The sequence below is a fragment of the Glutamicibacter halophytocola genome (assembly GCF_001302565.1).
GTDB classification, from domain to species: Bacteria; Actinomycetota; Actinomycetes; order Actinomycetales; family Micrococcaceae; genus Glutamicibacter; species Glutamicibacter halophytocola.
Genome location: NZ_CP012750.1, coordinates 2,348,350 through 2,579,035, shown reverse-complemented (window position 1 = coordinate 2,579,035; position 230,686 = coordinate 2,348,350). Strand labels below are relative to the sequence as shown.

Here is a 230,686-nt window from a genome sequence, read left to right as displayed (position 1 = left end):
GCGACGAAAGGAAGACTCGTGACCACAACAGTTGAAGCTGAGACGGAGGAAACAATGATTCAGCCGCCCTTCAGCAATCCGCCAACGCGGCCACAAGGAAAATCTCGCAAGGTTCGGGTCCATCGTTCCCTGCTGACAATAACTATCGGGCTAATCGTAGTCGTCCAGGTCTACCCATTGCTCTGGATGTTCTTGACTAGCTTCCGCACGGCAACTGATTTTGCTGGCGGCAACGCGTTCTCATGGCCTAGTGAGTTCACGTTGGAGAACTATTCACGAGCATTCGAGACTGGAAATCTTGGCCAGAATATCGTCAATAGTCTCATTGTCACCCTTGGGGCCAGTGCACTCATTGTCGTTGCAGGCATGATGGCAGCATTCGCCTTGGAAGTTCTAGGCTTCAGACTCAGTTCCTTGGTCAGGGCGCTGTTCATGTTAGGCATTATCGTGCCAGTACAGATTGCCTTGGTGCCTTTGTTCATTGACTATTCGAAGGTTGGACTGCTTGATACCCACATGTCGATGATTGTCCCGCTGGCTGCGTTCTCGCTGCCAATGTCGATTTATCTATTCTCGTCCTTCTACGGATTCATTCCAAGAGAGACCTATGAAGCAGCGTCTCTTGATGGGGCTGGTCCGTACCGAATTTTTACGCAGATCACTTTCCCGCTATCTTTGAATACCATCGTCACGGTGGTGCTGGTTAACAGTATTTTCATTTGGAATGATTTCATCTTCGCCAATACCTTTGTGCTCTCCGACGGGCTGAAAACTATTCCGCTAGGCTTGCAGAATTACATTGGCGCCATGGGCAATACCGACTGGACGGCCACCTTCGCTGCCGTCTGCGTCTCGGTGACCCCACTGCTCTTGGTATTCCTCGTACTGAACAAGGCAATGATCCAAGGCCTGGAGAGCGGAGCAACTAAGGGATGAGCAGAGACAGGCAAACAAAACAAGCGGCTCCAGTCACGATGCGCGACATCGCAAAGGAAGCCGGGGTTTCCGTGGCTACCGTCTCCCACGTGGTTAACAACAAAGCCGGAGCGCGCATTGGCGAGGAAACTCGGCAACGCGTTCATGATGCGATTGACCATCTTGGATATCGCACCAATGCGTTGGCGAAGACACTCTCAGTTGGATCATCACGATTTATCGGCCTTGTTGCAGACGCCATCGCCACGACGCCCTTCGCAGGCCAAATTATTCACGGTGCTCAAGACGAAGCATGGAAACATGGATACGTTCTGTTGGTTGCCAATACCGAAGGCAATCAAGCCGCCGAAAATGATGCGATTGCCATGATGTTGGAGCATCAAGTTAAAGGTATTTTGTACTCCACCTGGTATCACCGAGAAATAGACGTTCCAGAATCCCTGCATCAAACAGATACAGTCTTGGTCGACTGCTTCTCAACTGGTAGCGGATTACCGGCGGTGGTGCCCGATGAAGAACAAGGCGGAAATACGGCAACTGCGGAACTGATTGCCGCTGGTCATCAACGCATCGCTTTCATCAACACGACAACACCTTCACCTGCGTTGACCGGACGTTTAGCCGGTTACCGCTCGGCACTCGAAGCGGCAGGCATTGACTATGACGAGTCGCTGGTGATCCCTGCAATTCCTGAGCAGGAAGGTGGATATGAGGCGACGGCATCGATCATTGACTCCGGCGCGACTGCAGTGTTCTGCCACAATGACCGTGTTGCTATGGGTCTCTACGACGGGCTGAGAGATCGAGGCCTAGATATTCCAAAGGACATTGCTGTTGTTGGGTTTGATAATCAAGAAGTGATTGCCGCCCACTTGCGACCACCGCTGACCACGGTTGCCCTGCCTCACTACGAACTAGGTGCGGCAGGAATTCGCGTTCTTTTAGGCCTAGACCCTGAACAGGATGACGAAATGTATTTGATTGATTGCCCGGCCATCCGACGCCAGTCAGTTTGAGCAGACAATAGTCATTTAGAGATTATCGGAAGCCAACCAGCCACAACTCACAGACCGGCGTAATTGCCGGACTTATCAAATTTTCCCTTCCCGGTTTCGAAGTGAAGCGTAGGCCGGAATAAGTGAGGAACGCGCAATGACGCACGAAATTTCACGACGTAGTATGTTTCAAATCGTAGGGGTCGGAGCACTCGGACTCTATGCCGCCAGCGCACTACCAACGGCAGCAAAAGCACAGATCTCCCAGCGGGCTTTTTACCACATGACGCCGCCAACTGGTTGGTTATGCGACCCGCAGCGCCCGGTGCACCTCAACGGTAAATACCACCTGTACTACCTGCATTCAGAGGTGAATAACGGACCTGGTGACTGGGACCACGCGACAACCACCGATGGCGTTTCTTATACTCATCACGGAGTGGCCATTGGACAGCAACCAAACTTTCCAGTGTGGACCGGATCTGCTGTCATTGACGAGGCGAACACTGCTGGTTTCGGTGCGGGAACCATCGTCGCATTAGCCACTCAACCGACCGACGGCATCCGCAAGTACCAAGAGCAGTACCTGTATTGGTCAACTGACGGCGGGTATAGCTTCAACGGATTGCCGGAGCCCGTGATCGTCAACACCGATGGCCGCAGTGCCAGCACGCCCGCAGAAATTGAGAATGCAGAATGGTTTCGAGACCCGAAGATTCACTGGGACTCGGCGCGCAACGAATGGGTATGCGTCATTGGGCGGGCGCGCTACGCGGTCTTTTACACCTCAACGAATCTGCGTGACTGGCAGCTGAAGAGGAACTTCGATTATCCGAATCATAGCTTGGGCGGTATCGAATGCCCCGACCTATTCCAAATGACGGCGGATGACGGAACAAGGCACTGGGTGCTCGGCGCAAGTATGGATGCGTACAGCATTGGCCTTCCCATGACTTATGCCTATTGGACAGGCATTTGGGATGGAGAGCAGTTCATTACTGATGATCTTGAACCGCAATGGCTGGACTGGGGCTGGGATTGGTACGGGGCAGTTACGTGGCCTTCTGCCCAGAATCCTGAAACACGACGGCTTGCCATAGGCTGGATGAATAACTGGAAGTATGCGAATCGCGATGTGCCTACCGATGCCACCGATGGCTACAACGGACAAAACTCCATTGTGCGTGAACTGGAAATGGCGGTTCAAAGTGATGGCAGGTACGCACTGCTCAGTAGTCCGGTGAGCGCGTTGTCTGGTTACGCGACAACATCAGTTACGTTTGCGGATCAGAGTGTTGACGGGAGTTTCGTGCTGCCGTGGAACGGGCGCGCCTACGAACTTGAATTAGACATCAGGTGGGACTCAGCCACTAACGTCGGTGTTTCCGTTGGGCGTTCCGCCGACGGAAACCGTCACACAAATATCGGCAAATACGGAGACGAACTCTATGCGGATCGGGCACGATCCGACTTATCCGGTTACTCGCTGAGCCCATACACACGGGCTGCTGCCCCCATTGACGCTGGTGCTCGGTCGGTCCACTTGCGAATCTTCGTGGACACGCAAAGCGTGGAGGTGTTCGTCAACGCGGGGCATACCGTCATCTCTCAACAAGTGCACTTCGCTGAAGGGGACACCGGCATCTCGTTCTACTCTGATGGTGGCTCGGCGAACTTCTCTGGGATCACTGTCAGAGAATTTACTGACCATGTTTGATGCACTGTTGTCCGATGTTATTCGGCAGTTCGTTGCGATAGCCCGGCACGTGATCCGCAAAAACTCCAAAGGTTGCCTTTGGAATCTAGCAATTTCACCTCTCAACGCGGCGTTCGGAATTCTCGAACTCTTGGGGACTTCAGGAAGTCCAAGAACATTGAGCTGACGAAAATGCCGAAGCGTTTTCTTCGGCTGTCTGATAGACAGCGGTGATGAATTCATAGGATTCACGAAAGTGTGCCGCGAAACTATTAAGAGCCAGGCGCGACTCTGGACACCGTTGCGAATGAATGCTTCGAGATGGAATCAATACGAGCGGATAACCTCGCACGGTGTTCCGGAAGGATCAATGGGGCACTCGTGCACATAGATTCCGGAATTTCGAACGCGGCGTTGTGCGGGCCTACCAGGACCTGCATACACGAGCCATGCATCGGTTCTACCGCTTGCCGTTGCATAGGCCAGCATCTGATGGTGATCAGCGTTCGGATATTGCCCATTCGCAGGTGCAGCCTTGTATTTTGCATCAAAAATCAAGGTTGGTTCCTTGCCACAACGCCGACGGCTTCGAAATGAGCCCAGAAATCCATGAATGCGGATTGATGAAAATAGTCATCGTAAAATTGGCAGCCAACATAAACGAAGGCTTCGCAGAGGCGAAGCGACCTATCTTTGCAATCGCTCAAATAACTGTGGGGTGAGCTGTCGTCGAATTCGACAACAGCTCACCCCACTTGGCGTAATTCTCAATTATGCGTCAACCGCAGCTTTTGAGTGCCGCATGAATGGGTCACCATCTACCTGTTGATCGTCTTTCTTTAGGGCAAAGAATCCGTACACGCCAGCAAACAGAACCACGACCGAGATCGTGATGAAGGTCTGCTGGTATCCCATGCGGTCATGAAGGGCGCCGAGGGGAGTGGAGAGAATGACGTTGCCGATCTGTGCCGACACTTGGAACCCAACCATATACAGGGTTGCCGACAGAGCGGGGTTGAAGTGCAGGGTGAAGTAACGGAAAACGGGCAAGATGAACAGCGGAGTCTCGATGGCGTGCAACATCTTGATGGCCGAAACCCAGATTGGATCATCAACCAGGGCGCATCCGAGAATGCGGATGAACATGATTGAAACACCCAGGAGCAATGAAGTGCGAACGCCAACACGGCGCATGACGAGGGGCACGATGCCTAACATGGCGGCTTCCAGGAAGACCTGGACCGAGTTCAGAATGCCGTAGACCCGCTGGCCAATCTCCGGAGTTTCAAAGAGGCCGGTGTAGAAATCAGGGAACATCTGCTGATCAAAGACAGTGTAGAAAGTCCAGGACAGCATCACAAAGAGAATGATCAGCCAGAGGCTCGGCAACCGGAAGAGCCTGAGCATATCGCGAATCGTCGGAGTTGAAGCAGGAGACAAGATTCCCTCAACTGCAGTCTTCTTGATCACCGGTGGTTCACCAGTGCGGGAGAAGACCAGCAACAAGAGGTGGATCAAGCCCAGAGCGGAACCAATCCAGAAGTTCAGTGCCGGGTTGATGGTGAAAAGGAAGCCAGCGGCCAGCGCGACGACGGCGTAGCCGAAGGATCCCCACATGCGGGCCTGCCCGTATTCGAAGTTGAATCGACGGCTGAAGCGTTCGGTCAAGGCTTCAAATAGGCCAACACCTGCAAGGAATCCAATCGACAGCACGATGGCACCCAAAATAACGCCAGTCATGAAGTGCGATTGCAGCAGTGGCTGATAAACCCAAGTACAGAACGGACCCACCAGCGCGGTCACTGAAGCCAAAATGACTGCCAGATGCTTTCTAATGCCTAGACGGTCCTGAATGGCTCCGTAGGCAAACATCAAAACCAGTGTTGCCAGTGAATTCACCGAGTAGACGGTACCCACTTGGGCGCCGTTCAAAGCCAGTCCAGCTGATTCGCTCGTGAGCCAAATCTGGAAGAAGGACCACCAGATGCCCCACGATGCGAAGAATAAGAGCATCGAGAATGAGCTTTGGCGGTAAGTGGGATTTTTCAGAGTTGTTGTAAAGCCAGCCATCTTTGTCCTGGATTCTTTCGTGAAAGCTATGAAGCGAAGTTACTTGGAAATTGCGAGGGAGAAGTCTTGAATCCACGGGGGATTGGCTCCGGCTTGGGCCACGGTCAGTGCAGCTGAGGTTAACGCATGACGAAGTGCATCTTCAACCTCATCAGAGTCGGCAGCCACGTCGTTATGAAGTGCTTCAACTAATCCAGGGTTGTCCAGAACCCCAAAGAGCAGCCCGGACATGAACGCGTCGCCTGCACCGATGGTGTCAACCAGGGTGGTAGGTGAAGCAGCAACATCGAACCGCTGACCGGACGAAAGAGCCAAGCACCCGTCTCCGCCTTGAGTCATCACTGCCAAAGCTGGACCGAGATTAGCTACGTGCTCCAGAACTTCCCATGCGTCTAGATCTGGATAGAGCCACTGTCCATCGACGTCGCTGAGCTTCACGATATGGCTCAAGCTCATGAGCAATTCGATACGTTGTAGCGCTGAGTCTCGATCCACAACAAGATCAGGGCGCAGGTTTGGGTCGTAGCTTAGTAGCGCATCGTCCGTTGCATTTTTGAAAGCGTCAACAATGCGTTCGCCTGATGGTTCAATCCACGCCGCAATTGAACCGGTGTGAAGCAGATTCGCGCCTTCAGCAACTGGAACCGAAGGGATCTGCTGGTGGATATCAAAGCTGTAGTGCGCATTGGCATGCTCATCCATCTCCACCTGTGCCACGGACGTGGAGCGTTCAGTCACTGAGCCTGCGGCCACATGCACCCCAGCTTGCCCAAGGTGTTCAGCAATTAGATTGCCGTAGGCGTCTTGTCCGAATTCGGTATAGAACTGAACTTCGTGGCCCAGCCGAGCCAGTCCGACAGCGACATTCAGCGGAGAACCGCCTGGATGAGCTTTATCGCCAACAACGTCGACGAGGGATTCGCCTAATACGTTGATGCGGCTCATGCGTTGAGCTCCACTGACTTATCCGAGAGTGGCAGGACTTTGAAAGTCACACTCGCTCCGGTTGCTACGCGCAGCGTCGCATAGGCTGGTGCTTCTTCACCGGTCAGCTGATCCGTCAGGGAACGCAGGCCATTAGCCGCAAGGATTTCTACAGATCCGTGGTCCACCAAAACTTGCACAGTTAGTTCACCCGTATCTGCTGGCAACGGCATGCGCTGGTTGGAGGCGTAGAGCTCGTGATCCACTTTGCCTGTTTCGCGGCGGTGCTGAACAAATTCGGATTCAATGGTGAGTTCACTGATAAGTGTGTCATCAGCACGGAACAGGGAAAGGGCCGCTGATCCATTCGCGTCGCCGCCAACAGCCAACTCAAGCAGGGCAGGGGAGCCTAGCTCGATACGGCCTTCGCCAGCTGGAGTAACAGAAGCAGCAACTTCGCTTGCCGGCAGTCCAAGAATGCACTGGCGAATCTCAAGCTTTCCGTCAGAATTCTTTACGAGGTCGAGGCGACGGGCGGTGCTCATGGATCCGCGCCATCCATCGTGGGGGAGTTCCCGGGCGTAATCCCAGTTGCTCATCCAGGCAATTACAGTCTGCTGGTCTGCTGGCAGGCCGTGGAAGCTGACGCCGGCATAGAAGTCGCGGCCCCAATCCAGCCAGTTGCCTTGCTTCAAGGATTCGTATTCGAAGCTATCCCGGACTTGTTGATCATGATCAGGGGTGAAGGAGGTGCCATCGAATTCTCCAATGAAGTACTGGGTACCAGAGCCGCCGGCAACGCCTCCTGGGTTCAGTGAAACAATCAGTACCCACTTGAGCTGGTCGGTGCCGGCTACTGGCAGTTGGAAGAGGTCTGGGCATTCCCAGATTCCTGCGATGGCGGACTGAGGACCAAAGCTGGAGAGCTCGGTCCAGTCCTTGAGGTTCTCGGAACGATAGACCAGCACTCGACGTTCGATGGCTTCAACAGCAACCATGACCCAGTAGGAACCCTGCTCGGATTCGTAGCGGATGACCTTGGGATCACGGAAGTCCTTGGAACCACGGTCAAGCACTGGGTTCTGCTCGTACTTGGTAAAGGTTTCCCCGCCATCTAGCGAGTAGGCGATGGCCTGGGACTGGTTGGATTCGTCCTTGGCCGCTGCGGTGTAGATGGCAATAACCGGTGGAACTGTGCCGTCGCCGAAGCCGCTGGTGTTTTCGTGGTCCACCACGATGGACCCCGAGAAGATGTCAGCGACATCGCCATGCAGGATGGCGATGGGCAATTCTTCCCAGTTCACCAGATCGGTGCTCACCGCGTGGCCCCACGACATGTAGCCGTGGCCAACGCCATTGGGATTGTGCTGGAAGTACAGGTGGTACTGCTTTCCATCAAAGAACAATCCGTTGGGATCATTGATCCAGTTTTTCTTCGCAGTGAAGTGCAGTTGTGGTCGCTTCACTGCGACCAGCTGAGTTTTGGGCAACGATGTCATCCTTCAATAAGTGGTGCTAAATGCATTTAGCAAAAAACTCTAGCAGTGTGATCCAAGCCCTGCAATAGGCTAGGGTCGAATAATTGCATTTAGGTAATTCGCAAGAGGGAAACGTGGAATCGCACAAAGCAAAACGGGTCACACTAGCCGATGTGGCAGAAGCCTCGGGCATGTCCAAAGCGGCAGTCAGCATGATTCTGAATAACAAGCCGGGATCGCGGCTGTCAGCTGAGGCAACTGAACGAGTCCGCGGGGTGGCAAAGGAACTGGGTTACCGTCCAAATGCTGCGGCCCAATCATTGCGCAGTGGCAAGACGCGCACACTTGGCTTTATTTCCGACCAAGTGACGGTCACCCGCTTCGCTTCGGAAATGATCACTGGCATCCTGCGTGCGGCGGAAAGTCGAGAGCATACGGTGCTCATTGCTGAGACCTTTGGCAAACCTGAGCAAATGGCTGAAGCCATAAAGCAGATGGCACACCGAGATGTGGACGGGCTCATTCTTGGATTCATGGATTCCCGACAGCGAGATTTGAAGATTCCCCAGACTGGATTACCCACCGTTCTGGTCAACGGCATTGATGACAGCCCCTGCACCGCGGTTCTTCCCAATGAAAATGAATCCGGCGCTAAAGCGGTGCGGCATATCGTTGAATCCGGTGCTCGCAGCGTCGCAGTCATCGGCGAGCTGGGAAGCGCTGAAAAAGATCCCAGGACGTATCCCAGCATCACGCGCCGCTTTGACTCTCTGCGAAGGTCCTTGTCTGAAGCGAACCTGGAAGTTCTCGGTCACTGGGTGCTCGACGACTGGAACCCCACTGACGGGTACCAAGCCACTACGCAGATGCTTTCCGAGGGGTACAAGCCCGAAGCGATAATTTGTGCCAACGACCGTGTGGCCATGGGCGTCTTCCAAGCGCTCGCCGAAAAGGGCTTGACTCCGGGAGCGGATCTGTCGGTCCTCTCCTTCGATGATGAGATCATTGCCAGCTACTTGCGACCGCAGCTGAGCTCTATCCGGCTTCCCTATGAGGAAATGGGTGCCCTTGCTGTCGATTTGCTGCTGGAGGGAAGCCTGGAGCCTGGCGAGCACCAGATTGATATGCCGCTCATTGAACGCGACTCCATGAGGAATCATTGATCCACGCTTTGAAACAGATTCTCAGCTGGCCTGAACTACTGGATTCTTCAGTTCCCCGATGCCCTGGATCTTGCAAATGACGTCATCGCCGGCGGCAATTGGCCGGGACTTGGCAGGGAAACCGGTCAAGACGAGATCGCCCGGTTGCAGGGTCATGAATCCGCTGAGGTAGACCAGGATCTCTTCAACGCCCCACCCGAGATTCTGAGTGGTCGAGGTTGCAAGAGCTTCGCCATTGTGCACGATGCCGACTTCCAGATCGCTGTCATCCAAGCCGGCAACAATCCACGGGCCCACCGGAGTGAAGGTATCAGGGCTCTTGGCGCTGATCCACAGCTCATCAGCCCTTTGGGCGTCACGGTCCGTTACGTCATTGCCGATGGTTACACCGAGAACAGCTTCACGGGCATTTTCCAGCGTGAGGTTCTTGGCGGGCCGGCCAATGACGATTGCCAACTCTGCTTCCGGATCAACGCGCGCACCGCTATCATCCAACTTTATGGCGTCCAAGGGGCCCACGACCGAGCTGGCGGCCTTGTGGAAGGCTTGTGGCGGCACGGCGCGGCCTGGTGCCCCGGTGTTGTGCGCCATCCCGAAAATGTTCGTTGGGTTGCAGGGGGATAGGAGATCAAACTGCTCTTCGGCTACCAGGTCATCGATGTGCCAGCCTGGCCGTGCAGGGCTATTCTGATTCGATCGCGAGCCAGTAAACGGTGAAGCGATGACTTTCCACATGCGGCCTTCCGCAGAATCGAAATCGGCAGCGTCATTGCGGACGAAAAATTGTTCGGCGTTTGCTGCTGGTTCACTGTCTTTGGGGCGAACGCGCGCGATTCGGTAAACGGCTTCAGGCATATTCGAATCCTACCTACTGAAGCAGTGTGATCCTGTGGTTGGCGATGTTTTGTTTACAGGGAGGAGCGCTTTGCGGTTCATGGCAACGAACTTGCGATTCTTGTTCAACGCCGTCTTCCACTGATGGGCCATGAGCCAGCGCGATGTAAGTCGGGTCACAAGAATCGCGCTATCAAACATCAAACGTCTAATGTTTAGGTGTGAGTGTTAATTCAACTGGACCATCGAACCAGCCAGCAGATCAAGAAGCCCTGAAACCCGCATGGAGGGCGAATCTCCTCGCGGTCGTGGCCGTCATCCTTGTCGGCCTGAATCTGCGCATGGGAATTGCGTCGGCATCGCCGCTGTTCCACGACCTGCAGGAGCTGATGGGGTATGGGACCTTTGTTGCCTCGCTGCTGCCGACCATCCCGGTGTTGTGCTTTGCGGTGGCTGGGGCAGCGACCAGCACGGTGCTCCGGCGGACAGGCCTTGAGCTCGGAATCGCTCTTTCCTTGTTGATGCTTGCGGCCGGATTGGCGCTGCGCATGGCTGATTCAACGTGGGCCCTGCTGGGAGGAACGGTAGTAGGCATGTGCGGGCTGGCTGTTTGCAATGTCGCCATGCCCTCGTTCATCCGCCAATATCACGGGAACCGCGCGGCTTCGATGACAGCGGCCTACACGACAACCATGTCCATTGGCGCAACCCTGGCCTCATCGATCAGCGTCCCGCTGGCCGCCAAGGCAGGTTCGCCGACAACAGCTTTGGCCCTGTGGGCAATTCCGGCCTTCATGGCACTGCTGGTCTTCATACCGCTGGCATTCTCGAGCAAGCGGGCCACCGTCTCACCGGGTGCTCACGTCTCTCCCTGGGCCCTGCTGGCTACGCGCAAGGGCCTGCTCTTCACCACGGTGTTCGGCATCCAGTCCTTGCTGGTCTACACGGTGGTCAGCTGGTTGCCCCACATCCTGATATCGAGGGGGCTGGAACCGGTCGCCGCGGGCTTGATGCTGGGAATCGTTCAGGGCGTCAGCATTCTTGCCGTCCTGGCGGTGCTCTGGATGGCTTCGAAGCCGGGGCTGCAACGCGCCGCTTTCGTATTGACTGCCAGTTGCTCAGTGCTGGGCTTCACTGCCTTGCTGTTCTTGCCGGTGGAATTGTCGTTGTTGACCTCGCTTCTGATCGGCCTTGGATTCGGCGTGTTCCCGCTGGTCATGCTCATGCTCAGCCGCAGCGGGGGCAGCGCAGAAGAAACCACGGCGCTATCCACCGTGGCGCAATCCGTTGGCTACCTGATTGCCGCTATCGGCCCCTTTGCACTGGGGATCATGCAAGGCGCCCTGGGGTCATGGACGACCGGTTTGGTGATCATCCTGGCCTGCGCAGTGGTGCAGCTGCTGTTCTGCTACAAGCTCGGGGGCCTTCGACAGGATCATGAATCACGGCACCTCGTTGAGGTGGATGCGGCATCCGAGAAGGGGCAGGCATGAGTGCTACGCCGATGCGGCGGCCCCTGGCCGATGAAGTAGCCGCCAAGCTGCAAGACGGGGTAGCCCAGGGGCGCTGGCCGGTTGGCGAGCGCATTCCTTCCGAGCCCGAGCTGATGGCGGAGTTCGGCATTTCGCGCGGCACCCTGCGCGAAGCCATCAAGGCCTTGGCGCGCACCGGCATGTTCGAAGTCCGCCGGGGCGACGGGACCTACGTTCGGGCCACCAATGAGATCAGCGGCACCGCGCAGCGGATCTACCGCGAGCACTCGGACCGGGACGTGCTGCAGGTTCGTTTTGCCCTCGACACCCAATCGGCGAGGCTCGCCGCCCACGCAGCCGATGCGCACGTCGTCCAGCTTTTGCGCGCGCTCTTGGCGCAACGCGATGAAGCGTGGAAGGCTCGGGATTTCCAGGCCTGGTCGCAGGCCGATTGGCAGTTCCATCTGGAAGTGGCGCGCGCCTCCGGCGTCCCGCTGATGCATGAGATCTACGAGGGCTTCGGCGATGTTTTCCACGGTGCCAAGATGGTCCAGCGGCTTGCCGATGGGTTCGATGGCTGCCTGCGCGAGGGGCATGAAACGCTGGTCGACGCCATCGAAGCCCGAGACCCTGAAGCCGCGGCCAGAACAGTGATCGAGAATCTTGACTACTGCATGAGCTGGATGCCGTAGCGGCCAAGGCAGCCATTGCTGTTCCGGCGCTGGCTGGGCAATTTCCCAGCGGACGCTTTCCTTTGTGGATTCATTCAGGAAAATGCCCTGTGAGCTTGGCGACATTTTGCTTTCCCGCAGCGCTCGCCGGGCGGGTTGACGGTGCGGTGCGACCCCCGGAAATCAGCGTAATAAATAGCCTGGCAATGCAATTTTCCATCGCCAGCTAGCTCAAAATAAGAAGTTGACAATATTCAACCTTTTTTAGATGGTTGAGTAATGTCAACTTCTGCACCGCCTTTAGAAACCGAGGCAAAACCTGCAGCCGCCATGAAGCCGGCGCAGGTAATGCTTTCCATCTCAGGCCTGATGGCCGCGATGTTCACCGTATTGGTGTCATCGACGGTGATCGCCACGCCAATGCCATTGATCGTTGCCGACCTCCACGGCACGAATACCCAGTACACCTGGGTGCTGGTTGCGGCTTTCCTTTCCATGACCGTCACCACCCCAATCTGGGGCAAGCTCTCCGATATCTTCAACCGCAAGGCGATGCTGCAAATCGCCTTGGTCATCTTCGTGGCCGGTACCGTAGCGGCTGGCTTCTCCAGCCAGATCGGCGGCGATACCCATGAGGGCGCAATGTCATGGCTGATCGGCTGGCGCCTGGTCCAGTCGGTTGGCACCGGTGGCCTGATGGCCCTGGTCCAGGTTGTGATCGCAGACATCATTTCGCCTCGCGAGCGTGGCAAGTACATGGGCATCATGGGTGCCGTGATGGCTGTTGGCCAGATTGGCGGCCCGCTGCTGGGTGGCGTTATTGCCGATAACTGGGGCTGGGAATGGTGCTTCTTCGTCTGCGTGCCTTTCGCCGTTGGCGCATTGATCCTCATCCAGGCCACCTTGCGCATCAAGCACGTGAAGGGCACCACGAAGATCGACTTCCTCGGCTCGGCACTGATCATTGCGGGCATCAGCCTGCTGCTGATTTGGATCAGCCTCGGCGGCAAGACCCCGGACTCCGGCGGATTTGCCTGGGACTCCTCGCAGAGCATCACCATGGCCGCCGCTGCCGGCGTGCTGATCATTGCCACCGTGCTCTGGGAACTGCACGTCAAGGAACCCATCATCCCGATCCGCCTTTTTGCCCAGCGCACTTTTGCGCTGGCATCCATCGCATCGGTCGCCGTGGGCGTCACCATGTTCGGCACCTCGGTCTTCCTGAGCCAGTACCTGCAGCTCGCCCGCGGGTTCACGCCCACTCACGCAGGCCTGCAGACCCTGCCAATGGTTCTTGGCTCCATGTTCGGTGCCATCATCGTCGGCCAGCTGATTTCGCGCACCGGCCGCTGGAAGAAGTATGTTGTCGGTGGCGGCGTGGTGCTCAGCGTTGGCCTGTACCTGATGTCGCGAATCGACTACGACACCCCGCTGTGGTTCGTTGACCTGGGCATGTTCCTGCTCGGTTTGGGCTCCGGCGTACTGATGCAGAACCTGGTGCTGGTCACGCAGAACTCGCTGCCGCCACGCATGATTGGTGCCGGCTCCGGTGCCATCGCCTTCTTCCGCAGCCTTGGCGGCACCATTGGCGTCTCCGTTCTGGGTTCCGTCTTGGGCACCCAGGTGGCTGACAAGATGAAGGACGGCCTGGCCAAGGCCGTCGAGGAAATCAACAAGGCAGCCGGTGCTCCGCAGCTCCTGGTTGATAATCCTGATTGTGCCGACAGCCTCAAGTCATTGGGCAGCGGTACCGTGCCCGCTGTGAATGACCTGTGCGAACCAGTGCGCGCCGTCGTGGAAAGCTCCTACGGCCAGTCCATCGCCTTCCTGTTCTTGCTGGTAGTCCCACTGGCGATCGTCACCTTGATCTGTGCCATCTTCCTCCCGAACAAGCCGCTGTCCAAGAAGTCAGCTTCGGAGCAGATCGAAGAGGAGCTGGGCGGAGAACTTTCCGCACTGGAGCCGGCTGAACGTGGCGGCCGCGGCTATGAGGAGCTCGTTGCCACCGGGGCCATCACTCTTCCATCAGAGGATGAACTGAGCGAGGCCCGTCGCCAGGTGCGCCAGGCTCGCCGGATGGATGAGCGCGATCTTGCCGAGCAGGTCATGCGCACCCGCAGTGTCCAGCCGGGTACTGGTGCCAACACCGATGCTCGCCAGCCAGGCACTGAGCCGACCATCTCCCAGCCGCTGGAGGCAGCGGAGATTGACGCCCATCACGAGTCCGCTCGCGTTGAATTCATGGTAGAAGAGCTCCAAACCACGCTGGAAAAGGCCCGTGCCGCCCATGCCCAGATAGAAGAGCAGGTCGGCGACGTCGTCCAGGCGTTGAAATCCTATGACCAGCGATTGAATGTTCTGGGGGAGCGCGTGGATGACACCGAGCGCGTTCAGCGAGAACTGCAGCTGCAGGCCCGCGCCGAGCGCCGTGCTGTCAGCAGGATGCAGGGGCGCCACGCTGCTGGGGCCGGCAACACCGAACCAGAAGCTGCTGACGAGCCTGTCGCGCCATCACCTGCAGTCGAGGAAGCATCAGGCGGTGCGACAGAGCCAAATCGGAATGAGCAGTCGTGAACGACGCCAACGGTGCGGCGCTAGATGACATCGAAGCGGCATTCGCCAGGCTGGCTCCCGCGGTCAAGGAGCGCATGGCTCACAACGCCAGGAAGTTCCATCCGGAGCTGCGTGGCGCCGGGTTCTCGGTGTTGCGGGCAGTGCTGCTGTGCGCACTGCGCCGTCCCGGAGAGGACCTGACGGTTTCCGATTTGGTTGCTGGCTGCCACATGGATAAGTCGGTGGTCTCACGCCAGCTCAAGGACCTGAAACAATGGGGCCTGATTCAGCTGGAGCGTTCGCAGCAAGATGCGCGGGTGTATTTGGTCAGCCCGACCAAGTTCGCGCTCGATCGATTCAAGGAGATCAAGCGGTCCACGCGTTCCGAGTACTGGAACATCTTTGCAGCGTGGGATCCGCGAGATGTCTCGGAACTCGCATCGCTCCTCTTGCGTTTCTCTGAGCAAGTGGAAGAACGCTTCCGCGACTAGGCGTTGACATAGCAGTAGCAAAGCCCACGGGCGGTTTCCGATCACTGATCGGGAACCGCCCGTGGGCTTTACTTCCTTCGGTGATCAAAAAATTTGATCAATGTCGGTGGGGGCAGTTCGTGAAAATCAATCGTTGGTGCCATTGCCAGCTTTGAATTGTTTACCTGAGTGTCGGTGTGCCGGGCTACACTCTCGACATGACTGAACCATCTGAATATGAACTCGCAGCCTGGCACGACCTCGAAAAATTCAAGGGTAGACCTCTGTCTCAAATGCTGAGAAACGTCGGAGAACAAGCTTCGACAAGCGCTGAGAAACTGGGTGACCGAGCTACACAGTTCTTAGAAAAGCGACCTTCTGCTCAAGCTGCTCTGGTCAAGGGCCAGGAAATAGTCGGTCGGGGTGCCATTGCCCTTACCAGTGGTGCCCGCAAGACTGTTGAGGCCATCCCCGAGGGCCTTACGGATTGGAGCGCTTCGGCGATGGGTTCAATGCGACGAACAGTAGGCAGAATTTCGCGCGTGGGACTTTCACCGCAGAAAGTGGTCTCCAAGCATAAGAAGCGCGGACACGAGGTTGCTTCGTTGCGAGATCTTCGTCGGCTGGATCTTCAGCAAATCGACGCTGTTCGGGGCCAAGGCGCCAGTTGGGGTTACCCAATTGCGGCCGCTCTTTCAGGCATGGGTGCAGGCCTCGTCATTTCGGGTGGCGAATTGGCCATTCCAGTTACCGGCGGTGTCGCCGCAGCGCCGTCCGGCGCCGCTGTGGCGGGCGCCATGATTGGAGACGCTGCAGGGGTCTTGGCGTTATCTTCACGTGCAGTCGGACATGTTTCCCTGCTCTACGGTTATGATCCGGAAGATCCCGCTGAAAAGGTATTCATCATGTCGGTCGTTAATGCCGGCACGGCCATGTCAGCAGGCGCGAAGACCGCAGCGTTGGCTGATATTTCGCGTCTGACGCAAGCGCTTGTGCGCGGTAAAGCTTGGACGATTTTAGACAAGTCGATCGTCACGCAACTCTCAAAACAGTTTGCGAAGAGATTTACGATCCGTCTCACCAAACAAGGCCTCGGGAAAGTGGTTCCACTTGCCGGTATCGCCATTGGCGGAGCCTTCAACTGGAGCACTCTTGAATCAATTGTAGACACCGCAGACGTTGCTTATCGACGACGATTCCTGTCGGATAAATACCCGCAATTCTCTCAAGATATGGCCTCAGGGACTCCGATTGATGAGCAGCCAGAGTATGGCATTGACACCGACGAAGTCATCAGCGTACTTGAGGAGCTAGCAGATGTGGGCGGTCCGGACCTTGGTTCATCAAGGTCCCCGAAGTATGACCAGTAGTTCAACCGTTAAACCTCCAACTTTTAACTCCTGTGCGAACCTAGCGAGTAATTACTTTATTGAATTTATTCGAACACATTGTAGATTTGGTATTAAGCAGAGAATCAACCAGATAATTAAGAGCGATTTTGGCGAAATATACCGTTAACCAACTGCCAGTGAGCACATTGCTGTCTCAGGTGCAAAGCGAACAAATTGCAATACCAGAGCTTCAACGACCGTTCGTTTGGGATAGCGTAAAAGTCCGCGATCTCATGGATTCCCTCTACCGCGGTTACCCTGTCGGGTATCTCATCACATGGCAGTCCGTCGGTGCTCATCTGAAAGGAGGCCACGTCGCAGCCCATCAACAAATCTTGATAGATGGTCAGCAACGTGTAACAGCAATTCAAGCAGCCATTGCCGGCTTGTCAGTCATGACAAAAAAGTACAGCCGGAAGCGCATTACGATTGCATTCAATCCGATGACGGAAGAATTTGCCACTTTAACTCCAGTTATTCGCAGGGACACTCAGTGGATTTCTGATATCAGCGAGATCTTCAAGAGTGCAGCCTCGTTCAAGTTCGTTGGAAATTATCTTCAGCAGAACCCGGACGTGGATCAGGATGTTGCGGCTGAGAATATTGACCATTTGGTTGAGATTAAGAACGCTCAAATTGGAGTTATTGCCCTTAGCGACGATCTAGACGTTGAAACCGTCTCCGAAATTTTCATTCGGATCAATTCCAAAGGAGTTCCGCTTTCCAGTGCTGATTTTGCAATGAGCAAGATCGCTACATATGGCGACCGTGGTCGCAACCTTCGAAAATTAATTGATTACTTCTGTCATCTGTCCGTTGCACCTCACGCATATGAAGATATTGCTGAGAACGACACTGAGTTTGCTCAATCTGGATTCCTGTCGAGAATCAGTTGGCTCAAAGAAGACGCGGAAGAACTGTATGATCCGAGTTACAACGACATCGTCCGCGTAGCCGGTCTAGTTGGCTTCAATCGAGGTAAGGCATCGTCCATCGTTAGCGAACTTTCTGGACGGGATCCCGAAAGTCGTAAAGTTGATGAATCGCGCATTCCGGAAGCTTACGACAAACTCGAAGCTGCGCTGATTGAAATTACATCGAAGTACCAGTTTGAGAATTTCGTGATGCTGATTAAGTCGGCAGGTTTCATTTCCTCGAAACTCATTAATTCCAAGAACGCGCTCAACTTTGCATACGCCTTGTACTTGAAATTGCGTCAGGACAAGACGATGAGCGAAGGCGAGCGAAAGAGAATCACGCGCCGATGGTTCGTAATGTCTGCCCTGACCGGTCGTCACTCCGGTAGCTTTGAATCTACTTGGGAACAAGATATGCGTCGCATCACTCAGCATGGTGCAGCCGAGTATCTTGAACAGATTGAGAAGTCAGAGTTGAGCGAAGGCTTTTGGGCTGTAACTCTTCCTCAGAACTTGGAGACGACAAGTACAAACAGTCCTTATTTCCAAACGTACATCGCTTCACAGGTCGCTGGAGGAGCGAGAGGTTTTCTCTCCAAACACATCTCTGTAGCTACGATGCAAGAACACTCAGGAGATATCCACCATATTGTTCCAAAAAACTACTTGATCAATTCTGGCCTGAAAGATCGTTCAGAATACAACCAAGTAGCTAACTACGCGTTGACGGAAACTGCAATTAATATCGCGATAAACGATGCGTCGCCTTCTGCCTACCTGGCACGGATTCGAGAACAGATTGAAACGAAAGATTTGGGCCTAGGTGAGATTGCGGACGATTCGGACTTCAGGAAGAATTTGAGAGAAAACGCGTTGCCAGATCGTTTGGCAGAGGTAGACTCGTCTACTTATTTTGAATTCCTCAACGAACGCCGCGCGCTCATGGCCGCTGCGATCAAGGTATATTATGAGACTCTCTAATTGTGCATAGTTAGAACTGATCGGGCGCAACAAGGACGCCATGGCGCTTCAAATGATTAGGTGCCATGGTGTCTAAAAATTCTAAAATACGGATTGAATCTGTGATTAGACAGCCTTCATCCGCGCCACGTTATCGCGCACGACGGCATGGAAGTCCCCGCCAGACGAAGCGAAGACTTTGCGCTGGCGCTGGTACTCGGCGCCGGATTCAATCAGGGTGATGATGCCCTGCAGCTCCTTGGAGCAGCCCAGCTGCTCAGCAACCGGAGCGAGGCGCTTGACCTCGGCGCGCAGGTGATCGGTCACGAGCATTTCATCGCCCTGGGCGTTCAGGATGATGATGGCGTCCAAGCCATAGCGGGCCGCGCGCCACTTGTTCTCCACGCGGAACCACGCTGGCATGATCGGGATCTTGTAGCCGGCTTCAATCGACATCGACATGTCGTGGACCAGGCACTGGGTCAACGCGGTAATCGCGGCGATGTCTTCCAGCGAGCTCAAGCCATCACAGATGCGCATTTCAACGGTTCCAAAACGTGGCACAGGGCGAACGTCCCAGCGGATTTCCGAGACATCGTCAATCACGCCAGTATGCAGCATGTCTGCGATGTGTGATTCGTATTCAGACCATGAATTGAAGTGGAAAGGGATGCCGGCCGCAGGCAGCTGCTGGAACATCAGGGAACGCTGCGAAGCGTAACCAGTATCTTCGCCACCCCAGTACGGGCTGGAAGCGCTGAGCGCCTGGAAGTGCGGCTGGTAGTTGATCAGGCCATCGGTGATGGGCAGGGCCTTGTCGCGGCTGTCCAAGCCAACGTGAACGTGTACGCCATAGATCACCATCTGGCGCCCCCACCACTGGGTTCGGTCGATGAGCTTGGCATAGCGGTCCTTGTCGGTAACCGGCTGCAAGGTCGGCGCCGCAAAGGGGTGGGATCCAGCGGAGTAGAGGTCCACTCCATGATCACCGGCAACGTCATTGAGCATGCGCACGTTGGTGCGCAGTTCTTCGGTGGCACCGGCGACGGTGTTGTGCACTCCGGTGACTACCTCAACGGTATTCATCAGGAGTTCAGGCTTGACCGTTGGATGCTCATCCTCGTGGCCCAGCCCTGCATCTTCCTTAAGCTGATCAAGTACTTTTTCGGCTACCGAGCACAAGTCCGCATCTTCGCGATTGACCAAGGCGATTTCCCATTCAACACCGATGGTGGATTGGGCAGATTGGGCGAACTCGATTTTTTGCACGGCGCTCCTAGTGATGACGTCTCGGACGGATTGCTCCGGAGCCGGGAAACAGGACTGGAAATTCACCGAAAATCGATGTTCCTCCATACCTATTCTATGTAGTGCAACTCATCGGGCGGGATACCCAGCCGATGGGAGGTGCATCACCCTAGATTAGTGAGGCGAGACCTCGAATGCCACACGTTTCTCTCCGATGCGTGCCAGCATCAATGTTGCCCGGCTCTTTGCTCCCTTGGGTGCGCCGGCCAGGAGGATCTTGCGAAGTTCCTCTGGAGTTGCGTCAACGCCGCGCTTCTTGATGTCCAGGGTGCCAATTCCATTGGCCTTGACCCAGCTGCGAAGCTTCTTCACGTTGTAGTCGTGGACTGCCAGCACCTTGTAGCCCCGCGCGAAAGGCGTCGCGATTTGTTCCTCGTGGGTGAAGTAGGCAATGTGCTCATCGAGCAGATGGCCGCCGGTGCTTTCCAAGAGCTTGGAGATCAGGTGCGAGCGGATGACTGCACCGTCGGGTTCGTAGATGTGCGCTGCCAGCTCGCCCACTTCGGCTGCCGGATCATCCTTGGCAGCGACGTCGCTGGTGAGTTCATGCGCACCATCCTTGTCGATCACCAGCGCAGCGCGCGCAACATTTTCGCGCTTGAGCTTGCCGAACCACAGGCAGGCTTCGATGACCGACCCGTGGTCTGAAATCCACACGGACTCCGCATTAGCGGGAATGGCTTCATGTGGCAGGCCAGGGCCCAGCTTGACGCCGACGTCGAGACCAGAGTCCACGAGCTTCTCAACGAATGACAGGGGAGGGGAAAAGGCTTCTGGGTCAAAGAGCCGGCGGGTGCTGCCAGCAACATCGGTGCGCCGTGCTGGATCCAGCCAGACGCCGTCGATTCCGGCGAGGTCGGTTTCTTCGGCACCGCCGTGAATCACAGTGGCATTCTCAAAGGGCATCAGGTTCAAGGTGGTGGCTGCAGCCGTAGTTTCATCTTTCTCCACCGCGGTCACCTGCAATCCAGCGCTGGCCAGCGCGATGGAGTCGGTGCCGATTCCGCAACCGAGGTCTGCCACGTGAGTGGCCCCGGCCTTGGTGAAGCGCTGCGCGTGCAAGCCTGCAATGGTTAAGCGTGTTGCCTGTTCCAGGCCTGCCGGCGTAAAGATCAGGGAATCGGCGAAGGGCCCGAATTTCACTCGTGCTTTGAAGCGAAGCTCTGATTGAGCAATGACGGCGCGGACCACCTGGGGGTCGTGGCCTTCTTTGCGCAGTTTTTCGTTCAGCGTCCACGCGGCATCCTTGGAAGCAACCATGGATGGATCAATGGTGGAGAGCAATTGCCATCCGTCCGCGGAAAGCAGAGCGGCGAACTGATCGTTGAGCGTTGAGTCGTTAGAAGCCTGGGCCATAGTTCAAGCCTAGCGTTGATGCTTTGACTCTTCGTTCGCGGGACTCGTTGCGGCCGATTGGCTGTTGTGAGCTATGTGACATAACGGCGTCATATTCGGATTCTTTTGATCGTCTCGAAGTTCAGGCAGGGCGGTTCAAGACGAAGCATCGGCTCGTTCCGAGCGTGGATCCGGGTACGGAGATTATGAAGCGGACTTTTCCCTTGGGTAAGCGATGCTATTTCATGGAGCGTCATTTGTTTAGGAAGCGTAATCCTTTGTGGAAACCTTCAAGAGCTTCTGGCAGGTAGCGCTTTGGCTGATTTACAGTCTGCCGTTCAGTTTGGCGTGATGGACGGGTGTATCGCCGGCCCTGCTTGGCGAAGCTGAAATGCGCACGGAAAAACTGAAGTGACTCAGGTCGCATTCGCGCTCGCTTTGGTGTTCCATGGCACCTGTGAAGAAATCTATGCAGCGAACGACGATGGCGTCGAGCAATCAATCGCCCGTAGGCGCCAAGGCAATGAGCGACCCTGCGCCGCTGGCCCAGAATCAACTCAAGCGAGGCATGAGCAGCCGCCACCTGCAGATGATTGCCATCGGCGGGTCTATCGGTACCGGCTTGTTCGTCGCCTCGGGCGGAACCATCGCACAGTCCGGGCCGGGCGGCGCCTTGGTGGCCTATGCGGCAGTGGGCCTCATGGTCTATCTGCTGATGCAGTCGCTGGGGGAGATGACCGCCAAGATCCCCGTGGCTGGTTCATTCCAGACCTTCGCCACCCGCTTCGTCTCGCCGTCCTTCGGCTTCGCCATCGGCTGGAACTACTGGTTCAACTGGGCCATCACCGTTGCGGCCGAGCTCGTAGCGGCAGGCATCGTCATGAGCTTCTGGTTGCCCGATGTCCCCGGATGGGTCTGGGCTGGGCTCTTCCTGGCAGCATTGACTGCACTGAACGCGCTATCGGCCAAGGCCTTTGGCGAAGGCGAATTCTGGCTGGCATTGATCAAGGTAGTTACCGTGATCGCCTTCCTGGCTGCCGGCGTTCTGATGATCTTTGGCGTTCTTGGATCACAGGCTGATCCATTGGCCAACTGGAAGGAAGGCAAAGACGTTTTCCATGGCGGCTGGCTTTCGATCATCTCGGTCTTCATGATTGCCGGGTTCTCCTTCCAGGGCACGGAACTGGTGGGTGTGGCCGCCGGCGAAGCCAAGGATCCGCGGCGCGAAGTGCCCAAGGCCATCCGCCGGGTCTTCTGGCGCATCATGCTGTTCTACATTGGCGCCATCTTCATCATCGGCTGCCTGATCCCATTCGCTGATCCGAGCCTGCTGGCCAGCGGCGAAGCCGACGTTGCCTCCTCGCCATTTACCCTGGTCTTCGAGCGCGCCGGCATTGCCTTCGCGGCAGCTGCCATGAACGCTGTCATCCTCACTGCCATCCTCTCCGCCGGCAACTCGGGCCTCTACGCCTCAACCCGCATGCTCTACTCCATGGCCCATGATGGCAAAGCGCCAAAGGTCTTCGGGAAGACCAATTCCCGGGGTGTGCCGATCATGGCCATGCTGGCCACGGCCGCGGTGGGACTGTTCGGCTTCCTGACCGCATTGGTGGGCCAGGGCGCTGCCTACACCTGGCTGCTGAATGTTTCTGGCCTGTGCGGATTCATTGTCTGGGTGGGTATTGCCATCTCGCACTATCGCTTCCGCCGCGGCTATCTGGCCCAGGGGTACAGCGTCAAGGACCTGCCCTACCGTGCACCGTTCTTCCCGCTAGGTCCCATCGTGGCGTTCTTGATGCTCATTGCAGTGATTGTCGGCCAAAACTACCAGGCAGTCCTGGCCGGGCACGGGCTGGAAGTGCTTTCCTCCTACATCGGCTTGCCGCTGTTCCTGAGCCTGTGGCTGGGACATCGCATGATGACCAAGTCCAAGATGGTCAAGCTCTCCGATATGGACCTCACCGCTCCAGAGGACATTGAAGAGTCGGCCGCTGTGCGCTCTGCGCGAACCGGTGTGACGAACTAAGGGGCTTGATTAGCACTCACCTTGACCGAGTGCTAAATCTCGTCCTAAAGTCAGTGGTGGAAGTTCTGCATGCATTGTGCTTGCAGAACCACCGCCTGACTGGATACCACCAACTGGCACCGCGACGACGGTTGGTCCAATGCCATAGGGCGCACCCCTACCACCATTGGTTCATACACGAAAAGGAGAGACCATGTCTGTCTCCATCAAGCCGCTCGAAGACCGCATTGTCATCAAGCAGGTCGAAGCCGTAACTACCACCGCTTCGGGCCTTGTTATCCCAGACTCCGCCAAGGAAAAGCCACAAGAAGGCACCGTTGTTGCAGTAGGCCCAGGCCGCATCGACGACAAGGGCAACCGCGTTCCTGTAGACGTTGCTGAAGGCGACGTAGTCCTGTACTCGAAGTACGGCGGAACCGAGGTCAAGGTCGGCAACGAAGAGTACCTGGTGCTCTCGGCTCGCGACGTACTGGCAGTCGTCGTAAAGTAACGCCAACCTCTCTAAAGTTTCAGGAGAAAATGCATGGCTAAGCAGCTAGCATTCAACGAGGAAGCGCGACGCGCACTCGAAGCGGGAATCGATAAGCTCGCAAACACGGTGAAGGTCACCCTCGGCCCACGAGGCCGTAACGTGGTGCTTGCCAAGACCTGGGGCGCCCCGACCATCACCAACGATGGTGTCACGATTGCTCGTGATATCGATCTTGAAGATCCATACGAGAACCTTGGCGCGCAGCTGGCCAAGGAAGTAGCCACCAAGACCAATGACGTAGCAGGCGACGGCACCACCACCGCCACCGTGCTCGCCCAAGCCCTGGTCAAGGAAGGCCTGAAGAACGTCGCCGCCGGTGCAGCACCAGGCGATGTTCGCAAGGGCATCGAGCTGGCTACCGAGGTTGTTTCCGAGGCACTGGCAGCTAACGCTGTTGCCGTGGCCGACAAGGTTGCCAACGTTGCAGCGATCTCCGCCCAGTCGGATGAAATCGGCGAACTGCTGGCCGAGGCTTTCAAGACTGTTGGCACCGACGGTGTCATCACCATCGAGGAATCCTCCACCACCGCTACCGAATTGGTAGTGACCGAGGGCATGCAGTTCGACAAGGGCTACCTCTCGCCGCAGTTCATCACCGACCAGGAGCGCCAGGAAGTTGTCCTGGAAGACGCCCTGATCCTGATCAACCCTTCCAAGATCTCCACAGTGGCAGAATTCCTGCCACTGCTGGAAAAGGTTCTTGAAGCCAAGAAGCCACTGCTGATCATTGCCGAGGATGTTGAGGGCGAAGCCCTGTCCACCCTGGTGGTCAACAAGCTGCGTGGCCTGCTGAACGTGGTTGCCGTCAAGGCTCCAGGCTTCGGCGACCGCCGCAAGGCCATGATGCAGGATCTGGCCATCCTCACCGGTGCCCAGGTTGTCTCCCCGGAGCTGGGCTTGTCCCTGGACCAGGTAGGCACCGAAGTTCTTGGCTCGGCACGCCGCGTCACCATCACCAAGGATTCCACCACCATCGTTGATGGCTCGGGAACCGAGGAAGATGTTGCTGAACGCGTAGCCCAGCTGAAGGCTGAGCTGAACCGCACCGATTCGGAGTGGGACCGCGAGAAGCTCTCCGAGCGCCTGGCCAAGCTGGCTGGCGGCATCGGCGTGATCAAGGTGGGTGCTTCCACCGAGGTCGAGCTGAAGGAGCGCAAGCACCGTATCGAGGACGCAGTGTCCTCCACCCGTGCCGCTCTGGAAGAGGGCATCGTTGCCGGTGGCGGTACTGCACTGGTTGACGCGCTGACCTCGCTGGATTCCGACGCCCGCGTCACCGGCTTGGAAGGCGACGTCGCCGCAGGTGTGGCCATTGTGCGCCGCGCGCTGGTGCAGCCGCTGTTCTGGATCGCTACCAACGCCGGCTTCGACGGTGCAGTAGTTGTGTCCAAGGTGGCAGAGTCCCCAGCAAACGAGGGCTTCAACGCCAAGTCCGGTGTCTACGAGAACCTGCTGCATGCAGGTGTCATCGACCCGGTCAAGGTGACCCGTTCGGCGCTGCGCAACGCGGCATCGATTGCAGCCCTGGTGCTGACCACCGAAACCCTGGTTGCCGAAAAGGCTGCTGAGGAAGCGGAAGAAGCGCACAGCCACTAATCAGCTGTGACGGCTTTGAAGCCGCCGCCGGACCACGTTCACTCGTGGACCGGCGGCGGCTTTCTTTTTATCCCAATCCCGCTGGCAGGTGAGCCGTAGATGAATTCGCGGCCATTGGCACGTGACGAGTATCAACGCGCCAAAAAAGTTTGCACCGGTTCGCCACGGCAAGCCATTAATCCCGCGCACGTCATCGCCCTACAGTCTTTGCATTTAATGCCTTGAGGGGGACCAGGGGAGTGCACTTCTGCAGGTGGCCCACAGGGTCGATTGATAATATGGATGGTTGTCTGACGTGTCAAGATCCATGCTGCCGATGACGTGCCCGAGTTCCCGACGGAAGCCTAGCCTGTGACTCACATCCTCAATCAGCCCCGGAACAGTACCAAAAATGCCAGTTTCCGGGTCGACTTGCAGGGCCTTCGCGCCCTCGCAGTGCTGCTGGTGATGTGCTATCACATCTGGTTCTCCAAGGTTTCCGGTGGAGTGGACATCTTCCTGATGCTCTCCGCGTTCTTCCTCACCTCGTCCACCGCACGCAGGATATCCCGCGGTGAACGCCCGCAATTGATCACCGGCTGGCTGCACCGCTTCTCCCGGCTCATCCCGCAAGCTGCGGTAGTCATTGTCAGCGTGGTGGTTGCCGCCTGGATCATTTTGCCCAGCACTCGCTGGCTGGAACTCATTGACCAGTCCAGGGCTTCGCTGTTCTATCAACAGAATTGGTATCTGGCCAACCACCAGGTCGACTACTACGCCTTCAACACTTCCTCGGCCTCGCCACTGCAGCATTTCTGGTCGCTGTCGGTGCAGGGGCAGATCTTCATTCTCTGGCCGGTGGTCCTGGCATTCAGCGCTTTGATCTGGAAGCTGTTCTTCTCCCGCATCAACTTCGCGTGGGTAGCAGGAGCGTTCTTCAGCGCCATCTTCATTGGCTCGCTGGCCTTCTCCATCAACATCACTGCCAATAACCAGCAGGTCGCCTATTTCCACACCGGTGCCCGGCTGTGGGAATTCGCTCTGGGATCCCTGCTGGCCTTGGCCCTGCCATGGCTTTCAACTCTCCCGGAGAAGATCCGCCGCATCGCAGGCTGGGCCGGAATGATCACCATCGTGGCCAGCGGTGCCGTGCTGGATGTCCAAGGCCAATTCCCTGGCTTCATGGCACTGATTCCCACCATGGCCGCCGCGCTGATCATTGCGGCTCCGGCAACACGTGCCTGGGCCAACCCATCGGGTGTTCTGTCGCTGAAGCCCCTGGTGAAGCTCGGGGACCTGTCCTACGGGATGTACCTGTGGCATTGGCCGATGCTGGTCTTCTACCTTGAGGTCTCCGGCAACCAGAAGGCATCGTTCCTGGCGGGAACCCTGCTGATCGCCGCGTCCATCGCCGCCTCGTGGTGCACCACAAGGTTCGTCGAAAAGCCGGTCATCGCCTGGCAGAACAACCTCGCATTCCCGCAGTGGATGCCCAGCACCGGGCTTAAGGCCATCAGCCAAATCGCAGTCGTGGCCATCGGCCTGGGCATCGCCAGCCTGTCGGTCACCGCATGGGAAAACAACGTGGAGCACCGCCGGGCGCTGGCCGCGTCGCAGACCGCCACCGATAACCCGGGGGCGACTGCCCCTGAGGACTGGGACCCGGCACCGGCGGCCCTGACCCTGCCGCTGGCTACCGAGCTGGCCGACGAATGGCAGACCCCGGGCAACCCCTGTGCAGGGTCCAACAACCCCGATGATGAACGGATCATGTTCTGCGAGCAGGGCGGCCACTTCGATGGTTCCCCGGATCTGGTCATGCTCGGCGACTCGCATATGCAGCACTGGTCCGCGGCCGCGGCTGCCGCCATGGAGGAATCCGGCGGAAGCTGGATCCTGGTCTTCCACCCGGGCTGCCGCTACGGCTCCGACGCCGACCGCGATGAAGCCGAATGCGCCAACTTCCAGGACGCCGCCGAGGAGTACGTCGCTGATCTTGCGCCGAAGATGGTGCTCACTACCGCCAGCAAAACCGTAGCCGCCCCGGATGAGTACCTGCGCAGCCCTGGGGAGCAGGAAACCATCGTGGATCACTATGCCGAAGCCATCCAGCCTTTCCTGGATGCCGGCAGCCAGGTGATCGCGATGCGCGATACCCCGCGCTACGCCTACTCCATTCCCGAATGCGTGGATTCGAATCCAAGCCATCTTGAAGCCTGCGACGGCTCCGCCCACGAAGCATTGGCGCAGATAAACCCGGTCCAGGAATTCCTGGCCCAGCACGACTACGGCCAGCAAGTGGTGTCATTGGACATGACAGGCTTGCTCTGCCCCGAGGGGGTCTGCAAAGCTGTGATCGGCAATGTATCGACGTACTTGGATGATTCGCACCTGTCCAAGACGTTTGTGCTCAGTGCCAAGCGCCAGTTTGCCGAGGCCTTCAAGAAGGCTACCGGCTGGCAATAAGTCCTGTCGGAGACCTGGTGGGGCATGAGCTTGGACACAGTGCCCCGCAAGGGAATAACTGCAGCGCCAAAAGGGCTCTACCATTTAACCAACCTCCGTTCTCGCCCCGAAAGGTTCCTACGTGACTGAGTTCAACCCCTTTGCATTTGAAGGACTCACCTACGACGACGTATTGCTGTTGCCTGGCCCGACGGATGTGATCCCTTCGGAAGCTGACACCACCACCCGCTTCACCAAGCGCATCAACATCCAGGTGCCCATCAGCTCGGCGGCCATGGACACCGTCACCGAAGCTCCCATGGCTATTGCACTGGCACGCCAGGGCGGCATCGGCGTGATCCACCGCAACCTTTCGATCGAGGACCAGGCCAAGCAGGTCGACCAGGTCAAGCGCAGCGAGTCGGGCATGATCACCGACCCGGTTACCGTGCACCCAGGCGCCACCTTGGCCGAATGGGATGAGCTGTGCGCACAGTACCGCGTCTCCGGCCTGCCAGTAGTGGACGAGGACCGCAAGCTGCTGGGCATCATCACCAACCGCGATACCCGCTTTGTGGCTCGCGAGCAGTACATGACCACCAAGGTCTACGAAGTCATGACCGGCATGCCGCTGATCACCGCACAGGACGGCGTGGCCCCCGAGAAGGTCATCGAGCTGTTGTCCAAGAACCGCATAGAGAAGCTCCCGCTGATCGATGACGAGGGCAAGCTGACCGGCCTGATCACAGTCAAGGACTTCGACAAGGCCGAGCAGTACCCGCTGGCCACCAAGGACGAGGAAGGCCGCCTGCGCGTGGCTGCCGCTGTGGGCTTCTTCGGCGAAGGCTACGAGCGCGCCATGACCTTGATCGACGCTGGCGTCGACGCACTGGTCGTTGACACCGCCAACGGGCACTCCCAGGGCGTGCTGGAAATGATCGCCCGACTGAAGAAGGATCCTGCCGCTGCCCACGTTGACGTGATCGGCGGACAGGCTGCTACCTACGAGGGCGCCAAGGCGATCATCGACGCCGGCGCCGACGCCATCAAGGTCGGCGTGGGCCCAGGCTCCATCTGCACCACCCGCATCGTTGCCGGTGTGGGCGTTCCACAGGTCACCGCCATCTACGAAGCAGCCAAGGCCGCGATCCCAGCTGGCGTGCCAGTGATCGCTGACGGTGGCCTGCAGCACTCGGGCGACATCGGCAAGGCACTGGTTGCCGGCGCCGATTCGGTGATGCTCGGCTCCCTGCTGGCGGGTACTGCAGAGTCCCCAGGCGACCTGGTCTTCATGGGCGGCAAGCAGTTCAAGGCCTACCGCGGCATGGGTTCGCTGGGCGCCATGGAGACCCGTGGCAAGAACACCTCGTACTCCAAGGACCGCTACTTCCAGGCTGACGCGCCTACCAACGAGAAGCTGATCCCGGAAGGCATCGAAGGCCAGGTTCCTTACCGCGGCCCGCTCTCTGCAGTGACCCATCAGTTGGTGGGCGGCCTGCGCCAGACCATGTTCTATGTTGGCGGCCGCACCGTTCCTGAGCTGAAGGCGCGCGGCAAGTTTGTCCGCATCACCGCGGCCGGCCTGAAGGAATCGCACCCGCACGACATCATGATGACCGTTGAGGCTCCGAACTACCGTTCGCGCTAAACTCATCTGAAAATTTCCCGTCCGGAATGGCGCTCACGCGTTGTTCCGGGCGGGATTTTTCGTTTCAAGAATTTTCAGATGCCATTGTTGCTGCTGAATCAGCTGGGATTCGGCAGGCCAGAGTAACGGCTCCAGACCGGCTACATGGGCACTTCATCCGCCTGTCCGAGATCTCTCTGGAATCCACGGATGCAGGTCAGCGGGCCTGAGCAGCGCTAGCACTGGCAAGCAGGCGATACCGGCGGGTCCATCGCGGGCTGCACGGAGCGGAAAGCACCGATGGTGTTCGACTGATCAGCAATGACCAAAGCATGAACATGATCGTGCTGCGCGATCGTGTCATGTGCTGCAGGTCAGCTTCATCCTGCGGGAGTTCGTGCTCGACGTCCGACTCGCCAGCTGGCATATGTCCGAACTCTGATGGCTTGTGATCCCGACGTCAAGTCCAAGCCAGATGTCGCATTGGGTGTCCATGACGATCCCGCACCGATAATTCAATCTTTTGATCACAGGTTTGCCTGGCACCCGATGACGGCACACACGTCATGAGGAAACCTCGACAGTCTTGAGCCAAGACCTTTTCAGAAGACAACACGGGTCCCGGGATCCCGGCGACAACCTATTACGTGGTTGATGGCCAGACTCATGGCGGAAACAAATCACGCATGCATTGGGCGAGAATGCTGGAGAAGACATGGGTGCGCTACGAATTGAGCGAGTTTACTACCTATTTTCTGTTTTCTCCCCGTTCTTTCTTTTCAAAATATTTCTTCTTCGTGTTCTCACGCGCTTGCGATTTAATTCGATCTAGGTCGTCAGAAAAGTGATCTTTGGTCATGTTCTTAAACTCATCAAAAATTCTCTGCTCTTGTTCTGCAGACGGACCAGGAATCCAACTTTTTGTGAGAATTACTTCTGCCGCATTAAGAACTGCAACAGTTACAACGAGTAATATTGCGGCTGTTGTGTCTTTGGTGGTTCCGAAGCCTACAACAAAGGTAATTAGCAAAGCGGCTGAGAATGGCAGGAAAACGAATGCAAGCCCTCCTGGCTGTGTCCGATTTCGCTGTAAGACTATCGGTCGCTCAATGACAGCGCTCATGATTTCCGCGATGAAGTAGGAACAGAAGAAGGCAACCGCCAATTGCCCGAGTGCGACATCTAGGTTAAAAACCAGAGTGCATAACCAAGCGAGCACGAAGGCTAAAACGCCTTTCATGGCTCCTGTCATGAGATGGCCGCTGATTGATTGGCCAAGTGATGGGAACCTAGTCTTTTCAATTGCCATACTTCACCCTACCGTTTCGGATATTTGGCTAGAAGCAGGCCGCGACGACTGCATTGAGTACAAGAGCTGATTCACTGGATCAGTAGCTTCTGGTCCGCTTGCGCCCTGAACTGGCTCCATGGAGCGGCTGGCCAAAAGTCTGCGGCGCTTCAGGAGATCGCTTTGGCTTCTTTGGTTCATCCGATGATTTTCAAACGGGAATTCCATTCTGTGCCACCTATAGGACAACTTCGCGCCACGTCCTTTTTCGACGTGTGCGGCTCACCTGGCTCCGTGAAAGCCCAATCTGAAGATCCTGAAGCGAGGGCGAGCGTGACGTAGGAAGCCGTGGCAATAGTGCCTATTCGATTCGTTCCGGGGCCGTTTCAGGAATTTGAATGCTTCTTCTTGCGTCGGCGATCAATCACGAGCCCGATTCCGCAGAGCACGGCGAAGGCAGCTGTAGTTGTAAGCGAAGAAAAGAGCGACGGATTTTCAGATGAGACCTAGAAATAGGGACTAGCGAAAGCAATCGCGAGGGAGAACGCGAATCCTATTCCTAAGTACATTGTGCGGCCTTCCTATCATTACTCTCGGAATTTAGAAAATTGCATGTTTACATGGGTTTAGATGAGCAATTTAGCAGCTAAACTCGTGAAACCCACCGTAACAAGGTTTGTGGACGTGGCGCGTCATCCTTAAGGAGGAGGGGTGCTCCAGGGGCCAAGCGAGCTTGATTCTGCTCATGCTGATGCGGACCTGCTGTGCACAGGCACTCCGAAGTTTTCCTCGACGAAGCGCCCTGCCAAGGCTGTCCGTGCTCTGCGAACATGGCGCAGGCAACCCAAAATTGGCTCAGTTATGGGATCAGCTCGCTGCCCGCATGTATCTAGAAACAGCCGATGATGAGCGCAGCGCAATCTTCGAGCGAACGCCAGGGGCCACGACTAATTGACCACGGCTGCGTTTTTCGACTCAGAAATCAGATGTCTTTCGGGCCTTTTGCTTCAATCGAGTTCTAGAGGCGGCAAGCCAAATTGCAGTGCCGAGAGCAGCACCCAAAGAGTTGGCCACGACATCAGATAGCGTCGCGAACCGGTTAGGAAGAAAGAGTAGCTGTCCGAGCTCAAGGAGACTCGATGCAACAATCCCGACAATCTCTGCTATCCAGAATCGACGAAGACCCATTCCAAGAAAGATTCCCAGCGGAATGAAGAAGAGAATGTTCGCCGAAAATTCCACGAACCCGTAGTCCACAAAAGCGGGAACGCCGCGGGCATGTAGCCAGTTCAGCGTCCATGCTAGAGCCGGCCCAGCCGAAGAATCGACGGGGACTGGCCAAAACGCTATGCCAATCATCGCCAGCAAGTACAGCGATGGCAAAGCCCACATTCGGAGCATCGGGTAGTTGAACTGGGTTCTCAGTGGATTCCTCGGAGCCGATGGTGGGTTTGGGTGTCAGAGCGTTGTCCGCAACTAATCACTGAATAGATTCTAATTCTTCGAAGCCAGCAAAGCCGACGAACAATCCTTCGAATGATCAGTTGCCGACTTCTGGATGCAGCAACAAAGTCGTGCAAAATCGGCGCGGTAGAACAACGCGCTGTCACGAGGCGATCCGGGAACGAGAGTGGCGGCGATGTAGGCAACACCTGTAGGTCCGCTCAAAGAGCTAGGGTCCTGTGCACCTTCAGTGGATCAGTTTTCCGCAACAACGAGCGTTTTGCAGCAACGGGCCACCAGCGCAGGAGCGTGGTTGAGTCGCCTAGAGACCAGTGTCGATACGTCACTCCAGCGATTAAGCAATCGTAAGTAAACTGGTAATTTCTTGGAACGACGCATTTGCTATGTCGCTTACTCAGGGGATACTGTCCTGGCCCATCTAACGAGCCAGCTTAATGTTGCTTAAGGGTATTTCATGGCCTGTAATGGTGATCACAAGCATTTAGAAAAAGAGTTTCGAGTCACCAATGGAGGTGCGTGATGACCACCCAGTCGCAAAATTCAGTTCGGCCAACACGCGTCTCCGCAGCAGCAGTGGCCCGAACTGCTGGAGTTTCGGCGGCGACGGTTAGCTACATCATGAATGGACGGCCAGGGGCTTCGGTTGAAACCCGGCGGCACGTTCTCAAAATAGCCGGAGAAATGGGCTATCGTCCTCAGTCGGCGGGGGAGCACCACGACCCACTGCTGACCAGGGTCGTGGGGCTAGTTCTTCCCAATATCGTGAATCAGATGTACACGGTATGGGCCCAGCACATTATTAACGCAACAGCAGCTGCTGGTTTTGACGTGTTTGTAGCGACCACCGGTGATGATCCTGAAGCACTGGCTCAGGTAGCGGGGACACTCGCCGCCCGAAATGTTGACGGCGTCATCATCGCCGCGGCCATCAGGGAAGATTCGCGGTCCCTGCGTACCTTCCGCCAGAAGAAAATACCTTTCGTTTGCTTGTCGAGGCGTTCCGAGCATCTTCCCGGAGATTTCGTGGGAATTGACGATGACGGAGCGGCTGGAGAACTCATGAGCCATGTGCTGGATCATGGCTACACGGACGTAGCCACGATCATCGGTCCCAGGACGTCTACTGCCTCTCAACTGCGGGAGCTAGCTTTCGTCCGGGTGGCAGCGAGCCGTGGAATTCGAATCACTGGAGAGCGCCGAATCAGCACAAAATTGAGCTCCGAGGGCGGCCAAATCGCTGCCAAGCGGCTCTTCGAATCCGGCAATCCACCACGGGCGGTCGTCTGCGGTTCCGATGAAATCGCTATCGGCGTCATGGAGCATGCCTTGTCGTTGGGGCTCAAGATTCCGCAAGATGTCGCGGTGGCCGGATGTGACGGATTGATACGAAGCCGCTCGAAGCTTATCGGTCTCACCACCATCGTTCAGCCGGTCAAAGAAATGGCGGAACGATCATTCGAGCTTCTGTGGGAGCAAATCGTAGAACCGCGGAAGACCTACAAACACACCATCTGCAGCCACAGCCTACACATCGGAACTACCTGTGGGTGCCCTGACGACTAGCTGCCGCTGGCCGTCGAACTTTTCATATTCAACTTTTCATCGGCCTTCGGGCCGCTATTCGTCATGCTTTCACTCAGGAGGAACGTCTCATGCAGGCATCAAAAACCACCCCAGGCATGCGCTCACCCGCGGTTCTCAACAAGCTCATCTTCAGACGCATTATGCCGTTGCTCATCGCTGCGTACGTTATTGCGTTTATCGACCGGACCAACATTGGCATGGCAAAAGATCGAATGGAGATCGATCTAGGTATTTCTGCTACCGCGTACGGTATCGGGGCAGGCCTGTTCTTCCTGACTTACGCGCTGTCGGAAATCCCCTCGAACTTGATCATGCATCGGGTCGGCGCGCGCTTCTGGATCATGAGAATCATGATCACCTGGGGGTTGCTATCAGCTTGTATGGCCTTGGTGCAGGGCGAGTGGTCTTTCTACATCTTGCGGATGCTTCTGGGAATTGCCGAAGCTGGCCTGTTCCCCGGAGTCATTTACTTCATCACGCAATGGTTCATGGTGAAGGACCGTGCCCGTGCCAACGGATTCTTCCTCTTGGGAGTCGCACTAGCTAATGTCATTGGTGCTCCGCTGGGAGGGCTGTTGCTCACCATGGATGGCCTGGGCGGCCTGCACGGTTGGCAATGGATGTTCATTATCGAAGGAATTCCAGCGTGCTTCCTGGCGCTGGTGGTCTGGAAAATGCTGCCAAACAAGCCAACCGAAGCAAAATTTCTCACCCGCGCCGAGGCCGAAGACCTAGAAGCACGCATCACGGCTGAAGAATCAGCCGGAGCTGCCGCAGCTGGTAATTCCAAACTTCGCCATGTGCTCAAGGACAAGCAGATTCTCCTAGTAGTTGCGATTTATTTTACGCATCAAATCGCGGTTTATGCGTTGAGCTTCTTCCTGCCATCCATTATTGGAACCTATGGAGAGCTGACATCCGTTCAAATTGGATTGCTGACTTCGATCCCATGGCTGTTCTCGGCGATTGGCGCGTTGCTCATTCCACGACTGGCCACTAATGGATCGCGATCCCGAACCGTCGCCAGCGCTAGCATGGTTGGCATTGTGGCCGGATTCGTTTTAGGAGCCATTGGCGGACCAGTACTTGGGCTGATCGGTTTCTCCATTGCCGCCTTCAATTTCTTCGCACTACAACCAATTCTCTTCACCTACCCAGCGACTCGCCTTTCGGGTGCAGCACTGGCCGGCGGCATCGCATTCGTCAATACTGTCGGCCTCTTCGGTGGTTTCCTGGGTCCCTACGTCATGGGCCTTCTGGAAGAAATCACGGGCAACAAGATGTCTGGGCTCTGGTTCATTGTCATCATGTGCGCCATTGGTGCCGTACTCACGTTGAAGTTGCGTCGAGGCACCGAAGACCCGTCCAAAGCCAGCGTGTCTGGCCATTAAAGAAATCCAAGCAGGGAGTCTTAAGACCTTGAGCAATGCAAATATCAAACTCGACCTCGACGGACAGCGAGTGCTGGTCACGGCTGGCGCCGCAGGTATAGGCCTGGCTATAGCTACAGCATTCAAAGATCTTGGTGCGAAAGTTTTCGTCACCGACATCAATCCAGAAGCAGTTAGGGCTGCGCAAGACAGCGGATTTTCCGCTGCGGTCAGTGATGTCTCGGACGAAGAGCAGGTAAAGAATCTAGCCGAGCAGGTTGAGCAACAGCTTGGCGGGCTTGACGTCCTCGTCAACAATGCAGGGATCGCCGGGCCGACCGGTCCCATCGAAACCCTGGATGCCGAGGCTTGGAAAACCACATTTGATATCAACGTTCATGGACAGTTTTTCTGCATCAAATACTTGCTGAAATTCCTGAGGAAATCCGAATGTGCTTCAATCATCAATTTGTCTTCTGCAGCGGGGCGTCTTGGAATGGCGGGGCGAAGCCCCTACTCGGCATCGAAATGGGCTGTTGTCGGATTGACGAAGACCTTGGCCATCGAACTCGGCGGCGAAGGAATCCGTGTAAACGCTATTTGTCCCGGTGCAGTCAACGGACCGAGGATTCAGGCCGTCATCGAGGCTAAAGCAACGATGCTTCAGCGTCCAGTAGCCGAAGTTTCGGATCTTTATCATGCGCAATCGTCCTTGAATCAACTGGTTGAGGCCGAAGACATTGCGAACATGGCTGTGTTCTTGGCCAGTCAAATGGCCCAACGCATCAACGGCCAAGCCATGGCAGTAGACGGCAATACCGAGAAGCTTTACTAGAAAGAGCCATTGTGAAAAACAAACGCAAAGTCATCATCACCAGTGCTGTAACCGGCGCAATCCATACACCCTCGATGTCTAAGCACCTGCCAGTTACTCCAGATGAAATTGCTGAAGCCGCTATTGACGCAGCAAAGGCCGGAGCTGCAATAGTCCATATGCATGCACGCGATCCCAAAGACGGGCGTCCGTCCCAGGACCCGAGACACTTTGAACCAATCCTAGAGAAACTGAAAAACAGCACTGACGCGGTCATCAACATCACTACCGGTGGATCTCCACACATGAGCGTTGAAGAACGCATGATTCCGGTGGCGACTTTTGAGCCTGAACTTGCTTCACTCAATATGGGGTCGATGAACTTCGGACTCTTCCCGATGCTTGGTCGGTTCCAGGAATTCGCGCATGAATGGGAACGTGAAGCCCTAGAAAATTCACGCGATCTTGTCTTCAAGAACACTTTCGCCGACATTGAGAAGATCCTTGATATAGGCAATGCCAACGACACGCGGTTTGAATTCGAATGCTACGACATTTCCCACGTGAACAACCTGAACCACTTTCACCAGCGGGGCTTGGCACGCGGGCCGCTATTTGTTCAGTCAGTCTTTGGCCTGCTGGGAGGAATCGGCGCGCATCCGGAAGACCTCATGCACATGAGGAGAACTGCCGACCGGCTCTTGGGCGATAACTACGAATGGTCGATTCTCGGTGCTGGGAAAAACCAGATGCCGCTGGCAACTATTGGTGCGGCGATGGGGTCCCATGTACGCGTTGGACTAGAGGACTCCTTGTGGATCGGTCCTGGGCAGCTCGCCGCCTCCAACGCTGAGCAAGTTACTCGAATCCGCACAATTCTCGAAGCATTGAACTTTGAAGTTGCCAGCCCGGATGAAGCACGCGAGATGCTTTCCTTGAAGGGCAGGGACAAAGTAGGTTTCTAGGCGTGGATATATACGGAAAGGAAGATGTAATTCCGGGCGTATCACGGAATTACATCTTCCCTTGGCACGAAATCCCGCGTTATTCGTCGATTGCATCTGATCGACGTAGCAGTTTATAGCTGTGTTACTTGTCCTGTAACCGTCTAGGAGACCTTAGCAGTGGGGCCGGCTAGACGAATTATGTAGGTGCAGGGGAACCAGCACTACATTTTCTGCTACTTGGCATCCACAAGACGGTTCAGGCGTTCTGAGAAGATCATCCCCATGGCGGCGAGAAGCAGAACAAAGAGCGGGAAGAGCCACAGTCCCACCCCGGAAGACAAGACGCCGAATAGCGGAGGCATCAACGTCGAGCCGAGGTAGGCTGCGGCCATCTGAATGCCAATGATCGCGTGTGAGTTATGGCGCCCGAAATTCGCCGGAGTCGAGTGAATAATGGCGGGGTAAATCGGTGCTGATCCCAGGCCGGCGATAGCGAGCCCGGCCAGGGCAATGCCGTTGGTTTCCAGCGGCAGCAGGAGCATCAGGCCACCGATTCCCACCATCATGAAGCCGCCTCTAATCAGGTTGCGGTCGCCAATGCGATCAGCGAAGAATCCAGCGAGGAAGCGTCCGCCGGTGATGCCCAGCAAGAAGAATGAGGCGAAGGCGGCCGCTGTTGCAGGGTGCACGCCACGATCGCCGGCAAGGTACGTCGTAGCCCAGAGGATCGAGGTGTTTTCTAGCGCGCAGTACGCGAAGAACGCCGCGAGGACCAGCATGACGCCCGGAATTTTCAGGACTTGTGTTAGTGGAACGTGGGCTGCTTCGGTTGCAGGCGCTTTAATGTCTTCTGGATCGGCTTCGACCTCAGTGCGGCTGTGGCTCCGCGGGGTCATGGTATTCACTTTGCGCCAGAGAGGCAGTGTGAGGACCAGTGCCACCGTGAGGATGATTTGGATGACGGCAACAACGTTGTAGGCGCCAGGCCATCCCATCCCGGATGTCAGGGCATGGCTCATGATCAATGGGCTGATCGAGGCTCCCACGCCCCAGAAACTGTGCAGCCAATTCATATGCCGTGCCGCGTAATGCAGCGCTACGTAGTTGTTCAGGGCTGCGTCTACCGCTCCCGCGCCTAGGCCATACGGAATAGCCCAGAGGCAAAGCATCCAGAATGAGCCGGAGAACGAAAATCCGAACAATGCGGTTGCGGTCAGTCCAACGCTGACTGCCGTCACCGCACCTGCGCCGAATCTGCGGGTCAAACGTTCCGAAGCAAGGCTGGAAAAGATGGTTCCGATGGCAATGACCATGGTGAGGATACCGGCGAAAGACTGCGGCACGCCAAGATCTTGATGCATCACCGGCCACCCAGCGCCCACAAGCGAATCGGGGAGTCCGAGGCTGATGAAAGCGAGGTAGATGATGGTCAGGAGTATTGAATACATGGGCGTTGGTGTCTTTCGCCGTGCCGGGGGATGGAAGCATCGCCACTGCCTGGACGACTACTCAAATTATATGTACGAGTGTACCCAAATCTCGTGTATATTCACTCCCATGACTGAGAATTATTTTGAAGGAGACTCCCGCAGCAACCGCGAGCGCATGTTTGCAGGTGACCTGTACATCGCGGATGATCCCGAGAATGAACGTCTGCACCAGCGTGGCGTCCAGCTGGCTGAAGCCTATCGCCGCGCGGATGTCGCGGCGGATCCGCAAGCACGCGGGATCCTCGCAGAACTTGTTGGCACCTTGGGCGAAGGTGCCCATGTAAACTCCCCGATCTTTGTGGACTACGGCGAGAATCTGCACATCGGCGCCCGCACCTTCATCAACTACAACCTCACCGCATTGGATGTTGCGACCATAACCATTGGTGAAGACTGCCAAATTGGACCCAACGTCCAGCTTCTGACGCCCACCCACCCGATTGACCCGCAACCTCGCCGCGACAAGCTTGAAGCGGCCGCGCCGATTATCCTCGGGGACAATGTCTGGCTTGGAGGTGGTGTGATCGTGTGCCCGGGAGTGAGTATCGGGGAGAATTCGGTTATTGGTGCCGGCGCTGTTGTCACCAAGGACATTCCAGCTAACGCCGTTGCCGCGGGTAACCCAGCTCGGGTCATCAGGGCCATTGGATAATTAGATGTCCGCTCAACACTCCTCCACCGGTTCACGCCTGGGGCGCCGCAATGATCCTGAACGCCGCGAGAAGATCATGGATGCGTGTCTTGAAGTGATTGCGCACTCCGGTGTCACGGGCACCTCGCACCGAAAAGTCGCGGCCCAGGCAGGTGTGCCGCTCGGGGCGATGACCTACTACTTTGACGGCATGCACGACCTCCTGCACAGTGCCTTCAGCCGTTTCGCCACAAGCATCAGCAATGGATTTGAGCGCCAGATGGCCGAGGCAGCCGATAGGGAATCTGCCTGCCAAGCGGTGTTTGAACGGATATTGCAAGCCAGTAGCGGTCAAGGTGATGAACTGATCTTGTCGCATGAGCTATATACCCTCGCCACCCGTGATGCTTCCTTCCGTTCCATCACCACCTGGTGGATGGGGCGCAGCCAGCTAGCGCTAGGGGCCCATTTCGACCCGCAGACCGCCCGTCTGCTGGACGCCATGATCGAGGGGCTGACCATTCACAGGGCGCTGGACTCAGAAGCGCGCGACCCTGAAGAAGTCCGAAGCGCCATCGCTCGCATTACCAGACTTTAGAAGCCACTCCGCGATAGTTCCCTGCGCCCTGAACGGCAGGGAACCCCGAGGGGCGCAAAACGAGATGGTGGCGGAAAATCTACTGCTGAGGGGAGAATTCGTCGGCGCGGGGAACCTCCAACGGGCGCCCGGAACGCCCTGGAATTGATGGCGGATCACCGCCCTGGGAAGCATACGCCTTGGCCTGCTTGGATGATGGCGGGGAGAATAGCGAACGCATGGGCCGCCATCCTGAGCCAGACATTTCTCACCACGGATAGCGACCGGGGAACTGATTGACCACGCGTAGAATTATGGGCAGACAGCACCAATCGGCGCGGGATCCCGCGGACTGTGCGCGACCGCGAATAAAGGACTACATTTTGGGCCAGCCAGCCAACCTGAAGAAGCAAGCACGAGAACGCATGGCACGCACGGGGGAGAGCTACACCACCGCGCGCAAGAATATCCTCACCGGGAAACCGGAAAGCCCTAAAGCTGCTCGTGCTGCCCAGGCTCGTGACTACGCCAAAGAAGCCAGGGAAGGAAAAATCGGGGCCAAGCCCAAAGCTCCTAAACCCGCACCCGCGCCAGTTCCGCAAGATGAGCTGCCGGAATACCCGGCACCAGAAGATGTCATCCAATACGATGCCGCGCTCTGGCACCGCGTCCTGGTTCAAGCCGGCGTCACCAATCCGTTGACCAGCGCTCCACTGAGCCAGGCACTGCTGGCAGGGCTGGCAGGGGGTATCGGCTTCATGGTCTTCACCTTTGAATATGCAGAATCCACCACCGCGACCCTGGTCACCCGTGCCCACCCGGAGCCATATACCCAGAACCTGCTGGCCCGCTGCGGTGCCAAGATCAATGAACGCACCACCGGCTCCGCCCAGAAGGCTGCCGAATACATGGATGCAGCACTGGATGCCGGACGCGCTGTAGTGGTTCGCGTAGCCATCAACGCGCTGCCATGGATTGATGGCAACGAAGTTGATGAAGCAGAAACCATTGATCTGGTTGTCGTGGGGGACCACGAAGATGATCTGCTGGTCGATGATGGCTCGGGCCTACTGAATGTCATCAGCCCAGAGGACCTGGCATTCGCCCGGGCCAAGCGCAAGAAGGAAAAGCACTGGCAGGCATGGGTGCCTTCCACGCGCTCGCCGGAGGCCGAAACCCTGGCCGCCAATGCACTGGAAGCCATCGAGGAAACCACCTCGCGCCTTTTGGGAACCCGCGAGCTCTCCGGCATTCCGGAGCACTTCGCCAAGAACTTCGGCATCACCGGGATGCACAGCTTTGCATCCCGGCTGCGCGACACCACCACCAAAACCGGCTGGACTCGCATGTTTGCCGACCCTGAACGACTAGCCGGTGGCATGAACCAGCTCTCCGGGTTCCTCACGGACACGCGTTTTGGCGGCGAAGGCGCTTTGCGCGGACTCTACGCGGACTTCCTCGACGAAGCTTCGGGCCTGCCAGGATTGTCGGCACTGGGCGAGCACAGCGCAGACTACGTGCAGCTGGCCCAGCTCTGGGATGAATTCGCGGACCTCGTCGATCCAGAAATCGCGGTGGACGATCGCAGTGCAATGTTTGAGCGGATGGCCGAGGCCATGGACCGGATTGCCGAAGCCGAACACCAGGCAGCGTCGGCGCTGGCACGTACCGCTCAATCCTTGGATCCGAAAACTCGATAAGAACGAAACTATGAGTTTCTCAGCCCTGCCCTGCGGTGACCAGCTTTCACCGCAGGGCAGGGTATTTTCGTCTGTTCCGTTGACAGTTTTGTTGCTAAGCGGGGCTTTGGAAACGTCACGACAGAGTGCCGTAGCTCTATGAAAAGCGGGAATTCGGCCGAGACTTGGTAACCTAGTTAGGTGAGCAATGAGATTGAGATCGGCCGCGGCAAGCGGGCACAAAAGGCATATTCCCTGGACGACGTAGCGATCGTACCGAATCGCCGTACCCGTGATCCGAAGGACGTTTCGGTGTCCTGGCAGATTGACGCATTCCAATTCGACACCCCTATCCTGGGCGCACCGATGGACTCGGTGACCTCGCCGGCCACCGCCATTGCCCTGGGCAAGCTCGGCGGCTTGGGCGTGCTGAACCTCGAAGGCCTGTGGACTCGGTACGAGAACCCGGAAGCCGTGCTGGCTGAAATCGCCGGTTTGAAGTCCGAGGCGGCAACCCGCAACGACCCGAAGATTACCGCCAAGCTGCAGGAACTGTACTCGGCACCCATCCAGCCGGAACTGATCACCTCGCGCATCTCCGAGATCCGCGACTCCGGCGTTGTTGTTGCCGGATCGCTGACTCCACAGCGCACCCAAGAGCACTACAAGACCGTAGTTGCTGCCGGCGTAGACATCTTTGTCATCCGCGGCACCACCGTTTCGGCTGAGCATGTCTCGAAGACCACGGAACCACTGAACCTCAAGCAGTTCATTTATGAACTCGACGTCCCTGTCATCGTTGGCGGTGCCGCTGGCTACACCCCGGCAATGCACCTGATGCGCACCGGTGCTGCCGGTGTCCTGGTCGGCTTCGGTGGTGGCGCTTCGTCGACCACCCGTCGCACCCTGGGCATCCACGCGCCGATGGCTACCGCCATTGCTGACGTAGCTGCTGCACGCCGCGATTACATCGAAGAGTCCGGCGGACGCTATGTCCACGTCATCGCCGATGGCGGCATGGGCAACTCCGGGGACATCGTCAAGGCCATCGCCATGGGCGCCGACGCTGTCATGCTCGGCACCGCACTGGCTCGTGCCGAAGAAGCACCAGGCGCCGGCTACCACTGGGGCATGGAAGCGGTTCACGAGGCCAGCCCACGTGGCGACCGTGCCAAGGTTGGCACCGTCGGTTCCCTGGAAAAGGTCCTCTATGGCCCATCCCATGAAACCAACGGAACCTCCAACCTGGTGGGCGCACTGCGCCGTTCGATGGCCACTACCGGCTACTCGACCCTGAAGGAATTCCAGCGTGTAGACGTGGTGCTTTCCCCATACGAGTCTGACCGCTACTGATCTCCAGGATTCGAGCCCAGTTCACGAAAATGAACTGGGCTCGATTCGTTTAACGACGTCGTCCCTCGGGTCTGCGTGCGCAGCCTTGGGCGCTGGAACTCAACGAACAGCCTGCGTGGTTCGTTCCCAAGAACCAAAAATATGGTTGTTAGGCCAATCTCACGCCCTCATTATTTCGAGTTCTACACCAAATAGAAGTACGGTTAGAGGGTGTTTAAAACCGCTCTGAAGCCCAAGTGGATCGGCGCCCTCATTGCCGCGCTCGCCCTCGCCACCGGATTCGTCGCCCTCTCGGGTTGGCAGTTCGGCGCCTCCGAGAGCGAGCCCATTGTCAAGGTCGACAAGACCGAGAAGCCGGTAGAACTGATCAATCACCAAGAGATCGGCACCGAGCTTCTGGGCACCAAAGCGGATCAAATCGTCACCTTCACCGGTGAATTTGTTCCCGGAACCGACCAGCTCATCGACGAGCGAATCGAAAACGGCAAAAAAGGCGTCTGGGTCATCAGCGAATTCAAGGTTGATGGCGCGAAGCAGGATGCAGGCATAGCGGTAGTGCGCGGCTGGCAGCCAGAGGAAACCACGCCTTCGGCAGCTCCTCAGGGCGAACTGAAAATCACCGGTCGCCTGCTGCCGAGCGAAGGCCCGGAGAACGAGCACGACCTGCGCAGCAAGACCCTCCCATCGATCGCTTCAGCGCAGCTGGCGAATATGTGGGATTCGGTCCTCTATGACGGATTCATCTCAGCCCACGAGATCACCACCATCAAGGGCCAGAGCGTTCAACAGCCCGGCATCGACATGATCTACGTCGGGCCACAGCCGCAGGAAGCCCAGGTCAACTGGCTCAACGTCTTCTACGGAATCGAATGGGTGCTCTTCGCCGGCTTCGCAGTCTTCCTCTGGTACCGCATGGTCCGCGATGATTATCAGCGGGACCTCGATGAGATTGCCGAGCGGGCCGCCCAAGCCCGCGATGCAGGCACCGGACAGAGCCCGCCGGGCACCACGAACGACTAGCATCACGCATACCGACCTCTTTCATGACTCGGAAGGAACCACCAGCCATGTCCAGCACCACCCCCGCACCGAAGCCAAGGAAATTTGGCGGCACCCCAGCGCAGATTCGCAGCGCCGCAAAGTTCTACAAGGTCTTTGCCTACATCACCGGTGTGATGCTGTTGCTGCTGGTCGTGGAGATGATCTTCAAGTACTTCTGGTCCCTGGAACTCTTTGTCGGCGGCACCCTGGCAGACGGGGCAGCGAACTCCATCGGCCTGTACAACCGCGCCGAAGTAGTCGGGGGAGCGAACATCTCCCTGGGGATCCTGATTGCCCACGGCTGGCTGTATGTGGTGTACCTGTTCGCTGACTTCCGCCTCTGGTCGCTGATGCGCTGGCCATTTATGCGCTTCATTACGATCGCTCTCGGCGGCGTGATTCCATTCCTGTCCTTCTACACCGAGTCCAAGGTGCATGCAGAAGTGGACCGCGAATTGGCCGCCCACCCCAAGGCCGCCAAGCGCTACTAATAGGGCAAGAACCCATCAGCCAGCGGGCGAACCAGAACACCTGGTTTGCCCGCTGTTTGCGTGCATGGCAGGGCTTAGGGTCGGCGGCTTGGCGCTTGGTGACGCTGATGACAGTTCTCCGGCTGTTTCGCGGGCGGCGAACCGCGTAGACTGTAACGGTGACTACTGCTCCCCTCAATCCAGAACATAAGCCGGTTCTGGTCGTCGACTACGGGGCCCAATACGCGCAGCTTATCGCTCGCCGCGTACGCGAGGCCCGTGTGTACTCGGAGATCGTTCCGCACACCCTGTCCACCGAAGCCATCCTGGCCAAGAACCCTGCAGCGATCATCCTCTCCGGTGGTCCCTCCAGCGTCTACGCCGATGGCGCCCCTTCCGTCGGGGCCGACCTGTTTGAAGCCGGCGTGCCGGTCTTGGGCATTTGCTATGGCTTCCAGGCCATGGCCAACGCCCTGGGCGGCACCGTTGCGGAGACGGGCCTGCGCGAGTACGGCCGCACCGCAACCGCCTTTGACGGCGAAGCACGCTCCATCCTGGCCGGGGCCGCACAGGCTCCTACCGTGTGGATGAGCCACGGCGACTCCGTCTCCGTAGCTCCAGAGGGCTTCGAAGTATTGGCCACCACCGCTGGTGCTCCGGTCGCTGCTTTCGCCAATGAGGCAAAGCGCCTCTACGGCGTGCAGTGGCACCCGGAAGTCAAGCACTGCGAGTTCGGCCAGGACGTCCTGGAGAACTTCCTGTACAACGGTGCGGGCCTGGCCGGCGACTGGACCGCCGACAACATCGCCGAGGAGCAGATCGAGCGCATCCGCACCCAGGTGGGCACCGGCAAGGCCATCTGCGGCCTGTCCGGCGGCGTGGACTCCGCTGTTGCAGCTGCCCTGGTGCAGCGCGCCATCGGCGACCAGCTGACCTGTGTCTTCGTCAACCACGGCCTGCTGCGCGAAGGCGAAGCTGAGCAGGTTGAAAAGGACTTTGTCGCTTCCACCGGCGCCAAGCTGTACATTGCCGATGAGCGCGAGCGCTTCCTTTCTGCTCTGGACGGGGTTACCGACCCGGAGACCAAGCGCAAGATCATCGGCCGCGAATTCATCCGCGCCTTCGAAGCGGCAGAAGCGGCGATCATCGCCGAGGCCGCTTCCGAGGGCGAGCCGGTGAAGTTCCTGGTCCAGGGCACCCTGTACCCGGACATCGTCGAATCCGGCGGCGGCGAAGGCACCTCGAACATCAAGAGCCACCACAACGTGGGCGGCTTGCCCGAGGACCTGCAGTTCGAACTGGTCGAGCCGCTGCGCACCCTGTTCAAGGACGAGGTCCGCGCCGTGGGCCGCGAGCTCGGCCTGCCAGAGGAAATCGTCGGCCGCCAGCCATTCCCCGGCCCGGGCCTGGGCATCCGCATCATTGGCGCGGTCAACGAGGAGCGCCTGTCCATCCTGCGCAAGGCCGACGCGATCGCTCGCGCCGAGCTGACCGCAGCAGGACTGGATGAGGAAGTCTGGCAGATGCCGGTAGTGCTGCTCGCCGACGTGCGCTCGGTAGGCGTGCAGGGCGATCACCGCACCTACGGCCACCCGATCGTGCTGCGTCCGGTATCCTCCGAGGATGCCATGACCGCGGACTGGTCGCACCTGCCCTACGATCTGCTCTCGAAGATCTCCAACCGCATCACCAATGAGGTCGATGGGGTCAACCGAGTGGTGCTGGACGTGACTTCCAAGCCGCCAGGAACCATCGAGTGGGAGTAATCCCGCAATACTGCTAGTCCACGCAGCTTCGGCTGGTGGATCGGAAGCGGAACCGGCCTGCCGGTGAGCTGCACCTCAAACGGGTGCGCCCACCGGTTGCGGTTCCGCTTCCCGCAGTTAAAACGTGTTTCGCATCCCTGATCTGCCGGGCTTGTGCACTACGTTAGAAAGAGGCGCCTCTGCACCGCAGTGCGCCCGAAAGTGGTCGGTTCAGTGAAGGGAATGACTGTCGTGGCTAGTGGACAGAATGCTGCCGCCGAGCGGGTAGCAACCTGGGTGAAATCCCTGGGACAAAGCGCGGGTGCAGATACCACCTTGCGGTTTGCCCCGTCGACGTCCAACAGCATCGACATCACCCATGCCAATCCCTCCGGGCTGGCGCAATTTCTTGCCGGACGGCGCACCCGGCTCTCTACGCTGCTGCATGATGCCGAGCAGTACGCCACCGCGCGGCGCACCGCCCGCGCCCTGGCCTCGAAGATCAGCGAGCTCTGGGAAGAGCGCGGCATCGACGTCGGCTACCTGGCCGCCGGTGTCGCCAACTGGCGTGCCGTGCACGAGGGCAAGAGCGAACCGGTCTCCGCGCCGATCATGCTGGGCCGGATCACCCTGACCAAGCACGTTGATGCCGACGACTACGACCTGCAGCTTGTTGGCCGTGCCACCGTCTCCCCGGCATTCGTCCGCCAATTCGAGGCAGACCACAACGCCACGGTGGATGTCAGCGCCGTTGACTCCGCCGCCTACTCCATTGCCCGTTTTGATCCGGTGCGCGGCATGGACGCGCTGCGCCACCAGATGGCAGAAGTGCCCGGCGTGGTCGTGGGCCACCGGCTGCTGCTGTCCACCTTCTCCGAGCTGATGGACCCGGCAGACCCGGCCAAGCTCACCGGATCGCACCCGGTCATCGAGGCGCTGATCCGCCAGGACCTGAGCGAAAAGCAGGCCAAGGACTCCGCTGACTCCAAGGCCTCCGAAGCACTGGCCAACCTGGTGGCAGCCAAGCCGGGAAACACCGCGGCTGCCAAGCCTGAAACCGCCAAGCCGACCGGCGACGCGCCCGAAGCGGCAGATGCCAAGCCCGAGGAAGCCAAGTCCGCCGAAGAGGGAAGCTCGCGTCTTCGCCGGGTGCGCAACATCCTCAAGGACAGCACCCGCCCGCGCAAGCAATCCGATGCCGGCGCCGTGGAGGAACCTTCCACCCGCAAGGTCCACACCGGCAGCAGCACCCTGGTCAAGTCCTCGGATGAACGCGACCCGGAAGACGAGCTCTACCTGCTGGATGCCGATGAGTCGCAGTCGAAGATGCTCGACTACGTCGCCGCCGGGGAATCGGTAGCCATCAATGCGGCCGCCGGCACCGGTGCCACCCAGACCGCGCTGAACGCCGCCGCGCTCTTGGCCGCACAGGGCAAGCGCGTACTGGTGGTGGCCGAGCAGCGCTCAGCCGCCGAAGAATTCGTGAAGCTTTTCAACGAACAGCTGGATGCCTCGAGCCTGTTGCTGGAACCCAATGAGGATCCAGAACAGCTGCGCACCTTGCTCACCAAGGCCATCTTGCGCAACGAGAAGGCCAGCGAGCCGCAGCTCGGCTCGCTCTTCAAGCGCCTGCGCGAATCCCGCCACGCGCTGCACGAACACGTCAAGTCGCTGCACTCGGTCCGCAGCCGCTGGGGCTGCTCGCCGTACCAGGCCATGCAGGAGCTGGCGCGGCTCTCCGCGCTGGAACTGGCGCCATCAACCACCGTGCGCCTGAAGCGCTCGGTCCTCGACTCCATGGGGCAGCGCGGCCATGTTGCCGCGCAGCTCAAGCGCGCGGCACAGCTCGGCGCGTACTCCAAGGAGCACACCACCAGCCCATGGCACGGTGCGCCGCTGCGCAATGCCGAAGCCACCGAGCAGGCCCTGAACCTGGCCAGCGGCCTGGGCCGCGACCTGCCAATTCTCCACGAGCACATGGAGAAGATCGCCAAGCAGTCGCAGATCCGGCTGGAAGACAGCTACGACAAGTGGGGCGACCAGCTCCAGCTGCTTGTCGCCGTGCGCGGTTCGCTGGACAAGTTCGAATCGGACATCTTCGAGGGCGACATCGACGATCTGATCGCGGCCACCGCCACCAGCGCATGGCGCCGCGAGCACGGCGTGGAAATGGGCTCCATCGTCCGTTCCCGGCTGCGCAAGATCGCCAAGGAATACGTCCGCCCGGGCATGCACGTCGCCGACCTGCAGGCAGCCCTGCAGGCAGTATCGGTGCAGCGCGACGCCTGGCGCGCCATCGCCACCAGCCAGCGCAACCCGCAGGTTCCCGGCGGATTGCTGGATGTTGAAGCCGGCTACCATGACGCAGGAGCCCGGATCGACAAGCTGGCGGGCATGCTTCCAGCGGCCCTGGGCTCGCGCTTGCGAGAAATGCCGATCGCCGAGCTGCTCGATACCATCGCAGCGCTGGTTGACCGCCGCGAAGATCTGGGAGAACTGCCCGAGCGCACCCTGATCTCCGAGCAGCTGGCCGAAGCCGGACTGGGCGATCTGCTGGATGACTTCGCCGAGCGCGAGATCGATGCCGACGCGGTAGACAGCGAACTGGAACTTGCCTGGTGGCAGTCCGTCCTGGACGCCATGATTTCCGGGGATGATTTCCTGGCGATGAACGACGGCTCCAAGCTTGAGAAAATCGAAGCCGACTACCGCCTGGCCGACGGCGCGCATATCGCTGCCGGCCCGCAGCGCATCCGCTGGGCCCTGTCGCGCAACTGGAAGGCCGCCCTGGCCGACCACCGCGCCGGTTCGCGGGCCTTGCGCGAGATGCTCAAGTCCGGCAACCCGAGCATTGCCGGCCTCTTGCAGCTCGGCGCCCCGCTGGCCAACTCGCTGACGCCGGTGATCGTTTCGGCTCCGCTGCTGCTGGGCAGCGCGCTGCCAGAAGACGCGGAATTCGACGCGGTCATCCTCCTGGAAGCCAACTACCTTGCCCTGCGCGAGGTCCTTGATGCCTTGCGGCGCTCCAGCCAGGTCATCGCCATCGGCGATGAAATGCTTGGCGGGCCAAAGCGCTTTGAAGTCTCGGTTGACCCGACCGCCCGCGCGGTGGAACTCCAGCAGGAGCGTTCGGCGCTCAGCGCGCTGAACAAGGTCCTGGTTTCGGGTTCGCTGTCCACCGTGTACCGGGGGATTGACGAGGGACTGGTGGAGCAGCTGTCCACCACCTACTACGACTCCAGTATCTCGCGCTTGCCGATGGCCGTGAATATCAGCGGCAATTCGCCGCTGCTGCGCAGCGAGTACGTGCCTGACGCCACCGGTTCGCTGTCCAATAGCGAAGATGGCGTGCAGACCACCGCGGCCGAGGTGGCTCGCGTTGTCGACCTGGTCTTCGAGCACTTCAAGAACCAGGGCCGCGAATCCCTGGCCGTCATCGCCTCGAATCGCAGCCACGCGGCAGCCATTGCCGAAGCCATTCGGGTCCAGCTGCCAAATCACAAGTACGCCATGGACTACCTGCGTTCCAAGCAGGAACCATTCGTTGTCACCACCATGGACCGCCTGATCGGCCTGCGCCGTGATGCCGTGATCTTTGCCTGGGGCTATGGGCGCACTCCGCACGGCAAGACCTTGCACGAATTCGGCGCGCTCTCCCGCGAAGGCGGAGAACAGCTCTTTGTCGCTGCGATGACTCGTTCGCGAAGCCGCATGACCCTGGTCTCCAGCCTGTTGCCAGGAGATGTGGATCTGAACCGCGTCTACCGCGGCGCCCGCCAGTTCTTCGAGCTCTTCGGCCGCGTTGAGGCCGGGGACTCGGGAGTCAGCGCCATGCGCAACCCGCGCTTTGACCCGCTGGTCTCTGACTTGGCTCGCCGCCTGCGCGAACGCGGGGCCATCGTCTCGGAAGACTACCGCGGAGTACTCGACCTCTCAGCCCACGTCTTTGATGCCGCTGACACTGGAATCCGCCCGTTGGCGGTAGTGTATGACGGCACCGAGCACTATTCCGAGCTGACCGTTCGCGAGCGCAGCCGGCTGCGCCCGGAATTCTTCGAGAAGCATGGCTGGCGCTACGTCCCGCTGTGGACCATTGACGTGTTCACCGACCCGGGAGCCGTCACCGAACGCCTGGCCAGGGCCCTGGCGCTGAAATCATCGAGCAGCCCGGCACCCTCCGGGGATTCGCCTTCGCGCAGTGCTGTGGCAGCAGCCCGCCCGGTGTCAGCCCGCGAGGTGACCACCGAACCAGCGCCCAAGGAAAAGACCGGATTGCTCAAGACGGCGAAGTCCAAGTTGGAGACCAAGCAGGGTGCGGCCGGCGAGCCTTCTGGCGAGAAGCAGGCTGATGGCAAGGAAGCCAAGGCCGCGGAAACATCGGCTGCCGACGCGCAGGCGAACGCCACCCCAGCACCGGTTCCAGCCAGCCAGTCCGCTGAGCGGTCGGAGCCCAAGGAGTCATGACTTCTGAGCAAGAACCAACGCGCGGCCGCCGCAAGCGGCCGCGCGTTGTCGCACCACCACAGCATTTGGAACAGCGCGTTCAACTTACCGGAAGCTACACTCCGGTTCCGCACTCGGCCTCGGTTGACCGTGCCTTGGCGGACCCGCAATCCGCTGATGGCCCGGCCTCGGCTATTGCCCGAAACCAGGCGCAACGCAGCGCTGATCCATTGGCTGAATTTGTCGCCAAGGACCAGGACCCCCGGATGTGGGGCGAAGCGAAAGAAGATCTCGCCGAGGACATGAAGCGGGAAAAGCCGCCGCACTGGGGCTGAGCTCCCGGCTAGTTGACCAAGACGGCTGAGACCTTGCCCCGCGACACCGCGCCGGACAGGTCATCCGAGAGGCTGCTGGCCGCCGCGACCACGATAATCCCTTCACCGGTCGGGGCCGCGCCGTTGAGCATGCCGAACTCGGAATCAGCGGCACTGTGCGGCACCCACAGCACCGGCACCGATTGGGCAATAGTGCGCGAGGCGATCTCGCGGTCAAAACCGTCACCGGTGGTCAGGACGATGTCCACCAGCTGGCCGGGATGAAGCAGGGTCACCGTTGCGGGATCGCTCAAGCGCAACGGGACGGCTACTGTGCCTTCAGCGCTGCCGGCTAGGAGTTGCTCGCCCACCAACGCATACTTGCGAATTACCGTTCCTGCGCTGAGGCCCACCGCGATGCGCTGGCCAACCAGCTGTTCGGGGGAATGGAAAACTTCCTCATCCTGCGGGTCGAGCCGAACGGTCTGCAGCGATATATGGGTGGCGGAGATTTCGCTTCCTGCGGCAATATCGCTGGTCACTATGACCACTTCGCGCTGGGTCAATTGCCCCGAAGAAAAGACATTGAGCACACCAGCCAAGGCCAAGAGCGCAAAGGCCATGGCAAGGGGCTTCCGATAGCGCCGCAGCAGTTCGCTGCGCGTGCGGACAGGACGCAGTTTCGGCCGGGGAATCGTTGGGGGACGGGGCGCCGTGGAGGGCCTGGAGAAATAGTTCATCCTCCCATGCAAGCTGTGGACGTCCACCGCTTGGCTCGCCCGGTTGCGAAATGTGAGTAAGCGGGAACCCGGCGACACGCGCCCTAGATGATCTGGTGCACCTGTGCAGGGGTGAATACGAGGTCCACCGGCTGGTCATGCTCGGCGACAGGGAAGGTGCCGGCAGGGACGAATTCATTGTCGTAAACGATTGCCGCGACCCGCACCGGTGAATCCTCGATGAGCGGCAGGAAGCGGTCGTAGTAGCCGCCGCCCTGTCCCAGGCGAAGCCCTTGCTCATCGATGGCAAGCGCCGGGATGATCAGCGTATTGATGTCATCAAACAGCTGCGTTCCCAGCCGTGGCCCTACCGGTTCCATCACCGGGGCCAGGGTGCTGCGCTGGAATTCAATCCCCGGCACATAGGCAGCCCAGGACAAGGCGAACCCTGGTTCGCATACGGGCAGGAACACCTCAATGCCTTCATCGACCATGGCATCCAGGAGCTTCGCGGTATCAGGCTCGCCGGGGGAGGAAGTATAGGCGGCAACCTTGCGGACAATACCGGTGCTCTGCGCCAGATATCCGAGAACTGTTCCAGCCAGCTTTTCGCCAAGCTCGGCACGCGTCCGGGTATCCATTGAATCTCTGGCCGCTCGGATGGACGCGCGGACAGCATTCTTCTCGGTGTCGTGGTTGTTCGCAGGGTTCGCAGTCATGGCACCAGCTTACGCAAAATGCAACGAATTGCATCTGGCCGGCAATGCAATGCATTTAAGCCACCCGGGAGTATTAAGATGTGCTCATGTTCTTCTCTCGCCGTGCCTCGCAGCTGGTTCCCGAACTGGGTTCGGACCGTTTGCTGCTGCGCCAGTTGACCATGCGCGACGAGACCGAATGGATCAACTTGCGGTATGCCAATGCGCAATGGCTAAGCCCGTGGGATCCCACCAGCCCGATGGGGCCGCCGGAGTCTATGACTTATCGGCAGATGATCGCCGGCAAGGATGAGGCGGCGCGGGACGGCACCGGCTATTCATGGGCCATTGTCCTGCCACAGCTGCATCAGTCCAGGCCGCCATTGATCGGACAGGTATCGCTGTCCGCTGTCCAATACGGTGCCGCGCGCACTGCTTCCATCGGCTATTGGATTGATCGCAACCATGCAGGCTTCGGGCTGATGCCCGAAGCATGTGCGCTGGTGGTTGATCACTGTTTTGATGACCTGCAGTTGCATCGCCTTGAGATCAACATCCGCCCCGAGAATGCCCCGAGCCTGCGCGTAGTCGAGAAGCTGGGATTCCGGGACGAAGGGGTGCGCCGGGCGTACTTGCACATCGATGGCGCGTGGCGTGATCATCGGACCTTTGCCTTGAACCGTGAAGAGCTTTCCAGCACGATGCTCGAACGCATCTACGAACGCAAAGCTTGAATGCGAGTTTCTTCAGCCGATAGCCCTTGGAAACACGCAAAGTAGTGCTGAAAACTTATAGACACACCGACATATGTGCGTGTCACCGCAAGAAAGGTTGCATAGGGTTGATTTGAAAGAGCCGTACCCGGTTCTAAGGAAGTTGACCGACTCAATCGGTGATGGAGGACGCAGATGGCTGGCACGTCACAGAGCGCTTCGCAGGAAGTTGCTGCGACCAAACTCAAGATACGTGTGCGCTATGGCCGATTGTCCGTCGCGCTGGTGGGCGCGCTGGCAGTTATCGCCACCGTCCTCGGAGTCGTTTTGGCCCCCTTCACCGCACTGTCCTTCGGAACAGTAGGGATCTTCGCCCTGGTCGCAGTGCTCTCATTCGCCACCTTGCGCATGCTCGCGGTCCGGGACCGGAACCGCAAGCTGCTTGAGCATTTGGAAGCAACCCGCCAGAAGGCGATGCAGACTCCGGCCTTCGAAGACTCAGCCAACCAGGTCATCGCCCGCAAGCACGAAGGCGAAGAGGTCTTTGACGCTCGTCCGGGATCCTCCCGCCGCGCGCCAGCTATTACTGCGGAAGAACTTCGCGCCGAAGCGCTGCGTGTGGCCCACGGCCATGGCGGCGTGAAGCAGCCTGATACCTGGACGCCAACCCGCGTGCCGAAGCCAACCTATGTTGCGGCATCTGAACGCATCGCCAAGGTTGCCCAGGCTTCCAGCGAAACCGCTGCCCAACGCATGCCGAAAGCTCCGCTTCCAGCGGAAGAGCCGCTGCGCCCAAGCAAGCAGATCAGCCTGAAGGCCTCCGAAGACGCCAAGCGCCTGGCTTCGGAAGTTTCCGCTGAAGAGCGTGCCGCCGTGACCTCGGTAGCCGTCAAGCGTGAAGAGCACGCCAAGGAATCGGCTCCCAAGGAGCCCGAGGCGCCCGTGGCCGAAACTGTTCCTCCAGTTACCGGGACCTTGCCTGCGGCTGATCTTTCGGTTTCCAGCACCAAGCCGCGGCTGAACTTGGATGCAGTGATGCAGCGCCGCCGCGCATAAAGATTTCGCACCAGAGGCCGATGGCCCCCACCGAAAAATTCGGTGGGGGCCATCGCTTTGCCTGGGAGCTGAGTTCCTGGGGTGCCGGCTAGCTCATCATGTCGTCTGAGGGCAGTGGTCCACGGTTGCCGCGGTGGTGGGCAAAGACCAAAGTGGTTTCGGTGTGGCCCACCGATTCGTCGGTGGCCAGGTTGTCCAGCACCCAGTCGCGCAAGTGGTCGGTTGACCCGACAGCGATATGCAGAAGGTAGTCGGTTCCGCCCGAAACGTGGAACATCGAGAGCACCTCTGGAAGGCTGGGGATGCGCTCCACGAAGGTATCGATCTTTTCGCGGTCATGGGCGCGAAGCTTCACCGAGATCAGGGCCTGGACGGTGCGGCCCACAGTGCCGAGAGCAACCTCTGCATGGTAGCCGGTGAGGATGCCGCGCTCAACCAGTGAGCGGGTGCGCAGCAGGGCCGTGGAGGGGGCGATGCCTGCACGCTGGGCGAGCGTGGCATTGGAGATGCGCGCGTTGGCGACCAATTCGTCGATGATGATTCGATCTATTTCATCAAGATCGACGTTTGAAGAATGCTCTGAGTGCTGGGCCATAAGAATATTTCATCACATTCGCAAGCCTTCAGCGCGATATTTGGCCAATAAACCAGCTCATGCCCTGCGCGATAGGGAAAATAAACGGTGAACAAACCGATATATTGGGGTTATGACACGACGTTCAGAGCATACCGGTGAATTCTTCGATACCAGGCTTGCGGCCTACTGCTTGGTGGAACACGAAGGAAAGATACTGCTGACGCTCTGGGACATGCGCCATCGTGATCCAAAATTCACGCCTCGCTGGTCGCTTCCCGGCGGCGGCATCGACCTGGGCGAACCAATTGTCGAAGGCGCCAAACGCGAAGTGTATGAAGAGACCGGTTACGCGGTGGGGGAGCTTTCACTGCTGGATGTCACCACCGGTGTGATTCCCGGAGCAAAACGCTACTCGGGTGAAGGGCATCCGATGCAAACCGTGGCCGTGACCTACCGGGCGAAACTTACCGGCGGCGAATTGCGCCATGAGGTCAATGGATCTACCAGCCAGGCCGCGTGGTTCTCGCGCGAAGAAATCGGCCAGCTCAATTGCATCGAGCGGGTGGACAGCATTTTGCGACTGACCGCGCCTCGCGAGTAACCGTCGAATCAAAAAACTCTGCCATAGAATCAATAGGGATATGAACTTGCGAAAAACCTCCAGTCTTGGTGTCCTGTGCCTTGCCCTGTTGTTGCCACTGTCTGCTTGCACCAACAACGAACCGGCGGCTCCGGCTGAGTCGAACCAGGCCGCAGTTTTGAAGTTGGCACGTGGCGGGCAGCCGGTGCAGCAGGCATTAGCCGAGGTCTACAAGAATGCTTTGGCGGCCGAGGGATACGACGTAGAGATCAACAAGTCCACGGACAACCCCTATCAGCAAGTACTTGACGGGCAGGCGGACATCGCCGTGGATTACGCAGGAGCTGCGCTGGGCATGTCCAAGGACGCCGCCAGCATCACAGGCGAAGACGGTGTGCTCTCCGTTGATGACTTGAAGAATTTGCGCACCGAGATCAATGATTCGGATGGCAAGGTCGCCGCATTGGAGCTGAGCGCCGCTGATTCAGGCAAAGTCCTTGTGATGAGCTCGGCCGAGGCGCAAACCCACAGTGTTGATTCCCTGTCCTCGTTGGCTGGTGATTGCCAGAAGATCACGATCATTACCGATGATTCGGAGACGAAGAATCTGGAAGCGGCACTCAAAACCGAAGGTTGCGAGAAGCCCAAGGTTTCTGTGGTGGAGAGCGCTGATCTTGCGACTCAGCTGCGAGCTTCAGTGGACCGCGCCGTCGCCCTGAGCGCCGGCAACGCGATGATTTCCGATGAGGGCTTCATGATCATTTCCGATACCGCCAAGCTCTTTGACGCGCAGCCTTTCATGTTGCTGGCCAACGGCAACGTGGATGACAAGGCCCGCGGCGAGTTGAACAAAATCACCGGGGATCTGTCACAGCAGACCTTGGTGGATTTGAATCGAATGGTCACCGGGCCCGGGGCGATGAAGCCCGCGCAGGCGGCGACCCGCTGGGAATGGATTATCGACTAGCAGCGCATGGCACCGCTTAAGCAATTCGACCACCAAGGATTTCGGCCCCACCTGACGGTGGCCGAGTAATAAGGTGTGTTCTGCACACCTGACATGAGAAAGTGTAATCATGGCAGAATTCAAGCAATCGACGAAACTGCACAACGTCCTCTACGACATCCGCGGTCCGCTGCTGGAGCATGCGCAGCGCATGGAGTCCGAAGGGCACCGTATCCTGAAGCTGAACATCGGCAATCCCGCGCCGTTCGGCTTCGAGGCGCCCGACGCGGTGCTTGTCGACATGATTCGCAACCTGCCAAATGCCCAGGGCTACTCGGATTCCCGCGGCATCCTTTCTGCTCGTACCGCGGTCTCGCAGTACTATCAGACCCGTGGCATCCAGACCATTGGCGTGGACGACATCTACCTTGGCAACGGTGTTTCCGAGCTCATCACCCTGTCGCTGAATGCGCTATTGAACAACGGCGACGAGATCCTGATCCCCGCCCCTGACTACCCGCTGTGGACCGCATCGGTTTCGCTGGCCGGTGGCACCCCGGTGCACTACCTGAATACCGAGGAAGAGGGATGGCTTCCCGACCTGGAAGACATGGAAGCCAAGATCACCGATCGCACCAAGGGCATCGTGGTCATCAACCCGAACAACCCCACCGGTGCCGTCTATCCGAAGGAAACCCTTGAAGGGATTCTGGAACTGGCGCGCAAGCATGGTCTGATTGTCTACTCGGATGAGATCTACGAAAAGATCCTCTACGAAGACGCAGTGCACATCAACACCGCTTCGCTAGCCGATGACGTGCTGATCCTGACCTTCTCCGGATTGTCCAAGGCGTACCGCGTATGTGGTTTCCGCGCAGGCTGGATGGCCATCTCCGGCCCCAAGCACCAGGCCGCGGACTACATCGAGGGCATCAACCTGCTGACCAATATGCGCTTATGTGCCAACGTGCCAGCGCAGCATGCGATTCAGACGGCGTTGGGCGGATACCAGTCCATCAACGACTTGATCCTGCCCGGCGGACGCCTGCTGGAACAGCGCGATGCGGCCTATGACCTGCTCTCGGCCATCCCAGGAGTCTCGGTGCAGAAGGCCAAGGGCTCGCTGTACATGTTCCCGAAACTGGATCCAGAAGTGTATCCGATGCACGACGACGAGGTTTTCGCCTTGGAACTGCTCAAGGCGCAGAAAATCCTGATTACCCAGGGCACCGCCTTCAACTGGGTGCGTCCCGACCATTTCCGGCTGGTGACCCTGCCTAGCGTGCGGGACTTGACCGACGCTGTGGGACGGATCGGACAGTTCTTGGAGGACTGGCGCGCCCGCGCATAGAAGCAACGGAAAACACCATCGCACAACGGCCATTAATTGTGGTCGTGCGATGGTGTTTTCTTTTGTCCAAATTCATCTGTGGAACCCTTCCGAGCCAGTTGGCTGATCCAGAACTCTCGGCTTGCCGGGCGATCAATTCTTGAAAAGACTCACCGTTCCAATTCAATCTTCGAGACACCGCGGGCTAATGCCAGTACGCTGGCAAATATCCAGATTCACGGTAGTGAAGACCGAAGAAGGAGCCTGCCTTGAGCACATACCCCGCGAACCTGCTCGAAGCCCTGCGTGCCGAGCCGGGCCTGAAACTTTCACAAAGGGCAACCAAGGATCCCGGGTGGTGGCCCGACGATGCGCCACAGAACAAGAAGGCAGCGCAACAGCGCATGGAAGAGATCGCCCAGCCGCTCTCGGATCTCCAGGAACGGCTCTTCGCGGCATCGGTTCAGGGACAGGCCGCGCCTTCGGTGCTGCTGGTTCTCCAGGGCATGGATACCTCGGGCAAGGGCGGCATTGTGCGCCACGTGATGGGCATGCTGGATCCCCAAGGTGTGGAGCACCATGCGTTCAAGGCTCCCACGCCCGAGGAATCCGCCCATGATTTCTTGTGGCGCATCACCAAGCGCTTGCCAGGCAGGGGAATGGTTGGAGTCTTTGACCGCTCCCACTATGAGGACGTCTTGATCGCTCGTGTCAAGCAGCTGGCCAGCCCGGACATCCTTGATTCTCGCTATATGAAAATCGTGGACTTTGAGAAGCAATTGGCACAGCAGAACATCCACCCGATCAAGGTCATGCTGCATATCAGCAAGGAGGAGCAGTACGAGCGCCTGGCTGAACGCCTGGAACGCCCGGACAAGCATTGGAAGTACTCGCCCGGGGATATCGATGACCGCTTGCTGTGGGAGGACTACCAGCAGGCCTACGAGATCGCCATCAACCGGACCGATAATTCTGCAGCCCCATGGCAGGTAGTTCCTGCGGATCAGAAATGGCGGGCGCGGCTGTGCGTTGCGGAGCTGCTGTTGGACACGCTGCAGCAAATTACCGTGCCATGGCCAGCAGCCGACTTCGATGTGGCCGCTGAAAAAGCCCGGCTGGAAGCCACCAGGTAGCCTTCAGCCAATCAGGATTATTCCGAGTCTGCGCCGACCTGCTTGGCGCGGGCCTGCTCCAGGCGCTGCGAAACTCCATTGAGCCAATTTTCGCAGTGGGCGGCAAGGGCTTCGCCGCGTTCCCACAAAGCCAGTGAAGCCTCCAGGGCCACGCCGCCGGTCTCCAGCTGGTTGACCACGGTGAGCAGTTCTTCGCGGGCTTGCTCGTAGGAGAGCTTGGCAATATCTTCAGGGATTTGTGCAGTCATGATGGCTCCAGGGTAGTTCGCGTTGGTTCGAGTTAGCGTGCGGCGTCGCCGGCAGGCAGGGATTCGGTGGTTTGCGCCGCCAATTGGCCCGATGCCAGCCGAATGAAGATTTCGGTGTTGACCGGAGCGTTGGCGGCTTCACGCACAATGCTGCCGTCGGCCAACTGGGTGACCGAATAGCCGCGGTCCAAGGTCTGTTGCGGGGAGAGGGCGCGAACCTGCGATTTCAGATGGGTAATCTCGTCGCGGGCACGCTGCACCCGGTAGTGCAATAGGTCGCTGGAACGCTGCCGATAGCGGGCCAGGTCCTCGGCACGGCTGGTCACCATGACCTGCGGGTTGGCCAGCACCGGACGTTCACGGACGGCGGCCAGCAATTGGGCCTCGCGCTCCAGCAAATTGTTGATGGAACGCTCAAGGCGGTTGCGTGCCAACTGCAATCCGCTGAATTCCTCATTGAGATCCGGAACGATGCGCTTGGCCGCGTCCGTCGGGGTTGAGGCGCGCAAGTCCGCCACGTCGTCGAGGATCGGCCGATCAGCCTCGTGGCCAATGGCCGAGACCACCGGGGTCTGCGCGGCGAAGACCGCGCGGACCAGCTCCTCATTGGAAAACGGCAGAAGGTCTTCCAAAGCGCCGCCGCCGCGGGCAATGACGATCACATCAACCTCTGGATCAGCATCGAGTTCCTTGAGCGCCGCCATGACCTGGGTGGCAGCGTCCACACCCTGCACTGCGGTATTGATGACCCTGAACTGTGCCGAGGGCCAGCGCAGCGTGGCATTGCGCAGCACATCCTTTTCGGCATCCGAGTCGCGTCCGGTGATCAAGCCGATGCGTCCTGGAAGCACCGGGAGCGCCCGCTTGTGGCCCGGGTCGAAAAGGCCTTCGGCGCCCAGTGCTTGGCGTAGCCGCTCCAGGCGCACCAATAGCTCGCCCAGGCCGACCGGCCGCAGGTCGGTGGCGTTCAGCGAAAGGCGCCCGGTCTTGGCATAAAAGCTTGGCTTGACGCGGGCAACGACGCGGGAGCCAACCTGTGGCGTGGTCTCCAGCTTGCGCATGACCGAGGACCAGATGGTCACCGAAAACGAATTGTCTGCATCGACATCGCGCAGGGTCAGGTAGGCATGCCCGTTGCGCACATTGGCTTCCAGAAGCTGCCCTTCAACCCAGGCGAAGGGGGAGTTCTCAATATGGATTTTGAGCTTTTCCGAAAGGACTCGCAACGGCCAAGGATTATCCGCCGTGGTCTGCCCTGCCGTGCTTGGCAAGCTCGCTGCTGTTTGGGGCTCCATCCGGGCCGCTCCTTGGGAATCGAAACGTTGCACCAGCCTGCGCGTTGCTGCTGCACAAGTGAGACTACCGCATGAGGCCGACGGTTCAGCGGATTAGGGGCAGGGGTGAGGGCGCCAGCAAAGTGGAGCATTGGTGACAAAACGGGTGAATTTTGTGGTCGTTGCCCTGGTGGCCACGGGTCGCAAGGAGTATTTCCAACAATTTGGTCAAGCCTTGGCCTTGCTATTGCCCGGTGCCCATCGCACGCGGACACTGTTGAGCATTGGGGAACAACTTCATAAGGACGCAGTCAACATGCTTGGGGAAAATTTTCATGGCCTTGCCACTCGCTCGCTCGGAGCCCTCGCGCTCGCTGCTGGCCTCATCGCCGGTTCTATTCCGTTGGCTGCGGCGGCCACTCCGGCAAGCAGCGTAGCGCCCGTGGCGCGAGCGGCTAGCGTCACGGTGGCCAGCGAATTGTCCATCGACCTGCCTGCCCGGGTCCGAACCACGGCAAATCTGAACCTGCGCACCGGGCCGTCCACCGCCTATTCCGTGCTGCTGAGCGTTCCCAAAGGCACCTCCGTGCCGGTCCTGGGGCGGGCCTCCAGCGGCTGGTACAAGGTCAGCTATTCCGGGCGCACCGGGTATGTCAGCGACTACTACGTGGTCGCGGCCAATGTGCGAACTCTCGACAGCTTGAATCTGCGCACCGGCACCTCGACCAGCTACCGGATCCTGATCACCATCCCGAAAGGAACCACGGTTCCCGCCTACGCGCGGGCCTCCAATGGCTGGTACAAGGTGAGCTATGGCGGATATACCGGCTGGGTCAGCGGCACTTATGTGACCACCTATCCCAAGCCGCCGTCGGCTCCGCTGTATAGCGGCCCGAACCGGACCTCGCGAGTCGTGCTGACCTTTGATGACTGCCCGCGCACCCTGAACGAGTACAAGGCGGCCATCGACTATGCCGCCAGCGCCAATATCGGCCTGGTGCTCGCTCCCACGGGTGATTGCATTGCCTCCTACAAATCCCGCTACGGGGTGGACCTGCCCAGCCTGGCCCGGGCCAAGGGCCAATGGGTTATCAACCATTCGATCAGCCACCCCGATCTGCGCCCGCTCAGTTGCCAACAGGCCGGGGCTCAATTGAGCGGCACCGGCGTGCACACCAACTTCGGGCGCCCGCCCTACGGTGCCGTGGATGGATCGGTGCGCTGCGGCTACGACAGCCGCGGCATGGCCATGTGGATCTGGACGAGGGATACCGAGGACTGGGACGTGAAATCCAAGTCGATCACCATTTCCCGCGCTTCCGCAGCGGTTGCTGGCGACACCGTCTTGATGCACATGCAGTGGTACGGGTTCTCACCGGATTCGCTGCGCCAGATCAAAGCCAATTTGGCTAACCGCGGCATCGGGGTTTGCCGTGCCTACCGGGGATCGGATGGCGCTGGATCGATCGTGCGCACCAGCGTGAAGCTGCCCAGCTCGCTGCCTTGCTGAGCGGGCAGGGGGAGCGTGGAGGCAGAACTCACAGCCGGCAGATGGTGGCGCGCATCATATGAGCATGGGCTAACTTGCATGCAGTTCGTAGACTAGAGATATGGCTACTTCCACTTCCATCCCGGTATCGCTGCCAGTTCCACGGATCCCGCGCGTTCGCCGCACCCCGGCCGAGATCGCCGCTGCGTCCCCGCAGGTTTCCGAGCGCAAGGTCCTGCTTGCGGCCCCGCGCGGCTACTGCGCCGGCGTGGATCGCGCCGTGGTGGCTGTCGAGAAGGCCCTGGAGCACTACGGGCCTCCGGTGTACGTGCGCAAGCAGATCGTGCACAACCTCCATGTGGTTTCCGAATTGGAGTCCCGCGGAGCGATCTTCGTGGAGGAAAACGAGGAAGTTCCCGAGGGCGCCCTGGTGGTCTTCTCTGCCCACGGCGTCTCTCCAGCGGTGGTCCAGTCCGCCGCGGACCGCAACCTGCAGACCATCGACGCCACCTGCCCGCTGGTCACCAAGGTGCACCGCGAGGCCGTGCGCTTCGCCAAGAACGACTACGAGATCCTGCTGATCGGCCATGAAGGCCACGAGGAGGTCGAGGGCACCTACGGGGAAGCTCCGGAGGTCACCACCATCGTGAACAATCCGGAAGAAGCCGACACCGTGCAGGTGAAGGATCCGGACAAGCTGATCTGGCTTTCGCAGACCACCTTGAGCGTGGACGAGACCATGGAGATCGTGCGCCGGCTGCGCAAGCGCTTCCCGAATCTGCAGGATCCGCCCAGCGATGACATCTGCTACGCCACCACCAACCGCCAGGCCGCGATCAAGAACATCGCCCCGCAGGCCGACCTGGTGATCGTGGTCGGCTCGGCCAATTCCTCGAACTCGGTGCGCCTGGTCGAGGTGGCCCTGGATCACGGGGCCAAGGCCGCCTACCGCGTGGACTTCGCCAACGAAGTGGACGAGTCCTGGTTCGAGGGCGTTTCCACCGTGGGCGTGACCTCCGGAGCCTCGGTGCCCGAGGTGCTGGTGCGCGAGGTCGTCTCGCTGCTGGCCGACTACGGATTCACCGACGTGGCCGAGGTGACCACCGCCGAAGAGGACATCATCTTCTCGCTGCCCAAGGAAATCCGCGGCAAGCTCAAGGAAGCCGGCGACGAGGACCGCGCCCTGGGCGGCCGCGGCACCCGCCCGCAGTCCAACTAAAGAATTCCTGCGCCGCAGGCAATTGCGCGCTCATCACTAGCAAAAGGTAGAATTTTCTCCCGTGGCTCTTACTATCGGAATCGTCGGACTGCCCAACGTCGGCAAGTCCACCATGTTCAACGCGCTGACCCGTGCCCAGGTACTGGCAGCCAACTACCCGTTCGCAACCATTGAACCCAATGTGGGTGTCGTGCCGTTGCCAGATTCGCGCCTGAAGGTGCTCGCCGGGATCTTCGGTTCCGAGCGCATCCTGCCAGCCACCGTATCCTTCGTGGATATCGCTGGCATCGTCAAGGGCGCTTCCGAGGGCGAGGGCCTGGGCAACAAGTTCCTGGCCACCATCCGCGAAGCTGACGCGATCTGCCAGGTCACCCGCGCATTCGTCAATGACGACGTCATCCACGTGAACGGCAAGGTGGACCCGGCTTCGGATATCGAGACCATCGCTACCGAGCTGATCCTTGCCGACCTGCAGACCATCGAGAACCAGCTGCCACGCCTTGAGAAGGAATTGCGCAGCAAGAAGATCGAGAAGTCCTTCCTGGATGCAGTGCTCAACGCGCAGAAGGTGCTTGAAGAGGGCATCACCCTGTTCGCCGCTGGCAAGACCAAGGGCATCGATCTTGAAGAGCTCGCTCCAATGCAGCTGATGACCACCAAGCCATTCATCTACGTGTTCAACACCGATGAGGCCGGGCTGGCCGACACCGAGATGCAGGCCAAGCTCTCCGAGCTGGTGGCACCTGCCGAGGCGATTTTCCTGGACGCCCAGTTCGAATCCGAGCTGGCCGAGCTGGAAGAAGACGAAGCTGCCGAGATGATGGAAGATGCCGGCATCGAAGAGTCCGGCCTGGACAAGCTGGCTCGCGTTGGCTACGACACCTTGGGCCTGCAGTCCTACCTGACCGCTGGTCCAAAGGAAACCCGTGCGTGGACCATCCGCCGCGGCGCGACCGCTCCGGAAGCCGCCGGCGTGATCCACACCGACTTCCAGCGTGGCTTCATCAAGGCCGAGGTTGTGGCCTTTGATGATCTGGTGGAGCTGGGCTCCATCGCCAACGCCAAGTCCGCTGGCAAGGCCCGCATCGAAGGCAAGGACTACATCATGAAGGACGGCGACGTTGTGGAGTTCCGGCACGGAATAACCTCTGCGTCCCAAGGCAAGAAGTGATGCTGCATGGCTAACGAGCGCATCACGGAGGACCTCGTGGAGTCCCATCTCCGTGACCTTGGCTACTACGATGACCACGACGCTATCGTTGTAGAGAAGCAGCAGTCGGTGGTGCAGGAGATTCGCAAGGGTTTGTCCAAGGCGTCCAAGACGGGCAAGGGCAAAGCCGCCGGCTACCCCGAGTTCATCATCACCGCTCCTGGCACCCCGGACATGGTGGTGCTCGTCGAGTGCAAGGCCGACATCAAGCATCACGAGTCCGCAGATCGCGACCACCCGAGAGACTACGCGGTCGACGGAGTTCTCCACTACGCCCGGTACCTTTCGTCGTCGTACACCGTGATCTCGATCGCCGTCTCGGGCACCGCGCGGACGAATGCCTGGTCGTTCTTCGTTACCCCGAAGGGGTCCTCGCAAGAGCAGGATCTTGTCTCTCCCACCGGCGCGCCGGTCACCACCATGATCGGGCTGAATGACCTTATCGCGGCCGCGTCCTTTGACCCGCGTGTCCAGCGGCAGCGCGAGCACGACTTAATCGCGTTCTCGATGGAGATGCACGAGTTCATGCGCGACGAGGCCGAGCTCGAGGAGAAAGAGAAACCGCTCGCTGTCGCCGGCACGTTGATCGCGCTCAACGATGAGATCTTCGCCAAGACCTACGACTCCTACCCTGCGAGCGAGCTGCCCGAATTTTGGATCCAGTCGATCAAACGCGTGATCCGAGAGGCGAAGCTGCCGGTCGCGAAGCTCGAGAACATGACGCAGCCGTTCACCGGCATCCAGGTGCACCCGGAGCTGCGCAAGCCGACTAAGGGCTATCCGAAGGGCTTGTTGAACGAGATCGTCACGATGCTCGCGGACAAGGTCATGCCGTTCTTGACGATTTACCATGACTTCGATGTTGTGGGCGCGTTCTACGGCGAGTTCCTGAAGTACACGGGCGGCGATGGCAAAGGTCTCGGCATCGTCCTTACACCTCGCCACGTCACTGAGCTCTTCGGCCTCATAGCCAACGTAAGCAAGGACGACAAAGTCCTCGACATCTGTGCCGGCACCGGCGGGTTCCTGATCTCGGCGATGATGCAGATGATCAAGAGCGCGACGACGGAAGCCGACGTCGCCGACATCAAGCAGAACCGACTGATCGGCGTCGAACAGAACCCTAGCATGTATGCGCTTGGTGCGTCGAACATGATCTTGCGCGGCGACGGGAAGGCGAACCTCTACCAGGGCTCTTGCTTCGACACCGCGATCGCCAGAGGCGTGAAGGCGCACAATGCTAACGTGGGGATGGTCAACCCGCCCTATGCGAAGACGAAAGAAGATTTGCACGAGCTGCGCTTCGTCGAGCAAATGCTCGACAACCTCGAGAAGGGAGGCACCGGGATCGCGATCGTGCCGGTCTCCTGCGCCACCTCCCCGAGTGTCCACAAGGGTAATCTGTTGAAGAAGCACACGCTCGAAGCCGTTATGTCGATGCCGCCGGAACTGTTCTACCCAGTCGGCGTAATTACTTGCATCATGGTGTTCACCGCAGGTGTGCCGCATGCCAAGTCGGACAGAAAGACTTGGTTCGGATATTGGCGCGACGACACTTTCGTCAAGGTCAAGAACCTCGGCCGTGTCGACAGGAACAACACTTGGCTTGATGTTCGTGACAAGTGGATTGAGATGTATCGCAACCGCGAGGTCAAGCCTGGCCAGGCTGTTACGCAGCGAGTGGGAGCGAAGGATGAGTGGGTTGCAGAGGCCTACATGGAAACCGATTACTCTTCCTTGACCCGAGAGTCGTTCGAGGGCGCGCTGAAAGACTATGCGCTCTTTATCCTGAAAAGCTCAGACGTCATGGGAAGGCGGGACTGAGATGCAGCGGCTGGATGACCTCTTCGACCTCCGCTACGGTCAATCGCTTGAACTGAACGCACTGAAACAGGTCGCTCCACCCCGGGGCGTCAACTTCGTCTCAAGGGCAATGCGTAACAATGGTGTCACTGCCCGTGTGAGCACCACTGCGGACCCGGGGCCGACGGGCGCGATCACGGTCGCCCTAGGCGGCAACGGTGTTCTTTCGTCCTTCGTGCAGCCAGAGCCATTCGTCTGCGGTCGGGACGTGATGATCCTGACGCCCAAGGACCCGACGATGTCCCTTGCGGAGAAACTCTGGTGGTGCCGATGCATCTGGCAGAACAAGTATCGGTTCTCGTACGGTCGCCAGGCGAACAGAACCCTGGGATCGCTTATCGTTCCGAGCGAAGTGCCGAACTGGGTCCACGAAACTCCGATTCCGTCACTCGCCTGGGCCGACGTATCAAACTTTGGACTGGTGACCGGGATCTACCCTGGTTCCTATGACGACCTGGTACCTATTACGGCGCACTTCGATATCGAGTATGGCCACGCGCTGTCGTTGAGTCGACTCGTACAGGTCGAAGCGCCCAGGGGAGTCAACTTCGTGAGTCGCAAGACGAAAGATAACGGCATCGCCAGCCGCGTCCTCATACCTGAGGGAATAACTCCGGCTCCAGCGCAGACGCTCTCGGTAGCGCTGGGAGCAACTCCGCTCGCTACGTTCTTCCACAGCGAACCGTACCTCACCGGTTACCATGTCGCAGTGCTGCGTCCGAAGACGGAGATGTCTGTTGGGGAACTTCTTTGGTGGAAAATCGCCATTGAGGCTAATAAATACCGGTATTCCTACGGTCGCCAAGCGAATAGAACATTGTCCTCCCTCCTGGTGCCAGCGGCCCCGCCCGCGTTCGTGTCTGACATTTTGAAAGACCGAGATGGGGTTGCGGCCTCAGTCGCTTGACCTGATGAGCTACCTGCCGACTGCGTGGTCGTACTCGACCCTCAAGGAGATTGCCGCGGTTCTCGCGGACACTGCCGATGGACTCACTGGTCGCGAGATCGGTGATTTGCTGGTCCGCCTTCGGATGGAGGACCCGCTGCCCACCGCGACGAAGCGCGACAGACTAGCGGAGTCGTTCGTCGCTGCGCAGAATCGCTACCAGAGCGCCAAACGCGTCATCACGTTTATCGTCGCGGCGATGGAGCCGGTTCGCTATCGCGATCGGCCGGACCTCTTCACGCTCCGCCAGGATCGTCTCAATGAACGCTTGGCGTTCGTCGGGCTCCATGTGAACGACGACGGCAAGGTGGCGACCGGGGCTGTCGCACATACTCTTGACGAGGCGAGCAGGGTGGCGACTTCGATCCGTGATGAGTTGGATCGCCGTAGGTGCCATCCTGAAGTGCTCAAATACTGCTCGGTCGAGATCCTGAAGAAGGCGCATTTCCATGCCTGTCTCGAAGCCACCAAGAGCATCTTCGACAAGCTTCGGAGTCTTTCTGGCTTATCTGGAGACGGAGCGGGGCTTGTAGATGCTGTCCTCTCACTCGGCAAGTCCGGTGTTCCGCTGCTGGCTATCAACTCTCTGCAGACGCAAACCGAGCGAGATGAGCAAACAGGGCTTGCGAATCTCCTCAAGGGGTTGAATGGGCTCTACCGAAATCCAACTGCGCATGATCCCCGGTTGCGTCGGTCGATCGGCGAGGAGGAGGTCCTCGAGGTATTGACCATGGTGTCCATGGTCCATCGTCGTCTAGACAATGCGATGTCAAATCATGATTAGCGCACAGAACAGCGCGGAGTTCCGGCGTAGAGCAACCTCTGCATCTGGCAACACGAAGTAGCCGCTGCGGGTGCATGGTTAGTCCGTGGAACCGATCGCGCTGATCGCGCCGTTGATAAACGTGGCACCGAAGGTTGCGAATGTCTTGCGCCCTACCGCGCAGGTCGAGCTGCGGCACGAGAGGGCGGAATACCGGCAGGAGGAGCACCGCGTCGTTGACGGACATCGTCTGGTCATTGCGGTCGAGAGTCGGGACCGGGGGTTCACCATCAAAATCAGTCCATCTGGCCAACCGGGGAAAGCACCACGAACGCCTCCGCGTTCTTGTCACGACGACCGACGGCAAGAAGTCGTCCCGCATGGAACCGAACCACTGCGCCGAGTTCGTCATTGAAGAGGTAGTCATGGCGGGTGCCGGGGCGACCATGCCGTATCCGTGTCTCCGCGGCCCGTTTGTGGCAGAGGTTGAAATCGCCGACAGTAGTACCATCGTCAAGCAGTTCCATCTTCCAACCTAACGCACGCGCTAGTCAGGGTATAGCTGGCAGCTTGGCATACCCACGATATGAATCATCTCGAGTTAAGCTCGTGTACGTGACTTCTGAACCCCGCCGCGCAGCTCTGTACGCCCGCCAGTCCAAAGCCGACCCTGATGGCATCGACCGGCAGCTGCCGCGCATCAGGAAGCTGGCGAACGAGCGTGGCTGGGTCATCGTGGACGAGTACGTCGACGATGGCCTCTCCGCATCCAAGAGCCGCGGTCCGGGCTCGAACTGGGCGCGGATGCTCGCCGACGCCGATGCCGGCAAGATCGACACCGTCATCGGTGTTGACTTGGACCGCCTCCTGCGCAGTCTCCAGGACTTGCTCGTGCTCATTGAGCACAACCTCATGGCGGTGACGGTCAGTGGCGACATCGACCTGTCGACCGCCGATGGAGAGTTCCGCGCGACGATGCTGGCTGCCATTGCCCGCTTCGAAGTGCGGCGCAAGGCCGAGCGCCAGTCGCGGGCGCAGCTGCAGCGGGCCATGCAGGGCCGTGCTCCCAAGGGCGTGCGCCCACTGGGGTATGCCACCAACGGCGATCTGATCGAGGACGAGGCAGCAGCGGTCCATGAGATCTTCCGCCTGTTCGCCATCAGTGATGGGCCTTCTATCGCGTCGATCGCCAAGGGGCTGTCCGGCCTCGAAGCCGACTACATCCCGGCCTCGCTGCCGCACCTGCCCAAGCGCAACAGGACGCTGGCGATCGAGCGCAACGTGCGCAGGACAGCTAACGGCGAGGATCCGGCACCCGTGCCATCCGATGGCCCATGGGACTCTTCGACGGTGCTCGGCATCCTGCGCAATCCCCGCTACGCCGGCTACTCGGTATACACCGATCGCAATGCTCGCGCCGAGAACAAGCGCAGGACCTGGTACGCCCAGATCGTGCGCGACGAGGACGGGGATCCCATTGCAGGGCAGTGGACCCCCATCGTTGAGCCCGATGTGTGGTGGACGGTCCAAGAGCGCCTGAATGCGCCCGAGAGGGTCACCAACCGAACCGGCTCGACTGCTCGCAAGCACATCGGCTCGGGTCTCTTCCTCTGCGGCATCTGCGAGAAGCCGGTCAAGGCCCACAGCCAGCGCTACCGCTGCGAGGGCCACATCATGCGTTCAAGGGAGCAGATCGACCAGTTCGTTTTGGCTGTCGTCCGCGAGCGACTGGGTCGTCCTGACCTGGTCGACACGATCCCGAGCCTTGATGAACCTCGGCTCCAGGCGATCAGGGCTGAAATCGGCATCCATGAGGGTAGAATCAAGCGTGCCCAGAATGACTACGACAACGAGCTGATCGAGGGCCACGATCTCAAGCGCACCAGGGACAGAGAGCTCACCAAGATCGCTGCGCTGGAGAAGGAGCGCCGCAACTTGACGATCACCACGGATCTCGGGGGAGTACTGGATGCCAAGAGCCCAGTGAAGGCGTTCGACGATGCCGATCTGATGATCAAGCGCCGGGTCATCGACTTCTTCATGACGGTGAAGCTGCATCCGCATCCGCGGGGCAAGAAGACCTTCGATCCCACAACGGTGGAGATCACTCCCAGAGCAGTGCCGGGCACTGCTGCGGATCGCTGAGAATCAGGAGTCTCGGGGCACGGCAGTTGCCGCTGCACCCGTGGCTGACGTATTGCAGTGGTAACGCTCGACTATGGAGTCTTGTTAGCTATCGAGACGGAACTCAATCGGGCGGCTAAAGGCTATATAGGCGGAAGTTGAATCGGCTGGAGAATGTGATCGCTGATTCGAAAAAAATATGAGGGTCCATTCTGATAAGTGCTGTCATGGCAAAAGCGTGCGAGAAACCTTGAAGTGCAAATCGAATGTCGCTATAAAGCAATGCCTAATCAGAAGCAGTAATTCAATTGTTACGGACAACATACTCAATATGTCGAGAACTTCTTGGGTTTCTTGGCTCCCGACGCCTTTTAATTCTATTCTCAGGATTATTCAACGGGTTTCCCAGTTGATGGTTGGGCCATTCTTCTCTTGAATTGCTTGTCGGAGCGCTAATTGCGCCGTATGCCTCGCTTTGCCGCTCATGCCATTTCCTTGTCATTTTGCGCGCTCGGCAGGCTCCATTTTCCTTACAAACTTGCACTGGAGGTGCAACCATGAAGAAACTCTATGCCTTGTCGGGTCTCGCTATCTCAGGTCTGCTCGTGATCGGATCTGCCTTGCCCGCAACAGCAGCAACTGGCCCAGATGCTCTCAACCAGCTGTCCAAGCTGAATCCCGGTATCTCGACTTCCGAGTTGAAGTCCTCGCTCAGTGACTACGCCAAGAGCGAGAAAATAAGCTTGGATCAAGCGATCCAACGCGCTCTCTCGGAGAGCAAGGAGTCGGCAAAGGACGCAGCCAGCGCAGGCGGTACGGACGGACTGGCATCTGCCGCAAGCAAAGGCGGGGGAAGCAGCTCTGGTGTCTATCTGAAGAGCGCATCGCGCAAAGGCGACATCTTTGTGTCGCCGGCAGCCACAGGCTTTGTGCAGCATGGCCACACGGGCATCTACTACACGACCGGCACCATCGTAGAAGCCCCGGGTACGAAAAAGCGTAGCCGCTCCATCGGAGCGAGCAACTACAAGGTCGCCAGAGGAGCGGTGAAGCAATACATTAAGACGACTTCTACGCAGAGAGGCAAGGCTGCCAACCACGCCTACAACAAATTGCGCGGCAAGGACTACAACACGAATTTCGCATTCAACAAGTCCACCACTGGTTCCAAGATGAATTGCTCGCAATTGGTGTGGGCTGCATACAAGGCCGCAACGGGCATTGATCTAGATGGCAACGGCGGACCAGGTGTTTATCCGTACAACATCAAGGATTCCTCCAAAACCACCACTTACAAGACTCTTTAGCTTCCATTGACGTAGCTCGTTCAGGCCGACCCATTTAATTGGGCCGGCCTGAACTCAGTAGATCGGAAATATGAACATGCGACGTATGAAACATGCGCTTATTGCGCTGGGCGCACTTCCCGTGGTCCTCACAGCTTGCAGCGGCACGACACAGGCCGCTCTTTCGGTACCTGAGAGCATCGGAGACGCGGAGTATGCCCTGTACTTCAGTGCGCCCAGCACGGAGCTCGACCAGGAGAACCAATACGGGAAGGTCGTTCTAGTCGACGCTGATGGTTCATTGTCAGCAATCCCCACATTGGGGATGGATTACGGGGCAATGGCCTGGACTGAGAAAGCCTTGGTCTTCAGTGACATGAGAAACGATTACCTCCTTGATCAGAGCGGCCTCCAGAGCATTCCGAGCGAGAAGACTGATAGCCAGTACGCCATGCTGGCTACCGGCCCCGAGTCGGTGGTTGGCATCTACAACTTCGGGTTCTCTGATGAGGGCGGCTACGGCACTCAAATCGTGACAACCACCGGTGGTGAGAGCTCCCTGAACGAGGTCGAGGGCGGGTACTACGTCACTGCCAATTGCGGGGGAAAGATCTTCGGCGCTGGGCGCGCGACGGGTCGCTACTCGAAGACAGGGGATCCTGAGACCGAACCGGTCATGTTCAACCAGATCACAGGTACGCCAGACGGCAAGGAGAAACAAGTCGGTCTGAACGAGAAAGCCCGTGACAATGCGATCGTTCCGGACGCGCCGTGCGTGGACGGAAAGGTCTACTATATCTCCGACTCGGTCGGAGGCGGGCTCGAAGACCCCATGAAACCTGTCCTTTCGATCTGGGACACCGACACTGGCAAGTACACGGAAGTCCCCATGCGCGCTGACGTGCTTGGCAAGCCGTTGATGAGCCACGAAGACGCTGGATATCCGCAAATGACCGCCGAGTCCATCCGAGATGGCAAGCTGGAATGGTTCGGCGTGGGCAACTCGATCATGTCCACGGACCTCACAACTGGCGCTACTAAGAAGAAATTCGAGGTGGCCGGCTATACCGATGACTCCGTGAGGTCCAGGGCCATCTTCCACGGGGACGAGGTCGTTCAGTTGGTTGAGCCCTACGACGACGGGAAGTACGAGATTGTCCGTTATGACCGCCGGACCGGGCAGGAGCTGGGCCGCACGACAATCGACGACGACGTTGCGGACGTGCACGGGGGATTGTTCCTTAGGGGTTTCGCGCTAAAGCCGTAACCAGCTTCTCAGCGTAGGGATCGATGGAAGGTCGAGTGGGCGCGATCTGGCGCGCCCGCAGGCTTGAGGTTCAAGGTCTTGGGTCTGTGAATAGATTGGTTCCTGGACTCATGCGCTAGGTGGTTGCGAATCGAGACGTTGTATCCGTAGTGATGCGCCACACGCAAGTTTCCCGCTAGGAGGCCGCCTCTTTATTGCATTTTCATGAATTGCACAGTGGCGTAAAGGTTACTATTTAAGATATGTTTGGCTCGTACATCAACCGAAATGAAATTTGGGGTTATGAGCGAGCAGGACAATCTGTCGACTCCGCCGGAAGCGAATCCTTCGGCAAAGGACCAGTCGATTAGGCAGATGTCGGATGGCGCGAAGCAGATCGCGCACGGGGCGAAAGCGATGTTCGAGGGCCATGTGGCCCCTGCAACTCGGCGCACAGCTCGTACCGTCAAGCAGGCGCTCGCCGAGCAGAAGGACGGCCAGAAGCCAGGTGTCCAAGGATGGGTGAGCTGGGCACCCTTCGCGCTGCCAGTTACCGGGTTCCTCGGAATCTTCAGCCTGTTCTTGCCCATGGTCACCGGCTATGGACGGTCTCTGAACTTCTTCTCCCGAAGCGAGAGTCGAGGAGAAGGCATCTTCCTGATAGTGGCCTTCTTGCTGGTTATTGCCTCGTCGATCTACTTCCTGGCCAGCAAGACCAAGCGCTCCTGCATTCTCGCCGGAACAATCGGCGGCATAGGGGGTTTGATCGGATGCATCGATGGCTTCGGGAACATGGCGATCATCTCGGATGGATACGGATCCGTGGGTGCCGGCGCAGTCCTGTTGTCCATGTTGTCCACCGTCATCCTCGTTGCTTCGATCCTCGCTCTCTTGGGGTTGCGCAAATCGGCCACTGATTCGTCGCTGGCTGCGTAATCGACCACTGGCTCCCTATCGAAAGTGGGCAATCCACGCATGAAACTTGACCTTGGACGATCCACGAAGAAGAAGTCCGTTGGCTTCTCGGCGCTGGCCTTCGGAACACTGATGGTTCTGACTGGTTGCGGCGGTTCCGGCAGCGATGCCCAAGCCGAGGAACCCCAGACCCAGGTCTTCTACCAGATGAACATGCACGGCACCGGCGACGTCCCCGATCGCCAGCTCGTGATCGACGGAAGCTCTGTCGCGGTCTACAGCTTCAAATGTGATGGTGACACCGCGTCCCTCTACAAGGACGGCGGATGGCGCGGATCGCTGAGCGTCGATGGCAACCAGATCATCTGGACCGAGAGCGAGTCCGGCACCGACAACGTCGTCTTCGCGGCCGACGGCAGCTCCATCCAGCTCAAGAACCAGCCCTGGAAGGCCATGCCCGAGAACGAGGCCTTCGACGCGGCCTGCAGCTGACCGATGGGCCGGAAGGTCGCGCTCTCACGGACTGTCGAGACCGTGGATGGGGAGTGCCACGCCGGTTGATAGATAGCTCTGCCTGTCAGACCTCCTGCTGCTCTTTGGGGCGGCAGGAGGTCTTGCTTTTTAACTCAATCTTCCGAGCCGAGCCATCGGCTCCGGGATCCTCCTCGATCGACTGAAACCCTTCCTGGAGAGGACGGCATCATGCCTGAAGAGAACAAGCCCAGCGTCTGGATCGGCTGCCTGGCTTGCTACAACGAGGGTCGCCTAATAGGCGAGTGGTACGACTTGGACGAGGCAACGGCAGTTACGATTCAGGGCCTGCATGACGCAGTGCGCCGCCCCGTAGGCGACCACGAGGAACTATGGGTCTTTGACCAAGAGAACCTGCCCATCGAAGGCGAGTGCTCGCCCCTTGATGTGGTTCCGTGGGCCGAGGCGTACGAGCGCCTGGGCAACGATCTCTGGTCTGCGTTCTGCGCTTGGGAGCACTCCGGCGAGAACAGTTCCGAGGACGGAGGTCTCGAAGCATTCCAAGACCAGTACGCGGGGCGCTGGGACTCGTTCGACGACTACGCCAGGGAGCTGGTTGATGGCATCGCCTTGCTTGATGGAGTGAACGAAGAAGTACGCCGGTACTTCAACTGGCAGGCCTGGGCCCGCGACCTTGAGCAAGAGCACTCGACGGCCAGTGCGCCAGGCGGCGGGGTGTTCGTCTTCAGATCGGTGTGACCAGGCTGCGATCAGCGCTCAACGAGTCTCGTCTTCACGTGGATCGACTTCGGATGACGTGCGCAGACGACGGCCACCAGATCTGTCAGAGGCACGCCCAGCGCATGGGCGATCCCGTGGAGCGTGCTGATCTTTGCGGCGACGCGGCCGGCCTCGATTTGGATGATCGATTTCCGATGCACTCCAGCAGCTTCGGCGAGGCGGTCGATCGACATGCCCTGCTCCCGTCGGGCGCGTGCGATCTCGATGCCAAGGGCATGGATGTCGGGTACTGGGGCAGGCATGCTTCCACGTTCCCGCAGGCGCGTTCATTGCACAGTAACCTAAACGCGCCTAAGTTTGATAGGTTTGACTCATAGACCAACTAAACTTGGCTCGTTGCGCAGCACGACATGATCACAGGGGAAGCGAACGCATTCGATCAACGAGAGCGATCTCAGTGCTGCTGCAATAGCGAGCTTCCACGCGCCCTGCTCGGAAGAAAGCTGAGGTCCTTTTACGGATGAAGTACGAGTACAAGCAAGTGAAGTACCGGGCCGACAAGGGCAAGTTCGATGGCAACCTCAACCAGATGGCCGAGCAAGGCTGGAAGGTCGAGAGCATGGACCGCATGGACGACGTCTTTCTGGTCACGTACAGCAGGGTCACCGAGCAGAAGCTCGAACATGTCCATTGCGAGGTCAAAGATCTGCAGCGCATCCTTGCAAGGCGCACCCAAGACCGCCTGGTCGCATTCGCATCCGAATCCGGCTGGGCCAACCTCGTCTGGGAGGTGGGCCCGGGGCAGGACTCGCCAACTACCCGGAACACGCCTCCCAAGCTGAACGATCTCCGCTGGTGACAGGCCCGAGGGGTGAGCGATTCAGATCTGGGCCGCAAGCGGCAAGATTGATCCCTTCGAGGAGGACAGATGATCGGCGAGTTCTTCACCATCAACGCGACCAACATCGGCCACGCGGCCATGCGCGCGGCGAGCAGGCCGATCCCACAGGAGGACCCTGCGCAGATGAACCTGTCCTTGCGCAAGACGGATGCAGGTCGCGATGAGATCGTCATCGAGGTGAGCACGTGGCAGGGGTTCTCCCGGGACATCCGTATCAGCCAGGGCAAGATCTGGTCGATCCTCCAGATCAGCGACTCCGAGCGATGCCGCGCCGCGTGCCAGCACTACATCGACGACAGAGCGGAGCATGTGCGCCGAGCAGTGTTCGATGCCCAAGCATGCACGGAGCGCGTCGACGACTCGCACCTGGACGCGGGCAGCGCGTCGTACGGCATCGGCGGCGTAGCAGCTTCCGAGGAGCAGGCTCACGAGTTCGTCATGAGGCCGAGCACGTTCGTTGGCGGCCCCGCCACGTTCGAAAGCGTACTGGCCTACGTCCACGGCTTCGAGGCGGCGTTTGAGATGTCTCAAGGTCGGCAGCCCGTTCTGCACCAGTTCAGCGACCTGATCAAGGAACTCAAGCAGGAGCTGGGCCGTGAGCCCACCGACGACCAGACGGCAGAGGCCATCGGCGCACTGGAGCCGCTCCTGGCGAAACTGTTCACAGCACCAATGCCAACGAGGCTCTCCAAGGCAGTCAACACACCCAACCCGCACGCAACGGAAGAAGATTCAGCATGAGCACGGTAACTGGCGACGTCGTCCACCACCTTTACAACCGGACAGGGGATCTGCTGCCGTACTGCGGTGCGATCCCGGGGCCGGATCACCTCACCGGTGACTGGAATACAGGGCATGACCGCGATGAGCTGCTGCAGTGCCTGAACCTCGGACTGGTCATTTGCATGGCCTGCGCGTCACCGGAGGCACTGAGTGGGTTCACGCCGCTGATCCTCAGCGAGGATGGCTAACCAGCAGAAGTCCACCTGCCTTCGGGCAGGTGGACTTCTGCTTTTGCCAACTCAGTCCTCGCGATGGTCAAGAGGTCGCGTGGGGCCAAGGGATCAGGCGATTCGCAAGTATCTCCTTGGCGAGAGTTCTGCATGCCTTCGGTGTCACGCGACAACAAGGGTCTCAGGAGCTGTATTTCGAAGGTCCTGAGTCAGGATGGTGCGTTCGGGACTCAGCATTGGGCGGAACTTCAATTGGCTTCTCTTCTGGTTCATTGCCGAAACGGTCCAATGCTTTGAAGTAGTCGGTCGTCCAGTGATTCATAAACAAGCCCCGAGCGTCCTCTAGGTGCAACAAGGTGTGGATAGTAGGCCTGGCAAGGATCGAACGGTGCATGGGCTCCAGTGCGTCAACTGCAATTTGGCCGAGGTGCGCAAGCGTCTGGATCTGGCCAGTGGAATGCCCTAGCAGCATTGTGGCCATGCTGCTCAGCGTAGATTCGCCAGGATCCTTCGCCGTACCGAAGTGGACTCCGCCTTCAACGTGGGCGTAGTACCGGACGACGCTCCGGAACGTCAGATGTTTGCCTTGGGCGACGCCGACCACTGTTCTTCTCAGCTCCTCCAGATTCGTGATGGCGTGATCGCCAGGGTCGCCGATCAGCCGCGCATCCCCGAGGCCGAGGTAGCGCTCCAGTCCTTCGTCTGCGAACTTGTCCTCCAGTTCGGTCCAGGGACGGATGCGGAACTCTACAGGCACCTCCGGCCTAGCGACCCTCACTGTCTCTAGAAGCGGCGCGCCATCGAGCAGCAGTTTCCTCAGGAGCGGTGCGATTCCCAGCAACTCGTACCTTGTTCGAGACGACGGATCGTCAATGCGGCAGCGGAGGTCGTCGATCGTCTCGACGAAGAGCCACTCGGCGAGGATCATCTGCTCGCCTATGTCCCGCGCCATCAGCTGGCTTCCTGCTCATCCACGGCCAGAGCAGAATGCACTGTCCCGATTGAGATTCCGACAGCCGAAGCGATCTCCCTAATCGACTCGCCCCTCTCGCGCCGGGAGATGATGACCGCGCGCTTGTCGTCGTCGATCACCCGCGGGCGGCCGCCGACCCTGCCGCGCTTGCGCGCTGCTTCGAGCCCGTTCTTGGTCTTGCGCACGATGTCGCGGCGACGGTCCTCGGCGAGGGCCATGGCCATATCCAGGACGAAGCTCCGCTCGGTGTGCTCGCCCTTGGCGATGCCCTCGATGACCTTGACTGCGATTCCGCGTTCGAACAAGTCCGTGAGCACGACCAGCCCCTCGATCAGGTTTCGGCCGAGGCGATCAACTTCCTGGACGGCGAGCATGTCGCCCTCGCGCATGTAGTCGATCGTGGCGCACAAGCCTGGCCGGTTCTCGACCTTCAAGCTACCGCTTACTTTTTCCTCGAAGACCTTAACGCAGATCGGGTCCAGTGCGTCATGTTGCCGCGCGGTGTCCTGACCCTTCGTGCTGACTCGCACCAATCCCACCAGTGCCATGGCTTGCTCCGTTCATAAAACGTGTTCAATTGCCAATCCCCATGGTACCTGTTATTGAACGAGTTATTGAACGAATTGAGCCACGAAACAAGGTTTCCTCGGGCACTCTTCAGGTGTTCGTCTGATCGACCCTTTTTTGAACGCTTTGCGAGCTACACCAATCTGCAACTGTGAGACTGTTGGTTCGTTTGGCGATTAATTGCAGCATGTCGCCAGCCGTTGCAGGGTATTGCAGATTCTTGGTGGCCGGCACCTTGCGCCCGTATAAGAATTGCTGTGCTCCCTTGGCATGGACAGGAGCGAAATCATTGATAATGACTACTGTTCGGTATTGACTTTGATGACGCTACGGTCCAACGACGAGTACAATAGAACGCCAAAAAGCACGAAGATCGGCCAGAGTAACAAGGGGAGCCATATGCCAAAAGAACTACCCAAGACACCTCCAACTATGCTGCCGATCGGGACTAGTGCCATTGTTAGTGATCGACGAAGAGCAGCTATTCGACCAAGCAATGATTGGTCGACTGTAACGGCTGCGTAGATACTTGCAGAAACATTTGTCACTGTAAGAATTACGCCCCAAACTGCGGTGTGGACGATCAGCAGTCCAACTGCAGCGGAAGGCACCCAAAAGGCAATAAGGGGCATTGCAGCCGAGACAACCTGTCCCAAGCCTCCCCAGAGGTAGAGCTTTCTGACGGAAACACTCTTAGATATTTGGTCAGCAAGGAATGCTGCTGCGATTCCCGATAGCGCCCCGATGGATCCTAATATTCCAAAGAAACCGATTCCTAAGTCAAGAACCTGAATAACGAGTATGGCTTCAACCGCACCCCCGAGGGCCAACCCTGCGTTGCTAAAACAAGACAGCCACGTCATCCCCGCAAGCTGACGATCGTTCACTAAAACCGTCCAACCATCTTTGGCTTGAGTCCAAAACGACTGCTTGGCAGGTAACTCCGCATTTTTCAGTGAATCAGGTTCAGCTGAGCGATGCACTCGATGCGGTTTCCTGATGAACATCGCTCCGATCATTGCAACGATTGAGAACCCAATGACGGCAAGCAGTACTTTATTTGCTCCGATGGAAACTATGCCGAATGCGACCGCCACGGGCCCGGCAAGTGTGGCGACCCGATCCCAAGTTGCGATAGTTGCGATTGCTCGACCAATTTGGCTGTCATTCTGAGACAGCGACGGAACTGTCGACACCTGTGCCGTTTCAGTAGCAACGGTGGCGATTCCCATAAGCGTTGCAAAAACGAGCAATAGTGAGATTGACAGGTATCCACTAACGCTCATGAGCAATAAAGCAGACGTCAATAGAACCTTAGTGACCAATGCCGTTTTGAGAACGCGGACGCCGTCATAGCGGTCTACGAAGATCCCTATAGGAATACCTAGAATCATGAATGAGGCCGTTGTCAGCGCATTGAGCAAACCGATTTGCCAGGCACTAGCGGCCAGTACTGAGACGGCAATAATGTCAGTCCAAGGGTCGAAGGATTGGACGAAAAATGCGTCGGCGGCGTTCGAGAACTTCGCCAGTGTTAGTCGATTGTTCTTCTTGCTCATGAAAACTCAATTCTTGCGGATCGAGAGCCTAAGCCTTGGAGCAGCGAGAATTGATCGTACATAAGGCGAGCGTGATTTCTGTACTACGTCTAGCTCGGCGAAGTGCTCACTCGCCCAAAGGAGCGATCTAGCAAGGATGTTTAGTGCGATGTTCTTCCCTGGGCACGCGCCGGGACCGCTACCAAAAGTTAAAATCCGTGTGGGGGACTGATCAATCCAACGATCAGGCTGGAACTCTTGGCTCTCGCGCCCCCATTCTTCAAAATTTTTATGCGCGACGCTATGCCCCAGAATCACGTCATCTCCTTCAATTACTTGGATCCCGTCCAGATGATGTGATTGTTTTGCGGTACGCGTCAGCCTCCACGCTGTAGGGTACAGACGTTGCAGCTCCAGAACGAATGCTTTAGCTCTTTCTTCGCTGTCAATCCACTGTAGCCATTGAGGATGCAACGCAAGGTAGTAGAGGGAGAATTCGAATGCCACACCCGTAAACGCAACCAGGGACTGAACCAGTCGCAAAAGCAACTCGCTACTTTCAACTGGCGTCAAATCGAGCTGAACGTTTTTAACTACCGACACCAGATCGTGGTGAGGGCCCGAGCTGTCTGCGCGCAGTAGATTTCCCAAATTCACATCTAACTGTTCCCTTTGGAGGCCTTGCAAGCGCCTAAAGCCGCCTTGGACATCGTCGTGAATTGTCTTGCGCGCTATGTAATGTTCAATATATTGACCGTAATCAGCAGAGCGTTGAGGGTCCCATATCTTGTCTTTGTACAGGGCGTACATCATCCAAATACCGTCTGACTGCATCTTCAAAGTTCTTTTTGCTTCAAAGAACGAACTAAGAGAATCAGATACGAGATCGGTAGCAGGACTCATGATTCGAATGAATTGCCGAACGACATTAATGCGCTGCTCATGAGGTAGCGGGAAAAAATTCCTAGTTCGAAGAAAAGCTGACTCATCGACATAATTTTCTTGATCGTGCAATATTTGTCGAATCAACGCAGATTCAGTCACCAATATTGCTCCGGAATCTAGTCTGATCGGCGATGACAGCTTCTCGTACTTTTGATCCCAACCCGCCATGTGCTTCCATAGCGATTGCCGAGGGAAAGTTGCTCGCTCTCTAGACATAATGACACCACGATCCGCTAAAGGAAAGCGGGGAGATCTACCCGCCAAAAGGCATCGAGCTCTCCCCGCTCACCGGTCTTCTCTACCACGAGTACTGCTTCGAGTATGCGAGGCAAACAATGCGCTCCTCACCGAGGAGACGAGCCTTCATTTTACGAATCATCTGCACTTAATTCACCCCCTCATGTGTGATTGACAACACACTATGCGAGAAGCGCTAAGTGTTCAAGTACTTTTTCAAAAATAGCTTTACATTAAATCGGGAATGAAACCGCCTAGTGATTAAATCCGGAATCAAGCATTTGTGGTTGCCTATGGGCTGGACAATCTTCCCGGGGAAGTTGATGGCTAGACGCTTTCTGCGATCGCCTTTGTACTCGGATTGAAAGCGGCCAGAGCTCCCGAAGGGTCGGGCGGCCCAAGATGTGTCGCAAATATTCGTTCTGGACATACAGAGATCTAAGGAACCGCGTCACGCCATTTCAGTTGAAAATTCAATTGTGATTGACGTTAACCTCAACCGACAGTTCATCCACACGTTTGAGACCTTACCTGTCATTTGACCCTCTCGGTGCAATCGCCGGTAAGGGATCCAGCGCAATAGATGTAGCTACCCGTTGACTGCTCGAACCAAGGTTCTGATGCTCTCGACTGGCAATGCGATTTGCCCGCTCGGTTCCTCTTCGCATTTCGTTGAGGCAAGGGCGTATGTCGCTGCATTCTTGTTGCCTACACCCTGACCGCTGTCAACTAATGTCTGTAGGGTGTCGTGCCAGCTCGGCCAATCATTGTTGATGACTGTCTCAAGTGTGTCGTCAATGGCGTGTAGCTCAGGCGACAGTAATCCAGTGGGGTAATCGAGCTCGTCAAGGTTGAAGTAGCGTTGGAGAGCACGGTTATCTTTGACATGGTTGCGGACGGTGTGCTTTATAGTCTTCTCGTTCTCTCTGATCTTTTCAGGATTCTTCTCATGCTTTTTCTTCTCGGTCATCCTTGCTTCGCAGCCCGAGTCATTGTCGAAGACGACCATCGTGGGAATTTTTAATTCACTCAGGATTGCATGGGGGATGTACAGATGTCCTTTGCCTTGTGCAGCGGCGACAGCAATGCCGTCCGCGGAAAGGTGCTTGGACCGCGCAGCAATGCCCTCGAATACGGCCTTATCGTCATCGCCTTCTACCAGCATCACGGCATCGGCAAAGAGCGCTTCGGATAGGTGTTGATTGCAAACCATGTCCCACCGCGCGGTTACAACCTTCGGGTCGACGTAACCAGTCAATCTGGATGCAACTGCATCCAGCTTCGCATGCGAGATTGTGACTTCAGCGTGCTGATCTGAGGCAGCCGTGCTTCTCCGAACTCGCCGAATCTCATCGAAATATCGCGCGTCTACAAAATAGGGTGAGTGTGTTGCATAGGTAATTTGCAAACCGTTGGCGAGGTCACTCGCGAGTGTTCGTAGGACGCTGGAGAACGCACGAGCCTGGGTGGGATGCTGGAAGAGCTCGGGCTCTTCGATGGCTAAGCAAATGACACTCTCAGAATCTTGGCTAGCGCTTTTGCTGGCAAGCATTTTTAGACTGGAGATCAATAGGGCGCGTTGGAAGCCATGCCCTTGGCGGTCGACATCCGTTTGAGTCAGTTGATCCCTGACGGTGACTCGGATTTTCGACATTTGAGGTTTCAACTCGGGCTCTTCTGCCGCTAGTTGGATCTTGCGACCGGAGGTGAATGCTTCAATTTCACTGCTTAGGTCAGCGCCGAGCTTTTCAAGCTGTGCCGTGAGATGCGCTTTTGAGATGGCTTCGCGACGAGTTGCTACTTCTTCGGCGAGCTGGGCATACGCCTCGTCGGCAGCTGCCCGGTCAACCGTTTTTTCCAGAATGCGACTGATAATCGTGCCTCTGGCGTCTTGACTTTCTTCGTTCGCTCGAAGATCTGCTGTTACTAAAACGAAATCGAAAATTCCAGACAGAACGTTTTGTCCGTTGAATCCAAATAGGTGATTTCCACCTGATTCAGACTCCGCAAGGTGCTCAGGATGAGCGCGTTCCCAGTCATCCATAGAGGACTCGATTTTGGCGGCAGACGACCATTTAGGCAGATCTTGATCCGGATGAGCTTCGAGAACCTTTAACCAGGCTTCTTTCTTGGGGCCAGCTCCAACGGCATTTCGGACATCTTCGAATGGCGGGAAGGATAAAGCATTGCCTGTCATCTTGTCCTGGCCGTTCGACCAAGTGCGCCAAGCAGTGAATGTATCTGCGCCTGCTGGAGCGTACTTGTCACCCAGGGCCACACGGTCCGTGCCCGTCAATGTGTCAAAAGTTACGCGCACTCGTACTCGCTGTTGGTTGCTTCCCGACCATACATCCTTCTCGTCGATGACGCCACCGTTGAAAAACCAGTCCAATGCACGAAGAACTGAGCTTTTTCCGGCCCCATTGGGGCCGATGAATGTCGTAATCTGGCTAAAATCGATATCCGCTTTATTTAGGCATCGAAAATTCTCGATACCGACTGACTTAATACGCATAGTTACCGCCCTTGGTCTATTTTCCTGATTCGTTGGCAAGTCTTCCATGGACGAGCGACATTTAGGCTACTCAACGCGAAGCAAGACGGCGGGAGGCGTCTCGCTTTCTGCGTACCAACAGGCCGTTATTCCCCGCGGAAGGGTGGTCAGCATTGAGTCTCCGAATTTACCGCACATCTTGGTGAACTTGACTTCTAAGGCTTTCTAACCGGTAAAGTGCAGCCCTGTTCTCGTCACCTTCAAGTAACTCAAATGCCTCTCAATGACTGGAGTTGAAGCCACATCGGTCTAAGCCGTTAGGATGCGGATTTCTCGAGTTCCAGGAGTATCCTCAGCGTAACCGGCTGGTGCCACGCCGCCGCAGCATTAGGCAGTGAAATACTCCGACCCCATGAAGCCAGCTCTTCCCCCCTGCGCCGACTGATCCGATTGATACTGGACGGCTATGTAGTTTTGGATAACGAGCTGTCTCGCGTTCTCACAGATAGCGACCTTCAGGTACGCGCTGTATTTCTGAGTAGTGATTTCGTAATTCCCGGCAGTCAACATTGGACTCTATCGATTACAGCCTTCTAGCAACAACGTAATTTCCTGCTCGGCTTATTGAACCTGGCCCCGCACTGCGTGAGGTAGCCGCTGGAAGGTTGAATTGCCTTGAACTCCACCCGAGCCACGGGACCAGAAGTGTTTTCGATATTTCGTTACTCAAGTCGGCAATGCGAAACCCCGGTTACGCGCTTATGGAAGGGTCGGTCTGTGAACTCCTTACTGCAGGCTTTGCCGATGCAGGTATGAATCAGTAATTCATTAATGTGGCCACTTGTTTGGTGCCGGGGTGGCGACAGTTGTGCCGGGCATAGGAAATTGTCAGGCCCACAGAGAATCCCACTTGCCAAAAGTGCTAAGTGGGATTCTGACGCTGGAGGCTGGTCACCTTAAAAGGTCCTACATCGAAGGCTGCTGCAGCTCCGATGTGGCAGCCTGATCGTTCTGTGCCGCGCGTTCGGCGATGACGACCTTGGTGTACGCACTGCGGTCCTCGTCACCCAGGTCGTAGTCGCCTGCTGCCCGCTTCGACTTCAGCCACTGGCGTCGCAAGTTTGAACGACGCACCGAGGTATCAAGCCTCAAGAATTTTTTCGAAGACTCACTACGAGAGCCCAGCGCGGCCCGCAACTCGTTGCGCTGCGATAGCGCTTCGTGGCCTGCCCTGAACTCGGCGTCGTGCTCCTCGATCAGCGCCACGCGCAGCCACAACTGCTCGCTGACGGCCGGGTCCAGGTACTCGCCGAACTCGGTCATCCATGCCCTGCCCACGCCACTGGGCACCAGCGCCTCGTCGAGATGCTCCCCGCAGGCCAGGGCAGTCCAGGCGTGCTGTTCCTCGAAGTCGGCCATGGCATCCAGCGTGCGCTGCTTGCGCTCGTTGGTGCGCTTGATCAACCGCAGGTTGGACTCCCGCAAGGGTGTTGCCGGCTCGTCTGCCGGTGTTGGGGCCACGGGCTCCGCGGCGATCGGCTCGGCAATTGGCGCGGCCTCGACCTCAGGTGCCTGCGGCCCCTCGTCGGCAAGCTGTGCATCCACCTCGACCTCGTGCAGATCCACGACATCCTGTGACGGCTCATCAGTTGGCAGCACGACAGCTTCAGCTTCCTCGCGATCCTCGGGCTCCGCGGGCTTCGCCGCAGGAGTTGGGCGCTTCCGCTTCGGATGCAGCCGGTCAAGCCATGACAGGTCGGTCTCGACTTCAGCAGCCTTCACCTCGGCCAGCACTTCTTCGAAGTCGCGAGAGCTGGCATCCGCCTGCGCAGGAACCGCGCTTGGTCCCGGCTTGACAGTCGCCTCGGACGGCTCAGGGGCATGCACGGTCGCCGCCAGCTCTTCTGGCCGTTCTGAAGAGGTCTCAGGCCGCCCCAGGTCCTCCCACAGCACATCAAGGTACTTGGACTCCTCGAATGTTAGGCCATGGCGCTTGCGCATTGCGTCGCGATCAGCAATTCGGGTAATTGACCACAAGCCCACCAGGCGCTCGTTCTTCACGACGACCAGCTCTTCAACCTGCTGCGAGAGCTCAGGTTCCGGCAGTTGCTGGAAGCGCGCCGGAGGGTTGTCGAGGACCGCGCGTCGTGCCGTTTGCTGCCGTGAAGTCGCTTCGGCCCGCTGGGCATCGCGATTTGCCTGCTGCGCGGCATGGAGTGCGGCCTCCTGAGCGATGAGTGCCGACTGCGCTTCGTGCATGGCGCGGATCGCCGCGTCGCGCTCGGCAGCCCGCTTCCTCCAGCGGGCAACACGCTCGGCCTCGTGCCTTTCGAAGGCCAGGGCGGCAGCCGACTTCTTCTGGGCAGCGGCGTCGATGCCGTTGGTGTCAAGGGTCTGCAGGATCGCCTCTCGGCCGCCTTCGTCCAGATGCAGCCGCTTGGAGCCGGAGCGCACGGTACGGCTCTTTCCGTTCTCGTCGGTGTACTTGTACGACCAGACCTTCTTATTGCCGCGTTCGACGAGCTCCACAGCTCCGTCCTGCGACAGCTCCTGCCGGAACGACGCCTCGTCGGTGCTCCTGGATGCCGCGTCCTTGATACGGTCCTTGAGTGCCTGTAGCCAGGCATTGGTGCCCCGGGTGACGCGCACCAGTTCCCGGTTGTCGTAGGCATGTTTGCCGATCAAGCCGTTGAACTTCGTGCCATCCAGGCCGGCGCGGCCCTTCATCAGCTCGCCCAGCCGGCTGTTGTCGTAGCCGATGGAGGCCATGAACTCCTCGTCCGCCAGCACCTTGTTGGTGACTGACCGGATTCGGAAGACGTTCGACATTCGTGAGCTGAACGGCTTGCCCGCCACCACCTGCTCGGTGACCTTCCGGCCCTTGACCGTGTGGGTCATCTCGGCGTCTTCGTGGGCGATGTTGGAGACGATGCCGTGGGTATGCGCCAGTCCGGACTGGCCATCGATCTGCGTGCCAGCCATCAGCTGCCGGCCAGGGAACGCGCGGCGGTAGACCTCCAGCGAAACCTGGTGCAGCTGGTGCACCTGCTCCGGGTCCTCGGGATCAAATTCCTCGCGCGAGGCGCTCAGAACGAGTGCAAAGGCTTCGATCTTCAGTTTGGAGTTCGGGTCATATCGCGACCGCGTATCTGCAAAGTCGGCCTTGACAGTCGCTGCGGAGCAGCCGATGCCCGAGGCGTAGAGGCAGCGGCCGATGCTGTCGTCGCCTTTCGGGTTCTGGACGTAGTCGGCGATGCGGTCGGCGACTTCTGTGCTCTGGATTCCTGTGTACACCTGCCATCACCACGTCGGGCGTTCGAGCACGGTGCGCAGATCCATAGCGACAGCAGTGGCCTCGGATTTCATCGCTTCGAGGTTCCGGTCGATGCGCGTCAGCAGCTCGATGACCTCGGCGTCGCGCACGTCTTCGCCGGCCCACAGCTTCTTGAGCTGCGGCAGCACATTGTGTCCCAAGCGGTTCAGCGCAGTCGTCTGCCGGTCCAACGACTCCTGCGTTGCCCTCACCTCGCGGCGCACCTCATCGGGCACGTCGACCCGCACCTTGCGGGCACCAGCGCGTCCCTTGCCGATGAACTGGAGCACCGCAGCCACGACGAGGTCCGAGCGCTTCATCTCACGGCGTTCCGCCGCCTCGTCGATCAGCTTCAGGTGCTCTACCGCTACGCGGCCGCTGATCGGGTACGTAGAAGACCGCGTCGCCTTCGGCTCACCGGCAATGGGTGTACCAACCCCGGCTTCGCCGTGGCCCACGGTGTTCTCCGACAGCTCGGGACTGCCCTGCTGCTCCTTCGTCGCCATGGCAATTCCCTTTTCTGTCTCCGAACACCAGATTGCGCGATGTTTTCGATGCTCCGCACCTATAACTATTGTATCGCGCAATAACAGGCATGACGAGTAGTGATGGTGTATACAGTTTCGCTACGCTCAACCCCGGCTGCGCCGGCCTCCATCACTCTCGATCAGGCCTCACGTCTATTTCGCTCCGCTTCATAGGCTCCGGCCCGATACCCGGTCAAGAAGACCCTGCGCGTTGCTTCGGGCTTAACTGCCGCACCGCTGTTGCCAATGCCTCGCACGCCCCACGAAGCGGGAGCGGAGGGTCATTTGGCAACAGCTTGGCGGCAGTACCACGTCGTACCCAACGCTGGTGCCAGGCAAAGGGCACGGGATAGCCCGCGCTGCACCTGTCACTCGGGCATGAACGCGCTGGCGTATCTCTGCGGCATCGATGCTGCAATGCGAGCGGGCAAGCCTGCTATGCACCGCATCAAGTCGGCCGCATCCCCGGGCGGATGTCTCTGCCTGGCCCATTGGTGGGCTTCTGCCGGTCCGAGTCTGGCCATTCTGCTCCCGCTTGCGGGCTTCATTTGGCCTATTCGTGACCAGCGCTCAATTGCTGGCCCATTCAAGGACTGCGTCCGGGCTCATCTTGGCACCCAGCTGGCCGGAAACAGGCCAGCAATGGCCAACGGAATGTGGACTGGCCAAACGAGGTCTCTACGTGGTCAGCGGGAGACCATCAATGGGCTCAAATTGGCCAGAAGGAGGCCATGAATGCACCCGGACTCGGCATCAGGCATCGCCCGGTCATTTGAGGGCTCATGGCGGGCTGAAAGTGGCCAAATGCTGACCGCAGAGAGCCCTTCAGTGGTCCTGAAATGGCCAGCACTATTCGCTCTGGTCGAGGATGGCCAAGATTTGGCCCGAGCAAGACCTCGGATGGGTGCCTAATGGCCACAGAAAGGCCATGGTCTTTCCACTCAGGTCCCACCTGGTCACCGCTGGCCCATTGCTGGGCTTCTACCAGTCTGGGCCTGGCCGGGATCTGGCCACTTAGAGACCGGTTCTGGGCAGCAAAGAGCCCCGGCTGCAACAGCAACCGGGGCTCGGTCTTTCGGGGCGACGCCTTCGCGTCAGTAGCCCGAGGTCAGCGAGGTGGCTCCCGCCTCGTTGTCAGCTCCGACAGGTGCCATCTCGCGGGCCTCCTTCGCCTTGCGGCTGCGCTCCTCGCGCTCGGCCAGCAGCTCCTGGAACGCCTGCTGGTACAGCTGCCCGAACAGCTCGGCATGCTCGTCGCCCTTGAGCAGTTCCAGGACGCGATCGGTGATGCGCTTCTCCTCGGCGGCCTGCTTGCGCTTGAGCTTCGCCATCTTCTCGTTGTGGGCCTTCTTGGCCAGCTTCATCTCTTCTTCGATGCTGAGCTTGGTCATGGTGACCATCCTCTCCATAGTGATTTATCTGGTTGATGCGGTGTGGAGCTACAGTTCGTTCTCGCCCAGAGCGGGAGCGTCGGGGGAGGACTTGCCGGTGCCATCTGGAGCGGGAGCGGAAGATGGGCCGGCGGACTCGGGAGCGGGAGCGGACGAGTCGCTGGGCTCGGCCGGCTCGAAGTGCTCGTCCCAGGCCACGAGCGCGGCATCAAGACCGTTGCGGTGCTGCTCGATGGCCTCCTCGTGGAACGCGACCAGCAGTTGCGGGTCGCGGTTCTTGAGCCACTCGTACAGGCCGGCGCTGGCCAGTTCCGTCATCGCTACGCTCCCTTCTCGTTGTCAGTTGCAGTCAGCCCGTACGCCTGTCCCATGGCCTGGATGACCAGCGCGAAGGCGTTGGGGTCGATCCCGGTCATGACGTCGCCCAGGTCGACAGGACGGGAGGGCGAGACCAGGCTGGTCGCCACAGCCAGGACGCGACGCTCTCCTCCGCTGAGGTGGCCGCTCTCGTCGGCCGCGGTGTCGGGGTCGAACCAGAAGAGCCCAGGGGCTCCGCGACGGATCCACGGGCCGTCCATGAGGTGGCTGCCGTTGAAGCCGATCAGCAGCTCGACGGCGGCGCGCTCCAGCGACGTGTCGGCCCAGGCGCGCAGGCCGGCGATGCGGGGGTTGATGGTGGTCGCCATGATCAGTTCTCCTCTGGAGTAGTGGTGGTGGCTGGCAAGCTCGTTGCGTCGTACATGAAGGTCGCCATTTGGGCCCACTTTCGAAGAGCAGGCAGCCTGCCCGAAACCCATTCGGAGTTGGCCGAATCGCTGAACGGATCATCGGAGTCAATGAGCGTCACGCGATTTCCGTAGAGGTCAGGAGCGCACCGTCCGCAGAGCAATGCCTTGTCGGCGCAGCGCATGAGCCAGTCACCGGGGAAGCACTCGGAGCACTCAGTGGCAACGTCTGCCAGGGAGATTTCGCCGTCGCGCCAGATGGCGATCCAGATGGTGCCGTGTCCGTACCACCCGCCGGCGTCGTCGATCTCGACGCCGAGTCCCGGCTTGGCCCCCAGCCGGAGCAGTGCCGCACGATCGTCGTCGCCGAGCCCGTACGGCTGCGCGACAAGCGCAGCGAGCTGCCCATCGCGCTTCCGGGCAGTGGTGTGATCGATCCAGGCGGTGCTCAGCTCGATGCCACCCACGCGCAGATCGCTGAAGCCGTGGATCTTGGTCGTGTAGCAGTGGGGGTCAGAGCATCTCTGGCCAATCAGGCGGTGGAGGCACCGGTCCGTGGACCCATTTGCCAGCGTCAAGCTGTTCCCCGTGCCCAGGCGACCATCGACTGGCGAGCGGCGAGGTCGATGTCGGCTCCGTAGGGCCAGCCGCAGTTCAGCGACCAGCACTTCATCTCGGGAGGAACGCGCTTGACTCCGATCGAGGTTGCCTGACTGTCAAGCTCGGCGACCAATGCGCGGGTCTGTGCATCGGTGCACATTTCGCAGACGCTGGGCCGGCCATCGCCGAGAAGCAGCTGCCGGAACCTCACCCCTTGGATCTGGTGCGGGCAAATGGTCGTGGTCGTCATGATCAGTTCTCCTCTGGAGTAGTGGTGGTGACGTCAAGGGAAAACCCCAAGGCGTCGTATGGGTCAATCAGTCGGCGTTCGATGCCGACTTCGCCGGCCGCCTGGCCGCCCGGCTTTTCGTTGGCGTACGACGAGACGTAGCCCTCGATGGCCCTCGGCAGTCCGCCGGGGACCGCCGTGTAGATCCGCTGCAAGAAGCTGCGGATCTCCATCTCCGCCATCGCCGGAGCCGTATCGACCACGTCGCTGAGGTTGTGGCGATGGATCGAGATCGAGCAGCGATGCATCGCCGCCTGCACGGCGTCGCGGAAGCGCTCGTCGGATGTGGTCAAGCGCGAGTCGCGGAGCTCGGCTCCAACCCATAGGAGGATGAAGTCCAGCTGCCTGCGGCGGTCGGCGGCATCCAGCTCGTCGAGCAGGTCGCGGTTCATAGCCCACGAAGGGTCGTCGACCAGCCATTGGATCTGCGAGGGGTCTGCGTTCGATGCCATCCAGTGCTGATCGACGCGGAAGAACCTGATGTACGTCCTGGCCGCTTCTCGCCGAAGCGGAAGCATCTGGGCTACTGCGACAGCGTTGCGACGCCCGCCAATGGCAGCGGCAAGGCGCACCGTCTCGCGGTCAGTCAGTCGGCGCATTGCCCATCACCTCGTCCACGAGATCGCTGAGGTCAGGGCCGCTCACTCCGTGGGCAGCCGGCCGCGGAGCCGTAGTGCGCAAGAACCCTTTGACGGGCTTGTTGGGGCTGTACGAGGTCCAGCCCAGCAGCCCCCAGCGCGAGAGCAGCGGCTCGGCAGCGGACATGCGCTTCGAGACGCGATGCGTGCCCTGCTTCCAGCCGTCGTCGTCACGGACGATCGCTGCAAGCTGCCGCGAGAACTCAGTGAGCCCCATGGCGGTCCCCGACGGGCTGCTGTAGGCGAACCATGCCTTGAAGTGCTCGTAGAGGAACGACGTCGGAAGCAAGTCCCAGACGTAGTCATTGCAGTACTCGCCCCAGAACATGCGGACGGGATCGTTGCTCTGCTTGTACTCCTCCATCACGGCCTTGCACGCAGCCGGCTCGGGCAGCGTGTAGAAGTCCTCCATCGTCAGCACCTTGTGCAAGACGTACTCGGCGACCTCAGGCCGGGTCAGGTAGTCGTCCTTGATCGCGCTGTTCTCGCGGCCGGCGAAGGACTTGGTGAATGGGAAGAACAGCGGGCGGCGGTAGAAGCTGTCGGACTTGTCCTTGGCCTTGGGCCAGCCGTTCAGACACTGCACCATCAGGCCCCAGAAGGTGTAGTTGAACGGCTTCTCGTACTTCATCTCGATGCTGACTGGGTCATGAGTCACGCAGGACTTGAAGTCAGCAGACTCCTTGGCAAACGCGCCCACGTCGTTCTCGTCCGTGAGGACGGCCATCTTGCCCACGATCTTTCCGCGCTCGTTTTTGTCGCTGAAACGGTTGATCTGGATGGACGTCCACGACTGCGGGCCGACCAGGTGGCGCATGAGCACCAGCAGGGTGCCCTTGCCGTTGTTGCCCCGTTCGTCGAAGGGCATGATGCACCTCTTCCAGCCGACCAGAGGGCGGACCAGCGCGCCGATGACCTTCCAGGTCAGGTCGACCAGCTCTGGATCGTCGTGGAGCTCCTCGACCCACGACTCGACATCCCACGCACCGAAGGAGTCATGGATGACAGGGGACGAGGGGGCATCGACGTACCGGGTGCGCACCTTCGTGGTGAAGACGTAGCTCTCGTTGAACGGAAGCAGCTCCTTCGTCTTGTAGTTGAAGATGCCGTTCTGCACGGGAACCAGATCCCGGTCGATGGTCATCTGCCGCATCGGAGCCTTGGCGCGGATCAGTTCAACGATGTCGTCGGCACCCTTGCGTCCGATGTTCGGATCGAAGACGTGGACAAGCTGGCGCAGACGGCCCGGTTCGCCGATATGCAAGCCGGTGTTCGGCCCGTCGCTCTCGTAGACCGCGAGCATGTCCTTCCAGCGGTCTTCCTGGTCCGACTGGACGACAATGCGCACAGGGAAGCAGTGGAGGACGCATTCGGCCACAGCAGACGCAGGCAGGCTCGTCAGCAACCCGATCTTGTCGTTCCGGGCGCGGTCCTGGTTGGCGACATTGATCATGTCGTTGATGAAGCTCAGGAGCCTTGGCTCGACCCGGTAGACGTCGCTGGCGTTGGGGTACAGTCCGAAGAATCCGTTAGTCGCCTTGCGTACCAGGTCAACTCGCGAAGTGATCCGAGGCGATGCCGGCGCACCGCCGACGTCAGGTGCGCTGGACCCCGAGTCCCCGCGGCGAGGGCCCTGGGCGGGCCGCTCAGGCTGCACAGGTGCAGCCTCGGGTGAGGACTTGGAATGAGTATCATTATCAGGTACACTGGACATAGTTGTTCCTTTCGGAATCGCCTGCTAAACGAGCCGCTAACTCGTCAGGCGGAAGTTGAGTGGAGAAGCCCCGGTTCGCCGGGGCTTTTCTTTTTGTCTTTGGTCTGCGCGTCGTCGATCAGGGAGCAGGAGCCAGGAGGTGTCCGAGCTGCGACTTCTGCTCGGCGTTGAGCTTTGGGAAGTTGTCGACGATGCCCTTCACGTAGACGTCGAGCCGGTCTTCATCGGCAGCCTGAACAGGCTTGGCCAGCAAATGGAGATCGCCACGGCGGATCTCGAAGCGGTTGCCGACGCGTACCGCCGGCAAGGTGCCGTCATTGATGCGGGCGCAAATGGTCTGGCGGTGGCCGTAGCCCAGGTCGGAGACCTGGCGCACGGTCAGCAGGTCGTTGATGTCCAGCTCGGGAATGCCGAGGGCTGGTGCGGAGAGAGTGGACTGTGCCATGAGGGTCACCTCGCGAATGTGTCTGCGGAGCGCGCTGCTCTACGCGAGATCCCGACGGCGCAATTCACGTCGAGACCAAGGCCGCGGTGCATCCCAGCTCCGCAGCTGCACTTCTTTCGCGAGTACCGAGTTGCCACTCGTGCACAAGACGCCGGGGCATTTCAGCTCACCGGCACTGCAAGGTCCTGTCACCCGCTTCGCCGGCCAGCTATCAGCCGTGCGACGGGATGACCTTCGAGGTCATGGTTCAAGTCTACAGCTTTCGTGCGATCTATGCAACTTGCTGTTGTCAGAATGCGAACGGCGCACTAGACTCGACTCATCTACGAGAGGATCACGCATGCCAGCATCGATCAGCCAGGTCTTCGCGCAGCGCCTGCGTGAAGAACGTGCCCGCGCCGGCCTCACGCAGGCAGAGCTGGCGGCACGACTCAGCGACGCGCTGGGGGTTGCGGTCTACGCCAGCGCGATCACGCGCGCCGAGAAGGGGGAGCGCACCGTCAGGCTCGAGGAGGCTGTTGCGATGGCCCAAGTGCTGGGCGTCGAGCTGTCCTCCATGCTGGTCGGATCCTCGGAGCTGGAGCGCGTCCTGGCCGAGCATCGTACGGCGCTGATCGCTGCTCAGGCGCGGTTCGAGGAGGTGCGTGCCGAGATGACGCGGCTGTCGATCATCGTCGATCACCTGGAGGAGCAGCGGGCTGCAGGTCAGGAGCACCCGGAGATGCCTACCATCATGCGGTATTCGTCGCAGCACCCGGAGTGAGCTGCGGGCAGCTCGGCTCCGCTGAATGCGCCAAGCGGTCCCTTGCCCGGGCGGGCGTCAGGCATGAGGGTGGATGGGCCTCATTGGAAAATGTTACGGATCAGAGGGTGCCATCAGTAACACCCCTTTGCTCTGGTCAGAGCGGATATTTTGGAAGCGTTACGGATGTTACGGATACTTCGCAAGAGAGGGTTGTGTGCGCAGGCGCGTGTGCGCATGTGCACGAACTCCTAAATCATCCGTTACATCAGTAACAAGTACAATAAATCCCTATCTGACCTGTCTGTTTGGGCGTTACTGATGGTGTTACTGATGCTCAAATCATCCGTAACATCCGTAACGCTTTGCCTACACCTCAACCACTGGCTCGCGACGTCGGCGCGGCAACCCTTGCACCCACAGGCATCTCCCGCCTTGCGCTTACCCTCATCTCTGACCGCTCATCCCTGACGTGGTGCCCTGTCGGAAGATGACCGGGGCCGCCGGCCGCCAGGCCGGATCTCCATGCCGACATGTGATCCCGCGGGCTCGTCGCCATGGTGCGCAACAGGCATAGCTCGCGCCGGCAGTGCCGCCGGCACCGGCCAAGAGCGCCCTCGCCGTGTCTGGGCGTCATGGCAAGATCGAGCCATGGATGTCCTCGCGCTGGTGATTTCAGCCCTGTCGCTGCTGGTCGCCGGCGTCGGCACGTACCAAGCGAACAGACGCGCCAACGAGGCACTCGCAGCGTCGCGCAAAGCTGCAGAAGACGCACGCTGGTTCGCGGTGCAGGAAGCCGTGCAGCGCCTCATCGGATTCGACCCCACCGCAGAGCCGATAGGGGAGCGGCTGGCCAATCTGCGCATCACCTCGATCGCGCTCGTCGACCAGCTCGACGGCTGGGATGGCATCGACTCGTGGCTGGAGGCAGAGCGCACGCTGGGCGCGACCATCGGCCGACAGGTCATGGAGGCAGCCAGGCCCGGCGACACCGTCGAGCGGCGGGTGGCGAACCTCGACCCGCTGATGAGCTGGGCGCACGCGCTGAGCAGCAACCTGCGCCATCTTCGGTCAACCGGCCACGACGCGGCTGCCCTTGTCAAGCTCCAGGCCAACGCGGAAGAGTTGGTCAAGGACAACCATCAATGCCACGGCTGGGATCCGCCTCTGCGGAACAACGCCCGGATCCAGCCGCTGGAGTAGGCCTCTTCGCTTCGCCACTGAACGCGAGCAGCTTGGGGTCGTGGACCGATCGACATCCCGCCGCAGTCGCGACGAGCGTCCCTGCTAACTGGCACAATGGGGTCATGCCTAGAATCATTCTGAACGCTGGAAACGACTTGGTCCAGCGTCTCGCCGGCGAGAAAGATCCGGTGCGAGCGATCATCGAGCTGATCTGGAACAGCCTAGACGCTGACGCAAATAGGGTGTCGGTCACTCTCGAACGCAATGACGCCGATGGCATTGTCGGCCTCACCGTCTGGGATGACGGCCTTGGCATGAGCCCCGAACGCGTTGAGCAGGATTTCAAGTGGGTGGGCAACTCCTGGAAGGTCGGGGCACGCGTCACTGAGCGTGAGAAGCGACCTCTGCACGGCAGGCTTGGTCAGGGGCGTCTGCGCGCCTTCGCATTGGGAACTCGCATTACCTGGGAAACTGTTGGTCAGGATCCTACAGGCGCGTTCAAGAAGACCCGCGTGTCATCGACCATTGACCATCGTAACGACTTCTCCGGTCCCGATCCTGTCGATGCCCAAGGGCCGACCTATACGGAGTTCCGGGCTGAAGGTCGGGACTCGCTTGGCAGGCTCGAGGGCGAAGCTGCGAGGCCGCGCATCGGTGCCGCCCTTGCTCTGCATTTGCTGACTTTCCCGACGATCGAAGTCCGGTACGACGGAGTCAAGATTGACCCGGCCGCAAGCATCGAGCGCCAGGCGAAGCATGAGCTGAGGTGGTCTTACGACGGTGTCGAGCATCAAGCCGCGTTGAAGGTCGTCGAATGGCGACAAGTGAAAGGCCGGACGCTCTACCTCTGCGATGAGAAAGGCGTTCCCGTTGATGAGACTCCGATTAGGCGCTTCGCCGACTTCAACTTCGCCGCGTACGTCCTTTGGGAGGACATGACTGAGCACGCCAATGAGGTGCTGCTCGTCGATATGGAGCAGGAGACGTCCCTGCTCGGATCTCTGATGCAGGTCGTGGACTCCACGCTGGAGGACCATTTCGAGGCTCGCCGAGCTGAGCAGCGGCGAGAGCTCGTCGACCGCTGGAAAACGACCAAGGCTTACCCGTACGAGGGTGATCCGACCTCGGATGAAGAAGTGGTCGAACGAGCCACCTTCGACGTCATCGCTACAGCTGTGCGTCGGCACATCCCGAAGAAGCGCGACCAGGAGAAGCTGACGCTTGGACTGCTCAAGGACACGCTCCAGCGGAACCCGGACGGTGTGAAGACGCTCCTGGATCAGTACGTAGGGCTCACAGAAGGCGAGAGCGATGACCTCGATCGACTGCTAGAGCGCACCCCGCTTTCAAGGCTCATCCGGGCGACTACTGATGTGACCGACCGCCTGGACTTCCTGAGCGCTCTCCGGGAGATCGTGTTCAACCCCGAAGCCAAGGGGTTGGTCAAGGAGCGGGATCACCTGCACAAGATCCTCGAACGCGAGAGCTGGGTGTTCGGGGAGCAGTTCAACATGATGAGCTCGGAGATCGGTCTCACTCGAGCGCTCGAACAGCACCTCAGCATGCTTGGTCGCGAAGGGGAGCCCACTTCGAGGGTCACCAAGACCGACGGCAGTCAAGGCCGCCTGGACCTGATGTTCTCCTTGGCTGCGCCAGAGCACGAGACGAAGCGGCACTTGGTCGTGGAGCTGAAGGCCCCATCCGTGGTTGCGTCGTACAAGGAAGCCAATCAGATCAAGGGCTATGCTCGCGCGATCGTCGAGGATCCGCAGTTTGCCGGCACCCACACCGTCTGGGACTTCGTACTCGTCGTGAATGACTATAACAACGACGTGCGACGCGACATCAACCAGCGTGGCCGTGAGTCGGGGCTGCTCGACGAGTCTGAGCTCGACCCGAACTCCCCGCTGCGCTACAGGGTCTGGGTGCGTCGCTGGTCGGAGATTCTCGAGTCCGCGGACCAGCGTTTGCTCTACTACAAGCGCGGATTGCAGCACGATGCCTCCCTCATCGACGTTAAGCGATACCTGCGCGACCACCACGCAGACGTCCTGCCGGCGGGGCTGTTCTCCGAGGACGATCCGAGCTAGGTCGGATTCTCATCCGCGGGTCCTGACCTGTGGCAACGGATGCTCCTGGCCGAATCGGCACAGGTTGGTACGTGTGGCGACGCGGTGGAATGGAGGTTCGCGCGCTGAGAGTCTCGGCCGCGGCCATCGGCACGAGCGCGCTCACCTGATCGCAGACAGGCGGGTTTCGAGTCCAGACACGAGACCCGAGTCGCGCTCGCCGGAATCAGTTCCGCTGCGGTGCCAGTGCATCCCGGATCGCATCGAGCGCGGTTCGCAGTTCCAGGTCCGTGGGTGCGCCGTAGCCGAAGACGATGCCGCGACGCTCAGGTTCGGTCGGTCCGTAGTAGCAGGCGCTCAGTGGGGCGACCTCGACGCCTTCCCTCGCGAGCGCCTCGACTACGGACTCATCCGGTCCGCCGTTCTCCCAGGACAGCGTCGCATGCAGCCCGCCCTCGATGGCGTCCAGGCGGATGCGCGGGGCGAGGTCAGCGGTCGCCTCGATCACGAGTCCGCGGCGGTGGGCGTACTCCCGTGCGACGCGGACCAGGTGCCGTCGGAGGCCACCGGTGCGCAGGAACTCTGACAGTGCGATCTGCACGATGCCGGAGACGGGATGTCCAAGGACTTCGCGTGTCTCGAGGACACGAGCCCGGAGCTCGTCGTCGCGGACCAGGAGGTACCCGCAGCGCAGCCAGGGTGAGACAGTCTTGGAGAGGGTGCCGACGAGGACCACGCGCCCTTCGTCATTGAGCGAGGCGATCGCGGGTAGCGAAGGCGCGCCATGGCGGAACTCGCTGTCGTAGTCGTCCTCGACGACGACGGCCCCGGTGCACTTCGCCCACTTGAGCAGCGCCAGGCGAGACGGGACTGGCAGCCGGCCACCGAGCGGATACTGGTGGCTCGGAGTCACTAGCGCAGCCGCGAACGGCCCCGAGGCGTCCGCGAGGCGGTCGACGTCCATGCCGCCGTCCCGCACGGGGATCGGGACCGGGATGGCCCCGAGACGCGAGATCACCGCCCGCGAGGCGTGGTGCCCCGGGCTCTCCGTCGCGATGCGGATGCCGGTCGAGCGGTCACCTTGGAGAGCATGCACCAGCAGCCCGAGCCCGTCGCGTGCGCCCGCCGTCACCACGATGTCGTTCGCCGCGCACTGCACTCCGCGCGCTGCGCTGAGGTGATCCGCGATGGCCGCGCGGAACTCGGCTTCTCCGGCAGGAGGCGGCGGGAGGTCTGGCAGCTCCCGCCGTGCCGCCTCTCTCCATGCGACCTTCCATTCGTGGTTCCGATGCAAGGGAGCCGCGGGGCTCCCCGGTGACAGGTTGATGGTCCGTCGCGGCGGCTCCTGCGCACGCGTGAAGGTTTCGGCAGCGCCTCGCGCGGTGCTGGGCGAGGGGCTCGACGACGCAGCCGGAAGATCCGCCGCGACGAACGTGCCGGAGCCGGGGACGATAGTCACGTACCCTTCCCCGGCAAGCTCTTCGTAGGCTGCGACGACGGTGCCCCGCGAGACCCCCACCGCGGCCGCGAGGGAGCGCGTCGACGGCAGCGGCTCGGTCGCGCGGGCCTGGCCGGCCAGGATTACGGCGCGCAGTTGCTCGACCAGGTGCTCGCGCACGCCGTAGCCCGGCGCTCGCTCGGCGTCGAGCACAAGATCCATCGGAAAGGGATGACGCATGCTCCCATTTTACTGGTCCATCTCGATTCGCCTTTTCTGGCATTGGTGACGGTCCGGAAATGGCTGTAGCATCGATGTTGACGCGTCGCGGGCACCGGCTCGCCGCGTCGTCCATGCCTACTCCTGGAAGGTCTCCGCACTTGGCTCCCACCGCGCCCCTCATCATCCGCCCACTCGCCGCCGCCGACGAGGCCAGCTGGCGAGAGCTGTTCCGCGGCTACCGTGAGTTCTACCGGCTGCCGGAGTCCGAAGAAGTCGTCTCGCGCGTGTGGGGCTGGCTCATGGACCCGGGGCACGAGTGCAGGGCGCTGGTGGCCGAGGGCGAGGGCGGCATCGTGGCGATCGGCCATCACCGCCCCTTCTCGAGGCCCTCGACGGGCACCGTCGGAATCTGGCTCGACGACCTCTTCACCGACCCAGCGGCCCGCGGCCGGGGCGCTGCTCGTGCGATCCTCGCACGGCTCGCAGAGATCGCGGGGGCCGAAAGCCGGTCGATGGTTCGGTGGATCACCGCGGAGGACAACGCCCGGGCGCGCGCCCTCTACGACCAGGTCGCGACCCGCACGCACTGGGTGACCTACGACGCCGCCCCGGCCCACATCTGACCGATCCGAGGAGCACCACCATGACGACCCATGACGACCACGGACAGCCGATCGGCGACCCGGTCCCCGACTGGGCACCGGTACCCGTGCCTGAGGTGGCGACGTTGAACGGGCGGTACTGCACGCTCGAACGACTCGACCCGGCGCGGCACGCCGACGACCTCTACGCGGCCCACGCAACCGCGCCGGACGACCGCGACTGGACCTACCTTCCGGTCGGCCCGTTCGCGACCCGGGAGTCCTTCGAGGACTGGGCCGTTGAGGCATCACGGAGCGCTGACCCGCGCCACTATGCCGTGGTCGACAACGCCACCGGCGCGGCGCTCGGCACGCTCTCGCTCATGCGGCACGACCCCGAGAACGGGGTCATCGAGGTCGGGTACGTCGTGTTCTCGCGCGCGCTGCAGCGCACACCATCATCGACAGAGGCGCAGTATCTCCTGATGCGGCACGCCTTCGACGACCTCGGCTACCGGCGCTACGAGTGGAAGTGCCACAGCCTCAACGCCCCTTCCCGCAGGGCCGCCGAGCGCCTCGGGTTCACGTATGAGGGCACGTTCCGGCATGCGGCGGTCGTCAAGGGCCGCAACCGCGACACCGCGTGGTACGCGCTCATCGACGAGGACTGGCCGCGGGTGCGTGCAGCGTTCGAGGCCTGGCTCGACCCGGCGAACTTCACCGCGGAGGGGAAGCAGATCGAACCGCTCCGGACTCGATGAAGGCAAGACGCTTCTCTCTGCGGCGACGTCCGCGAGTGGCGGCACCCGAGAGGGTGATGGATTGCGTTCGTATCCGCAGGGGCCGACTCCCCGTATGGGCGGCGACCGAGCTCATGGACTGAGGAGCCTGACCTAGCTTTACGGCTTCTCGCCTCGGGAGGCTCAGGACGCCGTCCCCTGAGGGTGTGAGCTCAGAGCGCCGCAGTTGACGAGCTGGCTCAAGGCACTGAATCTCTTGCGCAACACTTGTGCTCACCACGGGCGGCTGTTCAATCGCGTCCACACGATCGCACCGAAGTTGCCCAGACTGCCCTACGTGTGGTGACGTGGTGATATTCCGGTACGAGTTTTAACCTCTGGCCCTAGCGTGCATTGGTTCTGCATTACTCGCGATCCTTCACTCGGAGCGCGATGAGCAGGTGGCGGGAATCTTGAACTATTACGGATCAAGAGGACGCGATGACTCGCCATCGGAAGGTAACATACGGCGCGGTATAGGGGATCTCCGAGGTGTCCCTTCCGATGTCGATGATCTCAACAACGGCGAGCCGACCGTGCTCATTCATCAGTATGACGCTTTGACCGACCCGCGGAGTAACTGAGCGCCCGGGCATGAGATGTCGCTCCATGTCGGCATCGTCGGGCATCTCGCCGCGAACGAGGCCAACGGCCTTCCCGTAATCCTTGAGGACGTATACAGAGTCATTGCTGTGCCCGCTTACAGTGAAGGCGAAGGCAGAGTCCCCTAAGCCCCAGTGGAAGGTTCTCTGTGGTGCATCGTCATATGCGAAGCGACGCTCGCCCACCAAGTCTGGGCTTCGCCACTGCGAGGGGTCTGTGCGCACGGCTTGTTGTTCCAAGCGCGTCGAGCGCTCCCGAAGAGTAGCGATCGGAGTCGCACTGTCGCGGTTGGTCGGGAGCCCGGCGATCCAACGCCAGAGGTCTTCGACCTGCTCGGCTCCGGGGAACTGCTGAAGGCTGTCGGATGAGTGGTTGAAGTCGAAGCCCTTCGGCATGGTATCGCCTAGCCACGAGGGCAACCTGCAACCGGGGTTGTTGACGAACAGGGTTGACATCCAGTTGGCCTCACGGTCGCCATGCACCTCCGAGATCCAGCGACTCTCCTTGCCGACGCCCGAATTTGGCATCGTGTCAGCCCTGTCGACGTAGTTCTGGTCGACAACGAGTAGAACGCGCTTGGAATCGTCTACGCGGCGCATGAAGCCGTTGAGGTCATTGCCATAATCGACATCGGCATCGATGAGCACGTCGAATCCGAGCGCCTTGAGCTGAGCTGCAAGCAGGCGTACCCACTTTCTGTGCTCGTCTGATGTCCAGGCATACGAGATGAACAGATCCGCGCCCACAGGACTCCCTTTGTTAGTTGCCGCGGGCCCCGTGCGTGTAGGCACGGGCCTCGTCTGAGTAGTTTACAACGTGCTTCTCGCTGGACCTCGAGAATACGTCTGAGATCAGTGACGTCGAGGAAGTCTCTGGTCACACTCGAAGAAGTGCGAATTCGCTCGTCGGTTGGCGCTTTACCCGGACAGCTGCACCATCAGCGCGTGGTCCTGGGCCGCTTCTAATCTAAGGTCGCTGTACAGCTGGAATTGTTGAGCCATCCATCTCACACGTCCGATGGACCTGTTTCGGTGGTCTCGTTCGAAAGATCCACTACGAGTCCGTCGGGTCCGTGCCAACGTACCTCTCCGGAGGTGTAGTTCACCTTGCCGATAAGGCGAGAGCTGAAGTGCCATTCGGTGAGGTCGGGCTCGTTGTATACCTCTTCGGGTTTGAATCCCCAGGCGCGTCGTTCATCTCGGCGTACATCCGGCGCGGAGAAATGCGGTAGCACCGGGTAATCCCCGCTTACGGAACACAGGGATCGCCGCACGTACTCGATATAGTTCAGTAGGTCGCTGGCGTCACGCTGCCGCCGGTCCTTTGAACGTTCAGGTTGCTCTGACTGATTGAAGCGGACTAGCCACGTCAGCGCATCCCATCGCGCGCGCAGTTCCGCTGGCAGTGCGTGTGAGTGGCTTGAACCCGCTTGCAATAGCGCCGAGGCACGACCGTTTCGTTCGCTATGGACGTCCGCTGTCGTCGGAATTCGCACGAAGGACGCCGAGAGGTCCCTGTCGTTTCGCTTGACCGTCGTAAAGTCCGCGAGTGCCGCAATCAACTGATCGGCTACGAAGGATCGTCGCAGATCCTCATCGGCGCTCTGCGCTTCCCGCCGCTCCGTCGCTGCCAGTTCTGTCTCGTGCTTCAAAACCTTGACGGTTTGCCGTGAGCCCACCCAAGCGGAGAGAGCCCCGCCAACGATCGCGCCTAAAAGGGCTGCCAGCATCTCAGTCATGCTGATGAGTATAGATTCCGGCACCGATAATGCCCAAGTGCAGTTGCTCTCCCGCTTCACGATCCGGCAGTCGTCGCCCGCTAGGTACCGGGCATCTCGACGGCATCCTCGACGCTGCCGCGAGAAGACTTGACGGGTTACCGATTCACCTGGGCCGTGCTCAGCAACCTCTTATCGATCTGGCGTTTATGCCGAGGACCGCTGTGACAGCCTCCAGACAGATACGTACGTTAACGAGATGAAGGAAATGATTGAGCGCATCGCTGACAACCCTTTCCGTGGTCGAGTCGTGGCAGTGGAGAGGTTTCTACGTGTGGGAACTCGGTGGAGTTCCGCTTCAACGTCTAATCCTGCATAGCTTTGGCGCCCTCGGTTTCTTTTGAAATCGGGGGCGTTCTTGCTTGTGGAGTTGAAACGTAATGCCTCGGGTCCGTTTTAGGGCGTGGCTCTAACTATTGCAGTTTAGACCATGTGGGGTCTATTCTATCTCCTTGTGGAACGTGGACATCGAGCTCATCGAGCTCATCGAGGTTTGGCTTGCTGAGCTTGATGTTGATTCCCGGGAGCAAGTGGTTGCCGCGATTGAACTGCTAGAGGATTCTGGGCCCCAGCTCGGACGACCCATTGTGGACACCGTAAAAGCATCTCGCCATAAGAATATAAAGGAACTTCGACCAGGTTCATCTGGCAAATCAGAATTGCGAATCTTGTTTGCGTTCGATCCGGAGCGGGCGGCAATCATGCTAATTGCGGGCGATAAAGCTGGTGACTGGCAAGGCTGGTACGAGAAAAACCTTCCACATGCCGATCGATTGTTCGATGAACATTTAGACAAGATAAGAGGAGAGTGAGTGCGTTGGCCAAGTCTCTTAAGGACTTTCTCGCTCAGAATCCAGTCGATCGGGACCGGGTCGAGAAGCACAAGCAGAGAATGCTTGCGGAGGTTCGTGCCTATCGCTTGCGCGAATTGCGTGAACAGGCTGGACTCACTCAAGCTGAGCTCGCTGAGCGCATTGGTGTGGGGCAGCGTCAAGTCTCGAAGATTGAGCATGGAGATCTTGAGAATGCAAAAATCGGCACAATCCGCAACTATTTGGAAGCTGTCGGAGGGGAGCTGTCCTTGGAATACCTGATGGGCGATCAGCGGATGCAGATAGCCTGATTCCAGCAGAGAATCCCAAACTGCCCTCTTGAAGGTCAAAACTGCTTTTAGCGTTTGTTGTACTCGCGACAATGGGTCTCGCGCCCAAGGGGACGTGAGCGAATGCGGGCCGTTAACCAAGCAATGGAATCTTTGCAGTAATGAACCAGCATCCGCATTAGTGATCGGTAGCGGACGGGTAACCGAGATGCAAACTTTGGACCAGAGGCGGCGGAGATCGTTGACTACCACTGACAAGATCGCACCGATCCATCCGGGGGAGGTCCTGATGGAGGACTTCATCGAAGGGTTCGGCATTACCCAGAATAAGCTCGCGGTGTCGATCGGTGTCCCGCCGCGAAGGATCAACGAAATCGTGCACGGCAAGCGGGGGATCACTGCGGACACCGCACTGCGTCTCGGACGCTTTTTCGGTGTGGAACCTCAGTTCTGGCTCAATCTGCAGACGCGTTATGAGCTGGAGATTGCCCAAGACCTTGCCGGCGACCGGATCGCTGAGATCAAGCCGCTGAAGGTCGCCTGATGTCGAATGCTGCTGAAACTGTACTCGTGATTATTGACATGCAGCAGGGCGTAGTCCCAGGATGCTTCGATGCGGATGGCGTTGCCAAACGTGTCGCTAAGCTCGTCGAACGGGCGAGATCGCGGTCCGTTCCGGTGATTTGGGTAATGCACGATCCAGTTGGTGAGGGCACGCCCGCATGGGATCTTGTCGCTCCACTTAAATGGATCGACGGCGAGGCAGTAGTGAGAAAGAACTATCGTGACGCGTTCGCGCAAACGCTTCTGAGGCAGACGCTCGACCGGCTAGAGGCGACACGTTTGATTATTGCGGGGCCCAATCGGACTACTGCATCAGAACGACGACTCAGCGTGCAGCCGTTGAAGGATACGACGTCACTCTTGTGGGCGACGCACACACGACAGGGGATGCCGAGTGGGATGGCGTAACTGTCACAGGGGCACAGATCGTGGCACACACGAACATGTACTACGCAGGTTTGCGATATCCGGGACAACGGTTCGACGTAGCGACTCATTCTGACGTCGTGCTCTGAGGTTGGCATGTGTGGCGACGGCGCGGAGTTCCGCTTCAACGTCTAAGACTTCTCAGCTTAAACTCCCTCGGTTTCTATTGAAGCCGGGGGCGTTTATACATGGTCATCGTCAGCAAGAATCCTTGACCCATGTACGACTTGAACAAGTTGAACTCTGATTTAGGACTTCCGCGGCCCTGACCCAATTCCGCAATCTGCAGAGGCACTGCATCGATGCGGTGGAACGAGAGCCAGTCGAGAATACTTCACGTGGTGCGAGTCGCCATGTGGCCCGGGTTCTACGTCCATGCCCTGCCGGCGAACTCGGGAATTGATTTTAGGCTGAGGTGAACTACCGGTTCACCATCAGGCGCCGAGCAGCAGTGTCCCTACGGGGCTGGTCTCCAACCAAGGGCGCGGTCAACGACAGGGTGAGCTCCTTATGAACCGTGCGGCACCTGAAATGGTAGTAACGGGCGGCGTTGACTTTGGCTATCTCGGATGCCGCGAGGAACTCGCCCTTTTCTATTAGGTTTGCGATCCGTAGGGCAACTGTTGCTCGTCCACGCCACGTCGCAGGTAAAAATTCATGGCCATGGGCAACGAACGCGATCCGTATCGGCTTACGAGGCAAGGAACGATCTGCCATCAGGAATCGAATACTCGCAGGAATATTCCAGCCCAGCTTGGAGAGTGAAGCCAATGGGTCCGCAACCTACTGCTGGCCTGATCAACCGTGGGCGACGGGAGGAAATTCCGGCTGGCCGGGTGTTCCACCAGCAAGTTCGGCAGCATCAATTACGGTGGTGCGCCGGTTCTCCCCACGCGCTAATGAGCGGCTGGGGAGTTCCTTGCGCAGCCGACGATGACACTATCCGGATTTCCAGCTCCGAAAGATCGAATTATTCGGGGATAGCGCGATCGAATTTAGGACTCGATACGTTCGAGCAGCCGAGTACGCTGATGGGTGTCCGTCGCTGCCCGCACAACGGCACCTGCTAGTGCATATGCCGCGTCGATGATTGCGGTGTCGGCTTGAGCGGTGGTTCCGTACAATGCGAACTCCTTTGAATGGTGGGAAGCCGTCTGAACGTCGTATCCAATCATCGGATGAATGGAAGGAACAGCCAACGAAACATTTCCCATGTCCGTTGAAGCAACGGGAGTGGAATCGAAAACGGCTTGTCTTCCGCGTTCTGAGAGTGCTGTTGCGTATGCCGAGGAAAGAAAAGAATCCTGGCGGAGTTCCGCGAAGGTGTTGCCGCGTTCTTGAATATGTAATTGGCACCCGCTGGCTATGGCGCCGGCCGTGAGGCAATTACGCACTTTTTGATTGATGACCGTCAGTTGATCGATATTGGGTGCGCGCATCTCAATCCTCAATGTGCTCTCGTCAGGAATGACGTTTACCGAGTGTCCTGCCTGCATCACAATCAGGGAGATGATCGATTTCATCGGCAGCTGTTGTCGTGCCAGTGCGATGGCATGTTGGGCAATATTGGCTGCATCCAAAGCGTTTGTTCCCAGTTCGGGCGCGGCAGCCGCGTGAGCCGCTTTCCCGCGATAGGTAATGTCCCAGGCGTTCAGTGCAAGGGAGGAGTTTCCAATCGTGTCTTGGCCGCTTGCATGAACCATCATGGCCAGATGCGATGTCGAGAAAAATCCGTCGTTGAGGAGGTCTATCTTGCCGCCGTGGCTTTCTTCAGCTGGGGTGCCAAGAACATGCACAGTGATATCGAGTTCGTCGCAGATGGTGCTCAGGGCGATGGCTGCCGCGACGCTGGCTGCAGCATTAACGTTATGTCCGCAGGCGTGGCCGATGTTAGGAAGTGCATCGTATTCAACGCATAGCGTCACGACTAGTTGGCCGGTTCCTTTGCGCATGCTGAATGCAGTGGGAGCCTCGGGCTGCGTCGCGTCCAGGTTGAAGCCGTAGCGGTCCAATAGGCGGATCGTTGACTGGCGGGCAAAGAATTCTTCGCCGCTCATTTCAGGATTCTCATGGATCTGATGACTTAGCGTGACGACGTCGCGATTGCTGTTCTTGAGCGCACCATCAATCAGCTTCATCAATATAGGAATTTCTGTGCTCTTCTTCATTTGCTGCACTGTTTCCTCAGGCCTGTCGAATGGGACGTGTGAATTGACGTTTAGGGAAGCGACTGCCTGCAACTGCGGCAACGACTGAGGCTACTGCGAGGGTGGCCCAAATGAGGTGAATACCCTGTTCGGTAATAGCGCCTTGTGCATCGACATTCATGCTGGACAGCATTTTGATGACGGCGGCACCGCAGGCGATGCCCACAGACAATGCCAGTTCATTAATTCCAGCAGCTGACGATGTTTCCTCTACGGGAACTCCCTCAACGCTGAGGGCACGTGTTGCACTTTGGTAAGATCCCAGGGCCAAATTGAAAATGCTGAAACCAATAAAGTACCCAATCAGCGTGTTCCCAGCGACCAGGAACACCACGAATCCGCCGGCCAGAAGAAGCCCAGATGAAACCAGCGCCACTCGTTCGGAAATCCGATTCATGATCGGCCCTGCGCTCAGTGAGGAGAACAAAGAGAACAGGGATGTCACCGCGAGAATGACGGCGATAATCATGGGCGAAAAATCAAAACCATAGCCCGTTGAAGACCGATCGGAATGCAGGACCAGCCCATTGGTGCCGAAGTAGCTAATCGAAGCAAACCCAAAGAAAAAAGTTGCAATGGATACGCTCCGAATAGACCGCAACTTGAGCATTCTCAGATCGGTAAAGCGTCGCACCTCGTCGCGAGGCCGTGAATCCATCAACGCCCATGCGGCTAATAACCCAGCCCCTAGAACTATGGAAACAAGAGTTCGCCAGGAGCCCCACCCCCAGTCGGGTGCCATGGAGAGGCCTGTCATGAACAGGATGATCCCAACAAGACAGCTAATCATGGGCAGCGCGGCGATCGGTTCTTTTGCCGGATTGGGAGTATCGGGCAAGAGCAACGCGCAGATGATTGCTGCTACGGCGAAGGGGATCCCGATCCAGAAGCCGCGCAATGGATCTACCGCTCCTAAGACGCCTGCCACCAAGCCTCCGATCCCGACCATGATCATGAGGGTGCCGATCAGGTAGCTGACGCCTCGACGCGTTTCATCCGGGCGCGTGAGTCGCAGAATGCCCATCATCAGCGGAATGAATCCCACGACGCATGTGATCAGAATGACGCCAGCAATGATTGCGATCAAACTTGGGACAAACGAAAGCAGCCCGACTCCTGCCGCAACGAGTACGGTGGATGCCAGCAGGACTCGCTTGTATCCGAACCTATCGCCCAGCCGTGAAATCAAGGGTGTCAGAACCGCGAAGCTCACGTTGGCGATAAGGAAAATTCCGTTGATCGTGGGGGCATCGATATCGAACACGGGACCCAACGCGGGAAGTATCGGGTTGAGAAAACCTTGTACAACTCCGCTGAGGGACTCGATTGTGATTAGTAGTGCCATTAGCCCGATAAAAGTGCCCTTAGGGGCAACTTTGGTGGTGAGCTGGACCGCTTTGCCCATTAACATTCCCAACCTTGAATTGAGGCAAAGCAACTTGTGTGCCTGCCATCACAAGTGTAAAAATGGGCCGTGAACGTTCGGTGAAATGTTCGCTTTCATCCAAAAAGGGTCGCTCCAATGCAAAAATCTTCCATCGGGTCAGAATTGGATCTTGCGATTTTGGGCTCCCTGGAAGTCCATCCGCGGGTCGAATTCAGCAAGCTTGCCCTTGTTCTAGGGGTATCCAGCTCCACGGTTGCACGGCGCTGGGAATTCCTGCAGTCGGAGGGTCTTGCCTGGACCACGGTCATCCCGGGTGCACGGTTTTTGGAAACTGGCTGGTCGGCATTCATGACTATTGAATGCGAACCAGAACGGGAAGAGGAACTCGCCGAAGCGCTCTGTGCTGAGCCCGCGTTTGGAACCGTGGCGCTCATTACTCATCATCGTCAATTCCACATTGACTGTTTTGCATCATCGCACAATGCGGGAATGGAAAAGCTCCAGACGACCTTGCGGAATCTGCCAGGGGTGCGAAGCCGGCACATTAGCCCTATTTCACGAATCTATCGCCAAGCGAACGAGTGGAGCAGCGGAACATTGGCCGTGGCAGAAAAACAACAAATCTCTGATTCGGAATCCGCGGACCTGCCTTACTTTCGACCGGACGAATTAGACTCTGAGATCGTCAAAATGTTATTCGTTGATGCCCGGCAGAGTTGGCAGCACCTAGCCCAAATGCTCTCAGTGTCAGCTCAGACAGTTCAACGACGCGTGCAAAAACTGATAGCCAGCGGGTTTATAGCGTTTCGATGCGATAGCGGCAGGCTGACTAGCGCTGGGTTGCAGGACTTCAACATAATTTGGTCTGTCCCGCCCGCTGATGTCGACCGCGTTGGGCAGATACTTGCAAATGACCCAGCGTGCAGAGTTAGCGCGAGAATGATTGCCTCCTCGAATCTCGCGGCCACTTTCTGGCTACGTGATTTCAAGGCTGCCCATGAACACGAGATGACCGTTCAGAAGCTAGCGCCACAAAGTTTTGTCCAAGAACGATTTGTCGCTTTGAAAACACTCAAGCGTGGTGGACAGATTCTCGATGATGCTGGGCGTCGCGTCGGATGTATAGCAATACCGTTGCTATGAATATGCAAAACCTCGCCGAATAGAGGGCAATAGCTGCGTCGCGTTTGCTCGCATTCCACCTCGCACCACGGAATTGCGCGGAGGCTATGCTTGGGCCATGAGCAATATCAATGGGCTGAGCCTTTGCTGCTTGTTGTGGGCACGCGACGGTGAAGCTGCGGGTCTTCAGGCGTATGAGGATCGAGTGCTGGCACTGATTCCGGAGCACGGGGGACAGGTGGTGCAACGCGTCCAGAGCATATCTGACGCGGCCGCACCTGGCGAGGTGCAGATCTTCCGCTTTCCTTCGCAGTCATCATTTGATTCCTATCTCTCGGATCCTCGCAGGCTTGCGCTGTCCGAAGAACGGGATCGTGTGGTGAGCAGGACCGAGCTCTTTCCCATTGATTTTCTCGCTTGACGGTAGCCATGGATCGCTGGCCGAGGTTTCCAGCTGGCCGAGGCCGGGTGCCATTTCTTCTTTGACCGAGGGCAGCGCAAGTGTTCCCGTCCTACACGGACCGATGAATTCAACTGCCCCGTTGATGCCGGGCATAAACAGCAGGATTTGAAGAGCTCTGAAAAGTCCAGGTGGCAATTGCGGTTTCCTGGGCGCTTGGTGGTAACCATCAGCGCTCGTGCAGCACAGTTTCGGCTATTGCCCTGCAGCAGCACCGGCCGCGTAGGCGGCCTGGGCGACGTGCTGGGTGGCATCATCAACGAGGGAGACCAGGCGCACTCCACGAGTCACCGGGGGATCCCAGCCATGGTCGATCACCTCGTCCAGGTCTTCTTCTGAGAGTGTTCCGGTGTACTCAATCAGAGCGTGCAGGCAGGCTTGAACGTAGTCCACTAGCAACTGCTGATCTGGAACCTGGATTTGATGGGCCTGATCCCTTGAATGGCCGTACCCAACAGAATCGCCGAGTTCACCCAAGCCGAATTGGCCGCGGTAGGATTCCCAGACTTCGTTTCCTCCGCTCAGGTGGGCGAGCTGAACGTCGATTTCCCTTCCTGCGTGCCACAGCAGCCAAGCGATTGAGTTGGGGTGCCCGGCTGGGTGGGCATTGAGCTGCTCGGCGGAAAGCGCCGGGAGGTCGCGGGCAGCCTCGACGGGGCGCTGGGCGAAATCGGCAAAGACATCCGTAATGTTCATAAGCCTATTCTGCACGCGTACTGGATCCTTGGCCATGAAAGTTGAACTCCGAAAGCCCGGAGACCATGGGGAGAGGTACGCTGAACCTGGCGACAGTGCTTCCTGAAACACGGAATGGACGAGGAAGGATGGCGATGGGCCCCGACGGATTATTCGCTTTGCGCACAGGCGTATTCAGGCTGCCCGACGGCCAACCGGCAACGCTCGAAACGCGTGTACTCGGAACGCTTTGCGTACGCTCGGGCAAACTGGCCCTCTGCGATCCGCTATATCTGCAGGACCCCGGCCTGCTCACCATCCCTCCGGGAGACTACAAGGTGGTAGCAACGATTGCGCGGGTTCCAGAAATCTATGATCTGGCGATGAGCAGGCCAGCCTACCTGAGCCTGATGCTGTCCGGTGATCCCACCGCCTCGATCCATCCCGCGGTTTTTGCCACCGACGGTTCAGAACGTGGCGTCCGCCCGGTCGAGGGCGTAGCGGTGATGCCTGGTCTTCAGGGAATACCTTCGTCGCAGATGTCCAGTGTTGCAATGGTGGACGCCGAAGCCATCGTTCGGGCCATGCCCGATGATCCTGGAACCTGGTTCGATTCGGTGATTTCACCGAGCGATGGCACCGGGTGGTTCGACCGCATGGATACGGAAATCGATGGTCCGCTCGGCTCGCTCTTCACTCGATTGCCCAAGGCAGCAGATGCAGAGAATATAGCAATTCTCATCGCCCGCCCCGGGAGGGTATTTCCGGTGCTGGAGACGAGGGATGCGCAGGATCGAATCACCGGAATCCATATTGATTTACTCGTCATTGGGGATCTGAGCGAAGCTCTGCAGGCTTTTGATGGCCAGGATGACTATGCACTGGAGTATGCAGAAGAAGCGGCACGGGACTTGCGGCACCAACAGAGTCAGCGGGCAGAGGGGCTAATCATGAGAATGCGGAAATTTTTCAAACGCTAGTACCTGCTGGAATTCGCGGACCTAAGCTGTCTGGACAAGCCAACTGGCATCACTCACTAACGAGCGGTTTGGAGCAAGAAGTGAAACTGCATCATGTACAAGTCTCTATGCCGCAGGGGCAAGAAGCAGAAGCCCGCCGATTCTATGCCCAAGCCCTGGGGCTTCATGAGGTGGATAAGCCTGAAGCCCTGGCAGGCCGCGGCGGCTGCTGGTTTCGGGCCTATGACGGCGACGTCATCGTCGCCGAAATCCATCTCGGTGTAGAGGAGCCATTCCTGCCCGCCCGCAAAGCCCATCCTGGACTCGTGTGCGATTCCTTGGCGGAGCTAGAGGCCACAGCACATCGGATCAAGTCAGGCGGCTTTGAGATCTCGTGGGCAGAGCGGGAATCTTTCGAAGGGTATATTCGATTTCATGCCCGCGACGGTTTCGGGAACCGCATCGAAATCATGGCTCCTTCGACATCGCCAAATTCGCCCGACAGCGAGGTGCATGACAACCAATGAATCGAGAATTACTTGGCTGATTACGACCCTCGAATTGTCGCGTTGTACGACGGAGAAAATCCTGACGGGCCAGACCATGACTACTACCGATCCCTCGCCGTTCAGCCTGGCGTGCAGCGCATTTTGGATCTCGGTTGCGGCACTGGAATTCTCACCGTCACCTTGGCGCAGGAAGGGTGTGAAGTCGTGGGCATGGATCCATCGCCGGCCATGCTTGACTATGCCCGCCAGCGATCTGGCGCCAGCGAAGTCCTATGGGTCGAGGGCGACTCAAGCGCCCTTGAGCATGGGCTGTTCGACTTGGCGGTCATGACGGGTAACGTGGTGCAGCACATTCCGGACCCGCAGTGGGAACGAACCTTGCAGGATTTGAGGCGCAGCCTGTCCTCCGGATCTGTCCTCGCCTTTGAGAGCCGAAACCCGGAACGACGAGCGTGGGAATCCTGGGCGCGCGAAGAGCCATCCACCAGAAGCACGCCATTTGGACCGGTGACTGAATGGTGCCAGGTTCAAGAACTCAGCGAAGGGAAGATACTCCTCGAATCATTCTCGAAATTCGCGACCACGGGAGCGACAGTGCATGAAGACCTGGTGCTAGCTTTCCGCACCGTCGCACAACTGGAAGTCCAGCTGCAGGCAGCTGGATTCAAGGTCGATGCAATCTGGGGTGACTGGAACCGGACACCATTTGACGGAAGCCAAACGGTCATGATTTTTGAAGCGAGGGCAGCATGAGCGTGTTCGGGCTCGTCGGACTTCAGGATGCGCGCGCTTTGCAACGGCTCATTGAATCCAACGCAGGCTATGCAGTGCGCATCCAGGGCCATGGCGTTGAGCCCGGAGCAGCGCAGGAAGCGCTCACGGCGCTGCCACCCAACGCTGTTGCCGCCCAGAAGCGTGGTTATGGATTGTGGGAAGGCAACCGATTGCTGGCCTTCGCAGATGTCATCATTGGCTGGCCCGAGCCGGGGACCGCGCATATCGGGTTGCTCATGGCCGACTCCGAGCGGGTTGGCGAGGGGCTTGGACGAAGTCTGCATGAAGCCATCGTCACGGAGTTGTGCAGAGCCGAAGGCCTGTGCTGCCTTCGGCTGGCCATTGTGGATACAAATGCGGACGTGGCTGAACCATTCTGGAAGAAGATGGGCTATCAGCCCACGAGCCAGGTGGCACCCCATCGACAGGGGACTGTGGAATCCGCCTCGCGGATCTGGCGCCGAAAGCTTGGCTGCGGCGCAGAGGCATCAGCCGGGCCTATCTAGAACAGCGGCCAGGGAACCGCGGGCATATCACCGCTCGGGCCGGGGAAGCGGGCATCCTGGCGAAGCAACAGGCACCGCTGCTGCAAAGCTTCGAGCTCCACATCGCTGAGCAGCTTGCCCAATTTCTCGCCCAGCGTTGAGCCCAATGCGGTATTGACCCGGTCAATGCCGGAGAGTTCTTCGTCGTCCAGCGGCTGGCCAATCCACCCCCAAAGCACCGTGCGAAGCTTGTGCTCATCATGGAAGCTCAGCCCATGGTCTACTCCATAACGGTGGCCGTCAGGCATCGCCAGCACGTGGTCGCCCTTGCGGTCCGCATTATTGGCCACGATGTCGAAGACCGCCATCCGGCGCAGGACAGCGGTGTCCTCATGTAGCAGGCTCACCTGGCGCCCGATGTCGTCTTGCCCGTGCAAGACCGTCTTCCAGCCTTTGGCGGGGAGATTGCCGGTGGCCACGAGATCCACCGCATGCTGCTCGGAGTCCACTTCTTGCCAAAGCTGCACCATGCCTTCGCCAAAGGGGCCATCGCGCAGCCAGGTCTTCGGAACAAGGTTCCAGCCCAGCGCCTCGGAGACGAGGTAGGCGGCAACTTCCCGGTTGGCCAGGGTGTGCTGCGGGAAATCCCAGAGCGGCTTTTCACCGGCAATGGGCTTGTAGACCACGCTCAACCCACCGATGGTGCCCAAAAAGGTGGCATTGGATGCCGTGGTGATACGGCCGGTGAGTTCGAGTTCACCGGCGAGCAGATCCGGCTGGGTCATGAAAGCTCAGAGTCCTGGCAAGTATGTCCCTCTGGATCAATTGGATAGCCGCACGACGAGCAGACCGGACGGCCTGCGGCAACAACTTCGTGGGTGCGCATGGCAAAGGCCCGCGCCGTGCCCACTGGCATGCGCACCTGCATGACGGCCTCGGGCTCGTCGTCGGGATGCGCTTCGTCAAGGGAAAATGCTTCCAGCACCACCTGGGCCACGGTGGCATCCCATCCCAGGTTCATAGACCCGACCCTGAAGGCTTCGTCGACCTCTTCCAGCGGATCGTTATCCACCAGCTCCACCGGAGTATGGGTCGGAACGCTGAAAGAATTCCCCGCAACGGTCGCGACCTGGTCGAGAATCTCATCGATCATTTCTGCGACGACAGCTGCCTGCTGCTTTTCCAGGGCAATGCTGGTCATGTCTGATCCGGTGCGCGCTTGCAGATAAAAGGTGCGGGAACCGGGCTCGCCGATGGTGCCAATGACTACTCGATCCGGCCAGTTGAATTCGTGGACTTCGCTCGCCATGTCTGCTTCCTTAGTTTCCTGCTCCGCCACCCACAGGGGCGTCAGCTGCTTGCAATCCCGGGGCCAGCCAAGACAGGTCCCCGCCGTCAGTATTAACCGAGTGCACACGAGGCGAACCCGAACCGTAGTGGACAATCGATGCAGATGCCGGGCCGACGTTGATGCGCTGGAACAGGTCCAAGTGCATGCCCAACGCATCAGCCAGTACCGACTTGATGATATCGCCATGGCTCACGGCAACCCACACCGCCCCAGTTCCATGTTCCGCCTCGAATCCGGCGTCAAGGCGCCGTATCTCGGCAACGGCCCGTGCTTGCATGCCCGCCATCGACTCGCCCTGCGGGAAAGTGACTGCAGAGGGGTTGGCCTGCACCTGGGACCACAAAGCCTGGGTGGAAAGCTCGGCCAGGGCGCTGCCTTGCCAGGTGCCATAATCGCACTCGGTGAGTTCTGGTGCAAGCAGCAGTCCTGGAGCGTTCCTTTGCGCTTGGATAATGTGCTGGGCTGTTTGCTGGCACCGTTCCAGCGGGCTTGAAACGATACCTGCCAAAGGCACATCGGCCAGCCGCAGCGCAGTTCTTGCGGCCTGCGTTTTGCCGGTTTCGTCGAGGCTTATTCCAGGGGCTCGTCCGGCCAGAACACCAGAGGCGTTGGCGGTAGTGCGGCCGTGCCGCACAAGAATTACTGTGGCCATGATCCCAGCCTAGCCATCTGGCAGAAGCCATGCGAGATTTTGCCGGTATTCCGCCCTGTTGCGAAAAAGCGCACCCCAAGTCGAAACCGCCTCGCAGCGGCCCAGGAGCACTGTCCTCCCGCGGGCGAATCAGCAAGAGCACGCAAGGACAGGTGGCAGAAACCGCGCTAGTATCAGATCTGGTTCACCAAGCTGCGCGACGTGGTGGGCAGTAGGCCACATCAGGGGAGCGGACATGGGCAATGGCCAGTGGATTGAAGTAGGCAATGGCGTATTCCAGCGGCGCTATGACCCGCTGGATGTTTCCATCGGACTGGTTTTGGGACCCACCGGAGCCGTGGTGATTGATACTCGCAATAATCCCGCGGAGGCATTGGCGATCATCGAGGATGTGGCCGAAGGCTTCTCCCTGCCCATCATGGCCGCCATCAATACCCACGCCCACTACGACCATAGTTTCGGCAACCAGGTCTTCAAGGCCGAAGGCATCCCCATCTATGGGCACCATTTGATTGCCCGGCACTATGCGAACTACGAGAAACCCCATCTGGACAAGGTCAAGAACCATCCCGGCACGGAGCCTGACAAGTCGTGGCAGGAGGTGGTTCTCACCCCGCCCACCGTCCCGGTCCAAGCGCCAACCACCATTTGCCCGGGAGGCCGGGAAATCGAGTTGTTGCCGCTGGCGCCGGGCCATACCGATACGGATCTTGCAGTGCGCATCCCGGATGCAGGGATCTGGTTCCTCGGCGACATCATTGAAGAATCAGGACCGCCGATGTTCGGATCCGGCGCGCATCCGCTGGGATGGCCACAGGTCCTCGAATCCCTGTTGGAGCGGATCGGCGAGTCCGATGCCATTATTCCTGGGCATGGCACGCCGGTGGATCGCGCTTTTGTTGTTCGGCAACAGCAGCAGCTTGAACTGCTCGCCGATGAATTGAGCGCCGCCCACGCGCAAGAGATCCCGGCCGGGAAGATCCGATTTTCTGCGGGCTTGCTGCAAATCTGGCCAGCTCAATTCCTGCGCGAAGCGGTCCAAGACGTATACGCCCAGCTGGGGGACTAGTACTCGTTCTTGATGACGAAGTAGGATCCGCGGACGGTGCCGGCCAGTTTGGACTTCTGGCGCGCGAACTTGAATTTGTCGGCGAGCTCCTCGGGAACCTCCATGCCATCAGACAGCTTGAACCCCACGGCACGCTTTTCCCCGTCGGCAAGTCCGTAGAGCACGTTGATGGACAGCCCCGACTCGTAGAAGACGTAGGCGCGCTTGGCTCCGTCGGCTTCAAAAACGCAGGCCTGCAAGGGGCGGGAAGCGATGTGGAGATCGCGTTCCTCGGCCAAGATGTTGTGGACCCATGCGATGACGCCGTCGGCATCCGAGGCGTCTTCAAGCACCAGGTCGTGATCGAATTTGTTTTTCAGATAGCGGGCCTCATTTGCCCGCAATCCGGCAAGGGCCTGGGCCACGGGGGAGGATTCGAACCCCTCGGTGGAGACATCCTTGAAATCAACCAGATATGCCACATTCAATCCTTTGCACTAGAACTTCGACGGTACAGCTCATCGTAGGCGACCAAGGCTGGCGGTTTCAGCCGAACGCGCTCATCCCGGTCAGATCGCGGCCCAAGATCAGCGCCTGCACCGATTCGGTGCCTTCATAGGTATGCAGCGCTTCGATGTCCCCCACATGGCGGATCACATGGTTTTCCAGCAGTATCCCGTTGCCGCCGAGCATGTCCCTCGCCGTCGCCGCGACGCGCCGGGCGGCACGGGTGTTGTGGTACTTGAGCAATGAAGCCTGTGCCGGCCGAAGCCTGCCTGCGGCTTGTTCGGCTGCCACCGCGGCACACTGCAGCTGCATGTTGGTCAGCTCCGCGAGCATTTGTGCCAGGCGTTCTTGCACCATTTGATGGGCGCCCAGCGCCTTGCCGAACTGTTCGCGCTGCTTGGCATATTGAAGCGCGGCTTCAAATACAAATAATGCGTGGCCCAGCGCCGACCAGCCCACGTTGACCCGGGTATCAACCAGCGCCTTCGATACATCCTTGAATGAAACCGCGTTGGCCAGCAGGGCAGAACGCGGCACGCGCACCTCGTGGAGCCTGATCTCCGCTTGCTCGATGGCCCTGAGCACGCCCTTGCCGCGAACGGGGGCGGCCTCATATCCCGGAGCTTGCTGCTCAACGATGAATCCCTTGATTTGCCCGTCGGCTTGGTCCCGGGCCCACACAATGGTGATGCCGCCCGCTGCTCCATTGCCAATCCATTTCTTGTGGCCGTTGAGAATCCACTGGTCGCCTTGCAAGCGAGCGCTGGTTTCCAAGCTCACGGAGTCAGAACCATGGTGTGGCTCGGTGAGCGCAAATCCGCCCAGGAGTGTTCCGGTGGCGACCGGTTCGAGATAGCGCTCTTGTTGTTCCGCGGTGCCGAAGAGCTTCAAGCTGCGCAGAACCAGTCCACCCTGCACTCCGGCGGCGGCGGCCATCGATCCGTCCGCCCGGGAAATCTCCATGGCCACCAGGCCTGCGGCAAGCGGGGAGAACACCGCATGACCGGGAATCTCCAGGCCATCGGTCAGCAGATCCAACTCGCCCATCCGCCGGACCAATTCCGTTGGATAGTGCGCTGCTTCCCAGTGCCCATTGATGACCGGGATGGCTTCCTGGGCAAATAGCCGGGCCCGCTGCCAATGGCCCCGGTCCGCCGGGGTGATTCCTGCGAAGGCCGATAGATAGTCGGTGTCCAGCGGCTGGCTCAGGTCGTAGGTTTTCCAAGGATCAGTGGTCACGATTTCTGCCCTTTCCCCGCGGCGCATATGGCCCGCAGATGATTCCGCTCCGGCGCAACGCTATAGCCGTTCAATGATGGTGACGTTTGCCTGCCCGCCACCTTCGCACATCGTTTGCAGGCCCCACTTGGTGCCGCTGCGTTCCAGCTCATGCAGCAACGAGGTCATCAAGCGGGCCCCGGTGGCGCCGATGGGATGGCCTAGGGCGATGGCACCGCCGTTGACATTGACCTTGGACATGTCCGCGCCTGTTTCCTTCTGCCATGCCAGGACGACCGCTGCGAACGCTTCATTGATTTCAATGCGGTCCATGTCCTTTAAAGACATGCCCGTGCGTTCCAGCGCATATTTGGTGGCGCGAATTGGTGCTGAGAGCATCATGATTGGATCATCGCCCCGCGCGGAAACATGGTGGATGCGAGCTCGTGGCTTCAAGCCGTATCGCTTGACCGCGGCTTCCGAGGCAATCAGGAGCATGGCCGCGCCATCAGACATTTGCGAAGCAGTGGCAGCTGTATGCAGTCCGCCTTCGACTATGGGGGACAAGCTGGCCATCTTGCCGCGATCCACAGCCCTGGGGCCTTCATCCGCCTGCAACTGGCCCAGAGCCAGGATCTCACGGTCAAAGTATCCAAGCGCCTGGGCTTTGAGCGCCCGTTCGTGGGAGCCGACAGCGAAGTCCTCGAGCTGTTCGCGCGATAATCCCCAATGCTTGGTCATCATTTCCGCACCACGAAACTGCGAGATCTCCTGATCGCCGTAGCGGGTGGCCCAGAGCTTGGAACCGCGATAAGGGTCCGGGAATCCGAAATCTGCAGCTGCGGAGTTGGAATAGGAAAGCGGGATGCTGGACATCGATTGGACACCGCCAGCCACCACAAGATCGCTGCTGCCGCTCATCACCGCTTGGGCCGCATTGGAGACTGCCTGTTGGCCGGAGCCGCATTGGCGTTCCACAGTGGTTCCCGGGACTTCTTCGGACAGCCCGGCAGCGAGCCATGCGTTGCGAGCGATGTCCATGGCTTGCGGGCCAACTTGGTCGATGCAGCCGAGAATGATCTCGTCATATTCCTTGGAATCAACGTTATTGCGCTGGACAAGTTCGGCGAGCGGAGCCGCAGCGAGATCCAATGAATGCAGATCCGCGAGCGACTTTCCGCGCCGTCCTACTGGAGTGCGCAATGCATCGATGATGTAAGCCTCGGCCATGAGGTTCCTCCAGAAAATGCTCAAGTCATTGGTGGTTGCTTGAACAACAATGCCCAAGAGCGTGGCCATTGTCTAGGGCAGGGCGGTCAGCTCAAGCATTGCCTGGGCGACCTGGGAAACCGCTGGCCCAGGAAGCGCAGTAGATGCCTGCTCCAGCACAAGCAATCTGGCCTGGGGAATCTCGCGTGCCAAGGCCTGCCCGTTGCCGGCTGGAAAGAACGGGTCCTTGGCTCCGTGGACTACCAGCGTTGATTGCGTGATCTCGCCGAGGCGTTCGCGCCAACGCGGAGTGCAGTCGAGCCGTGAAAAGACCATGCCAAGCTGGTTGGCCATGTGGATGGACGCGGAAGGATCTGGCGTGCGGTCCCAAATGCGCGCTGACAGGCGCCGGGCCTCGTGTGGATCATTGCCCAAGATGCTGGCGGCCTGCGCAGCATGCTCGGCCACTGCCTCGCGATCGGCCCAATCCGGCATCGGGCGAGAAAACAATTGGCCTATGGTGGCTTGGTCATGATCCGGAAGATCGTCATCTACCGGGCCTGGTGCGACAGGCCGTGTCCCATACAGGGTGAGCGCCGAGAACGCTTCGGGATGCTCCAAGGCGGCAACTTGCGCAACCATGCCACCTACACCGATGCCGGCCAGGTGTGCCCGCCGCTGGTCCAAGGCCTGGGCAAGCGATGCAGCATCGTTGGCCAGATCGCGCAAGGTATATGAGGGATTCATCGGGTCCAGCGTTGTCGATTGGCCACTATCTCGCAGGTCGTAGCGGACCACGTGCCGGCCGGAAGAGGACAGCGCTTCGCACAGCGGATCAGGCCACGAGAGCATGGTCGTCCCGCCAACGCATAGCACGAGGGGATCGGCGGGGTCGCCAAAGCTTTCCGCGCCTAGTTGAACACCATTGATTGCATATGTTGCCATGTCTGGAGCACCTCATTGGATGATTGCGAATTTGCGGCTGCCTGGGGTCGTCCGATGTCTTTGGAAGCGGTGCTTCCAAGGCTCATCCTGTCCCTGATCGGCCGCACCGTCAACCAACGGGCCGCGGCATTCCTTGCACTTTCCGCTCTCCGGGTGCTTGCTATCATCACAGCAGGGGAACCATGAGCCAGCTGCCTTGTTCTCGGCAGCAAATGCGCCGACAGGTTTCCGTGAACGCTGGGCGTAGTTTTGTTCAAGAACTTGCGGCGTGGAATGAAAAGATTGCAAATTACGGTCCCACGGATGAAGGAGCTCGTCAGATGGCCGAAGGACGCTACCGCTGCAATGCGTAGCCGGATGTAGGACGATGAGCAGATCACCTGAGAATATTCTGTTGTACCTGGAAGCGCAGGAAGAAGAGCAGCTTCGGGGAATCTTTGCTGACCTGGAATCGCGTGGATTTCCTAGGCAAAATCAAACTCCGCACATCAGTATCACCTTTGCACCGGAACTATCTGATGAAGTCGCGCGGCGTGCAGCTCAACTGCTTCCAGCGGCCGTTCCGGCTAGTCTTCGACGCGTTGGCACAGTGGTTTTTGGAACCAAGCGCAAGCAGACCGTTGCGTGGCTCATGGAAACCACCGATGACCTTGAAATCGCAGCCAGGGAAATCAGCGCGCTGAATATCCATGGGCGCGGTCCACGGTGGATACCGCACCTCACCATGGGACTGCGGATTCCGAGAGAAATAGTCCCGGATTACGTCAGGGCGCTAGATGAGCTGGGGAGCGAGCATCAGCTGGAGTTCACTGCAAAACGGGCGGGGTTGTGGAAACCCAAAATCCAGCAATTGACCCTGTTGGCCGGAGAATAATCCAGCAACAGGATCGGATCATTTCGCATCGATGTCCTGTGGCGGTGCAAGCGCGAGTTCAAGATCCGAGCGGCGGACGCTGAAGTGCCTATTCTCGTTCCACATTTCCTGCCGGGGCATGGGCACCGCATAGACCCCTAGGGCTTGGTCTCTTCGCCGGGGCGGTTGGCGGTTCTGGCTTCACTTCGCATGTACCGGAGGTAGCCGAATCCCACCACGATGTGCAGCAGTGCCCCGGCATAGAGGATATAGATGCCTGGAACATAGAAGATGGAGAGTTGGTCAATTCGTCCGGCCGCGACGAAGGCCAGTCCCAGCATGATCAATGCTGTCCGGAACTTGCCGAGGAGAGTTGAACTTGGCGGTTCGCTCAACCGCAGGAAAAAGTAGGCGCAGAGCAAGACCAAGTCGGTAAAGAAAATCACCACACCGATCCACACTGGGATGAATCCACCGGCAACGAGGGCCACAGCGATAGCGACAATGCCCAGGCGATCAGCTATGGGATCAAGCAATATGCCCAGGCGCGAGACTTGGGAAAATTTGCGAGCAATAAACCCGTCCACCCAATCGCTGAGCCCAAAGGCCAGCAATAGTACTGCAGTTAATGTCGGACGTGTATCAGAGATCAAAAAAATGCAGATTGGGATGACAAGGAAGAAGCGAAGCAGCGTGATCGCGTTCGGGACAGTGGCCCAATCGTTGCGACTTGCTGCTTCCATGGCCACGGTGCGCTCCTTTGCTCCTAACATGAACGATCGTCTACTGGAGGCAAAAATACAAGAGAAGCGCTCGACAAAAACCTGCTCGTCACCGCCAGTTGCCCTCCATGCGCGGATGGCTCGACAATGCCGCTAGTCGGTTAAAGCAGCCATCAGCTCAAACTCTGTTTTTCCGGTAGGCAACCCATTGACTTGAAGGGCCACCGAGTGGGTGCCGGGGTAATAGCGCCGGGTGGTAATCGCCCTGAACGAATGGGACCGATTGATCTCCAATTCTTCGCCGGGGGACAGGGTGCGTGTGGTGAGCTTGAAAACCTTGGCAGTTGTTGATCCGTTGGCCTTGCGGTGGTGCAGCACGTAGTCGATGGCAAGGGGCATTGGCTCAGTGCCGGTGTTGCGCACGGTCGCGGTGAAAGTGACCTCTGCGCCCCACGGCACCTGCGGTTGGGCAATGTGCGGACCGTCGGTCTCCACGGTCGGGGTGCCAAAGCCGAGCAATGCCAAGGCTTCAGGATTACCGCGCTTGACCAGGGTCCGAAGTCCGTGTTTCACCACGGCCAAAGTGGTCGAATCTGCAGCCCGCAACCAACGCTGTGCGGTGTGCAGGACCAGCTCGGGATCGTGGCGGCTCAGATCATTGAGATGATTTGCGACCGAACGTCGAACGTACTCGCTTGGATCTCGGTACAGGGCGTCCAAGACTGGAATGGTGAGCGTGGGATTCTTGATGATTTGCGGGACACGAGCAGCCCATGGCAAATACGGGCGGGTGCCTTCACTGGCCAGCCGCCTCACATGCTCATCGGGCGAGGCAGTCCATTGCTGTGCAAAACGCAGGGCTGCCGCAAGATCGTGTTTAAGCAGGACCCGGATTGCGAATTCTGAGCTCAAGCGAGGGGTGAGCAAGGCCATCATGTCCATTGCATCCTCGAACGCGGACTGCGTATTTTCACGCGCTGCACGAGTGGCCAGGGCCGAGGTGACAGGCCAGATCATCCAACCGGTGAAGGACGGCGATTCATGTGCTGCTGTCTTGATGACCTCGGCGAGCTGGGAGTAGCTCTCAGGGAAGTCCGCCAGCAGCCCGTCGCGCAGTGCATCTGAGCGTTCCCGCAAACTCAAACCAGGCAGGCTTTTTGTTGCAGCGTTCAGGGAGCTCAAGGCATGCTCAGGGGCAGCGTCCTGCAGCTCGCGGATAAGTTGCTCGGCGACAGGAACGCCAATGAGTTGATCGGCAAATGGCATGAGGCCATTCTTTACCGGAACCCGGCAATGCGCGAATCAACAGAACATGAACCTCAAAATCAATGGGAGCCGCCAGAACAGGCGGCTCCCATTGGAAGCATTTGGGGTTCCCAGCCAGAGTGGGTCAGTTCTGTACGAGGATTTGGAAGCTGACGCTTCCCTGTTCATCAACGGCGGCGTCCAGTACCTTGTCGTCTAGCTCGTCGGCCACTAGTTCATCAAGGTAGACCGGGCTGCCTTCGCCGGAAATAACCGTATCGGTTTCCTCCGGCTCGGGAACGATCTGAATGGCAAAGGCTGCTTCCTCAGGCGTGCTGGTCTTTTCTGCCTGGTGGATGCGCAGGCCAGCCTTTTCGGCCTCGGACTGGTTGGTGACGATAGCGGTCACGATGGATGCTGCTTGATCGGTCAGTGCGAGCACGGTGGCTCTCCTTCCGGTTGCGGACATACCAAGGTCAGGGCATGTGGGTGCCACGATTCCAAAAACAACCCAGAATCTCAAACGCGCTTAACAGCTGCGAAATATCCTCACAGGTAAGCTGTGGAATCAGATAGGGTCCGGCCCCGAACCTGGCGCCAGGCTGCGGCGCTTCATCCGCAAACGCCCCGACAAACCAAAGGAATGAGTCATCAAATCTGGATCTGAAGGCCAAAACAGGCAAAGACCGGCATCGGCTCCAGCTGGATCCCGGCAAGTTGTGGCCATTGGCCGAAGAGTCGAGCTCGCAGAATTCCTCAGGAGCGATCTTGATGCTGTTCACGCCTACACATCAAATCCCGAGGTCTGCCGCTATAGCACCTGGGGGCCAAACACTCTCGCTGAAACCGGGGAGTTCCTCGCCGATGCGATGGAACGGCAACCCGGACGCATCATGGCGGCAGTGATGGTGGCGGGGAAGGTCATAGGTTCCGCCGCCATTTGGCGAACCGGCGAAACGCAAAGGGCAGGGGCGATGGGCTATACCCTGAACCAGGAATATTGGGGTCAAGGTTTTGCTACTGAAGTTGCAAATTTGCTGCTCAAGCTGGGGTTCGAAAAATTGGGTCTCACCAGGGTTGAAGCCACCTGCGACCCCGGGAATGCTGCCTCCATTCGCGTCTTGGAAAAATCTGGATTTAGATTCGTCCAGCGCCGGGTGGCCACTGAACCGGCCGTTGGAGGAAGGAAAGAGTCACTGGTTTATGCCTTGAATGCGCCTGTTTCCGGTGAAGGGGCAATGGACCAGTGATTCCCAGCGAAATTATTGCGAAGCGTGATGAACCCGTGCCGGAGGACGTTGCGCGACTGCTAGCCAGTGTTCCCGAATGGTTTGCCCAGCCAGAATCCAACGCGCAATACATCCGGGCAGCGAGTTCCAAGGAAACCTGGACAGTTCGCGACACCCAGCAGCAGGTTCTCGCAGTGGCCCTGGTAGATCGCCACTTTCCACAAGCCATCGAGATTCACCTGATCGTGGTGGATCGGGCGCACCATGGACTAGGAATCGGCAGCGAACTTGTTGCGGCCATTGAGCGCGACGCTCTCGCTGGGAACGTGCGGCTGTTGCAGGTCAAGACGCTAGGTGCTTCGCATCCTGATGCCGGCTATGCCAAGACGAGAAGATTCTACGAAAAGCTGGGGTTTCTCTCACTGGAAGAAACCGAACTTTGGGGATCTGGGACCCCGTGTTTGATTATGGTCAAGCCGCTAGACCAAGTGTATGCATCAGCCTGAGGCTGAAAAATTGCTGTTGACCTGTTGGCAAGTGGTTCAGGCTCCGTAGACTGGGCTCGAACCACTTTCTTCAGGAGGCAGCTTTGTCGGATTTTAAAGAACGTGCCCGGACACTGGCGAACCAGCACGAATCTGGTGATCTTCTCGTCATGCCCACAGTGTGGGATACCTTCAGTGCCGCATTGGCCGCCGATGCCGGGTTTGCCAGCTTGACGATTGGCAGCCATCCGGTCGCAGATTCCATCGGGAGTGCTGATGGGGAAAAGATGGATTTTGCCGACTACCTTGCTGTAGTCCAGCGCATCACCTCGGCCGTGGACGTGCCCGTGAGCGCAGACGTGGAATCCGGATATGGCCTGAGCCCGCAAGAATTGTTCGAGCGTGTATTCGCGGCAGGTGCGGTGGGGGTCAATATTGAAGATGTCGTGCACAGGGAGGGCAAACGCGTGCGTGCCCGCCAAGAACATGCAGACTACATCCATGGCGTTCGAGCAGCCGCGGATGCAGCCGGTGTGGATTTTGTGATCAATGGGCGCACCGACGCAGTGAAACTCACCGAGCACTTCGCTGACCCATTGGCTGAAGCTATAGAGCGAATCAAGCTGCTTGAACAAGCCGGTGCCCGCAGCGTTTACCCGGTGGCCCTCTCAACAGCAGATCAGGTGGAACAAGCAGTGCAAGCTGTCTCGATTCCCGTGAATGTCACGGCTCACCCGGTCACAGCACACGCCGCCGGGGACCTTTCGGCTTTGCGCAAACTTGGCGTGCGGCGTGTGAGTTTCGGGCCGCTATGGCAGAAATGGATGGCCGAAGTTTCTTCCCAGCAGCTCAGCGCGTGGCGCCAGAGCTAGAGAATAGTCACCGCTGGATTTGGTCCCGCCGCAATGAAGTTGGGTGCGGCGGGCCAATAGGCCGCTGGAAAGGTGCCAGCTGCCGGCACAAGAATGAGTGAGGCTAGATGTACTGGGAGAACCTGGTTTTTGTTGCTGCGATGCCACACGAGCAGGGCAAGTATTGGGAAGAACTGCTGGATACCGAAACCTTTACGGACAACGAAGGAGGGCTAGAAACCCGGCTTCAATTCTCCGGCGGACGATATCTGGATTTATGTTTTCCCACGGTCAGCGATCCCGAACCCGCTTCACAACGTGTCTTTCCGGTATTAGCTTCCAGCAGCCGTATCGCATCATCGGATGCTGGCAAGAAGAATCCGCCTCGCGAAGAGCGCAATGACATCGCAGGCCGGCAGTACTTCGTCCTTAATGGCTCTGCCGAAAGAGCGCGTCCGCTGAATTTATTCGCCGTGGAATTGCGCAGCGCCAATCCAGAACGCGACGCGCAGTTTTGGGCAAATCTCACCGGTTTCCGCACCGATTCCCAGGACCCGACCGTTCTGGTGCACCCTAGCGGTACCGGAGCGCTAATCAGGCTAGTTCCCGAAATGCAGCCTAAAACCGCAGCCAAGTCTTCGGTCCATCTCGATCTGCGGCTGGAGCCGGGAGATGACCCCAAGCAGATTGTGGAAATGGTTCAAGAACAGGGTGGAACTGAACTCGATCACAAATGGGGCGAGGTTCCCTGGCGAGTATTTTTGGATCCGTCGGGAAACGAATTCTGCATCTTGCCTGCCCCTGCCGCCAACAGCCAGCCATAGCAGATTGCCAAAAATCCATGTCGCTGCCGGGCAAGAGTAGCGAGAGGTTGAAAACCACGCGTATTGGAAGGGCCAGGACGACCAATTGAATGCCTGGCCACGGTGCTGTCCCAGCAAGCCTGGAGCAGCACCGACGAAGGAAATGAGCGACACCCGATGCACAAGATCCACGGCAGTGGTTTACCGCTATTCATGATTCACGGTAATGGTGTCGATCACCGGATCCTGTTGCCGCTGGACGGGGCGCTCGCCGAAAGCGGGATCTTCGAACGCCACTACATCGACTTGCCTGGCTTCGGGGAAAGCGATCCACTTTCCAATGCTGGAGGACTTCCTGAGCTCGCGGATTGGCTGGAGAGCGAAATTCATTCCATCATCGGCGATGGGCCGTTCGCTGTACTGGGCAATTCAATGGGCGGGCTCCTATGCCAAGAGATCGCTGACAGATTTGAGGATGCTGTCCAAGGGATATTCCTCATTGCACCGGCGGTGTACCCGGATAGCGAGCAGCGGACGCTTCCAGAACGTGCTGTCGCAATCCACGATCAGGAATTGTTCCTGTCCCTGAGCAAGAGAGACGCTGAGCTATTCGCCGATGTTGCGGTCATCCAAACTCGGGAAGCATGGGAAGAATTCTCGAAATGGGTTCTGCCCGGAATTTTGTCGGCTAATTTGAGGGCCATGGCCAAACTTGCCAAGCGCTATTTCCTTGAACCGCTGCCGCTTCATCGGGAGAATCAACTCTCCATTCCAGTCTCAATCGTCTGCGGCAGGGATGATCATGTCACCGGATTCGAAGATCCTCAACGATTAACATTGCGCTACCCGGATTTGCATTTAAAGATTATTGAATCGGCTGGGCACAACGTGCATATTGAACAACCGGCGTTAGTGGCGTACGAAATTCGGGCTTGGGCAGAACGAGTCCAGCGTTTGCCTTTGTCGAAGTAGCAGCCTGGATTATCTCTGTCTACCACTACTAATCCGATCGATTCTTGAAAATAGTTGTTGAGTAAAGTCTGATCTGGGATTAGATTTCCTTCAAGCATGGTGGTTAGTTGTTCGAAAGCAGGAATCAGCTTATGGAAGACTCGATTGTCCTTCGCGAATGGACGAGCATCGATGAAGTTCCGGACTTGTTAGATGTCTGGAAAAGCTCTGTTGAATGCCGCCTTGATTTCCTCTCGGCACATGACCTCGATGCCGTAGCCACGGCTCTGGAATCCATATATTCGCAAACTTTGCACGTGCGAATTGCCCAACAAGGCGATCAGATTCTGGGTTTCGCCGCTTGGAATGATTCGGAAATTGAAATTCTTTGGGTGAGGCATGCTGATCGCCACCATGGAGTGGGCAGATTGCTCCTGAGCCACATCATCGAACACAGCCCGGAAGCTGGCGTTCATTTGGACGCGCAACGGACACTTGCCATTGAATTTTTCCAAAACTGCGGGTTCCGGCAGGTGCCAATTGCTGTTCAAGAGTCTTCACCGCGGCTTTTATGTCGTTATGACTTCTCGCGAGTGGATAACGTGGCACGATAGTTTCATGAGTGAAAACAGCCGAGAAATTCGTGAAGTTATTGTTCAGCGCACCGAATCGAGCAAGTACACAGCCACCAGCCTTGCAACAGGGGCAAGCGTTGAATTTGGCCAAGGTGATGGACTGCTGACACCGGTGGAGCTGATGCTCGCAGCTATTGCCGGCTGCTCGTCAATCGATGTTGACGTAGCGACGACTCGTCGCAGCGAACCAGAGAAATTTGATGTGCGAGCCAGCGGCTACAAGATTTCCGAAGACGGTGCCAGCCGCATGGATGACATTCATCTCGGGTTCGATTTGAAATTCCCTGATACTGAAGAGGGCCGCAAAGCAGCCAGCATGGTCGAGCGAATCGTGAAGTTGTCGCACGATAAATACTGCACTGTCTCACGCACGGTCGAACTCGGGGCTTCGGTCGTCAGTGAAGTAGTTGAATAAATAGTTAAAGCTCAACTTTTCTACTCGTGAACTAGCGCTGGAAAGTAAAAACTACAAGTCACTCCAAGGAAATTCACGGAATAGACGATTTGAGAACTTTCGAATTTTTTGCGTTTCAGTAGTGTTTGAAATCACTTTCTACGGTTTTAGTTGAATCCTTGTCTGGAAGACGCGGTTTTCGCAGTTGGAGCTGTGTAACTCCAATGAATCAGGCTATAAAATCAACTCTTTGCCCTAGTCAGAGCTGGTCCTTCATCGTAGGGTCGAGGTGTCCCTACGTTGAAGGAGCAGACATGCAAACTGAGAACGTCTTAGGCAACATCGACTGGGCGTCAATGCTACAAAAGGTAGCCATTGCGCTAGTCATTCTCATCATTACGTGGCTTGTGGCGCGAATAGTTCGCTGGGCTGCAGCCAAGCTAGTGACCAGGGTGAAATTCCTGCAGAAGCAGGGAAACGACGGAGCTCAAATAGGCCAATCTCTTGGCAAGGTCGCTGGATTGATTGTTTGGCTTTTTGGCCTCGTGGCAATCCTTCAGGTCTTTGCACTTTCTGAAGTTCTTACGCCAGTTCAGGGCCTGCTCGGCGGAGTCATGGCATTCATCCCGAACCTCATCGGCGCCGGCTTTATCTTCTTCATTGGCTACGTCATCGCAAACATTGTTCGCCAGCTATTGACCACTGGCCTGGGAACTGTCGACTTCAGCGGACTAGTCCGCAAGCTGACTCCAGGCGATGAGCCGGTAGATGAAGTCCAGTCTCGCGAGGCCCAAGCAAAGATCGTCGATATCATCGCGAATATCGTCTTCGCCCTGATCCTTCTGGTTGTTGCCATATCTGCACTGCAGGTCCTGGGAATCGCAGCCATTTCGCAGCCTGCTGAGCAAATGCTTCAACTGGTCTTCACCGCCATCCCACAGGTCATCATGGCACTGGTGCTGTTGGCAGTTGGCTTCCTGATTGCAAAGTTTGTTGGACAGCTGCTGGAGTCCACCCTGCACGGTGTAGGCACTGATCGCGTCGTTGCCGGCTGGGGCGTTGTTCCAGAAGGCAAGAGCGCATCGGGCATCATTGCCGGCATCGTGAAGATTGCTATCGTGCTGTTCTTCGGCGTGATGGCAGCGCAGATGCTGAACTTCCCGGCAATCACCAATATCCTCAATGAGATTCTGGAACTGGGTGGCAAGATCCTCTTCGGTGCAGCAATCGTTGCGGCAGGCTTCGTCGTCGCTAACGTGATCGGCAAGTTCATGGGCGACACCACTGCGTCGAAGATTATCCGCTACACGGCCATTGCGCTGTTCGTTGCAATGGGCCTGAAATACATGGGCATCGCGGACTCGATCATCAACATGGCCTTCGGTGCAATTGTCATCGGCGCAGCCCTGGCAGCGGCCCTGGCCTTCGGGCTTGGCGGCCGCGAAGCAGCAGCTCGCACCCTGAACAAGATCGATACCGACAAGCTGAGCTCCAACGGCCCGGATTCGGCACCACCGGCACCGCCGACGTCGCCAGGCATATAAACATCCCGAACAGAACCTAAGGGGACATCAGGAGCGTCGCGGAATCCACTGAGGATTCCGCGGCGTTTCTGCGTCTGGGCCTAGCCCTAGGCCAGGCGAAGTGGCAGCGGAGCTACAGCGCCGGGCGGATCCGTTCTTAGCCGGGCGTAGGTGTAGACGTCGATGCGTTCACCGTCGACAAGGAATTTGCCCCGCTCGGTTCCTTCACGCAGAAAACCATTGTTCTCGGCCACGCTGCGTGAACCGGGATTATTGGCCCGCAGGCCAAGCTCCAAGCGGTAGAAATCAAGATCATCAAAAAGATAATTCGCCAGTGTGGCAACTGCCCTCGTAGTGAGCGAACGACCGCGATACTCCTGATGCATCCAGTACCAAATCCAAGCATTGGCATTTGAATGATCCAGCGTCCCGCAAACAAGCCCGATCAACCGGTCATTGGCAGTGATCGCCAACGGGAATTGGCTTTGTTCGCCGTTCAACAGGGCATCTACGTAGGCCCGTGCTTTTGCCGGCGTATCGGCATCGCCTTGGCGCCGCATATCCGGATGGGAAATGAACGCCTCGTATACGGAGCCCGCGTCCAACGCGCTGAGCTGCCTCACGCTGAATTCCTCGGCAACGCCTGTTGCCCGGACGCTGCCAGGCCCTGCAGGCTTGCTTCCGCCGTGGCCTGTGAGCGTGCCTTGGTGAAACAGCATCTGCCACTTGCCTTGCTCGCGGAACCATAATGAGCTGCGAAGTGCCGGGCGATGGCCGCTGGCCTTCCAGCGCAATTGGATGAGGTTTTCTGATAGTCGGATGGCCAAGGGCTCGCTAACGCGCAACCGCTCAGCGGAAGGATCTTCAGTGGCCAGCAATTCCATGACTTGATCCCGGTCGTACGTTCTTCCGCTTGCGCCGATTTCGAAGAAGTTCTCATGCAGGATTTCGCCAAGCAATTTTCGGTTGCCACGCAGCGAGGCACTGAGAAGCTGCTGTTCCAGACCGGCAACCGCTCTGAATAGTTGAGAATCGACGGGCAATTCTGAGGGATATTCCTGTTGCGCCATGCCGGTAAGTACATCACAAAAGATGACGGAACTAAGTCAACTGCAGTTCGCTTTTCAGGGCTGCCTCATGCTTATAATCGCAAATACTCCGCGGGAGCCTGAAACCGACCAGGCTGAGAGGGCACTGAGCCGACCGCTACACCTGATGCGGGTCATGCCGCCGTAGGAAGGAAGCGTGCCACTGTGCATGTCAACATTGTTGGCTCCGGAATCATCGGCCTAGCCACCGCATTCGAGCTCAGTTCACGCGGCCACACCATCACCATCATCGACCCGGCACCTGGCCAGGGCGCCAGCTACGCAGCGGCCGGGATGCTGGCCCCAGCTGCCGAAACCGTCTGGGGCCAAGGCCCCCTGCACCAGTTGCTGTCCGCATCCAGCGCCCGCTACCCCCAGTTCGTTGATCGCCTGGAAGCGGCCACGGGCGTGCGTCCCGACTACCTGCAAAGCTCAACCCTGGTCGTCGCGGCAGAACCTGCCGACCGCGAAGCGCTCCACGATCTCGTGGAGCTGCAGAGCTCATTGGGATTGTCCGCCGAAAAACTGCTGCCGAGCCAAGCCAGGTCCTTGGAACCAGCCTTGGCCAGCAATATTTCCGGGGCGGTGCTCTGCGCTGAAGACCACCAGATCGATCCCCGTTCCGTCGTGCGCATCCTGCTCCAGCACTTCCACAACGACCTGGTCCATGAGCAGGCCGAAGAACTGATCACCGAAGGATCAGGCACCTGCGCCGTTCGCACGGCTTCAGGAAAAGTTTTCGCAGCCGATCAAACCATTATCGCCACCGCGCTGGGCACGGTGAAAGGACTGGGCAAGCTGCCATTGCGCCCGGTGCACGGCGACATCCTGCGGATTCAAAGCCCGCCGGGCCCCGCCTTGCTGACCAGGATTATTCGAGGCATCGTCCACCGGCAGAACGTGTATCTGGTTCCGCGCAAGGACGGCAGCCTCGTGCTCGGCGCCAGCGTTCGGGAAGACCAGAACCCGGAAGTCAATGTGGGCGCCATGTACAACTTGCTCGACAACGCCCGCAGGCTTGTCCCGGGAATTATCGACTGCTCGCTGAACGAAGTCATCGCAAGGCCAAGGCCGGCAACCGCCGATGACCGCCCGCTGATCGGGCGCATTGACCCGGGGCTGGTGCTCTCCACTGGCTATTCGCGCCATGGGGTGCTGCTCAGCCCCTTGGGATCCGAACTGACTGCGGATCTCGCTGAAAACAACAAAAGAAATCCACTGTTGAATGACGTTGATCCGCAACGTTTTCCAACACTTTCCGCAACCGCCGCACTGGAGGCACTCGGATGACATCGATCAACATCATTTTTAATTCCCAGCAAGTTCAGCTGCAGGCCGGTACCAGCCTGCGCGAATTCATCAGCGCGCAAATCGGCAAGGAACTCGACGCAGATTCAAAAGCAGTCGACGGCAGCAAGCTGGGGGTGGCCGCGGCCGTGAACGGCGCAGTCGTTCCCCGCAGCAGCTGGAACAGCAAAGCTCTTGAAGACGGGCACAGCATAGAACTCGTTACGGCAGCCCAGGGAGGCTAAGCATGGAATCGCAAGAATTCACCGAGCTGGATCTCAACAACGATCCTTTTGTCGTCGCCGGGCGCACCCTTTCCTCGCGGCTTATCCTGGGCACCGGAGGGGCCACCTCATTAACCACGCTGGATAGCGCGCTCACCATTTCTGGCACGGAATTGACAACCGTTGCCATCCGCCATTTCTCTGCTGCCGGGGCAGGCAATGTCTATGAGCTGCTCCAGCGCAACAACGTCATTCCTTTGCCTAATACCGCAGGGTGTTTCACCGCCCGTGATGCGGTACTCACCGCGCAGCTGGCCCGTGAAGCGCTGGAAACGGACTGGATCAAACTTGAAGTGATTGCCGACGAGCACACCTTGCTGCCAGATCCGCTGGAACTGTACTCGGCAACCGAGCAGCTTGTGGCCGATGGATTCCAGGTCTTCGCCTACACCAATGATGACCCTGCACTGGCGCAGCGGCTCCAGGATGCCGGCGTGGCAGCTATCATGCCTGCTGGCGCTCCGATCGGTTCAGGTCTGGGAATTTTGAACCCGCACAATATTTCCACCATTGTTTCCCGTGCCAATGTTCCGGTGATCCTGGATGCCGGGGTGGGAACAGCCTCCGACGCGGCGCTGGCCATGGAACTAGGCTGCGATGCCGTGCTGCTGGCCAGCGCAGTGACTCGCGCGCATAACGCTCCGCTGATGGCCGCGGCCATGAGGGACGCTGTGCGAGCTGGCCGCGCAGCCCGTTTGGCCGGCAGGATTCCACGACGCGATACCGCACTTGCATCCTCGCCTGCGGAGGGAATGATGCAAACCTTGGTCGGGGAATTCTAATGCTGCGCCAACCGCTCTGCGAACCTGCCGCAGGGATCGATCCGGGCCAGCTGGCCCGCTATTCACGGCATCTGACCCTGCCCGGGGTAGGCGAAGAGGGCCAACGGCGCATCATCAACGCCAAGGTCCTGATCATTGGCGCCGGGGGACTGGGCAGTCCCATCGCCAGTTATCTGATTGCCGCCGGAGTAGGCCAGATCGGCGTACTCGATGATGACTCGGTAGAGCTGTCGAACTTGCAGCGCCAGATCATGCATCGCGAATCCGATGTCGGCCGGCCAAAAGTCGATTCCGTGCAGAGGCTGGCCGCCGAACACAACAGCACTGTCGTCATTGATCCGCTCAACCAGCGGCTCAGCGAAGACAACGCCCTGGAGCTTTTCGCCGCCTACGACCTTGTCATTGATGGCAGCGACAACTTCGCCACGAGATACCTCGCCTCCGACGCTGCCGAAATCACCGGGACCCCGCTGGTGTGGGGCACACTCTTCCAGTTTTCGGGCCAGGTATCGGTTTTTGACCCGCGAACCGGCCCGATGCTGCGGGATATCTTCCCGGAAATCCCGGATGCTGATTCGGTTCCGAGCTGCGCCGAAGGCGGTGTCTTCGGAGCACTGTGCGGAGTCGTGGGTTCGGTAATGAGCACCGAAGCGCTCAAGCTGATTACAGGTATTGGCCTCACGCTCAGCGGCAAGCTCTGGCTCTACGATGCCTTGGCTGCCAGCGTCCGGTCCTTGGAATTTGTCGCCGATCCGCAGCGCGAGCGGGTCGTCCAGCTGGGCCAGTACCAGCCGGTGGCTTGCGCCGTTGAAGAACCTTTCGCCAGCCTGGGCGTGCATGAGCTGGCTGCAATGCAACGGGATAACGAGGTGCTCGTCGTTGATGTGCGCGAGTCGTGGGAGCGTGGCATCGCCGCTATTCCCCACAGCATTCATGTGCCACTGGACCGATTGCTGGCCGGAGAGCATGCGCAAATACCACGCGAAGCCGGCATCATCGTGATGGTTTGCAAGAGCGGTGTCCGATCCCGAAAGGCCGCCAGCCATATGTCGCGGCAACAGGCGGGAACCGGCAAGGTTTACAGCCTGGATGGCGGGACAGTGCAGTGGTTCGCAGAAATCGAGGGGCAGGAAATCGCCTACTAGCCGGAGGCTGGGCTGGCAAGGAATTGTGCACTGGCATAATGGCTTCATGACCCTTTCAGCCGCACTGGAATTCCGCGAACTAGCTAGTCAAGACGAGCAGCAGGCCATCGACGCCCATCGGGCCATGCTCGCCGACGATTTCGAATTCTTGCCGACGTGGTCTGCCGATGAGCTGTGGGAGGACTACACCTACCGGATGAGCGCAGGACGCCGCGGCGAGCATATCCCTCAGGGCTGGGTGCGCTCGGCGCTCTTTGGCGCTTTTGATGACGGCGAACTGGTAGGGCGTGTCTCGGTGAGATACGAGCTTAACGATTTCTTGCTTCAAAATGGCGGGCACATCGGCTACGGAGTTCTTTCCGAGCACCGCCGCCGTGGCTTGGCAACTGCGCTTTGCCAGTTTGGCCTGCGCGAAGTCCAGGAGGCGGGCGTGTCGAGCGCGCTGGTCACCTGCGAGGGCACGAATCTCGGTTCCATCGCGACGATACTAAAGTGCGGGGGAGTTCCAGACTCGCAGGTTCCCTACCTGGAAGCAGCCGACGGGTCCAAGACCCTGCGCTACTGGATTTCCACCCAATCCACCCCATGATTTTCCGCGACTTTACGTGAAATTCTTGTATGTTCTGACACAGAGCGCCGGAGTATTTGCTGGAACAGCGTAAACTTGTTTGTTGGGTCGACTTTGGCCCCGACTCCTTAGACCCAAAATCCTCGAGCGGAAGTGAGCCTTCACGCATGTCAGCTAACACCATTAGTCGCGACGAACTTCGCAATGTAGCCATCGTTGCACACGTTGACCACGGCAAGACCACCCTGGTCAACGCAATGCTCCAGCAGACCGGCGCATTCGACAGCCATGGTGAAACCGAAGATCGCGTGATGGACTCCGGCGAGCTGGAACGCGAGAAGGGCATCACCATTCTTGCCAAGAACACCACCGTGTTCTACAACGGCCCAGCTGCTGACGGCAAGAACATGACCATCAACGTCATCGACACCCCGGGTCACGCTGACTTCGGTGGCGAGGTCGAGCGCGGCCTGTCCATGGTGGACGGCGTGGTTCTGCTCGTTGATGCTTCTGAAGGCCCACTGCCACAGACCCGCTTCGTGCTGCGCAAGGCCCTGAGCGCCAACCTGCCAGTCATCATCGTGGTCAACAAGACCGACCGCCCGGACTCCCGCATCGATGGCGTCATCTCGGACTCCATGGACCTGCTGCTGGGCCTGGCATCGGACCTGGCTGATGAAGCTCCAGACCTGGATCTGGACGCCATCTTGAACGTCCCTGTGGTCTTCGCGTCGGGCAAGGCCGGTTACGCTTCGATGAACCAGCCAGCTGATGGCACCTTGCCAGACAATGAAGATCTCGAGCCGCTGTTCGAGACCATCATCAAGCACGTTCCTGCTCCGACCTACGAAGAGGGCGAAGTTCTGCAGGCACACGTCACCAACCTTGACGCATCGCCATTCCTCGGGCGCCTGGCCCTGCTGCGCATGATCAACGGAACCCTGCGCAAGGGCCAGCAGGTTAACTGGGCCCGCCAGGACGGCACCATGAAGCAGGTGAAGATCACCGAGCTTCTGGCTACCAAGGGTCTGCAGCGTGTTCCAGCTGAAGAAGCTGGACCAGGCGAGATCGTCGCAGTGGCCGGTATCGAGGACATCATGATTGGTGAAACCCTCACCGACTTGGAGAACCCAAAGCCGCTGCCACTGATCACCGTTGATCCACCAGCAATTTCGATGACCATCGGTATCAACACCTCGCCACTTGCTGGCAAGGTCAAGGGCGCCAAGGTCACCGCACGCCAGGTCAAGGACCGCCTTGACAAGGAACTGATCGGTAACGTTTCGCTGAACATCTTGCCTACCGAGCGTCCGGACGCTTGGGAAGTCCAGGGCCGTGGCGAATTGGCACTGGCCATCCTCGTTGAGCAGATGCGTCGCGAAGGCTTCGAGCTGACCGTTGGCAAGCCACAGGTAGTGACCAAGATGGTTGACGGCAAGGTCCACGAGCCAATGGAGCACATGACCATTGACGTGCCCGAAGAGTACCTGGGTGCCATCACCCAGCTGATGGCTTCGCGCAAGGGCCGCATGACCAACATGGCCAACCACGGCACCGGCTGGGTTCGCATGGAATTCATGGTTCCTGCACGTGGCCTGATCGGCTTCCGTACCCGCTTCCTGACCGAAACCCGTGGCGCAGGCATCGCTTCGTCGCTGGCTGAAGGCTACGAGCCATGGGCAGGTGCCATCGAATACCGCATCAACGGTTCGATTGTTGCCGACCGCGCTGGCGTCGTGACTCCATTCGCAATGATCAACCTGCAGGAGCGCATGAGCTTCTTCGTGAAGCCAACCGAAGAGGTTTACGAGGGCATGATCGTTGGCGAGAACTCGCGCGCCGATGACATGGACGTGAACATCACCAAGGAAAAGAAGCTCACCAACATGCGTGCAGCTTCCTCGGACAGCTTCGAGAACCTGACCCCGCCACAGACTCTGACCCTGGAAGAGTCCCTGGAATTCGCTCGCGAAGACGAGTGCGTTGAGGTTACCCCGGAAGCTATCCGTATCCGCAAGGTGCTGCTGAACGCCAATGACCGTGCCAAGGCAACCCGTGCACGCGCTCGCGCCTAATCAGCGAAAAAACCAGGGCAGCAACCTCTCGGCGCTGTGGCGCGGAGCTGTTGCCGCCCTGGTAGCAGGACTGTTCGGCACTGCCATCCACGCCTCCATCAGCTACGCCGGAAACGACGTGCCGCTGGTGTGGGGCGTCGCAGTAGCCTGGCTGCTGCTTGGCCTGCTGGTGTACTGGGCTGCGGTGTCCTCAGGGAAACTGTGGTCCGGGGCTCTGGCGCTGATCGGCTGCTATGTCTGCGTGGGATTGATATCCTACGTCGGCAATGACCAGCTGATCCTCGGCATGCAGTACTACCAATACCTTCCCGGACCGGCGCTGGCTTCGGCCCTGTGGATGTATGGGATGATCATTCCTGCGATCATCGGCCTGGTGCTGGCCCTGCGAGCTATTCGCAAACAGCATCGCCCGGACTAAACACCGAAGGCGCACTTCCCGCGATTGGGAAGTGCGCCTTCGCTGGCTAACGCCAAGTGCAAAGATCTTGGAATCTGCAGTTCTAGCTGCTCTTATTGCCGGTGATGTCCAGGTGGTGGGCCAAGAAGAGCGAGGTTGCCACGCCATCTTCTTCGGGCTCACGCATCGCGTAGTCTTCAATAACCGAACGCAGCCGCGACATCATTTCCTGACGGGACTCTTCGCTGAGCTTCAGGCCCACGCGGATGATCTGGATTTCTTGGGGATCCAGTCCCTCGATTTCCTGCAGGAAGGTATCGACAAGCATGGGAGCAGCGTCTGGGATGCGCGTTCCCCACGACTGCTTGGTGCTCCGGTAGGGAACTTCCTTGGCGCCACGATTGCCGCGCCGGGCCTCTTCCGGGGCGAGGTAGCCGTTATTCACCAAGGTCCGGACATGGTGCAGCGACGTGGCCGGATTCAGATCAAGAATGTCCGCGATTTCCTTATTCGTTCGTGACTCGTGGAGGCACAAGCGCAGGATACGAAGCCTCAGCGGTGAGCTGAGTGCACGTGCTCGCGATTGGACAAGTTTGTCAGAAGGCATAAAAACAGCATACGGGAAAATCGTTGAGTGATTGGCAGAATCAAATCACATGTCGCGCAACAGCGGTTCGGCGCGAAGCGTTGATCTTGCCGGATACTAGTTCCTTGGCGTCCGGGGCCGGCGGCGCTGAGGGGCCGGAGGGACGAGCTTGGCATGGGTGATCAACGCCCGCGGGATGACCACAAGACCCGATCGGGTCTGCACGCTGATCGAATCCACTGTGACTTCCTGCAACTCGCCCAACGCGTCGCTAAAGCGCCCGCTTGCCGTGCTGGCTTCCACAGGCAGGCGGTAGCGCACAACTAGACGTTCACCGGGAGTCATATCACTAAAACTAAGCATTCTTGCGCGTCATCTTTTCGTAAGAAGAATTCATCTAAACCCTTTGAAGCTGAAATGTGAATGGTCGGTTACGTCACAGCAGGCCCACGGGCGCTTTGATGTATTGATATCAGGACTAGACTGTAGTTTGAGCTGGTAAGGGATTCAAAGAGCATCCAGGAATCCGGCCGGCTCGTGTTGAAACCACCAAGTGCAAGGAAAGGTCTCGGCCCTCGTGACTTACATCATCGCTCAGCCGTGCGTCGACGTGAAAGACAAGGCGTGCGTCGAAGAGTGCCCGGTAGATTGTATTTATGAAGGCGAGCGCTCGCTGTACATTCATCCGGATGAATGCGTAGACTGCGGCGCTTGCGAGCCGGTCTGCCCCGTTGAAGCCATCTACTACGAAGATGATGTGCCGGACGAATGGGCCGACTATTACAAGGCCAACGTCGACTTTTTCGATGAACTTGGTTCCCCGGGCGGCGCCGCTAAAATTGGTAACACCGGTACTGACCACCCATTCGTCAGTGCCTTGCCACCTCAGAACCAAGGCTAGGTTTTACTTTTATGCTTGAGCTCCCCGATTACCCCTGGAACCAGCTTGCTCCATACCGCGAGCAGGCAGCGAAGCATCCAGGGGGAGTCGTGGACCTTTCCATCGGCACGCCAGTTGATGACACCCCGCAGCTCATCCAGGACGCGCTGGCCGAGGGCGCAAACTCCCACGGCTATCCCACCACGCATGGAACCGCCGAAGTCCGCCAGGCCATTGTCGATTGGTTCGCACGTCGCCGCCAGGTCACCGGTCTGGGCATCAACGATGTCATGCCAACCGTGGGCTCAAAGGAAATGGTGGCCTGGTTGCCGCTGCTCCTGGGAATCGGCGCAGGGGATATTGTGGTGCGTCCAAAAATTGCGTACCCAACCTACGACATTGGCGCCCAACTTGTCGGCGCGACACCTATCGCCACCGATGACCTTGATGAACTGGGCACCGAGGAACTCTCGCGCGTGAAGCTCATCTGGGTGAACTCGCCAGGAAACCCCACCGGCAAGGTCACCGGCGTTGGGCAGCTGCAGCGAATCGTTGAACGGGCCCGCGATATCGGCGCCGTCGTGGCCTCCGACGAGTGCTACGCAGAACTCGGTTGGGAAGACTTTGAAGGCCAGGTGCCGAGCATCCTTGACCCTGAGGTCAACGGTGGAAATCTCGATAACCTGCTGGCTTTGTACTCGCTGTCCAAGCAATCGAACCTCGCAGGCTACCGCGCGGCATTTGTTGCCGGCGCGCCAAACCTCATGCCAACGCTGGTCAACAGCCGCAAGCACGCCGGAATGATCGTGCCGGGACCCATCCAGCACGCCATGGCGGTGGCGCTGAACGACGACCAGCACGTAGCCAAGCAGCGCGAACTGTACCGGGCGCGACGCGATGCTTTGCGTCCTGCCCTCGAAAACTTCGGCCTCAGAATTGAAGATTCGGTGGCCGGCTTGTACCTGTGGTGCACCCAGGATCGGCCAAGCTTCGAGACCATCGGCGCCCTTGCGGAGCTGGGAATCGTTGCCGGCCCGGGTGCTTTTTATGGAACCGCTGGAGAACGCCACGTCCGCGTGGCATTGACCGCCTCCGATGAACGGATCGCGGCCGCCGTTGAACGGCTGAATTCTTCCGCCAACCGGTGAAGATGACAGCCTGATTAGCGGGATAGGGTCAAATCGCGGTATGTTCTACGGTGACGACTGACCTTTCGGAACTACACGCTTTCCGGTTAGGAGAAGCAATGACAGATACTACATCTGCACAGCTACACTTTGGAGAATCCAATCTTGAGCTTCCGGTTATCCCGGCTGCTGAGGGCAACGACGGATTCAGCGTAGCCCCACTTTTGAAGACCACTGGGAACGTGACCTACGATCCTGGCTTCATGAACACCGCGGCCACCAAATCCGCGATCACCTACATCGACGGCGATGCCGGCATCCTGCGCTACCGCGGATACCCCATCGAGCAGCTGGCCGAGAAGTCCAGCTTCATCGAGGTCACCTACCTGCTGATCTACGGCGAACTGCCTACCGCAGACCAGCTCGCAGAATTCGACAACTCGCTGCGCCGCCACACCCTGCTGCACGAAGAGCTCAAGGGCTTCTTCGGCGGCTTCCCGCGCGATGCGCACCCAATGCCGGTTCTGTCTTCCGCAGTTTCGGCACTGTCCACCTGGTACCAGGACTCCCTGGATCCAAAGGACGACGAGCAGGTGGAACGCTCCACTCTGCGCCTGCTGGCAAAGCTGCCAGTGCTGGCTGCCTATGCCCACAAGAAGTCCATCGGCCAGGCTCTGCTGTACCCGGACAACTCGATGAACATGGTCGAGAACTTCCTGCGCCTGTGCTTCGGCACCGCTGCCGAGCCATACCTGCTGGATCCAGATGTGGTCAAGGCCCTTGACCTGCTGCTGATCCTGCATGCGGACCACGAGCAGAACTGCTCGACTTCCACGGTGCGCCTGGTTGGTTCTTCCGAAGCCAACATGTTCGCATCGGTTTCTGCAGGCATCCACGCCCTGTCCGGCCCAGCCCACGGCGGCGCCAACGAGGCTGTGCTGAAGATGCTGCGCGAGATCCAGTCCTCCGGAATCTCCCCGGAAGACTTCATGCAGAAGGTCAAGAACAAGGAAGACGGCGTACGCCTGATGGGCTTCGGCCACCGCGTGTACAAGAACTACGATCCACGCGCCAAGATCATCAAGAAGACCGCTCACGACCTGCTGGCCAAGCAGGGCAAGAACGAGCTGCTTGAGATCGCGATGAAGCTGGAAGAAACTGCGCTGAACGATGAGTACTTCATCTCGCGCAAGCTCTACCCGAACGTGGACTTCTACACCGGCCTGATCTACACCGCCATGGGCTTCCCGGAGAAGATGTTCACCGTGCTGTTCGCGATCGGACGCCTGCCAGGCTGGATCGCGCAGTGGCGTGAAATGATCAAGGATCCTGAACTGAAGATCGGCCGCCCACGCCAGTTGTACATGGGTGAGACCGCGCGCAACTACCCGGGCCTCTAAGCCGCAGGGCAAGTAGCGATCACTGACAAGGAGCTTTCCACCATTCAAATGGTGGATGGCTCCTTGTCTGTTTTAAGCGCGGGGACGGGAGTATCCTGTGAGTCTAAGACTGCGGGGGTATGCCTAAAAGTCAGGTGGTATGCATGTACTTTCGTCGTGGAAACAATTGGTCTTTGGCGGTAAAAACCAATCAGACGATGTTGATGGCCTTGTACTTACGTGAGCTCGGCGGGGTGGATCCAGCCGAAGCCGGGCCCAACTGTCGCTTGAACTCAGTGATCAAGAACCGCCATGGCACTGATGCCGCACACGGGCAGTTCAAGCAGGAGTGGAGCGCCTGGTGGGGAGCTTTGACCTCGGGGGAGACCGCGGCGGAGAGCGCTCCTGAGCAGACACTGCATGAGCAGCTGGACCATGAAGGCTATCCGGCACTTGCCAAGCTGGCTAAAGCCCATTACGGCCAAGCAACGCTGTTTGCGCAGCAGCATGCCGAGGAATTCGTCGAAAAGAGCATGGACTATGTGCCGTTGCGCCTCGATGAATTAGAGAGGATCTTGTTGGATCACGGGGTGGATCACGATACGACTGCACCCCAGCAGCAGATCCAGCTTATTGACATGCCCCTGGACGAGCCACGTGCCTGGCTTACCGGCCGAGCGACGATAGTTGCCAGCACATCCTTGCTGCAGGATTCCAAGGCGTTCCACGGCTTCATCCAGCCCATGGTCACCATCATTTTCCCGGGAGCTTAAAAGAATTGGGGCCCGCTGAATATCTCGAATATCCAGCGAGCCCCTAAACGTCTCTAGTTGGCGTGCAGTGCGCTGTTCAGCTCCACGGTCTGGCCGGCGCGAGGCAAAGCCTCAACCGCGCCAGAAATCGAGTTGCGACGGAACAGCAGGTTGGAAACTCCGGACAGTTCCAGGGCCTTGACCTGCTTCTCGCCCAAAAGCACCCGGGTGCCAGCGGTCACGTAGAGTCCGGCTTCGACCACCGAATCATCGCCCACCGAAATGCCAACACCGGCGTTGGCGCCCAGCAGGACACGCTCGCCAATGACGATGCGCTCGCGTCCGCCGCCGGAAAGCGTACCCATGATCGAGGCGCCGCCTCCGACATCGGAACCGTCGCCCACAACCACCGAAGCGGAGATGCGGCCCTCGACCATTGAGGTGCCCAGGGTGCCAGCGTTGAAGTTCACGAAGCCCTCGTGCATGACGGTGGTACCTTCGGCAAGGTGCGCGCCCAGGCGAACGCGGTCAGCGTCTGCAATGCGGACGCCCGTCGGAACGACGTAATCGACCATGCGCGGGAACTTGTCCACGCCATATACGGTGACCGCGCCGCGGGCACGCAGCTTCAGGCGGGTTACCTCGAAGCCATCAACCTGGCATGGGCCGAAGTTGGTCCAGACCACGTTGGCCAAGTGGCCGAAGATGCCGTCAAGATTGATGGTGTTCGGCTGCGCCAAACGGTGGGATAGCAGATGCAGGCGCAGCCACACATCAGCGGTGTCAGCCGGTGCTACGTCAAGATCGATGGTCAGCGAGACCACCTTCTGGGTGGTGCCACGGGCAACATCCTCTTGGGCAGCAGCTGCTAGCTCGCCGGAGAGCTCGTCTGCCGACGAAAGCTCGCCAAGGACAGGGGCTGGGTACCAAACGTCAAGGACGGTTCCATCCGCGGCAATCGTGGCAAGACCATGACCGGAGGCCAAACGGACGGTGGAGTCACTGGATGAAGTCACAGATTCTGAAGTCATACACTGATCGTATCCTCGAAACGCCGGGTAACGTTGATAGATGACAGGCTAGTGAAGCTAGAGACGTAGGACGATGAATACCGTGAACGAATTGGACCTGCTACAGGACGTCGCAGTGCTGACCGAACAGATCATGAACATTGAATCTGTTTCCGGGAATGAACAAGAAATTGCTGATCAGGTGCATCAGGCCTTGCTGAAGCTGGAGCACTTGCAGGTTCATCGCGATCAGGATGCCATCGTTGCCCGCACCAATTTCGGCCGCGAACGCAGAGTCGTGCTCGCGGGCCATCTGGACACCGTTCCATTGCCGCGCACGCAAGGCGCCAAGGGCACTGTCCCGGCCCAGGTGATCGACGGCGTGCTCTATGGACGCGGGGCGACCGACATGAAGGGCGGGGTCGCGGTGCAGCTGGCCCTGGCTGCCGAGCTGACCGATGCCAAATACGATGTCACCTACGTCTTCTATGACCACGAGGAAGTGGAAGCGGCCAAGTCCGGTCTGGGACGTTTGGCGAAGAACAGCCCCGAACTGCTCGAAGCCGATTTTGCCATCCTGCTTGAGCCAACCAACGGAACGGTTGAGGGTGGCTGCAATGGCACTAGCCGATTCGTGATTCGCACCCGGGGCAAGGCAGCGCACTCAGGACGCGCCTGGATGGGCCATAACGCCATCCATGACGCCGCGCCGATCCTCCAGCGGCTCTCCGACTACGAGCCCCAGACCATTACCGTGGAGGGCCTGGACTACCGCGAAGGAATGAACGCGGTGCGCATCAACGGTGGAATCGCCGGAAACGTCATCCCGGACTACTGCGAAGTCGAAATCAACTATCGTTTTGCTCCGGACAAGACGCTGGCTGAAGCACAAGCCCTCGTCTTCGAACTCTTTGATGGCTTTGAAATCGAGCGAACCGATGGCGCCGAAGGGGCCAAGCCTGGTTTGGACCAGGAGATCGCAGCTGACCTCATCAAGATTCTTGGCCAAGAGCCCAAGCCCAAATACGGCTGGACCGATGTGTCCCGCTTCTCGGCCCTTGGCGTTTCTGCGGTGAACTTTGGTCCTGGCGACGCATTGTTGGCCCACAGCGATGACGAGCATGTCGCGCAGGACGATATCCGTACGTGCCTGAACTCCTTGCGTGCATGGCTGAGCTAGCCTCGGCGAGAAGATCAGGGCAATAAAACCAAAAGCGCTCCTTGCACGATGCAAGGAGCGCTTTTGTCGCTGCTGGCCAGATGGAGGCCGTTCTACAGGCTAATGGTCCTTGGGACCATCTTGTGGGCCGGTCTCGGCAAAGGTCACGGCAGTGGTACCGACTACTGCTGGAGCATTCTTGTCTTTCTTGACTCGGCTGCTCAACCGCTTGGAGGTCAATTCTGCGATTTTGCTCAAGGTGAAGTTGATCAAGATGAAGATGACCGCAGTGACAATCAAAGCCTGCAAGACGTTGCCGTTAGGCGAGGAATAGGTTCTCGCGAAGAACAAGAGCTCGTTGAAGCTGATGATGTAGCCCAGCGCCGAGTCCTTCAAGATCACGACGAACTGGCCAATCAAAGCCGGCAGCATCGCCACAAGCGCCTGCGGAATTTCGATATGCCGCAAGGACATGCCACGAGTCAGGCCAATCGCGATACCAGCTTCCCGCTGTCCCTTAGGCAGGTTGTGGACACCAGAACGAACCAGCTCGGCAACAACGGAACCGTTGTAGAACACCAAAGCGGCAACAACTGCCCACAACGCGGTATTTCCTGGCAGCTCAAGGGAGCGCGAGAAGAACACGTTGAAGAACACGATCATCAGCAGCACTGGGACGGCGCGGAAGAATTCCACGATGACCGTGCAGAATCCGTTGACCAGCTTGTTCTGCGAGAGGCGTCCCACACCGAAGACCAAGCCAAAAACCACCGAGCCGATGATTCCCAGGATTGCCGCCTTGACGGTGTTCAACAGGCCGGGAAGCAAATAGTTCTTCCAGGTGCTTCCTTGGATGAAGTCATCCCACTGCTCCGGCTGCATCTGACCCTTGGCTGCGAGGCCAAGGAAAATCCACGCTACGATGCCCAGGGCAATCAGTGCGCCGACGATATTGATAATGAGAATACGGCGACGGGCCTTGGGCCCCGGGGTATCAAAAAGAATTGAAGCGCTCATCGTGCCACCGCCAGTTTCTTGGACAGCCACGTGGTCAACAGTCCCACGGGGATCACAATAATCACGAAGCCAATGGCAAAGGTCAAGAAGATCGGAATGACGATATCGGAGCGGAACTCGATCATCGTCTTCATCACCGACGAGGATTCGGTGGCTACCGAACCAACAGCAGCAACGGTGGAGTTCTTGATCAAGGCGATCAGCGTATTACCCAGCGGGACGATTGCGCCGCGAAACGCCTGGGGCAAAATGACCAGCCGGGCCGCGGGCAAGAAGCCCAGCCCGATCGCTCGTGCCGCCTCGGCTTGTCCCAGCGGAACGGTATTGACACCCGATCGGATGGCTTCGCAGACGAATGCCGCGTGATACACCGCAAGGCCCAAAACCGACAGCCGGAAGAAGTTCGCGTGGAAATCTCCGCCAAGGGTGAAACCAAGCTGGCCGTAGAGGGCCAGAACGGCGAACAGGATGATGATGGTCAGTGGCGTATTTCGAACCAGGTTAACGTAGCTCGTGCCGATGGCCTGGAAGCTGGCCACTGGGGAGATGCGAAGCAGCGCAAGAATTGTGCCCAGCACCAGCGCGCCGATGGCCGCCCAGAAAGTTAGTTGGATATTGACCCAGAATGCCCCTGGGATGTCGTACTCAGTGAATATGGATAAATAATTCTCCACTGCAAGCCTCTGTCTCGGTGGCCATGGTGAGGGCCAAGCGGCTAGGGGAACGATGAGCGAAAAAGTTGCTCAAATGAGAAGGCAATAATGCTGCGGGGGTCAAGGGCAGTCCTTGACCCCCACGGCATCAGGAAATGCTAGGCGCAGGTATCTGCGAGCTTTGGCGGGTTGGTCTTCGAGTTCGGCGTGTATCCGGTGCCCTCGGTGTTCTTGTCCAACGCCTTCTGCCAATCGCCGGAGTCGATCATCTTGGTGATCGCTTCGTTGATGGCCTTGCACTTGTCGGTGCCGTCTGGCAGGCCGACGCCATAATTCTCTTCGCTGAATGGCTTGCCTACAACCTTGAACTTGCCCTTGTATGCAGGCTGGGCTGCCAAACCGGCAAGGATGATGTCATCGGTGGTGACCGCGTCGATGGTGCCGCCGCTCATCTGGGTGACGCACTCTGCGTAGCCCGGGAGCTCCTGCAAATTCGTTCCCTCAGCGTAGTTGTCCTTGACCTTCTGGGCCGAGGTGGAACCGGTTACCGAGCACAGGTTCTTGCCGTTCAAGGCCTCTGGGCCATCAATGTCGGAATCGGATGCAACCAGCAGATCCTGGCCAGCGACAAAGTACGGGCCAGCGAAGTCGATGACCTTGTTGCGCTCATCGGTGATCGAATAGGTTGCGAAGATCATGTCGACCTGGTTGTTTTGCAGCATGGTCTCGCGGTTGGCCGAAGGAGCCGAAACGAATTCGATCTTGTCTTCGGGGTAGCCCAGCTCGTTGGCTACGTACTTTGCAACGTCCACATCGAAGCCGGTGTAGTTGTCGCCGTCCTTGAATCCCAGACCTGGCTGGTCGAACTTGATGCCGATGCGGATCTTGTCGCCGTCAGCCTCGTTGCCCGAGCCGCCACATGATGTCAGGGCCATTGCCCCGATAGCTGCCATTGCTGCGATGGTGCCTAAACGAGTTTTACGCATGTTTCCTCCTGTTGGATGCGGGGTGATGAAATCAGTGGTTGGTAATGAGCTTGCCGAGGAAGTCCTTGGCACGGTCAGATTGCGGATTGGTGAAGAATTCTTCCGGAGTGGCTTGTTCAACGATTTGCCCGTCGGCCATGAAGATCACGCGGTCCGCGGCCTTGCGTGCGAAGCCCATCTCGTGGGTGACCACAAGCATGGTCATGCCTTCCTTGGCCAGCCCCACCATGGTGTCGAGCACCTCGTTGATCATTTCCGGATCCAGCGCGCTGGTGGGCTCGTCAAAGAGCATGACCTTGGGTTTCATGGCCAGGGCTCGCGCGATGGCCACACGCTGCTGCTGTCCGCCAGAAAGCTGGGCGGGAAGCTTGTCGGCCTGGTTCGCCACTCCGACTCGTTCAAGAAGCTGCATTGCCAATTCCTTGGCCTTTGGCTTCTTCATGCCCTTGACCCGGATCGGACCGAGGGTCACGTTCTCCAGAATGGACTTGTGCGCGAAGAGGTTGAAGGACTGGAAGACCATTCCAACGTCGGCGCGCAACTTGGCAAGTGCCTTGCCTTCAGATGGAAGCGTATTGCCGTCAATCTTGATGGTGCCCTCGTCGATGGTTTCCAGTCGGTTGATGGCACGGCACAAGGTGGACTTGCCCGAGCCCGACGGACCCAAGATCACAACTACCTCGCCCTTGGTGACTTCGAGGTTGATGTTGTTGAGTACATGCAGGGCACCGTAGTGCTTATTGACCCCAGTCAGTTGGACGATGGGGCCAGCTGTAGAAGCCTGAGCCTGATGATCGCTGTTCATGCAATAGACATTACTTGATGTGACGCTTGCTACGCGCTACTTCGAATAAGTCACACTTAGTTGTTACATAACTGTCACTTTAATGGTGTCGCGACACAGTCCGGCTCGGAGTGAAATTACAGATAGAGTGAAGTTATGGTTCATCAGCGAAAGAGCGAAGAGAACGCTCGTGCGGGGCAACGTCACGTCGAAGCGAATTGGCCAGGCAAGCGTCCAGAAGACCAGCTCGACCACTACCTATTGGAGAGCCCGCAGGAAGACGTGACCCACACCGACGTGTGGCGTGTCCTGCGGATCCAATCTGAATTCGTCAACGGGTTTGGCACTCTTGCGGGCACCGGCCCGGCGATTGCGGTGTTCGGATCTGCTCGGACTGATCCGCAAAGCCCGTACTACCAGATGGCCCACCGCATCGGAAGCCGTTTGGCTGAAGCCGGAATCACCACCATCACCGGTGGCGGGCCAGGCGCCATGGAAGCCGCCAACAAGGGCGCGGCCGAGAATGACGGCATTTCGGTGGGGCTGGGCATTGAGCTGCCTTTCGAAACCGGATTGAATGCGTCCGTGAACAAGGGCTTGAACTTCCGGTACTTCTTCGTCCGCAAGACCATGTTCGTCAAGTACTCGCAAGGCTTCATCGTTCTTCCTGGCGGCTTTGGCACGCTGGATGAGCTTTTCGAGGCCTTGACCTTGGTGCAAACCCAGAAGATCACGAGCTTCCCAATTGTCCTTGTCGGCAAATCCTACTGGGGCGGGCTGGTGGACTGGCTGACCAATACCGTCGCCGCGGAACGGGCCATCTCTGCGAAGGACTTGAACTTGTTTACGGTGACCGATGATCCGGATGAAGCCGTGGACCTGGTCCTGGGCATGGCCGATAAGCAGCCTGCCCCGGAACAAGCGGTGTAGGGGAAGCCGATGCCATTCTTGCTGATCTTGATCGCGCTGCTCCTGGTGGGGGCCGTCGCGTTGCTGCTCTCTGGGCAGCGCAAAAAACTGGGCGTGGGCCGGCACTTCGAGTCGCCCCACGAGCCGATCGTCGGATTGGTGGAGCACCAGGCGTCTTTGCCGCCAGTATTGCTCCCTGAGAATCCGCGCGCAGAACATATCGACAAAGTGCGTTTTTCCCTGGGGCTGCGAGGTTACCGCTGCGATCAGGTTGATGACGTGCTGGACCTGCTTGCAGCCGAAATCACGACTCTGGAAAATACCATTCGTGACCTGGAGTCACGGCGTGTGATTAGCGACACGAGAGAAAATTAGTAATAATAGAAGATAAGAGTCCCAACTCAGCCGGGAATCTGGGCAGATGTTGGACAAGGCATTCGGTTGTGCGTAACGCAAAAAATTGTTGCGCGCGTTAGCCACAGACGAAGGGAACAGCTTAATGGCTGCTATGAAGCCACGTACTGGTGATGGGCCAATGGAAGTCGTTAAAGAGGGCCGGAGCCTGATCCTGCGCCTGCCAATCGACGGCGGCGGACGGCTGGTCGTCGAGTTGAATGACGCTGAAGCGACCGAACTGCGCGACTGCCTTCTAAAGGTCACCGACTGATTCAGCTTGATCGCACCACGCGATAGTAATAAAGGACCGGCAACCACGTCGGTCCTTTTTGCCTGCCTACCTAGGCTTTGGAGCTGCCGGCGGCAAGACAGTGGCTACGAATAATCCTTGCTCGGTGGGAAACAGGTGGGTCTGCAGTCGCGGGTCCTCGCGCAGCATCCGCAACGCATCACGGGTCATGACGGTGGATGTCCTTCGCACGGCCGGTTTGGCCAAGCGGTGCTCGTCAAAGGCATTGTTCACGATAATCACTCCGCCAACGCCCACAAGGCGTTTGGCTTCGGCAACATATTCCAGCAGCAGGTCAGCGCCGGCATCGATCAGCACCAGGTCATAGGCGTGATCAGCCAGGCGCGAGAGCACGTTTTCGGCGCGTTCGGTGATGATCCTGGCGCGGGCCGAAGGAATTCCGGACTCGCGCAACCCCAGACGCATGGCGTTGGCATGTTCCAGGTCGGATTCGATTGCTGTCAAGGTCAGTGAGGGGCCAACGGCTTCCAGCATGGCCAGGGAAGCAACACCGACTCCCGAGCCGATTTCTACCGCGTTGCGCGGGCGGCGCAAGGTGCACAGCAGCTGCAGCATGGACCGGCCGGCTGGATCGATGCATCGTACGCCCAGGTCCTCCGCACGTTCGCGTACCGGAGCAACATGCTCGGGCTCGCTGATGTGGTTCTGGGTGTAGGTCCAGCTCGCGAAGAGTTCTGGATTCATCGAAGGCATGGGCAGGGATCCTCAATAACGTTGTCAGTTGACGGCCAGTATCAATCGTACCCAGCGCGAGAAGCGAAATTGTTCAACTTGATAGTTCACCCGTAGGGGATTCTTAGCTTCAGCTCAGCTTCCGAACTCATACTTGAAGAGTGAACAATGTACCAAGTGAATCAGTTTCGGCCGTTGCGGCCCCAGAAACCACGACGCCGACATGGGAGCAAATGGTCCATGAGCACGGCGAACAGGTATTCAGGCTGGCTTACCGCTTAACTGGCAACCGCCACGACGCGGAGGATCTCTCCCAAGAAGCATTCGTTCGCGCCTTCAAAGCCCTGGACGGCTACACTCCTGGAACCATGGGCGGCTGGTTGCATCGCATCACCACCAACCTCTTCCTGGACCAGGCTCGACGCAAGAGCAAGATCCGCTTTGATGGATTTGCCGATGGCGCTGAAGAGCGCCTGCCGGGCAACGTGATCACCCCCGAGCGCTACTTCGAATTCAACAACTTGGATGTGGACGTGCAAGAAGCCCTGCGGGCATTGTCTCCGGAGTTCCGTGCCGCCATTGTATTGTGCGATATGGAAGGTTTCTCCTATGAGGAAGTTTCCCGGATTCTCAATGTGAAGCTCGGAACGGTTCGGTCGCGAATCCACCGAGGCCGCGCCATGCTTCGTGATGCCCTCGCGCATCGCAATCCGGCCAATCGCCCGGCGAAAACCATGTCGTTGCCGCGAATTCCTCTGGGGCTGCGGGCCGCAAATTAACGGGTAATCAGCGATGCCGGGGCCGGCATTGTGGCGCGGTGACTTCGTGAGTTCGCTTGGGACAGGGTAATCTTTTTACGTGGATCTTTTTGGAATTAACGGTAGCGAGTTCATTGTTCTCGCGGTGCTCGCGGTCGTCATACTCGGCCCCGAAAAGCTGCCTGAATACGCCAAAAAGCTAGCCAACCTCGTCAAAGAAGTGCGGCGCATGGCTAATGGGGCCAAGGAGCAGTTGCGCGACGAGGTCGGCGATGAAGTCGCCGACATCGACTGGCGAAAACTCGATCCCCGGCAGTACGATCCACGCCGCATCATCAAGGAAGCGCTGGTCGACGAATTTGATGATGCCATCAATGCTGCCAAGAGCGCTCCGAATGCCGCGGCGGCTCCGGTCCGCACGGCGATTGCTACAGAAACCCAGAAGCAACCACCGCTCGCGGCCAATGAAGCCGCTCCTTTTGATTCCGAAGCTACCTAGAACAACAGGCTTAGAACGACATTGGCAGCGATCGCCCGGCTAGTCCGCGCGGTCGCTGTACTAGTTTCTCCGCCAATTCCTGCAGTGCCAGGGCTGCTGGCGACTGCGCGGCGCCAAGAACCACCGGAGTGCCTTGGTCCGAACCAACGCGCACGGATTCTTCCAACGGGATCTGGGATAACAAGTTGACTTCATACCCCAGTTGGCGGGTCAATGATTCGCTGAGGTTCTCTCCGCCGCCGGAACCGAAGACCTCCATGCGCGTGCCATCGGGCAACTGCAGGAAACTCATATTTTCCACCACGCCGAGGACCTTCTGATCTGTTTGCAGCGCAATCGTTCCCGCACGCTCGGCCACCTCGGTTGCGGTGGACTGCGGGGTGGTGATCACCAGAAGTTCGCTGTTCGGCAAAAGCTGGGATACCGAGATGGCCATGTCTCCGGTGCCTGGCGGCAGATCAAGGAACAGGTAGTCCAGATCGCCAAAGTAGACATCGGACAAAAACTGCTCCAAGGCACGGTGCAGCATCGGCCCGCGCCAAATGACCGGCTGATTCGAATCCAGGAACATGCCAATGGAAATGACCTTCACGCCATGCGCCACCGGTGGCAGGATCATATCGTCCATGCGTGTGGGATTCTGCGTAATGCCCATCAGCGACGGGATGGAAAAGCCGTGCACATCGGCATCAATCAGGCCGACCTTCAGCCCTTGCGAGGCAAGATGCGCGGCGAGGTTCGCGGTGATCGAGGACTTGCCCACGCCGCCCTTGCCGCTGGCCACCGCGATAACACGCGTCAGGGACTGCGGATCGGAGAACGGCGTGCGCCGGCTGGCTAGCCGCTCGCGCAATGCGGCCCGCTGCTGGGGATCCATCACGCCAAGGGTGACATCGACATCTTCTACTTCGGCAACACCCAGCAAAGCAGCGGTGACCTCGGCTTCAATGGTCGAGCGCATGGGGCAGCCAGCGATGGTCAACAGGATCGTCACTCGCGCCTTCTGGCCATCCAGGTGGGCGGACTGCACCATATCCAGCTCGGTGATGGGGCGGCGAAGCTCGGGATCGTTGACAGTTTTCAGTGCTTCAAGCAGTACTTTGGAATTGCTCACTTGCTGGTATTCTTCCGCTGCTGGGGTGCAACCGTTTCGATGATTCCGGTCTGCGGGGATGAGTTCTTGCCGCTGTTCTTTTTCTTGGCGCGAAGATTCAGCTCTTCGCCGTCTGCAGTCTCCAGCAGCTCTTCGAGCACATTGCGCAATTCGGAGCGGACATAGTCGCGAGTCGCCACATCACGCAGGGCCAAACGCAGCGAAGCCAATTCCCGCGTCAGATATTCGGTGTCGTAGAGGTTGCGCTCGGCGCGGGCGCGGTCCTCAGACAGCGAGACACGGTCACGGTCATCCTGTCGGTTCTGCGCCAGCAGCAGCAATGGCGCAGCGTAGGAAGCCTGGAGCGAGAGCATCAGCGTCAGGGCGGTGAAACCAATGGTGGCATCATCAAAACGCCAGCCTTGGGGGGCCACGGAATTCCAGATCAGCCAGAACGCACAGAACACCGTCATGTACAGCAGGAATTGCGGGGTACCCATGAAACGGGCAAACTTCTCCGTGGCCGAGCCAAACAGGTCCGGGTTGGGGGAGAAACGAGGCCAGAATCGTTGTCGTGCTGCCAGTGGGGTGTCCAGGCCATTAGTCTTACGCTGCTCAGCCATAGCTGGAACTCCTCTGCTGATCTGTCTATTGGTGGGGCTCGTTTAGTCTTGAGAGCGCCAATCATCGGGAAGAATGTGGTCCAACACGTCGTCGACGGTAATGGCTCCAACGAGCCGGCCTTCTTTGTTGGTGACTCCGACACTGGTGAGGTTGTAGGTAGCCAGATGCCTGACAACATCCGAAATATCGGCAAGATCCGACATGGACTCCAGTTCGGTATCAAGAATGTCGCCCAGCGGTTCGGGGGGAGCGGCGCGCAACAGCGCCTGGATATGAACCTGGCCAAGGTAACGGCCGGTGGGCGTTTCCAAAGGAGGTCGAACCACGTAGACGGTGGAAGCCAGTGCCGGGCTCAGTTCTTCCAGGCGCACCGAGGCGAGCGCCTCTGCCACCGTTGATTCCGGCGTGAGAATCACCGGCACCGGGGTCATCACCGAACCGGCAGTGCCCTCGGGATAGGCGAGCAGGCGGCGAACGTCCTTGGCCTCGTCCTCGTTCATCAAATCCAGCAGCTGGTGCTTGGTTTCCTCGCCTATGCCGGCCAAGAGGTCCGCCGCATCGTCCGGATCCATTTCTTCAAGCACATCCGCGGCGCGTTCCAGGCCCAGCGCCGAGAGAATTTCAACCTGTTCGCGGTCTGGAAGTTCCTGAAGCACGTCAGCCAGGCGCTCATCTTGCAGGTGGGCGGCAATTTCCAGACGGCGCTTTTCATTCATTTCATGCAGCGCGTCGGCAAAGTCGGCCGGTTTCATCTCATCGTGCGTAGCCACGAAGGTATCAGCGGACTGGGGCTCGTTCTGGGAGCCATGGCGAATGTCCTGCCAGGACACCAGCACCTTGTCGCGTCGGCGCGAGCGCAAGCCCAAGAGGGAGGACGTGGGGACGCCGCGTTGCACGTAGTATTCGTTGATTTCCCAGTCGCCACGACGGGTCTGGGTCAAGCCCACGTCTTCAATGACGCCTCGGCCCGAGCCGTCGACAAAGTTGATGGTGCGGTCAAACATTTCGGCAACAACCAGGATCTCCTGGCCACGCTGCTGGAAGCGGCGCATGTTGACCAAGCCCGAGCAGATGACCTGGTTGGCTTCCATGGATTGGATACGGGTCATCGGCACGAATACCCGTCGCTTGCCGGGGACCTCGACCACCAGACCCACACAAGCGGCAGGCTTCTGAGGGCCGCGGGAGACAACAACTACATCGCGCAAACGGCCCAGGCGGTCGCCCAAGGGGTCGAAGACATCAAGCCCGAGAAGCCGGGCGACGAAGATTTTAGACACTTGTGCGCTCACACCTCTAGACTATCGTGTCCCATTGATCATTGCGGTGTGTAAAGCCACAAGCTCTCAACTGTTTCTTTCACCCTCAGCGATAGTTAGTTCACAACTAGGCAGGCTCACAGTAAACCTGTGCACAATATAGATATGACCTCGCCTCATGGAGTAAATTCGATCAGCCCCAACGGTTTGCCTCGCGGAGAACTGCTTGGACGCTACACCAGCTACCTCGACGCGCAGAAGCTCGTTGACTACCTGGCAGACAATGACTTTCCCGTCGCCTCGGTAAGCATTGTCGGCAATGATGTGCGCACGGTTGAGCGAGTCACGGCGAAACTTTCCTACCCGAAGGTGGCTCTGTCTGGCGCAGCCCAGGGTGGCATGATGGGCCTGTTTGTTGGCCTGCTGCTCTCGCTCTTTGGCGGTGGCGGCAACGGCCTGTACCAGATCCTGTCGGCTATTGGCTTGGGCATGGCTATCTGGATGATTGCCGGCGTGGTGAGCTATTCGACCCGCCGCGGAAAGCGCGACTTCGCATCCTCGAGCCAATTCGTGGCCACCAGCTTTGATGTGGTTGTCGATTTTGAACATGCCCAGGCAGCCCGAACCCTGGCGGCAAAACTGCCGATGCGCCCGCATCCAGCTGCAGCGCAGTCGGCTCCGGCCCCGGTGCAGCAACAAGCACCAGCCGCACCAGCAGCTCCGGTGCAGGCACCGGCTCAGCCTCAGGGTTCTGCGGAGCCCGCCGAGTCCAGCGATCCACCTCGTGGCCAGTTCCCCGACTTGCCTGATGGACGTCCGCGTTACGGCGTGCGAGTCAATGATTCACAGCCCGCAGCAGAGCCTGCCGCAAGCCTGCCGGAACAGGCTCAGGATGCGCCGAAGCCAGAGCAGGAGAAGCCAGTTGCGCAGGACAGCTCGGCTGGCTCCCAGCCTGAGCAGGACCTTTCCTCGGTTGAGCCGAAGGTGAACCCGGAGAACTCTCCTGCGTCCCAGTCCAAGGACAACGAGTCCGGGGCATAAAGCAGAATTAAAGCCTTGAGGTTCCTAGTTCAGCTGCGTTGAGCAACTGAACTAGGACCCTCGGTTTTTAAGCTTCAGGCTCCGTTCTTAGCCGCGAAGCTTGGCCATCCACGCTTCAACCTCATCCGGGTTGCGCGGCAAGGCTGCGCTCAGGTTTTCGGCGCCATCAGCGGTGACAAGAATGTCATCCTCGATGCGCACACCCAGGCCGCGGTACTCTTCCGGAATCGCCAGATCCTCATCCTTGAAGTACAGGCCAGGCTCGATGGTGAAAACCATGCCTTCCTTCAACTCTGCATCCAAGTACAACTCGGCACGCGCCTGCGCGCAGTCGTGTACATCCAGGCCCAGGTGGTGGCTGGTGCCATGCGGCATCCAACGGCGGTGGTGCTGGCCCTCCTGGCTCATGGCTTCGTCGACCGAGACTGGCAGGATGCCCCATTCGGATAGGCGCTCGGCCAGTACCCGGGTAGCGATCAGGTGCAAGTCGCGGAACTTGAGTCCCGGCTTCACTGCAGCGAACGCGGCATCAGCAGCATCGAGGACCGCCTGGTACACCTTGCGCTGCACGTCGGTGTACGTGCCGGAGACTGGCAATGAGCGGGTGATGTCGGCGGTGTACAGCGAGTCAGCTTCGACACCAGCGTCGAGCAACAGCACCTCGCCGTCGTTGACGGAACCGGTGTTGCGGATCCAATGCAAGATGGTTGCGTTGTTGCCGGAAGCAGCGATGGTGTCATAGCCCAGCTCGTTGCCTTCCAAGCGCGCCCGGGCAAAGAATGCTCCTTCGACGACGCGTTCACCCCGCTGATGGGCCATGGCCTTGTCCAGGTTGCGCACCACGTCCTCGAAGCCATTGATGGTGGCGGCCACAGACTTGCGCAATTCTGCGATTTCGTACTCGTCCTTCACCAAGCGGATTTCCGAGACGAACTCCGAAAGCTCGGTGTCCATCGCGTCGCTGGCTTCCAGATCCTGCCCGGTGTTGATGCGCGAGGTATCCACCAGGGCGTCCATATTCAGGTCCACGTCGCGCACCAGGCGGATGCGAATGCCGCCCAAAGCCTGGGGACCGGAATTCTTGGTGATTGCCATTTCCAGCTGATCCAGCGAATCGGTCGGCAGGCCGGTGCGGGCAGCCAACGACGACAATGTTGGGCGCGGGCCAACCCAGAATTCGCCAGAACGCGAATTCAGGTAGAAATCGCTGCTGTCGCGACCAGCCATGGGAGCGAAGTACAGGGTGGAAACGTGGTTGCTGCCTTTTTCGCCGGCGCCATCGTCGGTCGGCTCCATAACCAGCACGGCATCTGGTTCATGGTCCACACCGAGGCCGGTGAGGTGCGCGAAGGCCGAGTGCGGACGGAAGCGGTAGTCGGTGTCGTTGGAGCGGACCTTCAACGGACCGGCCGGAATCACAAGGCGTTCGCCAGCAAAATTCTCCGAGAGCTTTGCGCGACGAGCCGCTGCAAAGCCTGCCGCCGCATCCTGTTCGGGCAATGCAGAGGTATCGGTAGCCCACGATGAGGCCATGAATTCCTGGAATGCTTTGGACGTTGGACGCTGGGAACGGTTGTTCACTCGGTCTTCCAACGGCTGATCTGCGCTTTGTGCAGTTGAATCTTGATTGGTCATAGTCCAAGTGTGTCACCCTCGGCGGTATCCCAGCAAAGAATCAGCGCAGGGGATAATCTAGGCTTATGCGAATTGACCTGCACACCCACTCCAATGTGTCCGACGGAACGGAAACCCCGTCCGAGCTGATACGCTCCGCGGCTGCCGCTGGGCTGGATGTGGTGGCGCTGACCGATCATGACCAGACCACCGGTTGGGCGCCGGCGGCAGCGGCCGCAAAAGAAATCGGCCTCGGGTTCATCCCCGGCATGGAGATCACCTGCCAGGACCCCAATGGCATCAGCGTTCACTTGCTGAGCTACCTCCACGATCCCAACTATCAACCGCTGCTTGACGAACTGGACCTCGCATTGAATGCCCGCATCATTCGCGCGCAGCGCATCGTTGAACGCCTGGCCGAGGACTACCCGATTACTTGGGACCTGGTGCGCAACCATTGCCAGCCTGGCTCCACTGTGGGGCGGCCCCATATCGCCGATGCGCTGGTAACGGCCGGAGTCGTGGAAAACCGCAATGAGGCTTTCGCCAACGTGCTTTCGTACCGTTCGCGCTACTATGTCGCCCACCCGGCCGTGGACCCGTCCAAGGCGGTGCAATTGGTTCGTGAAGCAGGTGGAGTTCCAGTCTTTGCCCATCCCAAAGCATCAAAGCGCGGACGTGTCGTAGCTGATTCGACCTTCCACGACATGATTGATGCGGGCCTGGGCGGAGTGGAAGTGCATCACCGGGATAACAGCGAGGAAGGCAAAGGCTGGCTGCTGGAACTCGCCGCCGAACACGATTTGATCGTCACCGGCTCTTCCGACTATCACGGAACCGGAAAACTGAACCGGCTCGGTGAGAATCTCACCGAGCCGGAAATGCTGCAACGTATTATTCAGGAAGGCACCGGATCTCAGGCCTTGATGTAGGTCGTTGACTCGGGAAGCCGTGAACGCATCACGTCGATTGCTTCAGGATTCTGGTCTACCAGGACAAACTGGCGGCCCAGTTTGGCTGCCACGGCGCCGGTAGTTCCAGAGCCTGCAAAGAAGTCCAGCACCCAGTCGCCCGGGCGGGATGACGCCGAAATAATCCGGCGCAAAATCCCTTCAGGCTTCTGCGTGGGGTAGCCGGTCTTTTCCTTGCCGGTGGGCGAAACAATCGTATGCCACCACACATCGGTGGGCAGCTTGCCCAGGGCGCGCTTCTCTGGGGTTACCAGGCCGGGAGCCATATACGGTTCGCGGTCCACCTCGGTGGAATCAAAGTGATAGCGCTTTGGATCCTTTACATACACCAGGATCGTGTCGTGCTTGGCAGGCCAACGGTTCTTGGCGCGGGCCCCATAGTCATAAGCCCAAATCAGCTCATTGAGGAAGCATTCGCGGCCAAAAATCTCGTCGAGGAGAACCTTCACGTAGTGCACCTCGCGGTAATCAAGGTGCACATACAAGGTGCCGTCTTCAGCGAGCAACCGATGCGCTTGGCGCAACCGCGGCTCAATGAAGCTGAGATAGTCATCGAAGGTGTCATGGTAGGACCGTGCCGTACCCAGCTCGGTGTTATAGGCGCGGCCCTGGAAACCGGTGCGATCGCCTTCGCCCTCGGTGGCACGCACCATGGTGCGTTGGGCGCGGGTTTGCTTCCGCCCGGTATTGAACGGTGGGTCCACATAGATCAACGTGAAGCTCTGTTCCGGCAAGGCCGAGAGCGCACTGAGGTTATCCCCGTGGTACACGGTATTGGCTGTCGCCGGACCCGCTGGCGCGTCGGCGCCAGAAGGTCCGGTTTCAGGTATTGCTGATTCTTCGGGTTGAGCAAGCACCGCTGGCTTAGGTTCCTTTCGGAAAAACGAACTGACGAGGGGAACGGGAACTAGTCCTGGCCGCCTTCATCGGTGCTGCGGGTGCGGCGGCGCGGACGGCGACGGCGAGCCTGCGAGGCAGTGTTCGAGTTCTCTTCAGCGTCGGCGCCAGGCTTGTGAGTCTCGCGATGGCGCTCGTTCTCCCGTGCCGGACGATCCTGCTTGCCCTTGGAGTGGCCGTGGCGCGAGCTCTCCGTCTCTGCAACCTCGCCCTTGACGGCAGGTTTTTCGGTGCGCTGGCCGTTGACGGTGCGAGTGCGCGAGCGCGAATTGCTTCGGCGGCGTGGTGTGCGCGGGGAATCAGAAGCGCGTTCGGAACCTTCGCCCTCGGCGCTGACGGCCTTCTTCGCCCGTGGCAGGCGACCCTTGGTGCCCTTGGGGATATCAAGGTCGGCGAAGAAGTGCGGCGAGGAGGAATAGGTTTCCACTGGCTCAGGCACGTTCAACCCCAGGGCCTTGTTGATCAGCGACCAGCGAGGCACAGAATCCCAGTCCACGAAGGTGACCGCGGTACCGGTGTTGCCGGCACGGCCGGTGCGGCCCACGCGGTGCAGGTAGGTGTTCTCGTCATCCGGGCACTGCAGGTTGACCACGTGGGTCACGTCGTCCACGTCGATGCCGCGGGCTGCGACATCGGTGGCGACCAGGATATCGACCTTGCCGGAACGGAAGGCCTTCAACGCCTGTTCGCGGGCTCCCTGGCCCAGATCGCCGTGCAGCGATCCGGCGTTGAAGCCGCGGTCGACCAGCTCATCGGAGAGCTTGGCGGCCGAACGCTTGGTCTGGGTGAAGATGATGGTCTTGCCGCGGCCCTCGGCCTGCAGCAGCCGGGCGACCATCTCGTCCTTGTCCATGTTGTGCGCGCGGTAGACCAGCTGGCGGATGTTGCGCTTGGTCAGCGAATCGTCGTCGCCTGGATCCTGGGCACGGATGTGCGTCGGGCGGGTCATGTAGCGGCGGGCCATGGTGATCACGGCGCCGGGCATGGTGGCGGAGAACAGCATCGCCTGGCGCACTGGCGGCAGGGCGGCCAGGATGCGCTCGACGTCGGGCAGGAAGCCCAAGTCCAGCATCTCGTCGGCTTCGTCGAGGACCACGGTCTTGACCTGCTTGAGGTTCAGCACGCGCTGGCGGTTCAGGTCGATCAGGCGTCCCGGGGTGCCGACGATGACGTCGGTGCCGGCCTTGAGCGCGTTGATCTGCTCTTCATAGGGGCGGCCGCCGTAGATGGTGGTGATCGAGATGTTCGAATGCTTCGAGGCCTGGGCCAGGTCGGCTCCGACCTGGATGGCCAATTCGCGGGTCGGGGCCACGATCAGGGCCTGCGGGGCGCCCGGGAATTCGAGGTCCTCGTAGCCCTTGTCGCCTTCGCGGATCACGCGCTGCAATGCGGGGATGCCGAAGCCCAGGGTCTTGCCGGTACCGGTTTTCGCCTGGCCGATGATGTCGTTGCCGCCCAGGGCGACCGGCAGGGTCAGCGCCTGGATCGGGAAGGGGTAAAGGATCCCTGCTTCGGAGAGCGAAGCCACAATGTCTTCGCGCACGTTCAGATCGGCAAAACTTTCCTGGACCGGTTCCGCGACAGTTTCATTGTCTTGTGGTTCGACAGCCTCTGCTGCCAAAGTCGTGTCACTCACGATATTAATATTCTCGTTTCATGTGGGCACAGCACCTGCTCATCCCATGCTCCTGTGAGCATGAGGGGCTCGGTGACGCGCAATTCCAGCGGAGCCGATCGCTTCTTTCACTCAAGGGAATTTCTTTGCCCCAGGGAATGGTGACCGCTGGGAAGCCACCAAGATACTGTTTAATTTCTCAGCCCATTGCGATCGGGCATCCTATTTTCTAATAGCCCAAGCATAACGGGTTTTGTCCAAAAACCTTGGCTTAGGAGTTTTGGGCCACGATTTCGAAGCTAATCCTTCGACGCTGCGGATCAGCATGAACGAGCTTCACGGTCGCCAGTGAACCTGGTTCGGCTGTGCCGGTGAAGCTGGCTGTCACGGGCAAATCCACCAGCTGGAGCTGCCCTTCGAAAGCCTTGCCCTGGCCGTTGCCCTGTCCTTGCAAGATGATGGCGTGGAACTGCTCGCCGACTCGGCTTTGCAGGACATAGGCTTCCATGAGATCCAATGAAGCGCGGTTGACTCGATTAGCGGCGGCGGAGCTTTCGCGCATCAGGGCTGGCAATTGCTCCAAAGCGGATTTCAGCTCATCGGGGATGCTTTCGCCGGTGGTCAGCAAATGGCAGGTGAGCAACACGAATCGGTCAACCAGGCGGCGTAGCGGGGCGGTGGTGTGCGCGTAGGGTGCGGCCAGCGCGGCCTGGATCATTTCCGCCTCGGGCTGTCCATTGATGACGTGGTAGTCGGCCCCGCGGAACAAGGAAGCGGCGCGATGCATGATGACCAGTTGCTTTGGATCGCTGACATCCAAGGCATGAAGATACTGGCCGTAGCTGATCCCTTCATCCCATGGTTGCCCCAGCAGCTGCGTTTGAGCACGGAACTCCTGCAGGCTTTGCTCTTCGGGCTGCGGCATGGTCCGAAGGATTCCCACCCCGGAGTCGAGCATCAGGCGTGCCGCGGCAATTCCGGTGAGCAGGGAGATCTGGGCATTATGATCTTCCAGCGGCAGGGGCACCCGGCTGACCAACCGATAGCCGTCGCCGTCTGGCTCGATTTCCTGGTCTGGAAGATTCAGCGAGGCTCCGCCACGCAGCCTTTCCTGCTCAATTCGCAATGCGCCGATTTCGGCCAGCAGTGCAAGCTGTTCATCTTTGGATCCGCCATCGAGCTGTTGCTGCGCCGTGGCGTAGTCCAGCTGGGCGCGAGACTTGATCCGCACGCGCTTCAGCTCCACGGCGCCTAGCGCGCCCTGCTGGTCAAGGGAGATTTTCCAGTGGAAGGCCGGACGGATCTGTTCGGGCAGCAGGGAACCTTGGTCCTCCGAGATCAACGGCGGGTGAAGGGTGATCTTGCGATGCGGGAGGTAGTAGGTTTGTCCTCGGTCGCGGGCTACCTGGTCCAGTGCACCACCGAGTTCAACAAAGGCCGGCACATCGGCGATCGCATAGTTGACGATGTAGCCATCGCCGGTCTTTTCCAGATACATCGCCTGATCCAAATCGGTGGCGCCTTCTGGATCTATAGTGAAAAACGGGATCCCCGTGGCATCTTCGGCGGGCAAGACCAGATTCGCCACCGCGGCCTCGGCCGCAGCAAGGGTTGCCTCGTCGAAGGGCGCGGGCACCTCGAATTCTTTTTCGAGTCCCAGCAGGAGCTGGGCCAAGTCGCTGGCTGGTACTGGGCGGGGGCTGCGGATTCGTCGATCGGTCACCCTTTAGCACTACCACAGTTGCGTGAACCAAATCACCATTGAGACAAAGAATGGCTGGTTTCCCACTGAAGGGAAGCCAGCCATATCTTGCAGGCACTGGAAGCCTGCCGTGGTGCAAATGCTACTGCGCGAAGCCCACGCGGCGGACCTCTTCTGGGCCAATCTCGACGTATGCGATCCCAGCAGATGGAATCAATACTTCGCGGCCCTTGGGGTCCTTGAGCGCCAGGCTTGTTCCATCGGCGATGGCCTTTGAAACCAGATCGTTGACTTCTGCGTTGCTGAGCTCGGATTCAAGTACAACTTCGCGGGCTACATTCTGAATGCCAATCCGGATTTCCATGATTGTCGCTGATCCTCTCGAAAGAATTAGGTGTCCCGTATGGGTTCCCTGAAGACTAATTTAGCTATGTTTCTTTGGGGAACTGCGAAATTCCGCGCCAAGCTAAACGCGAAATCAGATCAACGGCTGTGGACTGGTCTACTTCTTCGTCGGTGGACGCCCAATAACGTGCCGAAACCTGGCTCAGCCCGGCTAGTGCCCGGCCGGCCAACAGGCCCTCGGCTTCACTCATGTCGGTGTCTTGAACAACAACTCGGGCGATGGAGGTGGCCAGGGCATTGTTGAATTTCTCGATGCGCCCCGCAATCAAGGCATCGGAGAGAACATCGGATTCAAAAATCAGGCGGTACGCCTGGGATTCGCCCTTGATGTAGCTGTAGTAGGTGTTGATGGTGGCAAAGACGCGCTGGCGGTTGTCGGTGGTTGATTCGATCGCTTCATCGAGCTGCCGGCTGAAGTCGGCAAGGTGCGAGTCAAGCAACGCCAGATACAGTTCACGCTTGCCGGGGAAGTGCTGATAGAGCACCGGCTTGGAGACGAGAGCGACTTCAGCGATTTCATCCATGGACGCACGGTGGTAGCCATGGGCAACAAAAACCTGGTGCGCGGCTTGCAGGAGTTGACGGCGCCGGGCTTCGCGCGGCATCCGCTGTGAACGGGCACCTTTGATATTTTCAAGTTCCGTCATGTCGAATCCGGCCTTTCCACCTGCTAGGCAATCAACTCCCACGTCCAACTCGAACTTTGCGGGAAGCGATCTAGTTGAAAGTAGTATTCCATGCTTTGACTTGGAATGCGGAACTGAAAATCAATCCTCGTGTACCAGTTACGCGGATTTTGATTCGGAGTTCACCGGGCAGCTGGCTGCCAGGGCCGAGGCGTGCTCCTGGACTGGCAGTGCAGCGGGTTCCGTGGCCGCCGGCTCGGAGAAATCCAAGCCATAGAGGGTTTCGAGGGCTGCAACATATTCACCGGTGCGGCCTTCGCCGGCCAATTCCCGCGCACGTATCGTTGGGACGTGCAAGAGCTGGCGGACCATGCGGCGCATGGCCAGTTCGACTTCTTCCGCGGCTGCGGTGCAGCCGTGTTGCGCACGCACCTTGGCGATCTCCGCATCAAGTACCGTCTTGGTGTGCTGGCGCAAGGCAACAATAGCGAAATCGGCTTCGCGCTCGCGCTGGGCGGCGGCGAACTCTGCGGTGGCCTTCTTGACGATTCGACTTGCTGCATGCACGGCCATGGCCTGTTCGGTCGGTGCCGCCATGCGGACCGATTCAAGGGTGATCAGCTCGGCATCAGGCAATTCAACCAAAGTCGGATCAAAATCGTGGGTCAAGGCCATGTCGATGGCGATCAGCGGGTGGTTCTTCACGCGCAGCTCTTCGAGCTCGGCCCGCGACAGCTGGTGTCCGCCTCCGGAGCAGCCAACGATGACATCTGCTTCACGCAGTGCCTGGGGCAAAAGCTCGTCGGAGAGCGGGAAGCCGCCGCGCTTGGCGGTGAAGTCCGCGGCGCGGCCGGAGTGCGAGTACACAGAAATGCGCTTGACGCCGCGTTCCTTGAGCAGTGCCATGGTGGCCCCCGCGTAGGAGCCGGTGCCAAAGAGCACAACATCCTGTTCGGACCACTCGCGGTCGCCGGCCATCAGCTCTTCGGCAAGATCGAGAGCGACCGATACAACGGATTTGCCCTGCATTCCCAGGTCGGTGTTCGAGCCGACGTCTTTGGCAGCTCGGGTGGCGTTCTGGAAGAGGCGGGTCAGGTTGCTGGTGGTGGTTTTTTCCTGCTGTGCCTGGGTCAGCGCGCGGCGGACCTGCCCGGCAATTTCGCGTTCTCCGACCACTGCCGAATCCAGGCCGGCACCCACCGAGAAAAGGTGCTCGATGACTGGTTCGCCTTCGAGGGTGGTCAGCCGGCGAGCCAGGAAGTCGGGGGAGAGGTCGGTGTGCTGCGCCAGCGTCGCCACCAGATGATCGGCGGCGTCATCGGCTTGCTCGACATCCGCGTACACCTCGAAACGGTTGCAGGTGGCAAGGACGACGGCACCATTGATGGCCGCCGAGCCGTTAACGGAGGCAGCTGCCAGCCCGTCGGCCGAGGCGCTGATTTGCGCGACGGTCTCAAGATCGAGCTGCGAATGCGAAGCGACAAGAGATAAGAAAACCACAGTGCCCCTAGAATAAGCCGGATCGGGAAGCCAAACAACGCAGGTTTGCCTAAATTCGGGCTCCCGCACTGGGTTAGGTTGCTCACCTTCGGCTTCAGGCGAACGTCCTGAATGAGCATTTAAACTCAAGAGTTGGCAGAATTGGAACATGACCCTGTCGCAGAACCATCCGATGCTTGATGGACGTACCCGAGATTCCGCTTTGATCCAGGCTTTGACCGGCAAAACGCCGTCGCATCACCCCGTGTGGTTCATGCGCCAGGCTGGCCGTTCACTGCCTGAGTACATGAAGCTGCGCGAAGGCGTGAGCATGCTGGATTCCTGCCTGGATCCGGCCATGGCCAGCGAAATCACCTTGCAGCCAGTGCGCCGCCACAAGGTTGATGCCGGGATCTTCTTCTCCGACATTGTCATCCCGCTGCGCTTGGCAGGGATCGGCGTGGACATCGTTCCCGGTGTGGGTCCGGTGCTTGACACCCCGATTCGCACCGCAGAACAGGTGGCGGCCCTGCCAGAGCTCACCGACGCGTCGCTGGAACCAATCCGCGAAGCGGTGAAGCTCACCGTCGCCGAACTGGGAAAGACCCCATTGATCGGCTTCGCCGGCGCGCCGTTTACCGTGGCCGCCTACATGGTCGAAGGCAAGCCAAGCCGCGACCACCTGGGCCCGCGCACCATGATGCACAGCGAGCCCGAAGTGTGGGATGGGCTGATGAAATGGGCCGCCAAGGCCTCGGGCCTGTTCCTGCGCGCGCAGGTTGAAGCCGGTGCTTCCGCCGCCCAGCTCTTCGACTCCTGGGCTGGCTCGCTGTCGCTGCCGGATTACGAAAAATATGTTGCCCCCTATTCTTCCCTGGCACTGGACCACGTGCGGGACCTGGGAGTGCCGATGATCCACTTTGGCACCGGGACCGGGGAACTGCTGAGCGCGATGCGCGATATCGGCGTGGACACCGTGGGCGTGGACTACCGCATTCCGCTGCAGACCGCCATCGGCCGGCTTGGCCAGGAGGTGTCGGTGCAGGGCAACATCGACCCGGCGCTGCTCACCGCACCATGGGAGGTCCTCGAAGCCCATGTGCGTGAAGTGGTTGAGGCTGGCAAGCAGGCTCGCGGACATGTGGTGAATCTGGGACATGGTGTTCCTCCGACCACGGATCCGACGGTGCTGACCAAAGTGGTCGAGCTCATTCACTCGCTGTAATTCATCGGGTCTAAGCTGGAAGCAATGCCTTGGGCGAGCCTGTCAACGCCCTGCCCAAGACTCCGGCCGCAAAGTGTGAAGGTAAAGGTGCTAAGTACGTGAGCAAGGAATCAACGCCCGCAGCAGCTGCGCGTCGGGACAAGGCAGCAGAAGCGCCGGCCCATGCTTTGCGCTTGCTCGAAAAGGTGCGTAAGGCCAGCGAAGCCCGGCATGCCAAGCAGGTCCACCACGGCGAAAAGCCGGCCCAAGCCCCGCACGCGGTCATCATTGGCGGCGGCATTGCCGGGCTGGTCGCGGCCCGAGATCTGCGCCAGAGCGGTCATGAAGTAACCGTCCTGGAAGCTGGCAACAGCTTTGGCGGATGCCTGCGCACTACCGAAGTGGCCGGCTTGACGGTAGATGCGGGTGCTGAATCCTTTGCCCTGCGCCAGGGGACCGTGGCCAGCTACCTCGATGAGCTGGATCTGTCACCGCGGATTGCCAAGACTTCTGGCCAGCCAGCATGGATGATCCAGGACGGCCAGGACGGGATTCTCGCGCATCCGATGCCGGCAACGGCCCTGATGGGCATACCCGCTGATGTCCGCAGCGACGAGGTGCGCAATATTATCGGCCGTGCCGCCACGGTGCGTGCCGCAGCCGACCTGATTACGCCAATGAACAAGAAGTGGGCCACCGAAAAGCTTTCCGTGGCCGAGGTGGTTCGCACCCGCATGGGGCAGGCGGTCCTGGACCAGCTGGTGGCCCCGGTGGTCAATGGCGTCTACTCCACCGACCCGGCGAAGATTTCAATTGATGCCGCGGCCCCGGGGCTGCGCCAGGCCATGCTGGAAACCGGATCGCTGGCCAAGGCGGTGGCCGCGCTGCAGGCTTCCGCTCCGGCCGGCTCGCGCGTTGGCGGGCTTGACGGCGGCATGTACACCATGGTCCAGGCGCTGGTGCAGCAGCTGGAGGAGGACGGGGCCGCACTGGTCCGGAACTCGCCGGTCACCGCGATCAGCTACGACGCGCAGGCCCAGGTTCCCTATGCGCTCAGCAGCCTCGGCCAGGAGATCCGCGCCGACCGCGTAGTGATCGCCACCCCGGCGGCCGGGGCCCTGGAACTGCTCAACCCGCTGCTGGCAGACAAGGAGCGGATCAGCAGCGACAACGCGCCGAACGCTATTGCCCTGGCCATTTTGGTGGTGGACAAGCCGGAGCTGGACGACGCGCCGCGCGGCTCGGGCGTGCTGGTCTCCAAGCAGGCGCCGCTGGCCGCCAAGGCGCTGACCCACTCCACGGCGAAGTGGCCATGGCTGGCCGATGAGGCAGGACCCGGAACCCACGTCCTGCGCCTGTCCTTCGGACGGATCGGCGAGCAGGATCCCGTGGTGGATTCCGGTGATGACCAGCAGCTGATCGAATTGGCAATCAAAGACGCTTCAAAGATTCTCGGTGTTCAATTGCATCGGGATGATGTCCTGGGCAGCGCCGTCTCGCGCTTCAGCGATATGGTGCCGCTGCAAGGCGAAGCCGCCATGGAACGCCGGAAGCAACTGGAACAGGCGCTTGCCCCCTTTGACGGGCTTGATGTGGTTGGCGCCTGGATTTCGGGCACCGGCCTGGCGCGGGTGATCGGCCAGGCACGCCGCGCCGTGGCCATCAGCGCTCGCTGAGAACTTAGCAAACAACTGTGGATGTCCACATCCAATTTCAGATTCCCAGATCAAGGAGAACATCACGTGAGCAACGCACCTGAGCACAATTCGCCGGTTATGAATGAACGGGCGAATGCCGGGGAGAACCCGACCTTCTTCTACACGCTCTGGACCATTTTCAAGCGCTCCGAAATGATCGATCGCAGCGAAGAGGCCGCCACCGAGTTCGACGCCCTGATCGAGCAGCTGGCCGCCGAGGGCGCCACCGTGCGTGGCATCTATGATGTCTCGGCCATGCGCGAGGATGCCGACATCATGGTGTGGGTCCACGGGCCTTCGGCGCAGCTGCTGCAGGCCTCGATGCGCCAGATCCGCCGTTCGGCGCTGCTGGAAGGCACCCAGATCGCCTACTCGACCATGGCGGTGCACCGCGAAGCCGAGTTCGCCAAGAACCACTCGCCGGCCTTCGCCCGGGGCATCCGCGCCAAGGAATGGATGACCGTCTACCCGTTCGTCCGCTCCACCGACTGGTACACCATGGATCCTGCGGAGCGCGGAAAGATGCTTCGCGACCACGGCATCCTGGGCCGCGAGTTCCCGAACGTCTTGGCCAATACCGTGGCCGCCTTCTCCTTCGGCGACTACGAGTGGCAGATCTGCCTGGAGGCTGACGACATGATCGACCTGGTCGACATGATGCGCCACCTGCGCTACACCGAGGCCCGCCACCACGTGCGCGAAGAAACCCCGTTCTACACCGGACGCCGCATTTCGGCCGCCGAGGCGCTTGAGGTACTGAAGTGAGCCAGTCCTTCGATCCGCGCGAGGGCTACGACCAGAACGGCCGGATGGCCCCCAAGGCGTACGATGCCCTGCTGCTGGCCTCATTTGGCGGCCCTGAAGGACAGGACGACGTCCTGCCCTTCCTGCGCAATGTCACCGGCGGACGCGGCATCCCCGATGAACGCCTCGAAGAGGTCGCGGTGCACTACCGCAAGAATGGCGGCTTCTCGCCAATCAATGAGCAGAATCGCGAGCTGAAGTCCGCGCTGGAAACCGAATTGGCAGCACGCGGCATCAACTTGCCGATCTACTGGGGCAACCGCAACTGGCACCCCTTCGTCAATGACACCCTGCAGCAGCTGGCCGACGATGGCCACCGCAAGGTGCTGATGCTGGGCACCGGTGCCTACTCCGGCTATTCGGCCTGCCGCCAATACCGCGAAGACTTGGGCATGGGCCTTCTGGCCACCGGCCTGGACCGCGAAGTCGAAGTCGACAAGCTGCGCCAGTTCTTTGACACCCCGGCCTTTGTCCAGCCGTTTGTCGAGGGGCTTCGCAGCTCCCTGGCGTCGGTTCGCGCCCAGCTCGAGCAGGCCGGAAAAGCCGGGGGCGCGATCAAGATCGTTTTTGTCACCCACTCGATCCCGCTGGGCGATGCCAACGCCGCCGGTCCGCAGGAGATCCGCGAGACCCTGGGCGAAAACCTCTACACCGCCCAGCACCGCGCGGTGGCCCGATACATCCTGTCCCAGGTGGATGAAGCTGCCGGACTGGAGCATTCGCTGGTGTACCAGTCGCGTTCGGGCGCGCCGCACACTCCTTGGCTGGAACCGGATATCAACGACGCCCTGGAAGCCGATGCCGCCGCTGGCGTGGCCGGCGTTGTGGTGGTGCCCATTGGCTTCATCTCCGATCACATGGAAGTGCTGTGGGACCTGGATACCGAAGCCAAGGACAGCTGCGCGGAACTGGGCCTGGCCTTTGACCGGGTGGCAACCCCTGGCACGCATGCGGCCTTCGTCTCCGGCCTGGTTGATTTGATCGAGGAACGCCTGCTCGGCGCCGACGGCAAGGCACTGCGCGAGGGGCGCCAATCCGTTGTCGAAGGCGGGCCGTGGTTCGATGTGTGCCGACCGGGATGCTGCGAAAAGCGGGCCCTGGACGGAACGCTGCGGCCAACTATTGCAGCTGTCGACTCGGAAGTGGGAGTGCCCCAGCCATGAGCGCAACTTTCAAGGTGGGAACCCGCGGCAGCGCGCTGGCCACCACGCAAACCGGCTGGGCAGCCCAGAAGCTGTCCGAAATTTCCGGGCTGGGCGTGGAAACCGTACTGGTGAAAACCGAAGGCGATGTGGTCACCGGATCGCTGGCCAGCCTCGGCGGGACCGGCGTCTTTGCCGCGGCGCTGCGCCAGCACCTTCTGGACTCAGGCTGCGATTTGGCGGTCCATTCCCTGAAGGACCTGCCGACCGCGCAGCCCGAGGGCTTGGTGCTTTCCTGCATCCCCGCGCGTGAAGATGTGCGCGACGCGCTGTGCTCGCACGACGGGCTTGGCCTCGATGAATTGCCGCAGGGCGCCAAGGTGGGCACCGGCTCGCCGCGCCGCGGGGCACAGCTGCTGGCTCATCGCCCGGACCTGCAGATCGTGGATATCCGGGGCAATGTGCCTACCAGGCTGGGCCGGGTCAAGGGGATCGGCGAAACCCTGGATGACGGCAGCGTCGGACGCGGCACCCAGGGGGACCTGGACGCCGTCATCCTTGCCGCGGCCGGAATGCGCCGGCTGGGCCTGGAAAAGTACATCACCGAATACCTCGATCCCTCGATCATGCTCCCGGCGCCGGGCCAAGGCGCCCTGGCGCTGGAAACTCGCACCGCGGGCTCCGGCCATGGAGCACTGGACCAGGCGCTGGCGGCCTTCGACGATGAGGCTACGCGCCTGCAGGTGGTGGCCGAGCGCTCGCTGCTCTCCACCCTGGAGGCAGGCTGTGCGGCACCGATCGGCGCCTTGGCGCACCTGGATGGGGGAGAGCTGGTGCTGGAAGCCGTGGCGTGCAATCCCGATGGCTCCCAGACCATGCGCCGAAGCGCGCGCACTGCCGCCGCCGGCATCGCCTCCGCCCAGCAATTGGGCCGCGACCTGGCTCGTGCCATGATCGCCGATGGCGCGGCCGTGATCGCCGGATTGGCCTAGATCATTTGACCATGGCCTATCACGCATTGATCCTGCGCAACCCGGCGCGAGCTGAGGCCACCGTGCACGAGTTCGGCAAGCTGGGCATCACTTCGTGGTGTGCCCAGCTGATCGAAACCATCTGGCCGCGGGACCGCGAAGCCCTGGATCGCATGGCAACCCGGCTTGTCGGCGGGCAGTACTCGTGGCTGGTGCTGACCTCGGTGAGCACCGTGCAGGTGCTCGGGCAGCTACTGACCGGACGGCCTCTGCCACCGCAGTTGCGCATCGCCTCGGTGGGTGAAAAAACCAGCCAGGCCATTGCCGCCACGCTGGGCCGGAAGGCCGATGTCCAGCCGCAACTGCAATCGGCCGCCGGAATGCTGCAGCAGTGGCATCCCGAGCCGGGCGCGCGCATTTGCTATCCGCATGGCGACCTGGCCAGTCCCGCCTTGGCTGACGGGCTGGCCAGGCAGCCGGTCACGGTGGATGAAGTGATCGCCTACCAGAATGTCAATGCCCCCGCATCCGGCACTGTGCTGGATGGCTCCACGGCCAAGGGGGCACTGAACATCCTGCCGCCCGGGGCCATTGGCGGGAAACTGGTTGAGATGGACCTGGTCGTCTTCTCGGCGCCCAGCGTAGCCCGGCGCTTTACCCAGCTGGCCGGCGACCGGCTGCCGCCCAGCGTGCACACCATCGCGATCGGTGCGCCCACTGCCAAGGCCATGGCAGAAGTAGGCCTGCCGGTGCATGCGATCGCCGCAGAACCAACCCCGCAGGGCCTGGCCCGCGCGGCCAAGGATTTGCTTCAGCTCGACGGCATTGCCGCAGCTGAAGAGACCAAGTAGTCACGAGAGAAAGAAGAGCCATGGGTTTCCCCCAGCATCGACCACGCCGGTTGCGGCAGAATCCAGCTATCCGCCGCCTGGTCGCAGAAAATGAGCTGTCGGCACGCCAGCTGATCCTTCCCGCCTTCGTGCGCGAGGGGCTGAGCCGGCCCAACGAGATCACCTCCATGCCAGGGGTCTTCCAGCACTCCATGGACTCGCTCAAGGCCGCTGCCAATGATGCTGCGCAACGCGGCCTGGGCGGCATCATGCTCTTTGGCATTCCCGAGGAACGCGACGAAACCGGTTCCGCCGGCCTGGACCCGCAAGGCATCCTGAACCAGGGGATCAAAGCCGTGCGCGAAGAGGTTGGCGATGAACTGGTCGTCATGTCCGACGTGTGCCTGGACGAATTCACTTCCCACGGGCACTGCGGCGTGCTCGATGCCAACGGCGCCGTGGATAATGACGCGACCCTGGAAATCTACGGCCAGATGGCCGTGGCCCAGGCTGAAGCCGGGGCCCACATGCTCGGCCCCTCGGGCATGATGGATGGCCAGATCGGTGTCATCCGCCAGGCGCTGGATGCCGCAGGACGCCAGGACGTTTCGCTGCTGGCCTACAGCGCCAAGTACGCCAGCGCGTTCTACGGCCCATTCCGCGAAGCCGTGGATTCCCAGCTGCAGGGGGACCGCCGGACCTACCAGATGGATGCGGCCAACCGCAGCGAAGCGGTGATCGAAGCCGAATTGGATATTTCCGAGGGCGCCGACATGATCATGGTGAAGCCGGCAATGAGCTACCTGGACATCGTGCGGGACATGGCCGAGTTCTCCCCGGTACCGGTGTCCGCCTACCAGATTTCCGGCGAGTACTCGATGATCGAAGCGGCCAGCGCCAACGGATGGATTGACCGCAGGTCCTCCGTCCTTGAATCGCTGTTGTCCATCAAGCGGGCCGGTGCCCAGCAAATCCTCACATACTACGCAGCCGAAGTTGCCGGCTGGCTCAAGGAAGGTAAGTAAGACTGATGTCGAACTCTGAACAGCTCTTTGCCGAGGCCCGCGAGGTCATGCCCGGCGGCGTTAACTCCCCGGTACGCGCCTTCGGTTCTGTCGGCGGCGTTCCGCCATTCATGGTGGGGGCCAAGGGCGCCTACCTGACCGATGCCGACGGCAAGGAATATGTCGATCTGGTCTGCTCCTGGGGTCCGGCGCTGCTGGGCCATGCCCACCCGGAAATCCAGGCTGCCGTGCATGCCGCGGTAGATCGCGGCCTGTCCTTCGGAGCTTCCACGCCGGATGAGGCCAAGCTCGGCCAGCTGATCAAATCCCGCATGGGCGGTGTGGATCGAGTCCGCATGGTCTCCACCGGTACCGAAGCCACCATGACCGCTGTGCGCTTGGCTCGCGGCTACACCGGCCGCGACCTGATCATCAAGTTCTCCGGCTGCTACCACGGCCACCTTGATGGGCTGCTGGCTGATGCCGGTTCGGGTGTTGCCACCCTGGCATTGCCTGGTTCTGCAGGTGTCACCGCGGCCACGGCCGCCGAGACCTTGGTGCTGCCGTACAACGACCGTGCAGCCATCGAGGCCGCCTTCGCCGAGCATGGTGCCAACATTGCCGCAGTGATCACCGAGTCGGCCCCGTGCAACATGGGCGTAGTCACTCCAGAAGAGGGCTTTAACAAGTTCTTGAAGGAGACGACCAGCAAGCACGGCGCGCTGCTGATCCTCGATGAGGTGCTCACCGGCTTCCGTGCATCATCCTCCGGCTACTGGGGCCTGACTGGCAAGGTCGAGGACTGGACCGCAGATTTGTACACCTTCGGCAAGGTGATTGGCGGCGGCCTGCCAACGGCTGCCCTGGGCGGCCGCGCAGAGGTCATGGATTACCTGGCGCCACTGGGCCCGGTTTACCAGGCTGGTACCCTGTCCGGCAACCCGGTAGCGATGGCTGCCGGTATCGCCCAGCTGACCCATGCTACCGAAGACGTCTACGCCCACTTGGGGAAGCAGTCCGAGGCATTGCAGGCAGCGATCACCGAGTCCTTCAACGCAGCAGGCCTGGACCACTCCATCCAGCGTGCTGGCACCTTGTTCTCGGTGGCCTTCGGCACCTCCGCGAAGGGCGTGCACAACTACGCCGATGCGCAGGCGCAGGAAGGGTTCCGCTACGCTCCGTTCTTCCACTCCATGCTTGACTCCGGCATTTACCTGCCACCGAGCGTATTCGAGGCATGGTTCGTCTCTGCAGCGCACGATGATGCCGCGATGGAGAAGATCTTCGCCGCACTGCCTGCAGCCGCCAAGGCCGCAGCTGCTGCCAAGGCCTAAGCGCCATTACGCCCGGGGGCGGTGGGCACCAACTGATCATGGTGCCCACTGCCCCCGGTTTTTTTATGCCTTGCATCCACCGATGTACAACCCGGCACCAAACGAAACTGCCCGAGATCCATATGGATCTCGGGCAGTTGACAGTCGTGGCCCTGGGAGGACTGACAGGATTAGAACGCTGGGATGACGCTTCCGTCGGTCCAGGTCTTCTCGATGTAGGCGCGAACCTCATCCGAGTGCAGCAGCTCGTCAAGCTTCTTGATTGCTGGGGTCTCTTCGCCCTCGCGCCAGGTCAGGAAGTTGGCGTTAGGGTTGTTGTCGCCAGATTCCTGAGCCAGGATTTCGTCCTTGTTCAGCTTGGCCTGGACGATGAAATTGCCGTTGATCACGGCCACGCCGATGGAGTCGTCGCTCTTGTAGTACTGGACTACCTGCTCTGCGTTGGCATCCTTGAGCTTCAGGGACAGAGGGTTCTTGTCCTTGTCGTCCTGGACGGTGAGGATGGAATCATCGTCGGCAATGTTCTTCAGCAGGCCAGCGGCTTCCAGAACGCGCATGCCGCGGATCTGGTTCACTGGGTCGTTGTTCAGCAGAACCGTGGTGCCCTCGGTGACGTCCTTTGGATCCTTGAAGGTCTTCGAGAAGGCGGTCATCGGCTCCACGTGGATACCAGCGCCGTGCGCGAACTTGTAGCCCTTTTCCTCGGTTTCGGTCTTCAGGTAGGCCTCGGTCTGGAAGTAGTTGGCGTCCAGGGTGCCCTCATTGAGCGAGGTGTTCGGGGTGACATAGTCGTCGATTTCCACGACGTCCAGGTCGATACCGGCATCCTTGGCCAGGTTCTCGTCAATGTAGTTCAGGATGTCGGACTGCGGGACGGGGCTGGCGCCGACCTTGATGGTGACCGGGTTTGCCGGGTCCAAAGTTGCAGTGGCGTCTGCCGATGGGTCGCTGCTGCCGCAGGCGGTCAGCGCGAACGCAGTGGCGATGCCGGTGATTGCAAGTGCGAGCTTTTTGCGCATAGCTTGTCTTCCTTTGGTTTCGAGCCGTGGGGCACGGTTGCGAGTGAGGTTTGCCGTGTCATGACATATTCCACGGCTCCACCGGCAGGACCGGTGGAAATCTAGAGTTGCCTTAGCGGTGGTCGACCTTGCGGGCAATGGCATCGCCGATGATCTGGACCAGTTGCACCAATACGACAATGATGATGATCGTCGCGAGCATGATCGGCATGTTGTAGCGGGTGTAGCCGTAGGTGTAGGCCATGCGGCCCAGGCCGCCACCACCCACCAGGCCGGCCATCGCGGAATAGCCGATCAGCGTCACCACGGTGGTGGTAACGGCGGCAATGATGCCGGGCATGGCCTCAGGCACGAGCACCTTGCGGATGGTCTGCATCTTGGTGGAACCCATGACCAATGCCGCATCAACCTTGCCAGTGGAGACATCGCGCAGTGCGGTCTCAACGAGGCGGGCGAAGAACGGGATGGTGCCGATGGTCAGCGAGACCGAGGCCGCAATGGGCCCCAGCGAAGCTCCAACCACCATCGCGGAGAACGGGATCAGGGCAACCATCAGAATGGCGAACGGTATCGAACGGGTGATGTTGACGATGATTGCTGAAAGCACGACGTTGAGCCAGCGGATGGGGGTCAGCCCGCCCTTGTCGGTGACGTGCAGCAGGATGCCCAGGATCAAGCCGATGACAACAGTGATAATTCCAGAGATGACTACCATCTGCAGGGTTTCAACTGTGGCGGTGCCCATGGCCTTGAGAACTGTTGGAGTGAAGAAATCCATGATCTACTTGGCTCCCTTCACGGTCACTGCGATTCCGGTGGAGGACAAGTGATTCACGATAGCTTCCAAATCAGCGTCCGCGGTCAGTTGCAGACGCAGGTGTGCATACTGCTGCTCACCTAGTTGTTCGACGGATCCGGCCAGGACGTTGACATCAGTGTTGAACTTGCGGGCCAAGGAGGATATCACTGGCTCGGTTGCCTGCTGGCCGGTGTAGAGCAGATCAAGGATCGGGCCTGAGCCTTCAGCGCGGGGCGCGTCGCCAGGAAGCGGAAGCAAAGTCGAAGCCAGGCGTCCCGAAGCGTTGGTAATGACGGCTTCGATGTCGCCATGCTCGACGATCTTTCCGCCTTCCAGCAGGGAAACGGAGTCGCAGGCCTGCTTCACCACGTGCATTTCGTGGGTGATGATCAGCACCGTGATGTTCAGGCGATCACGCAGCTTCTTGACCAGTTCAAGAATTTCGTCCGTGGTTTTCGGATCGAGAGCACTGGTTGGCTCGTCGCACAGCAAAACATCCGGATCGGTGGTCAGTGCGCGGGCGATGCCAACACGTTGACGCTGACCGCCGGAAAGCTGTGAAGGGTACGCCTTGGCGAACTGTGAGAGGCCAACTAGTTCCAATAGCTCAGCGACCTTGCTGGCAACCTGGTCCTTCGGGGTGCCAACCAATTCCAACGGGTAGGCAACGTTCTGCTCGGTCGTGCGCGAATCAAAAAGATTAGCGTGCTGGAACACCATGCCGATGCGACGACGAGCGTTGCGCAGCTCCTCGGAGCTGACATTAGTCAGTTCTTTTCCGTTGACGGATACGGTGCCGGAAGTCGGTTGGTCAAGCAAGGTCAAGCAACGAACAAGGGTGGACTTGCCAGCCCCGGAATGTCCGACGATGCCATGAATTTTCCCGGTGGGGACTTCAAGACTGACACCATCAAGAGCAACAACATCCTTGCTGCCCTGCTGGTAGACCTTGCGCAGGTCACTGACTGTGATCACTAGGCGTGTTCCTTTAGTTCTCATTGGGTACAGAGAGTACCCTCCATTGAACCATTATCGAACAAAATCGCCCGAATGGGTGTGAAAACCGGGTTAAAATTCTTAGCTGGGAGTCATCAAGCTGTCCGGCTCGAAGATTATTCTTCGAATTGTGACAGAACATGAACTATTGACTTCCGCGGAATCTCGCATCAGGGACCAGCCGAGTTGTGATATCAGGCACAGAGCCTTGCGTGCCTGTGACTTACGCCTCCATGATCGGCCATGCGCCGTCAACAACGGCATCTGGTTTCGTTTTCCGAAGGTAAGTTTGGAAGCTTTCAGCCTGCTCGCGCGCCCAGCCAATCTGCCAACCATGAAGTACTTGAGGATCCACCTGCAACTGCGGGTAGCGCTCTCCGATTTGCCGAGCGACGGCCACGCAGGCGATGGCATCGGCCAAGGAAGTATGCGCGTTTTCTAGGACGACGCCATAGAACTCGCACGCCGCCGCCAAGGTGCGCTTGCCTTTGCGGAACTTGTCGACCTGCTTGTCGATGATGAAGGGATCAATGACATTGCCCGGGAAGAACGGCGGCAGGTCGTACCTGAGTGCCTCGTGATAGAGCACTGAAAAATCGTAGGATGCGTTAAAAGCCACGATGGGCGATTGCTCAGAAGCGAACATCAGCAGCTGCAGAATTTCTTGAACCGACTGCTTGGCCGGGGCGCCCTCTGTTCTGGCCTTCTCGGTGGAGATCCCGTGCACTGCGGTAGCCGCCTCAGGAATCTCAACTTCCGGATTGACCAGCCACTCGCGGCGATTAACCACATTGCCTTGTTCGTCAAGCAGCACAACTGATGCGGTCACGATACGTGCAGTGGTGGTGTCGACGCCGGTAGTTTCCAAGTCAAAGCCAATTGCGAGGCCCTTGTGCCATTCATTCATGGGTACAACGCTACAGGCAGATCAAGATACTGCCACGGCCAGACGCGCCCGTTGTGGATCAAGGCCTGCTCCTTGGCAGAATAGGACCATGACAGATGCTGCAGCGCCAAGCCAGCTCGATTACGTTCAGGCCGTATATCAACTTGCCCAGCTGATTCCACCAGGTGCCGTGCTCAGCTATGGCGACATCGCCGAGCTCCTGGGCAGCGGCGGACCACGCCAGGTAGGCAAAGCCATGTCCGCTGCACTCAGCGGAACTCCCTGGTGGCGCGTGTTGCGGGCCGACGGAAATATTGCTGAACCGCTCCGTCCAAGAGCCAGCGAGCACTGGGATAGCGAACAACTCGCACAACCGGGTCGACGAGTAGACATGAAGAAGCTCCGCTGGAACCCCACGCCGTCGCAGTGGGAGAAAATCGATATCCTCAGGCTGTCACTGGGCAACCCCAAAATGTCCGAATTGGATGATCAACTATAACCATGGATGAAACGCGATATGAGGCACGGTCGGATGCGCAGGACATCGTGGATCAGCTTCAGACGATAAGTGGCCCGGTGCTTGTTGCCGGTGCGCCAGGAACCGGCAAGACGAATGCCCTCATCAACACGGCCGTCGCGCACCTGGACGCCGGACTGGATCCGCAGTCGCTGTTGATTATTGCCCCCACGCGCTTGACCGCCGCCTCCATTCGCGATGACTTGAGCCGCCGCGCCGAACGAACTTTCACCGAACCCGTCGTGCGCACCTGGTCCGCCTACGCTTTTGACCTCATCCGCCGAGCTCGCGTAGAAGGGCTCTTGCCGTTCCTGGAAAGGCCGCCGCGGCTGCTGTCCGGGCCGGAGCAAGACACGCTCATCGGGAACCTGCTCGAAGGGCACGCCACGGGCCTGACCACTGGTCCGCAGTGGCCCAGCGAATTGGAATTGGCTATAGAAACTCGTGGTTTCCGCAAGGAGATCCGAGAATTCTTTGACCGTGTTTCCGAGCTGGGACTGGAACCAGCCGATATCGAGCAGCGTGGAGAAGAAGCTGCCAGGCCTGAATGGGTTGCCGCCGCCCATTTCTACCAGGAGTACCGCGACCTGCTGGACCTTGGCAGCGCGGAAGCCTTTGACCCTGCCGGGCTCATTACCCGTGCCGCCGAATTGCTTGAAGAGCACCCGGACTTCCTCCACGCCGAACAGGACCGTCTAGCCCTGGTCCTCGTTGATGATCTTCAAGAAGCAACGCTGTCACAACACCGGCTCTTGGCTCTCTTGGCCAAAGACCGGCCCCTGGTCGCTTTCGCCGCACCGGATAGCGTGGTTCAGGGATTCCGAGGCGCCCGTACCGACGAACTGCATCGCTTCGCCCAGAATTACACGAGCACCACCGAAGCCACCTTTCTTGAACTGGCCCATGGCTACCGGATGCCGCCACAGATCACCAAAGCGTGGGAACGGATCGTGCAACGAGTTCCTTTGGCCGCGGGACTGCGGGGAAGAACACTTGAGCCGCGCCAGGCGGGCAATGATGACGCATGCCAGGCACTCGCTTTTGAGAATTCAACGCTAGAAGAACGATTCATCGCCCAGCGCATCGTCCAGTTGAGCCTCTTTGAAAACCGGAGCCTTTCAGATATAGCCATCGTGGTTCGCAACGGATCACAGGTTCGTTCCTACAGCCGATTCCTTGAAGGGCAGGGGATCGCCGTGCAAGTGCCACCGGCTGAAATCCCGCTCAAAGACGAGGGCGCCGTTCGCCCGCTGCTGGACCTTCTGGAATTGTCCTTCAACAACTCGGCAGCTGATGACCCGCTGCTGATGCAGAATCTGCTCCTATCCCGCTACGGCATGAGCACAGCACTGGAAATCCGGCGCTTGCGCCAGCTTTTGCGCCAGCATGAGGCGGCCCAAGGCGGCCGCCGCTCCAGCCAGGAACTTCTTGAAACTTGCCTGCGGGAACCCGAGCTGGCTCAAGACCTTGGCAAGCCGGCCTTTGGGCTGCAACGCCTGCTGAAAATGTATGGAGCCCTGAATTCCGAGCTTGCCAGTGGCACTGCTACCCCCGAGACCGCGCTCTGGGCCATGTGGGAAGCCTCCGGCCGGGCCCAAGCCTGGCGCGAGGAAGCGCTAGGCGCCGGAACGTCTGCGCGCCGGGCCGATCATGACTTGGATGCGGTGCTCTCGCTGTTCCAAGCGGCTGAACGCTTTGTTGACCAGCTGCCAGGTGCCAGCGTGCCCCAATTCATCGAGCACATTCTGAATCAGGACTTGCCGATGGACTCCCTGGCCACCCGTGCCGCCGGCGGGCATATGGTGACCGTGCTGACCACGGCAGCTGCCGCAGGCAAGGAATGGCCCATCGTGTTCATTCCCGGTTTGCAAGAGGGAGCGTGGCCCAATCTGCGCTTGCGCGGCGAACTGCTGGGCTCCAACGCGCTAGCTGACGTTGTCGAGCACGGCATCGGATTCCTGGCCACGCGCACGCCAACTCATCTGGTGCGCCAGATCAGGAACGACGAGCTGCGCAGTTTCAGCAACGCGGTGTCGCGAGCTTCCGAACAGCTGATCTGCACCGCAGTCGATAATGAAGACAGCCAGCCCTCGTCATTCCTGGACCTAGTTGATCCGCCCGGGCCCGAGGGCCGGGCAACTACTGCGGTGCCGCGCATACGCTCCTTGCCAACCCTTGTGGCGCAGCTGCGCAATACCGCCGAATCAAGCAAAGCCGCCCAGCTTGGCACCACCCCGGTTGCCGAGGGATCCGACCCCGTCGGGCAGTATCGCGACGCGGTCAATGTCCTGGCCCAGCTGGCCACGTCACAGCAACCGGTGCGCGGTGCCCATCCGGAGCAGTGGTGGGGTTTGCTCCCGTTGTCTTCTACCGCACCGGTGGTCCCCGAGGACCAGCCACGACGAGTTTCGCCGTCAAAGGTCGAGACGCTGGTCAAGTCCCCGCTGAATTGGTTTGTGCAAAGCGCCGGCGGCACGGCCGCGCATGACTTCGCAGCTTCCTTGGGCACACTGATTCACTCCATAGCAGAAGAGCACCCTGAAGCCAGCGGTTCCGAGTACCAGCGGATCCTGGAGCAGCGCTGGCCGGAACTGGAGAAATTGGATAACTGGGAAGGGCAGCGCGACTTCGACCGGGCGACCCTGATGCTCAAGAAGTTCGCCCAATACTGCATCGCCATGAGGCAAGAAGGCCGCGAACTGGTTGCCCGCGAAATGCCCTTCCAAATCGAGGTTCCCACCCCTGATGGATCTCAGGTCCAGCTGCGAGGCATTATTGACCGGGTCGAGGTCGACGCCAATGGCAGGGTCACCGTGGTGGACCTCAAAACAGGTTCCATGGCGCCAAGCAAAAGCGACACGCTGGAGCACCCCCAGCTGGGCGTCTACCAAACAGCCATCCAGCTAGGGGCGCTGCAAGAGAACCCGGACACCGCCGGACTTTCCGATCAGCCCGCCGGGGCATCGCTGGTCTACGTTGGCACCAATACCAAAAGCCCCACGATCAGGGAGCAACCGTCCCTGGCCGAGGACGACTGGGCGAAAACCCTCATTCTGGAGGCTGCCAGCCTCATGGGGCATAGCGAATTCATTACCCGCCACGTTGCGGGTTCCTCGGGGATTCTGGGCAACTGCACCTTGCCGGAAATCTGCCCACTTTGCGCCGAAGGACGACAGGTCACCGAACCATGAGCAGCATCAAATACAGCCCGCAAGAACTCTCGATAGCCCTGGGCGAGAAGTTCCCGCCCACCGAGCAGCAAGCCGAGATTGTTGCCGCTCCACTCGAGCCGATGCTCGTAATCGCCGGCGCCGGCTCTGGCAAAACCAAAACCATGGCGGACAAGGTCGTCTGGCTGGTAGCCAACCAGCTGGTGCGCCCCGAGCAGATCCTCGGCGTGACCTTTACCCGCAAGGCCGCCGGGGAGCTGTCGCTGCGAATCCGGGCCAAGATCGCACAACTGGTGGCCACCGGGCTGCTGAGCGAAGAGGACACCCGCGACTTCCTCGACCCAGCGGTGTCCACCTATCACTCCTATGCCAACACCCTGGTCCAGGACTACGGGCTTCGGCTCGGCCTGGAGGAAGACAGTGCCCTGCTCGGCGCGGCCCAATCGTGGCAGCTGGGGCATTCGGTACTGGAGAAATACACGGGGGACTACCAGCACCTCAACAGCGCGAGCAGCACCCTCATCGACGCCATCGTCTCCTTCAGCTCCGAAGCATCCGAGCACCTGGCCGCTGTCCCCGAAGCACATCAATGGATCGACGACCTGGTCCTGAAATTGCGGGCACTGCCCATGGATGCGGAGAAGGACAAGGCTCCCACGCAAGCAGCGCTGAAACTCATCGACAAGCTTGCCTCGAGGGCAACCATCGCCGAACTTGCCGAGGAATACGGGCGCGAGAAAAAGCGATTGGGAGTCATGGACTACGGCGACCTCGTCGCCCACGCCGCCAGGATCGCACAGGAAGTCCCTGCGGCCGCGCTCGCCGAACGCGCCAGCCACCAGGTGGTCTTGCTCGACGAATTCCAAGACACCTCCCATGCCCAGATGGTGTTGTTCTCCAAGCTCTATGGCCAAGGCCATCCGGTGACCGCGGTCGGCGATCCGAACCAATCGATCTACGGGTTCCGCGGGGCCAGTGCAGGCCAGCTGTTCAGGTTCCCGGAAACCTTCCCCATCGTCCGCGGCGAACAGCGCGAGATCGCCCACGTTAAGCACCTGACGATAGCCTGGCGCAATACCGTGAACGTGCTTGCCGCTGCCAACCAGATCACCGCCGGGGGAGCGGCCCATTCGGGGCCGGTCACCGTTAAGCCGCTGGAACCCTCCGCTTTCGCCCAGCCGGGACGCGTGGTGCTCAACCGCTGTGCAACGGTTCGCCAGGAAGCCGAGGCCATCGCGGACTTGATTGCCGCCGAGCAGCGGAACGATCCGCAGGCCGCGAAAACCAGCGCCGTGCTCTCGCGCAACCGCAGCCAGTTGAGCATCATGGGCGAGGTTCTTTCCGAGCGCGGCATGCGCTACCAGCTGGTGGGCCTATCCGGGCTGCTGAGCACTGCGGAGGTGGCCGATCTTGTTGCTTGCCTGCACGTGCTGGTGGATCCACTTCGATCAGACAAGCTGATGCGCCTGCTCTCCGGAGCACGATGGCGCATCGGCACTGCCGATCTCGCGGCATTCGCCGACTGGTCCCGCCAGCTCGAACGGCGTCGCTCCCATGGGCTTAATTCGAAGGCAGCCGCGGCCGATGGCGGCCTTGACGCTGAAGCCGTCGAATCGGCCCGAGCAGAACTCAATGACGCGGCCAGCCTTATTGAAGCACTGGACTTCTTGCCCTCCGAGGGCTGGAGCAGCTCCGATGGCCGAAGCCTGAGTGCAGAGGCCCGGCGCCGGCTCACAGTGCTCAAAGACGAGCTGGCCAGCCTGAGGCTCATGGCCAATGATGATCTGGAAACGCTGATCCGCGAAGTTGAACGGTCCATGAATCTCGATATCGAGGTTGCTGTTCGGCCCTGGGTGGACCGCGATGCCTCGCGAGCCAACCTTGATGCCTTTGCCGACGTCGCCCGCGAGTATTGCCGCAACGCTCCGCGCGTTGAGCTGGCCGGCTTCCTGATGTGGCTGGAGCAGGCGGCCGAAAAGGAAAAGGGCTTGCCGCTTCCCAGCGAGGATGCTGATCCAGAAGCCGTGCAGCTGCTGACGGTCCACGCTTCAAAGGGCCTGGAGTGGGACACCGTCGCCGTCATGTCATTAAACGACGGGGTATTCCCCGGCGCGCAGTCCGACCGATGGACCAGCGGCGACAAGGCCCTTCCTTGGCCTTTGCGCGGCGACGCAAAAGATCTGCCGCAGTGGGACACCGACCAGCCAGCGCTCAAGGAGCTATTGGAAGCCGAATCCCTGTTCAAGGATCACGTCGAGGACCACCACATTGCCGAGGAACGCCGATTGGCGTACGTTGCGGTCACGCGTGCCAAATCGCTGCTCATTTGCAGCAGCAGCATCTGGACCGCCACGCGAAGCAAACCCACCGAGGCTTCCGAGTTCTTCTCCGCGCTGCTGCCGCTGGCCCAGGGCCCTGGGGCAAAAGCTGAAATTGGACTCTGGGTAGAAGACGACGAGGCGCCAGAGCAGAACCCCAACCGGCTGACTCCTCTGGAAGCCTTGTGGCCCTACGACCCGCTGGAGGGCCCGCGGATCACTGGAGCAATCAAAAACAAGGAACTTGCGTATTCGCGACGCGCAGTGATCCAGGAAATCGCCGACGATGTGCTCAGCGCAGACCCCGGCAGCCAGCCGATAACCCCCGAAGGCCAGCAATGGGCGGAAGAAGCGCACAAGCTTCTCGCCCAGCGTGCCTTCCTCGGCAATCGCGAACGAGCCGTTGAAGCACCAGAACATGTGCGTGCTTCGCTATTTGTCGAATTGGCTGAGGACCCGGTGTCGGTACTGGAGAATCTTCGCCGTCCGGTGCCAAGGCGGCCTGGACTTGCTGCGCGACGCGGCACGGCCTTCCACGCGTGGATTGAGGAATTCTACGAAAAGACCTCGATGCTGGATCTGGGCGATCTTGTTGAGCCGGCCGACAGCTATCTTGATGAAGCCCTGGACCTGGAATCAATGAAGGAAGCATTCCTGGCCAGCGAATGGGCCCAGTTGCAACCAGCCTATGTGGAAGTTCCGTTGGAAACGCGCGTCGGCCCGGTGGCAGTGCGAGGCAGGATCGATGCAGTCTTCCAGATGGACGATGGCACATGGCTGCTGCTTGACTGGAAGACTGGACGAGTCCCTCATGGCAAGGACTTGAAGAGCAAGCTTGTCCAGCTTGCGGTGTACCGGTTGGGATGGTCCCGGCTGCACTCAATTGCGCTGGAAGACATCAAGGCAGCTTTCTATTATGTTGCTGCCGGCGTGACGATTCGTGCGGAGCACCTGTCGGATGAAGCCGAGCTGGAGCAGATGATATCGAGCGCCTTCGAACAGCTGGAAAGCTGAGGCAGCTGGCGCCACAAAGCAACCCGGAGGGTTACTTTGTGGCGCCGTCCTGGTCTTCCTTGCGTTTCGCTGTGCCGGCTTCAGCCTTCGAGGCACTCGGCTCTTCTTGAGGCTTGTGAACGGGCGGCTTTTCGCCGGACTCGATGTTCGACTCGACCTTGGGCTTGGTGTCTTCTGCGCCTTTGCCTGCATGCGGAGCCGGCGAAGGCTCCACGTCATCGTCCGCGCCCTTGGCTGGCGCTTCGGGGCCCGCAGCCACAGCAGATGGCGAATTGCCCGAATCCGTTGCCTGGTCCGACAAGGCAGTGACCTTTGCCGTATTAATCCGGGGTGCGGTCGAACCCGCCGATGGAAGCGGGGCGGGCTTCGGTGCTACGGGAGTTTCCTTGTCCGCGTCGGATGGCTTGGGCCCTGGTGCGCTGCTCTGCGGAGCCAGGGGACGTGGCGCCTCGACGACTGACAGAGGCTGCCCGCCGAACTCGGCAATATTGTGGTCAAGCTCTTGGAGCATCTCATCAGCTTCGGCGATGCGCTGTGGATCCTTGGAGTCAAGCGACTTGACGAGCCACTGCGCCAGAGCGAATTCTGCGGCCAGCGCGGCACGGCGCATGATGTGTGGATCGGCGGCCTTGCCGCGGGCTTCGACATACGATTCAAAAACACGGTCCGTGAACTTCTGGTCTTCGATAGACGAGAGCCAGGCAAAATCATCTGCCGGGTCGCCAACATGCAAGTCGGTCCATCCCTTAACGGCAGTAATGCTTGAGTGAGAAATTTGCAGCTGCTCTTCATCGAAGTCGCCGTGCACTACGGATGCGTTAAACCGCCACAGCGCAACATCTTCCATGGCGTGCTCCCAGCGGCGCAACAGCCTGCTGGGCACCTTGCCGGTAGCCGCCGCGGTATCGAGTTCATTGAGCTTGCGCTGGCGTACTTCATCTGCGGTGTAGGTCGGCAGGCCGGCCACTTCCACAGCTTCATCTGGGATCTGGTGAATGGCCGCCATGCACTGGCCCAGCGCCTTGGCCAAGTTGCTGCCCTCGTCAACCAGCTCATCCAAGGCAGGAACGTGTCCTGGCATGTCCTTGTACACGAAGGTACGCAGTGAGCCCTGGCGGACAGTTCCCGCTACCGATGGAAGAGCAAATGGCAGCGAGGCCCGCACTTTGGCCGAGAACGCGCGCAGGGCGGAAAGCTCCGCTTCCAATCGCATGCTTGCCTCATCGTGCCGCGGCGAGCGAACACGCCACCGGTGCTTGAGGGCGTCGACAATTAGTGCTGAATCAAAATCTTCTGCGTCGTCTGACAATGCCGCAAAACCAACCGGAGCTAATCCGGGTACGGCGGCGGTGGCAATTGCGGCGAGTTCCATGGCAGAGCGTTTCACATGTTCCACCGTATGCGAGATCGTGACCTTAGAGGCTGAATGACGCACAGAATATGGTGGGATTCACCGGCAATGTTCAGGCTTGACGTGAAAATTCGCCGAACGTGGCTATCCACACCCGGTTTGAAACAGGAGAGCGATGGGGCAAGTGCACTAAGTTAGAAGTATGGCTTTGGCAGAGAACTATCAAACTCCAATCACGGGACTACCTTTTGCGCAGTCGCTTATTTCGCGTCCGCTCACTGAACGGCCGAACCCGGAGTTGCTTGGCGAGAAACTTTCCATGAATTCCACCAAGGTCATGCTGATTTCCGATCTTGGCGCTGCCGCCTGCGGCATGGAACTGTACTTTGTGGACGGGCCCAGCTACGTGGCCCATGATTCTGATCGCCTGGTTTATCTCGGCACATCCGGCACGAGTGATTACGTTTTGGCCATTGTCGACGCAGAGAACTATTCGAATGCGGATATTGAGCGCTGGATTTCTCTGCGTGAGGCCTTCACGATCCTCTCCGAAGTCCAAGCCGAGCTGTTGGTTGAAGCACAGGCAATCTCCAACTGGATCCGCTCTGAACGATTCTGCCCGCAGTGTGGTTCGGAGGTCCGGTCCTCAACCTTTGGGTGGGGACAGCGCTGCGTTTTGAATGACCATGAGCTATTTCCCCGGACCGATCCTGCGATTATCGCATCGGTGATTGACCGCCACGACCGCATATTGCTGGGTGCCAACGCCACTTTTAGAACGCACATGTATTCGGTGCTCGCCGGCTTCGTCGAAGCGGGGGAGTCGCTGGAATCAGCGGTTCGGCGAGAAATCTTTGAAGAATCTGGTGTCCATGTAGGCGACGTGGCCTACCGCGGCTCCCAGCCTTGGCCATTGCCGCGTTCCCTGATGCTCGGTTTTGCGGCTGAAGCTATCAGCGAAGAATTGATTCCTGATGGGGCCGAGATCAAGGATCTGCGCTGGTTCAGCCGAGAGGATCTGCGTCTTGCCCTGGAATCAGGAACAATAGACATACCGCGTGGCGTTTCAATAGCACATGCGTTGATCCGTAGTTGGTACGGAGAACCCCTTCCGGAGGCCCTAAACAAGTGACAGAACACGATGCTCCACCAGTACAGGATTTGCTGGCGGGACTGGACGCTGAACAACGGCAAGCAGCTGAAACGCTCAGCGGTCCATTGTGTATTCTGGCCGGCGCAGGCACGGGTAAAACCCGGGCCATTACCCACCGTATTGCGCACGGAGTGCACACGGGTATTTACAATCCCTCGAGTGTTCTTGCATTGACCTTTACGACCCGTGCTGCCGCAGAAATGCGGACCCGTTTACGCCAGCTCGGTGCGCCGGGTGTTCAGACCAGAACCTTCCACGCGGCCGCGCTGCGCCAGCTGCAGTACTTTTGGCCGCAGGCCATTGGCGGTACTTTGCCAAATCTGGTTGAGCATAAGGCCCCGTTGATTGCAGAGGCTGCCCGCCGACTGCGTATTTCCAGCGACCGCGCCATGGTGCGTGATCTCGCGGCAGAAATTGAATGGGCCAAGGTGTCGATGCACACCCCGGAAAGCTATGCGAAAATCGCCCCAACTCGTGAGATGCCCAATGGCCTGGAGCCGGTAAGCATGGCGAGGATTTTCCAAACCTACGAAGAACTCAAAGATGACCGAGGGGTTATCGATTTCGAAGACGTGCTCCTGCTGACCATTGCCATTCTCGAAGACAACGAGAAGGTAGCTGCACATGTCCGCCAGCAATATCGTCACTTCGTTGTGGACGAATACCAGGATGTTTCTCCATTGCAACAACGGCTGCTCGATCTGTGGTTGGGGCAACGAAATGAATTGTGCGTTGTTGGTGATGCTTCGCAGACGATTTACTCGTTCACCGGTGCGCGCCCTGACTTCCTGCTGAACTTTGGTACGCGTTTTCCGGAAGCCAAGGTGGTCAAACTCGTCCGGGACTACCGCTCCACCCCCGAAGTCGTGAACCTGGCCAACAAGGTGCTATCGACTCGGCGAATTGAGTCCTCCGTTCCGGATCGAAACGTCACTTGGCCTGAGCCCCTGGAATTGATTGCACAACGCGACCATGGTCCAAACCCGGATTTCTTTGAAGCCAGGGACGATGAGAACGAGGCAGAGGAAGTTGCCCAGCGCATCAAGAAGCTGCGGGGAGAGGGGCAAGACATCTCTGAGATTGCCATTCTCTACCGCACAAACGGGCAGTCTCAGGCTTTCGAACAAGCGCTCGCCGCACATTCGATTCCGTATGTCATGCGTGGTGCAGAGCGGTTCTTCTCTCGCCGAGAAGTCAAAGAAGGAATGCTGGCCCTGCGGGCAGCCTTGAGCGTTGCTGCCGAAACCTCGGTGCCGCAATTAGTTCGAGACGTGCTTTCCTCGCATGGCTATTCGGCGAATGCTCCCAGCGGAGGTACCGGCGCCGTCCGGCAACGGTGGGAATCATTGTCCGCTCTGGTGCGCCTGGCTGATGAAGTCGTTGCACTCAAAATTGAGCAGGGCACTGAAGCGACCTTGCACGACGTGGTTAAGGAACTTGAAGATCGCGCAGCGATCCAGCATGCGCCCACGCTGGATGGCGTCACTTTGGCTTCATTCCACGCAGCCAAGGGCCTGGAATGGGATGCTGTGTTCCTCGTTGGACTCAGCGAGGGACTGGTACCCATTTCCTATGCCAAGGACCAGGCTGGTTTTGACGAAGAACGCCGCCTGCTCTATGTGGGCATTACCCGTGCTCGGAAGCATCTATTCCTGTCTTGGTCGCTAGCGCGCACTCCGGGCGGAAGGGCGCATCGCTACCCCTCTCGCTTCTTGGATGGGATCAAGTCAGTTCGCCAGGCTAGCAGCCGACAGCAGACTACCTATAAGAAACGTGAACACAAGCTAATTCCGGCCGTCTGTTCCAACTGCGGTTCGTTCTTGGCTAGTGCAAAAGAACGCAAGCTGAAGCGCTGCGCGTCCTGCCCAGCCGCCTATGATGAGGCCTTGTTCGATAACTTGCGCACCTGGCGATCCGAAGTCGCCCGCTCAAATTCGGTCCCGGCTTTCGTCATTTTCACTGACGCCACTCTGATGTCCATTGCTGAACATCAACCCGGCTCCATACAGGGGCTATCGAAAATTGCGGGAGTCGGGCGCAGCAAGCTCGAACGCTATGGGGAAGCGGTACTAGCTGTTCTTGAATCCCACCGGGGATAGAAGTTGTTCACATGCCGCGTCGAGGTGGGCTGCTTGCCGACACCTCAGCATTAACGTGGGGCTAGCTGCTCAAGCGCCAGCAAGCAGCATGAATCCGACTGACCATGTGTGTGAGGAGTACAGCTCAATGCCTGTTTCACCGAGTATTTTTGAATTCGTCGCCCATGACGATATTCCGGTGCGGGTCGTGCGTTCCACCAAGCGCCGAAAGACCATCTCTTCGCAGTGGCGCGACGAAACCTTGATTATCCAGGTTCCAGCCGCGCTTGATGAGAAAACTGAGCGTTCGTTCGTTGATGAGATGCTCAAAAAATTCCGGCAAAGTCGACAACGACGAAATGCCGGGCATACCGACACCGAGCTAGGACGCAGGGCCCACGAACTGGACCAGCACTTCTTTGACGGCTCGGCTTCGCCAACAACGGTGCGATGGGTTACCAACCAAAATAAGCGGTGGGGATCAGCTTCCTACCAGCAGAGAAGCATTAGGCTCTCGTCAAAGCTCCAGCAAATGCCCTCATGGGTCCGCGACTATGTCCTGGTTCATGAATTGGCCCATCTGGTAGCGCCACGTTCGGGGCATGGGCCTGAATTTCAGAAATTGCTCAACAGATTTCCGCGGCGTTCGGAAGCGGATTTGTATCTTGAGGCTTTCCACGCTGGCTACAACTCTCATGCCAAGGAGCTAGGCGGGCCAATAGACGAGCTCGATGGTTTTGGCGAAGACGCCGAATAGTGGCAATTGAAACAGCGGTGGGGAGGAACGCAACTGCGTTCCTCCCTACCGCTTGGATCTGGTGATTATTTCTCTGGGTCTTCAGATGAATTCGGATCCGTCGGCTTTTCCGGGTCCGCGCTGTCATTCTCGGGATCAACATTGTCGAACCCACCGGACAGCAATTTTCCCAAGGCAACATCAAAGTCGTCGAATTCGGTATCCGCCAACTCGCGACGCTGAGTGAAAGTCGTCGGATCTTTGAGATCTTCATGCGTTGGCATGAGATCCGGGTGATCCCAGACGGCGTCGCGTCCATCGATGCCGCGCTCGTCGTTAAGGTGTTGCCACAGGGCTGCTGCTTCACGCAGCTTTCGAGGGCGTAGCTCCAAGCCGACTAGCGAGGCAAAAGCTGACTCTGCGGGCCCGCCCGATGCTCTGCGCCGACGCATGGTCTCCCGCAGGTGCTCGGCAAACGGAAGATTCGCCGCTGCCAGGGACACTACGTGGTCGACCCAGCCTTCAATGAGAGCAAGGGTTAGCTCAAGGTTCTCGAGCGCCTTATCTTGTTCCGGCGTGCGCTGCGGGGCGAATAGTCCTTCACCCAGCATGGACTGCAGGGCTTCAGGATTTGAAGGGTCGATGTCGCGAACGGCTTCTTCAATTCGAGACATGTCGATGTGAATGCCGCGAGCATAGGATTCAACAGCTCCGATAAGCTTTGAACTCAGCCACGGAACACGATTGAACAGTCGTGCATGTGCATTCTCTCGAAGGATGACATAGAGCAGCACTTCCTGCTCTGGGATTTCCAGGCCCTCGCCAAACTTCGCCACGTTGGTGGCGATGATTCCGGGGGTGCTGCCGGCCAACGGAAGGCCAATGTCGGTGCCACCAAGAACATCCGTTGCCAATCCGCCAAGGGCGGTGCCCAGTTGCATGCCGAACATGCTGGCACCCAGATTGCGGAACATGCCATCGGAATTGCCGAGCATTCCCTTCATCTCTTCAGGGATTTGTTCTTTCATGGCGGCGGTGATCGCTGTTGCCACTGATTCGGCAACTGGCTCGGTGACCTGTTTCCAGGTTGCCAAGGTCTTGTCGTACCAGCGCTTGCGCGTCCACGCCTCGGTCACCAAGCCATTGGATTCGAAAGACGTTGAGTTATTCAGCCAAAGGTCGGCCAGGTTCGAAGCGTCGTTGATTGCGCTCTGACGTGATTCTGACACGGCTGGATCGTCGCTGGCGTACGCCTGAAGCGCGGTATCGGAGGCAAGCTTCCAGTTCACCGGACCCGATGAAGCATTGTTGCTCATCATGGCCGACATCATTGCTTGTGCCTGCTGCATCATCTTTTGCATCGCTTCGGGGTCACCCTGGGCGCCTAGCGCATCGCGAAGTTGCGGAGGAAGATTGTTGGGATCAAATCCGCCACCGAAGAGCTGACCAAACATGGCAGAAAAAGGATCCTGCTGATTGTTATCGTCGTCGTCGCCGTTGGGGCGGTTATTCGGGGGGTTCTGTGCCATGCCTTTAAAACTACCGTGCCTTGCAATTAGTTCCCATGAATCTGGGCGACAGTTCGCTTTCGGCACACTGAATACGCCTTCTTGCTGATGCCTTTAGAGCTCAAGCTTCAGTAGGCTAAGAGTGGTGAAGTTCGCAAGGACGGATCCGCATCTTTTTTGATAGTTGGCGGGAGCAAGATCAGTGCACGAACGGGAACCACAGGACTCGATGAAAGTGGTCGGCGAATTTGGCCGAGCACCCCAAGGTTCCAAAGCCATTAAACGAACCAGTGCTGGCGTTCTCGCACTGCTGCTCATTGGCGTCATGCTGTTCCTGCCGACAAACTTCATGATTCGTTCTCCCGGCCCAGTCTTCAACACCCTGGGCAAAGACGAGGACAACGGGAAAGACGTCATTTCGATTGAGGGGGACAAGACGTACCCCTCGCAGAGCGAATTAGACCTCTTGACCATTTATGTCCAAGGGGGAGGGCAGAACCGGGTCACGATTCCGGTAGTTCTTGAAGCATTGCTCAATCCTGCCAAGGACGTTGTGCCTGAAGAGACGATCATTTCTCGCAACACGTCGACGCAGCAACAAAATGAGCAGAACGATCAGATGATGACCTCATCCCAGGATCTGGCAATTGCCGCGGCACTTACAGAACTCGGCTATGACTTCAAAACTTGGCTTACCGTCGCGGACTTTTCGTCTGATTCCAACAGCAAGTCGTTGGAAAAGGGCGATCGCCTTCTGAAATACAACGGAAAAGAAATCGTCTCCCTGGAGGAGCTGAAGAAGTCGCTCAATGCCAATGGGGAGAAGCCAGCAGAACTCACCGTTGGCCGCAAGGACAAGCAAGGCAACTACAAGGAAGTCGTTGTCCCAGTGACAACCGGCGAAGCCGACGGCGAACGCCAGCTGGGCATCTACCTGAGTACCGAACACAAGTTTCCCATAGATGTTCAATTTGGGCTGCAGAATGTGGGCGGGCCCAGCGCGGGAATGATGTTTGCCTTGGGCATTATTGATCGGCTGACCGAAGGCTCGTTGGCAGGAAATCACCATGTTGCAGGCACGGGGGAGATCTCGGCTGAAGGGAATGTTGGTCCGATCGGAGGCATAGCCCAGAAAATGGTTGCCGCGAAAAATGCGGGCGCGACCATTTTCCTGGCACCTGCGGACAACTGCAACGAGGTCATGGGAAGAGTCCCCGAAGGGTTGAACGTCCTGAAGATATCAACGCTCTCACAAGCTCGGACAGCGTTGACAAAAATCGCGGACGGAGAAAGCCCAGCGAACTTCGCGACATGTGAATAGATTTAGCCCAGCGTCAGGGGAAGAATGTGACGCAGAAATCAAAGCTTGTACTCGCTCCTCTAAGAATTAGGTACACGAGTTCCTCCGATGGCAACAGCGGAGAGAACCCAAGGTAAGGAATAGATAGTGTCATACGGATCGGATAGTCCGTTCGGAGGCCCGCCAAGGCCTCGTGAACCGCAGAGGCCTGCCAGCCCATCTGGCAAGAAAGTGTCGCCACTGACTTTGACCATCTTTGCGGTGGTTATTCTGGTCGCGGTCTTCGTTTTCTTGTCTAACTTTTATGCAGATATCCTCTGGTTTAACCAGTTGGGATTCTCGCAGGTCTACTGGACTGAACGCGTCGCCAAATTAATCATCTTCGCCATTGCCTTGGTGTTGATGGCTGTGCCTATGTGGTTCTCGATGCGCAGCGCCTACAAGCACCGGCCGGTATACGCGCCGAATGCGAATCAGCAAGATTCCATGTCCCGCTACCAATCTCAGCTGGAGCCTATTCGCCGTTTCCTCATGGTGGGCATTCCGCTGGTTGTCGGAATCTTTGCCGCCGTGGCAGTTGCCGGCCAGTGGCAGACCGTCCTGCTGTTCTTCAACCAGACGCCTTTCGGGAATAACGACCCCCAGTTCAACTTGGACTTGAGCTTCTTCATCTTCTCGTTGCCGTTTATCGCGCTCATTATCGGGTTCCTCGTTTCAGTGGTGCTCTTGAGCGGCGTTGCCGGATTGCTGACCCATTACCTCTACGGCGGCATTCGTGTCGAAGAACGAGGCGGCATCACCGTGGGCAAGGCAGCCCGGGTTCATACCGCTATCGTCGTTGCTGTCTTCCTGCTTCTGCAGGCAGCGAACTTCTGGATCGGCCAGTATGAGACGCTGACCGACCAGTCTGGACGTGTTGCAGGCGCCCTTTACAAGGATGTCCACGCAGTCATCCCTGCCCGGATGATTCTGGCCATTATCGCCATCCTGATCGCAATCACCTTTGCCATTGCCGCGTTCAATGGGCGCTGGAGGATTCCCCTGATCGGTACGGCGATGCTGGTCGTCACGATGATCGTGGTCAGCGGCGTCTACCCATTCCTGGTCCAGCAGTACCAGGTAGTGCCTTCGCAGCGAGAACTTGAACGAGACTATATCGATCGAAACATCGAAATGACTCGCCTGGCCTATGGTCTGGATGATGTTGAAGTCACCGACTACGACGCCAAGATCTCCACCGAGAAAAATGCCCTGGCCGAGGAAACCGCAACCACTGCCAATATTCGCCTGCTGGACCCGAACTTGGTGTCCACCGCCTTCGCGCAGCTTCAGCAGTTCCGCGGGTACTATACGTTCCCCAAGAACTTGAACGTCGACCGCTACAAAATCGACGGCAAGGTAGAAGACACCGTGATCGCGGCACGTGAAGTGAACGTCGACCCGTCCGATACCTGGGTCAACCAGCACATCAACTACACGCACGGTTATGGACTTGTCGCTGCCTACGGCAATCGAGTTGCCGCTGGCGGCCGACCTGATTTCATGTTGGGCGGTATTCCAACCTCAGGTGACTTGATCAGCGACAAGGACTACGAGCCACGCATTTACTTTGGCGAGAACTCACCGGAGTACTCTGTTGTCGGTGGACCGGATGAAGGCTGGACGGACCAGGAGCTTGACCGTCCCGGTACCGGCGGCGAGAACCAGGACACGCGCTACACCTTTACCGGTGAGGGCGGACCCAACGTTGGCAACATGTTCAACCGCTTGGTCTACGCCTTGAAGTTCGCTTCAACTGACCTTCTGCTCTCCCAGCAGGTCAATTCCGAATCGCAGATTCTCTACGACCGTGACCCACGGGACCGCGTTAGCAAGGTAGCTCCATACCTGACTCTGGACTCCAGCGCATACCCAGCGATCGTTGATGGCCGTGTGCAATGGATCGTCGATGGCTACACTACCTCCAACGACTTCCCGTATTCGCAGCAAAAGCAGTTGGACTCGGCCGTTACCGACTCTCTGACTAATGCCCAGGACCTGTCCATGACCGGTCGGGTCAATTACTTGAGGAACTCGGTTAAGGCGACAGTTGACGCCTATGACGGATCGGTGAAGTTGTACGCCTGGGACACCGAGGATCCGATTTTGAAGTCGTGGCAGAAGGTCTTCCCGACCTCGTATAAGCCGTTGAAGGATATGTCCGCTGATCTGATTGAGCACGTCCGCTACCCAGAGGACCTGTTCAAGGTGCAGCGTGAAGTGCTTACGACGTACCACGTGGATAACCCGGATGCTTTCTACGAGTCGAATGACGCCTGGGCCGTCCCTGACGACCCGACCTCGTCGACCGCCGGAGTCAAGCAGCCACCATATTTCATGTCGCTCAAGATGCCGACCCAGGACGAAGCCAGCTTCTCCCTGACCTCGACATTCATTCCAGCAGCAGCTTCCAACGGGCAACAGCGCAACGTCTTGTTCGGTTTCCTCTCGGCATCAGCTGACGCTGGTTCACAAGCCGGCGTGAAGTCCGAAGACTACGGCAAGCTCAGGCTGCTGGAACTGCCACGAGACACGGCTGTTCCAGGTCCGGGCCAGGCCCAGCAGAACTTCGACACCAATACTCGTGTCACGCAGGAGCTGAACCTGTTGCGCCAGGGCGCCTCCGAGGTCAAGAACGGCAACTTGCTGTCCTTGCCTGTTGGCGGCGGTATCCTTTACGTCCAGCCTGTCTATGTCCAGTCCTCTGGCCAGACCAGCTACCCGACCCTGCGCAAGGTTCTGGTGTCCTTCGGTGACCAGGTTGGCTTCGCCGATACATTGGCTGAAGCACTGGACGAAGTATTTGGCGGCAACTCTGGTGCTGTAACCGGTGAAACAGAAGGTGTTTCCCCGGGCGACAGCCCAGAGGGGGAAAAGGCGCCAAGCCAGTCCAATGAGCAGAAGCTGTCCACTGCCCTTTCTGATGCTAACGCGGCCATCAAGAAGGGCCAGGAAGCGCTGGCCAAGGGTGACTTCGCAGCTTACGGCGAGGCTCAGAAGCAGCTGCAGAATGCCTTGGACCGTGCTGTGGAAGCCGATGCGGCGATCAACGGGACCGAAGTTGATGGGGAAGTGAAGCTGGACGATAGCGGCTCCTCTGAGACTCCACAGCCTTCGGCACCGAGCGAAGGCTCCGAGGGGTAATAGGGAACCGGGCTCCCGATTTGCTTTCGCTCCGCGATGATGCAAGAATTGTCTAGTCATCGCGGGGTGGAGCAGTTCGGTAGCTCGCCGGGCTCATAACCCGGAGGTCAGAGGTTCAAATCCTCTCCCCGCCACGAAAGTCGAAAATGGAGATCCGCGAGGGTCTCCATTTTTGTATATCTTGACCAAATTGCGGCCTCGGTCGGGAATTGATTTGTGGTCGATTGCCACCCGGTAATTGATGGTTTCAATCTGCTTGGGGTTGTCGAGATTAATTTTGTCGCGAGGGGCGATGATTTCCTGAGTCGGTTTCGGATCTGGAGTGGCGAGTTCCTTCGAGCCAGGGTCGAATGCGGCCTGCGATCAAGGTCACTTGGCTCGATTGGCTATTGAGTTCATCAGTTGGTAATGTTGTATTTACCGACGCGGGGTGGAGCAGTTCGGTAGCTCGCCGGGCTCATAACCCGGAGGTCAGAGGTTCAAATCCTCTCCCCGCCACAAATGTGAAGAGTCGAGACATCGTTTACAGATGAGTTGCGACATGCTTTACAAATTATTATCAGATTCCCCCGGCCATCGGCCGGGGGATTTCTGTTTGTCGGGCCAATAGAATTTGCCAGGATCGATAACGTGGCGGCTGAGCACTTCTGAGGTTTCTGCGTCCATCACCGTCACTTCTTCGGTGTCGATGAGCATCACGACTTTCTTTCTCCTGTGTATTTTCCGCACCCCTAGGTGACGCAGTTTCCCGTCGTGCCTCAGGGTTACTTTTCCGCCGCTGTCGACCCGGTGATGCCCGATGCGGAACTCGCGGTCACGAGTGATGTTCTTGAGGTTTGGACGGGCTTTGAGCGTTCGGTGGTACCACTGATGCGGTGTTTCCCGGTTCAGCACGCGGTGTGGACGTTCAGTGTTGTAAACCTGCTGGAATTCATCCAGAATCCTTTGCAGCTCAGCGATCGATTCGGCTCGTGGGCGTGCGTTGACCCAGAGGTGCTCCGTGTGGTGTAAACCAGTCCGTTGTCTCTCAGGGGGCTTCGTGGTGGGCCGTAGTGGTTGATGCACCAGGTGAAACTGTCGATGGCGATTTGCGTGGTGATCTCTTCGTGCACGGAGCAGCGCAGTAGGTATCGCGAGTTGTCATCGAGTCAGCCAGTGCTGAGAGTGCGGCGTAGCTCGAGGATGCGGACTATAAACATTGGAGTGCGGCGCAGGTTGGTGTGCGGTTTTTTGCTGGCCGGTGCCAGTGCGCTGTCGACGCCGCCGTGGGCGAAGGGCAGCTGGTAGTAGCGTTGTCGAGGGATTATGTGGGGGCGGGAGATGCCGAGTGGAGCTCAAGCCGGCGTCGCTGATCTTGTGGTAGATGACGTGGTTTCTGGACACGTCATGGTGCCAACGATGTCTCGGCCCAGGTGTCTAGGATGTCGTGGAACTCCACGCTTCACCCGCCACGAAAGTGGAACTGGAGGCCAAAAGGGTCTCCAGGCTATTCTTCTGAACACGGCCGGATGCGAAATGCCCATGATGGAGCAATGCCCCAACAGCAACCAGAATGCCCGGAGTGTCTCGAAATCGAGGTCGTGACAAAGGACACTGTCTCTCAATTAGCCAAGTCATTCACTGATTGGTAATGTTGTATTTACCGACGCGGGGTGGAGCAGTTCGGTAGCTCGCCGGGCTCATAACCCGGAGGTCAGAGGTTCAAATCCTCTCCCCGCCACGAAAGTGGAAACGGAGATCCGAAAGGGTCTCCGTTCTTGTTTAACGAGTTAAATAACGGTGGTGCGCCGACGCTTGGCATCAGCACACCACCGCAATCCACAAGATCCTAGCAAAGAGGCTCAGCCTTCAAGAGCACCTGTCTGCTTGGACTTCAGTGCCGCCAGACGAGCTTCAACTTCGGTCTGCTCGCCCAGGTCTTCCAACGATTCAAATTGCGCGTCCAGGCTCGACGATGCCAGTTCAGCAGCTCCACGAACGCGTGCTTCTTCGCGACGTACCTTTTCTTCGAAGCGTCCGATTTCGCTGGAAGGATCCATGATGTTCACGGACTTAATAGCCTCGTGGACCTGGTTCTGGGCGTGAGCTGCCTTAGCACGTGCCACCAGCTCATCGCGCTTGCCAGCAAGTTCAGTGCGCTTTTCCTTCATCTGGTTCAGGCCGGTCTTGAGCTTCTCGACGATTTCGCGCTGGGAGCTTATGGTTGGCTCTGCAGACTTCATCTCCGATTCAGCTTGCATCTGGCGCTGGATGGCAACCTTCGCCAAGTTATCAAACTTGGCAGCATCATCCGATTTGCCCGAAGCGCGGAACTCGTCTGCCTTGTTTGACGCTGCTAGAGCCTTGTTGCTCCACTCGGCAACTGCTTCTTCGTCTTCGCGGTAATCGTCCTCCAACATGCGCAGATTGCCAATGGTCTGGGCAATGGCCTGTTCGGCTTCGGCAATGTTGTCGTTGTAGTCGCGAACCATCTGATCCATCATTTTCTGAGGATCTTCTGCCGAGTCCAACAAGGCATTGATGTTGGCTTTGGCCAGCTGTGAGATGCGCCCGAAGATTGATTGTTTGGTCATGATGGGACCTTCCTAATTGAGTAAGTAATCGTTGATGCTGCATGAACTGCCGGGCAATCTGGATCGGCGGGCTAGAAGTTGCCTCCGTCGCCTCCGCCGAAGTCACCTCCTCCAAATCCACCGCCGCCTCCGCCGTCAAACCCGCCGAAGCCGCCGCCACCGAAGAAGCCGTCGTTGCCTCCGGAATGACCACCGCCGTGGCCTCCACCGAGGATGGTATTGATGAGGATGCCACCGAGCACCGCACCACCAACACCGTCAAATACTCCGCCGCCACGTCCACGCCCATAGCCGCCCATGCCGACGCCATCGCCAAACCCGCCGAAGCCGCTGACATCGTTCTCCGCCATTTGGGCTGCCTGGTCTGCCAGCTGGATGGATCGTTGTGCAGCGGCTACCGCGCGAGCCGGGTCCGAGTGTGCGAAGGAATGCGCTTCATCCAGGGTGCGTTGTGCCTCGGCCAGACGAGTGCGGGCCGAAGAGCGGACGCCTCCTCGACGTGCTCGGATGTAGTCGTCTGTACCGTTGATACGGGATGCGGCGGTGTGGAGCAAGGACTGCAATTGATCCCTGGCTGCCTGGTCCTGCTGAGCGCGGCCGCGAAGCGTTGCCAGTGCCTGCCCGAGGGGATTCGTCGCGTCATCCAAAAGCGTGATCAGCGCAAGCGGGTTGTACTTTCCGCTGGCCATGGCTTGGCGCGTTGTGGACAGCGCGCTTTCAACGCCAGCGATCGGTCCGGCGAGATCGGAACTGGTTCCTGACGCGAAAGTCGCCTTAGCTTGGGCCAGGTCGCGTTCTGCCAGCGCGACGGCTGCACGAAGGTCCTGTTCAGCCTGCTCTAATGATGCGCCAGCCTTGGCGATTGCCTCCAGAAGGACGTTGGCCTGGTCTTGGGCCTCTTCTGCGTTTTGGATGAGTACCGCAGCGTCGGAGCGGTTCGTCCCGAGCTTCTCAGAAGCCCGCTGCAATGAGGAAGCGGCAAACGTCAGGCGCTCACCGGCTTGCTGCGCGTTGTCCTTGATCTGGGTGACTGCACTCGGATCGTACTTGGCGGAGAGCTGTTCAAAGTCGGCTACACGAGCGGAAAGCTTTTGATTCAATGGTTCCTGATTTGCCTTCACCTCGGTGATGCGGGCTTCAGCATTCTGTTCCAGCTGGCGAAGTTGTTTGAAATCATCGGCATGTTCTTGCAAAGACTGGTTGACGTCCTTGCAGCGGTTGATGATCTCGTTGAGCCATGACCGCTGATCTGCTTCGGTATCGGGAATGTCGTCATCCAGCTGCTGCTGCAAGCGGAATGATTCGGTGAGGTGCTCCTTGGCCTTGGCCAGGTCTTGCATGAAGACCGATACCGCTTCCTTGCCATACTGGGCCTCGGCGAAGCCAAGTTCTTGTTGCGAGGAGCGGATGGAATCATCGGCAGCCACGAGCAGCTGATCAGCCTGCAGGCGAAGCTCATCCAATGCGACCAGCGGCTGCTGCGGAGCAGGAGCCCCTGCCATGCCCGGGTAATTGTTCTGTTGTGGCGGAAGCCCGCGGGTGTTTTTCCGGCTTCGGCGGGCGAGAAGGAAATAGCCACCCACTGCCAGCGCAGCGACCACGAGAAGAATGGTCATGAAGCTGCCGCCGCCTGAAGAGCCCTCCGCTGTACCGCCGCTCTCGACGTTCCTGATGCCCTCGATGGCTCCGTCAACCGCACCGACCCAGTTGCTTTCACCGAGTTCTGGGCTAATCAGCGACCTATAGATCTCCGAGTCCTGCTCGCCCAGGGGTCCATTGTCCGATGCGGCGAAGTACGCCTGCCGGGTTTGGGTAGCTACCGCGAGAATAACGTCGGATTTTCCCAAGCCTTTCTTGTCCGCGACTTCTTTAACCCATTCATCGGCCTTCGCTGGGCTGGAAAATTCGTCAACGTAGATGGCGAAGAGGCTGAGTCCTGTATCGTTTCGGAGCTCTTTGATTTCTTGTTCAATGCGTGCTTCGTCAGAACCGAGCACCCCGGAATTATCGATGACAAAGTCGCCAGGCGAGATGGTGACCGGCGACTCGGCCAATGCCGGCGCAGCTATTCCAAGCGATACAACCGAAGCCACCATTGCACTGGCTAGCAGTTTCCGACTCTTCATTCCCATTTCCCGTTCCTGCCTGAAAAGCTAAGTCACACTAAAACCAGGATGTACCCGATCTGGTGTATCCAGAGACTGGATTCACACTTAGAATTGATTCTATTTGCCCTAATGAAGCACGTCTATGACATTCAGCTGCCAGAATAGTTAACTCACAGGCGATGCAAAGTCACCACAATTCGATGCCACAGACCAGACCTGAATAATTAAACCCAAGAGATTCGATAGTTCGAAAGAGGCATGAAATGAGCCAGACCCCGAATGAGCCACGTGAAGAAAACTTGGGTGATTCTGCACGGCCATCAAACGATCACAATAGCCAGCCTTCCGGTTCCAACGAACCGACTGCCCGCTACCCTCGCATGGACCAGGATCCAGCCAGCGTCCAGCAGCCAGGCACTGGCGAGTCGCCAACCGCTCCACGCACTGAACCGATGAGCGCAGCCACGCAAAACTCTGCAGGCTCTCAATCAGCATCTTCTTACCAGTCGCAGAACAGCGCGGGACAAAATAGCCAGTCCAATTCGCCCTACGGTGCTCCCTATGCCGGCGGCGCGTATACGCAAACCGCATATCCTGTTCCTCCAGAGAAGCAGCCCAGGGACAAGAAGCGATTTGCCGGAAGCACTTTAATCGCTGGCATGGTTGCTGCGGCACTGGTAGGCGGGCTGACCGCAGCCGGCACTACGTATCTCATGAATGATGGAAACAGCACCTCAACCACCGGAGGTTCAGCACCACGTGAGGGAGTGGTGATCAACAATCCCGACAAGGTCACCGAAGTTACCGCGGCCGCGGCCAAGGCCAGCCCCAGCGTGGTAACCATCGAAGTTTCAGGAAACGGAAACGGCGGTTCGGGCTCGGGCATCGTGCTGGACAACAAGGGAAACATTCTGACCAACACCCACGTGGTCACGCTTGGTGGCGAAGTGGCCGACCCGACAATCACCGTCCAAATGAATGACGGGACGGTGCACGCGGCTAAGGTCGTCGGAACGGATCCGCTTTCAGATCTGGCCGTGATCAACATCCAGGCTGACGGACTTGTCCCGGCAACACTGGGATCATCTTCTGAACTGAACGTCGGCGACACCGCGGTAGCCATCGGCGCACCTCTTGGATTGAGCGGAACGGTCACTGACGGCATCATCTCCACCCTGAACCGTACAATTTCCATCGCTTCTTCCGCTGTTCCAGAGGAAAGCGATCAATCCAATGGCGATGACGGCAGCCAGTTCAACTTCCAATTCCCGGGCCAGCAACAACAACAGCAGTCCAGTGGCTCGATCTATGTCAACGTCATTCAGACCGACGCAGCGATCAACCACGGTAATTCGGGTGGCGCATTGGTCAATGCCAACGGCGAGATCATCGGCGTGAACGTTGCCATCGCTTCTTCCGGATCCAGCGAAGAAGGCGGATCCATCGGTGTGGGCTTTGCGATCCCGATCGACTATGCGAAGCGCATCGCCCAGGAACTCATTGAAAACGGCTCAGCCACTCACGGTTTGCTCGGAGCCACGGTGACTGCGCAAGGTACTTCTGAACAGGGCGCGCAAAATACCTCGTCCTTCTCGGTGGGAGCCAAGGTTGTTGATGTGAGCGCCGGCTCGGCCGCCGAAAAGGCAGGCCTGAAGTCCGGAGACGTCATCACTGGCGTGAACGGGCGTGCAGTGCACGATTCTCAAACCGTGACCGCGGCAATTCGCGAAATTGCAGCCAACGGTGAAGCTGAAATCCGGTACCTGCGCAATGGCCAGGAGAAAACGGCCAAGGTCACTGTAGGGGAATTGTCAAAAAACTAAATAAATCTTCATGATGACGCAGTGAAGTGGGTGACGCAGGCTGGTGACGAACCAGCCTGCGTCACTTCTTGCACTTTCGGCGATAAAGAACGAGCCAATCGTGATGTATCGATACGATAGACAGTGAATAAATAGTCCAACCAGTCCCCGGGGCTGTTGGACGCGAAAGCTTGTAGGAAGGCTCGAATGACCGAGGAAACCACGGCACCGCTGAAAATAGTGGTGCTGGTAAAACATGTTCCCGACGTTCAATTTGATCGTCACATCGACTCTGGGTCGTTGCGTCTTGACCGTGCAGAGTCGGTACTTTCAGAACTTGACGAATATGCGGTCGAAGCGGCCGTAGCCCTTGTCGAGTCCCAGGGAGGCTTCGCCGCTGGGCATGAAGTCATTGCAGCAACTATGGGCGGTAAGAGCGCAAGCAATTCGGTGAAGAAGGCCTTGCAGATGGGGGCCAGCTCGGGGCTTCACCTGAACGACGAGGCTTTGGCTGGGTCGGACACCATCGCCACGTCCAAGGCGTTGGCGGCTCTTGTCGAGCATGTTGGAGATGTGGATCTAGTCGTCACTGGCATGTCCTCGACCGACGCTGAAACTTCGGTTGTTCCAGCGCAGCTGGCCGAGCGCCTGAATTTTGCTCAACTGACTCATGCCCTGGCCGTCGATTTTGACGCGGCCAGCCGAGAGCTGACCATTCGACGCGACCATGCGGACCGCACACTGAGCCTGGCTGCGGCCCTGCCAGCAGTATTATCGGTAACTGATCAGGCCAATGAGCCTCGTTACCCGAACTTCAAAGCCATCATGGCCGCCAAGAAAAAGAGCCTCACCGAAGTCGACTTGGCCGGCATTGGTTTGGCTGCTGATGCAGTTGGAGCGTCAGGATCACATTCTGCTGTGCTCAACGCGAATGCTCGACCTGCCCGCGAAGCCGGAACTGTCATTAATGACAGTGGCCAGGCTGGAATTGCCTTGGTTGATTTCTTGGCCGAACAAAAGCTGATTTAAGGAATATTGAACATGCCTTCAGCACTAGTATTTTTCAACGAACTTTCCGATGTCCCGTCCAAGGCACAACGCGAGCTTTTGACCCTCGCATCGCGCTTCGACGAGGCAACCCTGGCCGTTGCCTCTGAGGTTTCGCAGGAAGCTCAAGAAGTAGTCAACGGCTACGGGGTAGCCAAGCTTCTTGTTGCCTCCGGTGGCGACGACGCGTTCATCGACCATTCGCTCTCGGTCCTCGAAGCCGCGGTGAAGCTGAGTGCTGCCGATGTAGTCCTGGTTGCCAACGATAATTTCAACCGCGAGATCGCAGCTCGTTTGGCTGTGCGACTCGATGGAGCAGTAATTACGGACGCTACCGATGTTTCGGCAGATCTCGTCGTTACCAAGGACGAATTGGCTGGCAGCTACAGCGCCCAGGCCAAGGCAACCAGTGGAACACTATTTGTCACCATGAAACCAAACAGCATCGAAGACGCGCCGGGGGAGCAGGACAAGCAACTTGACGTTCGTGCCCTGGAACTTCCAGGTGCAGCTGCGCCGCAAATCCGCGTTGTAGCAACCGAAGCGAAGGCCGTATCGGATCGTCCGAAGCTAACCGAAGCTCGAGTAGTAGTCGCGGGCGGACGCGGCGTCAACGGGGACTTCGGCCCTGTTGAGGACCTTGCCGACGCTCTATCCGGTGCTGTTGGCGCCTCGCGCGCCGCGACAGACGCTGGTTGGATCTCGCATGACGCGCAGATCGGCCAGACCGGTGTGACGGTGTCACCGCAGTTGTTCATTTCTGCGGGCATCTCTGGTGCGATTCAGCAGAAGGCTGGCATGCAGACCAGCAAGTGCATCATTGCCATCAATAAGGATGTCGACGCACCTGTTTTCGAAATCGCTGATTTCGGTATCGTTGGCGATCTGTCAAAGGTGCTTCCACAAGCCGCAGAAGAGATTCGACGCCGCCAAGCATGATCGACACATCTAGATTCTTCGGTGCGCAAACCGAACGGGTCCTCGCTTTCGGCGCGCATCCAGACGACCTGGATTTTGGCGCTGCGGGCACCATTGCGGCATTCACCACCGCGGGCGTCGAGGTGCAATATTGCATCATGACCGATGGTGATGCCGGTGGTTTTGATGATCGAGACCCACAAGAAACCGCCGCTTTGCGCCACGCCGAGCAGAAGCAGGCGGCTGAAAAAGTCGGCGTCAAGACCGTGCACTTTTTGGGCGAACGCGACGGCTTCCTCGAAGCCAACCACGACGTCATGCGCAAGGTAGTGCGGCTAATCCGACAGGTCAAGCCAACCATCGTCATGGCGATGCATCCTGAACGCAACTGGGATCGAATCCAACGTTCGCATCCGGATCATCTAGCCTGTGGCGAGGCGGTAACACGTGCTATTTATCCGGCGGTGGAGAATCCCTTCGCCTACCCGGAGCTACTTCGAGAAGAAGGCCTGGAAGCCTACAGGGTTCCTTGGTTGTGGCTCTATGGCGCGCCGAAGGAACGAGAAAACGGTTTTGTCGACATCACGGAGTACTTCGATAAGAAAATGGATGCCTTGCGCGCCCATTTCACGCAGCATCCGGACGTCGCGGCCATGGAGCGGTTCGTACTTCAACAGTGTGTCGCCAACGGCCAGCGCGCGCAGCTTGCCGAAGGACGATTAGCTGAAGCCTTCCATCTGGTAGCTGTGAACGCTGACGATACCATCGCGGGCTTCTAGCCGAGGTCCAGTCAAAAACCAAAGGTGCCTGTGGCCGATGGAGGAAATATTCCTCATCGGCCACAGGCACCTTTAGTTGAAGCCTGATGCTTAGGCTAAGAGCCCTGGTTGGCCTGGGAGCTTGCATCCTTGCTCAAAGGAAGGTCCACAGAAGCCTCGGTGTCTTCCGAAGGCGCCGAAGGCGTATCCGAGCTTTCGACGGTGATATGAATGGCGATGATGTCATCGGCTGGCGCGTATCCTGCTGAAGCATCCTCGCCATTGCTTGTCGTGATGACTGAGACGCTGCCCGATTCGTGGATGGCCCAAGCAACATACTGCTCTGACTCTTCCAAAGGAGGCAGTGAAGTCAGTTCAACGCCGATGGCGTTTTCCGACTTTGAGCTGCTCAGATTAGCTTGCCCGCCGCTTTTGAGCTCGACCGGAACTGAGATGGCGTCGTCGGCCTTGGATGCCTTGGACGCTTTAGTTCCACCATTGAGCAGGGAGAAGATCACTAGCGCCAGAACGGCGATGACCGCTACGCCCACGACTGCGAAAATCCAGCGTCGTGGTCTGGTTTTTCGTTCAGCTCGTGAACTGCTGGCCACGTGGCTCACCAGGTCTAGTCCCAGGTCTTCGTCCTGAGGCTCGTCGCGGTGCTGGGAATGGCTACCGTTCATTGTCTTGGATTCTCCCGAAAGGTCGTCGGCACAGTTCAATACCCGCATGCTTACGGGCACAGTAAAGAGCTTACTTTATAAAGATTAGGTAAAGCTGTATACGCGGCGATTGAAGACTGGTACTTTAAGCGCCGGCAAATCCATGCTGCCGCCAAGCCTCGTAGGCAACAATCGATGCAGTATTAGCTAGATTCAGCGACCGGCGGCCCGGCAGCATCGGCAGACGCACCAGTTCAGTGACACGCGGATGCTTCTTATCTTCCGCGCTGAGTCCCGATGACTCTTTGCCGAACAGCAAGATGTCGCCTGGCTCATAGCTGATGTCCGAGTAGACCGTTTGGCCCTCGGAAGTGAAAGCGAAAACGCGTCCTTCCCCCAAAGCTTCAAAGGCAGCGTCAAGATTTTCGTGGACCGTGACGTTCGCCATGTCATGGTAATCCAACCCCGCACGACGCAAATTGGCATCATCGAAATTGAAGCCTAGCGGCTTGACCAAGTGCAGTTCGGCACCGGTAATGGCCGATAGGCGGATGGCATTTCCGGAATTACCCGGGATCTCTGGGGCGTTGAATACGATGCGAAACACTTAACCAGTTTAAGCGCTGCCGGTGGGCATTCGCGCCATTGAACTCAGTACATCGCCTCGCGTAAATGGGCCAAGGACGCACGGTCGACAACATTTGGGGTAGGTCCCGATCCCAAGAACAGCTTTAGTTCCCTCACGAGCCCAGCCGCGTTGAGCACATTTGGGGTCGTTGCAAGGGCCGGGTTCGCATTGCGGTGGTATTCGATAACCGGTTCGTGCCGATTCCCGTTGGGGGAGAGGACCAAGGTAAATGCCATCACGTTCATCTGCATGAAGCTTCGCTGGAGTGCAGAGATTGAGAAGGCGGGCGGTTGGGTCATCTTGTTTCCATGACGCAGCACATTGCCGTCGAAAGAGTAGTAGCCCTCTGGCAGCGTCATAGTATTGATGACCGCCATGCGATAACCGGCCACCAGCACGTGGTCATAGTGGCCACCGTGCGGTGCGGCCACCCCATTTACGAGGCGGGCCGCTGGCAATACGTTCAGCACGTTCTTGCTCAGCAAGTTGATCGTGTTGGCTTCGCGGACCAAGCGCGCCCTGTTGGCGAACAAGCCGCGCTTGCGTGGTTCGCCGTGAATCTTCTGTTCGGAAAGTTCTCTGCTCAACCAGGTGAACGACGCATCTGAGAACTCGGGAACGTATTCCGTAGAAAGCTGAGCCTTTGGCTGCTGGGGCGATTTGCGCAGTCGCTCATCAAATGGACGGGCGGAGAATCCGGCTCGGGGTGCTTCGCCTGGCTTTTGAAAAGTTTCGTCGTGGCTCAAAGGGTTCGCCAGAACAGAGATATCCTGAAATGCCTGTTGGACTTCCTTGAATTTTTCCTCGCTGCCACCCAGATCGGGATGCGTTGCCCTGGCCGCCCGGCGATAAGCAATCTTGATCTCTTCCATGCTGGCCGAAGGAGCAACACCAAGGATTTCGTAGGGGCTCGGCGTGCTCATGGTCCAGATAGGTCCTCTCGAATGGGAAGGCAATGTGCCAGTGCATTCCAGTTTAGCTAATGGAGCCCCACAAATAATCGGGTTGTGCTCACAGCTCAGCGATCACATTTCGCGTGAAGACTTTTGATCTTGTCGCGATCGACCACATGGTTTTCCGACCGTTCGCTGGAAATGCTGCGGGTCCACATCACGTCCAGGATTTGGCGCCACCGCAGCGTGCAATGGGTATTTGCGCGAACTGGTCGAAACAACCGCTGGTTGCCAGGAGGACTGCACTACAGTGTTCGCGTCCTCGACAGAATCTTCGCGTTTATTGGCCGATCCTGTAGTCGCAGAAGAGCATGCTCTCTTCTTCGAATAAATGGTTCAAGGAAAAGCGCTGGAATGTCTGCCGGGCATGGGCTGCAATACGCATTCCGTTGCCGGCTACGACAACCGGAGAGTAGCTGAGGCAAGCCGAATCCACCATGCCAGCAGCCATGAACTGGCCGAAGATATGAGGCCCGCCCTCGCAATGAACGAATCCCAGTCCGCGCTGGGTCAAGTGGTCTACGACTTCCTTGGGGTCGCATCCTCCTTCCCCCTCCGAAACCTGAATGAGCTCAACGCCGTGCCCGTAGGATTCGCGTTGCTCGTCCGTGACTTCAACGGTGGTGAAGACGATGACCGGAACAGGCGACTGGATGAAGATCTCTGCTGAGGGGTCCAGATGCAAGCCGGCAGAGATTAGTGCCAATGCCGGATGGGCGGATAGCCCGTTGCGGGTGCGCCACTCTCGGTCCTCTGCCGAAACCAGGTCTCCTTCGTAGCCTTCGGCACGGACAGTGCCGGCGCCAACGACAATAACGTCTGCTAGACGGCGAAGCAGAGCGAAAATTCTCTGGTCGCCCTTTGAACCCAATTTCGCAGACAAGCCATCGGCTTGGGCGCTGCCATCGATGCTGCTGACAAAGTTGAAACGTACAAAGGGGCGTTGTGCACTGTTATAGCGTTCCAACAACTGTTCATCGCTGACGTTGTTGCTTGGTTCTGGAAGCAGGGCTCGCATGTATGTCGTTCCTTTACTTGCTGGGTTCTCGTTCAGGATGCGCCGGCGGATTCACATCACCCATATTGTGGATCTGGTAAGCCGGCTCGCGCCAGCCCTGCGCGGCTTCAATAAGCCGAACAGTTTGCACCGACTCGGGGATGTTGTGCATGCGCAAAATTCGGGCTCCATTCATGGCGCAAATTGTGGCTGCGACCATGGAGCCGAGAGTACGCTCGGATTTTGGCAGGTCCAAGGTTTCGCCGATGAAGTCCTTGTTCGAAACGGCGGCAAGTGCCGGGAATCCCAAGTCCGCAAAGGCCTGGAAATTCTTGGTGATCTCAAGAGTATGTTGTGTGTTTTTATTGAGGTCATGACCCGGGTCAACAATGATTTTTGATGGTGAAATTCCAGCAGCGATAGCCACTTCAATTTTGTCCTTCAAATACTGTCGTACGTCCGCAACCACATTGGCATAATGCGGTCGAGGGTAAATCGTTCGAGGCTTTGCCAGCGAGTGGGTTATCACCAAATGCACATTGTTCTTGGCGACGACTTCTGCCAGTTCGGGATAGGCAAGGCCGGTAGTGTCATTGATGACATCGGCGCCGGCATCGATAGCCGCCTGGGCAACCCTGGGCTGAAAAGTGTCCGCTGAAATGATCGCGTCGCTGTATTCTCGAACAGCCTGTATGACGGGGACAATTCGCTCGGCTTCCTCTTCCCACGCAAGCTCAGGCCCGGGCGAGAAGGGCACGCCCCCGATATCAACCCAATCGGCGCCGTCATTGACAGCCTGCAAAGCTGCGGACACGGCCTGGTCAAGTCCAAAGGTGGACCCGGCATCGTAGAAGGAATCCGGGGTGCGGTTGATCACTGCCATGATGGCTATTCTTCGAGAGAAATCGATGGATTGCCGAGAAAACTCGTGGATGGGATCTAGCAACTCAGGCCTGAACATCGATGAAAGCTCCCTTGCAGTAAACGTCGCGGGTCACGAGGTATTTATTCATTCATACCACCGACCGCATTCCCAAAGCAGAATTCACACATGGACATGGCTAGGCTAAGGACATGCAGTTTTCACATATTTCAGCAGAGCAAGGCCAATGGATTGCCTCGGCCTGCTCGTCGGCGGATCCCTCAACTGTGGTGGCACAGGTTCCGGAAGGCTACGAACGATACGTTCGGATCTTGCACCCAGCTCTGGACGAAGACGACCAACTGGTCAACTGGGGGACTGTAGCCCAGAGCCGCAACCACATCATTACCGCGGCAGACTTGTTTGAAACTGTGGCCGGTTTGGACGCCCAAGGCGATCCGGTGGAAGAAGACGCGTGGGTAGACACCGACTTGCCGCTAGATCAGCTTCCAGAGCAGCAATGGCAATCGCTCATCGATACCCTCATCCATGGCGCCAGGCCAGAACAGGAATATGTTGTCGGGTTGTGGGCCGGGTATGCCTTCATTGAGGGTGGCGAGAGAATCCAAATCGAGCAAGAGCCGGATCCGCAGCTGAGCGATGAAGAGAATCGGGAAGCGTACCAAACGGCGTTGGCCGAGGCCCAAAAGCCGGCATTCGGGCCAGAAATCTTGAACGCGGCACCACTGGAATTGGGTGGCGGATACCGGAACTATCACCTGTTCGAAGCCGATGCGCAGTTCCTGGCACACCCGCTGTGGGCCGAAACGGTGGACGGAGCACAACGCCAGCGACCGGCCCTGGCTTTCCCGGCGGATCGCAGCTGGATGCTCTCAACTGAGCCTTACGATGACTGCACCCTTCTCGGCGGGCCTGCGGCGCTGATCGAGGCGGTCCTAGAAAATCCTGGCCTTGAAACCATTGAGGTCGGCCAATTCACACGCATTGGCCATTCAAACGAGGGGCGGTAAAGCCGTACCATTAAAGGGTTATGAATACTTCCGCCGTATACCTGGATCACGCGGCAACCACCGATCTGAATCCTGCCGCCTTGGCTGCCATCACTGAGCAGTACGCGCGCACCGGCAACCCCTCGTCCTTGCATGGCGCTGGACGCCGTGCCAACAGGGCCGTGGATGATGCCCGCCTCGCTGTCGCCCAGGCCGCCGGCGCGCACTTGAGCGAGCTGATTTTCACTTCGGGTGGTACGGAGTCTGACAATTTGGCCATCAAGGGCTTGTTCTGGAACCGCGTCGCCGCCAACGACCAGGCGCGTACTATCGCGCTAACCGGAATAGAGCACCACGCGGTACTGGATACCGCTATGTGGCTTGAAGAACATGAAAACGCGACCCTACTGTGGCTTCCAGTGGATCAGGACGGGGTCGTGGATCTTTCAACTGCGGCGTCGCTTTTTGAACAGCATCACGAACAGATTGCCCTGGCCACATTGATGTGGGCAAATAACGAGGTGGGCACCGTGCAACCGGTAGCCGATTTTGCCGCGCTGGCATCCCAATATGGCATTCCGGTGCATTCGGACGCGGTGCAGGCTTTCGGCGCAGTGGACGTGAACTTTGCAGAATCCCACCTCGCCACCATGGCTATCAGCGCGCACAAGATTGGCGGGCCAGTGGGCATCGGCGGTTTGCTGGTGCGCCGGGACATCGTGCTCACCCCGGTGCAGCATGGCGGCGGTCATGAACGGAAGCTGCGGTCGGGAACGCTTAACGCAGCTAGTGCGGCGGGTTTTGCCGCAGCCGCGACGGCGGTACGGGCGCAGCTGGATGACGAGTCTTCGCGGCTGAGTGAATTGCGCGAGTACGCAGTGCAGCGCATTTCTGAGATGATTCCTGAAGCGGTCCTCAACGGCCCCCGCGATGCCGCCAACGAAGGCAAGAGGCTTCCGGGGAACCTTCATTTCACGTTCCCGGAATGCGAGGGCGATTCGTTGCTCTTCCTCTTGGACATGTTCGGAATCGCATCATCCACTGGCTCAGCGTGCACCGCTGGCGTTCCGCAACCCTCGCATGTTTTATTGGCCATGGGACGCGATGCGCGCAGCGCACGAAGTGTGCAACGCTTCACATTGGGGCATACATCGACGCGTTCTGACGTTGACGCATTAATAGACGCTTTGCCCGAAGCATATGCACGGGCAAAAAAGGCTGGCATGGCAGCCGATGAAAGCAGCATCCACACGGCAGGAACAGGTTTTACACGATGAAGGTACTAGCAGCGATGTCCGGAGGCGTGGACTCGGCAGTAGCCGCGGCCCGCGCAGTTGAAGCCGGCCACGACGTCGTCGGCGTGCACTTGGCGCTTTCGCGCATGCCAGGAACTTTGCGCACTGGTTCGCGTGGTTGCTGCACCGTCGAAGACTCCAATGATGCGTGGCGCGCCTGCGATAAATTGGGTATCCCGTTCTACGTGTGGGACTTCTCCGACCGCTTCGCAGAAGACGTCGTACAGGACTTCGTGGATGAATACGAAGCAGGACGCACCCCGAACCCTTGCATGCGTTGCAACGAGAAGATCAAGTTCGCTGCGCTGCTGGAGAAGGCGTTGGCCTTGGGCTTTGACGCAGTGTGCACCGGCCACTACGCCAAGGTCCTGCGTGACGAGGACGGCGCGCCCCAGCTGCATCGAGCAGCTGACTGGGCCAAGGACCAGTCCTATGTTCTGGGCGTGCTGACCCACGAACAGCTGGAGCATTGCATGTTCCCGCTGGCCGAAACCCCATCCAAAGCCGAAGTCCGCGCCGAAGCCGCCGCCCGTGGCCTGACCGTAGCCAATAAGCCTGATAGCTACGACATCTGCTTCATCCCGGACGGCGACACCCGAGGGTGGCTCGCAGAGCGCATCGAAATGAAGCCGGGCGAGATCGTAGACCATGAGGGCAATCCACTTGGCGAGCACGAAGGCGCCCAGGCCTTCACCGTGGGCCAGCGCAAGGGATTGCGCCTGGGCCGCCCGGCTTCCGACGGAAAGCCGCGCTTTGTGCTGGAAATCCGCCCGAAGGAAAACAAGGTGATCGTCGGACCGGAGGCTCTGCTGGCCGTAGACCAGCTACGCGGAATCCGCATCTCATGGGCCGGCTTGCCTATCGCCGAGGTATTCACCGGCGAGAAGTTCAGCTGCATGGTCCAGGTCCGTGCCCATGGCGATCCCGTAGAAGCCGTGGCGCACATGGAGCGTTCTGAAGAAGGGCACGACGAACTGGTCGTCAACTTGCCGGAAGGCATGCGCGGAGTAGCGCCCGGCCAGACCATGGTGGTTTACCAGGGCAGCCGAGTGCTTGGACAGGCCACCATCGATTCGGCTCGTTCGAGCGCTTGGGACTCCGAAAAGGTCCGCTAATACAGCAAAATACCTCCGGGACCGGATGCGTTGGCATCTGCTCCCGGAGGCATTTTTATGCCCTTTTCATTATCGAAGGCATGAATCTTGCTCTTGGCTAGTCCTCGTCAACGATGCCAAACATATGTGCTGAAATGTCTTGGTACTCAACGCGAGTCTTGCCGGCTTCCAGCTTTGGAAGCTGGGCAGGGGAGTGGCTGTGGCAATGCACAAAGTCGAAGGTCGGCCACCACTTCTTCGGGCGCTCATATTCGCTGAACCCGCAGACTTCGCATACCAGGTGAACCCATACCGGGCGTTTGCCAGTTCGGTTGGCCCTTGACTGGACCAGCCACGCAGGCGGGTTGGTGTTCAACTCCCGGAATTCTGCTTCAGACATGCGCGAAGGTACGCCATGGCGCTTGGCCATCTCTACAGGGATATCTAACGCGATTGCCGCGTCTCTACGAGTCATCATTGTCATCTAGCTTATGCCACCGGGGAATACGCGCGGTAAGAATTTTTCGGCGGTGCCGGCATCGCCGAAAATCCCCGTGGTCCCAAGCACAACGAGGTACGACCGAGGGCACACTTTTTGCCGATATTCCCGATGATCGTTCGTCAATAGTGCCGCGCATCACATAGGATATGTGAAACATGTGTTAATCATCACCACACATGCGTGTATCTAGAAAAGGATGATTCATGACTCGCACAAAGAACGGACTGCGACTCGCAGCAGCCGTTGTGGGTATTTCTGCCCTGGCTCTGACTGGTTGCACCTCAGCCTCAGAAGACAGTAACTCCGGTGGCTCGGGCGAATCCAGCGCCCCCATCACCTTGGGCACCACCGACAAAGTGACCTCCCTTGACCCGGCCGGTTCCTACGACAACGGCTCATTCATGGTCATGAACCAGATTTTCCCGTTCTTGCTGAACTCCGAGCCGGGCAGCCCCGAGCCTTCGATGAGCTTGGCAGAATCGGCGGAATTCACTACGCCTACCGAATACACCGTGAAGCTCAAGAGCGGTTTGAAGTGGGCCAACGGACACGACCTCGACTCCAAGGACGTGAAGTTCACCTTTGACCGCCAGCTGAAGATCGCCGACCCGAACGGACCATCATCGCTGCTCGGCAACGTGGAATCCATCGAAGCGCCGGACGCCACTACCGTCGTCTTCAAGCTGAAGGTCGGCAATGACCAGACCTTCCCGCAGGTGCTCACCTCGCCAGTTGGCCCGATCGTCGATGACGAAGTCTTCCCGGCGGACAAGCTCCTGGAAGACCAGAAGATCGTTGAAGGCAAGGCCTTTGGCGGACAGTACGTCATTGATTCCTACAGCAAGAACAACCTGATCTCGTTCAGCGCCAACGACTCCTACGCGGGCGTGCTTGGAAAGCCGGCCAACAGCAAGGCCGCGATCAAGTACTACGCGGATGCCAACAACCTCAAGCTTGAGGTCCAGGAAGGCAAGATCGATGTCGCCTGGCGTTCGCTGACGCCAACTGATATCGAGGATCTTGGCAAGGACGAGAACCTGGCCGTGCACAAGGGGCCAGGTGGTGAATTGCGCTACATCGTCTTCAACTTCGACACCATGCCATACGGCGCCAAGACTGCCGATGCCGATGAGGCAAAGTCCCTGGCTGTCCGCCAGGCAGCGGCCCATCTGGTTGACCGCGAAGCAATCGCGAAGAACGTCTACAAGGACACCTACACCCCGGCATACTCCTATGTTCCGCAGGGCTTCACCGGGGCAGCCGAACCGCTCAAGGACCTGTACGGGACCGACGGCAAGCCAGATGCCGCCAAAGCCAAGAAGGTGCTGGAAGATGCAGGTGTGGACACTCCGGTCAAGCTGGCCCTGCAGTACAACCCGGACCACTACGGTCCGAATTCCGGTGACGAGTACGCACTGGTTGAAAAGCAGCTGGAGGCCGATGGCCTGTTCGACGTCGATCTGAAGTCCACCGAATGGGTGACCTACCAGAAGCAGCGCGTCACCGACTACCCGGCCTACCAGCTGGGCTGGTTCCCGGACTACTCGGATGCCGACAACTACCTCTCGCCGTTCTTCGCCAAGGACAACTTCCTGTCGAACAACTACGACAATCCAGAGGTCGACAAGCTGATCGCTGACCAGCGCGGCATGACCGACGCTGGCGAGCGAACCGCGGCGATCGGGAAACTGCAGACCATGGTAGCTGAGGATCTCTCCACGCTGCCGCTGCTGCAGGGTTCACAGGTAGCCGTCGCAGGCAAGGACGTCAAGGACGTCGACAAGACCTTGGATGCATCATTCAAGTTCCGCCTGGGCGTACTGAGCAAGTAATCAGCCTGCCTGCAAACATCAAATCGAAGGGGATCCGGCGTGCGCCGTACACCACGCGCATGCTGGATCCCCTTGGCATGTGCCATCGCAGGACCTTGCGGCGGCACATGCCAAGCATCCTGAACTATAAGGACTGACGATGACCACCACGTCACCACCGGGCCAAGAAACCAGCCCGATAGCAGCACCCAAGGCCAAGAATCAAGGCGGCGGGTTCCTGCGCTACTTGATCACGCGATTTTTGCTGATCATTCCCACTGTCTTCATCCTCATCACAGTGGTGTTCTTCCTGATGCGAGTGACCGGAGATCCGATCACCGCAGCCATGGGCGGACGGCTGACCCCCGACCAGCTCGCCGCGCGAATCCACGAAGCCGGATATGACCGGCCAATCCTGATCCAGTACTTCGAATACCTGGGGCAGGTCTTCAGCGGCGATCTGGGCCGGACCCTCAGCGACAACCGTGCGGTGACCGAGGTGCTGACCACCTATGGTGCCGCCACCTTGGAACTGGCCATCAACTCGGTGATCGTTGCCCTGCTGGTGGGCATCCCGCTAGGCCTGGTCGCCGCGAAATTCCGCGACCGCTACCCGGACGCCATCCTGCGCATCCTGGCCATCCTGGGCTATGCCACCCCAGTATTCTTCGCAGGTCTGATCCTCAAGCTCGTGTTCGGCGTGTGGCTGGGCTGGCTTCCGATCAGCGGCCGTGCCGACTGGCAGACCGAACTGGAGCTCACCGGCCTGCAGAGCCCCTCGGGCATCTACTGGCTCGATGCGCTTCGCAGCGGCAACATGGGAGCCTTTTGGAATGTCGCCGAGCATGCGCTGCTTCCCGCGCTGGCTCTTGGCCTGCTCACCGGCGGCGTGTTCCTGCGCCTGGTGCGCACCAACGCCATAGGAACCCTGGGACGCGAATATGTCGAAGCGGGACGTTCGCGCGGCGTGAGCGAATTCCGCCTGACCACCAAGCACGCCTACCGTCCGGCGCTGATTCCCATCATCACCGTCATGGGCCTGCAAATCGCCATGCTGCTCGGCGGGGCCGTGCTGACCGAAACCACCTTCGAATGGTCCGGCCTGGGCTTCAAGCTCGCCGAATACCTCACGGCCCGAGACTTTGTCGCAGTACAGGGCATCGTGGTGCTGCTGGCCATAATCGTTGCCGTCACCAACTTCATCGTTGACGTGCTGGCAGCATTGATCGACCCGAGAGTCAGGTACTAAACATGGCTACGCCCACCTTGCCAACCTCCGCCGGTTCCCGGCTGAAACAACTCCCGGTGATTTCGCACCTGCGGATGTCCTCCGGGCTGCAGCGCGGCATGCTGATTGCCGGCCTCGTGCTCTCGGCGCTATTCCTCCTGTGCGCGCTCCTGGCGCCGCTGATCGCGCCCTTCGACTTCGCCCAGTCCTCGGATGCCTCCGGGGATTTCCCGCGGCAGGCCGCACCTGATGGGAAGTTCATCTGGGGTACCACCTCCACGGGCTATGACGTGTTCACCCGCACCCTGTATGGCGCGCAAACCGCCATCTGGGTCATCGTGGCCGCCGTGATCATGTCCCTGTTCGTCGGCGTGCTGCTGGGCTTGGTCTCCGGCTACCTCGGCGGCTGGTTCGACCGGATCATGGTTGTCCTCGCCGACGCGATCTACGCTTTCCCCTCGCTGTTGCTGGCCATCGTCATGTCCATCGTGATCTCGCAGGGGCAGTCCTCGCTCTTCGGCGGCATCATGGCCGCGGCCATTTCCATCACCGTGGTGTTCATACCGCAATATTTCCGAGTGGTCCGCGCCGAAGTGATGCGCCTGAAGGCCGAACCGTTTGTCGAGTCGGCACAGGTGATCGGTGCCAGCCCGTGGCGAGTGATGTTCACCCACCTGTTGCGCAATTCCACTCGCACCCTCCCGCTGATCTTCACCCTGAACGCCACCGAGGCGCTGCTGACCTTGGCGGGCCTGGGCTTCCTGGGCTTTGGCATCGAACCAACCGCGGCCTCCGAATGGGGCTATGACCTGAACCGCGCGATGTCTGATGCCACCAGCGGCATCTGGTGGACGGGCCTGTTCCCGGGCTTGGCCATCGTGCTGACCGTCATGGGCCTGACCCTGGTCGGGGAGTCCATGAATGACCTGAATGATCCACGGCTGCGGCGCTTCAGCCGGAAGAAAGCCAAGCGAATCACGCAGTCCGCACAGGCAGGAGCAGCCCAGTGAAGCAGAGTTCAACCGATACCCGTCGCGCTCAGGACGCGGGGGCCGATGTCCTTCGCATTGAAGGGCTGAATATCGACTTTGTCACCGACGCCGGGGCAGTGCCAGCGGTGCGGGGAGTGGACCTCGAAGTCAAGGCCGGAGAGATCCTGGCGATTGTCGGCGAATCAGGCTCGGGCAAGTCGGTCACGGCCCGCACCGCACTGGGCATTCTCGCGGAAAACGGTGCCGCCCATGGCGGGGTCTACCTCAACGGCAAGAACATGCTCACCCTGCACGGCTCCCAATTGCGCGCCGTGCGCGGCCGCGATGTGGCCATGGTGTTCCAGGAGCCTTCCACCGCGCTGAACCCGGTGTTCACCGTGGGCTGGCAGATCATGGAAGGGATTCGCACCCACAACAAGGTCTCCAAGAAGGAAGCCAAGGCCCGAGCCATTGAAGCCATGCGCCAGGTCGGCATTCCCGACCCGGAGCAACGGGTGAACTACTATCCGCACCAATTCTCCGGCGGGCAGAAGCAGCGCGTGGTGATCGCCGCGGCCCTGGCCCTGAAGCCGAAGCTCATCGTTGCCGACGAGCCGACCACCGCCCTGGACGTGACCGTGCAGGCGGAAATCCTCTCGCTGCTGCGTGAGCTGCGCGGGGAACTGGGCACCGCGATCGTGATCATCACCCACAATATGGGCGTGGTTGCCGATATCGCCGATCGCGTGGTCGTGATGAACCAGGGGCAGATCGTCGAGCAGGCGCCGGCACTGGAACTGTTCGAGCGGCCCCAGGAGGACTACACCAAGTCCCTGCTGGCCGCCGTGCCGCACCTCGGACGGGACAGCGCCTCCGAGCATCTGGCCCAGCGCCCCCATGAGGATGCGCAGGTCCTGGTGGAAGCCACCGGGCTGGGGGTGCATTTCCCCGGGCGCCTGGGCGCCCCGGGGTTCACCGCGGTCAAGGACGTCGACCTGAAAATCCATGCCGGCGAGGTCTACGGCCTGGTGGGCGAGTCGGGATCGGGCAAGACCACCATTGGGCGCAGCATCGCAGGGTTGAACCGCATCACCTCGGGATCCCTCAAGGTCCTGGGCTACGAGATGGCGCAATTCAAGGAGCGCAGTTTCAAGCCCTTGCGCGAGCAGATCGGTTTTGTCTTCCAGGACCCGGCGGCAAGCTTCAACCCGCACCTGACCGTGGGCGAATGCGTTGCGGAGCCGCTGGCCGTGCATCGCGACCTCAACCCGGCGCAAAGCCGGGCCAAGGTCGCGCAGCTGCTGGAGGCTGTCCAGCTGCCGGCAGGATTTGCCCAGCGCTACCCGCACGAGCTTTCCGGCGGCCAGCGCCAGCGCGCTTCCCTGGCCCGTGCGCTGGCGCTGGATCCGAAACTGCTGATTGCCGACGAGCCGACCAGCGCCCTGGACGTGTCGGTGCAGGCCAAGGTGCTTGAGCTGTTCCGGGAATTGCAGAACGAGCTCGGTTTCGCCGCGCTCTTCGTTTCCCACGATTTGGCAGTGGTTGACCAGCTGGCCACCTGGGTGGGCGTGCTCTACCGGGGAAGCCTGATCGAAGAGGGACTGGGGTCCAAGGTCCTGGCGAACCCGCAGCACAGCTACACCCAGCGGCTGATCGCCTCGCTGCCGGTCCCGGACCCGCGCGAGCAGGCCCAGCGCCGAAAACTGATCGAAGAACTGAACCAGGCCCAACCCTGATTCGACCACCGGCTGGCATGCCCCCGCTGCGCGACCCGCGCCGCGGGGGCATGTCACTTTGTGGGAGATTTGGCAGGTGAACCCGTAAGCTTAACACCATGAACGAGCCGAAAAACACTGCACTGAATGAGTCATTCGACCCGCACGCCAGCTCGTTGCACGGTGAGGTCCAGAATGAAGTGCTTCAGGAGCTATACGCCATCCGCGGCAGCATCGACAATTTCGATGCACAATTGGTCTACCTGTTGGCCGAGCGCTTCAAAGCGACCCAGCGGGTAGGACACCTCAAAGCCCAGCACAAGCTTCCACCGAGCGATCCCAACCGCGAAAAGGCGCAGATCGAGCGCCTGCGGGCTCTGGCGCACGAGGCGCACCTCGATCCAGAATTCGCCGAGAAGTTCCTGAATTTCGTGATTTCCGAAGTGATCCGCCACCACCAGAATATTTCCGACTCGCACAACGATGCCTGAGCAGCCCCATGAGCCAGAGCGCAACGACGTGCATGCCACCGCGTTCTGCCAGTTTCCCGGAACCGACCCGCTGCAAATCCACGAGATCATTCGCGGAGAGCTGGGAGAGCCGAACCTCGCGGTCTTCCCGCAGCTTGCCGACCGGGGAGTAGGGGCCGACGCGGTCGGGCGCAGCGCCACGCTGCTCGCCGAGATCGGATTCGACCTGCAGCCGCACGGCTGGCGCGTCGGCGTGAACGATGGTGTTGATGCCCGCAGGGCACGCAGCATCCTGCGCAGCGACGAAAATCTGCTGGCCGACGTGCTCGGCGCCGAGCAGAAGCCTGCCCAGCGGCTCAAGCTCACGGTGCTCGGGCCATGGAGCCTCGCGGCACGCCTCTACCTCTCCAGCGGCGAGCGGACGGTCAGCGATCACGGCGCTCGCCGGGACATCATTGCCGCCTACGCCCATGGGCTCAAGGAGCACCTCGACCGGCTCGCGCGCATCACCAGCGTGCGGTCATTCACCGTGCAGCTTGATGAGCCGCAGTTCGCTGACGTGCTCGATGGCACCATCAAGACCTCCAGCGGCTACCGCACGCTGCGCTCGATTCCGCGATCCGAAGTGCGCAACAGCTATGAGGAGTTCTTCAAGGTGCTCTGCGCCGATTCGCCGCAGCCCCAGATCCAGCCCTTGCTGAACCTGCCCACGGGCGATGAGCGCTGGATCGAGCGGATGGATCTGCTCACCCAAGCCGGCACCACTGCGGTGGCCGTCGACCCGCAGGGCATGGGCCATCGCCAATGGGAACGGGTGGCCGGATTTGTCGAGGGCGGCGGCAGGGTTTTCCTGCAGGTGCTGGCTCCCGGGCTGCGGGCTCCGGGCGTGGTCGAAGCAGTTCATTCGATCTTGCGCCCGTGGCGGCAACTTGGCTTGGCAGATAGCCAGCTTGGCTCGATGACGCTGATGCCCCGTGGGGATTTCACCCGATGTACCAGCGCTGAGGCGGTCAGCACCTTGCAGCATCTTTCCTCCTATGCCCAAGCGTTGGAGCAAACGCGCGTCGACGCATAACGGTTTGGTTTATTCGTGCCGGTCACAGCCGGAATACGGCAGCTGATCATGTATCTTAGGAATAGTGGGGTAGCTGATCTGCCCGGTTTGACCAGACGGTTGGAACCTCAGGCCTACGGTTATAGGGGGACATGGGATGAAAGCACGGATTTTAGTCGTTGACGACGATGAGGCATTGTCGGAAATGATTGGCATCGTTCTGCAAAATGACGGCTTTGAAGCATCATTTTGCTACGAAGGATCCGGTGCACTAGCGGCATTCCGTGAGTTCAACCCCGATCTGGTACTTCTGGACCTGATGCTCCCGGGCATCGACGGCATTGAAGTCTGCAAGCAGATCCGTGCCGAATCCGATGTGCCAGTGGTCATGCTGACCGCCAAATCGGATACCGCCGACGTGGTGCGCGGATTGGAATCCGGCGCCGACGACTACGTGCCCAAGCCGTTCAAGCCCGCCGAGCTTGTGGCCCGCGTGCGCGCCCGCTTGCGCCCGAGCGAGACCCACGCTGCCGAAACCCTGCAGGTTGGCGAAGTCTCCATCGATGTTGCCGGCCACCAGGTCACCCGTGGCAAGGATTCCGTTTCGCTGACCCCGCTGGAATTTGACCTGCTGGTGACCATGGCCCGCAAGCCGTGGCAGGTCTTCAGCCGCGAACAGCTGCTCGAAGCCGTCTGGGGCTACCGCCATGCGGCAGATACCCGGCTGGTTAACGTCCACGTCCAGCGCCTGCGTTCCAAGATCGAAATCGACCCCGAGAAGCCGCAGATCATCCAAACCGTACGCGGGGTGGGATACAAAGCAGGTACGGCGAGTTGAGCTCACCCGCGTCGACCGGCAAGGAGCTGATTCCGCTCGACGTGTCTGCCCAAACTCGATCGAAGCGGTTCTCCCCAGCCAAGCTGCAGCCCTGGCTCAGGCGCCCATTGCTGGCGCTCAGGCAGCGCTGGCAACGGCATTTGATCTATCGCACGGTGATCTCCACCCTGCTGTTCACCACGTTGGCCCTGTTGGCGGCCGGCGCATTCCTCTCGAACCAGATTGCCTCCACGCTCTACGAGGAGCGGGTTAATCAGATCTCCAAGGAGTCCGAGCGGGGCCTGACCCAGGCCCGGTCAATCCTCGAATCGGCGTCAACCACCGACCGCGCCTCGACCCAGGCGCTGGTCAACTCGACGCTCGCCTCCCTTGAAGGCGATGGCGCCACGGTGGTGCGCGACTTTGTCCTCATGCCCATCGCCGGTGACCAGAGCCTGTATGTCGGCCCGATGGCTTCGGGATCGCTGACCACGCGGGTGATCCCGGCGGATCTTGCCGAAAGGATCGGCGGCGAACAGGGCATCTATTGGCGTTCTGTTGAACTGGGCAATGACGACCAGGCCCAGCCAGGCCTCGTTGTTGGCACCAAGGTCCTGATTCCGCCGGGCCGCGAGTACGGGCTGTACCTTGTCTACGACCTGTCCAGCGTCCAGTCCACCCTGGAATTCATCAACCGCGCCCTGGCCTTCACCGGCTTGATCCTGCTTGCCGTAGTTGGTTTTGTGGCCTGGTCGGTGGCGCGTACCGTGGTCCGCCCGGTAGCCGATGCGGCCTACGTTTCCGAGCGGATTGCCTCCGGCGATCTCGACCGGCGCATGAAGGTCGCAGGCAAGGACGAGGTGGCCCGTTTGGGTACTGCCTTCAACCACATGGCGCATTCCTTGCAGGAGCAGATCACCCAGTTGAACAATCTCTCCGCGATGCAGCAGCGCTTCGTCTCCGATGTCTCGCATGAGCTGCGTACCCCGCTGACCACGGTGCGCATGGCCGCGGAAGTCATCCACGACGCGCGCGAGGACTTCGATCCGCTCACCGCACGCTCTGCCGAGCTGATGTACAACCAGATCGAGCGCTTCCAGCACTTGCTCAATGACCTGCTCGAAGTCTCCCGCTTTGACGCCGGTGTGGCGGTCTTGGACCGGGAGTCCACCGACCTCAATGCGATCGCCCGCAAGGTGATCGAGACTGCCACGCCGGTCGCCGATGAATACGGATCGATCATTCGGCTGAACGCGCCCAGCGAAGGCTGCGTGGCGGAAGTCGATCCGCGCCGCGTCGAGCGAATCATTCGCAACCTTGTTCTCAACGCGGTGGAACACGGCGAAAGCAACCCGATCGACATCACGATCGCCGCGAACCAGGGCGCCGTGGCAGTTTCCGTTCGCGACTACGGCATTGGCATGTCCCAGGATGCTTGCCAGCACGTCTTCGACAGGTTCTGGCGCGCCGATCCGGCACGTGCGAGAACCACTGGCGGCTCCGGGCTCGGCCTGTCCATCTCCATGGAAGACACCCGGCTGCATGAAGGGCGTCTGGAGGCGTGGGGCAAGCCGAAGGTTGGCTCGGTATTCCGCCTGACACTGCCCAAGTCCGAAGACCATGAAATTGATTCTTCGCCACTGCCGCTGGAACCGGCCGTCCCGGAAAACATCCTGCCTCCGGTGGGGGACAGCTTCCCGCTGACCGGCGAGGTGCCCAAGATCGGCTACACGCCGTTGATCCTCGGCCTCGATGATGCCCTGGCCGACGATGACGTGACTGATCCGGGCGCGCCGAGCAGCGAAACGAAAAAGGAGGAGAACTAGTGGCTCAAAAACTGCGGGTCCTGCTCTGCTCGCTCTTGGCGGGGCTGCTGGTCCTCTCCGGTTGCGCTTCGATTCCGCGTTCCTCCAGCGTCCAGCAGATCGAGGCAGGAACAGAAGACGGCGGCGGCGAAAGCTACAGCTACGCAGCTGAAGGGCCGTCCGATGGCGCCGATGCCCGGGCCATCGTCGAGGGATTTGTCGAAGCTGGACGATCGGTCGCCGAGGACTATGCGGTGGCCCGCGAATTCATGACAGCCGAGCTGAAAAACTCATGGCGCGGAGACACCCAAACGCTGATCTATGAGGCCTTCAACGTGGTTAACGGGGCCGATGCCAACCAGTACACCATCCAATTGGAAATCACTGGGGAAGTAGACGCGCAAGGAGTGCGCACCAATTACGCGAGCCATTCAACCCGGGCCGTGGATATCAAGGTAGCCAAGGTCGATGACCAGTGGCGCATTATTGATGCCCCCGATGGCACCATGCTCGAAGCCTCGACTTTCACCAAGATCTTCGCCGCGCAGACCCTGTATTTCTATGACGCCAGCTACGCCTACCTCGTTCCAGATGTCCGCTGGTTTACCTCCGGATCCGGGACTGCCACGTCCATGGTTGAAGCATTGCTCAAGGGGCCGGCCCCATACCTGCAGAACGCGGTGGTTTCGGCCTTCTCCTCGGCCAGCCAATTGGTCCGCTCGGCGGTGCCAGTGCGCGATCGCGAGGCAACCATTGACCTGAATTCTGATTCCTTTGCCGATACCACCGACCAGACTTTGCTGTTGATGAAGCAGCAGCTTGAAGCCTCGTTGACCAGCTTGTCGTCGGTGGACTCGGTCAAAATGCTGCGCGAAGAAAACGACGTGAACTTGGCTTCGAATGAATCGTCGATTGAGCCGGCGGAAATCAATCCGAGCACCCAAGACACGCTGGTGGGCATCTCCGACCAGGATCTGGTTTATGTCAAGGGCCGGTCGATTATCCCGGTGGGCGGACTGCCCGATGTGTCGGCCTATGATCCGAGGGATCCGGCGATGTCGCCGGTGGGCAACAGCTACGCTTTCCTCAACGGCCGGCGCACGCAGCTGTTGAGAATCGACGACTCGGGCAAGCTTCGGCTGGCGCTTTCAGGCAAGGATTTGATCCAGCCATCGATGGACGTGGCCGGCTGGACCTGGACGGCCGATAACGGGGCAAAAACCCCCATCATGGCCATTCCCGCTGACACCGAAACCAACGGCGAAGCGCGACCGATCGATGTGGCATGGCTGGAAGGAGCCAACATTGATTCCTTGCGTATTTCCCGTGATGGCGCACGAGCCCTGATCGTGGCCACCGACGGCAATTCAACCGCCGTTTATGTCGCTGGCATCATCCGCGATGCCGAAGGAGTGCCGCGCGGCCTGACCGATTCTCCGATGCGGCTGTATCCGGAGGTTCCGGTGAATACCGCACTATGGGATTCAGACAGCTCGATTATCGTGGCAGCACTGGACGACTCTGAAGCTGTAGAGGCAGCGCAGATGACCTTTGAAGGTGGCAGCGAGCACCTGCAGCTGCTGCTGGGCATGGTCGGTATCGCCACCGGCGTTGGCGAACGGCGCGAGGTCTACGCTGAAACGAATGAGAAGCTCTACACGCGTGTGGGCAATTCATGGCACGAGCTCGACGATTTTGCGCAGGACGTTGCCTACCCGGGCTAGATCCCCGCACTTTCCACATCCGGTCGGCCGCTTGGCCGCAGCCACGATCTTGAAAGCCATCCTGGAAAGATGGAAATACCGACAGCTTGGTTGCGCGCCTTGGACACCCTTAGCCAGCGGCGTTCGGTGAGGTGGATGAGTTTCGGCCTTCGGGAGCTGGCCAATTTTCTGGTGCCGACAAGCTGCGCAGTGTGCTCCAGAGCTGACTTTCGGCTCTGTCCCGAATGCCGAACCGAGATCCAGCATCAGCTTTTCCTCCCGCCGCTGCCAGATGGACATCACCACTACGTCGAATTGCCGCTGATAGCCCAGCAGCTGCCGGTTAGTTCTTGCGGTATCTATGGCAGGGAATTGGCCCGTGCCATGCTGGCATTCAAGAACAAGCAGCGCTACTTTCTTGCCGCCGTCTTTGCCCCGTACCTGGCCGCAGCGATCAATTCCAGCTGTATTCCGCAGCCGGGGACGGTGGCCACCTATATTGTTGCCGTTCCCAGTTCGCTCAAGGCCGTGGGCAAGCGTGGGTATTCACCGGTGGCTTCGATGCTGGAGCATGGCATGGCCAGGGGGCTGTACCCCAGCGAACTGGTCATCAGGCCCCTGCTTCACTACCGTGCACGCTCGGTTCTTGCGGGCGCTCAGAAACTCAAGAGCGGGTCAGCCCGACGCGGCGGGCAAGAACATTTCATCGCCGAGCGCGCCGATGCTCCTGGACGCCCCGTCATATTGGTTGACGATGTCCTCACCACCGGGGCGACCCTGAGGCATGCTGCAATGGCCTGTCATAAAGCGGGTTACAGCGTCACTTTAGGCATTGTATTGGCCTTGACCAAGCCCCCTAATCATGAGCCTGAACAGTGATTACGCTGAACGCGATAGGAAAACTACGCTTAGAGACTTGAATCTTCGCTGTGGTGGCCTAAGGTGAAGTATGGGTTGCATCACAGATGCAGCGAAAAGCCCATCTTCAGTCCGAAAGGATGGAATTTTCGGACTGTTGTGTCACCCGACTCTCTATTGGAGGACACCATGGAGCTGAACTACAGCGGACGCAATATCACCATTTCGGATCGTTTCCGTGAGTACGTGGATGAAAAAATAACCAAGGTCGACCAGCTGGCCACCAAGGTTCAACGCATCGACGTCAAGGTCCTCAAAGAATCACATGCCCGTGACCAGAGCACGGCGCTGTCCGTTGAATTGACCGTTGTTAGCCGCGGACCAGCAATTCGAGCCGAAGCTCGTGGAGCAGACAAGTTTGCGGCCTTCGACATCGCCTTCGCAAAACTTCTGGAACGACTGCGCAAGGCTCGCGACAAGCGCAAGGTCCACCGCGGCAACCACACTCCGGTCGCGGTGCATGAGGCAACTAGCGCCCTGCCAACCGTCTCAAGCGAGAAGTCCCTGGTGGAATCGACACTCGAAGCCCAAAAGGCGGCAGAGGCCGTTCAGGCCGAAGAAGTGGCCGAATATTCGCCAGTGGTCATTCGCCGCAAGTCCTTCCCAGCTGAAGTGATGAGCGTTGACGATGCAGTGGATCGAATGGAGCTGGTCGGGCATCCGTTCTACCTGTTCATCGATGAAGCCACGGGCGAGCACGCGGTTGTATACGGCCGCACTCAATACCAGTACGGTGTCATCTCATTGGACCCATCGCTGAGTTCAAATGAAGAATCGACAACTGAAACTCGCGGGTACCGCGACAAGTCACTAGTTACCGAGGGTTAAGCATCAGCGCACAATCCACATTGGGCGGTCAGCGCGTCGTGAGCCAAAAGCAGGCCCGGCGAATCGCGTTGGCCGCCCAAGGCCTGTCTCGAAGCAGAACTGGACAAGCAGTTACTGCCCGGAAAATGGTCAGCACCGTCCAAGCGATCTCGCAACTGCAAATAGACTCAGTCAACGTGGTACGCCGAGCGCATTACATGCCGGTCTTCGCAAGGCTGGGAGCCTACGACATCGGCAGCCTGGACAAAGTCCTATCGACTCCCGGAGGCCCCTTGACCGAATATTGGGCTCATGAGGCTTCGGTGGTGAGTTCTGAACTCGTCCCGGATCTGCGCCTGTGGCAACGACGCACGTGGATTGACAAGTCCGATGGGTTCACCGATGAACAGCAGGATTTATCCCATCGGGTAATGGACTACCTTGCGGCAAATCCCGGGTCCAGCGCCCGAGAAATTAGCTCGGCATTGGACGTTGCGCCGGCCTCCTCCAAGGAGCATTGGGGCTGGAACTGGAACGACACCAAATACGTCACGGAATCACTCTTCGCACGGGCCAAGATCCTCACGCTCGGCAGGAACTCGCAATTCGAACGCCGGTATGCACTGGCCCACGACGTTCTTGGAAAGCCTCTGGAGATCGACGGACTGCATCGCCAAGCAGCGCTTGAACGATTGATCGACCGCTCGCTGGCGGCTCAAGGAATTGCAACAGCACACTGCGTCGCTGAATATTTCCGCTTGCCCATTAGAGACGTCAAATCGGCGCTTGCGCATCAGGCAGCGGCCGGGAGAATTGAACAGGTGCAGGTATCTGGACTAGCCGAACCTTGTTACATGGTGCTGGGAACCAAGATTCCGCGCAAGATCGAACCTGACCTGCGGCTGCTATCGCCGTTTGATTCCATGGTTTTTAATCGACGACGCTTGGAACGCTTCTTCAACTTCGAGTATCGGATTGAAATTTATGTCCCTGAGCACAAGCGGCGCTACGGTTATTATGTCTTTCCAGTCCTCTACGGCGATGAATTTGTGGGTCGTGTGGATTTGAAAGCGGATCGGGCCCGAGGGGTGCTGCACGCCAAAAGTGTGCATTTTGAACGTGGCTGGGAAACTGAAGCCCACCCGCCACTGCTTGCCGAGTTGGAACGCATGGCCGGCTGGCTGGGGCTTGATGCAGTGCAAGTTGGGCTGTGAACAGGCTGTCCATCAAATTGTTGTTCGCTAGAAGAGCAGTACTCAACGGCGAGGATTTGCCAGATGCGCAGAATTCCTCACGTAGACTAAAGACGCCAGAAAATACTGTGCTTGAGATATTGGGAGCTACCACGTGGCATCATTGCTAGAACGTATTTTGCGTACCGGCGACAAGAAGACTCTAAAAACTCTTCGTAAGTACGCCGACACGATCAATACGTTGGAAGTCGAAATTCGCGAACTTTCAGACGAAGAGCTCAAGGGCGAAACCGACAAGTTCCGCGAACGTTTGGCTAACGGCGAGACTCTCGATGATCTGCTCCCCGAAGCGTTTGCCGTGGTCCGCGAGGCTTCCGACCGCGTTTTGGGCATGCGCCACTTCGACGTCCAGCTCATGGGTGGCGCAGCGTTGCATCTGGGCAACATCGCTGAAATGCGCACCGGTGAAGGTAAGACCCTGGTTGCCACCGCACCGGCCTACCTCAACGCCCTCACCGGCAAGGGCGTGCACGTGGTTACCACCAACGACTTCCTGGCCCAGTACCAGTCCGACCTGATGGGCCGAGTGTTCCGTTTCCTGGGCCTGAGCTGCGGTTGCATCCTGGCAAATATGAAGCCGGATGAGCGCCGCAAGCAGTACGAAGATGATATTACTTATGGCACGAACAACGAGTTCGGTTTCGACTACCTGCGCGACAATATGGCGTGGAGCAAGGATGAACTGGTCCAGCGCGGCCACAACTTCGTCATTGTCGATGAGGTCGACTCGATTCTGATCGATGAAGCCCGTACTCCGTTGATTATCTCGGGCCAGGCCTCCGGCGATGTCAATCGCTGGTACACCGAATTCTCCAAGATTGTCTCCCGCCTCAAGCGCGAGGACGACTATGAGGTCGACGAAAAGAAGCGCACAATTGGCGTGCTCGAAGCCGGTATCGAAAAGGTCGAGGATTACCTGGGCATCGATAACCTCTACGAAGCCAATAACACCCCACTGATCGGTTTCCTGAATAATGCCATCAAGGCCAAGGAACTGTTCAAGAAGGACAAGGACTACGTTGTAGTCAACGGCGAAGTCATGATCGTTGATGAGCACACCGGCCGTGCCCTGCAGGGACGCCGCTACTCCGAAGGCATGCACCAGGCTATTGAAGCCAAGGAAAGCGTGACCATCAAGGCCGAAAACCAGACGTTGGCCACGATCACCTTGCAGAACTACTTCCGCATGTACGAGAAGATCTCTGGCATGACCGGTACCGCGCAGACTGAGGCTGCCGAGTTCATGGGCACCTACAAATTGGGCGTTGTGGAAATCCCGACGAACAAGCCGGCAATTCGCAAGGACCAGTCCGACTACATCTACAAGAACGAAGTCGCAAAGTTCAACGCGGTCGTCGAAGACATCGCTGAACGCCACGCTACCGGCCAGCCCATCCTGGTGGGTACCACCAGCGTGGAGAAGAGCGAATACCTCTCGCGGCTGCTCTCGAAGAAGGGCATCCGCCACGAAGTGCTGAACGCCAAGCAGCACGCCCGCGAAGCTGCCGTTGTCGCCATGGCCGGCCGGAAGAACGGCGTGACCGTTTCGACCAACATGGCTGGTCGCGGTACTGACATCATGCTCGGTGGCAACGCAGAATTCCTGGCAGTGGCCGAGATGGAGCGCCGCGGTCTGAACGCGGAGAACAACCCGGAAGAGTACAACAAGGTCTGGGACGAAGTCTTTGCCAAGGCCAAGGAAACCGTAGCCAAGGAAGCCAAGGAGGTCGCCGAGCTTGGCGGCCTGTATGTCCTTGGCACCGAGCGTCACGAATCACGCCGAATCGATAACCAGCTGCGTGGTCGTGCTGGCCGCCAGGGCGACCCGGGCGAGTCCCGCTTCTACCTGTCGATGACCGATGACCTGATGCGCCGCTTTAATTCCGGCATGGCCGAGCGCATCATGAACAATCCTTCGATGCCAGAAGACGTGGCGCTGGAGTCCAAGATGGTTTCCCGAGCCATCGAGTCGGCCCAGGCCCAGGTGGAAGGCGTCAACGCGGAACAGCGCAAAAACGTGCTGAAATACGATGACGTGATGAACCGCCAGCGCGAAGCGATCTACGCGGACCGCCGCGCCATCCTGGAAGGCGGCGACCTGGAAGAGAAGGTCGGACACTTCCTGGAGGACGTCGTCAAGGCCATGGTCTTGGAAGCGACGCAGGTAGGCAACCCGGACGAGTGGGAGCTCAAGCAGCTTTGGACCAACCTCAAGCAGCTGTACCCGATTGGCATCACGCTCGATGAAGTTGTAGAGGAAGCCGGCGGCGTGGGCCACCTTTCGGCGCAGTTCCTGGAGCGCGAGATCCATTCTGATGCTAAGTACCAGTACGAGGAGCGCGAGAAGCTGGTTGGTTCATCCACCATGCGTGATCTCGAACGGCGCGTTGTACTGTCCACGATCGGGCGCAAGTGGCAAGAGCACCTGTATGAGATGGACTACCTCAAGGAAGGCATTGGCTTGCGTGCCATGGCGCAGCGTGACCCGCTGGTGGAATACCAGCGCGAGGGCTTCACGATGTTCCAGACCATGATGGAAGGCATCCGCGAAGAAAGCATTGGCGCGCTGTTCAACCTGGACATTCCATCGGGCTCGGCAGCTGCCGCTGACGCTCCAGTGATCGATGAATCCGCGAAGCCGAAGAACCTCCAGTTCACCGGGCCGGACGAAGATGGTGAAGCCAGCACCACGCGTGCACAGGCAACCAATACGAAGAAGAAAAAGAAGGCCAAGCGGAATTAGATTAGTTCCACGTCGGTGACTTGCCAGCGTCCGTGCCATGGCTCAATTTTGAGAGCCACGGCACGGACGCGGTTTTTAAAGCCGAGGATGGCGGTGCACTCCCAGCTGCCGGACAGGCAGCGGTCCAAATGCAACGAGAGTATTTGGCCGTGCGCGGTGCCGGGCACAGGTTCCAGGGTATATTGCGCCGTCTCCAGCAGAGCTCGGCGCTGTAGCTTGGCGATGCAACTTGGTTCCATGACAAAGGCCAGCTGGCTCACGCTTCGGTACCCGGCAACTATTTCGAAAACTGCACGCGCCACGGAATGGGTTATTTCCACGATGGCCCGGTGCTCTGAACGGCAAACCTCCGAACGATGAAATATGTGGTCCAACGCCCTTCGCAGGTGTGCTGGGGCTTCGCAGGGTGCCCCAGGCCCGGATGATTCGCGGGAAGTCCATTCCGTGGAACGGGGGACAGGGAGAGCTGCCGTGGAACGTGCGCTGATGGTGATGGTACTCATGACGATGACTCCTTGACTAGGTGATGCGTGGGATGTGGTGCCAGTTATTCGGCTGGGGGAAGGACGAGAACCGTTCCGACCTCCAAGTGGTTGGGATCCGGACCAATGGCTTGGCGATTGGCTTGGTAGATCTGTGGCCAATAAACGGAAATCTCCTCTGCCGTCGCCTGCGCGCCGAGGTGCGTTGCGGAGATGCTCCATAAGTTCTCGCCTTGGGCCACGACCACCTCAGTGGTGGTTCTTCGAGGTTCCTGCTTCGGCTGGGCACTTGAAGAGACCAGCCGGTCTAGCTGCACGGAGACCTGCTCGGGAAACCATTGGGCGCTGGGGACGGTTTGCTGAGTTGCCTCTGTTGCCCCTGGCAAGCTCCCGCTGTCAGCGGTATATGCGTTCTGAAGGCCAGCCTCCGGAATTGTTCCACCGGCGTTTGCGGCCACGGTGGCAGAGAGCGCAATCGAAGTGCCAACGATGGAGCTGAGGATCCGCCGGGTGAACCGCGGCGCAATCCAATGGAAAAACCTGAGGACCCGTCGGTGCTCATGCTGTGCCGCCCAGGCTAGCGCCTTTGCTGCTGCTACGCGTACGGCTAGCAAGGCAGCGAGGAAAAAGGCCGAAATGCTGGCCAAGAATTTGATGTACTCTGCCGGTTCCACGCCGGACTTTGCCGTGGAGGCAAAATCGAGGATTGAACTTATTCCCACATAAATGACGACGAAGCACGCGCTCGAGAAGAGGACGAGCGTGATCTGTGTGCGCATCTTCAT

General features: G+C 59.1%; 216 protein-coding genes, 3 tRNA genes and 1 riboswitch (1 of these 220 cut by a window edge). Of the genes, 134 read left to right on the top strand and 85 right to left on the bottom strand.

Annotation, left to right across the window (positions count from 1 at the left end):
- From AOZ07_RS11835 to AOZ07_RS11820, 4 genes are all read left to right on the top strand, one after another.
- Positions 1 to 22, top strand: the 3' end of a protein-coding gene (locus tag AOZ07_RS11835; RefSeq protein WP_060702182.1) for a carbohydrate ABC transporter permease. The gene continues 860 nt to the left of window position 1, outside the view; the window shows 22 of its 882 coding nt (coding positions 861–882); its start codon lies off the left edge, out of view; the stop codon is at positions 20 to 22.
- A gap of 32 nt (positions 23 to 54) precedes the next feature.
- Positions 55 to 936 carry a carbohydrate ABC transporter permease gene (locus tag AOZ07_RS11830; RefSeq protein WP_060703437.1) on the top strand — a complete coding sequence of 294 codons (882 nt, stop codon included), beginning with the start codon at positions 55 to 57 and terminating at the stop codon, positions 934 to 936.
- On the top strand, positions 933 to 1,952 hold the full coding sequence (locus AOZ07_RS11825) for a LacI family DNA-binding transcriptional regulator (protein ID WP_060702181.1): 1,020 nt from the start codon (positions 933 to 935) through the stop codon (positions 1,950 to 1,952). Before AOZ07_RS11830 ends, AOZ07_RS11825 begins: the two co-directional genes overlap by 4 nt.
- 136 nt (positions 1,953 to 2,088) lie before the next feature.
- Entirely contained in the window at positions 2,089 to 3,648 is a 1,560-nt protein-coding gene (locus AOZ07_RS11820) for a glycoside hydrolase family 32 protein (protein WP_060702180.1), read from the top strand.
- Between the two features lie 306 nt (positions 3,649 to 3,954).
- Here the strand turns inward: AOZ07_RS11820 and AOZ07_RS19250 are convergent, their stop codons facing one another.
- The 4 genes from AOZ07_RS19250 to AOZ07_RS11805 all read right to left on the bottom strand — a co-directional run bounded on the left by AOZ07_RS19250 (position 3,955) and on the right by AOZ07_RS11805 (position 8,111).
- The gene (locus AOZ07_RS19250) at positions 3,955 to 4,185 is read right to left on the bottom strand and encodes a 5-methylcytosine restriction system specificity protein McrC (protein ID WP_075972490.1); all 231 of its coding nucleotides are present in this window, start codon (positions 4,183 to 4,185) and stop codon (positions 3,955 to 3,957) included.
- A gap of 213 nt (positions 4,186 to 4,398) precedes the next feature.
- The gene (locus AOZ07_RS11815; RefSeq protein WP_060702179.1) at positions 4,399 to 5,697 is read right to left on the bottom strand and encodes an MFS transporter; all 1,299 of its coding nucleotides are present in this window, start codon (positions 5,695 to 5,697) and stop codon (positions 4,399 to 4,401) included.
- Positions 5,698 to 5,736: 39 nt separating this feature from the next.
- Positions 5,737 to 6,642, bottom strand: coding sequence for a carbohydrate kinase family protein (locus tag AOZ07_RS11810; RefSeq protein WP_060702178.1), 906 nt, complete (start codon positions 6,640 to 6,642; stop codon positions 5,737 to 5,739).
- A complete protein-coding gene (locus AOZ07_RS11805) occupies positions 6,639 to 8,111 on the bottom strand; it encodes a glycoside hydrolase family 32 protein (protein ID WP_236995181.1) in 1,473 nt (490 codons plus the stop codon). Before AOZ07_RS11805 ends, AOZ07_RS11810 begins: the two co-directional genes overlap by 4 nt.
- 122 nt (positions 8,112 to 8,233) lie before the next feature.
- Between AOZ07_RS11805 and AOZ07_RS11800 the strand changes: the two genes are divergently transcribed.
- Positions 8,234 to 9,262 (top strand): LacI family DNA-binding transcriptional regulator, encoded by a 1,029-nt coding sequence (locus AOZ07_RS11800; protein ID WP_236995180.1) that lies wholly within the window; start codon positions 8,234 to 8,236, stop codon positions 9,260 to 9,262.
- Positions 9,263 to 9,283: 21 nt separating this feature from the next.
- Here the strand turns inward: AOZ07_RS11800 and AOZ07_RS11795 are convergent, their stop codons facing one another.
- Positions 9,284 to 10,117 carry a fumarylacetoacetate hydrolase family protein gene (locus tag AOZ07_RS11795; RefSeq protein WP_060702176.1) on the bottom strand — a complete coding sequence of 278 codons (834 nt, stop codon included), beginning with the start codon at positions 10,115 to 10,117 and terminating at the stop codon, positions 9,284 to 9,286.
- 200 nt (positions 10,118 to 10,317) lie between these two features.
- Here AOZ07_RS11795 and AOZ07_RS11790 point away from each other — a divergent pair, with 200 nt between their 5' ends.
- The 6 genes from AOZ07_RS11790 to AOZ07_RS11765 all read left to right on the top strand — a co-directional run bounded on the left by AOZ07_RS11790 (position 10,318) and on the right by AOZ07_RS11765 (position 18,551).
- Positions 10,318 to 11,589 carry an MFS transporter gene (locus AOZ07_RS11790; RefSeq protein ID WP_236995179.1) on the top strand — a complete coding sequence of 424 codons (1,272 nt, stop codon included), beginning with the start codon at positions 10,318 to 10,320 and terminating at the stop codon, positions 11,587 to 11,589.
- Positions 11,586 to 12,260: a FadR/GntR family transcriptional regulator gene (locus AOZ07_RS11785; protein WP_060702175.1), complete on the top strand. Its 675-nt coding sequence runs from the start codon at positions 11,586 to 11,588 to the stop codon at positions 12,258 to 12,260. The genes AOZ07_RS11790 and AOZ07_RS11785 overlap by 4 nt, the downstream gene beginning before the upstream one ends.
- Before the next feature lie 258 nt (positions 12,261 to 12,518).
- The gene (locus AOZ07_RS11780) at positions 12,519 to 14,813 is read left to right on the top strand and encodes an MDR family MFS transporter (RefSeq protein ID WP_084793238.1); all 2,295 of its coding nucleotides are present in this window, start codon (positions 12,519 to 12,521) and stop codon (positions 14,811 to 14,813) included.
- Complete coding sequence (locus tag AOZ07_RS11775) at positions 14,810 to 15,283, top strand: MarR family winged helix-turn-helix transcriptional regulator (protein WP_060702173.1); 474 nt, start codon at positions 14,810 to 14,812, stop codon at positions 15,281 to 15,283. Before AOZ07_RS11780 ends, AOZ07_RS11775 begins: the two co-directional genes overlap by 4 nt.
- 197 nt (positions 15,284 to 15,480) lie before the next feature.
- The gene (locus AOZ07_RS11770) at positions 15,481 to 16,632 is read left to right on the top strand and encodes an EcsC family protein (RefSeq protein ID WP_060703434.1); all 1,152 of its coding nucleotides are present in this window, start codon (positions 15,481 to 15,483) and stop codon (positions 16,630 to 16,632) included.
- Positions 16,633 to 16,790: 158 nt separating this feature from the next.
- On the top strand, positions 16,791 to 18,551 hold the full coding sequence (locus tag AOZ07_RS11765; protein ID WP_236995178.1) for a GmrSD restriction endonuclease domain-containing protein: 1,761 nt from the start codon (positions 16,791 to 16,793) through the stop codon (positions 18,549 to 18,551).
- Positions 18,552 to 18,656: 105 nt separating this feature from the next.
- Here the strand turns inward: AOZ07_RS11765 and AOZ07_RS11760 are convergent, their stop codons facing one another.
- A complete protein-coding gene (locus AOZ07_RS11760) occupies positions 18,657 to 19,799 on the bottom strand; it encodes a glutamate--cysteine ligase (RefSeq protein ID WP_060702171.1) in 1,143 nt (380 codons plus the stop codon).
- Between the two features lie 153 nt (positions 19,800 to 19,952).
- Entirely contained in the window at positions 19,953 to 21,194 is a 1,242-nt protein-coding gene (locus AOZ07_RS11755; protein ID WP_060702170.1) for a THUMP-like domain-containing protein, read from the bottom strand.
- A 502-nt stretch (positions 21,195 to 21,696) separates the two neighbouring features.
- Here AOZ07_RS11755 and AOZ07_RS11750 point away from each other — a divergent pair.
- From AOZ07_RS11750 to guaB, 5 genes are all read left to right on the top strand, one after another.
- Complete coding sequence (locus AOZ07_RS11750) at positions 21,697 to 23,199, top strand: amino acid permease (protein ID WP_060702169.1); 1,503 nt, start codon at positions 21,697 to 21,699, stop codon at positions 23,197 to 23,199.
- Positions 23,200 to 23,392: 193 nt separating this feature from the next.
- Positions 23,393 to 23,689, top strand: coding sequence for a co-chaperone GroES (groES, locus tag AOZ07_RS11745; protein WP_022874060.1), 297 nt, complete (start codon positions 23,393 to 23,395; stop codon positions 23,687 to 23,689).
- 33 nt (positions 23,690 to 23,722) lie between these two features.
- A complete protein-coding gene (gene groL, locus AOZ07_RS11740) occupies positions 23,723 to 25,327 on the top strand; it encodes a chaperonin GroEL (RefSeq protein WP_060702168.1) in 1,605 nt (534 codons plus the stop codon).
- 351 nt (positions 25,328 to 25,678) lie between these two features.
- Positions 25,679 to 27,772, top strand: a complete 2,094-nt coding sequence (locus AOZ07_RS11735) for an acyltransferase family protein (protein ID WP_060702167.1) — start codon at positions 25,679 to 25,681, stop codon at positions 27,770 to 27,772.
- Between the two features lie 121 nt (positions 27,773 to 27,893).
- Entirely contained in the window at positions 27,894 to 29,399 is a 1,506-nt protein-coding gene (guaB, locus tag AOZ07_RS11730) for an IMP dehydrogenase (RefSeq protein ID WP_060702166.1), read from the top strand.
- Positions 29,400 to 30,126: 727 nt separating this feature from the next.
- On the opposite strand, the gene AOZ07_RS11725 is transcribed toward guaB, so the two are convergent.
- Together AOZ07_RS11725 and AOZ07_RS11720 are read right to left on the bottom strand one after the other, a co-directional pair.
- Positions 30,127 to 30,687 (bottom strand): hypothetical protein, encoded by a 561-nt coding sequence (locus AOZ07_RS11725; protein WP_194943660.1) that lies wholly within the window; start codon positions 30,685 to 30,687, stop codon positions 30,127 to 30,129.
- A 954-nt stretch (positions 30,688 to 31,641) separates the two neighbouring features.
- On the bottom strand, positions 31,642 to 32,049 hold the full coding sequence (locus AOZ07_RS11720; protein ID WP_194943659.1) for a VanZ family protein: 408 nt from the start codon (positions 32,047 to 32,049) through the stop codon (positions 31,642 to 31,644).
- Between the two features lie 600 nt (positions 32,050 to 32,649).
- Between AOZ07_RS11720 and AOZ07_RS11715 the strand changes: the two genes are divergently transcribed.
- The 4 genes from AOZ07_RS11715 to kce all read left to right on the top strand — a co-directional run bounded on the left by AOZ07_RS11715 (position 32,650) and on the right by kce (position 36,863).
- A complete protein-coding gene (locus AOZ07_RS11715) occupies positions 32,650 to 33,693 on the top strand; it encodes a LacI family DNA-binding transcriptional regulator (protein WP_060702163.1) in 1,044 nt (347 codons plus the stop codon).
- 89 nt (positions 33,694 to 33,782) lie between these two features.
- The gene (locus tag AOZ07_RS11710; RefSeq protein WP_084793235.1) at positions 33,783 to 35,105 is read left to right on the top strand and encodes an MFS transporter; all 1,323 of its coding nucleotides are present in this window, start codon (positions 33,783 to 33,785) and stop codon (positions 35,103 to 35,105) included.
- Between the two features lie 28 nt (positions 35,106 to 35,133).
- Positions 35,134 to 35,919, top strand: coding sequence for an SDR family oxidoreductase (locus tag AOZ07_RS11705; protein WP_236995177.1), 786 nt, complete (start codon positions 35,134 to 35,136; stop codon positions 35,917 to 35,919).
- 11 nt (positions 35,920 to 35,930) lie between these two features.
- Positions 35,931 to 36,863, top strand: coding sequence for a 3,5-dioxohexanoate:acetyl-CoA acetone transferase (gene kce / locus AOZ07_RS11700; protein WP_194943658.1), 933 nt, complete (start codon positions 35,931 to 35,933; stop codon positions 36,861 to 36,863).
- A gap of 215 nt (positions 36,864 to 37,078) precedes the next feature.
- Here the strand turns inward: kce and AOZ07_RS11695 are convergent, their stop codons facing one another.
- Positions 37,079 to 38,293, bottom strand: coding sequence for an MFS transporter (locus AOZ07_RS11695; protein ID WP_060702161.1), 1,215 nt, complete (start codon positions 38,291 to 38,293; stop codon positions 37,079 to 37,081).
- Between the two features lie 109 nt (positions 38,294 to 38,402).
- Between AOZ07_RS11695 and AOZ07_RS11690 the strand changes: the two genes are divergently transcribed.
- Positions 38,403 to 38,987: a sugar O-acetyltransferase gene (locus AOZ07_RS11690; protein WP_060702160.1), complete on the top strand. Its 585-nt coding sequence runs from the start codon at positions 38,403 to 38,405 to the stop codon at positions 38,985 to 38,987.
- A 4-nt stretch (positions 38,988 to 38,991) separates the two neighbouring features.
- Positions 38,992 to 39,564, top strand: a complete 573-nt coding sequence (locus AOZ07_RS11685; protein ID WP_060702159.1) for a TetR/AcrR family transcriptional regulator — start codon at positions 38,992 to 38,994, stop codon at positions 39,562 to 39,564.
- Positions 39,565 to 39,643: 79 nt separating this feature from the next.
- Here the strand turns inward: AOZ07_RS11685 and AOZ07_RS18835 are convergent, their stop codons facing one another.
- The gene (locus AOZ07_RS18835; RefSeq protein WP_194943657.1) at positions 39,644 to 39,784 is read right to left on the bottom strand and encodes a hypothetical protein; all 141 of its coding nucleotides are present in this window, start codon (positions 39,782 to 39,784) and stop codon (positions 39,644 to 39,646) included.
- A 142-nt stretch (positions 39,785 to 39,926) separates the two neighbouring features.
- On the opposite strand from AOZ07_RS18835, the gene AOZ07_RS11680 reads away from it, so the two are divergent.
- The 7 genes from AOZ07_RS11680 to AOZ07_RS11650 all read left to right on the top strand — a co-directional run bounded on the left by AOZ07_RS11680 (position 39,927) and on the right by AOZ07_RS11650 (position 50,609).
- The gene (locus tag AOZ07_RS11680; protein WP_060702158.1) at positions 39,927 to 41,243 is read left to right on the top strand and encodes a BtrH N-terminal domain-containing protein; all 1,317 of its coding nucleotides are present in this window, start codon (positions 39,927 to 39,929) and stop codon (positions 41,241 to 41,243) included.
- Positions 41,244 to 41,423: 180 nt separating this feature from the next.
- Entirely contained in the window at positions 41,424 to 42,575 is a 1,152-nt protein-coding gene (locus tag AOZ07_RS11675) for a GuaB3 family IMP dehydrogenase-related protein (protein WP_060702157.1), read from the top strand.
- A 210-nt stretch (positions 42,576 to 42,785) separates the two neighbouring features.
- A complete protein-coding gene (locus AOZ07_RS11670; protein ID WP_060702156.1) occupies positions 42,786 to 43,595 on the top strand; it encodes an SURF1 family cytochrome oxidase biogenesis protein in 810 nt (269 codons plus the stop codon).
- 47 nt (positions 43,596 to 43,642) lie between these two features.
- Positions 43,643 to 44,107 (top strand): DUF3817 domain-containing protein, encoded by a 465-nt coding sequence (locus AOZ07_RS11665; RefSeq protein WP_098945508.1) that lies wholly within the window; start codon positions 43,643 to 43,645, stop codon positions 44,105 to 44,107.
- A gap of 158 nt (positions 44,108 to 44,265) precedes the next feature.
- Positions 44,266 to 45,852 (top strand): glutamine-hydrolyzing GMP synthase, encoded by a 1,587-nt coding sequence (gene guaA, locus AOZ07_RS11660; protein ID WP_060702154.1) that lies wholly within the window; start codon positions 44,266 to 44,268, stop codon positions 45,850 to 45,852.
- A 222-nt stretch (positions 45,853 to 46,074) separates the two neighbouring features.
- Positions 46,075 to 50,295, top strand: a complete 4,221-nt coding sequence (locus tag AOZ07_RS11655) for a DUF4011 domain-containing protein (protein WP_060702153.1) — start codon at positions 46,075 to 46,077, stop codon at positions 50,293 to 50,295.
- On the top strand, positions 50,292 to 50,609 hold the full coding sequence (locus AOZ07_RS11650; protein ID WP_060702152.1) for a hypothetical protein: 318 nt from the start codon (positions 50,292 to 50,294) through the stop codon (positions 50,607 to 50,609). The genes AOZ07_RS11655 and AOZ07_RS11650 overlap by 4 nt, the downstream gene beginning before the upstream one ends.
- A gap of 8 nt (positions 50,610 to 50,617) precedes the next feature.
- Here the strand turns inward: AOZ07_RS11650 and AOZ07_RS11645 are convergent, their stop codons facing one another.
- On the bottom strand, positions 50,618 to 51,211 hold the full coding sequence (locus AOZ07_RS11645) for an RcpC/CpaB family pilus assembly protein (protein WP_060702151.1): 594 nt from the start codon (positions 51,209 to 51,211) through the stop codon (positions 50,618 to 50,620).
- A gap of 200 nt (positions 51,212 to 51,411) precedes the next feature.
- Positions 51,412 to 52,026, bottom strand: a complete 615-nt coding sequence (locus tag AOZ07_RS11640) for a 5-formyltetrahydrofolate cyclo-ligase (protein WP_060702150.1) — start codon at positions 52,024 to 52,026, stop codon at positions 51,412 to 51,414.
- Between the two features lie 86 nt (positions 52,027 to 52,112).
- Between AOZ07_RS11640 and AOZ07_RS11635 the strand changes: the two genes are divergently transcribed.
- Together AOZ07_RS11635 and AOZ07_RS11630 are read left to right on the top strand one after the other, a co-directional pair.
- Positions 52,113 to 52,739 carry a GNAT family N-acetyltransferase gene (locus AOZ07_RS11635; protein WP_060702149.1) on the top strand — a complete coding sequence of 209 codons (627 nt, stop codon included), beginning with the start codon at positions 52,113 to 52,115 and terminating at the stop codon, positions 52,737 to 52,739.
- 174 nt (positions 52,740 to 52,913) lie between these two features.
- Positions 52,914 to 53,774: a hypothetical protein gene (locus tag AOZ07_RS11630; protein ID WP_060702148.1), complete on the top strand. Its 861-nt coding sequence runs from the start codon at positions 52,914 to 52,916 to the stop codon at positions 53,772 to 53,774.
- 88 nt (positions 53,775 to 53,862) lie between these two features.
- On the opposite strand, the gene AOZ07_RS11625 is transcribed toward AOZ07_RS11630, so the two are convergent.
- Positions 53,863 to 54,369 (bottom strand): Lrp/AsnC family transcriptional regulator, encoded by a 507-nt coding sequence (locus tag AOZ07_RS11625; protein ID WP_060702147.1) that lies wholly within the window; start codon positions 54,367 to 54,369, stop codon positions 53,863 to 53,865.
- Positions 54,370 to 54,481: 112 nt separating this feature from the next.
- Between AOZ07_RS11625 and AOZ07_RS11620 the strand changes: the two genes are divergently transcribed.
- The 4 genes from AOZ07_RS11620 to AOZ07_RS11605 all read left to right on the top strand — a co-directional run bounded on the left by AOZ07_RS11620 (position 54,482) and on the right by AOZ07_RS11605 (position 58,340).
- On the top strand, positions 54,482 to 54,952 hold the full coding sequence (locus AOZ07_RS11620; RefSeq protein WP_060702146.1) for an NUDIX hydrolase: 471 nt from the start codon (positions 54,482 to 54,484) through the stop codon (positions 54,950 to 54,952).
- 40 nt (positions 54,953 to 54,992) lie between these two features.
- A complete protein-coding gene (locus AOZ07_RS11615; protein WP_060702145.1) occupies positions 54,993 to 55,898 on the top strand; it encodes a glycine betaine ABC transporter substrate-binding protein in 906 nt (301 codons plus the stop codon).
- A gap of 109 nt (positions 55,899 to 56,007) precedes the next feature.
- A complete protein-coding gene (locus tag AOZ07_RS11610; RefSeq protein WP_060702144.1) occupies positions 56,008 to 57,228 on the top strand; it encodes a pyridoxal phosphate-dependent aminotransferase in 1,221 nt (406 codons plus the stop codon).
- A 248-nt stretch (positions 57,229 to 57,476) separates the two neighbouring features.
- Entirely contained in the window at positions 57,477 to 58,340 is an 864-nt protein-coding gene (locus AOZ07_RS11605) for a PPK2 family polyphosphate kinase (protein ID WP_060702143.1), read from the top strand.
- Positions 58,341 to 58,357: 17 nt separating this feature from the next.
- On the opposite strand, the gene AOZ07_RS11600 is transcribed toward AOZ07_RS11605, so the two are convergent.
- Both AOZ07_RS11600 and xseA read right to left on the bottom strand, forming a co-directional pair.
- Complete coding sequence (locus AOZ07_RS11600; RefSeq protein WP_060702142.1) at positions 58,358 to 58,588, bottom strand: exodeoxyribonuclease VII small subunit; 231 nt, start codon at positions 58,586 to 58,588, stop codon at positions 58,358 to 58,360.
- 32 nt (positions 58,589 to 58,620) lie between these two features.
- Positions 58,621 to 59,883: an exodeoxyribonuclease VII large subunit gene (gene xseA / locus AOZ07_RS11595; RefSeq protein ID WP_060702141.1), complete on the bottom strand. Its 1,263-nt coding sequence runs from the start codon at positions 59,881 to 59,883 to the stop codon at positions 58,621 to 58,623.
- 133 nt (positions 59,884 to 60,016) lie between these two features.
- Here xseA and AOZ07_RS11590 point away from each other — a divergent pair, with 133 nt between their 5' ends.
- The 6 genes from AOZ07_RS11590 to AOZ07_RS11565 all read left to right on the top strand — a co-directional run bounded on the left by AOZ07_RS11590 (position 60,017) and on the right by AOZ07_RS11565 (position 67,373).
- Positions 60,017 to 61,372 carry an SH3 domain-containing protein gene (locus AOZ07_RS11590; protein ID WP_194943655.1) on the top strand — a complete coding sequence of 452 codons (1,356 nt, stop codon included), beginning with the start codon at positions 60,017 to 60,019 and terminating at the stop codon, positions 61,370 to 61,372.
- A gap of 100 nt (positions 61,373 to 61,472) precedes the next feature.
- Positions 61,473 to 62,570 (top strand): 4-hydroxy-3-methylbut-2-enyl diphosphate reductase, encoded by a 1,098-nt coding sequence (locus tag AOZ07_RS11585; RefSeq protein WP_060702139.1) that lies wholly within the window; start codon positions 61,473 to 61,475, stop codon positions 62,568 to 62,570.
- Between the two features lie 61 nt (positions 62,571 to 62,631).
- Positions 62,632 to 63,741: a redox-regulated ATPase YchF gene (ychF, locus tag AOZ07_RS11580; protein ID WP_060702138.1), complete on the top strand. Its 1,110-nt coding sequence runs from the start codon at positions 62,632 to 62,634 to the stop codon at positions 63,739 to 63,741.
- Between the two features lie 6 nt (positions 63,742 to 63,747).
- The gene (locus AOZ07_RS11575) at positions 63,748 to 65,604 is read left to right on the top strand and encodes an HsdM family class I SAM-dependent methyltransferase (protein WP_060702137.1); all 1,857 of its coding nucleotides are present in this window, start codon (positions 63,748 to 63,750) and stop codon (positions 65,602 to 65,604) included.
- Between the two features lies 1 nt (position 65,605).
- Positions 65,606 to 66,550, top strand: a complete 945-nt coding sequence (locus tag AOZ07_RS11570) for a hypothetical protein (RefSeq protein WP_060702136.1) — start codon at positions 65,606 to 65,608, stop codon at positions 66,548 to 66,550.
- Between the two features lie 4 nt (positions 66,551 to 66,554).
- A complete protein-coding gene (locus AOZ07_RS11565; RefSeq protein ID WP_060703431.1) occupies positions 66,555 to 67,373 on the top strand; it encodes a TIGR02391 family protein in 819 nt (272 codons plus the stop codon).
- Positions 67,374 to 67,648: 275 nt separating this feature from the next.
- On the opposite strand, the gene AOZ07_RS11560 is transcribed toward AOZ07_RS11565, so the two are convergent.
- The gene (locus tag AOZ07_RS11560) at positions 67,649 to 67,879 is read right to left on the bottom strand and encodes a hypothetical protein (protein ID WP_060702135.1); all 231 of its coding nucleotides are present in this window, start codon (positions 67,877 to 67,879) and stop codon (positions 67,649 to 67,651) included.
- Between the two features lie 88 nt (positions 67,880 to 67,967).
- Between AOZ07_RS11560 and AOZ07_RS11555 the strand changes: the two genes are divergently transcribed.
- From AOZ07_RS11555 to AOZ07_RS11530, 6 genes are all read left to right on the top strand, one after another.
- The gene (locus tag AOZ07_RS11555) at positions 67,968 to 69,497 is read left to right on the top strand and encodes a recombinase family protein (RefSeq protein ID WP_060703430.1); all 1,530 of its coding nucleotides are present in this window, start codon (positions 67,968 to 67,970) and stop codon (positions 69,495 to 69,497) included.
- A gap of 536 nt (positions 69,498 to 70,033) precedes the next feature.
- The gene (locus AOZ07_RS11550) at positions 70,034 to 70,783 is read left to right on the top strand and encodes a YiiX/YebB-like N1pC/P60 family cysteine hydrolase (RefSeq protein WP_060702134.1); all 750 of its coding nucleotides are present in this window, start codon (positions 70,034 to 70,036) and stop codon (positions 70,781 to 70,783) included.
- Between the two features lie 85 nt (positions 70,784 to 70,868).
- Positions 70,869 to 72,029, top strand: a complete 1,161-nt coding sequence (locus tag AOZ07_RS11545) for a hypothetical protein (RefSeq protein WP_060702133.1) — start codon at positions 70,869 to 70,871, stop codon at positions 72,027 to 72,029.
- Between the two features lie 282 nt (positions 72,030 to 72,311).
- Positions 72,312 to 72,944 (top strand): hypothetical protein, encoded by a 633-nt coding sequence (locus tag AOZ07_RS11540; protein ID WP_060702132.1) that lies wholly within the window; start codon positions 72,312 to 72,314, stop codon positions 72,942 to 72,944.
- A 39-nt stretch (positions 72,945 to 72,983) separates the two neighbouring features.
- Entirely contained in the window at positions 72,984 to 73,415 is a 432-nt protein-coding gene (locus AOZ07_RS11535; protein WP_060702131.1) for a hypothetical protein, read from the top strand.
- A 210-nt stretch (positions 73,416 to 73,625) separates the two neighbouring features.
- Positions 73,626 to 74,153: an antirestriction protein ArdA gene (locus tag AOZ07_RS11530; protein WP_060702130.1), complete on the top strand. Its 528-nt coding sequence runs from the start codon at positions 73,626 to 73,628 to the stop codon at positions 74,151 to 74,153.
- A gap of 11 nt (positions 74,154 to 74,164) precedes the next feature.
- On the opposite strand, the gene AOZ07_RS11525 is transcribed toward AOZ07_RS11530, so the two are convergent.
- Positions 74,165 to 74,437 carry a helix-turn-helix domain-containing protein gene (locus AOZ07_RS11525; protein ID WP_060702129.1) on the bottom strand — a complete coding sequence of 91 codons (273 nt, stop codon included), beginning with the start codon at positions 74,435 to 74,437 and terminating at the stop codon, positions 74,165 to 74,167.
- Between the two features lie 218 nt (positions 74,438 to 74,655).
- Between AOZ07_RS11525 and AOZ07_RS11520 the strand changes: the two genes are divergently transcribed.
- The 3 genes from AOZ07_RS11520 (at position 74,656) to AOZ07_RS11510 (ending at position 76,007) form a co-directional block, all read left to right on the top strand.
- On the top strand, positions 74,656 to 74,994 hold the full coding sequence (locus tag AOZ07_RS11520) for a hypothetical protein (RefSeq protein ID WP_060702128.1): 339 nt from the start codon (positions 74,656 to 74,658) through the stop codon (positions 74,992 to 74,994).
- 69 nt (positions 74,995 to 75,063) lie between these two features.
- Entirely contained in the window at positions 75,064 to 75,777 is a 714-nt protein-coding gene (locus tag AOZ07_RS11515; protein ID WP_060702127.1) for a hypothetical protein, read from the top strand.
- A complete protein-coding gene (locus AOZ07_RS11510) occupies positions 75,774 to 76,007 on the top strand; it encodes a hypothetical protein (protein ID WP_060702126.1) in 234 nt (77 codons plus the stop codon). Before AOZ07_RS11515 ends, AOZ07_RS11510 begins: the two co-directional genes overlap by 4 nt.
- A gap of 163 nt (positions 76,008 to 76,170) precedes the next feature.
- Here the strand turns inward: AOZ07_RS11510 and AOZ07_RS11505 are convergent, their stop codons facing one another.
- The 15 genes from AOZ07_RS11505 to AOZ07_RS11430 all read right to left on the bottom strand — a co-directional run bounded on the left by AOZ07_RS11505 (position 76,171) and on the right by AOZ07_RS11430 (position 92,385).
- Positions 76,171 to 76,941: a hypothetical protein gene (locus AOZ07_RS11505; protein ID WP_060702125.1), complete on the bottom strand. Its 771-nt coding sequence runs from the start codon at positions 76,939 to 76,941 to the stop codon at positions 76,171 to 76,173.
- Complete coding sequence (locus AOZ07_RS11500; protein ID WP_060702124.1) at positions 76,941 to 77,510, bottom strand: recombinase family protein; 570 nt, start codon at positions 77,508 to 77,510, stop codon at positions 76,941 to 76,943. The genes AOZ07_RS11505 and AOZ07_RS11500 overlap by 1 nt, the downstream gene beginning before the upstream one ends.
- A 318-nt stretch (positions 77,511 to 77,828) precedes the next feature.
- The gene (locus tag AOZ07_RS11495) at positions 77,829 to 79,088 is read right to left on the bottom strand and encodes an MFS transporter (RefSeq protein WP_060702123.1); all 1,260 of its coding nucleotides are present in this window, start codon (positions 79,086 to 79,088) and stop codon (positions 77,829 to 77,831) included.
- 6 nt (positions 79,089 to 79,094) lie between these two features.
- A complete protein-coding gene (locus AOZ07_RS11490; RefSeq protein WP_060702122.1) occupies positions 79,095 to 80,180 on the bottom strand; it encodes a cytochrome P450 in 1,086 nt (361 codons plus the stop codon).
- A gap of 658 nt (positions 80,181 to 80,838) precedes the next feature.
- Entirely contained in the window at positions 80,839 to 82,764 is a 1,926-nt protein-coding gene (locus AOZ07_RS11485) for an ATP-dependent nuclease (protein WP_060702121.1), read from the bottom strand.
- 945 nt (positions 82,765 to 83,709) lie between these two features.
- Positions 83,710 to 86,037 carry a hypothetical protein gene (locus AOZ07_RS11475; RefSeq protein WP_060702119.1) on the bottom strand — a complete coding sequence of 776 codons (2,328 nt, stop codon included), beginning with the start codon at positions 86,035 to 86,037 and terminating at the stop codon, positions 83,710 to 83,712.
- Between the two features lie 6 nt (positions 86,038 to 86,043).
- On the bottom strand, positions 86,044 to 86,562 hold the full coding sequence (locus tag AOZ07_RS11470; protein WP_060702118.1) for a hypothetical protein: 519 nt from the start codon (positions 86,560 to 86,562) through the stop codon (positions 86,044 to 86,046).
- A 1,115-nt stretch (positions 86,563 to 87,677) separates the two neighbouring features.
- The gene (locus tag AOZ07_RS11465) at positions 87,678 to 87,974 is read right to left on the bottom strand and encodes a hypothetical protein (RefSeq protein ID WP_194943654.1); all 297 of its coding nucleotides are present in this window, start codon (positions 87,972 to 87,974) and stop codon (positions 87,678 to 87,680) included.
- Between the two features lie 48 nt (positions 87,975 to 88,022).
- Complete coding sequence (locus AOZ07_RS11460; protein WP_060702116.1) at positions 88,023 to 88,292, bottom strand: hypothetical protein; 270 nt, start codon at positions 88,290 to 88,292, stop codon at positions 88,023 to 88,025.
- A 2-nt stretch (positions 88,293 to 88,294) separates the two neighbouring features.
- Entirely contained in the window at positions 88,295 to 88,660 is a 366-nt protein-coding gene (locus AOZ07_RS11455; RefSeq protein ID WP_060702115.1) for a hypothetical protein, read from the bottom strand.
- A gap of 2 nt (positions 88,661 to 88,662) precedes the next feature.
- Entirely contained in the window at positions 88,663 to 89,277 is a 615-nt protein-coding gene (locus tag AOZ07_RS11450; RefSeq protein ID WP_060702114.1) for a hypothetical protein, read from the bottom strand.
- The gene (locus tag AOZ07_RS11445; RefSeq protein ID WP_060702113.1) at positions 89,274 to 89,549 is read right to left on the bottom strand and encodes a hypothetical protein; all 276 of its coding nucleotides are present in this window, start codon (positions 89,547 to 89,549) and stop codon (positions 89,274 to 89,276) included. The genes AOZ07_RS11450 and AOZ07_RS11445 overlap by 4 nt, the downstream gene beginning before the upstream one ends.
- 2 nt (positions 89,550 to 89,551) lie before the next feature.
- On the bottom strand, positions 89,552 to 90,187 hold the full coding sequence (locus AOZ07_RS11440) for a hypothetical protein (protein ID WP_060702112.1): 636 nt from the start codon (positions 90,185 to 90,187) through the stop codon (positions 89,552 to 89,554).
- Positions 90,171 to 91,940 carry a DNA primase family protein gene (locus tag AOZ07_RS11435; protein WP_084793231.1) on the bottom strand — a complete coding sequence of 590 codons (1,770 nt, stop codon included), beginning with the start codon at positions 91,938 to 91,940 and terminating at the stop codon, positions 90,171 to 90,173. Before AOZ07_RS11435 ends, AOZ07_RS11440 begins: the two co-directional genes overlap by 17 nt.
- Before the next feature lie 118 nt (positions 91,941 to 92,058).
- The gene (locus AOZ07_RS11430) at positions 92,059 to 92,385 is read right to left on the bottom strand and encodes a MerR family transcriptional regulator (protein ID WP_060702110.1); all 327 of its coding nucleotides are present in this window, start codon (positions 92,383 to 92,385) and stop codon (positions 92,059 to 92,061) included.
- Between the two features lie 340 nt (positions 92,386 to 92,725).
- Between AOZ07_RS11430 and AOZ07_RS18830 the strand changes: the two genes are divergently transcribed.
- From AOZ07_RS18830 to AOZ07_RS11415, 3 genes are all read left to right on the top strand, one after another.
- On the top strand, positions 92,726 to 93,148 hold the full coding sequence (locus AOZ07_RS18830) for a helix-turn-helix domain-containing protein (RefSeq protein WP_060702109.1): 423 nt from the start codon (positions 92,726 to 92,728) through the stop codon (positions 93,146 to 93,148).
- 630 nt (positions 93,149 to 93,778) lie between these two features.
- The gene (locus AOZ07_RS11420; RefSeq protein WP_060702108.1) at positions 93,779 to 94,330 is read left to right on the top strand and encodes a hypothetical protein; all 552 of its coding nucleotides are present in this window, start codon (positions 93,779 to 93,781) and stop codon (positions 94,328 to 94,330) included.
- A 104-nt stretch (positions 94,331 to 94,434) separates the two neighbouring features.
- The gene (locus tag AOZ07_RS11415) at positions 94,435 to 96,402 is read left to right on the top strand and encodes an ATP-binding protein (RefSeq protein ID WP_060702107.1); all 1,968 of its coding nucleotides are present in this window, start codon (positions 94,435 to 94,437) and stop codon (positions 96,400 to 96,402) included.
- A 205-nt stretch (positions 96,403 to 96,607) separates the two neighbouring features.
- Here the strand turns inward: AOZ07_RS11415 and pdxR are convergent, their stop codons facing one another.
- Positions 96,608 to 98,059: a MocR-like pyridoxine biosynthesis transcription factor PdxR gene (gene pdxR, locus AOZ07_RS11410; RefSeq protein ID WP_084793228.1), complete on the bottom strand. Its 1,452-nt coding sequence runs from the start codon at positions 98,057 to 98,059 to the stop codon at positions 96,608 to 96,610.
- A 140-nt stretch (positions 98,060 to 98,199) separates the two neighbouring features.
- Between pdxR and AOZ07_RS11405 the strand changes: the two genes are divergently transcribed.
- The 3 genes from AOZ07_RS11405 (at position 98,200) to AOZ07_RS19095 (ending at position 99,708) form a co-directional block, all read left to right on the top strand.
- Positions 98,200 to 98,664 carry a GNAT family N-acetyltransferase gene (locus AOZ07_RS11405; RefSeq protein ID WP_207758452.1) on the top strand — a complete coding sequence of 155 codons (465 nt, stop codon included), beginning with the start codon at positions 98,200 to 98,202 and terminating at the stop codon, positions 98,662 to 98,664.
- Between the two features lie 20 nt (positions 98,665 to 98,684).
- Positions 98,685 to 99,383 (top strand): GNAT family N-acetyltransferase, encoded by a 699-nt coding sequence (locus tag AOZ07_RS11400; RefSeq protein WP_060702105.1) that lies wholly within the window; start codon positions 98,685 to 98,687, stop codon positions 99,381 to 99,383.
- Positions 99,384 to 99,588: 205 nt separating this feature from the next.
- Complete coding sequence (locus AOZ07_RS19095; RefSeq protein WP_335334218.1) at positions 99,589 to 99,708, top strand: Abi family protein; 120 nt, start codon at positions 99,589 to 99,591, stop codon at positions 99,706 to 99,708.
- Between the two features lie 121 nt (positions 99,709 to 99,829).
- Here the strand turns inward: AOZ07_RS19095 and AOZ07_RS11395 are convergent, their stop codons facing one another.
- Together AOZ07_RS11395 and AOZ07_RS11390 are read right to left on the bottom strand one after the other, a co-directional pair.
- Complete coding sequence (locus tag AOZ07_RS11395) at positions 99,830 to 100,750, bottom strand: toll/interleukin-1 receptor domain-containing protein (RefSeq protein WP_060702104.1); 921 nt, start codon at positions 100,748 to 100,750, stop codon at positions 99,830 to 99,832.
- A 260-nt stretch (positions 100,751 to 101,010) separates the two neighbouring features.
- Positions 101,011 to 101,742: a hypothetical protein gene (locus AOZ07_RS11390; RefSeq protein ID WP_060702103.1), complete on the bottom strand. Its 732-nt coding sequence runs from the start codon at positions 101,740 to 101,742 to the stop codon at positions 101,011 to 101,013.
- A gap of 500 nt (positions 101,743 to 102,242) precedes the next feature.
- Between AOZ07_RS11390 and AOZ07_RS11385 the strand changes: the two genes are divergently transcribed.
- The 4 genes from AOZ07_RS11385 (at position 102,243) to AOZ07_RS11370 (ending at position 103,855) form a co-directional block, all read left to right on the top strand.
- Positions 102,243 to 102,593, top strand: coding sequence for a type II toxin-antitoxin system RelE/ParE family toxin (locus AOZ07_RS11385; protein WP_236995176.1), 351 nt, complete (start codon positions 102,243 to 102,245; stop codon positions 102,591 to 102,593).
- Positions 102,590 to 102,904 (top strand): helix-turn-helix domain-containing protein, encoded by a 315-nt coding sequence (locus AOZ07_RS11380; protein ID WP_236995175.1) that lies wholly within the window; start codon positions 102,590 to 102,592, stop codon positions 102,902 to 102,904. Before AOZ07_RS11385 ends, AOZ07_RS11380 begins: the two co-directional genes overlap by 4 nt.
- 220 nt (positions 102,905 to 103,124) lie before the next feature.
- A complete protein-coding gene (locus AOZ07_RS11375; RefSeq protein WP_060702101.1) occupies positions 103,125 to 103,427 on the top strand; it encodes a HigA family addiction module antitoxin in 303 nt (100 codons plus the stop codon).
- Entirely contained in the window at positions 103,427 to 103,855 is a 429-nt protein-coding gene (locus tag AOZ07_RS11370; RefSeq protein ID WP_335334217.1) for a cysteine hydrolase family protein, read from the top strand. Before AOZ07_RS11375 ends, AOZ07_RS11370 begins: the two co-directional genes overlap by 1 nt.
- 1,013 nt (positions 103,856 to 104,868) lie before the next feature.
- Here the strand turns inward: AOZ07_RS11370 and AOZ07_RS11360 are convergent.
- Both AOZ07_RS11360 and AOZ07_RS11355 read right to left on the bottom strand, forming a co-directional pair.
- Complete coding sequence (locus AOZ07_RS11360) at positions 104,869 to 106,041, bottom strand: amidohydrolase (RefSeq protein WP_084793226.1); 1,173 nt, start codon at positions 106,039 to 106,041, stop codon at positions 104,869 to 104,871.
- Positions 106,042 to 106,057: 16 nt separating this feature from the next.
- The gene (locus AOZ07_RS11355; protein WP_194943653.1) at positions 106,058 to 107,485 is read right to left on the bottom strand and encodes an MFS transporter; all 1,428 of its coding nucleotides are present in this window, start codon (positions 107,483 to 107,485) and stop codon (positions 106,058 to 106,060) included.
- Positions 107,486 to 107,602: 117 nt separating this feature from the next.
- On the opposite strand from AOZ07_RS11355, the gene AOZ07_RS11350 reads away from it, so the two are divergent.
- Together AOZ07_RS11350 and AOZ07_RS11345 are read left to right on the top strand one after the other, a co-directional pair.
- A complete protein-coding gene (locus AOZ07_RS11350; RefSeq protein WP_060702097.1) occupies positions 107,603 to 108,610 on the top strand; it encodes an AsnC family protein in 1,008 nt (335 codons plus the stop codon).
- 97 nt (positions 108,611 to 108,707) lie between these two features.
- Positions 108,708 to 109,010: a DUF1330 domain-containing protein gene (locus AOZ07_RS11345; RefSeq protein WP_060702096.1), complete on the top strand. Its 303-nt coding sequence runs from the start codon at positions 108,708 to 108,710 to the stop codon at positions 109,008 to 109,010.
- Between the two features lie 234 nt (positions 109,011 to 109,244).
- Here AOZ07_RS11345 and AOZ07_RS11340 read toward each other — a convergent pair whose 3' ends face one another.
- Positions 109,245 to 109,745 carry a mycothiol transferase gene (locus tag AOZ07_RS11340; protein WP_060702095.1) on the bottom strand — a complete coding sequence of 167 codons (501 nt, stop codon included), beginning with the start codon at positions 109,743 to 109,745 and terminating at the stop codon, positions 109,245 to 109,247.
- 41 nt (positions 109,746 to 109,786) lie between these two features.
- Between AOZ07_RS11340 and AOZ07_RS11335 the strand changes: the two genes are divergently transcribed.
- From AOZ07_RS11335 to AOZ07_RS11320, 4 genes are all read left to right on the top strand, one after another.
- The gene (locus AOZ07_RS11335) at positions 109,787 to 110,704 is read left to right on the top strand and encodes a hypothetical protein (protein ID WP_194943652.1); all 918 of its coding nucleotides are present in this window, start codon (positions 109,787 to 109,789) and stop codon (positions 110,702 to 110,704) included.
- Between the two features lie 80 nt (positions 110,705 to 110,784).
- Positions 110,785 to 111,210, top strand: a complete 426-nt coding sequence (locus AOZ07_RS11330; RefSeq protein WP_060702093.1) for a VOC family protein — start codon at positions 110,785 to 110,787, stop codon at positions 111,208 to 111,210.
- Positions 111,211 to 111,222: 12 nt separating this feature from the next.
- On the top strand, positions 111,223 to 111,945 hold the full coding sequence (locus AOZ07_RS11325) for a class I SAM-dependent methyltransferase (RefSeq protein WP_060702092.1): 723 nt from the start codon (positions 111,223 to 111,225) through the stop codon (positions 111,943 to 111,945).
- Positions 111,942 to 112,472, top strand: coding sequence for a GNAT family N-acetyltransferase (locus AOZ07_RS11320; RefSeq protein ID WP_060702091.1), 531 nt, complete (start codon positions 111,942 to 111,944; stop codon positions 112,470 to 112,472). The genes AOZ07_RS11325 and AOZ07_RS11320 overlap by 4 nt, the downstream gene beginning before the upstream one ends.
- Here the strand turns inward: AOZ07_RS11320 and AOZ07_RS11315 are convergent.
- From AOZ07_RS11315 to AOZ07_RS11305, 3 genes are read right to left on the bottom strand one after another with little or no spacing between them, the layout of a single operon-like run.
- Complete coding sequence (locus AOZ07_RS11315) at positions 112,469 to 113,236, bottom strand: SCO1664 family protein (RefSeq protein ID WP_060702090.1); 768 nt, start codon at positions 113,234 to 113,236, stop codon at positions 112,469 to 112,471. The genes AOZ07_RS11320 and AOZ07_RS11315 overlap by 4 nt on opposite strands.
- Positions 113,233 to 113,760, bottom strand: coding sequence for a DUF3090 domain-containing protein (locus AOZ07_RS11310; protein WP_060702089.1), 528 nt, complete (start codon positions 113,758 to 113,760; stop codon positions 113,233 to 113,235). Before AOZ07_RS11310 ends, AOZ07_RS11315 begins: the two co-directional genes overlap by 4 nt.
- 10 nt (positions 113,761 to 113,770) lie before the next feature.
- On the bottom strand, positions 113,771 to 114,454 hold the full coding sequence (locus AOZ07_RS11305) for an MSMEG_4193 family putative phosphomutase (RefSeq protein WP_060702088.1): 684 nt from the start codon (positions 114,452 to 114,454) through the stop codon (positions 113,771 to 113,773).
- Positions 114,455 to 114,689: 235 nt separating this feature from the next.
- On the opposite strand from AOZ07_RS11305, the gene AOZ07_RS11300 reads away from it, so the two are divergent.
- Positions 114,690 to 115,523, top strand: coding sequence for an MBL fold metallo-hydrolase (locus AOZ07_RS11300; protein WP_060702087.1), 834 nt, complete (start codon positions 114,690 to 114,692; stop codon positions 115,521 to 115,523).
- Here the strand turns inward: AOZ07_RS11300 and AOZ07_RS11295 are convergent.
- The 4 genes from AOZ07_RS11295 to AOZ07_RS11280 form a co-directional block, all read right to left on the bottom strand.
- A complete protein-coding gene (locus AOZ07_RS11295) occupies positions 115,520 to 115,984 on the bottom strand; it encodes a hypothetical protein (RefSeq protein ID WP_060702086.1) in 465 nt (154 codons plus the stop codon). The two genes, AOZ07_RS11300 and AOZ07_RS11295, sit on opposite strands and share 4 nt — an antisense overlap.
- A 64-nt stretch (positions 115,985 to 116,048) precedes the next feature.
- Positions 116,049 to 117,275 carry an acyl-CoA dehydrogenase family protein gene (locus tag AOZ07_RS11290; RefSeq protein WP_060702085.1) on the bottom strand — a complete coding sequence of 409 codons (1,227 nt, stop codon included), beginning with the start codon at positions 117,273 to 117,275 and terminating at the stop codon, positions 116,049 to 116,051.
- Between the two features lie 33 nt (positions 117,276 to 117,308).
- A complete protein-coding gene (locus AOZ07_RS11285; RefSeq protein WP_060703427.1) occupies positions 117,309 to 118,457 on the bottom strand; it encodes an acetyl-CoA C-acetyltransferase in 1,149 nt (382 codons plus the stop codon).
- Between the two features lie 72 nt (positions 118,458 to 118,529).
- Positions 118,530 to 119,381, bottom strand: a complete 852-nt coding sequence (locus tag AOZ07_RS11280; protein ID WP_060702084.1) for an alpha/beta fold hydrolase — start codon at positions 119,379 to 119,381, stop codon at positions 118,530 to 118,532.
- 367 nt (positions 119,382 to 119,748) lie between these two features.
- On the opposite strand from AOZ07_RS11280, the gene AOZ07_RS11275 reads away from it, so the two are divergent.
- Positions 119,749 to 120,255, top strand: coding sequence for a 2'-5' RNA ligase family protein (locus AOZ07_RS11275; protein WP_060702083.1), 507 nt, complete (start codon positions 119,749 to 119,751; stop codon positions 120,253 to 120,255).
- Positions 120,256 to 120,392: 137 nt separating this feature from the next.
- Here AOZ07_RS11275 and AOZ07_RS11270 read toward each other — a convergent pair whose 3' ends face one another.
- The 3 genes from AOZ07_RS11270 to AOZ07_RS11260 all read right to left on the bottom strand — a co-directional run bounded on the left by AOZ07_RS11270 (position 120,393) and on the right by AOZ07_RS11260 (position 122,643).
- Positions 120,393 to 120,977, bottom strand: a complete 585-nt coding sequence (locus tag AOZ07_RS11270) for a CDP-alcohol phosphatidyltransferase family protein (protein WP_060702082.1) — start codon at positions 120,975 to 120,977, stop codon at positions 120,393 to 120,395.
- Between the two features lie 132 nt (positions 120,978 to 121,109).
- Positions 121,110 to 122,222 (bottom strand): DNA alkylation repair protein, encoded by a 1,113-nt coding sequence (locus AOZ07_RS11265; RefSeq protein WP_060702081.1) that lies wholly within the window; start codon positions 122,220 to 122,222, stop codon positions 121,110 to 121,112.
- 124 nt (positions 122,223 to 122,346) lie between these two features.
- Positions 122,347 to 122,643, bottom strand: a complete 297-nt coding sequence (locus tag AOZ07_RS11260) for a hypothetical protein (protein WP_060702080.1) — start codon at positions 122,641 to 122,643, stop codon at positions 122,347 to 122,349.
- Between the two features lie 277 nt (positions 122,644 to 122,920).
- Between AOZ07_RS11260 and AOZ07_RS11255 the strand changes: the two genes are divergently transcribed.
- The 8 genes from AOZ07_RS11255 to AOZ07_RS11220 all read left to right on the top strand — a co-directional run bounded on the left by AOZ07_RS11255 (position 122,921) and on the right by AOZ07_RS11220 (position 129,093).
- Complete coding sequence (locus AOZ07_RS11255) at positions 122,921 to 123,451, top strand: GNAT family N-acetyltransferase (RefSeq protein ID WP_060702079.1); 531 nt, start codon at positions 122,921 to 122,923, stop codon at positions 123,449 to 123,451.
- Positions 123,448 to 123,936, top strand: a complete 489-nt coding sequence (locus AOZ07_RS11250) for a GNAT family N-acetyltransferase (RefSeq protein WP_060702078.1) — start codon at positions 123,448 to 123,450, stop codon at positions 123,934 to 123,936. The genes AOZ07_RS11255 and AOZ07_RS11250 overlap by 4 nt, the downstream gene beginning before the upstream one ends.
- 83 nt (positions 123,937 to 124,019) lie before the next feature.
- The gene (locus AOZ07_RS11245; RefSeq protein ID WP_060702077.1) at positions 124,020 to 124,787 is read left to right on the top strand and encodes an isocitrate lyase/PEP mutase family protein; all 768 of its coding nucleotides are present in this window, start codon (positions 124,020 to 124,022) and stop codon (positions 124,785 to 124,787) included.
- A 107-nt stretch (positions 124,788 to 124,894) separates the two neighbouring features.
- On the top strand, positions 124,895 to 125,590 hold the full coding sequence (locus tag AOZ07_RS11240) for a VOC family protein (protein ID WP_060702076.1): 696 nt from the start codon (positions 124,895 to 124,897) through the stop codon (positions 125,588 to 125,590).
- Between the two features lie 156 nt (positions 125,591 to 125,746).
- A complete protein-coding gene (locus AOZ07_RS11235) occupies positions 125,747 to 126,541 on the top strand; it encodes an alpha/beta fold hydrolase (RefSeq protein ID WP_060702075.1) in 795 nt (264 codons plus the stop codon).
- A gap of 131 nt (positions 126,542 to 126,672) precedes the next feature.
- Positions 126,673 to 127,134 (top strand): GNAT family N-acetyltransferase, encoded by a 462-nt coding sequence (locus AOZ07_RS18235; RefSeq protein ID WP_075972488.1) that lies wholly within the window; start codon positions 126,673 to 126,675, stop codon positions 127,132 to 127,134.
- A gap of 4 nt (positions 127,135 to 127,138) precedes the next feature.
- Positions 127,139 to 127,570, top strand: coding sequence for an OsmC family protein (locus AOZ07_RS11225; protein ID WP_060702073.1), 432 nt, complete (start codon positions 127,139 to 127,141; stop codon positions 127,568 to 127,570).
- Positions 127,571 to 127,863: 293 nt separating this feature from the next.
- Complete coding sequence (locus tag AOZ07_RS11220; protein ID WP_060702072.1) at positions 127,864 to 129,093, top strand: mechanosensitive ion channel; 1,230 nt, start codon at positions 127,864 to 127,866, stop codon at positions 129,091 to 129,093.
- 86 nt (positions 129,094 to 129,179) lie between these two features.
- Here AOZ07_RS11220 and AOZ07_RS18440 read toward each other — a convergent pair whose 3' ends face one another.
- Positions 129,180 to 130,142 carry a GNAT family N-acetyltransferase gene (locus AOZ07_RS18440; RefSeq protein WP_084793224.1) on the bottom strand — a complete coding sequence of 321 codons (963 nt, stop codon included), beginning with the start codon at positions 130,140 to 130,142 and terminating at the stop codon, positions 129,180 to 129,182.
- Between the two features lie 80 nt (positions 130,143 to 130,222).
- A riboswitch (TPP riboswitch) is annotated at positions 130,223 to 130,328 on the top strand.
- Between AOZ07_RS18440 and thiO the strand changes: the two genes are divergently transcribed.
- The 7 genes from thiO to AOZ07_RS11185 all read left to right on the top strand — a co-directional run bounded on the left by thiO (position 130,326) and on the right by AOZ07_RS11185 (position 136,719).
- Positions 130,326 to 131,450 carry a glycine oxidase ThiO gene (thiO, locus tag AOZ07_RS18225; RefSeq protein WP_075972604.1) on the top strand — a complete coding sequence of 375 codons (1,125 nt, stop codon included), beginning with the start codon at positions 130,326 to 130,328 and terminating at the stop codon, positions 131,448 to 131,450. Its footprint overlaps the riboswitch before it by 3 nt.
- Entirely contained in the window at positions 131,447 to 131,692 is a 246-nt protein-coding gene (thiS, locus tag AOZ07_RS11210) for a sulfur carrier protein ThiS (RefSeq protein ID WP_060702071.1), read from the top strand. The genes thiO and thiS overlap by 4 nt, the downstream gene beginning before the upstream one ends.
- A gap of 2 nt (positions 131,693 to 131,694) precedes the next feature.
- Positions 131,695 to 132,513 carry a thiazole synthase gene (locus AOZ07_RS11205; protein WP_060702070.1) on the top strand — a complete coding sequence of 273 codons (819 nt, stop codon included), beginning with the start codon at positions 131,695 to 131,697 and terminating at the stop codon, positions 132,511 to 132,513.
- Positions 132,513 to 133,658, top strand: a complete 1,146-nt coding sequence (locus tag AOZ07_RS11200) for a ThiF family adenylyltransferase (RefSeq protein WP_060702069.1) — start codon at positions 132,513 to 132,515, stop codon at positions 133,656 to 133,658. Before AOZ07_RS11205 ends, AOZ07_RS11200 begins: the two co-directional genes overlap by 1 nt.
- Before the next feature lie 46 nt (positions 133,659 to 133,704).
- Positions 133,705 to 134,247 carry a GNAT family N-acetyltransferase gene (locus tag AOZ07_RS11195; protein ID WP_060702068.1) on the top strand — a complete coding sequence of 181 codons (543 nt, stop codon included), beginning with the start codon at positions 133,705 to 133,707 and terminating at the stop codon, positions 134,245 to 134,247.
- 146 nt (positions 134,248 to 134,393) lie between these two features.
- Entirely contained in the window at positions 134,394 to 136,301 is a 1,908-nt protein-coding gene (typA, locus tag AOZ07_RS11190) for a translational GTPase TypA (protein WP_060702067.1), read from the top strand.
- Entirely contained in the window at positions 136,282 to 136,719 is a 438-nt protein-coding gene (locus tag AOZ07_RS11185; RefSeq protein ID WP_060702066.1) for a hypothetical protein, read from the top strand. Before typA ends, AOZ07_RS11185 begins: the two co-directional genes overlap by 20 nt.
- 82 nt (positions 136,720 to 136,801) lie before the next feature.
- Here the strand turns inward: AOZ07_RS11185 and AOZ07_RS11180 are convergent, their stop codons facing one another.
- Together AOZ07_RS11180 and AOZ07_RS18220 are read right to left on the bottom strand one after the other, a co-directional pair.
- On the bottom strand, positions 136,802 to 137,305 hold the full coding sequence (locus tag AOZ07_RS11180; protein ID WP_060702065.1) for a helix-turn-helix domain-containing protein: 504 nt from the start codon (positions 137,303 to 137,305) through the stop codon (positions 136,802 to 136,804).
- Between the two features lie 96 nt (positions 137,306 to 137,401).
- Positions 137,402 to 137,629: a putative acetyltransferase gene (locus AOZ07_RS18220; RefSeq protein ID WP_207758451.1), complete on the bottom strand. Its 228-nt coding sequence runs from the start codon at positions 137,627 to 137,629 to the stop codon at positions 137,402 to 137,404.
- 232 nt (positions 137,630 to 137,861) lie between these two features.
- On the opposite strand from AOZ07_RS18220, the gene fdxA reads away from it, so the two are divergent.
- From fdxA to AOZ07_RS11160, 4 genes are all read left to right on the top strand, one after another.
- Positions 137,862 to 138,185: a ferredoxin gene (gene fdxA / locus AOZ07_RS11175; protein ID WP_060703425.1), complete on the top strand. Its 324-nt coding sequence runs from the start codon at positions 137,862 to 137,864 to the stop codon at positions 138,183 to 138,185.
- A gap of 11 nt (positions 138,186 to 138,196) precedes the next feature.
- A complete protein-coding gene (gene dapC / locus AOZ07_RS11170; RefSeq protein WP_060702064.1) occupies positions 138,197 to 139,312 on the top strand; it encodes a succinyldiaminopimelate transaminase in 1,116 nt (371 codons plus the stop codon).
- 98 nt (positions 139,313 to 139,410) lie between these two features.
- Entirely contained in the window at positions 139,411 to 140,691 is a 1,281-nt protein-coding gene (locus tag AOZ07_RS11165; RefSeq protein WP_022873974.1) for a citrate synthase, read from the top strand.
- Between the two features lie 203 nt (positions 140,692 to 140,894).
- Positions 140,895 to 141,443, top strand: coding sequence for a hypothetical protein (locus AOZ07_RS11160; RefSeq protein WP_194943651.1), 549 nt, complete (start codon positions 140,895 to 140,897; stop codon positions 141,441 to 141,443).
- A 53-nt stretch (positions 141,444 to 141,496) separates the two neighbouring features.
- Here AOZ07_RS11160 and dapD read toward each other — a convergent pair whose 3' ends face one another.
- Positions 141,497 to 142,453, bottom strand: a complete 957-nt coding sequence (gene dapD / locus AOZ07_RS11155; RefSeq protein ID WP_060702062.1) for a 2,3,4,5-tetrahydropyridine-2,6-dicarboxylate N-succinyltransferase — start codon at positions 142,451 to 142,453, stop codon at positions 141,497 to 141,499.
- A 73-nt stretch (positions 142,454 to 142,526) separates the two neighbouring features.
- Between dapD and dapE the strand changes: the two genes are divergently transcribed.
- A complete protein-coding gene (gene dapE, locus AOZ07_RS11150; protein WP_060702061.1) occupies positions 142,527 to 143,612 on the top strand; it encodes a succinyl-diaminopimelate desuccinylase in 1,086 nt (361 codons plus the stop codon).
- Positions 143,613 to 143,711: 99 nt separating this feature from the next.
- On the opposite strand, the gene AOZ07_RS11145 is transcribed toward dapE, so the two are convergent.
- From AOZ07_RS11145 to AOZ07_RS11130, 4 genes are all read right to left on the bottom strand, one after another.
- A complete protein-coding gene (locus tag AOZ07_RS11145) occupies positions 143,712 to 144,608 on the bottom strand; it encodes an amino acid ABC transporter permease (RefSeq protein WP_060702060.1) in 897 nt (298 codons plus the stop codon).
- Positions 144,605 to 145,282 carry an amino acid ABC transporter permease gene (locus AOZ07_RS11140; RefSeq protein ID WP_060702059.1) on the bottom strand — a complete coding sequence of 226 codons (678 nt, stop codon included), beginning with the start codon at positions 145,280 to 145,282 and terminating at the stop codon, positions 144,605 to 144,607. Before AOZ07_RS11140 ends, AOZ07_RS11145 begins: the two co-directional genes overlap by 4 nt.
- A 137-nt stretch (positions 145,283 to 145,419) precedes the next feature.
- Complete coding sequence (locus AOZ07_RS11135) at positions 145,420 to 146,247, bottom strand: glutamate ABC transporter substrate-binding protein (protein ID WP_060702058.1); 828 nt, start codon at positions 146,245 to 146,247, stop codon at positions 145,420 to 145,422.
- Positions 146,248 to 146,278: 31 nt separating this feature from the next.
- Positions 146,279 to 147,010 (bottom strand): amino acid ABC transporter ATP-binding protein, encoded by a 732-nt coding sequence (locus tag AOZ07_RS11130; RefSeq protein WP_171919658.1) that lies wholly within the window; start codon positions 147,008 to 147,010, stop codon positions 146,279 to 146,281.
- A gap of 177 nt (positions 147,011 to 147,187) precedes the next feature.
- Between AOZ07_RS11130 and AOZ07_RS11125 the strand changes: the two genes are divergently transcribed.
- From AOZ07_RS11125 to AOZ07_RS18215, 3 genes are all read left to right on the top strand, one after another.
- On the top strand, positions 147,188 to 147,961 hold the full coding sequence (locus AOZ07_RS11125; RefSeq protein WP_060702056.1) for an LOG family protein: 774 nt from the start codon (positions 147,188 to 147,190) through the stop codon (positions 147,959 to 147,961).
- Between the two features lie 9 nt (positions 147,962 to 147,970).
- Positions 147,971 to 148,315 (top strand): DivIVA domain-containing protein, encoded by a 345-nt coding sequence (locus tag AOZ07_RS11120; protein ID WP_060702055.1) that lies wholly within the window; start codon positions 147,971 to 147,973, stop codon positions 148,313 to 148,315.
- A gap of 124 nt (positions 148,316 to 148,439) precedes the next feature.
- Positions 148,440 to 148,607: a DUF3117 domain-containing protein gene (locus tag AOZ07_RS18215; RefSeq protein WP_074439749.1), complete on the top strand. Its 168-nt coding sequence runs from the start codon at positions 148,440 to 148,442 to the stop codon at positions 148,605 to 148,607.
- Positions 148,608 to 148,673: 66 nt separating this feature from the next.
- Here AOZ07_RS18215 and AOZ07_RS11115 read toward each other — a convergent pair whose 3' ends face one another.
- On the bottom strand, positions 148,674 to 149,339 hold the full coding sequence (locus AOZ07_RS11115; protein WP_060702054.1) for an O-methyltransferase: 666 nt from the start codon (positions 149,337 to 149,339) through the stop codon (positions 148,674 to 148,676).
- A gap of 212 nt (positions 149,340 to 149,551) precedes the next feature.
- Here AOZ07_RS11115 and sigE point away from each other — a divergent pair, with 212 nt between their 5' ends.
- Positions 149,552 to 150,097, top strand: a complete 546-nt coding sequence (gene sigE / locus AOZ07_RS11110; RefSeq protein ID WP_236995326.1) for an RNA polymerase sigma factor SigE — start codon at positions 149,552 to 149,554, stop codon at positions 150,095 to 150,097.
- Positions 150,098 to 150,176: 79 nt separating this feature from the next.
- Positions 150,177 to 150,575, top strand: a complete 399-nt coding sequence (locus AOZ07_RS11105; RefSeq protein WP_060702052.1) for a sec-independent translocase — start codon at positions 150,177 to 150,179, stop codon at positions 150,573 to 150,575.
- A gap of 10 nt (positions 150,576 to 150,585) precedes the next feature.
- On the opposite strand, the gene AOZ07_RS11100 is transcribed toward AOZ07_RS11105, so the two are convergent.
- The 3 genes from AOZ07_RS11100 to AOZ07_RS11090 are packed head-to-tail and all read right to left on the bottom strand — an operon-like array spanning position 150,586 to position 153,584.
- Positions 150,586 to 151,689 carry an Mrp/NBP35 family ATP-binding protein gene (locus AOZ07_RS11100; protein ID WP_060702051.1) on the bottom strand — a complete coding sequence of 368 codons (1,104 nt, stop codon included), beginning with the start codon at positions 151,687 to 151,689 and terminating at the stop codon, positions 150,586 to 150,588.
- A complete protein-coding gene (locus AOZ07_RS11095) occupies positions 151,686 to 152,291 on the bottom strand; it encodes a DUF1003 domain-containing protein (RefSeq protein ID WP_060702050.1) in 606 nt (201 codons plus the stop codon). Before AOZ07_RS11095 ends, AOZ07_RS11100 begins: the two co-directional genes overlap by 4 nt.
- Positions 152,292 to 152,333: 42 nt before the next feature.
- Positions 152,334 to 153,584: a magnesium transporter MgtE N-terminal domain-containing protein gene (locus AOZ07_RS11090; RefSeq protein ID WP_060702049.1), complete on the bottom strand. Its 1,251-nt coding sequence runs from the start codon at positions 153,582 to 153,584 to the stop codon at positions 152,334 to 152,336.
- 132 nt (positions 153,585 to 153,716) lie between these two features.
- Between AOZ07_RS11090 and AOZ07_RS11085 the strand changes: the two genes are divergently transcribed.
- Positions 153,717 to 154,592 carry a YflT domain-containing protein gene (locus tag AOZ07_RS11085; RefSeq protein ID WP_194943650.1) on the top strand — a complete coding sequence of 292 codons (876 nt, stop codon included), beginning with the start codon at positions 153,717 to 153,719 and terminating at the stop codon, positions 154,590 to 154,592.
- An 87-nt stretch (positions 154,593 to 154,679) separates the two neighbouring features.
- Here AOZ07_RS11085 and AOZ07_RS11080 read toward each other — a convergent pair whose 3' ends face one another.
- A complete protein-coding gene (locus AOZ07_RS11080; RefSeq protein WP_060702047.1) occupies positions 154,680 to 156,227 on the bottom strand; it encodes an aminopeptidase P family protein in 1,548 nt (515 codons plus the stop codon).
- Between the two features lie 65 nt (positions 156,228 to 156,292).
- Here AOZ07_RS11080 and AOZ07_RS11075 point away from each other — a divergent pair, with 65 nt between their 5' ends.
- Positions 156,293 to 157,138, top strand: a complete 846-nt coding sequence (locus AOZ07_RS11075) for a PHP domain-containing protein (RefSeq protein ID WP_060702046.1) — start codon at positions 156,293 to 156,295, stop codon at positions 157,136 to 157,138.
- On the opposite strand, the gene AOZ07_RS11070 is transcribed toward AOZ07_RS11075, so the two are convergent.
- The 6 genes from AOZ07_RS11070 to AOZ07_RS11045 all read right to left on the bottom strand — a co-directional run bounded on the left by AOZ07_RS11070 (position 157,123) and on the right by AOZ07_RS11045 (position 163,922).
- Positions 157,123 to 158,007, bottom strand: coding sequence for a DNA-methyltransferase (locus AOZ07_RS11070; protein ID WP_060703424.1), 885 nt, complete (start codon positions 158,005 to 158,007; stop codon positions 157,123 to 157,125). The genes AOZ07_RS11075 and AOZ07_RS11070 overlap by 16 nt on opposite strands.
- 77 nt (positions 158,008 to 158,084) lie before the next feature.
- On the bottom strand, positions 158,085 to 159,710 hold the full coding sequence (locus AOZ07_RS11065) for a DEAD/DEAH box helicase (protein ID WP_060702045.1): 1,626 nt from the start codon (positions 159,708 to 159,710) through the stop codon (positions 158,085 to 158,087).
- Between the two features lie 250 nt (positions 159,711 to 159,960).
- A complete protein-coding gene (locus AOZ07_RS11060; RefSeq protein ID WP_060702044.1) occupies positions 159,961 to 161,412 on the bottom strand; it encodes an RNB domain-containing ribonuclease in 1,452 nt (483 codons plus the stop codon).
- A 121-nt stretch (positions 161,413 to 161,533) separates the two neighbouring features.
- Positions 161,534 to 161,755: a DUF3107 domain-containing protein gene (locus AOZ07_RS11055; RefSeq protein ID WP_022873951.1), complete on the bottom strand. Its 222-nt coding sequence runs from the start codon at positions 161,753 to 161,755 to the stop codon at positions 161,534 to 161,536.
- Between the two features lie 64 nt (positions 161,756 to 161,819).
- On the bottom strand, positions 161,820 to 162,443 hold the full coding sequence (locus tag AOZ07_RS11050) for a TetR/AcrR family transcriptional regulator (RefSeq protein ID WP_060702043.1): 624 nt from the start codon (positions 162,441 to 162,443) through the stop codon (positions 161,820 to 161,822).
- Between the two features lie 138 nt (positions 162,444 to 162,581).
- Positions 162,582 to 163,922, bottom strand: coding sequence for a glutamyl-tRNA reductase (locus AOZ07_RS11045; protein ID WP_060702042.1), 1,341 nt, complete (start codon positions 163,920 to 163,922; stop codon positions 162,582 to 162,584).
- Positions 163,923 to 164,070: 148 nt separating this feature from the next.
- Here AOZ07_RS11045 and hemE point away from each other — a divergent pair, with 148 nt between their 5' ends.
- From hemE to hemL, 8 genes are all read left to right on the top strand, one after another.
- Positions 164,071 to 165,126, top strand: a complete 1,056-nt coding sequence (hemE, locus tag AOZ07_RS11040) for a uroporphyrinogen decarboxylase (protein WP_060702041.1) — start codon at positions 164,071 to 164,073, stop codon at positions 165,124 to 165,126.
- A gap of 98 nt (positions 165,127 to 165,224) precedes the next feature.
- Positions 165,225 to 166,781: a protoporphyrinogen oxidase gene (hemG, locus tag AOZ07_RS11035; protein ID WP_194943649.1), complete on the top strand. Its 1,557-nt coding sequence runs from the start codon at positions 165,225 to 165,227 to the stop codon at positions 166,779 to 166,781.
- 99 nt (positions 166,782 to 166,880) lie between these two features.
- Entirely contained in the window at positions 166,881 to 167,567 is a 687-nt protein-coding gene (gene hemQ, locus AOZ07_RS11030) for a hydrogen peroxide-dependent heme synthase (RefSeq protein WP_060703421.1), read from the top strand.
- A complete protein-coding gene (locus AOZ07_RS11025; RefSeq protein WP_084793220.1) occupies positions 167,564 to 168,769 on the top strand; it encodes a ferrochelatase in 1,206 nt (401 codons plus the stop codon). The genes hemQ and AOZ07_RS11025 overlap by 4 nt, the downstream gene beginning before the upstream one ends.
- Positions 168,766 to 169,740 carry a hydroxymethylbilane synthase gene (gene hemC, locus AOZ07_RS11020; RefSeq protein ID WP_060702040.1) on the top strand — a complete coding sequence of 325 codons (975 nt, stop codon included), beginning with the start codon at positions 168,766 to 168,768 and terminating at the stop codon, positions 169,738 to 169,740. The genes AOZ07_RS11025 and hemC overlap by 4 nt, the downstream gene beginning before the upstream one ends.
- Positions 169,741 to 169,751: 11 nt before the next feature.
- Positions 169,752 to 170,570 (top strand): uroporphyrinogen-III synthase, encoded by an 819-nt coding sequence (locus AOZ07_RS11015; RefSeq protein ID WP_060702039.1) that lies wholly within the window; start codon positions 169,752 to 169,754, stop codon positions 170,568 to 170,570.
- Positions 170,571 to 170,590: 20 nt separating this feature from the next.
- The gene (gene hemB / locus AOZ07_RS11010) at positions 170,591 to 171,574 is read left to right on the top strand and encodes a porphobilinogen synthase (RefSeq protein ID WP_060702038.1); all 984 of its coding nucleotides are present in this window, start codon (positions 170,591 to 170,593) and stop codon (positions 171,572 to 171,574) included.
- Positions 171,575 to 171,579: 5 nt separating this feature from the next.
- Positions 171,580 to 172,887 carry a glutamate-1-semialdehyde 2,1-aminomutase gene (hemL, locus tag AOZ07_RS11005; protein ID WP_060702037.1) on the top strand — a complete coding sequence of 436 codons (1,308 nt, stop codon included), beginning with the start codon at positions 171,580 to 171,582 and terminating at the stop codon, positions 172,885 to 172,887.
- 170 nt (positions 172,888 to 173,057) lie between these two features.
- On the opposite strand, the gene AOZ07_RS11000 is transcribed toward hemL, so the two are convergent.
- The 4 genes from AOZ07_RS11000 to AOZ07_RS10985 all read right to left on the bottom strand — a co-directional run bounded on the left by AOZ07_RS11000 (position 173,058) and on the right by AOZ07_RS10985 (position 176,608).
- Positions 173,058 to 173,906, bottom strand: coding sequence for a MetQ/NlpA family ABC transporter substrate-binding protein (locus AOZ07_RS11000; protein WP_060702036.1), 849 nt, complete (start codon positions 173,904 to 173,906; stop codon positions 173,058 to 173,060).
- 112 nt (positions 173,907 to 174,018) lie between these two features.
- Positions 174,019 to 174,684, bottom strand: coding sequence for a methionine ABC transporter permease (locus AOZ07_RS10995; RefSeq protein WP_060702035.1), 666 nt, complete (start codon positions 174,682 to 174,684; stop codon positions 174,019 to 174,021).
- Positions 174,685 to 174,687: 3 nt separating this feature from the next.
- A complete protein-coding gene (locus tag AOZ07_RS10990; protein ID WP_060702034.1) occupies positions 174,688 to 175,680 on the bottom strand; it encodes a methionine ABC transporter ATP-binding protein in 993 nt (330 codons plus the stop codon).
- A 244-nt stretch (positions 175,681 to 175,924) separates the two neighbouring features.
- The gene (locus AOZ07_RS10985; protein WP_060702033.1) at positions 175,925 to 176,608 is read right to left on the bottom strand and encodes a 3'-5' exonuclease; all 684 of its coding nucleotides are present in this window, start codon (positions 176,606 to 176,608) and stop codon (positions 175,925 to 175,927) included.
- An 88-nt stretch (positions 176,609 to 176,696) separates the two neighbouring features.
- Between AOZ07_RS10985 and AOZ07_RS10980 the strand changes: the two genes are divergently transcribed.
- Genes AOZ07_RS10980 through AOZ07_RS10970 form a run of 3 tightly spaced genes read left to right on the top strand, consistent with a single transcriptional unit; the run spans position 176,697 to position 183,606 of the window.
- A complete protein-coding gene (locus AOZ07_RS10980) occupies positions 176,697 to 177,086 on the top strand; it encodes an MGMT family protein (RefSeq protein WP_075972486.1) in 390 nt (129 codons plus the stop codon).
- A gap of 2 nt (positions 177,087 to 177,088) precedes the next feature.
- Positions 177,089 to 180,295: an ATP-dependent helicase gene (locus tag AOZ07_RS10975; protein ID WP_236995174.1), complete on the top strand. Its 3,207-nt coding sequence runs from the start codon at positions 177,089 to 177,091 to the stop codon at positions 180,293 to 180,295.
- Positions 180,292 to 183,606, top strand: coding sequence for an ATP-dependent helicase (locus tag AOZ07_RS10970; protein ID WP_060702031.1), 3,315 nt, complete (start codon positions 180,292 to 180,294; stop codon positions 183,604 to 183,606). The genes AOZ07_RS10975 and AOZ07_RS10970 overlap by 4 nt, the downstream gene beginning before the upstream one ends.
- A 31-nt stretch (positions 183,607 to 183,637) precedes the next feature.
- On the opposite strand, the gene AOZ07_RS10965 is transcribed toward AOZ07_RS10970, so the two are convergent.
- Entirely contained in the window at positions 183,638 to 184,978 is a 1,341-nt protein-coding gene (locus AOZ07_RS10965; RefSeq protein ID WP_236995173.1) for a phosphotransferase, read from the bottom strand.
- Between the two features lie 298 nt (positions 184,979 to 185,276).
- Here AOZ07_RS10965 and nudC point away from each other — a divergent pair, with 298 nt between their 5' ends.
- From nudC to AOZ07_RS10950, 3 genes are all read left to right on the top strand, one after another.
- Positions 185,277 to 186,089, top strand: a complete 813-nt coding sequence (gene nudC, locus AOZ07_RS10960) for an NAD(+) diphosphatase (RefSeq protein WP_194943648.1) — start codon at positions 185,277 to 185,279, stop codon at positions 186,087 to 186,089.
- A complete protein-coding gene (locus tag AOZ07_RS10955) occupies positions 186,086 to 188,209 on the top strand; it encodes an ATP-dependent DNA helicase UvrD2 (RefSeq protein WP_060702028.1) in 2,124 nt (707 codons plus the stop codon). The genes nudC and AOZ07_RS10955 overlap by 4 nt, the downstream gene beginning before the upstream one ends.
- A gap of 127 nt (positions 188,210 to 188,336) precedes the next feature.
- Positions 188,337 to 188,945 (top strand): M48 family metallopeptidase, encoded by a 609-nt coding sequence (locus tag AOZ07_RS10950; protein WP_084793219.1) that lies wholly within the window; start codon positions 188,337 to 188,339, stop codon positions 188,943 to 188,945.
- A gap of 65 nt (positions 188,946 to 189,010) precedes the next feature.
- On the opposite strand, the gene AOZ07_RS10945 is transcribed toward AOZ07_RS10950, so the two are convergent.
- Positions 189,011 to 190,453 carry a zinc-dependent metalloprotease gene (locus tag AOZ07_RS10945; RefSeq protein ID WP_060702027.1) on the bottom strand — a complete coding sequence of 481 codons (1,443 nt, stop codon included), beginning with the start codon at positions 190,451 to 190,453 and terminating at the stop codon, positions 189,011 to 189,013.
- 181 nt (positions 190,454 to 190,634) lie between these two features.
- Between AOZ07_RS10945 and AOZ07_RS10940 the strand changes: the two genes are divergently transcribed.
- The 4 genes from AOZ07_RS10940 to AOZ07_RS10925 all read left to right on the top strand — a co-directional run bounded on the left by AOZ07_RS10940 (position 190,635) and on the right by AOZ07_RS10925 (position 195,413).
- Positions 190,635 to 191,753, top strand: a complete 1,119-nt coding sequence (locus AOZ07_RS10940) for a YlbL family protein (protein ID WP_194943647.1) — start codon at positions 190,635 to 190,637, stop codon at positions 191,751 to 191,753.
- A gap of 126 nt (positions 191,754 to 191,879) precedes the next feature.
- Positions 191,880 to 194,915, top strand: a complete 3,036-nt coding sequence (locus AOZ07_RS10935; protein WP_060702025.1) for a UPF0182 family membrane protein — start codon at positions 191,880 to 191,882, stop codon at positions 194,913 to 194,915.
- Positions 194,916 to 194,975: 60 nt separating this feature from the next.
- A tRNA-Met gene (locus AOZ07_RS10930) sits at positions 194,976 to 195,049 on the top strand.
- 290 nt (positions 195,050 to 195,339) lie between these two features.
- A tRNA-Met gene (locus AOZ07_RS10925) sits at positions 195,340 to 195,413 on the top strand.
- Between the two features lie 48 nt (positions 195,414 to 195,461).
- On the opposite strand, the gene AOZ07_RS18210 is transcribed toward AOZ07_RS10925, so the two are convergent.
- Positions 195,462 to 195,980 (bottom strand): integrase core domain-containing protein, encoded by a 519-nt coding sequence (locus AOZ07_RS18210; protein WP_075972485.1) that lies wholly within the window; start codon positions 195,978 to 195,980, stop codon positions 195,462 to 195,464.
- 581 nt (positions 195,981 to 196,561) lie between these two features.
- On the opposite strand from AOZ07_RS18210, the gene AOZ07_RS10915 reads away from it, so the two are divergent.
- Positions 196,562 to 196,635, top strand: a tRNA-Met gene (locus AOZ07_RS10915).
- Positions 196,636 to 196,756: 121 nt separating this feature from the next.
- Here the strand turns inward: AOZ07_RS10915 and AOZ07_RS10910 are convergent.
- Positions 196,757 to 197,488: a PspA/IM30 family protein gene (locus AOZ07_RS10910; protein WP_060702023.1), complete on the bottom strand. Its 732-nt coding sequence runs from the start codon at positions 197,486 to 197,488 to the stop codon at positions 196,757 to 196,759.
- Between the two features lie 71 nt (positions 197,489 to 197,559).
- Complete coding sequence (locus AOZ07_RS10905; protein ID WP_075972484.1) at positions 197,560 to 199,620, bottom strand: TPM domain-containing protein; 2,061 nt, start codon at positions 199,618 to 199,620, stop codon at positions 197,560 to 197,562.
- Positions 199,621 to 199,859: 239 nt separating this feature from the next.
- On the opposite strand from AOZ07_RS10905, the gene AOZ07_RS10900 reads away from it, so the two are divergent.
- From AOZ07_RS10900 to AOZ07_RS10885, 4 genes are all read left to right on the top strand, one after another.
- Positions 199,860 to 201,419, top strand: a complete 1,560-nt coding sequence (locus AOZ07_RS10900; protein WP_060702021.1) for a S1C family serine protease — start codon at positions 199,860 to 199,862, stop codon at positions 201,417 to 201,419.
- A gap of 186 nt (positions 201,420 to 201,605) precedes the next feature.
- On the top strand, positions 201,606 to 202,427 hold the full coding sequence (locus AOZ07_RS10895; RefSeq protein ID WP_194943646.1) for an electron transfer flavoprotein subunit beta/FixA family protein: 822 nt from the start codon (positions 201,606 to 201,608) through the stop codon (positions 202,425 to 202,427).
- Positions 202,428 to 202,439: 12 nt separating this feature from the next.
- Complete coding sequence (locus tag AOZ07_RS10890) at positions 202,440 to 203,384, top strand: electron transfer flavoprotein subunit alpha/FixB family protein (protein WP_060702020.1); 945 nt, start codon at positions 202,440 to 202,442, stop codon at positions 203,382 to 203,384.
- Positions 203,381 to 204,142, top strand: coding sequence for a PIG-L deacetylase family protein (locus AOZ07_RS10885; protein ID WP_060702019.1), 762 nt, complete (start codon positions 203,381 to 203,383; stop codon positions 204,140 to 204,142). Before AOZ07_RS10890 ends, AOZ07_RS10885 begins: the two co-directional genes overlap by 4 nt.
- 95 nt (positions 204,143 to 204,237) lie before the next feature.
- Here the strand turns inward: AOZ07_RS10885 and AOZ07_RS10880 are convergent, their stop codons facing one another.
- The 5 genes from AOZ07_RS10880 to folP form a co-directional block, all read right to left on the bottom strand.
- Entirely contained in the window at positions 204,238 to 204,804 is a 567-nt protein-coding gene (locus AOZ07_RS10880; RefSeq protein WP_060702018.1) for an anti-sigma factor domain-containing protein, read from the bottom strand.
- A gap of 124 nt (positions 204,805 to 204,928) precedes the next feature.
- The gene (locus AOZ07_RS10875; protein WP_060702017.1) at positions 204,929 to 205,390 is read right to left on the bottom strand and encodes a tRNA (cytidine(34)-2'-O)-methyltransferase; all 462 of its coding nucleotides are present in this window, start codon (positions 205,388 to 205,390) and stop codon (positions 204,929 to 204,931) included.
- Positions 205,391 to 205,434: 44 nt separating this feature from the next.
- Positions 205,435 to 206,334 (bottom strand): J domain-containing protein, encoded by a 900-nt coding sequence (locus AOZ07_RS10870; protein WP_060702016.1) that lies wholly within the window; start codon positions 206,332 to 206,334, stop codon positions 205,435 to 205,437.
- 310 nt (positions 206,335 to 206,644) lie between these two features.
- Complete coding sequence (locus AOZ07_RS10865; RefSeq protein ID WP_060702015.1) at positions 206,645 to 207,382, bottom strand: pyrimidine reductase family protein; 738 nt, start codon at positions 207,380 to 207,382, stop codon at positions 206,645 to 206,647.
- 13 nt (positions 207,383 to 207,395) lie between these two features.
- The gene (folP, locus tag AOZ07_RS10860; RefSeq protein WP_060702014.1) at positions 207,396 to 208,322 is read right to left on the bottom strand and encodes a dihydropteroate synthase; all 927 of its coding nucleotides are present in this window, start codon (positions 208,320 to 208,322) and stop codon (positions 207,396 to 207,398) included.
- Between the two features lie 113 nt (positions 208,323 to 208,435).
- On the opposite strand from folP, the gene AOZ07_RS10855 reads away from it, so the two are divergent.
- From AOZ07_RS10855 to mnmA, 3 genes are read left to right on the top strand one after another with little or no spacing between them, the layout of a single operon-like run.
- On the top strand, positions 208,436 to 209,254 hold the full coding sequence (locus tag AOZ07_RS10855) for a hypothetical protein (protein WP_060702013.1): 819 nt from the start codon (positions 208,436 to 208,438) through the stop codon (positions 209,252 to 209,254).
- Positions 209,255 to 209,274: 20 nt separating this feature from the next.
- Positions 209,275 to 210,510, top strand: coding sequence for a cysteine desulfurase family protein (locus tag AOZ07_RS10850; protein ID WP_060702012.1), 1,236 nt, complete (start codon positions 209,275 to 209,277; stop codon positions 210,508 to 210,510).
- Complete coding sequence (gene mnmA, locus AOZ07_RS10845) at positions 210,507 to 211,643, top strand: tRNA 2-thiouridine(34) synthase MnmA (protein ID WP_060702011.1); 1,137 nt, start codon at positions 210,507 to 210,509, stop codon at positions 211,641 to 211,643. The genes AOZ07_RS10850 and mnmA overlap by 4 nt, the downstream gene beginning before the upstream one ends.
- A 97-nt stretch (positions 211,644 to 211,740) precedes the next feature.
- On the opposite strand, the gene AOZ07_RS10840 is transcribed toward mnmA, so the two are convergent.
- Entirely contained in the window at positions 211,741 to 212,100 is a 360-nt protein-coding gene (locus AOZ07_RS10840) for a hypothetical protein (protein ID WP_060703419.1), read from the bottom strand.
- Positions 212,101 to 212,327: 227 nt separating this feature from the next.
- Here AOZ07_RS10840 and AOZ07_RS10835 point away from each other — a divergent pair, with 227 nt between their 5' ends.
- The 13 genes from AOZ07_RS10835 (at position 212,328) to secA (ending at position 229,419) form a co-directional block, all read left to right on the top strand.
- Positions 212,328 to 213,956, top strand: a complete 1,629-nt coding sequence (locus tag AOZ07_RS10835) for an ABC transporter substrate-binding protein (RefSeq protein WP_060702010.1) — start codon at positions 212,328 to 212,330, stop codon at positions 213,954 to 213,956.
- A 139-nt stretch (positions 213,957 to 214,095) separates the two neighbouring features.
- Positions 214,096 to 215,184: an ABC transporter permease gene (locus AOZ07_RS10830; RefSeq protein WP_060702009.1), complete on the top strand. Its 1,089-nt coding sequence runs from the start codon at positions 214,096 to 214,098 to the stop codon at positions 215,182 to 215,184.
- 2 nt (positions 215,185 to 215,186) lie between these two features.
- Positions 215,187 to 216,173, top strand: a complete 987-nt coding sequence (locus AOZ07_RS10825) for an ABC transporter permease (RefSeq protein ID WP_060702008.1) — start codon at positions 215,187 to 215,189, stop codon at positions 216,171 to 216,173.
- Positions 216,170 to 217,870: a dipeptide ABC transporter ATP-binding protein gene (locus tag AOZ07_RS10820; RefSeq protein WP_060702007.1), complete on the top strand. Its 1,701-nt coding sequence runs from the start codon at positions 216,170 to 216,172 to the stop codon at positions 217,868 to 217,870. The genes AOZ07_RS10825 and AOZ07_RS10820 overlap by 4 nt, the downstream gene beginning before the upstream one ends.
- A 98-nt stretch (positions 217,871 to 217,968) precedes the next feature.
- On the top strand, positions 217,969 to 218,340 hold the full coding sequence (locus AOZ07_RS10815) for a chorismate mutase (protein WP_060702006.1): 372 nt from the start codon (positions 217,969 to 217,971) through the stop codon (positions 218,338 to 218,340).
- The gene (locus AOZ07_RS10810) at positions 218,333 to 219,394 is read left to right on the top strand and encodes a uroporphyrinogen decarboxylase/cobalamine-independent methonine synthase family protein (protein ID WP_060702005.1); all 1,062 of its coding nucleotides are present in this window, start codon (positions 218,333 to 218,335) and stop codon (positions 219,392 to 219,394) included. The genes AOZ07_RS10815 and AOZ07_RS10810 overlap by 8 nt, the downstream gene beginning before the upstream one ends.
- Positions 219,395 to 219,530: 136 nt before the next feature.
- Positions 219,531 to 220,211 (top strand): MtrAB system response regulator MtrA, encoded by a 681-nt coding sequence (gene mtrA / locus AOZ07_RS10805; protein ID WP_060702004.1) that lies wholly within the window; start codon positions 219,531 to 219,533, stop codon positions 220,209 to 220,211.
- Complete coding sequence (gene mtrB / locus AOZ07_RS10800) at positions 220,208 to 222,016, top strand: MtrAB system histidine kinase MtrB (protein WP_060702003.1); 1,809 nt, start codon at positions 220,208 to 220,210, stop codon at positions 222,014 to 222,016. Before mtrA ends, mtrB begins: the two co-directional genes overlap by 4 nt.
- Positions 222,016 to 223,719, top strand: a complete 1,704-nt coding sequence (locus AOZ07_RS10795; RefSeq protein WP_060702002.1) for an LpqB family beta-propeller domain-containing protein — start codon at positions 222,016 to 222,018, stop codon at positions 223,717 to 223,719. The genes mtrB and AOZ07_RS10795 overlap by 1 nt, the downstream gene beginning before the upstream one ends.
- 135 nt (positions 223,720 to 223,854) lie before the next feature.
- Positions 223,855 to 224,577, top strand: coding sequence for a ComF family protein (locus tag AOZ07_RS10790; RefSeq protein WP_194943645.1), 723 nt, complete (start codon positions 223,855 to 223,857; stop codon positions 224,575 to 224,577).
- A gap of 168 nt (positions 224,578 to 224,745) precedes the next feature.
- A complete protein-coding gene (gene hpf, locus AOZ07_RS10785; RefSeq protein ID WP_084793418.1) occupies positions 224,746 to 225,444 on the top strand; it encodes a ribosome hibernation-promoting factor, HPF/YfiA family in 699 nt (232 codons plus the stop codon).
- A gap of 125 nt (positions 225,445 to 225,569) precedes the next feature.
- On the top strand, positions 225,570 to 226,637 hold the full coding sequence (locus AOZ07_RS10780; protein WP_060701999.1) for a winged helix-turn-helix domain-containing protein: 1,068 nt from the start codon (positions 225,570 to 225,572) through the stop codon (positions 226,635 to 226,637).
- Between the two features lie 133 nt (positions 226,638 to 226,770).
- Positions 226,771 to 229,419, top strand: a complete 2,649-nt coding sequence (gene secA / locus AOZ07_RS10775) for a preprotein translocase subunit SecA (protein ID WP_060701998.1) — start codon at positions 226,771 to 226,773, stop codon at positions 229,417 to 229,419.
- Here the strand turns inward: secA and AOZ07_RS18825 are convergent.
- Together AOZ07_RS18825 and AOZ07_RS10765 are read right to left on the bottom strand one after the other, a co-directional pair.
- On the bottom strand, positions 229,416 to 229,922 hold the full coding sequence (locus AOZ07_RS18825; protein ID WP_194943644.1) for an Rv3235 family protein: 507 nt from the start codon (positions 229,920 to 229,922) through the stop codon (positions 229,416 to 229,418). The genes secA and AOZ07_RS18825 overlap by 4 nt on opposite strands.
- Before the next feature lie 44 nt (positions 229,923 to 229,966).
- A complete protein-coding gene (locus AOZ07_RS10765) occupies positions 229,967 to 230,686 on the bottom strand; it encodes a LysM peptidoglycan-binding domain-containing protein (RefSeq protein ID WP_060701996.1) in 720 nt (239 codons plus the stop codon).

Coding starts and splice junctions, on each gene's coding strand:
- xseA (WP_060702141.1), bottom strand. CDS start 59,883: ATGGAGCCCCAAACAGCAGCGAGCTTGCCAAGCACGGCAGGGCAGACC.
- dapC (WP_060702064.1), top strand. CDS start 138,197: ATGCTTGAGCTCCCCGATTACCCCTGGAACCAGCTTGCTCCATACCGC.
- AOZ07_RS11225 (WP_060702073.1), top strand. CDS start 127,139: ATGAGTGAAAACAGCCGAGAAATTCGTGAAGTTATTGTTCAGCGCACC.
- AOZ07_RS11280 (WP_060702084.1), bottom strand. CDS start 119,381: ATGGCAACATATGCAATCAATGGTGTTCAACTAGGCGCGGAAAGCTTT.
- AOZ07_RS11715 (WP_060702163.1), top strand. CDS start 32,650: ATGACCACCCAGTCGCAAAATTCAGTTCGGCCAACACGCGTCTCCGCA.
- AOZ07_RS11390 (WP_060702103.1), bottom strand. CDS start 101,742: ATGACTGAGATGCTGGCAGCCCTTTTAGGCGCGATCGTTGGCGGGGCT.
- AOZ07_RS11815 (WP_060702179.1), bottom strand. CDS start 5,697: ATGGCTGGCTTTACAACAACTCTGAAAAATCCCACTTACCGCCAAAGC.
- AOZ07_RS11135 (WP_060702058.1), bottom strand. CDS start 146,247: ATGCGTAAAACTCGTTTAGGCACCATCGCAGCAATGGCAGCTATCGGG.
- AOZ07_RS11820 (WP_060702180.1), top strand. CDS start 2,089: ATGACGCACGAAATTTCACGACGTAGTATGTTTCAAATCGTAGGGGTC.
- AOZ07_RS18825 (WP_194943644.1), bottom strand. CDS start 229,922: ATGAGTACCATCACCATCAGCGCACGTTCCACGGCAGCTCTCCCTGTC.
- folP (WP_060702014.1), bottom strand. CDS start 208,322: ATGTTCAGGCCTGAGTTGCTAGATCCCATCCACGAGTTTTCTCGGCAA.
- AOZ07_RS11180 (WP_060702065.1), bottom strand. CDS start 137,305: ATGCCTTCTGACAAACTTGTCCAATCGCGAGCACGTGCACTCAGCTCA.
- AOZ07_RS11205 (WP_060702070.1), top strand. CDS start 131,695: ATGGAATCGCAAGAATTCACCGAGCTGGATCTCAACAACGATCCTTTT.
- AOZ07_RS11645 (WP_060702151.1), bottom strand. CDS start 51,211: ATGGCCTTTGCGCTCTTGGCCTTGGCTGGTGTGCTCAATGTCTTTTCT.
- AOZ07_RS11690 (WP_060702160.1), top strand. CDS start 38,403: ATGACTGAGAATTATTTTGAAGGAGACTCCCGCAGCAACCGCGAGCGC.
- AOZ07_RS11780 (WP_084793238.1), top strand. CDS start 12,519: ATGTCAACTTCTGCACCGCCTTTAGAAACCGAGGCAAAACCTGCAGCC.
- AOZ07_RS11465 (WP_194943654.1), bottom strand. CDS start 87,974: ATGACCAAGCTCAGCATCGAAGAAGAGATGAAGCTGGCCAAGAAGGCC.
- AOZ07_RS11830 (WP_060703437.1), top strand. CDS start 55: ATGATTCAGCCGCCCTTCAGCAATCCGCCAACGCGGCCACAAGGAAAA.
- dapE (WP_060702061.1), top strand. CDS start 142,527: ATGAATACCGTGAACGAATTGGACCTGCTACAGGACGTCGCAGTGCTG.
- AOZ07_RS11220 (WP_060702072.1), top strand. CDS start 127,864: ATGCAAACTGAGAACGTCTTAGGCAACATCGACTGGGCGTCAATGCTA.
- AOZ07_RS11495 (WP_060702123.1), bottom strand. CDS start 79,088: ATGAGCAAGAAGAACAATCGACTAACACTGGCGAAGTTCTCGAACGCC.
- AOZ07_RS10965 (WP_236995173.1), bottom strand. CDS start 184,978: ATGGAACTCGCCGCAATTGCCACCGCCGCCGTACCCGGATTAGCTCCG.
- AOZ07_RS18220 (WP_207758451.1), bottom strand. CDS start 137,629: ATGACTCCCGGTGAACGTCTAGTTGTGCGCTACCGCCTGCCTGTGGAA.
- AOZ07_RS11290 (WP_060702085.1), bottom strand. CDS start 117,275: ATGCGCCGCGGGGAAAGGGCAGAAATCGTGACCACTGATCCTTGGAAA.
- AOZ07_RS11500 (WP_060702124.1), bottom strand. CDS start 77,510: ATGGCACTGGTGGGATTGGTGCGAGTCAGCACGAAGGGTCAGGACACC.
- AOZ07_RS11710 (WP_084793235.1), top strand. CDS start 33,783: ATGCAGGCATCAAAAACCACCCCAGGCATGCGCTCACCCGCGGTTCTC.
- AOZ07_RS11145 (WP_060702060.1), bottom strand. CDS start 144,608: ATGAGCGCTTCAATTCTTTTTGATACCCCGGGGCCCAAGGCCCGTCGC.
- AOZ07_RS11265 (WP_060702081.1), bottom strand. CDS start 122,222: ATGCCATTTGCCGATCAACTCATTGGCGTTCCTGTCGCCGAGCAACTT.
- AOZ07_RS11505 (WP_060702125.1), bottom strand. CDS start 76,941: ATGGCGCGGGACATAGGCGAGCAGATGATCCTCGCCGAGTGGCTCTTC.
- AOZ07_RS10905 (WP_075972484.1), bottom strand. CDS start 199,620: ATGGGAATGAAGAGTCGGAAACTGCTAGCCAGTGCAATGGTGGCTTCG.
- hemQ (WP_060703421.1), top strand. CDS start 166,881: ATGAATGAACGGGCGAATGCCGGGGAGAACCCGACCTTCTTCTACACG.
- AOZ07_RS11810 (WP_060702178.1), bottom strand. CDS start 6,642: ATGAGCCGCATCAACGTATTAGGCGAATCCCTCGTCGACGTTGTTGGC.
- AOZ07_RS11075 (WP_060702046.1), top strand. CDS start 156,293: ATGCGAATTGACCTGCACACCCACTCCAATGTGTCCGACGGAACGGAA.
- AOZ07_RS11095 (WP_060702050.1), bottom strand. CDS start 152,291: ATGGCTGAGCAGCGTAAGACTAATGGCCTGGACACCCCACTGGCAGCA.
- AOZ07_RS11000 (WP_060702036.1), bottom strand. CDS start 173,906: ATGCGCAAAAAGCTCGCACTTGCAATCACCGGCATCGCCACTGCGTTC.
- AOZ07_RS10975 (WP_236995174.1), top strand. CDS start 177,089: ATGGATGAAACGCGATATGAGGCACGGTCGGATGCGCAGGACATCGTG.
- AOZ07_RS11430 (WP_060702110.1), bottom strand. CDS start 92,385: ATGGCACAGTCCACTCTCTCCGCACCAGCCCTCGGCATTCCCGAGCTG.
- mtrA (WP_060702004.1), top strand. CDS start 219,531: ATGAAAGCACGGATTTTAGTCGTTGACGACGATGAGGCATTGTCGGAA.
- AOZ07_RS11300 (WP_060702087.1), top strand. CDS start 114,690: ATGGGCAATGGCCAGTGGATTGAAGTAGGCAATGGCGTATTCCAGCGG.
- AOZ07_RS11625 (WP_060702147.1), bottom strand. CDS start 54,369: ATGGCCCAGCACTCAGAGCATTCTTCAAACGTCGATCTTGATGAAATA.
- AOZ07_RS11635 (WP_060702149.1), top strand. CDS start 52,113: ATGTTCTTCTCTCGCCGTGCCTCGCAGCTGGTTCCCGAACTGGGTTCG.
- AOZ07_RS10855 (WP_060702013.1), top strand. CDS start 208,436: ATGCAGTTTTCACATATTTCAGCAGAGCAAGGCCAATGGATTGCCTCG.
- AOZ07_RS11785 (WP_060702175.1), top strand. CDS start 11,586: ATGAGTGCTACGCCGATGCGGCGGCCCCTGGCCGATGAAGTAGCCGCC.
- AOZ07_RS11015 (WP_060702039.1), top strand. CDS start 169,752: ATGGCCTATCACGCATTGATCCTGCGCAACCCGGCGCGAGCTGAGGCC.
- AOZ07_RS10950 (WP_084793219.1), top strand. CDS start 188,337: ATGCCTGTTTCACCGAGTATTTTTGAATTCGTCGCCCATGACGATATT.
- AOZ07_RS10815 (WP_060702006.1), top strand. CDS start 217,969: ATGAACGAGCCGAAAAACACTGCACTGAATGAGTCATTCGACCCGCAC.
- AOZ07_RS11115 (WP_060702054.1), bottom strand. CDS start 149,339: ATGCCTTCGATGAATCCAGAACTCTTCGCGAGCTGGACCTACACCCAG.
- AOZ07_RS11575 (WP_060702137.1), top strand. CDS start 63,748: ATGGCTAACGAGCGCATCACGGAGGACCTCGTGGAGTCCCATCTCCGT.
- AOZ07_RS10995 (WP_060702035.1), bottom strand. CDS start 174,684: ATGGATTTCTTCACTCCAACAGTTCTCAAGGCCATGGGCACCGCCACA.
- AOZ07_RS11415 (WP_060702107.1), top strand. CDS start 94,435: ATGCCTAGAATCATTCTGAACGCTGGAAACGACTTGGTCCAGCGTCTC.
- AOZ07_RS11310 (WP_060702089.1), bottom strand. CDS start 113,760: ATGGCGAGCGAAGTCCACGAATTCAACTGGCCGGATCGAGTAGTCATT.
- AOZ07_RS11165 (WP_022873974.1), top strand. CDS start 139,411: ATGACAGATACTACATCTGCACAGCTACACTTTGGAGAATCCAATCTT.
- AOZ07_RS11600 (WP_060702142.1), bottom strand. CDS start 58,588: ATGACTGCACAAATCCCTGAAGATATTGCCAAGCTCTCCTACGAGCAA.
- AOZ07_RS11050 (WP_060702043.1), bottom strand. CDS start 162,443: ATGACGGAACTTGAAAATATCAAAGGTGCCCGTTCACAGCGGATGCCG.
- AOZ07_RS11340 (WP_060702095.1), bottom strand. CDS start 109,745: ATGAACATTACGGATGTCTTTGCCGATTTCGCCCAGCGCCCCGTCGAG.
- AOZ07_RS11485 (WP_060702121.1), bottom strand. CDS start 82,764: ATGCGTATTAAGTCAGTCGGTATCGAGAATTTTCGATGCCTAAATAAA.
- AOZ07_RS10790 (WP_194943645.1), top strand. CDS start 223,855: ATGAGTTTCGGCCTTCGGGAGCTGGCCAATTTTCTGGTGCCGACAAGC.
- AOZ07_RS11490 (WP_060702122.1), bottom strand. CDS start 80,180: ATGGCGGGTTGGGATCAAAAGTACGAGAAGCTGTCATCGCCGATCAGA.
- sigE (WP_236995326.1), top strand. CDS start 149,552: ATGGTCCATGAGCACGGCGAACAGGTATTCAGGCTGGCTTACCGCTTA.
- AOZ07_RS11610 (WP_060702144.1), top strand. CDS start 56,008: ATGGCAGAATTCAAGCAATCGACGAAACTGCACAACGTCCTCTACGAC.
- AOZ07_RS11285 (WP_060703427.1), bottom strand. CDS start 118,457: ATGGCCGAGGCTTACATCATCGATGCATTGCGCACTCCAGTAGGACGG.
- AOZ07_RS11120 (WP_060702055.1), top strand. CDS start 147,971: ATGCCATTCTTGCTGATCTTGATCGCGCTGCTCCTGGTGGGGGCCGTC.
- AOZ07_RS11520 (WP_060702128.1), top strand. CDS start 74,656: ATGAAGTACGAGTACAAGCAAGTGAAGTACCGGGCCGACAAGGGCAAG.
- mnmA (WP_060702011.1), top strand. CDS start 210,507: ATGAAGGTACTAGCAGCGATGTCCGGAGGCGTGGACTCGGCAGTAGCC.
- AOZ07_RS10945 (WP_060702027.1), bottom strand. CDS start 190,453: ATGGCACAGAACCCCCCGAATAACCGCCCCAACGGCGACGACGACGAT.
- dapD (WP_060702062.1), bottom strand. CDS start 142,453: ATGACTTCAGAATCTGTGACTTCATCCAGTGACTCCACCGTCCGTTTG.
- AOZ07_RS11455 (WP_060702115.1), bottom strand. CDS start 88,660: ATGGCGACCACCATCAACCCCCGCATCGCCGGCCTGCGCGCCTGGGCC.
- AOZ07_RS11825 (WP_060702181.1), top strand. CDS start 933: ATGAGCAGAGACAGGCAAACAAAACAAGCGGCTCCAGTCACGATGCGC.
- AOZ07_RS11540 (WP_060702132.1), top strand. CDS start 72,312: ATGAGCGAGCAGGACAATCTGTCGACTCCGCCGGAAGCGAATCCTTCG.
- AOZ07_RS11560 (WP_060702135.1), bottom strand. CDS start 67,879: ATGGAACTGCTTGACGATGGTACTACTGTCGGCGATTTCAACCTCTGC.
- AOZ07_RS11400 (WP_060702105.1), top strand. CDS start 98,685: ATGACGACCCATGACGACCACGGACAGCCGATCGGCGACCCGGTCCCC.
- AOZ07_RS11620 (WP_060702146.1), top strand. CDS start 54,482: ATGACACGACGTTCAGAGCATACCGGTGAATTCTTCGATACCAGGCTT.
- AOZ07_RS11420 (WP_060702108.1), top strand. CDS start 93,779: ATGGATGTCCTCGCGCTGGTGATTTCAGCCCTGTCGCTGCTGGTCGCC.
- pdxR (WP_084793228.1), bottom strand. CDS start 98,059: ATGCGTCATCCCTTTCCGATGGATCTTGTGCTCGACGCCGAGCGAGCG.
- AOZ07_RS11240 (WP_060702076.1), top strand. CDS start 124,895: ATGTACTGGGAGAACCTGGTTTTTGTTGCTGCGATGCCACACGAGCAG.
- groES (WP_022874060.1), top strand. CDS start 23,393: ATGTCTGTCTCCATCAAGCCGCTCGAAGACCGCATTGTCATCAAGCAG.
- AOZ07_RS18235 (WP_075972488.1), top strand. CDS start 126,673: ATGGAAGACTCGATTGTCCTTCGCGAATGGACGAGCATCGATGAAGTT.
- AOZ07_RS10890 (WP_060702020.1), top strand. CDS start 202,440: ATGCCTTCAGCACTAGTATTTTTCAACGAACTTTCCGATGTCCCGTCC.
- AOZ07_RS11275 (WP_060702083.1), top strand. CDS start 119,749: ATGAGCAGATCACCTGAGAATATTCTGTTGTACCTGGAAGCGCAGGAA.
- AOZ07_RS11085 (WP_194943650.1), top strand. CDS start 153,717: ATGACCTCGCCTCATGGAGTAAATTCGATCAGCCCCAACGGTTTGCCT.
- hemC (WP_060702040.1), top strand. CDS start 168,766: ATGAGCGCAACTTTCAAGGTGGGAACCCGCGGCAGCGCGCTGGCCACC.
- AOZ07_RS11445 (WP_060702113.1), bottom strand. CDS start 89,549: ATGACGACCACGACCATTTGCCCGCACCAGATCCAAGGGGTGAGGTTC.
- AOZ07_RS11345 (WP_060702096.1), top strand. CDS start 108,708: ATGAGCAATATCAATGGGCTGAGCCTTTGCTGCTTGTTGTGGGCACGC.
- AOZ07_RS10895 (WP_194943646.1), top strand. CDS start 201,606: ATGACCGAGGAAACCACGGCACCGCTGAAAATAGTGGTGCTGGTAAAA.
- AOZ07_RS11435 (WP_084793231.1), bottom strand. CDS start 91,940: ATGTCCAGTGTACCTGATAATGATACTCATTCCAAGTCCTCACCCGAG.
- AOZ07_RS11525 (WP_060702129.1), bottom strand. CDS start 74,437: ATGCCTGCCCCAGTACCCGACATCCATGCCCTTGGCATCGAGATCGCA.
- AOZ07_RS11080 (WP_060702047.1), bottom strand. CDS start 156,227: ATGACCAATCAAGATTCAACTGCACAAAGCGCAGATCAGCCGTTGGAA.
- AOZ07_RS11350 (WP_060702097.1), top strand. CDS start 107,603: ATGCAAAAATCTTCCATCGGGTCAGAATTGGATCTTGCGATTTTGGGC.
- AOZ07_RS11550 (WP_060702134.1), top strand. CDS start 70,034: ATGAAGAAACTCTATGCCTTGTCGGGTCTCGCTATCTCAGGTCTGCTC.
- AOZ07_RS11200 (WP_060702069.1), top strand. CDS start 132,513: ATGCTGCGCCAACCGCTCTGCGAACCTGCCGCAGGGATCGATCCGGGC.
- AOZ07_RS11510 (WP_060702126.1), top strand. CDS start 75,774: ATGAGCACGGTAACTGGCGACGTCGTCCACCACCTTTACAACCGGACA.
- AOZ07_RS18440 (WP_084793224.1), bottom strand. CDS start 130,142: ATGGCGCAACAGGAATATCCCTCAGAATTGCCCGTCGATTCTCAACTA.
- AOZ07_RS11640 (WP_060702150.1), bottom strand. CDS start 52,026: ATGACTGCGAACCCTGCGAACAACCACGACACCGAGAAGAATGCTGTC.
- AOZ07_RS10765 (WP_060701996.1), bottom strand. CDS start 230,686: ATGAAGATGCGCACACAGATCACGCTCGTCCTCTTCTCGAGCGCGTGC.
- AOZ07_RS11725 (WP_194943660.1), bottom strand. CDS start 30,687: ATGGCAATTGAAAAGACTAGGTTCCCATCACTTGGCCAATCAATCAGC.
- AOZ07_RS10850 (WP_060702012.1), top strand. CDS start 209,275: ATGAATACTTCCGCCGTATACCTGGATCACGCGGCAACCACCGATCTG.
- AOZ07_RS11305 (WP_060702088.1), bottom strand. CDS start 114,454: ATGGCCACAGTAATTCTTGTGCGGCACGGCCGCACTACCGCCAACGCC.
- AOZ07_RS11320 (WP_060702091.1), top strand. CDS start 111,942: ATGAGCGTGTTCGGGCTCGTCGGACTTCAGGATGCGCGCGCTTTGCAA.
- AOZ07_RS11545 (WP_060702133.1), top strand. CDS start 70,869: ATGAAACATGCGCTTATTGCGCTGGGCGCACTTCCCGTGGTCCTCACA.
- AOZ07_RS11655 (WP_060702153.1), top strand. CDS start 46,075: ATGACTGTCGTGGCTAGTGGACAGAATGCTGCCGCCGAGCGGGTAGCA.
- AOZ07_RS11195 (WP_060702068.1), top strand. CDS start 133,705: ATGACCCTTTCAGCCGCACTGGAATTCCGCGAACTAGCTAGTCAAGAC.
- AOZ07_RS11315 (WP_060702090.1), bottom strand. CDS start 113,236: ATGACCCAGCCGGATCTGCTCGCCGGTGAACTCGAACTCACCGGCCGT.
- AOZ07_RS10985 (WP_060702033.1), bottom strand. CDS start 176,608: ATGAATGAATGGCACAAGGGCCTCGCAATTGGCTTTGACTTGGAAACT.
- AOZ07_RS11615 (WP_060702145.1), top strand. CDS start 54,993: ATGAACTTGCGAAAAACCTCCAGTCTTGGTGTCCTGTGCCTTGCCCTG.
- AOZ07_RS10830 (WP_060702009.1), top strand. CDS start 214,096: ATGACCACCACGTCACCACCGGGCCAAGAAACCAGCCCGATAGCAGCA.
- thiS (WP_060702071.1), top strand. CDS start 131,447: ATGACATCGATCAACATCATTTTTAATTCCCAGCAAGTTCAGCTGCAG.
- AOZ07_RS10835 (WP_060702010.1), top strand. CDS start 212,328: ATGACTCGCACAAAGAACGGACTGCGACTCGCAGCAGCCGTTGTGGGT.
- AOZ07_RS11470 (WP_060702118.1), bottom strand. CDS start 86,562: ATGGCGACGAAGGAGCAGCAGGGCAGTCCCGAGCTGTCGGAGAACACC.
- AOZ07_RS11695 (WP_060702161.1), bottom strand. CDS start 38,293: ATGTATTCAATACTCCTGACCATCATCTACCTCGCTTTCATCAGCCTC.
- AOZ07_RS11270 (WP_060702082.1), bottom strand. CDS start 120,977: ATGGAAGCAGCAAGTCGCAACGATTGGGCCACTGTCCCGAACGCGATC.
- AOZ07_RS11460 (WP_060702116.1), bottom strand. CDS start 88,292: ATGACGGAACTGGCCAGCGCCGGCCTGTACGAGTGGCTCAAGAACCGC.
- AOZ07_RS18215 (WP_074439749.1), top strand. CDS start 148,440: ATGGCTGCTATGAAGCCACGTACTGGTGATGGGCCAATGGAAGTCGTT.
- hemL (WP_060702037.1), top strand. CDS start 171,580: ATGTCGAACTCTGAACAGCTCTTTGCCGAGGCCCGCGAGGTCATGCCC.
- AOZ07_RS11355 (WP_194943653.1), bottom strand. CDS start 107,485: ATGGGCAAAGCGGTCCAGCTCACCACCAAAGTTGCCCCTAAGGGCACT.
- AOZ07_RS10910 (WP_060702023.1), bottom strand. CDS start 197,488: ATGACCAAACAATCAATCTTCGGGCGCATCTCACAGCTGGCCAAAGCC.
- AOZ07_RS10780 (WP_060701999.1), top strand. CDS start 225,570: ATGGTCAGCACCGTCCAAGCGATCTCGCAACTGCAAATAGACTCAGTC.
- AOZ07_RS11750 (WP_060702169.1), top strand. CDS start 21,697: ATGAGCGACCCTGCGCCGCTGGCCCAGAATCAACTCAAGCGAGGCATG.
- AOZ07_RS11515 (WP_060702127.1), top strand. CDS start 75,064: ATGATCGGCGAGTTCTTCACCATCAACGCGACCAACATCGGCCACGCG.
- AOZ07_RS11630 (WP_060702148.1), top strand. CDS start 52,914: ATGGCTGGCACGTCACAGAGCGCTTCGCAGGAAGTTGCTGCGACCAAA.
- AOZ07_RS10900 (WP_060702021.1), top strand. CDS start 199,860: ATGAGCCAGACCCCGAATGAGCCACGTGAAGAAAACTTGGGTGATTCT.
- AOZ07_RS11440 (WP_060702112.1), bottom strand. CDS start 90,187: ATGCGCCGACTGACTGACCGCGAGACGGTGCGCCTTGCCGCTGCCATT.
- AOZ07_RS10970 (WP_060702031.1), top strand. CDS start 180,292: ATGAGCAGCATCAAATACAGCCCGCAAGAACTCTCGATAGCCCTGGGC.
- AOZ07_RS11770 (WP_060703434.1), top strand. CDS start 15,481: ATGACTGAACCATCTGAATATGAACTCGCAGCCTGGCACGACCTCGAA.
- AOZ07_RS11565 (WP_060703431.1), top strand. CDS start 66,555: ATGAGCTACCTGCCGACTGCGTGGTCGTACTCGACCCTCAAGGAGATT.
- AOZ07_RS10980 (WP_075972486.1), top strand. CDS start 176,697: ATGACAGATGCTGCAGCGCCAAGCCAGCTCGATTACGTTCAGGCCGTA.
- AOZ07_RS11235 (WP_060702075.1), top strand. CDS start 125,747: ATGCACAAGATCCACGGCAGTGGTTTACCGCTATTCATGATTCACGGT.
- nudC (WP_194943648.1), top strand. CDS start 185,277: ATGAATTCCACCAAGGTCATGCTGATTTCCGATCTTGGCGCTGCCGCC.
- AOZ07_RS11650 (WP_060702152.1), top strand. CDS start 50,292: ATGACTTCTGAGCAAGAACCAACGCGCGGCCGCCGCAAGCGGCCGCGC.
- AOZ07_RS11360 (WP_084793226.1), bottom strand. CDS start 106,041: ATGAAGAAGAGCACAGAAATTCCTATATTGATGAAGCTGATTGATGGT.
- AOZ07_RS11055 (WP_022873951.1), bottom strand. CDS start 161,755: ATGGAAATCCGGATTGGCATTCAGAATGTAGCCCGCGAAGTTGTACTT.
- AOZ07_RS10880 (WP_060702018.1), bottom strand. CDS start 204,804: ATGAACGGTAGCCATTCCCAGCACCGCGACGAGCCTCAGGACGAAGAC.
- typA (WP_060702067.1), top strand. CDS start 134,394: ATGTCAGCTAACACCATTAGTCGCGACGAACTTCGCAATGTAGCCATC.
- AOZ07_RS10825 (WP_060702008.1), top strand. CDS start 215,187: ATGGCTACGCCCACCTTGCCAACCTCCGCCGGTTCCCGGCTGAAACAA.
- AOZ07_RS11160 (WP_194943651.1), top strand. CDS start 140,895: ATGGCCTTGTACTTACGTGAGCTCGGCGGGGTGGATCCAGCCGAAGCC.
- AOZ07_RS11530 (WP_060702130.1), top strand. CDS start 73,626: ATGCCTGAAGAGAACAAGCCCAGCGTCTGGATCGGCTGCCTGGCTTGC.
- AOZ07_RS11685 (WP_060702159.1), top strand. CDS start 38,992: ATGTCCGCTCAACACTCCTCCACCGGTTCACGCCTGGGGCGCCGCAAT.
- AOZ07_RS18830 (WP_060702109.1), top strand. CDS start 92,726: ATGCCAGCATCGATCAGCCAGGTCTTCGCGCAGCGCCTGCGTGAAGAA.
- AOZ07_RS10865 (WP_060702015.1), bottom strand. CDS start 207,382: ATGCGAGCCCTGCTTCCAGAACCAAGCAACAACGTCAGCGATGAACAG.
- AOZ07_RS11370 (WP_335334217.1), top strand. CDS start 103,427: ATGTCGAATGCTGCTGAAACTGTACTCGTGATTATTGACATGCAGCAG.
- AOZ07_RS18835 (WP_194943657.1), bottom strand. CDS start 39,784: ATGCGTTCGCTATTCTCCCCGCCATCATCCAAGCAGGCCAAGGCGTAT.
- AOZ07_RS10840 (WP_060703419.1), bottom strand. CDS start 212,100: ATGATGACTCGTAGAGACGCGGCAATCGCGTTAGATATCCCTGTAGAG.
- AOZ07_RS11125 (WP_060702056.1), top strand. CDS start 147,188: ATGGTTCATCAGCGAAAGAGCGAAGAGAACGCTCGTGCGGGGCAACGT.
- AOZ07_RS11665 (WP_098945508.1), top strand. CDS start 43,643: ATGTCCAGCACCACCCCCGCACCGAAGCCAAGGAAATTTGGCGGCACC.
- groL (WP_060702168.1), top strand. CDS start 23,723: ATGGCTAAGCAGCTAGCATTCAACGAGGAAGCGCGACGCGCACTCGAA.
- AOZ07_RS10870 (WP_060702016.1), bottom strand. CDS start 206,334: ATGAGCACGCCGAGCCCCTACGAAATCCTTGGTGTTGCTCCTTCGGCC.
- AOZ07_RS11535 (WP_060702131.1), top strand. CDS start 72,984: ATGAAACTTGACCTTGGACGATCCACGAAGAAGAAGTCCGTTGGCTTC.
- AOZ07_RS10885 (WP_060702019.1), top strand. CDS start 203,381: ATGATCGACACATCTAGATTCTTCGGTGCGCAAACCGAACGGGTCCTC.
- hemE (WP_060702041.1), top strand. CDS start 164,071: ATGACCCTGTCGCAGAACCATCCGATGCTTGATGGACGTACCCGAGAT.
- AOZ07_RS11585 (WP_060702139.1), top strand. CDS start 61,473: ATGGCTACTTCCACTTCCATCCCGGTATCGCTGCCAGTTCCACGGATC.
- AOZ07_RS10810 (WP_060702005.1), top strand. CDS start 218,333: ATGCCTGAGCAGCCCCATGAGCCAGAGCGCAACGACGTGCATGCCACC.
- hemB (WP_060702038.1), top strand. CDS start 170,591: ATGGGTTTCCCCCAGCATCGACCACGCCGGTTGCGGCAGAATCCAGCT.
- AOZ07_RS11795 (WP_060702176.1), bottom strand. CDS start 10,117: ATGCCTGAAGCCGTTTACCGAATCGCGCGCGTTCGCCCCAAAGACAGT.
- hpf (WP_084793418.1), top strand. CDS start 224,746: ATGGAGCTGAACTACAGCGGACGCAATATCACCATTTCGGATCGTTTC.
- AOZ07_RS11570 (WP_060702136.1), top strand. CDS start 65,606: ATGCAGCGGCTGGATGACCTCTTCGACCTCCGCTACGGTCAATCGCTT.
- AOZ07_RS11755 (WP_060702170.1), bottom strand. CDS start 21,194: ATGGCCCAGGCTTCTAACGACTCAACGCTCAACGATCAGTTCGCCGCT.